Raw genomic sequence first — 227,458 nt, forward strand, 5'->3', positions numbered from 1 at the left:
CGATGGACGCCCGACAACTGCCGAGGGACGCCGACGAGCTAGCGGACTCGGTCGAGGAGCACACCACCTTCGGCCGGGTCCGGCCCGACCAGAAACGGGCAATGGTGCACGCCCTGCAGTCCCGCGGCCACACCGTCGCGATGACCGGCGACGGCGTCAACGACGTGTTGGCGCTCAAGGACGCCGACATCGGCGTCGCCATGGGCTCCGGTAGCTCGGCCTCGCGCGCGGTGGCACAGATCGTGTTGCTGGACAACAAGTTCGCTACCCTTCCCTACGTCGTCGGCGAGGGCAGGCGGGTGATCGGCAACATCGAGCGGGTCTCGAATCTGTTCCTCACCAAGACGGTGTACTCGGTCTTGCTGGCGGTGCTGGTGGGCCTTGCCGGGCTGTCGGCGAAGATCTTCCACACGAACCCATTGCTGTTCCCGTTCAAGCCGATCCACGTGACGATCGCCGCGTGGTTCACCATCGGAATCCCCGCGTTCGTGCTGTCACTGGCACCCAACCGGGAACGTGCCCACACGGGGTTCGTCCGTCGCGTCATGACCTCGGCGCTGCCGAACGGGCTGATCGTCGGCCTCGCGACGTTCGTCAGCTACCTGCTCGCGTACGAGGGACGCGCGTCGACCGTGGCGCAGCAGACTCAGGCGTCGACGGCGGCATTGATCACGCTCCTGGTGAGCGCGCTGTGGGTGCTCGCGGTGGTGGCGAGGCCGTACGAGTGGTGGCGGATCGCGCTGGTCGCGGTGTCGGCGGCGGCGTACGTGGTGATCTTCTCGCTGCCGTTGGCCAGGAAGGTCTTCATGCTCGATCCCTCCCACCTGGGGATGACGGTGACTGCCCTGGCCATCGGGGTGGCGGCAGCCACTCTGATCGAGGTGGTCTGGTGGGTGCAGGGGCGAATTCTCGGGGAGCGGCGACTGCTCTGGCGGTCGGACTAGCAATTCGAGACATTATGGTGGGGTCATGGGATTCCTGGAAAAGGTGAAGGACCTGGCGTCGAAGAACGCCGACAAGGTCGACACGGCGATCGAGAAGGTCGGCGACGTCGTCGACAAGAAGACGCAGGGCAAGTACGCGGGGCACGTCGACAAGGCGCAGGAGGCCGCGAGGAAGGCCGTCGCCGACAACGCGGGCCGGTCACCACAGCAGCCGCCCGCCGCGCCGTCGGGCCCGCCACAGCAGCCGCCCGCCGCGCCGTCCGGACCGCCGCCGCAGCCGCCCGCCGCACCGTCCGGACCGCCGCCGGCCTCGTAGGCGATGGCCAAGCTCTCCGTCTCGGTCGACGTCCCCCTCGCGCCGGAGCAGGCCTGGGCGGCCGCGTCGGACCTATCTCGGTACAAGGAGTGGCTGAGCATCCACCGGGTGTGGCGCAGCCGCGTACCGGAGACGCTGGAGAAGGGCACGAAGCTCGCGTCCATCGTCGAGGTCAAGGGCATGCCCAACCTCGTCCACTGGACGATCGTCAACTACAAGCCCCCGGAGAGCATGACGCTCAACGGTGACGGCAAGGGTGGCGTGAAGATCAAGATGATCGGCAAGATCAAGCCGGCCGACGAGGGCTCCACGGTGACGTTCGACGTTCATCTCGGCGGACCCGCCCTGTTCGGGCCGATCGGCATGATCGTCGCTGCGTCGCTCAAGGGTGACATCCGCGACTCTCTGGACAACTTCAAGTCCGTCTTCGCGTGACCGAACGCTACGAGTGCGGCATCGACGTCGCTGCCGTCACGGCGATCGACATCCACACCCACGTCGAGGTCGACTGTTCCGGGCATCACGCGTATGACGACGAGTTGGTCGATGCCACCCGGTCGTACTTCAAGATGGGCACCGCCGCGGCCGCGACGATCGACGAGCTGGCCGCTCACTACCGGCAGCGCAACGCCGCTGCCGTCGTGTTCACCATCGACGCCGAGACGGCGACGGGGCATCCGCCGAACTCCGTCGCCGATCTGATCGGGGGCGCCGCACGCCACCACGACGTGCTGATCCCGTTCGGTACGGTCGATCCGCTGCGGCCGGAGCGGGCCGTAGCCGCTGTGCGCGAGCAGGTTTCGCTCGGCGTGCGCGGTTTCAAGTTCCATCCGAGCGTGCAGGGGTTCGAGCCCAACGACCGCACCTACTACCCCATCTACGAGGCCATCGAGGCGGCGGGCCTGCCTGCGTTGTTCCATACCGGCCAGACCGGACTGGGTTCGGGTTTGCCTGGCGGGCACGGCATCAAACTGCGCTACAGCGATCCGATGCTGCTCGACGACGTCGCCGCCGACTTCCCCGGGCTGACCATCGTGATGGCGCATCCCGCGGTGCCATGGGTGGAGGCACAGATCGCGATCGTGGCGCACAAGGCGAACGTGTACCTGGACCTGTCGGGTTACGCCCCGAAGTACTTTCCGCCGCAACTGGTCTCGGCGCTTGGCCGACAGCTGCGCACCAAGGCGCTGTTCGGCACCGACTATCCGTACGTCCAAATGGACCGGTGGCGAAGGGAATTCGCCGCCCTAGAGCTCGGATCCGAGACCGAGGAGCTGATTCTCAAGGCGAACGCCATGAGGGTGCTCGGCCTCTGACGTCGGACTGCCCCTCCTGCAGGGTCTCCAGCAGTTCGCGGTGCGGCCCCACCAGGTAGGCGGTGTCCCCGGCGAACAGTCGAGTGTCCCGTCGAGGATGCAGCTGGACCTGCCCGGAACCCGAACCCGGCCCACGGGCGATGGCGATCACCCTCGTCCGGGTGGACATCTCGGCCATCGGCAACCCGTCGAGCTTGCTACCCGGTTCCACCTCGACGCCACCGACCATGAACGATTGCTGCCCCACCGAGAACGTGCCGAGCACCTCGAGCCCCATCGCCGTGCCGATGAACCACGGCGCGGCGAGCTCGACCGTCGAGCGGACGTTCTCGAAGCCGAAGCGTTGGGCCACGGCCGCGCCAAGGGTCCGGTCGTAGACGCGCAGCACCACGGGGACACCCGGTGCGTCCGCGGACCGCATCCATCGCCCACCCAATCGTTCGCGTAGCACGATGCCCGTCTCGATGTTCACCATGTCGTCCTGCGTCAGCACCGCCACGGCCACGGCATCATCGATGCGGGCCGAGTCGAGGGTCTCGGCCAGCGTGGCGTCACCGAAGATCACCGGTACGCCGAGCTGCGCGGCCGACGGAAGGTACCGGTTGTCGCGGCTGCGCTCGATGGCCACCACGTCATGGCCGGCGGCCTTCAGGTCGGCCACCACCCGGATGCCGAACGAGCCGAGACCGACGACGACGACGTGGTCGTGCAGTTCGCGGACCCGGCGCCGGCCGGCATTCTGCGCAATGCGCCGCGACAGCAGGAGGTCTGCCACGAACGCCATGAGTACGGCGGTGGTCGTCACGCCCGCGAACATCAACACGATGCCGAACAGTCGCAGCCAGGTCGGCTGGTCGACGAAGCTAAAGTCGCCGTAGCCCACGGTGGCGATGGTCTCGGTGGAGAAGTACAGCGCATCGATCAGGCTCATCCCCGGCCTGTCGTAGGTGAAGCGCAGCAATACGGTGGCGCCGAGCAGCAGGCTCATCGATGCGGCCAGCGCCTTGAAGAAGTTCGGGTTCACGTCGTCCCGGAATGCGCGCACCGCATCGACGGTCCGCTGCCACGGTGTCCTTCGACGCGCCGCCTCGGCTGCCACGGGCGCGGCCACGGCGATACCGCGTGCGGCGAGATCGTCGGCCGTCCCGATCATCGCGGTCCAGTCACCGAGGTGGACTCGTTCGTCGCGGCCGGGACACGGCACCACGACGCCAGGATTCGGCGATCCGTCGCCGCGCAGGACGGCCACCGGAGCCAGATCGCCGAAGATCTCCCGCAGTGTGGCGTCACGCGGTGCGGCCGTGCCGGAGACGACGAACTCGATCCCGGCGACGGTGATCGAATGCGTGGTGCGCGAGAGACACGCCTCGACCACCGACGGCGCGGCGAGATCGGCGACGTCCAATATCGCGCCGGGACCGTTGCCGATGGCGACGGCCTCGCGCAGCACGCTGTTCGCCAGCCGGGCGACTACCCGTACGCTCGGGTTGAATTGTCTTGCCAGTAGGGCTATTTCAAGGTTGAGAGCATCATCGTCGTCGGCGCAGATGAGGGCCGCGGCGTCGGCGATGCCAGCGTCGCGCAGCCCTGCGGAGGAGTCGATGATCGCGATCTCCCGACCGGCGGCCCGCAGCTGCTCGATGATCCGCAAGCCCAGCGGATCATCGCCGCAGACGATGGTGTGGCCCTCCATGCCGGTGAGGCTACTTCGGAAACCTCTCGGGCGAGGGGTGAAGATGGAGCCATGTCCACCGCGAAGATCTACGTCAAGGCCTGCATCAACGGTGCCCGCACCCCCGATCAGCACCCGAACCTGCCCGTTACCCCCGAGGAACTGGCCGCCGCGGCGGCCGCCGCTCACGAAGCCGGTGCCCAGGCAGTGCACATGCATCCCAAGACGCCCGACGGAAAGGACTCGCTCGAGCCCGACGTCGTCGCCGCCGCGGTGGCGGCCGTGCGCGCCGCGGTACCCGGTCTGCCGCTCGGAGTGACGACCGGGTTTTGGGCGCTACCGGACCCCGATGCGCGGCGCCGGGCGGTGGAGGCCTGGACGGTGCTGCCCGACTTCGCGTCGCTGAACTGGCACGAGCCGGGATCACCTGAGCTGGCGGACGTCCTCCTGGGCAAGGGGCTCGGCGTAGAGATCGGGCTGTTCCATCTCGAGGCGGCGGCAGCGTGGGCCGATTCGGAGATGGCCCAGCACTGCATGCGGGTGATGATCGAATTGCAGGGTCACGAGGACGTCGACGTGGCGGATGCGATGCTCGAGCGGATCGCTGCGGCCGGTTCTCCGGCGCCGGTGCTGCTGCACGGTCTCGACGAGAGTTGTTGGCCGCTACTCGAACACGCGGGCGTGTGTGGCGTCCAGACGCGCATCGGCATGGAGGACACCCTCAAGCTGCCGGACGGCTCCGTCACGCCCGACAATGCTGCCCTGGTGTCGGCGGCGATGGACTTGCTCAGTCGGTAGAGGCGCCGAGCACGAAGTCGGCGAAGTCGAAGCCGGGAACGACGACGCAGCTCACCAGGGCGGGCTCGTCGTCGCGCGGCGTGGCGCGTTGCCAGTGTCCCGGCGGCACCACGAACTGCGGCTCCTCACCGGCGCCGACGTCGCTACCCAGCACACGGGTGGTGGCGTCGTGATGTTCCACCCCCACCTCGAGCAGGAGCGGGCTGCCGCGGTGGTGTAGCCACAGCTCAGCACTGCGGACGGTGTGCCACGCCGACTGCTGACCCGGCATCAGGAGGAAGAGAATGGCGGTGCCCGCATTGCGTGGGCCCGTGTACTCGGGCGGAAGTGCGGGCTGGCCGAGGATCAGCTCGCTGCGCCACGTCTCGCGGTACCAGCCCCCTTCCGGGTGCGGCGCTAGGTCGAGTTTCCGGGCCCAGTCGGGGAGCTCGGTCATGGGCTCAGCCTACGTCGAAGGGGGCCGGAAACCCGATACGCTCGACCGCATGGCCCGCCTGCGTCCCGGATGGTTCGTCGTGCTCGGCTCGACGGTACTTCTGGTCAGCGCTTGGCTGCCGTGGCTGATGACGAACGTCGACGGGGGCGGACAGGCGAACGCGATCGGCGGCAAGCTCGGCGCGATCGACGTGCCCCCAAACGGCTTCGGCGTAGGGCAGCTCATCGTCGTGCTCAGTTCGACGTTGATCGTGGCCGCGGCGATGGCGGCACGCAGCCTCTACGCAAAGTCTTCTTCGACTGCAGCCCTAGGCATCTCAGTGCTACTAGCCGTCTTGGTGCTGTGGTACTACCGACTGTACGTCGCACCCCCGGTGGCCGCGGGCTACGGCCTCTACGTCGGCGGCGGCGCGGTGCTGGCCTGCGCCGTGCTGTCGGTAGTCGCCATGGTCGCGGCGTGGTCGGGGATGGGGCGTCGTCGATGAGCGGCTTCCTCGAACCCGTTGCGTTGGCGGGGGAGCGCTGGGTGTCGATCGAACCGTTGACGCGGGCCCACGTGCCGGAGATCGCGGCGGCGGCCAGCGACGTTCGGCCGCTGTGGTTCACCAGCGCCCCGACGCCCGACACCGCCGAGGAGTGGGCCGACGGGCGGCTGGCCGCGCAACACCCCGACACGGGTCTGACGTTCGTCGTCCGCGCCCTCGACGGTGGCGACGTGCTCGGATCCTCCAGCTACTGTCACGTCGACCCGCCCAACCGGCGGCTCGAGATCGGCTACACGTGGTATCGCCAATCGGTGCGACGGACGGGCGTGAACACCGAGTGCAAGCTGCTGATGCTGACCCATACGTTCGACGTATTGGATTGTGTAGCAGTGGAATTCCGCACCCACTTCTTCAACACCACCAGCCGCGCCGCGATCGAACGGCTGGGCGCCAAGCAGGACGGGATACTGCGCAGCCACCAACTGCTGGCCGACGGATCCCGCCGCGACACCGTCGTCTACTCGATCCTGGACGTGGAGTGGCCCGCGGTGCGCAACAATTTGCGATTCAGGCTTGACCGCTAGGCCCCTCGACGCTGGAGGTCCGCGCCCCGCAGCGGCCCGGCACACTGGTCGCAGGTAAGCACGGCGTCGAAGGCATTGCCGCAGGACGTATGGCGGAGCAGCACGGCGGGACCCTCGGGTGCGGCGAACCAGCGTTGGGCCCACTGCAGCGAGGTGATCAGCACGGGAAAGACGGCTCGGCCCTTTTCGGTGAGCAGATAGCGTCCGCCGCGGGGTTCGAGCACTCCGCCCGCCGTGAAGATCTGCAGCCGGTGGGTCAGCGAACTGGGCGGAGCGCCGAGTTGGCCGGCGAAGTCACCGAACCGCGTCGTGCCGACGAACGCCGCCACCAACAGTGCGAAGGCCCATCGGTTGCCGAGGATGCCCATGGTCTCCGGGAACAGCCCGGCCCGCCCCGGCGCCGCCCCGGACGCCGACCGGCGCCGCGTCGACTCCACGGGCATGGACCGCGGCCACGACCCGCTGGGTCCCCACGCGACGGTCAGCTCCTTCTCCGTGACGACCTGCGCGCAACTCCGGCAGGTGACCAGCGGCGCGAACGGGGCGTCGCAGCCGAGGTGATGCATGGTGGGCAGGCGCTCGGAGTGGTCGGGCACCCAGCGGCGTTCCCACTCCCAGATCGACGTCAGGACGGGCCACAGCGAGCGCCCCTGCGGGGTCGGGAGGTACTCGTACCGGGCTGGTTTCGCGTGATAGAGGGTGCGCTCCAGCAGGCCGTCGTCGGTCATCGCCGACAGCCGTCGGGTGAGCACCGCGTGAGAGATCGGCAGGCGTGCGGCGAAGTCGCCGTATCGGGTGACGCCCAGGAGCGACTGCTGGGCGATCAGGAGTGTCCACTCGTCACCGAGAACGCCGAGCATCCGGCCGACGGCGTTGACTCCGCGCGGCTCGTTCACCTACAGGCCGACTGCCTCTGCAGCGGTGTCGGTCTGCTGCCAGCGGCGTAGCTCCGACCCTGGTGCCCACGTGGAATGCGTTCCACTGGAGACTCTTTCGGGGAGCGCCAGCTTGCATACCGGACCGTCGCCCACCCTGGCGGCGTCGAAGACCAGACAGTAGGAGGCGTCGGCGTTCATGTCGGTGGTGATGGTGACCAGATACCCGTCGTCCTCGCCCGCAGAGCCCAGCCGGGGCGCCATGGCGGTCTCGCTTCCGTAGACGCCGTCGGGGAACGCGAAGTGCTCCTCGGCGCCGGTCTGCAGGTCGTGCTTGACCATGCCGTCGAAGAGGAACCACCCCGGCTTGCCCGTCGCGGCATACGTGTAGCGGTAGTTCGCACCCGCGTAGCCCGGGTTGATCATGCCGAATTCCGTGATGCGGTCGGAGAGTGACTCCTCGCGCACTCCGCCGGTGACCAGGTTGAAGCGCCAGCGGTGCAGTCGCGCCTGCATCCTGTCCAGGGCGAGGAAGCGGAAGGCGCGCTGCCACTTGTCGCCAAGGCCGTTGTCGGTGGGCTCTGGGTCGCCCTGGTAGAAGCCGTCGAGGACGATCTCGTCGCCTTCCTCATAGGCGTTGGTGAAGTGCAGGACGTAGGTCGGGTCGGCCTCGAACCACTGGATCTGGGACGTGTCACCGCGCCGCGGGATCACGGCGAATCGCGACGGCAGGTCGCGGTGGAAGCGCGCCACGTGGGCATTGCGTTCCAGGTACTCGGGCTCCCAGAACAGCGGAAAGTCGTTGAGGATGGCGTAGTTCTCGGTGAAGGCCATGTCGTGCGGCAGGCGTGGGCCGGGCAGCGGCACGTCGACGTAGTGCACCAGATCGTTGTTGGCGTCGACGACGCCGTAGTGCATGAACGGCTCCTGCTTGGAGTAGTTGAAGAAGAGCAGTTCGCCGGTCCTGTCGTCGACCTTCGGGTGGGCCGACACTCCCCAGTGATGCGGGAAATCCCCGTTCCACTGCTGCTTGCCCAGGGTGTCGCCGCTAAAGGGATCGACGCGGTAGAGGTCCCCGCACTGGTAGAAACTACTCAGCGCCGTGCCGCGATGCACGATCACGTCCGTACTGGAGGCGTCCTTCATCAACGTCCTTGCGCCCCAGCCATAGTCGCGTTTCGCCAGGCCGACCGGTTCGGCGAGCCCCGGCCACAGCGGGCCGCCCGCGTCGTTCTCCTCGGCGAACCCGTCGGTCTTGACGAACCTGTTGCGGTAGAAAGCCTTTCCGTCGCGGAACCCGACGACGTGGATCATGCCGTCACCGTCGAAGGGGTGGTAGGCCTTCATCGCGGGATGCAGCGGGTTCTCCGTATTGCGAAGGTAGACACCGTCGAGATCGCGGGGGAGCTCACCTTCTACGACCGTGAGGTCGTCGGCGTCCCATTCGGTCGACTGTGGGCGCCACGGCCCCGTGCGGTACGGGTGGTCGTCGTCCTCGGGCAGGGTCGAGAGGAACTTTCCGACGATCTCTACGTGCATTCGCTACTCCCTTGCAGTGCTGACGACGAAGCTGACCGTGGTGGCCGTACTGCCACCGAAGTTGAGCGTTCCGAAAGTGCGTGCGCCATCTACCTGATAGTCGCCCGCGGTGCCGCTGACCTGTTTGGCGGCGTCGAGGAGCATGCGCACCCCCGAGGCGCCGACGGGATGGCCGCCGCCGATCAGACCGCCGCTGGGGTTGACGGGCAGCCGTCCGCCGATCTCGATCTCGCCGTTCTCGATGGCCTTCCACGATTCGCCGGGATCCGTCAGCCCGATGTGGTCGATGGCGAGGTACTCGCTGGGGGTGAAGCAGTCGTGCACCTCGATGCCGTCGAGGTCGTCGAGCGTGACCCGGGCCCGGTCGAACGCGTCGAGGACGGCGCCGCGGACGTGCGGCATGACATAGGGCCCGTCGGCCGAATGGTTCAACTTCTGCCGCATGCCGAGGCCGACCGTGCGGTGTCCCCACCCCTCGATCCGGGCCACGGGTTTTGCCTCGGGATGATCGCGCAGGTAGTCGTCGGTGACGAGCACGACGCCCGCCCCGCCGTCGGTCATCTGGCTGCAGTCGAACCGACGGATGCGGCCCTCGACGATGGGATTCTGGACGTCGTCGTCGGTGAGCGGCGCGGGCACCGCCCACTCGCGTGTCTGCGCGTTCGGGTTGCGCCGGGCGTTGGAGAGGTTCACCGTGGCGATGGCCCGCAGATGGCTCTCGTCGAGACCGTAGCGGCGGTCGTACTCATCGGCGACCTCGGAGAACATGTACGGCCACATGAACGTCGCGTCGCGGCCCTCGTGGCCGATCCAGGCGGCGGCGCCGAGGTGTTGGGCGGCGATGTCACCGGGCACGGTCTTCTCTAGCTCGACGCCGACGACGAGCGCCGTGTCGTAGGCACCGGACCGTAGATCGGCGATCGCCGCGAGCACCGCGATGCTGCCGGAGGCGCAGGCGGCCTCGTGGCGCGACGACGGGGTGTCCCACAAGCCGTCCACGACGGTCGCGGGCATGGCGCCCAGATGCCCCTGACCGGCGAACAGCTCGCCGAAGGCATTGCCGACGTGCACGACGCCGATGTCGGCTGCGTCGATCCTGGCGGCCTGCAGCGTGCCCGTCACGACCTCGGCGGTGAGGCCGGCGAAGTCGACACCCTCCCGGGTGAGGTTGCGCGCGAAGTCGCTCTGGTGGCCGCCGAGGATCCACACGTCGCTGCCTTGCATGGTGGGACGATACTACAACTAACAGAGTGACTGGGGAATGGTTTGTATCCTGGAACCAGCGATCCCGCCGGCTCGTAGCTGAACCGGCGGGATCTAGGTTTGCTCGGCTGTCGACAACCGAGCACACCTGTAACTCGGCATTTCCCGTCCTCAGGAGTCACAAACGTGCTTGTAGGTACCCGCAGGGGGCAAGATGCTGTCATGAAGGTGCAGAACCACGATCTCGCGCTCCGCATGGCGGAGCTCTCGCGCGTGATCGCGCTGCGGAAGGTCGACGACGTTCTTGCCGACGTCACCACGGCGGCGAAGGAGTTGATTCCCGGGGTCGACGAGGCCGGTGTGCTGCTGGTCGGCAAGGCCAGCACCTTCGAGACGTTGGCCCCGACCGGTGACCTGATGTACAAGCTCGACGAGTTGCAGATGCGCTTCGGTGAGGGCCCCTGTGTGGAGGCGGCGCTCGATGAGATCGTGGTGCGTACCGATGACTTCCGTGACGAGCCGCGGTTTCCGAAGTACGCACCGGAGGTCGTCAAGTTGGGGGTGCTCTCGGCGCTGTCGTTCAAGCTGTACACCGCCGACCGCACCGCGGGGGCCCTGAACCTGTTCGGGTTCGAGCCCGGGTTGTGGGACAGCGAGGCGGAGTCGATCGGGATGATCCTGGCGGCGCATGCCGCGGCGGCGATCCTGGCCAGCCGCGAGGGCGAGCAGTTGCAGTCGGCGTTGTCCACGCGGGATCGGATCGGGCAGGCCAAGGGCATCATCATGGAACGGTTCAAGATCGACGATGTGCGCGCGTTTGCGATGCTGCGTCAGCTGTCGCAGGATTCCAACGTCAAGTTGATCGACGTGGCGCAGCGCGTCATCGACACCCGCGGGGACTGACGGCGCGCCCCGTGCGCCACTCATGGGACCACGAGCACGATCTTGCCCCGAATGTGTCCCTCGGCGGCGCGTTCGTGGGCGGCGCGGGCCTCGGCGAGCGGGAACGTGCTGTCGATGGCGACGCGCAGGATGCCGGCCTCCATCAGGCGTCCCAGCTCCTCGAGTTGGGTGCCGTTGGAGCGGACCTGGGTCATCGACACCGTGACGCCCAGCGTCGCGGCCCGTTCGGCGTCGGCGAAGCCGGGGAACACGGGGAACAGCGCGCCGCCGCGTCGAAGCGTGGGGAGGAAGCGGCCGGTGTCGGGGCCGCCGATCGTGTCCAGGACGAGGTCGAGGTCGCGCACGGACTCCTCGGGGCGTTGCTCGGTGTAGTCGATGAAGTCGTCTGCCCCAAGGTCGCAGAGCATGGCCTCGTGTCCGCCCGATGCCACGGCAATCACCTGTGCGCCTTGCCATTTAGCGAGCTGGACTGCGATGTGCCCGACGCCGCCCGCGGCGCCATTGACGAGCACGCTCTTGCCGCTCAGTGGTGTCGGCCGGTGACGGACCGGCTGCCGGCGCGGTGACGTACTCCGCGTAGGCGGCGCCGTCGCCGAAGCTGGGAAAGCGGAGCATGCCGAACACCTCGTCGCCGACCGCGAAGCCGACCACGTCGTCGGCGACGGCCTCGACGACACCGGATACGTCCGATCCCGGAATCACGGGCAACGACACCGGCGGACGGACGCAACTCGGGGTGCGCCCGGTACCCGTCTCGCAGATACCAGTCGGGGGGATTGAGGCCCACCGCGCGAACGCGGACGAGCACCTCGCCCGGTCCGGGCTCGGGAACCGGTACCTCGTCGTTCCGGGCGCCGCTCTTCTACCGCCTGGTCACCACCGGCGACCCCATCAACGAGCAACTGATCCAGCATGCTGCGAACGTCGCCCTGGCGGCGGCGCGGGCTGGCTTGCTCACCACCCCGCAACGCTCGGGCGGGTGAACCCTCGCCGTCCGCACACTCGTGGAGAATGCGAACGTGGTGCCCCCGGCATGATTCGAACATGCGACACCGGCTTTAGGAGAGCCGTGCTCTATCCCCTGAGCTACGGGGGCGGACCGGATCGCAGCATACCGAAGTCACGGTCGACTTCGCGTTTCCCGAGGTCGCTCGGTGGCTATCCAAGATCATGACTGCTTCCAAGAAGGCCAAGCACACCGTTGACCGCCTGACCGGGCGGGTCAAGGAGAACGTTGGCGAGATCACGGGCAACCCGAGGCTGCGCAACGAGGGCAAGGTCGATCAGGTCAAGGCCCGCGTGAAGATGTCGGGCGAGCGACTGAAGGACGCCTTCCGCGGCCGCTGACCCGCGGGCCCAGTCACTTCAGCTCGGCGATCACCTTCGCGAACGCCTCTGCGTGCGGTTGCTGCACGATGATGTAGGTCACGCCGTACGTCTCGCGGTAGCGGCGGATCTCGTCGGCGATCTCGTTCGTCGAACCCGACAGCACCCCTGGCGTCCGCAGCAACTGCTCGTCGCTCAGTTCGGTCAGATACCGTCGCGTGATCGACAGGTCGGGAACCCCGGAGTCGTCGATCGGCATGGCGGTGACCGAGATGTTCAGCTCCAAGTCCGCGAAGCGCTCCGGAGCTGCGTTGCGCACGAACGCAATTCGTTCAGCCAACGGGTCGCCGCCGTCGTCGGCCGGATCGCCTCCGGTCAGCCCGATGATGTCCGCGCGCTGCGCAGCGATCGTCAACAGACGGTCGCCATTGCCCGCGATCATGATCGGGACGTCGGCAGCGTGCTCACCGAGGTACTCGACGACATGGCGAAGATGGTCGACTCGCTGCCCGGCGGTCGGGAACGGAATCTCGGCGGCGTCGAACTCGGCCTTGACGTAGCCGGTGCCGAGCCCGAGCTCCAGGCGGCCGCCACTGAGGTCCCGCACGGCGGTGACGTCACGGGCGAGGAGTGCGGGCTTGTAGAACCCGGCGTTGAGCACGAACGTGCCGAAGTGCAACGTCTCGGTGGCCATCGCCGCAGCCATCAACGTCGGGAACGGCGCGGGCGCACCGAGGTGGTCCGGTACGTGTAGGACGTCGTAGCCCATGTCCTCGGCCCGCCGAGCCCAGTCCTGAACCGCAGCTAGTCGCTGAGCCGCATGCAGACCAAACCCGAAGCGAAATTCGCGCGCCATCGCCTCAGCTTAGGTATCGCTTCGATGGCGCAGGTTTGGGCCCATCGGAGGCCGGGCAACTGGGGTCTCGAGCGGCGTGGGTACGTCGTCCGAGCATAAGGAGCGGCACCCTGATCCAGCCCATTGTGAACAGTCCGATGGGTCGGGTCGACACTCCAGCGCCCCCGACGTTCGGGGTGGAGGAGGAATTCCTCCTCGTCGATCCGCGCGCCGGTGAGCCCGTCGCCCTCAACGCCGCGGTGGCGGAACATGCTTCCCGCCGCGGTGTCGAGCTCGAACTCGAGCTGACCAGCTGTCAGGTGGAGACGACGTCTGACATCGCGAGCTCCAGCGAAGACCTGCGAAGAGATCTCACCAGGCTGCGCCGGGTGGCCGCTGATGCCGCGGCCGACGCCGGCGCGCGGCTGCTCGCCGTGGGCCTACCGCCCACCCTGCCGCACCACTTCCCCGTCACCGACAAACCGCGCTACCACGCGATCGCCGAGAGGTTCGGGATGATCGCCCACGAACAAGGCATCTCGGGATGTCACGTCCACGTCGCGGTGGCCGATCGTGAGCGGGCCGTCCAGGTCGCCAACCGGTTGCGCCCCTGGCTGCCGCTGCTGCTCGCACTGACCGCCAACTCGGCGGTTTACCGCAACGCCGACAGCGGCCACGCCAGCTGGCGCAGCGTGCTGTGGGCGCGATGGCCGAGCGCTGGTCCGCCACCCTGCTTCGCCTCAGCCGAGGAGTACGACGCCACCGTGCAGATGATGCTGCAGACGGGCGCGATGCTCGACGACGGCATGGTCTATTGGGACGTCCGCCCGTCGGCCAACTATCCGACGGTGGAGGTCAGGGTCGGCGACGTCCCCGCCACGGTCGCCGAGACCGTACTGTTCGCCACCCTCGTCAGGGCGCTGGTGATGACGGTGCTCGACGACGAGGAACGCGGCACGCCCGTGCCGAACCCGCATCCGCATGCGCTGCGGTCGGCGTACTGGACGGCGGCCCGCTACGGACTCGAGGGTGAGTTGATCGACCTCGCGGATGGATGCGAGAAGCGTTCGGCCGCAACACTCTTGAACGGCTTCGTCGACCACGTGCGACCCGCTCTGCAGGAGTTGGGCGACGACGACATGGTGCGGGCCGAGATGTCGCGGGTGCTCGCCGAGGGCAATGGCGCCACGCGACAGCGCCGGGCCTGGCAGCAGCGCCAGGACGTATCGGACGTCGTCGACGCCTCGGCGGCGGCCACCGCGGCGGGCGTCTGAGTCAGACCAGCGGAAGCTCGGCGAAGGCCGGTGTGGTCGGCGACGAGGAACCGCCGCTGGGCTCGACGGTGAACGCCAAAGCGGTCGATCCATGTAGGTCCGGCAACACGGCCGTGGTCGAGGGTGCCACTGCGCCAGCGTCCATCGTGCCCGCCGACTCCGGGCCCTTCGCGTCCACGAGCCACATCTGGTACACGGTGCCGGGCTTGGGTGGCGCGACGTTGTTCATCACCAACACGGCCTCGTTGCGCTCGCGCGAGAACACCACGGTCGCCGTCCCGCCGGTCGGAATGGCGCCCGACACCGTCCGCACGTCCGGGGCGGCGAAGATCCGCTCTGCCGCCGTAGGCTTCGGCTCGGGTCGTACCGCAATCCCGACACCGACGGCGCCGAGGCCAATGGCCACTGCGGCGGCAGCGGCTACCGCTGCGGTGCGCCAGCGGGTCGACTGCGGACGCATCTCGATCACCTTGCCGCCGTCGACGGCTGCCAGCACGCGCGCACGCAGCTGGGTCGGCGGTTCGAGCGCGGTCGAGGCAGACATCTTCGCCATCGTCTCGCGCACCGCCCGTACCTCGTCGGCGAAGGCGATCGCCACGGGCGTCGGCGCATTGGCCAGCTGTCGTTCGATGTCGTCGAGTTCGGACTGCGGCATCGCGTGCAATGCGTACGGCGTCGCGAGAACCAGCAGTTCGTTGGCGCTTGGTTCGGTCATGACACTCCCAGACACTTGCGCAAACCACGGATGCCATCTCGCATCCGTGACTTGATGGTCGCAAGGTTTGCTGACAATCGCTCCGATACCTGCACGTAGGTCAGGCCTTCGTAATACGCGAGCTGGATGCATTCACGTTGCGAATCGGTGAGCGACGCTAGGCAATCGGTGACTTGCCGCTGCTCGTCGAACTGGATGACCGCCTCGGCGACCCGGTCGGCCGGTAGTTCGACGTTCGCCGCTCCATAGCGGGACTCCCGCTGGCTAGCGGACTGCTCGGATCGCACCCGGTCCACCGCACGGCGATGCGCCAGGGTCATCAGCCAGGCCAAGGGGGTCCCCGCCGCCGGGTTGTAGGTGGCCGCATTGCGCCATACCTGCAGGTAGACGTCCTGGGTGGTCTCTTCGCTGTAGCCGGGGTCGCGGAGCACTCGAAGGACCAGCCCGAATGCCCGGGCGCGGGTGAGGTCATAGAACTCCGCGAATGCCTCGACGTCCTGTTGCGCTACCCGGCGCAGCAATGCGTCGAGGTCGGCCGTCACGCCGCGAAGTGTACTGGGCACGGCGACCGTAGTCACGGTAATCGCGATCTGGCCGGGCGCTGTGCGAAAGGCGAAGTGCCAGCATGAGATTCGTTGAAGGCAACACGGACGTGTGCGGTCGTGTCGATCGTCACAGTTGATCGACCGTCTCTCGCTCGATCGCGCGCGGGCGCGGAATCAGCGGCACGCGACGTGCCCACAGCGTGACGCCCTGGGCGCGAATCCACAGCGCGCCCATCAACGGTGCGACCGGCGCGACCAGTTGAAGCCAGGCGACGTTCGCGATGGATGCCCGCATCCGCGTCCCCCGGAGGGTCGCGACCAGCGCGGGCTTGTTCTCGCGGTGCAGCGAGATCGTCAGGTCCAGCGTGGCGTCGGGGCGCGGCGCCCGCACCAGGTAGTAGCCGTCCACCTCATTGAACGGGGACAGGTAGAGCGCCTTCTTCACGGCGGCGGGCTGATCGCCGGTTGGCGGCAGCAGGTACGCATGGCGGCCGCCGTAGATGTTGTGCACCTCGGCGATGACGTGACGGAGTACGCCCTCATTGTCATGACACCAGAAGATCGTCACTGGATTGAAGACAAAGCCGAGCACCCTGGCCTGCATCAATCCCGTCACGGTGCCGCCCGACAGCTCAATACCCCGCTCGGCCAGGTAGCCGTCGACGCGAGCCCGCAACGTGTCCTCCACACCTGACGGCGGTGGCGAAAGATGATCGGCGGCTTCGAATCTCGCGAAGGGTTGGAGCCAGGAGGGCAGCTCTGGAAGGTCGTCGACGTCGACGTACCAGCAGTAGCCGCTCTGCTCGAAGTAGTGGTGCACCGGCGAGCGGCGGAGGTGAGTGATGCGCGTCCGGTAGAGGGCTGTCGGCAGGCCGACCACCCGCTCGGCGCAGGCAGGCGCGACGACACTCTCTACCACTGCGACGGTCCGCCCGTCGAGGTCTTCTCGTTCCACGATCTGTATTCGTCACCGAACGTCACCCGGATGGGCCCGTTCGGCGCGTTCGCCCCGGTTCGGGATGCACATCGCCCGACCCCGCGTAGTGTGCCAAACCGTGGCGATGACCCTGTTTCGCAACGGAACCGTGTGGGCAGGCGGCCCTGGGCAGACGGATGACGCACTCCTCGTCGAGGATGGCGTCATCACGGCGGTCGGTGAGGCGGCGCTCGCAAGGGTCGCCGAACGTCCCGGGACCGCCGAGATCGACCTCGAGGGGGGCTTCCTCATGCCGTCCTTCGGCGACGGCCACGCCCATCCGCTCCTGGGTGGCCTGGAGTTCGTGGGGCCTGCCGTGCGTCCCTGCGCCTCGGTCGCGGAGATCGTCGAGGCGGTGCGCACGTACGCCGACGCGCATCCCGACGAGGAATGGATCGTCGGCGCTTCCTACGACGGCAGCCTGGCCGAAGGCAGTCTGTTCGACGCGCGCTGGCTCGACGAGGCCGTACCCGACCGCCCGGTCGCCCTGCGCGCCTGGGACTACCACACGATGTGGGTCAACTCGGTGGCCCTGGAGCGGGCAGGCATCACACCGGACACCCCTGATCCCGTACTCGGCGAGATTCCACACCGGGCCGACGGCTCGGTGCTGGGCACCTTGCGCGAGTGGGGCGCCGTCGACCTGGTGACGGCGGTCATGCCACCGCGCGACGAGGACGTCCGGATCGCCGCGCTCGGTACGGCCGCCGACTACTACCTGGCGAGGGGCGTGACGTGGGTGCAGGACGCCTGGGTGGAACCCGGTGACGTCGACACCTATGTCGAGGCCGCTCGACGCGGCGCGCTACGCATCCGGTTCAACCTGGCGCTATACGCCGATCCTCGCCACTTCGATTCGCAGGTAACGCATTTCGCGGACGCGCGACGTCGGGTCGACGAGGTCGGCTCGCCGTTCCTGACCGCACACACGGTGAAGTTCTTCGCCGACGGCGTCGTCGAGAACGAGACCGGGGCGCTGCTGGCGCCGTACTGCTCGGGCTTGCACTCTCATTCCGGAGGGCAGGAGCGAAGCGACTCGGGAGAGCATTCCGGAGGGCAGGAGCGAAGCGACTCGGGAGAGCCGTTCGGCATGCAGGTGTGGGAGGGCGACAGCCTGGCCCAGGCCGCCCGCCGCGTCGACGAGCTCGGACTGCAGATCCACATCCACGCCATCGGCGACGCCGCGGTACGCCAGGCACTCGACGCCATCGAGTTCGCGATCGAATCCAACGGCCCGCGTGACCGTCGCCCGGTCATCGCGCACGTGCAGTTGGTCGACGATGCCGACCTGGCCCGGTTCGCCAAGCTCGGGGTGATCCCCTGCATGCAACCGCTGTGGGCACAGATGGACGCATTGATGACCGTGCTGACGATCCCGCGGCTCGGCGTTGAACGCGCCGACCAGCAATACCGGATGCGCAGCCTCGACGAGTCGGGCGCGCCGCTGGCGCTCGGCTCGGACTGGCCGGTGTCGTCGGGGGCGCCACTCGACGGCATCGCCATCGGGATCTCGCGGCGCACCCCGGAGGGCGAACCCGAGGGCGGCTGGACGCCCGAGGAGACCTTGACCATCGAACGCGCCCTGAGCGCCTACACCGCCGGCGTCGCCGAGCAGGCCTTCGGCGAACCGGTGTGGGGCCGTCTGGTGCCCGGCGCCAGCGCCGACCTGGTATGGCTGAACCGCGATCCGCGCCTGACGCCTGCCCTCGACCTGCCCGCGATCGGGATCAAGGGCACCTACCTCCGAGGTGAACTCGGTCGACCGTTCGTTTCATCAGAGCAGTAGAGATTCGGAAAGGTTGAGCCATGTCATCGTCGACGACGTCGTCAGTCGAGATCGAGGGTCACCTCAAACGAGCGCTGGGCGTACCCGCACTGGTGCTGTTCGGCATGGTCTACATGGTGCCGCTCACGGTGTTCACCACCTACGGCATCGTCACGCAGCTGACGGGTGGCCGACTGTCGGTCGCCTACCTGGTGACGCTCGCCGCGATGGTGTTCACCGCCAGGTCCTACGCCCGCATGTCGGCCGCGTTCCCGGTGGCCGGGTCGACCTACGCGTACACGCAGCGGACGTTCGGCGCCCCGATCGGCTTCCTGGCCGGCTGGTCGCTCCTGCTCGACTACCTGTTCCTGCCGATGCTGAACTATCTGGTCATCGGCATCTACATGGAGGCGGCGGTGCCGGCCGTGCCCGCCTGGGTGTGGATTCTGGTGTCGATCGTCGTGGTGACCGTGCTCAACGTCATCGGCATCGTCTCGGTGGCGCGGGCCAACTTCCTGCTGCTCGCGTTGCAGATCATCTTCATCGTGGTCTTCCTGGTGATGGCCTTCATGACCATCACCAAGACGGGCAACGTCGACCTGATGGCGCCGTTCAGCGGTGACGGCTCGGTCGACGGGGCGGGCCCGATCTTCGCGGGTGCCGCGATCCTGTGTCTGTCGTTCCTCGGGTTCGATGCGGTCTCGACGATGTCCGAGGAGGCGAAGGACCCCACGCGCAGCGTGCCCAAGGCGATCATGATCGCGACCGTGGTGTGCGGGCTCATCTTCTTCGGCCTGTCGTACGTGTCCCAGTTGGTGTTCCCGTCGAACCAGTTCGCCGACGTCGACTCCGGCTCCCTGGACGTGATGACCTCGGCTGGCGGCCAGTTCCTCAATACGTTCTTCACTGCCGCCTACATCGCGGGCTGCATCGGCTCCGCGCTCACCTCCCAGGCCTCGGTGGCCAGGATCCTGTATGCGATGGGGCGCGACGGCATCATGCCGCGCAAGGTGTTCGGGTACGTGTCGCTGCGGTTCGCGACGCCGACGTTCGCCATCCTCGTCGTATCGGTGATCTCGCTCGTCGCGCTGTGGATCGATCTGGGCTTCCTGGCGTCCATCGTGAGCTTCGGCGCGCTGACCGCCTTCTCGGCCGTAAACCTGACCGTCATCAAGCACTACTTCATCGACGAGGGCGAGAAGAACGTCCTCAACAACCTGGTGCTGCCGCTGATCGGTTTCGTCCTGACCGTGTGGCTGTGGACCAGCCTGTCGTGGCTGACGCTAGAGGTGGGTCTCATCTGGCTGGCAATCGGCTTCGTCTGGCTGCTCGTGGTGACGCGCGGATTCCAGCGGCCGACGCCGGTACTGGCTCTGGAGGAGTAGCGACGACGTGCGTCGAAACCGCATTTTCGTGCAGTTTGCGAATGTCGACACCGGCTGCGGAATCCGTTGTACGTTGCCCCTACGTCGAGGACACGGCGCCCCTTTTATTCGCTCCTCGAGCTCAGGGGGTCACGATGACACCCGTCGGCACACGCCGCCTCTATCGCCCTGACCCGACGTCCGTCGGCGTCCACGAACAGTGGGGCGCGGCGAGCGCCGAGGCTAGACGCAGCCACGACACCCTCGTCGTATTCGTACGCGGGGAGGTCGACGCCGCCAATTGCGGGCGGCTGGCCGACTACCTCGAGCGCCACGCTGCGATCGCGGAGAACTTCGTCGTCGACACCAGTGCGGTCGACTTCTTCGCCGCCTCGGCACTAGCGGTCCTGCATCGGGTCGACAGCTGCTGTACGAGGGGCGGCATGACCTGGCGACTGGTCGCCGGCCATGCGGTCGGGCGGGTCATGCGGCTGTGCGGTACCGAGGACCTGCCGCAGGCGGAGAACCTCGAAGCCGCACTGCACCAAGCGGATTCGCCGCCAGTCTCAGTCGTCGGCTGACCGCCACGCCTTCGCCGCCGACGTCAGTCCGGCGACCAGGGCGGACGTGGGGGCGCAGAGTCCGTCATCGCCCACGGGCCCGCTGCGCGGACTGGTCCCACGCACCCTGGGCGTCAGTTCGAGTTGGGCCCCACCCCCACGGGGGCGGTTCACGGGATTGTCGCGGTGCAGTCCGCGCAACTCGCGGGGGATCGCGTCGAGATCGGTGATCACCTCGTAACCAGGTACCGACACGTGCTCGGCGAGGTGGGCGGCCAGCGTCCGGTTCCCGCCCCCGGCCAGTAGTTGCATCGTGCGGCCGATGCGACCGTAACCGTGCAGCGAGACGACGACGTCGACGTGGTCGAGGAAGGCGTCGAGACGCGTCGACTCACCGGCGCGGTAGGCCGACGAGGACAGGTGGTGCGGGTAGTGGTCGGGATGACGCACGACGTACACCGACGCGTCGGCGGCCAGCGCGCAACGCTCGGCGATCACGTCGGTCATCTTCTCCAGCCCGCCGCCGTGGATGGCGAGGAAGCCGAAGCGCGAACGCAGCGTGCTGGACTCCACCACGTCGGGATCTCCGAGCAGCTCCGAAAGGGATTGTGGGGCAGGCAGATCAGTCGGTTCGAGGCGTCGGGGCCAATTGATCGGATCCCATCGCACTAGATAATCCACCCACCGCTGGGGCAGACCGTGGTGACTCGCGCCGTCGATGATCCGCTCCAGGTAGCCCGGACGAGGCGCTCCCGGTTCCACGCGGTGATCGACGTAGACCCATGCCTCGGCCGGACCGTCGTCGGTCTGCACCGTCATCCGGTCGCGGCGGTAGCGCACGGGTACGCCCTCGGCGCTGTCGAGGACCTCCAGGTCGTGATCGCTGATATGCCACAGGACGCCGTGCACCTCGGCGCCGCCGAGGGGCTCCACGGTCGCCACGCCGCGTTCGTTGATCAGCCAGTCGTGGTCGGCGAGGGTGGCCGGCCGGGGGTCGGTGGCGTCGGGGCAGCGTCGCGCCATCTGCGTCACGTTCAGGTTGGACCCGTACGCGAAGTAGGACTGCATTCAGCCGGTCACCGTCAGGTAGATGAGGACCACGTTGAGAACACTAATGACCCCGGCCACCGTCCAGCCCAGGAAGGTGGTTACGCGATGGTTCGCGGCGCCGTCCATCAGCTCGCGATTGCTGGTGAGGCGGACCAATGGGATCAACGCGAACGGGATGCCGAATGACAGCACCACCTGCGACAGCACCAGTGCGCGGCTGGGATCGACCCCGATCGCCAGCACGACGAGGGCGGGGATCAGGGTCACCAGCCGCCGGAGCAGCAGCGGGTAGGACCTGCGCAGGAGGCCCTGCATGATCATCGCGCCCGCGTAGGCGCCCACCGATGTCGAGGCGAGCCCGGACGCCAGTAGGCCGATGGCGAAGAACAGTGCGACGGTGTGGCCGAGTGTGCTCTGCACGGCGGTGTACGCACCCTCGATGGAGTCGGTGTTCTCCATGCCCTGCAAATTGGTCGCGGCGACGAGGAGCATCGCGAGGTTCACCGCACCCGCGACCAACATGGCGAGGCCGACGTCGTAACGAGTGGCTCTAAGCAGCCGGCGGCGCGGAGCACCGGCCTGGGGCTGGCCGTGGCGATCGCGCGCGAGCCCGGAGTGTAGGTATACGGCGTGCGGCATGACGGTCGCGCCCAACATCGCCGTCGCGAGCAGGATGCTCTCCGGGCCGTCGAAGCGCGGCACCAGTCCCCCGATCACCTCGTTGGCCGAGGGCGGCTGAACGAACAGGCTGGTGAGGAAGCCGACCGCGATGACGACGAGCAGGCCGGTGATGACCCGTTCGAACACCCGCTGGCCGCGCCGGTTCTGCAGGGCCAGCAGGAGCAGGGAGACGAAACCGGTGATGGCCCCCCCGACCAGGAGCGGCAGGTCGAACAGGAGGTACAGCGCGATGGCGCCGCCCACCACTTCCGCGAGATCTGTTGCCATCGCCACTAATTCGGCCTGCACCCAGTAGGCGACCCGGGTGCCGGTGCGAGAGTTGTCCGCAACCGCCTCGGGCAGGGTTCGCCCCGTGACGAGTCCGAGCTTGGCCGACAGGTATTGCACCAGGCCAGCCATGACGTTGGCGGTGAGGATGACCCACACCAGCAGGAAGCCGTACTGCGCGCCCGCGCTGACGTTCGCCGCGACGTTGCCGGGGTCGACGTAGGCGATGGCCGCGACGAACGCAGGGCCGAGCATCGTCACGATGGCCCGCTGCGGCACCTTCACCGCGATCGACACGTCAACCTCTTCATTTGGCGGAGCGAATAAAGAAGTTAGGTTAGCCGAAACCTCGCGCGCGGACCAGCTGAGGACGTGTCGCGGTCCCTACCAGGGGAAGCCGACGATGAAACCGCCGCCGTACGGCCACCATGCGTTGCCGTTCATCGCCGGGGGAGACGTCGTGATCTGCGAGTGTCCGGGAGTCTCGCACTGCGTCGTCGTCGGGCCGGTCTGGGTGCACTGCGGTGCCGCGCCCGCGGCGGGGGCCAAGAGCAATGCGCCCGCCACCCCCGTGGCTGCGAAAGCCGCGAAAGTCGTTGGTAGGTAACGCACTGGAGCCTCCTCGGGGCCGGTTACCGGTACCCGCCGCCGATGATCAGGGCGGACCCGTAGAACTCGTCGTCCCACGGATAGACGTAGGCGGGCACGTCGGGTGCCTCGGCGGAGATCTGGACGTTCCCCGGCGTCTGGCACTGGGTAATGCCGGTGCCGGTGGACCCGCCGCCGCCGACGGAGGTACAGACCGGCTGATTGGAGATCTCGGTGGGGTCCGCCGACGCAACGGGTGCGACGACGACCGCCGCGGCGGCGCCTGCCGAAGCGATCACACCGAGGAGATATCGCATCCGCATGGCACATCCTTCGTCACGGCGACTGACAGTCAATCAGCAGCGTACAGCCCTTTTCCGGTGACCAACGGCAGATCGAGCGTGGTACGGATCCCCGGTGCTGCGGCCACCACCTCGGGAATGGCGTTGACGACGCGGGCCGCGGTCGCCACCAGCCCTGCGTGGTTGTGGTCGCCGAGGGCGCTGCTGAGGCAGAGGTCCAGCGCGTACGACGGCTCGCCGGTGATCTCGATGCGGTAAGAGCCGCCGTGCTGCGCGGGTTGCGGCCAGTCCGGACAGAGGTCGTCGCGGATCCGGGTGACGTGCTCGAGCACCACGACGGGTTTGCCGTCGACCATGCCCCGCACCTCGAAGCGCAGCGCTGCCGTCGTGCCCCTCGCGATGTGTCCGGAGGCGATGTCGAAGTCCTCCGGCGCCGGCTCGCGGACGTGGGTCTCGACGACTTCGTCGAGGGTGACGCCGAGGCCGGCGGCGAGCTGTCGGACCACCGATCCCCACGCGAGGCTCAGCACGCCGGGCTGCAGCAGCATCGGGGTCTCGTCGAGCGGCTTGCCGAAGCCCATCACGTCGAACATGACGGTGGCGCTGTCGTAGGTGTCGTAGTTGATGATCTCCATGCAGCGGATCTGCTCGATGCTCTGACACGTACCCGCGAGTGCCATGGGCAGCAGGTCGTTGGCGAATCCCGGGTCGATACCGTTGACGAAGATGCTGGCCTTACCCGCCTCCGCCGCTTCCGCAATGGGCGCGAGCATCTCGTCGGGCAGTGTGCCCCAAGGGTATTGGAGGAACACCGCGGCGCTGGCCACCACGTTGACACCCGCGGCGAGGATGCGCCGGTAGTCCTCGAGGGCCTCGACCAATCGGTTGTCGGCCATCGCGGTGTAGACCACGCACTCGGGTCGGGCAGCGAGAATGGCCTCGAGGTCGGTGGTGGCGGTCACCCCGGTCGGCTCGTCGAGGCCGGCGAGCTCGGCGGCGTCCTTGCCCGCCTTCGCCTCCGACGACACCCACACCCCGGTCAGCTCGAAGCGGGGATCGCGGATCAGCTGGGTCAGGGCGTGCTTGCCGACGTTGCCCGTGCCGATTGCGGCGACTCTGATCGTCATGCGTGGCTTTCCTTCACAGGTCGGGGATTGGAAGGTCGAGGTTCGGGAACGTGATGCCGCCGTCGACCTCGAGGGTCTTGCCGGTGAGGTAGCTGCCGGCGGGTGAGGCGAGATAGACCGCGGCCGCGGCGATGTCGAGCGGGTCGCCCAGCCGTCGCATGGGCGTGGCCTGCTCCATCGGTGTCCGGATCTCGTCGTTGGTGGCCAGGATCTCCAGTGCGGAGGTCAGGATCGAACCGGGCGCGATGGCGTTGACCCGGATTCGCGGCGCGAGATCGAGGGCGGACAGCCGGGTGTAGTGCGCGAGGGCGGCCTTGGCGGTGCCGTAGGCGGCGAACCCGCGACCGGCGACGCGGCCCATCGTCGAGGTGATGTTGATGATGCTGCCGCCGCCGGAGTGCTGCAGCATCAACGGGACCGCCGCGGCGGTCAGAGCGTGGGCGGTGGCCACATTGAACGTGAAGGCGTCGCGAAGGGCCTTCGTCGAGGTGTCGAGGAGCGGGCTGGGCATGGTGCCGCCGACGTTGTTGACGACGATGTCTAGTTTGCCGAACGCTTCCACGGCTGCGTCGGCGAGCTTGGCGGTCTCCTCCGGATGCGCCAGGTCGGCCACCACGACGTGCGCCCGGCGCCCGGTGGCGCGAATCTGTTCGGCGACGTCGTCGAGTTGCGACTGCGTGCGCGCGGCAATCAGCACGTCAGCGCCCGCTTCGGCGAACGCCAGCGCCATGGCGGCGCCGAGTCCGCGGCCCGCTCCGGTGACGACGGCAACCTGGTCGTCCAGCCTGAATCTGTCGAGGATCACGTTCGCCCACGTTACTAGAACACGTTCTACTTTCGTGTGAGTTCAGTGATCGGGGAGTTCTGCACTACTGCAGAAGTGGGCGCGCCACCCGCCGACGGCGCCACAGCAGTAGCACCGCAAGGAGCACGATGGCGATCACGATCAGCGCGACACCGGCGAGCACGACGTACCCCGACACATCGGTCGTCTCGTGCACCACCGCCCGGTATTCGGTGTCTTGCGGCGCCCGCTCGAAGGTGAAGTCGGACGTGATGCGCGACGGGTCGTAGACGTCGACGGACATCTCGGTGAGAAAGGCGCTGCCACCGATCATCTCGGCAAGGTCGGCGTCGGAGGCCGTCCTCACCCAGCCGGCGAAGGGGTAGTCGGTGTACTGCCCCGCGGCATCGGGATCGGTGCGTTGCAGCCGGTGCTCGGACACCGCGTACAGCCGCACCCGCTCGGCATCGCGAGCGGCCGCCGACATCCGCATCGGATACACCAGACGATCGGCGTCGAACGTCAGCTTCACGGGGTCCAGTGCGCCGTCGAGCGGTTGCGGACTGGTCAACCGCATCGCGACGAACGACCACCCCTCGCGCGTGTACGGAGCGAGGGACGCCAGCATCTCGGAGCGCATGACGTAACCGTGTTCGGTCAGCCACGACGTCAGCCCGTCGAGGTCACCGCCCGTCAGCGTGGTGGCCTCGATCGGTCCGAGCTGGACCTGCGCCAACGCCGTCGGCGCGCCTGGGCCACCGCGTGCCCCGGCGGTGTCGTCGCCGCCTCCCGTATCGGGCCACCACTGCCAGGTGTGCTCCACTCGCGGGGCAGTCATGGCCCGAAGTTCTTCGAACAGTGCGGGACTCGCGCTGGCCGCCACGGCAGGCGTCGGCGTCGGCACGACCAGCGCCGCGTCGTCGGCATTCGACTCCAACCCGAGCTGCATGATCAGCGTCTCCACCCGACCGTCCCAGTGGATGAGCGCCAGCTCGTCACCCGGGGAAGCGTTGGCGTCACTGCTGACGAACCCACCGCAGGCGCATGCCGAGGCCGGCGCGGCGGTCACGCTCAGGACGACCGCGGCGGCCATGAGTGCGGCGATCGATCGCATCGCGCCACCTACTTCTTGGTCGCAGCCTTCTTTGCCGGGGCCTTCTTTGCCGCAGCCTTCTTTGCCGGGGCCTCCTTGGCAGCCGCCTTCTTGGCGGGTGCCTCCTGGCGCGCCTTCACACTGGCCTCGAGCTTGGCCAGCAGGTCCGAGACGTCGTCGGTCTCGTCTAGATCCGCGGCGGGCTGCTCCTCGACCGCGAACGCCTCGCCACCGGCGATCTTGGCCTGGATCAACTCCATCATCTCGACGCGGTAGTCGTCGGTGAACGACTCGGGGTGGAAGTCGTCGGTCATCGACTCGACCACCTGGCCCGCCATCTTCAGCTCGGCGGGCTTGATGTCGACCTTCTTGTCCAGCTCGGGGAAGTCGGGATCACGGATCTCGTCGGGCCACAGCAGGGTGTGCACGATCATCACCTCGCGCTTGCCAAAGTCCTTGACCCGCAATGCCGCAAGCCGCGTCTTGCTGCGCAGCGCGAAGTGCACGATCGCGACGCGATCGGTCTTGGCGAGGGTCTCCGCCAGCAGCACGTAGGACTTCGACGACTTGGAATCAGGCTCCAGGAAGTAGCTCTTGTCGTACATCAGCGGGTCGATCTGATCGGCGGGAACGAACTCGACCACCTCGATCTCGCGGCTGCGTTCCTCAGGCAGGGTGGCGATGTCCTCGTCGGTGATGATCACCGTCTGACCATCTTCGGAGTCGTACGACTTCGCGATGTCGCGATACTCGACGACCTCACCGCACACCTCGCACACCCGCTTGTAGCGGATGCGGCCATTGTCCTTCGCATGCACCTGATGAAACTTGATGTCCTGGTCTTCGGTCGCGCCGTAGACCTTGACTGGCACGTTCACCAGGCCGAAGGCGATCGATCCCTTCCAGATGGAACGCATGACCCAGTATGGCTCACGGCCTCACCCCAGCTGAAGAGCGGCGCGGTCGGGCAGGTCGGCTCCCGCCCGTGAGACCGTCACCGCAGATGCGTGCGCCGCGGCGGCCAACACCTCCGTCAGGGTGTCGACGTCGATGCGACCCAAGGCCGCCCGCTGGTCACCGCCGAGAAGGTTCGACGACCAGAGGGCGTCGATCAACCCCGTCATGAAGGAGTCGCCCGCTCCGACGGTGTCGACCACCTCGACCGGTTGCGCGTCGACGTGCACCATGCCCGCGGCGCACGTGGCGAAGGCACCGTTGCCACCCATCGTCACCGCAACGACCGCCGGGCCCAATTCCTGCCAGGCCCTGGCGATCTGCTCGGGCGTTCGGGTCGGATCGATCCAGTGCAGATCCTCGTCGCTTACCTTGACGACGTCGGCCTTCTCGATGAGCCGGTCGATCCGGTCCAGCGCCTGCTGGCGGTCGACGATCAGGGCGGGTCGCACGTTCGGGTCGTAGGTGATGGTGGCGGCCAACCGGTACGCCTCGACCAGGGCGGCCGTCGCCAGACACCCGGGGCCGAGGAACCCGGCGATCGAACCGGTGTGGACGATCAGCGGGGGTGGCACCTCGGGGGTGCCCGTCAGCTGCCAATCGATGTCGAACGTGTATGTGGCCGAACCATTCTCGTCGATCGTCGCGGCGGCCGTCGGCGTCCGGGCGGCGCTGATGCTGCCGGGAACCAGCCGCACGCCGGAGGCCTCCACGTGCTCGACGATGCGTCGTCCACGTTCGTCGTCGGCGATGTGGGTCAGGAAGTCGACGCCGCGGTCGAGCCTGCCCAGCCCGACTGCGACGTTGAGCGGGCTGCCGCCGACGTGCTCGGTCTTGCCGGCGTCACGCGCCGTGCCGGATGCTCGCTCGACGATGTCGATCAACGCCTCTCCGATGACCAGAGCGCGGGACGTCACGGCGCATCCCCGTGCACGAGCTTCTCCAGCGTCGCCCGGGCGCCGTCGCGGTGCAGGGAGTCGAGCGCCCAGAGGTAGGCCTCGACGAACCGCGGGTTCTCGGCGAGATCGCCGAAGAGCGAAGTGTTCTCGATGAAGGCCTTTGGGTTCTCCGTCTGCGACTTCGCGATCGGCACCAGCGAGTCGGCGAGCTGGTCCTGCACGTCGATGGGTTCACCCTGCTCGTCGACGCCCTCGGCGTACCGGGCCCAGCTCGCGACGGTGGCCGCCGACAGCCGAATGGGTCCGCCGCTGCGGAGGTTCTCGCGGATCACCGGTAGCAGCCACTTCGGGATGCGATCCGACGACCCATAGCAGAGCCGCACGATGGTGTCGCGTACTCCAGGGTTGGCGAAGCGCTCGATCGCCGCACCCTTGAATTCCGGCATGTCGAACCCGGGTACGGGCAGCAGCGTCGGCGTTGCCTCCGCATCCCAGTACTCGCGAAGGAACTCGGCGAACAGCGGGTCCTGCGCGGCGTCGTGCACCAGGCGGTAACCGGCCAAATAGGCGAAGTAGCACAGGCACTGGTGGCCGGCGTTGAGCAGTCGCAGCTTCATCAACTCGTAGGGCATGACGTCGTCGACCAACAACACGTCGACGTCTTCGTAGGGCGGGCGGCCGTCTGAGAAGTCGTCCTCCAACACCCAGGCGGTGAACGGTTCGGCGGCCACGGGCCACGCGTCCTCGACGCCGAAGTCCTTCGCGAGGCTTTCGATCACGTCGGGTGTCGTGGCGGGCGTGATGCGGTCGACCATCGAATTGGGGAAGCGGGTGTTGGCCTTCATCCAGTCGACGAGTTCGGGGTGCGCCTTCGCCGCGTAATCGGTGAACGCCTCTCGGGCGACGTCGCCGTTGCCCTCGATGTTGTCGCAGGACACGATGGTCGGGGATGGCAGACCGCGATCCTTTCGGCGCGACAGGGCCTCGGTCACCAGCCCGAAGACGCTGTCGGGGCCCGCGTCGTCGATGGAATAGCCGCCCTCGGTGATGGTCAGCGACACAATGCGCGTGGTGGGCTCGGCGAGCAGTTCGACGACGACCTCGGGGTCGTCCGGCGCGAAGTGATAGTCGACGATCGACCCGATGACCCGCGCGTCACGGCTGCCGTCTGGGTTCACGGCGATCAACGTGTAGAGGCCGTCCTGGTTGGACATGACCTCGGCCATCTTGCGGTCACCGGGCAGCACGCCGACACCGCAGATGCCCCACTCCTTGGCCAACCCCTTCTCGAGCAGCCGGTCGAGGTACATCGCCTGATGAGCTCGGTGGAAGCCGCCCACCCCGAAATGCACTATGCCGATCGTGATCTCGGACCGGTCATACGTCGGCTTCGCAATCGGGATCTGCGGCAGGGACGCGTTGTCGAGCTTCATGACTGCACCACTTTCCCGACGCTACCCGGCCCGCGGGCGGCATCGAGTCCGAGGGCGAGCGTGGGTTTGAAAATCAAAAATGTTGTGTACGTCACATTCAGATGTTAGCGTGTTGAACATCTACACGCACCCCTGAGCGTTTGCTCAGTGAGCTGGGAAGGGCGGACCCGATCCTCGTGGCGACATCGACGTCGAACGGCCGAGTGGAACATTCCGCTGCCGATCCGGCACCCACCAGCGGCGCAACCCCCGAGGATCTCCGCCTGGCGCTGCGCGCGGCCACGCTCTACTACCTCGACGGTCTCACCCAGGCGGAGATCGCCGGCAAGCTCGGAGTGTCCCGACCGACCGCGGGCCGGCTCATCGCCCGCGCCAAGGCCAAGGGCCTAGTCCGCATTGAGGTCGTCGTCCCGCCCACGCTCAAAGACGATCTGCACGCCGACGAGGAGCGCCTGCTCGAGCAGCGCTTCGGGCTGACCGAGGCGGTCGTGACCGGACACCTGGGCCGGGCGGCGGGCGCCCTGCTCATGCGGCGGCTCTCCGAGAACGACGTCTTGGGCTTCACCTGGGGGCCGGAGCAGGTGGCCGCCGTCACCGCGCTGTCACCCGGGGTGGCGAGCTGCCGCGTGGTGGTCCAACTCGACGGCGCGATGTCCACCGCCGCGTACCAGACGGGGATGGAGTTCATCCTGAGCCGTGGCGCGGACATGTTGCGCGCCAGCGCCATGCGCCTGCCCGCACCGCTCTACGCCGACCCGTCGACAGTGGTCTCGATGCGCAGCGACTCGGTGATCTCGCGGACGTTGGAGGCCGGCCGACGGGCCGACACCATGCTGTTCGGCGTCGGGTCGACCACCACGTCCACCACCTTGTTCGAGGGCAGCTTCCTCGACACGAGGATGCTCGATGAGCTGGTGTCGCTCGGTGCCGTGGGTGAGATCGGCGGACGGTTCTTCGACGCAAACGGTGCGCCGGTCATCACCGAGCTCGCGCACCGTGCGGTATCAGTCCCGCTCGAGGACATCCGCAAGTGCGAGAAGACGATTCTGGTGTGTAGCGGACCGGCCAAGCACCAGGCCACGCTCGCCGCGCTGCGCGGCGGGCTGGCGAAATTGTTCGTATGTGACATCGATTGCGCTCGTTGGCTTTTGACTCAAGAGAACAGGATTGCTCAATGAAGAGTGGGGTGAAGGTGAAGATGAAGGCGACGCGAAGAGCGCTGCACAAGCTCTCGGCGGGCACCGCCGCCGTCGGTCTGCTGTTGACCGCCGGATGTTCGGGCGCGGGGAGTCTGGGGGCATCGGACAACGAGGTGACCATCGCCTTGGTGTCCAACTCGCAGATGACGGATGCCCAGGAGTTGTCGTCGGAGTTCGAGAAGGAGAACCCCGGCACCAAGCTCAAGTTCATCGCGCTCTCGGAGAATCAGGCGCGGGCCAAGATCACGATGTCGGCCGCCATGGGCGGTAGCGAGTTCGACGTCGCGATGATCAGCAACTTCGAGACCCCGCAGTGGGCGAAAGACGGTTGGCTGCTGCCGCTCTCGGACTACGCGAAGAACACGCCGGGGTATGACGAGGCGGACTTCATCCCGTCGCTGCGGGAGTCGCTGTCCTACGAGGGCAAGATGTACTCGGTCCCCTTCTACGGCGAGTCGTCGTTCCTGATGTACCGCAAGGATCTCTTCGAGCAGGCCGGCATCAAGGTCAACCCGGATCCGAGCTACCAGCCGACCTGGCAGGAAGTCGCCGGCTGGGCCAAGCAGTTGAAGACCGACGACCGGGCCGGAATCTGTCTGCGCGGCAAGCCGGGCTGGGGTGAGGTACTCGCCCCCCTGGACACCGTCATCAACACCTTCGGAGGCCGCTGGTTCGACGACCAGTGGAACGCCCAACTCAACAGCCCCCAGGTGAAGGAGGCCGTCAACTTCTACGTCAACACCATCAAGGAGTCCGGCGAATTGGGTGCGTCCTCAACGGGTTTCCAGGAATGCGCCAATCTCTTCGGTCAGGGTCAGACGGCGATGTGGTACGACGCGACGTCTGCGGTCTCGACGATCGAAGACCCCAAGACGTACCCGGATCTCGTCGGCAAGATCGGCTACCTGCCCGCGCCGATCGTCGAGAAGCCGAACTCGGGCTGGCTCTACACGTGGGCGCTTGGCATCCCCAAGGCCGCGAAGAACCCCGACGGTGCCTGGAAGTTCATCAGCTGGATGACCAGCAAGGACTACATGAAGCTGGTCGGGGAGAAGCTCGGTTGGGAGCGAGTGCCACCCGGTAGCAGAACCTCCACGTACACCGACCTGCCTGAGTATGCGGCCGTGTCGAAGTCCTATGCACCGTTGACCCTCCAGTCGATCACCAATGCGACCCCGGACAAGCCGACGGTGCAACCGGTTCCGTACACGGGCATCCAGTTCGTCGGCATCCCGGAGTTCCAGGACCTGGGGACGCGGGTGAGTCAGCAGATCAGTGCCGCGATCGCCGGGCAGATCTCGGTGGACGAGGCGCTGGACCAAGCACAGCAATACGCCGAGGTCGTCGGCAAGACCTACCAGGAGAAGTGATGACGCTTACTGCTGAAACAGGGACCCAGGCCGCCGACTCCGCGGTAGCCGAGCGGGTCCGCAAGATCCGCGAGGCTCAAGACACCGGCGTGAGCCGCGCCGAGGGCTGGCGCAGGCGCGGGCCACTGCTACCCGCGCTGATCTTCATGATCGCGGTCACGCAGGTCCCGTTCCTGTTCACCCTGTACTACTCGACGTTGTCCTGGAACCTGGTGCGGCCCGGCTCGCGGCAGTTCGTGGGGCTCAACAACTACGTGGCGGTGGTCAAGGACAGCCAGTTCTGGTCCGTGGCAGGCAACACCGTCATCCTGATCGTCGGTGTGGTGCTCATCTCGGCGTTGCTCGGCCTGGGTATCGCACTACTGCTCGATCGTGCGTTCCTCGGCCGCGGGGTCGTCCGGACCTTGCTGATCACGCCGTTCCTGATCACACCCGTTGCGGGCGCCCTGATTTGGAAGACCACGATCCTCGATCCCACCAACGGCATCCTGAACTGGGTGCTGTCCCTGGTGGGTATCGGCCCGGTTGACTGGATCGGTCAGTTTCCGCTGGCGATGGTGATGGTCGAATTGATCTGGCAGTGGACGCCTTTCATGATGCTGCTGATCCTCGCCGGGCTGACCTCGATGCCTCGCGACCAACTCGAGGCGGGCCGGGTCGACGGAGCCAGCGCATTCCAGCTCTTCCGCGAACTGACCCTGCCCCACCTGCGCCGCTTCATCGAGTTGGGAGTGGTGTTGGGTGCGGTCTATCTGGTCAACACGTTCGACGCCATCTTCATGATGACGCAGGGCGGACCTGGCGTCGCCAGTGCGAACCTGCCGTTCTACATCTACCAGCGCGCGTTCCTCGGCTTCGACATGGGCCAGGCCGCCGCCATGGGCGTGGTCGTGGTCATCTTCACGATGATCATCGCCAGCTTCGCGCTTCGGTTGATCTTCAAATCATTCTCCGGCAAGGAAGAGGCGGCTTAGATCATGACGACTACAGTCGAAAGAACAACGGCGACAGACGATGCGGTACCCGTCCACAAGAAGAAGTCGAAGAAGTTCAGTCCCTGGGGCGTGGTCGCCTGGCTCGTCGGGCTCGGGTTCTTCTTTCCGGTCTTCTGGATGGTCCTGACGTCGTTCAAACAGGAGAGCGACGCCGCGACCAGTCCGCCGACGTTGTTCTTCACCCCGACCCTCGACCAGTACGGCGCGGTCTTCGATCAGGGCATCGGGCCGGCCATGTTGAACTCGGTGTTCGCGACCGTGATGTCGACGCTGCTGGTGCTGATCCTGGGGGTGCCCGCCGCGTTCGCGTTGTCGCTGCGCCCGGTCCGCAAGACGTCGGATGCGCTGTTCTTCTTCATGAGCACCAAGATGCTGCCGGTCGTCGCGGCCATCCTGCCGCTGTACGTGATCGTGTCCAATGTCGGCCTGCTGGACAACATCTGGGCCTTGGTCATCCTCTACACCTCGATGAACCTGCCGATCGCGATCTGGATGATGCGCTCGTTCTTCCTCGAAGTTCCCGGCGAACTCCTCGAGGCCGCGAGCCTGGACGGCGCAAGCCTGTGGCGCTCGGTGCGCGAGGTGATCCTCCCATTGGTCTCACCTGGTATCGCGGCGACGGCGTTGATCTGCGTGATCTTCGCCTGGAACGAGTTCTTCCTCGCGGTGAACCTGACCGCGGTGAACGCCCAGACCATGCCCGTCTACCTCGTGGGCTTCATCGCCGGTGAGGGTCAGTACTGGGCCGTGCTGTCGGCGGCGGCCACGATGGCCGCACTTCCCGTGATCCTCTGCGGTTGGTTCGCTCAGAACAAGCTGGTGCGCGGGCTTTCGTTCGGCGCAATCAAATAGACGACCCCTCGATTCAAAGGAGCAAGACCATGGCATCGATCACCTACAAGAACGCCTCCTGCATCTACGAGGGTTCGGACAAGCTCGCGGTCGACAACCTCAACCTCGACATCCAGGACGGCGAATTCGTCGTGCTGGTGGGCCCGTCCGGTTCGGGCAAGAGCACGGCGCTGCGCATGTTGGCCGGCCTCGAGGACATCGACGAAGGCGCCATCGAGATCGGTGGCAAGGACATGACGGGTATTCCGTCCAAAGACCGGGACATCGCGATGGTGTTCCAGAACTACGCGCTGTATCCGAACAAGACCGTCGCCGAGAACATGGGCTTCGCGCTCAAGCTGCGGGGCGTCTCGGCCGAGGAACGGCGCAAGAAGGTCGAGGAGGCCGCCAAGGTACTCGACCTGACGGAGCACCTGGATCGCAAGCCCGCCAAGCTGTCCGGCGGTCAGCGTCAGCGCGTCGCGATGGGCCGGGCCATCGTCCGTGAGCCGCAGGTGTTCTGCATGGACGAGCCGTTGAGCAACCTCGACGCCAAACTGCGCGTCCAGACCCGCACCCAGATCGCAGCGTTGCAACGCCGACTCGGCACCACCACCGTCTACGTCACGCACGACCAGGTCGAGGCGATGACGATGGGTGACCGCGTGGCCGTCCTGCGCTTCGGCAAGCTGCAGCAGTTCGCCGCGCCCAATGAGCTCTACGACCGTCCGGCGAACGCCTTCGTCGCTGGCTTCATCGGATCGCCCGCGATGAACCTGTTCACCGCGTCGATCACCAATGACGGAGTGAAAGTGGGTGACTCGGTGTTCGAGCTCGAGCGTGACGATATCGCGGTCCTCTCGGGCGCCGGGCTCGACGAGGTCACCGTGGGGATCCGGCCCGAGCAGCTCGAGGTCACCGATTCCGGTGGCGTGGAGGTCGTCGTCGACCTCGTCGAGGATCTCGGCAGCGAGGCCTACGTCTACACGCACGCGGGTTCGGGCTCCGGCGGTGTCGAGCTGGTGGCGCGCTGCAACCCACGCACGGCGCCCAGGCTGGCCGACTCGGTGCGGTTGCACAGGCACCCGGAGGGCGCGGTGCACCTGTTCCATCCCGAGACTGGCGAGCGTCTCAACTGAGATGACCCCGCTCCGGCGGGCAGGAGCGGAGCGACCGGGGAATGTATGAGTTGCGGCTCCGGGCACCGACTCCCGGCCTGCTCGGGTTGCCATGGGATCGACCACTTTCCGAGTGGGTGGTGCCCGACGTCCCGCTGCGCGACATCGCCGTGGGCGCGAGCCGTCACCTGGTCAAGTTCGTCGACGTCGACGGCCACCTGTGGGCGGTCAAGGACATGCCGCCGCGCATCGCGGTCAAGGAGTACGACGTCCTGCGACGGCTGGAGGACATGGGGTTGCCCGCCGTGCACCCGGCGGGCCTGGTGCTGCAGCCGGAGTTCGAGACCGCCATCCTCGTCACCCGTTACCTCGAGGGGTCGTGGCAGTACCGCCGGCTCTTCATGCGACTCCCGCCCGATCAGACCAAGCACCGGGCGCGACTGCTGGACGCGATGGCCGGTCTGCTGGTCGAATTGCACCGCCACGGCGTGTTCTGGGGTGACTGTTCGCTGGCGAACACCTTGTTCTCGCGCGACGGCCAGCTGCTGCAGGCCTGGCTGGTGGATGCCGAGACCTCCGAGGTGCACCCCTCCCTGAGTCGCGGGCAGCGCGGCTACGACCTCGACATCCTGGTGGAGAACGTGGCGGAGGGTTTGGTGGACCTCGCCGAGCGCGTGGGTCTGCCCGAGGAGTCCCACGAGACGTTGATCGCCGAGGCCGAACAGGTCCGCGTCCGCTACGACTCGCTGTGGGACCTGTTGCACGCCGAGCCGGTGTTCGGCTTCGACGACCGCTACCGCATCGAGGGGACCATCCGACGGCTGAACGAGCTCGGGTTCGCCGTCGACGAGCTCTCCCTGCAGCCGGACAGCGGGGATCCGAGTCGGCTGCGGGTCCGCGTCGCCGTCGGTGACCGTCGTTATCACGCGCAACGTCTCCAGGAGTTGACCGGTCTGGACGTCGGAGAGGGGCAGGCGGCGATCCTGCTCGGCGACATCCACGCCTACCAGGGGCAGCTGTGCCGGGAAACGGGTGACGACGTCGACGAGTCGACCGCCGCACGCCTGTGGGTCATGGAGGTGCTCACCCCGTACGAGCAGTTGGCGCTGGAAGCACTGGGTTACAAGGGAACTGCGATCCAAGCGTATTGCGACCTCCTCGAGGTGCGCTGGCTGCTGAGCGAGAGGGCCGGTCGCGACGTCGGCACCAACAGGGCGCTGGCGGCATTGGCCGGTGACGTCATGCCGACTGACTCCGCGGCGCAGATGGCCGTGGCCGAGGTGCCGACCGCGCCGTTCGCGGTGCTGTCGATGGACGATGACTGACATCTAATTCCGTTGTGCTGCAATGGATCTACGGTCTTAGTGAATTCTTCGGAAATGCGTCAGAGAGTTCTTAAGAATCGAACGTATGTTCGAATCATGAGTGCGGGTCAGCTGCAGGCGGCGGTAGCCGAACTGCGTGCCGCGTACGACGCCATGGCGGCACTGCCCGCCGATGCGCTCACCGATGTCGAGTTGATTGGAGTCCTCGACGAACTCGAAACGCTCACGTGTCAACTGCCCGTTCAGAGTCACCGTCTGTTGGCGCGCCTGCAGGTCGAGACCACGCCGAGGGCGATGGGCGCCAAGTCCTGGCGCGACGTGCTGGCCGTCCGGTGGCGAATCTCGGCGAGCGAAGCCGGTCGTCGTCTCGAGGAAGCCGGTGAATTGGCTCCGCGCCAAGGGCTTAGCGGTACGTCGATGGATCCGGTGCTGCCGTGCACGGCCATCGCTCAGTCGCACGGACTGATCAACCGCGAACACGTGCGAATCCTGAGGGACGCGATGGATCGCATCCCACCCGCGGTCGACACCGCGACTCGCGAGCAGATCGAAGCCGATCTGGTGCGGACGGCGACCGGGGTCGGGCCGAAGGAACTCAAGGACAACGCCGACCGAACCATCTTCATGCTCGACCAGGACGGCCCCGTGCCGGACGACGCCGAACGTGCGCGCCGCCGCGGCGTCACGAAGGCACCCCAGCAGTCCGACGGGATGATTCAGATCAAGGCCAGCCTCACTCCCGAGGCGTGGGCCATCTACGAGGCCATCTTCGCCAAGTTTGCGGCACCCGGGACGTGCAATCCCGACGATGCGCATCCATGCGTGTCGGGAACTCCGACCCAGGACCAGATCGACGCCGACCACCGCAGCCTGGCCCAGCGTCAACACGATGCACTGGTGGCGGTCGGGCGCAGCGTGCTGGAGAGCGGTGAACTCGGTCAGCACAATGGGTTGCCGACGTCGATCATCATCCGAACCACCCTGCAAGACTTGGAGAGTCGCGCCGGGGTCGGTGTCACCGGCGGCGGCACTGTGATGCCGATCAACGACGTCATTCGGCTGGCTTCGCACGCCAACCACTATCTTGCGGTGTTCGACCGGGCCACCGGATCGGCCTTGAACCTCTTCCGCGCCCGGCGCATAGCCTCACCCGCCCAACGGATCATGCTCATCGCGCGCGACGGGGGCTGCACCAAACCTGGCTGCACCGTGCCCGCCTACGGAAGCCAGGTCCACCACGCGGCCCGCGACTGGGCCGACGCTGGGCAGACCAATGTCGACGAACTGGGTCTCGCCTGCGGACGCGACAACCGCTCGGTTGGTCCCGGGGGCTGGACGACCCGCATCAATGTCGAGAACGACGTCGAATGGATCCCGCCGGCGCGGCTGGACACGGGCCAGGCTCGGGTCAACGACTATCACCGCCCCGAGCGGCTCCACCGGCCACCCGACGATTTCCCGGATGAGCAAGCGGCAGACGCCCGCGATCAACCCGGCGGGCCCGAGCCCAACGCGGCTTAGATCACGGGTTCGTTGGCCGGGTCGATGCCCATCGGAAGGCTGGGGCTGAGGCCGGAGTCTTCGCGGGTGAAGATCTGCGACGGAGCCTCCCGGCAGTTCGAGTCCATCGGCGTCTGGTCACCAGAGCAGAAGGGCACGAGATCGGCGGGGTCCGCACCTGCCGGGATGGCGGCGCCGAGCGCGGCGACGCCCGCCAACAGTGCTGCGGCGACGAGTCTTCCCACGCATCGAACGGTACTCCGCCGATACTGGAATGGTGGAGCGTTGCGACCGGGTCAAACTGACCAACCCCGACAAAGTGCTGTACCCGGCGACGGGCACCACCAAGGCCGAGGTGTTCGAGTATTACGTCGCGATCGCCGACGCGATGGTGCCGCACATCGCCGGCCGGCCCGTGACCCGGAAGCGGTGGCCCAACGGCGTCGGCCAGCCGGACTTCTTCGAGAAGCAGTTGGCGTCCTCGGCTCCCGACTGGCTGCAGCGCGGATCGGTCACCCACAAGTCCGGCACCACCACCTACCCGGTCATCGACACGCGGGAGGGACTGGCCTGGCTCGCGCAGCAGGCCTCGCTCGAGGTGCACGTACCGCAGTGGCGGTTCGTAGACCACGAGCCCGGTCCGGCAACGCGCATCGTGTTCGATCTGGACCCCGGCGAGGACGTCACGTTCCGCCAGCTGTGCGAGGTCGCCCACGAGGTGCGGGACCTGATCACCGACATCGGCCTGACGACCTACCCGCTGACCAGCGGTAGCAAGGGTTTGCACCTCTACGTCCCGCTGGCCGATCCGGTGAGTTCTCAGGGTGCTTCCGTGCTCGCCAAGCGGATAGCCCTGCAGCTCGAGAAGACCATGCCGAAGCAGGTCACCGCGACGATGACGAAGAGCCTGCGGGCAGGAAAGGTATTCGTCGACTGGAGCCAGAACAGCGCCGCCAAGACCACCATCGCACCGTATTCGATGCGAGGCCGCGACCACCCGACGGTGGCCGCCCCCCGTATGTGGGAGGAGATCGAGGACCCCGACCTACGGCATCTACGCTTCGACGAAGTGCTGCGACGGGTCGAGGCCGACGGCGATCTGCTCGACGGCCTCGACGAGAACCTCGCGCTCCCAGACAGACTCACGACCTACCGCAGCATGCGCGATGCCGCCAAGACCCGCGAACCGGTGCAGCAGCAGCGACCGACCGCGGGCAACGACGACACGTTCGTGATCCAGGAGCACCACGCGCGACGCCTGCACTACGACTTCCGGCTCGAGCGCAACGGCGTGCTGGTGTCGTGGGCGGTGCCGAAGAATCTGCCAGAGACGACGTCGGTCAACCACCTGGCAGTGCACACCGAGGACCACCCGCTCGAGTACGCCACGTTCGAGGGCTCGATTCCCAAGGGGGAGTACGGCGGTGGCGAGGTGATCGTCTGGGACACGGGGACCTACGAGGCCGAGAAGTTCCGCGACAACCCGCCCGACGGTCCGGAGAAGGGTGGCGAGGTGATCGTCACGCTGCACGGCAGCAAGGTGTCCGGGCGCTACGCGTTGATCCAGACCGGCGGGAAGAACTGGCTCGCACACCGGATGAAGGAGCAACCCGTCGTCGGCGACACCGACCTAGCGCCCATGCTCGCCACGCACGGTTCGGTGGTGAAGTTGTCGCCGATCGTCTGGGCGTTCGAGGGCAAGTGGGACGGCTACCGACTGCTGGTCGACGCCGACCACGGCGAGCTACGTCTACGCACTCGCAGCGGCCGCGACGTCACCCACGAGTACCCCCAACTGCAAGCGCTCGCAGCGGATCTGGCCGACCACCACGTCATCCTCGACGGCGAGGTCGTGGCGCTCGATGAGTCCGGCGTGCCGAACTTCGGTTTGATGCAGAACCGGGCACGGTCGACGCGAATCGAGTTCTGGGCCTTCGACATCGTGGCGCTCGATGGGCGCCCGCTGTTGCGCGCCAAGTACTCCGACCGGCGAAAGCTGCTCGAGGCGTTGGCGCAGGGCGGCGGCCTGATCGTGCCCGAGCAACTGCCCGGGGACGGACCCGCGGCGATCGACTACGCGCGTGAGCGTCGGTGGGAGGGCGTGGTCGCCAAGAAGCGGGACTCCACCTATCAACCCGGGCGGCGTTCGCAGTCGTGGATCAAGGACAAGCTTTGGCGGACACAGGAAGTCGTCATCGGCGGCTGGCGGGCGGGGGAGGGCGGACGCACCAGCGGCATCGGCGCCCTGCTCATTGGGGTACCCGAGGGTGACGGACTGACGTTCGCGGGCCGGGTCGGTACCGGCTTCACCGACAAGGACCTGGCGACGCTGAAGACGACTCTCGCACCGCTGCACACCGAGCGCTCACCGTTCACTACCCGGCTTGCCGGTCCCGACGCCAAGGGGGTGACGTACGTCGAACCGACGTTGGTGGGCGAGGTGCGCTACAGCGAGCGGACGTCCGACGGCAGGCTCCGGCAGCCGAGTTGGCGCGGTATGCGACCGGACAAGTCACCGGGTGAGGTCGTGTGGGAGTAGGCCGATGGCCTCCGCCATCCCCCGGGTCGCCAGGACGTCAGCCAACTCGTTGTCGGTGACACCCGAGTGTCCCTTCACCCAGAACCACTCGACTTCGTGTCGCGCACAGGCTAATTGGAGTCGTTGCCACAGGTCGACGTTCTTCACCGGCTGCTTCGCGGCAGTCAACCAGCCGTTGCGTTCCCAGCCGAGGACCCACTTGGTGATGCCGTTCCGGACGTAGGTGCTGTCGGTGTGCAGGTGCACGAGCATGGGTCGCTTGAGCGCCTCCAGCGCCATGATTGGCGCGGTCAGCTCCATCCGGTTGTTGCTGGTCTCCCCGGGCTCGCCGCCGCACATCTCACGGACGTGCTGACGGTGGCGTAACACTGCGCCCCAGCCGCCCGGGCCCGGGTTGGGTCGGCAGCCGCCGTCGGTGTGGATCACCACCGCGTCCTGAATGTCGATCACTCGCCGAGGATAGGTGCCGAGATCATCGCCGTGCGGACCGACATGCCGAGCTCGCGATGCCGCAGCGTCGTGATCCTCCGACCGGGCTGCACCGCGTCCTTGACCGGCGCCGCATGATCACCGAAGAACGAGGCCGTGGCATCGATGTCCACGACCGTGTACGTGATACCCCACAGTGTGGAGGGACCCTCGTCCGCCGAGTTCGGCGAGCCCACGACCTCCACGATCACCTCCCCGAACCGGTAGAAGATCTGGCGAATCGATCGTCCGCCGAGTTCGCCGGCCCGCTCCCGCCGCGGTTCCCCGCCGACGGTGGCGAGCGCCTCGAGCGTTCGGCCGAGGTCGGGGGACAGCAGCACGACGTGGTCGATGGCGACGACGCCGTTCGGATGGGTGACCGCCGGCGCAGGGACGCCCACCGGGTCGGTCGTCGGCACGCCGTCCAGATCGCGGACGTTCGGGGGCAGCCCGCGCAGCGACCAGCCGAGGATTCCGCTGCCGCGTCCACGTCCGACCAGCCGGATGTCGACACCGCCGACCCGACACGTAGCACCTGCGCCGACGGCGAACCCCGCCCGCGTCCAGCCGTCGGCCGGATCCGCGACCTCGAACGCGGCAACGCTGATGTTCATGACGGCTCAGGGTACGTCGTCGCACTTCGCGACCACTTTGCCGGCGGCTACACCTTGCTCGCGACGAACGCCGCCGCCTGGTCGGTCAGGCCGATGTTCGTGTAGCTCGAATGGGCCGAACCGTTGTCACCGTCGGAACAGATGGGATCACCCGGTGCACACAGCTGGATGGCCTTGCTCGCGTAGAGCGGGCCCACCGTGACCGGTGGCTGTCCGATCAACTGCATGAACTGCGGGTCCGGCGTCCCGAGCAGGGCTACCGCCGCGACGTGGTTGGCTACCTGGGTGGGCATCGGCTTGGGTACGTCAGCCGGGTCCACTCCACCGGGCACCGCGTTGGCGGTGACGAAACCCATCACCGCGGCGCCCTGCGAGTAGCCGCCGAGTACCAGCTTGGTCTTGGGGCAGTTCGCCGCCATGCTCTCGATGTGATTGGCGGCATCGCGGATGCCGTCCACGGCGGTCGGGAAGTTGGTGCTCGCCGGATAGACCACGGGGTAGACCCCGAGGGACTTGTCGCCGACCTTCGTGCGCACGGCGTCGACGAAGTCCTGTCCGATGCCGCCGAGCCCCGGCGGGGCGAAGGTGCCGCGGGCGAAGATTACCTCGACGTCTGGGCACGGTGCGGCCGACGAGGTCGGAAGTCCGGCGGGGGAGACCAGGAGCGCGAGGGCGCTCACCGCGGCCGCAGCCGCCGCTCTGAGCAGGTGGCGTGCGTTCATGGGTTGATCTTGACACAACCGCGGGGAGCTGGCGATGAAGGACTAGGCCGTCAGTCGCTTCCCGGGCCGCCAGGAGAAATCCAGGTGCAGGCCGAGAACGTGCAGGCTGATCTGCCAGCGATGATTAGTGGGCACGAGGGCGCTCCGTCCAGCGTTGTAGCGCGACCGAGATGGTCAGAACCACCAGTCCGGCGGCGGCGAGTAGGGCGCCGGCGGCTGCGGGCGCGGTATAGCCGTAGCCCGCGGCGATCACCAGGCCGCCGATCCACGCGCCTGCTGCGTTGGCGATGTTGAGGGATGAGTGGTTGAGAGCCGCGGCCAGCGTCTGGGCGCCGTGGGCGACGTCCATCAGCCGGGTCTGCAGGGCGGGTCCGATCGCCGAACCCGAGGCACCGATGAGGAACAGTCCGAGAAGTGCGGTCCACGGGTTGTGGACGGCCCAGACGAACAGTGCGAGCACGACGCCGAGGGCGGTGATCGAGGCGTAGAGGCCCTTGATCACCGAAATGTCCGCAATCTTGCCGCCGACCAGGTTGCCGACCACCATGCCGAGGCCGAACATCATCAGCCCTACCGGGACGAGTCCGCGGGACAGTCCGGAGACGTCGGTCAGCGTGGTCGCGACATAGGTGTAGACGGCGAACATGCCACCGAACCCGACCATGCCGATCAGCAGGGCCAACCACACCTGGGGGCGACGGAGCGCGCTCAGTTCGGTCAGCGGGCTGGTGACGTGCATCAAATGCAGCTCGGGCAGCCAGTTCCAGAGGGCCGCCAGCGTGATCGCGCCGATGACGACGACCAGCCCGAACGCGCTGCGCCAGCCGAATAGCTGGCCGAGGAGGGAGGCGAGCGGTACGCCGAGGACAGTCGCGACGGTCAGCCCGGTCATGACGTGGGCGACGGCCTTGGCACGGTTCTTCGGGCCCATCAGGTGGGCGGCCACTAGGGCGGCGACGCCGAAGAAGGCACCGTGCGGGATGCCCGAGACGAAGCGCGCGGCCATCAGGGTTTCGTAGCTCGGGGCGAGCACGCTGGCCAGGTTGCCGAGCGTGAAGACCGCGATCAATCCGAGCAACAGTGTCTTGCGGGGCATCCGCGCAGTGAGGGACGCGATGACCGGGGCACCGATCACGACGCCGAGTGCATAGGCGGAGATGACGTGTCCGGCGATCGGCTCGGTGATGTTCAGGCTCGATGCGATGTCGGGCAGCAGGCCCATGGCCACGAACTCGGTGGTGCCGATGGCGAAGCTGCCGACGGCCAGCGCGAACACCGCGAGCCATCGCACCGCCGGCGGCGGTGACACGACGGAGAGCGGGACTGAGGGTCGTTCCAGTGATCTGGTCACGGAGCCAACGGTAGCCGCACTTACGCCTTCCATCAAACCAACTTATGTCTTTCGAGACACAAAAGTGGCGTGGGTTACGTTCTTCGGGTTGAATCGACTCATGGCCATCAGGGGCGAGCGAAGCGACGGGAGGGATACCGTCGGCGACGTCTTCGCACTGATCAGGGATCGTCGCGACATAACCCGCTCGGAGATCGCCCACCTCACCGGGCTCTCGCGGACGGCCGTCGCCTCGCGAATCGCGGCGCTGGTCGCCCTCGGCCTGATCTCGGAGCGCGAGCAGGCGCCATCGACCGGCGGCCGCCCGCCCACGCTGCTGTCGTTCGACGCCGCCGCGGGCGTGGTGCTGTCAGTCGCGGTGGGCATCAGCCGGACCCGGCTGGCCGTCTGCAACCTGGCCGGTGACGTGCTGTCGATCACCGACATCGACCAGGAGGTTGCGCTCGGGCCCGACGACCTCATGCCCGACGTCGTGAAGCGGCTCGACGTGATGCTGCAGGAGCACCCGGACGTCCCGGTGTACGGCGTCGGGCTGAGCTTGCCCGGCACGGTGGACCGCGACCGCGGTTGCAGTCGGGATTCGCCGATCCTCCGCGGCTGGGACGGCGTGGCACTGCGGCCGTACTTCGAGGAGCTGCAACGACTCTCGGGCGTGCCGGTGATTCTGGACAACGACTCCAACGCGATCGCCATCGTCGAGAGTCATGGCCATGACGACGTGCTCGTCATCAAGGCGTCGAGTGGCCTTGGTGCGGGCATCGTCGCGGGTGGGGTGCTGCAGCGGGGTGCCGCGCAGGCCGCCGGCGAGTTCGGGCACAACAAGATCGCTGCAGCGCAAGGACTTCCGTGCCGGTGCGGTGACACCGGGTGCGTCGAGGCAATAGCTGGTGGCTGGTCGATCGTGCACGCGCTCCAGCAGCAGGGGCGCTCGGTGCGCAACCTGCGCGACGTCGTCGAGATCGCCCACGGCGGAGATGCCGAAGCGCGACGCATGATCCGCGACAGCGGCCGATACGTCGGCGAGGTGCTGGCCGCTGCGGTGAACCTCTTGAACCCCGCCGTCGTCGTCGTGGCGGGCGACATGGCGGGAGCCTACGAGATCTTCGTGGCCGGACTACGAGAGACGTTGTACGGCAACGCGACTGCTCAGGCCACCCGCACCCTGGAGGTGGTGTCCGCGGCGCACGGCAGCCAGTCCGGCACCGTCGGTGGCGCGGTCATGGTGCTCGACGAGGTGCTCAGCGCCCGTGCCGTCGACGCGCTGGTGGCGGGAACCTAACCGGCCTTCGCGATGACGTTCTCGGCGAACCACTCCAGGTTGCGGATCTTGTCGTCGAGCGGCTCGGTGTCGGCGCCCATGATGTAGGGGATGCGGAACCCGACGATGACGTCGGTGACGCCCTTGTCCTCGAGTCGCTTGACACCGTCGAGGGTGAAGCCGTCGATCGAGATGACGTGGATCGCGAACTCGTCGGCCAACCCGATCCGCTCTTCTTCGTCACGGTACTTCTGCAGCTTGGCCAGCAGCGGGTCGAGTTCCGCAGGGTCTCCGCCGCCGTGCATCCAACCGTCGTTGCGCGCGGCCCGGCGCAGCGCGGCGTCGGCGTGCCCTCCGATCAGGATCGGCACCGGCTTCGTCGGCGCAGGCGTCATCTTGAACGCCGGAAAGTCGTAGAACTCGCCGTGATACTCAAAGTAGTCGCCGGAGGTGAGGCCGCGGATGACGTCGATGCACTCGTCCATCCGCTTCCCGCGCTTGGCGTACGGCACGCCCATGATCTCGTAGTCCTCCGGCCACGGGCTGGTGCCAACGCCGAGGCCGAGGCGGTTGTCGAACATCGCGGCCAGTGACCCGGCTTGCTTGGCCACCAGGGCGGGCGGGCGGATCGGCAGCTTGAGCACGAAGATGTTGAAGTGCAGTTTCGTCGTCACGGCGGACAGCGCACCGATCAGAGCGAACGACTCGACGAAGGGCTTGCCGTCGAGGAATTCGCGATTGCCGTCCTCGGTGTACGGATACTTCGAGTCCGACACCTCGGGGTACGCGACGCTGTCGGGGATGGTCATCGCGTGATAGCCGGCCTCGTCGGCGGCCTTCGCCAAGGGGATCAGGTACTTGGGATCGGTCATGGCTTCCGCATAGGTAAACCGCATGATCAAATACTAGAACACGTTCTAATTCTGCGGAGTTGAACGGTAGGGGCATGATGTCTCGGGTGCGAAGACCATGGCTGACCCGCAACGTGCGCGTGCTGTCGGCGGTCTCGTTCCTGCAGGACGCCGCCAGCGAACTGCTCTATCCGCTGCTGCCGATCTACCTGACGGCCGTACTCGGTGCGCCGCCGTCGGTGGTGGGCGCGATCGAGGGCGCTGCCGAGGGTGCGGCGGCGCTGACGAAGCTGGCGTCGGGGCCGCTGGGTGACCGGTTCGCCCGGCGCCCGTTGATCGCCACCGGATACGGCATGGCCGCGCTCGGCAAGGTGATGGTGGCGGCGTTCGCTGCGTGGCCCGGCGTGCTCGCCGGCCGGGTGGTGGATCGCCTCGGCAAGGGCGTCCGCGGCGCGCCGCGCGACGCCCTGCTCGTGGTCGACGTCGACACCTCCGCTCGCGGCCGCGTGTTCGGGTTCCACCGGGCGATGGACACCCTCGGCGCGGTGGTCGGCCCGTTGCTCGGGCTGGCCGGTTACGAGCTCCTCGACCAGCAGATCGCGCCGCTGCTGTGGGTGGCGGTGATCCCCGCCGTGCTCAGCGTCGCGCTGGTGTTCTTCGTACGGGAGCCGCGGCGCGTCGTCACGGCCGTGCGGACCGGGATGTTCGCCCGGGTGCGGGAGCTGCCCGGCGGGTACTGGCGGGTGACCGCGCTCCTGGTGGCGTTCGCGGTCGTGAACTTTCCCGACGCCTTGCTCTTGTTGCGGCTCAACGAGATCGGCTTCTCGGTCCCCGAGGTCATCCTCGCCTACGTCGGCTACAACGCGGTCTATGCCCTGTCGAGCTATCCGGCGGGTCTGCTCGCCGACCGGATCCCCCGGGCTGCGGTGTTCGGCATCGGCCTGGTGTTCTTCGCGATCGGTTACGTCGGGCTCGGGCTGACCGACGATCACGTCGCCGCGTGGCTGCTGATCGCGGCGTACGGCCTGTTCACCGGATGCACCGACGGGGTCGGCAAGGCGTGGATCTCCTCGCTGGTGGGTTCGGACGTGCAGTCCAGCGCCCAAGGAGTGTTCCAGGGCGCGACCGGGTTCGCCGTGCTGGCGGCCGGGCTGTGGGCCGGTTTCGCCTGGGGCGCCGACGGTTCCGTGCCGCTGTTGATCTCCGGTGGCGTCGGGGCGGTGTTCGCGGTGGTGCTACTGGCCGGGGCTTTCCGGGGGCACCGTCACCCGAACGGCGGCGTGCCCACGCCGACCACCCCGTAGATGCCCTGAGGGGTGCGCTCGGTGATGCGCGCCGCCACGCTGCGGCCAGCCACCGCCAGCGTCACCCTGGGGCGTTGCAGCACGTCATCGGGCACCGCGCCGTAAACCGTTCCCTGCCAATGGTATCGACCGTCGATGGGGTCGAGGTGTCCGATGAGCCGGACCCGCACCGAGCAGTCGGTCTCGCCGACGCGCATCATCGCGGGACCGTCGTAGGCATCCTCGGCCTGGTCGGCGCCATCGTCGTCGGGCGGCGCCGACGAGTCAGCCGGAAGGAAGTGCGTCCGGGTCCAGAGTCGGCGCGCGACCGGGCCCATCAACCCGACCTCGGTGAGGAAGGCGGCCAGCGGCGCGAACCCGAGCGCCTGGACGTCTCGACGGTGCGCACTGAGGCGTGCCACGCGACGAGCCTCGCGGGCATCGAGACCTGCGCGACGGTACTGCACCGGGTTGGTGAACAGGTGCCGGAAGAACAGGCCGCCGACCCCGTTGAGGTTCGCCACCCACATCCGGTTGAGCCACGGCATCTCGGCGACCCGCTTCCGCGCCCCGTCCCGCGCGAACTGGATGTGCCTGGCTTCCTCCGTGACGTGAATGCGCATGAGCCGCTGCACCATTGGCTGCAGGTCCGGGTCGTCCATCATGTTGCGCTGCAACGAGTCGAAGATCTCCTCGCCGACCAGCGCGGCGACCCACAGCAGTGATCCCTTGAACGCCAGTGGGAGGCCGTTGATGATCATTCGCTGGGATCGGCGGGGTCGCACCGGCTTGGCACCCAGCTTGGCAATCGCCTTGCCGAACATCACCATGTGGCGGGTCTCGTCGCCCATCTCCGTCAACGCGTAGTGAGTTGCGTTGGAGGTGGGGTCGGCGTGCATCAGATCGCGTAGCAGCGCCTGGTTGAGGATGTTCTCGAACCAGATGCCCGCCGACAGGGTGTTCACGAGTTCTTGCCGGGACAGTTCGATCTGCTGCGCTCGGGTCATCCCGTCCCACAACGGCGTTCCATACAGCGAGACCGATTTCGGCGGCAGGAAGAACTTGTCGGGATCCAGCGGCGCGTCCCAGTCGATGTCGACGACGGGTTCGTAGGACTTCCTGACTGATCCGCGGAGCAGGCGCTCGGAGAATTCCTCCCGGCTCGGGGCAGCGTTGCGACGGACGGCTTCGGGAGAGAGTGTCATCGTTGACATCCGATCGGCTGACGTAGTGCGTCGATATGGTGGGAAACCTAATGAGGCTTTGCTCGAGATGTCAATACCCCCGGTACCGGATACTGATGGTTCCGTGACGCGCCACGTCCACGTCATCGGTATCGGCGCCGGCGATCCCGGCTACGTGACCGTCCAAGCCATCGAGGCGCTCAACGACGTCGACGTCTTCTTCGTCATGGACAAGGGCGAGACCAAGGACGACCTGGTGACGTTGCGCCGAGAGATCTGTCAGCGCTTCATCCGCGAACCCGGCTATCGCTTCGTGGAGCTGGCCGACCCGCAGCGGGCGCAGACGGGGGACTACGAGAAGCGCGTCGCCGACTGGCACGAGGCAAGGGCCGGGAGGTGGGCGCAGGGCCTGCTCGACGAGCTGGCCGACGACGGCGTGGGCGCGTTCCTCGCCTGGGGTGACCCGTCGCTCTACGACAGCACGTTGCGCATCCTCGACATGGTCGCCCAGCACGTCGAGTTCACCTACGACGTCATTCCCGGCGTCACCGCGATTCAGGCGCTCACGGCCCGGCACCGGATACCGCTCAACGAGGTTGGCGAGCCGGTGCTCATCACCACGGGCAGACGGCTGCGCGAACGGGGTCTGTCGGGTGCGTCGGTGGTGATGCTCGACGGTGACTGCGCCTTCCTCGGCTGTCCGCCGGAGACCCGCATCTGGTGGGGCGCCTATCTCGGCACCCCCGACGAGATCCTCGCCGACGGCACGGTCGGCGAGGTGGGAGAGCGGATCGCCGCGACCCGGGCCGACGCGAGGCAGCGTCACGGCTGGATAATGGACACCTATTTGTTGCGACCGTGATGACCGTTGACCGCGGGCATGGCAGGATCGCCGCGTGACCCAGTTTCTGTTGCGCGCCGGGCTCACCGGCTTGGCGCTGTGGGTCGTCACCAAGGTCGTCTCGGGCATTGAATTCGTCGGCGGTGACACCACCGTGGCGCGGGTCGGGATCATCTTCGTCGTGGCCCTGATCTTCGGTGTCGTCAACGCGATCATCAAACCGATCGTTCAGCTCATCTCGATCCCGCTGTACGTCCTCACCCTCGGCTTGATCCACGTCGTCATCAACGCGTTGATGTTGTGGATCACGTCGTGGATCACCGAGCACACCACGCACTGGGGTCTGTACATCGACGACTTCTGGTGGACAGCCATCTGGGCGGCCATCGTGCTGTCGATCGTGAGTTGGCTGCTGTCGCTGGTGGTTCCGGACTGAGTTCGGCTCGGCAGAGCGACTCCCAAGCTTGACCGCCGAACCTCCGTCGGTGCCTGGTGCTGGTCAACGCGCCGCGGGCGTGCCCGCTGCCATCGCGAACGCCGTGTTCAATGCGACGGGCAAGCGCGTCACCGACCTGCCCATCGGGGTTGGAGAATCTGCTCTAGCCTGGAAGCGTGCCGGAACTGCCCGAGGTCGAAGCCCTTGCCGACCATCTCCGCCGTCACGCCGTGGGTTTGACGGTGGGACGCGTCGACGTCGCCGCGCTGTCCGTCCTGAAGACGTTCGATCCGCCGCCCACCGCACTCCACGGCCAGCAGGTGACGGGCGCCAACCGGTGGGGAAAGTACCTGGGGCTGGAAGCCGGTGGGCTGCATCTGATCACCCACTTGTCCAGGGCGGGATGGCTGCGGTGGTCGGACAAGCTATCGGCGGTCCCGCTGCGGCCGGGGGGCAAGAGTCCCATCGCCTTACGCGTGCACCTGGGCAAGCCGGGCGACGGGCCCGGGCCTGAAGTCGCCGCCGGGGCGGCTCCGGGCTTCGATCTCACCGAGGCCGGCACCCAGAAGCGGCTCGCCGTGTGGCTCGTCGACGACCCGATGAAGGTGCCACAAATTGCGAGCCTCGGCCCAGACGCACTGTCGCTGGGCGCCGAGGACCTGGCTGCGGTGCTCAAGGGCAACGGCGGCCGCATCAAGACCGTCATCACCGACCAGCGCACGATCGCGGGAATCGGCAACGCCTACAGCGATGAGGTCCTGCACGTCGCGAAGATGTCGCCGTTCGCGACCGCGAGCAAGCTGAGCGACGCGCAGCTGACCGATCTGCATGACGCGATGACGTCCGTGCTCACCGACGCGGTTTCGCGGTCCGTCGGTCAGGGCGCCGCAACCCTCAAGGGCGAGAAGCGTTCTGGACTGCGGGTACATGCGCGGACCGGCCTCCCGTGCCCGGTGTGCGGCGATACCGTGCGAGAGATCTCCTTCGTCGACAAGTCATTCCAGTACTGCCCGACGTGTCAGACCGGCGGCAAGATCTTGGCTGACCGGCGAATGTCGAAGCTGCTCAAGTAGTTTCGGCAATTCTGCTCGGCGTGGACGGTGCCGTGCTTGGCGCTAGGTGCGGTGCGCTGGTTAGGCTGCCGGCATGACCCGCCAGAAGATCCTCATCACCGGTGCCAGCTCGGGCCTCGGCGCCGGAATGGCCCGCCAGTTCGCCGCGAAGGGGCGCGACCTCGCGCTGTGCGCCCGCCGCACCGACAACCTCGAGGAGCTGCAGGCCGAGCTGACCGCCCGGTATCCCGGCATCACGGTGGCGGTCGCCGCGCTCGACGTGAACGACCACGAGGCCGTGCCCAAGGTGTTCGCCGAGCTGAGCGACGTACTGGGCGGCATCGACTGCGTCATCGTCAACGCGGGTATCGGCAAGGGTCACAAGCTGGGCGGCGGCAAGCTGTGGGCCAACAAGGCCACCATCGAGACGAACCTGGTGTCGGCCCTGGTGCAGATCGAGACGGCACTGGAGATGTTCACCGCGGCGGGCGCTGGACACTTGGTCCTAGTGTCGTCGGTGCTCGGCAACAAGGGAGTGCCCGGGGTCAAGGCCGCTTACGCCGCGAGCAAGGCGGGACTGACGTCACTCGGTGAGTCTCTGCGGGCGGAGTACCCGTCGTCGGGGCCCATCAGGATCACGGTGCTCGAGCCGGGATACATCGAGTCGGAGATGACGGCGAAGTCGAACACCACGACGCTCATGGTCGACAACGAGACCGGCGTCAAGGCGATGGTCGACGCGATCGAAAAGGAGAAGGGACGCGCCGTCGTGCCAGGGTGGCCGTGGTGGCCGCTAGTCGAGGTGATGAAGGTGCTGCCGCCGCGGTTCACCAAATACTTTGCGTGACCGAGCGATTTCGGCGCGAAAACGTTCGCTGAGCGACGGTTTGCGCGCCGAAATCGCAAGGGGGGTCAGGCGCTGCGGCCCCGCTCCTCGCGATAGTGGCGCACCAGCGCGTCGGTCGAGCTGTCGGACTGCTCGGCGGGCGCGGCATCGTCTGTGAGCACCGGAAGTAGCGAATTCGCCTGCGTCTTACCGAGTTCCACGCCCCACTGGTCGAAGGAGTCGATACCCCAGATCACGCCCTCGGTGAAGACCTGATGTTCGTAGAGGGCGATCAGCTGACCCACCACCGACGGTGTCAGCTTCGTCGCGAGAATCGACGTGCTGGGCCGGTTGCCGGGCATCACCTTGTGCGGAACCACGGACGCATCCGTGCCCTCGCCCGCTATCTCCTCCGCGGTCTTGCCGAACGCCAGCACCTTGGTCTGGGCGAAGAAGTTGCTCATCAGCAGGTCGTGCATGCTGCCGGTGCCGTCGCGGGTGGGCAGGTCGTCGGTGGGCTGGGAGAACCCGATGAAGTCCGCAGGAATCAACTTGGTGCCCTGGTGCAACAGCTGATAGAACGCGTGCTGGCCGTTGGTTCCTGGCTCGCCCCAATAGATTTCGCCGGTTCCTGAACTGACCGGAGATCCGTCGCGGCGGACCGACTTGCCGTTGGACTCCATGGTCAACTGCTGCAGATAGGCCGCGAACCGGGCGAGATCGTTCGAATAGGGCAGCACGGCGCGCGCCTGGGCGTCGAAGAAGTCGTTGTACCAGAGTCCGATGAGGCCAAGCAGCACAGGCGCATTGGCCTCCAACGGCGTGGTGCGGAAGTGCTCGTCGACGACGTGGAAACCGGCCAGGAACTCGGCGAACCGCTCCTTGCCGATCACTGCCATCACCGACAGCCCGATCGCGGAGTCCACCGAGTAACGGCCCCCGACCCAGTCCCAGAAGCCGAACATGTTGGTTGTGTCGATGCCGAACCCGTCGACGAGCTTCTCGTTGGTCGAGACCGCGACGAAGTGCTGGGACACCGCCTCATCACCGAGCGCGTCGGTGAGCCAGCGCCGGGCGGCCGTGGCGTTGGTCAGCGTCTCCAACGTCGAGAACGTCTTGGACGCCACGATGAACAGGGTCGTGGCGGGGTCGAGTCCGTCGAGCTTGGCGACCAGGTCGGCCGGATCGACGTTGGACACGAACCGCGCCGTGATGCCCGCGTCGGCGTAGTGGCGCAGGGCCTGATACACCATCACCGGCCCCAAGTCCGAGCCGCCGATCCCAATGTTGACGACGCATGTGATGCGCTCACCGGTGGCACCGGTCCACTCGCCGCTGCGCAGCCGGTCGGTGAAGTCACCCATCGCGTCCAGCACCTCGTGCACGTCCGCGACGACGTCCTGGCCGTCGACGGTCAACTCGGCGGCTCGGGGCAGCCGCAGCGCCGTGTGCAGCACCGCCCGGTCCTCCGAGGTGTTGATGTGCTCGCCGGCGAACATCGCGTCGCGGCGGCCCTCCAGATCGGCGGCGCGGGCCAGGTCGATGAGCAGCTGCAGCGTCTCCCGCGTGACGCGATGCTTGCTGTAGTCGATGTACAGATCTCCGACCGTCAGCGTCAGTTCCCGACCCCGCAACGGGTCCTCGTCGAAGAACTCGCGAAGGTGCTTTCCGCCGATTTCCTGATGGTGGCGGAGCAATGCGTTCCACGCCGGAGTGGCGGTGATGTCAGGAATCTGGGCGGCTGGGGAAGACATATCTCGACCCTAGTGCGGCGGCGCTTTCGAAGGTGTAAATGATGGACGTATGGACATCGAGAAGCTCCTGTCATCCGTCCCCACCGGATTGTGGATCGGTGGTGAAGAGCGCGAGGGTTCGTCGACCTTCGACGTGCTCAACCCCGCGACCGACGACGTGTTGATCGCCATCTCCGACGCGACGCCCGAGGACGGCATTGCCGCGCTGGACGCCGCCGCCGCCGTACAGGGCGAGTGGGCCGCCACGCCGCCACGCGAGCGCGGTGAGATCCTGCGGTCGGTGTTCGAGGCGATCACCGCCCGCGCCGAGGAATTCGCGACGCTGATGACCCTCGAGATGGGCAAGGTTCTCGCCGAGAGCATGGGCGAGGTCAAGTACGGCGCCGAATTCTTCCGGTGGTTCGCCGAGGAGGCGGTGCGCATCGGCGGCCGCTACACCAAGAGCCCAGCGGGAACCGGCCGCATCATCGTCACGAAGTCGGCTGTCGGCCCGTGCCTGGCCATCACGCCGTGGAACTTCCCGTTGGCGATGGGAACCCGCAAGATCGGCCCCGCGATGGCGGCCGGCTGCACGATGATCATCAAGCCCGCCCAGGAGACGCCGCTGACCATGCTGCTGCTGGCCAAGCTGATGGACGAAGCGGGCCTGCCCAAGGGCGTGTTGTCCATCCTGCCCACCAGCAAGCCCGGTGACCTGACCACGGCGCTCATCGACGACGGGCGGCTGCGCAAGCTGACGTTCACGGGGTCGACGGGAGTGGGCAAGGCGCTGGCCAAGCAGAGCTCCGACAAGCTGCTTCGGCTGTCGCTCGAACTGGGCGGCAACGCGCCGTTCATCGTCTTCGACGACGCCGACGTGGACGCCGCGGTCGACGGCGCCCTGTTGGCGAAGATGCGCAACGGCGGCGAAGCGTGCACGGCGTCGAACCGGTTCCACGTGGCCAACGCCGTGCGCGCGGAGTTCACCGAGAAACTGGTCAAGCGGATGAGCGAGTTCAAGCTCGGCAACGGCCTCGACGACACCTCGACGCTGGGCCCGCTGGTGAACGCCAAGCAGGTCGCCACCGTCGAGGACCTGGTGTCCGACGCGGTCGCCAAGGGCGCGACCGTCGCGGTCGGTGGCGTCGCGCCGGACGGGCCCGGTCACTTCTACCCGGCGACCGTGCTCGACGACGTCCCCGCGTCGGCCCGCATCTTCAAGGAGGAGGTCTTCGGGCCCGTCGCGCCCGTCATCGGGTTCGACACCGAGGACGAGGGCATCGCCGCGGCCAACGACACCGAGTACGGCCTGGCGGCGTACATCTACACCCAGGGTCTGGACCGGGCGCTGAGGGTGGCCGAGGCGATCCAGGCGGGCATGGTCGGGGTCAACCGCGGCGTCATCTCCGACCCCGCTGCCCCGTTCGGCGGCGTCAAGGAATCCGGGTTCGGTCGCGAGGGCGGATCCGAGGGCATCGAGGAGTATCTCGACACGAAGTACATCGCGCTGACGAACTGAACGTTCGAGGTCACTGCAACCTAGAAGCGAACCAGGGTCACGCTCGTCGTGTTCTTCTCCAGTGTGCGAGCCGTTGCCGAAACACCGCCATGTGCGGGGCCCAGAAGTAGATCGGCAGCCGCTTCTTGAATTCCTCGTCGGCCACCTGGCTGAGCCCGGTCACGTCGTTGAAGTTCGCGATGACGAGGTCCATGTAGCGGATTGAGAGCGCCGGGTTGGAGAAGCAGCGGATGTTGAAATCCCAATCGGCCCAGATCGGGTACCGCAGGTTGAAGGGACCGATCGTCGCGAACAATTCACGTCGGTAGAAGATCGCTTGGTGGCAGATGTTCTGATGAAACTGCAGGCGGTCGAGGTCGAAGACGCCGGCGTAGCGCGATGAGTTCGATCGTAGGATCACGTCGCCGTACAGGAGGTCTACGCCCGAGCCCAGTTCGCCCATGAGATCGGCGACTTTGGCCAAGGTCTCCGGTGCGTACAGGGTGTCGTCGCCTCCCAGGAAGAAGGTCCACGCCCCCCTTGCCTTCGCAACGCCGTTGTTCATGGCGTCGTAGGCGCCCTCGTCAGATTCGGAGTGGATGACGAGGCGCCCATCGAAGGCGGCCACATATGAGTTTGCGATGTCGAGGGTCGCGTCCGATGAGCCGCCGTCGATCATCAGCAACTCGAAGTCGCGGCAGCTCTGCGAACCAATACTGTCGAGGCACGCACGCAGGGTCGCCGCAACGTTGAGTGTCGGAACGATGATCGAGAACAACGGCGCTGCGGGCATCCGGGTCATTATCCTGCGCGGAAGAAGGTGCCGTCGGCTTGGAGTGTCCGACCGCTAGGTACGTCCACGAAGCAGGGCGATAGTCCGGTCAGCGTGAAGCCCAACGAGTACGCGATGTCGAGTGCTTCGCGGATGAGCATGCCCCCTTCGTACAGCGGCAGAAACGACAATTCGAGTTGAATGCCGACACAGCAATTTCTCACCGTCGAACTGCCGCCGGCTAGCACCTGTTTCTCGAACCCCTGAACATCTACCTTCAAGAAAGCGACATCGGTCGGTCCGAGAAACTCCGCTGCGACCGAATCAAGTCGGTGCATTGGGACGACTTCGCTACCAATATAATTTGCTGCCGGACAGGCATCCTGATGACTCTGCAGCATTGGCAATGCTGAGCTGCTCTCACCCGAGTTGCCTGCAACGTTGATTGAGATCGTGCCATCGGAGTCGCCTAGTGCGCAGCGTCGACTGTCCCACAGTGGATCGCCAGATGTCTTGCGCTCCAACACCGAAAACGGTTCCGGCAGCGGCTCGAAAGAGACAATGCGACCCCTGTATCCCGCGGCGCGAAGGCCGGCGCCGTATTGGCCACAGTTGGCACCGACATCGAAGATGACGTTTATCCGACTCGAAGTGAGTTGACTCATGAAATTGCGTTTCCAGACGAGTTCTGAATGGTAACGCGATACCTCGACGCCGGTGTGGCGCACGATGTCCCGAGCGCGGCGCGATAAATCCACCGCGTGAGACTAACAGGCAATAGCCGGCGAAATCGCTTTCTGCGGCAACGCACTATTGCGAGTTCAGCGATGATCTTGATGTCATATGAACCAAGCGCCTTTTGAGCGCGTCCATGTGATCGCCGGCAGGGGCGCGGCCAACCGCGGACCGGCTAGTGCCCGAGGCGCCCGCGGCCCAGGCGAAGCAGGATCATTGCGAGGTCCTTGCCCTCGGGGCCGAGCGCGCTGTAGCGCTCGATGACCTTCATTTCGCGGCTGTGCACCAGGCGGGTGCCGCCAGAGGCCATCCTGGCCTTGCCGATGATCTGGGATACCTCGGCGCGGCGCTGGACGGCGGCCAGGATCTCGGCGTCGAGCCGGTCGATCTCCAGGCGCAGGTCGTCGATGTCAGGCGTCTGCTCGGTTTCGATACTCATTGGTGACTCCGCATCCTCGTCGTGTGGGTGATCTGGTCTCATCCGAATTCAGGCCTCACAACGACAGAGAGCCCCGGATCCGGAAGCGGACCGCGGGGCTCTGGGGAAAGCAGCTAGACCACGGACACCGGCGGCCGGTATCCGTAACGAAATCGTCCCTGCTGATCGAGCACGGATCGAGTGTGCCACCAAGGGCCACGTCGGCGCAAAGTGTCTCTGGTCAGCGGTAAGTTTAGGTTCGTCATGACTCAAGAAGTACTAGCGACCGCGACGGATCAACTCCACGCCGACCTTCTGGACGGGCTCAACCCCCAGCAGCGCAAGGCGGTGCTGCACGAGGGCTCCCCGCTGCTGATCGTTGCGGGCGCGGGGTCGGGCAAGACGGCGGTGCTGACGCGCCGCATCGCCTACCTGCTGGCCGCCCGCGACGTCGGCGTCGGCCAGGTGCTGGCCATTACGTTCACCAACAAGGCCGCCGCGGAGATGCGCGAGCGGGTGGTCAACCTGATCGGGCCGCGGGCCCGTTCTATGTGGGTGTCGACGTTCCACTCCACGTGCGTGCGGATTCTGCGCAACCAGGCGTCGCTGCTGCCCGGCCTCAACTCGAACTTCTCCATCTACGACGCCGATGACTCGCGGCGTCTGCTGATGATGATCGCCAAGGACATGGGCCTCGACACCAAGCGGTATTCGCCGCGGCTGCTGGCCAATTCGATCTCCAACCTCAAGAACGAGCTCATCGATCCCGACAAGGCGGCATTCGAGGCGGCCGAGGGTGAGGACGACCTGGCTCGCATCGTCGCCGAGGCCTTCGGTGAGTATCAGCGTCGGCTGCGCGGGGCCAACGCGTTGGACTTCGACGACCTGATCGGCGAGACGGTGGCCGTGCTGCAAGCCTTCCCGCAGATCGCGCAGTACTACCGGCGACGCTTCCGGCACATCCTGGTCGACGAGTACCAGGACACCAACCATGCGCAGTACATGCTCGTGCGTGAGCTCGTCGGTCACGATCTGGAGGACGGTGACGTCCCGCCCGGCGAACTGTGCGTGGTCGGTGACGCCGACCAGTCGATCTACGCGTTCCGCGGCGCCACCATTCGCAACATCGAGGACTTCGAGCGGGACTACCCGAACGCCACGACCATCCTGCTCGAGCAGAACTACCGCTCGACGCAGAACATCCTGTCTGCGGCCAACGCCGTCATCTCCCGCAATACGGGCCGACGCGAGAAGCGGCTGTGGACCGATGCCGGCGAAGGTGAGCTGATCGTCGGCTACGTCGCGGACAACGAACACGACGAGGCCCGCTTCATCGCCGAGGAGATCGACGCCCTCGCCGATCGCGGAGACATCACCTACAACGACGTCGCGGTCTTCTACCGGACCAACAACTCTTCCCGGGCCGTCGAAGACGTCTTCATCAGGGCAGGTATCCCGTACAAGGTGGTCGGGGGGGTTAGGTTCTACGAGCGCAAGGAGATTCGCGACATCGTCGCGTACCTGCGCGTACTGGACAATCCCGGCGACGCGGTGAGCATGCGCCGCATCTTGAACACGCCCCGCCGCGGCATCGGCGACCGAGCCGAAGCGTGCGTCGCGGTGTACGCCGAGAACACCGGCGCCTCCTTCAACGACAGCCTGCAGGCCGCCGCGGAGGGCCGGGTCCCGATGCTGAACACGCGCTCGGAGAAGGCGATCGCCGGCTTCGTGGCGTTGCTCGACGAGTTGCGCGGCATGCTGGGTGATGAGCTGGGCGAGCTCGTGGAGGCCGTTCTCGAACGCACTGGATATCGCCGCGAGCTCGAATCGTCAAGTGATCCGCAGGATTTGGCGCGTCTGGACAACCTCAACGAATTAGTGAGCGTCGCACACGAATTCAGCATCGACCTGGCCAACGCCGCGGCCCTTCGCGACCAGGACGGCGAATCGGTGGACGAGGACATCCCGGACACCGGTGTGCTAGCGCAGTTCCTGGAGCGCGTGTCACTCGTCGCCGATGCCGACGGAATACCCGACAGCGGTTCGGGCGTCGTCACCATGATGACCCTGCACACCGCCAAGGGGTTGGAGTTCCCCATGGTGTTCGTGACGGGGTGGGAGGACGGCATGTTCCCGCACATGCGCGCCCTGGGCGATCCGCTCGAGTTGTCCGAGGAGCGGCGGCTCGCCTACGTCGGCATCACCCGCGCCCGGCAGCGCCTGTACCTCAGCCGGGCGAAGGTGCGGTCGTCCTGGGGACAGCCGATGCTCAACCCGGAATCCCGCTTCCTGCGCGAGATTCCGCAGGAGCTGATCGACTGGCGGCGCGTGGAGGCCCCGCAATCGTCCTTCGGTGTGCCCGTGAGCGGGGCGGGTCGCTTCGCCGGCACGCCTCGGCCTGCGCCGGGGAGGACGGCCGCTGCGCGCAACCGGCCCGTCATCAGCCTGGAGCCGGGAGATCGCGTCACACACGACAAGTACGGGCTCGGTCGCGTGGAAGAGGTGTCCGGGATGGGTGAAGCAGCGATGTCGCTGATCGACTTCGGCAGCGCAGGCCGAGTCAAGCTGATGCACAACCACGCGCCGATCCAGAAGCTGTGACTAGGGAATAGAGCTAGCGGCACCAGCGCCCGGTGGCGGGCAGGGCGGCCAGCACGATGCTGGCAATCGGCAGGACCGGAATGGCGTAGACGATCCGTGGCAGGTCGGCCCCGGCGACGAAGAGGCCGGCGAAGATCATCAGCGCGACGATGGCGCCGACCACGATCAGCAATCGGCCGATGCGACGGCGCAACAGCAGTGAGATCAGGCCACCGATGGTCGCTGCTGCGGATACCGCCGACAGGAAACCGATTGCGATGCAGAACAGTTCGTCAGTCTGCCACCAACCGCTTATCAACGATGTGGCGATCACCGCGGTCGCCCACCCGCTCAGAATGCTGACGGTCGCCGTCGCCGACGCGATGGCGGGGGAGGGCCGGGCCGGACGCGCGGCACTGACCGGCAGCGGTGCGGCGCGCGGAATGTAACTCGTCTGCGGGTCGAGGGGGCCCGACGGCGTTGCGGGCGCGGCGGGAAACGGTCCGGTGGGCTGTCGGCGAATGATGCCGGTGTGCTGTTCGGTGGCGTCGGGAGCTGGGCTGGCGGCGGCCTCTGGCTGCCGCCGGATGATGCCGGTCTGGTCGGAGGGAGGTCCGCCGGAGGTCACGGGTCAGCCGACGTAGCTGCCGGGGCTCAGTCCCTTTGCCGCGAGCCACGGCACCGGATCGACGAAGTCCTTGCCGTTCTTCAATACCGAGAAGTGCAGATGCGGGCCGGTCGACTGGCCGCGGTTGCCGATCGTGGCGATCTGGTCGCCCGCCATGACCCGCTCGCCGACGCTGACGAGCCAAGTGTTGACGTGGCCGTACAGCGTGACGGTGCCATCGGCGTGCCGGATCTTGACCCAGGCGCCGTAGCCGGCAGTGGGACCGGCGTCGGTGACCACGCCGTCCGCCGCCGCCACGATGGGCGTACCGATCGAGTTCGCGATGTCGATGCCTGCGTGCAAAACGCCCCAGCGGTAACCGAATCCGGACGTCCAGACACCGCGGGCGGGCATTTCGTACATCGGCCTGGCGAGGCGAGCCTCGCGCTCGGCGCGCTCGGCGGCGAAGGCTGCGCCGTTGGCGAGTTCCTGGCTGTGCACCGCCTCGCTGGCGACGGGGGTGACGGTGACGATCTGCATTCCGTCGGCGGAGCCGGTGATGACGCCGCCGTCGACGAAGGCGTTGGGACCCGCGGCGACCATCTGCTCGACGGGGGCCTTGTCGCTCGTGTTGACCACCGAGTAGGCGGCCGCTGCGGTGGCGCCGGCGGCCATCGCCGCGGCGACCAGGCGGGCCTTGACGGCGCCGTCGCCAACCTTGCGGTGCAGACCGCGCCGTGCCGACATGTCGATGACGTCGGTGTTCTGCATGCCATCGCTGACATCCGTGCGGCTGTCGCGGTAGGCGTGGGCGGAACGACGCTCGTCGCCGCTGGAGGCGCGGAACTGAGACGGGACGGCCAGCCGCAGGGAGACCAGATCGTCGGTGTCGTGCAGGTCGTCGAGCTCGGGGGCGCGGATGACGCGCGATTCGCGATCGAAGGCGGAGGTGTTGCTGAAGTCGAGGTCTTCGAGATCACCGAACTCGTTGAACGGGATGATGTCGGTGATGGTGGCGTCGTAGGGGGTCGCTGGCGCTACTCGAGTGCGTCGAGTGGAACCTTGCTCAGCCAACCCAGATGTCCTTCGCGCCGTGACCGTACCGTGACTTTGACCATGGGCACGTTAACCAAATTCCAATGTTGGTGGCAACCCGTGCGCTCATTCCGCCGAAGATTGTGACTTGTATCACTCACGACGGTCGGTGAGATGGACCACAGCATCGGTGGGCGGTGTCGGTCACATCGGCGCGTGTGGATATGGTTCCCCAGAGCCCTTTCGGCCGAAACGTAGATAGTCAACCCAACAGTCAGAGCAGACAGACTAGGGAGCTTCGAAAAGCCCATGGATCTCTTCGAATACCAGGCGAAGGAGCTGTTCGCCAAGCACAACGTGCCCACCACCCCGGGCCGGGTGACCGATTCGGCGGAGGACGCCAAGGCGATCGCCGAGGAAATCGGCAAGCCGGTCATGGTCAAGGCGCAGGTAAAGGTCGGCGGCCGCGGCAAGGCGGGCGGCGTGAAGTACGCGGCCACCCCCGACGACGCCTTCACCCACGCCCAGAACATCCTGGGCCTCGACATCAAGGGTCACGTCGTCAAGAAGCTCCTCGTCGCCGAGGCCAGCGACATCGCCGAGGAGTACTACATCTCCTTCCTGCTCGACCGTTCCAACCGCAGTTACCTGGCGATGTGCTCGGTCGAGGGCGGCGTGGAGATCGAAGAGGTCGCCGCGAACAACCCCGATCGTCTCGCCAAGGTTCCCGTCAACGCCGTCAAGGGTGTCGACCTCGCCTTCGCACGGGAGATCGCCGAGCAGGGCCACCTGCCCGCCGAGGTGCTCGACGCCGCCGCCGTGACCATCCAGAAGCTCTGGGAGGTGTTCGTCGGCGAGGACGCCACGCTGGTCGAGGTCAATCCGCTGGTGCGCACGCCAGACGATCAGATCTTGGCGCTGGACGGCAAGGTCACCCTTGACGCGAACGCCGACTTCCGGCAGGCCGGTCACGCCGAATTCGAGGACACGGACGCCACCGACCCGCTCGAGCTCAAGGCCAAGGAGAACGACCTCAACTACGTCAAGCTCGACGGCGCGGTGGGCATCATCGGCAACGGTGCGGGGCTGGTGATGTCGACGTTGGACGTCGTTGCCTACGCCGGCGAGAAGCACGGCGGCGTCAAGCCCGCCAACTTCCTCGACATCGGTGGCGGTGCCTCGGCTGAGGTGATGGCCGCCGGTCTCGACGTCATCCTCGGTGACAGCCAGGTAAAGAGTGTCTTCGTCAACGTGTTCGGCGGCATCACCGCCTGCGACGCAGTGGCCAACGGCATCGTCGGCGCGCTGAAGAAGCTCGGTGACGAGGCCAACAAGCCGTTGGTCGTCCGCCTCGACGGCAACAACGTGGAGGAGGGCCGCCGGATACTGGCCGAGGCCAACCATCCGCTGGTCATTCAGGCCGACACCATGGACGCCGGCGCCGACAAGGCCGCCGAACTGGCGAACAAGTAAGGGACGCTTGCTATGTCGATCTTTCTGAACAAGGACAACAAGGTCATCGTCCAGGGCATCACCGGCGGCGAGGGCACCAAGCACACCGCGCTGATGCTGAAGGCGGGTACTCAGGTCGTGGGCGGCGTGAACGCCCGCAAGGCCGGTACGACCGTCGCCCACAAGGACAAGGACGGGAACGACGTCGAGCTCCCGGTGTTCGGTAGCGTCGCCGAGGCCATGAAGGAGACCGGCGCCGACGTGTCGATCGCCTTCGTGCCGCCCGCCTTCTCGAAGGACGCCATCATCGAGGCCATCGACGCCGAGATTCCGCTGTTGGTCGTCATCACCGAGGGAATTCCGGTGCAGGACAGCGCGTATGCGTGGGCCTATAACGTACAAAAGGGCGAGAAGACCCGGATCATCGGGCCGAACTGTCCCGGCATCATCACCCCCGGCGAGTCGCTGGTCGGCATCACGCCGAACAACATCACCGGTAAGGGTCCGATCGGGCTGGTGTCGAAATCCGGCACGCTGACCTACCAGATGATGTTCGAGCTTCGCGATCTCGGCTTCTCGACCGCGATCGGCATCGGCGGTGACCCGGTCATCGGCACCACCCACATCGACGCCATCGAGGCGTTCGAGAAGGATCCCGAGACCAAGGTCATCGTGATGATCGGCGAGATCGGTGGCGACGCCGAGGAGAAGGCCGCCGCCTACGTCAAGGCCAACGTGACCAAGCCGGTCGTCGGCTACGTCGCGGGCTTCACGGCGCCGGAGGGCAAGACGATGGGCCACGCCGGCGCGATCGTGTCCGACGGCGCAGGCACCGCCCAGGGCAAGAAGGAAGCGCTCGAGGCAGCGGGCGTCAAGGTCGGCAAGACGCCGTCGGAGACGGCTGCGCTGGCCCGGGAGATCCTCGAAAGCCTGTAAGAACTGCACCGATACTGCGGTCAGGACGCGAATCCATCGAGATTCACGGCCTGGCCGCAGTTTCGTCTGAGATGGTCGGCGGTGGCGCGGCCTCATCGAGTCCACTCCGGTAGGCGACGTCGCGCCGAGACCCGTCAACCTTTGATGCCGATCGTCAACGAATGATGACGGCTCTGCTGGGGCGGGCATGTCGGGGACGCGAAGTTGGAACACGTTCCAGTTTCGGTTAGCCTGACGAACTATGCAGTTAGACCCCCATACTCCGGTCATCGTCGGCGTCGGACAGTTCACCGAACGCATCGACGACGCCGCCTACCGCGGCATGTCCGCGGTCGAGCTGGCGACCGAGGCCGTGCGGGCCGCGTTGGCGGACACCGGTGCGGACGTAGCCGCCGTGGCGGCGGCCATCGAGGTATTCGCCGGGCTGCGCCAGTTCGAGATCTGCACCCCCTTCGCCGACCCGCCACTGGGCTGCTCGGACAACTACGTGCGATCGGTGGCTCACCGCGTCGGCGCCGATCCCACCCGCGCGATCCTCGAGCCCATCGGCGGCAACGGCCCGCAAAAACTGATGACGGAGTTCGCCGGGGCCATCGCCGCGGGTGAGCACGACGTGGCGCTGATACTTGGCTCCGAGCCGGGGTCCACGGCGAAGTACTTCTCGGACAGGGATCCAAAGCCGGACTTCAGCGAACGCGTGGGCGGGCAACTCGAGGATCGCGGCTACGGTTTCGAGCAGTACATGAGTGAGTACACCGCCAAGCACGGATTGACCGGCGCGCCAGTCCAATACGGGCTGCTGGACAACGCGCGACGGGCGCGACTGGGGCTCGGCGTCGCCGAGTACCGGCGGCGGATGGCCGAGCTGTTCGCCCCGTTCTCGAAGGTTGCCGCCAAGAACCCCTTCTCGTCATCGCCGGTGGAACGTTCGGTCGAGGAGATCGAGACCGTCACCGACGAGAACCGGATGATCTGCGACCCATACCCGCGTCTGCTGGTGGCGCGGGACACCGTCAACCAGGGTGCCGCCGCCCTGCTGATGTCGGTGGCTGCGGCCCGCCGCCTCGGCGTGCCCGAGGAGAAGTGGGTCTACCTCCGCGGCCACGCCGACCAGGTCGAGCAGGACCTGCTGGACCGCGTCGACCCGAGTGTCAGTCACTCGGCGAAACAGGCTGTGGCCGAAGCGCTCCGGGTTGCGGGCATCGGCATTGACGACGTGTCGACGTTCGATCTCTACAGTTGCTTCCCGTTTCCGGTCTTCGCGGTGTGCGACGAGTTCGGGCTCGCCGCCGACGATCCGCGCGGGCTCACCCTCACCGGCGGACTGCCATACTTCGGTGGCCCGGGCAACAGCTACTCACTGCACGGTATCGCCGAGACCGTGGCCGAGATGCGGGACAAGCCAGGGGCATTCGGCCTCGTCGGTGCCAACGGCGGCGTCATGAGCAAGTACTCGGTTGGCGTGTACTCCACCGAGCCCGCCGAGTGGGCGTCCGACCATGGCAAGGCGCTGCAGCGTGACATCGCCGCGCTGCCGACGGTGCCGGTCACTCGCCACGCCAACGGCACGGGCACCATCGAGACCTACTCCGTGCGCTACGACTGGCCGGTGACGACGGGTGTGATCATCGGTCGACTCGACGCCGACGGCAGCCGGTTCATGGCACTCACCGAGGATGACGACCTGGTGGCGCTGATGCGCAACGGTGATCCGCTCGGCGCCCGCATCGCGGTGACGGCGTCGGACGACGGTGTGAACCTAGCCGCGCCGGCGTGACCGTCGACCCTTCGCCTCGAAACGGGTGCGGGTTTCCTCGTCCCGCCGAGTGACGCGGCGGCGCTCGGGCCGTGGTTCGTCGAAGACCCTGGCGACGAGTGAACTGATGCTGGGCATGGCGCTTCCCTTCGAGTGAGGGGACTGGGAGTCAGTCCCCCGTCCCTCGAACTCTTCTCAACCGGGCCGTTCCGGTCGTGAGTAGCTGGCTACGCGAATTCGTTCCGCCCGGCGAGGGTGCGCGTTCTGGGGTCTCCCGGCGGCGTGTCGCCCAACGGACACGCACTCAGTGTCATTCTCGTGGTCGCCGCTGGTGCGGTGGTTGAGTTCTTCTCACCTGGTGTTTGGCTCCGACACGCACTGCCGTCCTGCTCGGGGTCGGCTATCGAGCATTGTGCCGGCATCAGGTGGGAAGGACCGACCGGCGTGACTTGATAGGAGCGTGGCATCGCCCCCACTGAGATGTGTCCGCCGGCCGGCCCAACCTTCTACCCATCCACTAGATGAAAGAAGGCACTGCCCATGGTCGTCGTTGGAACCGACGTACACAAGCGCACCCACACCTTCGTCGCCGTCGACGAACATGGCCGCAAAGTAGGAGACAAAGTCGTCAAGGCGACCTCTGAGGGACATCTGGCGGCGTTGGCGTGGGCCAAGACCACCTTTGGTGATGACCTGCTCTGGGGTGTTGAAGATTGCCGCAACCTCTCGGCACGCTTAGAGCGTGATCTGCTCTCGGCGGGTCAGAAGGTAGTGCGGGTGGCGCCGAAGTTGATGGCACTGCAGCGGGCCAGCGCCCGTACCCGGGGCAAATCCGATCCCATCGACGCCTTGGCGGTGGCCCACGCCGTGTTGCGCCATCCCGATCTTCCCGTCGCAGCCCACGACGAGGTGTCACGCGAGCTGAAGTTGCTGGTGGATCGGCGGGAAGACTTGGTGGCGCAACGCACTTCGACGATCAACCGGCTGCTGGGCCGCATCCACGAACTCGACCCCACTCAGGCGCCGAAGAAGGCCTCCCTAGATCGGGCCAAGACTCAGATCGCCGTGGCCGCCTGGCTGGCCACCATCGACGGGCTCCTCGCTGAACTGGCCAACGACGAACTCGGCGACATCATCCGACTCACCGACATGATCGCCGCGCTCACCACCCGCATCGGCCAGGCCGTCCACGCGGCGGCCCCCACACTGCTCGCACTGCCCGGCTGCGGCGATCTGACCGCAGCCAAGATCGTGGGCGAGACCGCAGGAATCACCCGCTTCAAGAGCGAGGCCGCCTTCGCTTGTCACAGCGGGACGGCACCCATCCCGGTCTGGTCGGGCAACACCACCGGTCGGGTTCGTCTGAATCGCTCGGGCAACCGGCAACTCAACGCCGCCCTCTACCGCATCGCCCTCACCCAAATACGCATCGTCGGCAACCCTGGACACACCTACTACCTCAAACGACTCGCCGACGGCGACTCCCCCAAAGAAGCCCTACGCTGCCTCAAACGACGCCTAGCTCGAATCGTCTACAACCGCCTACAAGCCGACGAACAATCACGAAACCACCCAACCCAAACCGCCGCCGCTTGACATAGGAGCAATGCTCGCGGGAAGGGGAGAGGGGGAGGGAGGGGAGGAGGAGAGGAGGAGAGGCTGCTAGACGAGGGCGGCGAGCTTGCCCGCGAGCCGCTCGACGTAACCGGCCACCTCGGCCTCTGACTTGTCCGGCAACCCGAAGAGCACCTCGGTGACGCCGAGTTCGGCCCAGCGGGCCAGCTTGTCGGGGTCGGGCTTGAAGTCCAGGGCGACGATCTGCGGCGCACCGTCGCGGCCGGCGGCGGCCCAGGTGTCCTGCAGCAGCTTCACCGGCGCGTCGATGTCGAAGTCGCGCGGCGTGGTGATCCACCCGTCGGCGGAGCGGGAGATCCACTTGAAGTTCTTCTCGGTGCCCGCGGCGCCGACGAGGACGGGGATGTGCGACTGGACGGGCTTCGGCCACGCCCAACTGGGGCCGAACTTCACGAACTCCCCGTCGTAGGACGCTTCCTCCTGCGTCCACAGCGCGCGCATCGCCTCGAGGTACTCGCGAAGCATGGTCCGGCGCCGGCCGGGCGGGACGTTGTGATCGTTGAGTTCGTCGGTGTTCCAACCGAATCCGACGCCGAGGCTGACGCGCCCACCGGAGAGGTGGTCGAGGGTGGCGATGGACTTGGCCAGGGTGATGCAGTCGTGCTCGACGGGCAGGGCCACCGCCGTCGACAGCCGGACCTTCGACGTCACGGCGGCCGCGGTGCCCAGGCTGACCCACGGGTCGAGGGTGCGCATGTAGCGGTCGTCGGGCAGGGACTCGTCACCGGTCGTGGGGTGGGCGGCCTCCCGCTTGATCGGAATGTGGGTGTGCTCGGGCACGTAGAAGGTGTGGAAACCGTGATCGTCGGCGAGGGTGGCCGCCGCCGCCGGGGTGATGCCGCGATCACTGGTGAAAAGTACGAGCCCGTAGTCCATGACCAGAATTAGAACGTGTTCTAGTCGCTGCGCGCAAGGTGTGCCCTCGGCGTGCGAGCGGCCCCGGAGGAAATCGGGTAGCCCCCTACTCGCGTGAAGGCCGGGTGTCGGACGGGACAGTTCGATCCATGAGCACCACGGCTGGGAAGTTACGTGAATGGGTGCGGCGCTATCTGCCGTGCGAAGTGGCGGGTACGACCTGCGAGATGGGTGGCGCGGCCATCGCCTACGGGATGACCGGATCGGCCGCGGTGGCCGCCCTCGTCGCGACGATCGGGGCCTCCATCGGCTACTACGCGGCGGCCTACGTCGCCGCCGTACGCATCGCCTACCGCGCCGACCCGCGACCGTCTCGACGGCCCAGGGCGTGGACCGCGAACAATCAGGCGCTGCGCAGCGTGACGGTCGAGTTCGGACCCGCCGAAGTCATCGACAGCCTGCTCATCCGGCCGCTCGCCTTCTACGTCGGCCCCCTCCTGTTCGGCGGCATGGTCGCCGGCTGGATCTTCGCCAAGCTGGTCGCCGACGTCGGCTTCTACGTGCTGGCCGTCTTCTCCTACGAGCGATTCAAGGGACTGCTGGTCGTCGGGACCAGCATCGAGGAGGTGTCCCGTGAATCCGCACCGTCGGTCGCAGCTGCGTAGCCAGCTGAGCACCCGCGCCCGCGGCTGGCGTCAGCTGATCGCCGCCCACGGCACCCCGCTGCTGGTACTCGATCCGTACCGGGTGGCCGCGCAGTACTCGCTGCTCACCGAGAGCCTGCGCGGATTCCATCTTCACTACGCGGTGAAGGCGCTACCGCATCCGGCGGTGCTGACCGTGCTCGCGGCCAGCGGCAGTGGCTTCGACGTCGCCACCACCGCCGAAGTCGACCTCGTCGCGCGGCTCGGCGTCCCGATGGACCGCTGCATCTTCACCCACCCGGTGAAGAAACCCGCCGACATCGACTATGCGTACGCGCACGGCATCCGCACCTTCGTCGTCGACAACCCGGTGGAGGCGGCGAAGTTCGTCGGCCGCGCCCCCGACATCGGCATCCTCGTCCGCCTGGGCTTCCCGAACCCGTCGGCCAAGTCCGATCTGTCCACCAAGTTTGGGACAGCGCCCGCCGAGGCGGAACTGCTCGTCAAGCACGTCGTCGCCGCGGGCGTCCGGTTCGCGGGCTTCAGCTTTCACGTCGGCAGCCAGGGTTCGTCGGTGGCGCCCTACCGCGACGCGCTCCGCGCCACCCTCGACCTGACCAGACACGTCGAGCGGACGCTGGGACTGCACGTGTCGAGCATCGACATCGGCGGCGGGTTTCCCGTCTCCTACCGCGACGAGATGCCGGCCATCGGCGCGATCGGCGACGTGATCGACGAGGTGCTCGGAAGCAACCGGGACTACACCATGCTGGCGGAGCCGGGCCGGTTCGTCGTCGCGGACTGCATGACGCTGTTCACCAGCGTCGTCGGCAGCGCCATTAGGGCCGGGCGCACGTGGCACTACCTGGACGACGGCCTCTACGGCAGTTACTCCAACGTCATGACCGAGGACGTGCATCCACCGATCCTCGCGTTGAGCGAGTTGGAGGACGACGGCGGTCGGGCACCCCTGGAGCCCGTCACGCTGGCGGGCCCCACCTGCGACAGCGTCGACGTCGTCGCAGCCGACTATCCGATGCCGACGCTCGCGGTCGGCGACGTCGTGGTGAGCCCGTCGATGGGGGCCTACACCGCCGTGACGTCATCGCGTTTCAACGGTGTGCCCGCTACGCCGATCGTGGTGTCACCCCGCGCGTTGTACTCGTGAGGATCCTTACCCGTGACGCGCGGTATGCAAGTTGTTGAGATGACACACCATGACCACCGAGCGCATCGCCGACCACGTCAAGTTCGCCTACTGGGTGCCCAATGTCAGCGGCGGGCTGGTGACGAGCGACATCGAGCAACGCACCGACTGGAACTACGAATACAACCGGAAACTCGCGCAGACGGCGGAGAACAACGGCTTCGAGTACGCACTGTCGCAGGTGCGCTACGAAGCCAGCTATGGCGCCGAGTACCAGCACGAGTCGACCAGCTTCAGCCTCGCGCTCCTGCTGGCCACCGAGCGACTGAAGGTCATCGCCGCCGTTCACCCCGGCTTGTGGCAGCCCGCCGTGCTGGCGAAGCTCGGTGCGACCGCGGATCAGCTCTCTGGCGGCCGGTTCGCCGTCAACGTCGTCTCTGGCTGGTTCAAGGACGAGTTCACCCACCTCGGCGAGCCCTGGCTGGAACACGACGAGCGGTACCGCCGCAGTGCCGAGTTCCTCCAGGTGCTGCGCAAGATCTGGACCGAGGACGACGTTGATTTCCGCGGCGACTTCTACCGAATCCACGACTTCACCCTGAAGCCCAAGCCCGTCAACACGCCCGAGCGGCCCAATCCCGAGATCTTCCAAGGGGGTAACTCGACGGCGGCGCGACGCAACGGCGGCCTGTACTCGGACTGGTACTTCTCCAACGGCAAGGACTTCGCCGGGATCACCGAGCAGGTCATCGAGGTACGCGACCACGCCCGCACCGTCGAGCGCGAGGTGAAGGTCGGTCTCAACGGCTTCATCATTGCCCGCGATACCGAAAGGGAGGCAAGGGACACCCTGCGCGAGATCATCGAGAAGGCGAACAAGCCTGCCGTCGAGGGGTTTCGGGGCGCCGTTCAGCAGGCGGGCAACTCGACCGGGGACAAGAAGGGCATGTGGGCCGACTCCAGTTTCGAGGACCTGGTGCAGTACAACGACGGCTTCCGCACACAGTTGATCGGCACGCCCGAACAGATCGCCGAACGCATCGCCGCCTACCGCAAGCGGGGCGTTGATCTGATCCTCGGCGGCTTCCTCCACTTCCAGGAGGAGATCGAGTACTTCGGTGCGAAGGTCCTCCCCCTGGTACGCGAAATCGAGCAATCCGAAGAGGATTCGCGCGACCGGCCGGTGTTGGTCTCCGCCTGAGCAAGGCGGGCGGGCCCGCCGACGGGCGCGGGCCGGTAGGCACCCGCGCCCGGACCGAGCTCTCAACTCGGTGCGCTAGCGTGGGTGGACGAATCGCCCATCACAGGAGGGGACATGTCGTATCCATCCGGCCAGCCCGGTAACTCCGGCTACCCGTCTGGGCAGCCGCAGTCGCAGTACAACGCAACCACTCAGCAGTTCGGCCAGACGCCGGAGGCTGCCCCCGCGGGGCCGAGCAAGCTTCCGCTGTATCTCGCCGTCGCGGTGGCCGTTCTCGGTTTCGCCACGTATCTGGCCAGCTTCGGCCCGGTGTTCACCATCAACGCGCCGAACCTGCCTGGCTTCGGCCCCATCGGCGGTTCGGTCAGTGCCACGCCCATCGGCATCACCCTGGCCACCGCGGTGGCGTTGACGGCCGGTCTGCTGGCCGCCGTCAGCCTCTTGCCCAAGCAAGGCAGGCATAACGCCTGGGTCGCCGTCCTGTCGGTGCTGGCGTTGCTGATCGTGCTCTCGCAGATCGTCGGTGTGCCCTCGGGTGTGTCCTTCGGTTGGGCGCTCTACCTGCTGATCGCCTTCACGCTGCTGCAGGCGCTCGCCGCCGTCGCCGCGCTGCTGCTGGACGCGGGTGTCATCACCGCGCCGGTGCCGAAGCCGAAGTACGAACAGCAGCCCTACGGCCAATACGGCGCGCCGGGGTCGTACTACGGTCAGCCGCAGCACGGCGGACCGCCGCAGCAGGGCCTGCCGCAGCAGCGCGGCGGTTACCCACAGCAGTACAGCGGCTACCCGGCCGGCCCGTCCACCGGCGGCTTCGGTGCTCAGCCGGCTCAGCAGAGCCCACCGCAGCAGAGTGGACCGCCGACGCCTCCCACGGGTTTCCCGGCCTTCGGTCAGCCGCAGGGCGGGACGGGGTCACAGCCGACGCAGTCCTTCGAAAGTCAGCCACCACAGCAGCAGCCTGCGCCGCAATCGACTCCGCCGCCGTCATAATCTCTAGCGGCGCGCACCCAACCTTCGCGCGGACGAGATCGTGCGAGGAGCGACGCAGCTAGTGGACAACCGGCCAGTCGGCACACGCCAGGCGCGCGACCTGCTCAGGGTCGCGTTCGGGCCGTCGGCCATCGCGCTGGTCGTCATCGCCGCGGTCGTGCTGGTGCAGTTGGTGATCGCCAACAGCGACCTGACCGGTGCGTTGGGCGCGATCGCGAGCATGTGGCTGGGCGTGCACGGGGTGCCGGTGTCCATCGGTGGCGCCGAACTGGGCGTCATGCCCCTGCTGCCGATGTTGGCCATGGTGTGGGGGACCGCCCGCACCACGGCCGCGGCTACCCGGGCCGGTACGTCATGGTTCGTCATCCGGTGGATCGTGGCGTCGGCGCTCGGCGGGCCGCTGCTGATCGCGGCGATCGCGCTGGCCGTGATCCACGATGCGTCCTCGGTGCTGACCGCGCTGCAGACGCCGAGTGCGACGCTGGCGTTCGGCGCCGTACTGGCAGTCCACTTCGCCGGAGCCGTGATCGGCGTCGGCACCAGGGTGTCCCGGCGGCTGCGGACCATGCCGCACGTGCCCGGCTGGCTACCCGACGCCTTCCGCGCGGCGTCGGTCGGGGTGCTCGCGCTGTTCGGCCTGTCCGGGGTCATCGCCGCCGGTTCGATGGTGGTGCACTGGGGCACGATGGACTCCCTGTTCGGGATCACCGACTCGGTGTTCGGGCAGTTCAGCCTGACGCTGCTGTCGATGCTGTATGCGCCCAACGTGATCGTCGGCACTGCGGCGGTCGCCGTCGGCTCCAGCGCCCACGTCGGTTTGGCGACCTTCAGTTCCTTCACGGTGCTGGGCGGTGACATCCCCGCCCTCCCGATTCTGGCCGCGGCGCCGAGCCCGCCGCTGGGACCGATCTGGGTGGCATTGCTGATCGCGGCGGCGGCGGCGGCCGTGGCGGTGGGCCAGCAGTGTGCCCGGCGGGCGGTGCCGTTGGCGTCGGCGGCGGCCAAACTGGTGACCGCCTCGGCGATCGCCGCGGTCGTGATGGCGCTGCTCGGCCATGCCGGGGGTGGGCGGCTGGGCAACTTCGGTGACGTCGGTGTCGACCAGACCACGTTCGGGCCCGCGGTATTCATCTGGTTCGTCGCGGTCGGCGGTCTGACCGTCGTGATGAGTGGCGGCATCGGCCGTCGGCCCAAGACCCGGGTGGCCCCCGCCGCTTCCGCTCCCGCCACGCCACCGGAGCCGGAGCCAGAGCCACCAGAGCCGCAGCCCGGGGCGTCGGTGCCGGACGTCGAGCCGCCCATCGAAGAAGTGGACGAAGAAGAGGAGATCGTGGCCGAGATCGTCGTCGACGAGCCGGCGGAGTTCGCGCCGGCCTTCGACGAACCGACGGCCCATCCCGCGCCCGCTCGGACACCCCCGCCGGACGTCTTCGACTTCGACGACGACCCCGAGGCGCACTTCTTCGCCGATGACGACGCAGGCAGCGACGAGCCGCAGCGCCCGTCCGATTAGGCTGCATCGCGTGCCGCCCCCGCTTCGTGTGCCCGCCAGTGCGCCGGCACGCCTGGTCGTCCTGGCGTCGGGCACGGGCTCACTGCTGGAATCGCTGCTCGAAGCGGCCGTCGGCGACTACCCCGCGCGTGTGGTCGCGGTCGGGACCGATCGTGACTGCCGGGCCCTCGAGGTCGCCGCAGCCGCGTCGCTGCCCAGCTACACGGTCCGGCTCGGTGACCATGCCGACCGACAGGCGTGGGATGCCGCGATCACCGAGGCGACGGCGGCGCACCAACCCGATCTCGTGGTGTCGGCCGGGTTCATGAAGATCCTTGGCCCGCAATTCCTCTCGCGCTTCCTCGGTCGGGTCGTCAACACGCATCCGGCGCTGCTGCCCGCCTTCCCCGGTGCGCACGCCGTGCCCGACTCACTGGCCTATGGCGTCCGCGTCACCGGCTGTACGGTGCACCTCGTCGACGCGGGGATGGACACCGGGCCGATCCTGGCGCAGGAGGCGGTGTCGGTGCTCGACGGCGACGACGAGGCCGCCCTGCACGAGCGGATCAAGGTCGTCGAGCGACGGCTGCTGGTGGAGGTACTCGCCGCGATGGCAACTCGCGGTGTGACGTGGACGGGACGAAAGGCAGCGATCGGATGAGCGACGAAGGCAGGCGGGCGATTCGGCGCGCGTTGATCAGCGTGTACGACAAGACGGGACTCGCGGAGTTGGCGCGTGGCCTGCACGACGCCGGCGTCGCGATCGTCTCGACCGGCTCCACCGCGAAGACCATTGCGGCCAGCGGTGTTCCGGTCACACCGGTCGAGGACGTCACCGGTTTCCCCGAGGTGCTCGATGGCCGCGTGAAGACCCTGCATCCGCGGGTGCACGCCGGGCTGCTGGCCGACACCCGCAAGCCCGAACACCTCGCCGCGCTCGACGAGCTCGGCGTCGCCGCCTTCGAGCTGGTGGTCGTCAACCTCTACCCGTTCACCGAGACCGTCGAATCCGGTGCCAACGAGGACGAGTGCGTCGAGCAGATCGACATAGGCGGCCCGTCGATGGTGCGTGCGGCCGCGAAGAACCATCCCAGTGTGGCGGTGGTCGTCGAGCCCCTGGGGTATGACGGTGTGCTCGCCGCTGTCCGGGCCGGCGGGTTCACGCTGGCCCAGCGGAAGCGGTTGGCGTCCTTGGCCTTTCGCCACACCGCCGAGTACGACGTCGCGGTCGCCAGCTGGATGGGTTCGACGCTGGCCCCCGAGTCCGACGCCGCCGGCCCCCCGGAGTGGTTCGGCGGGACCTGGAAGCGGGCGGCGGTGCTGCGCTACGGCGAGAACCCGCATCAGTCGGCGGCGCTCTACCGCGATGACTCGTCGTGGCCCGGCCTGGCGCAGGCGGAGCAGTTGCATGGCAAGGAGATGTCCTACAACAACTACACCGATGCCGACGCGGCCTGGCGCGCGGCGTTCGACTACGAGCAGACCTGCGTGGCGATCATCAAGCACGCCAACCCCTGCGGCATCGCCGTGTCGTCGACATCGGTCGCCGACGCTCACCGCAAGGCACACGAGTGCGATCCGCTCAGTGCGTTCGGTGGCGTGATCGCCGCCAACACGACAGTCAGCGTGGAGATGGCGGAAACGGTCGCCGACATCTTCACCGAGGTCATCATCGCGCCGGCGTACGAACCGGGTGCAGTCGAGATCCTGGCCCGCAAGAAGAACGTCCGCGTGCTGGTGGCATCCCAGCCGACGATCGGCGGCTCGGAGTTTCGTCAGGTCAGCGGAGGCCTGCTGGTGCAGCAGCGAGACGCGCTCGATGCGCCGGGTGACGACCCCGCCACCTGGACGCTCGCGACCGGGACACCCGCCGACCCCGACACCCTCGCCGACCTGGTCTTCGCCTGGCGCGCCTGCCGGGCGGTGAAGTCGAACGCCATCGTCGTCGCCAAGAACGGTGCGACTGTCGGCGTGGGAATGGGGCAGGTCAACCGGGTGGATGCCGCGCGGCTGGCCGTCGAGCGGGCCGGCGATCGCGTCCGTGGTGCCGTCGCGTCCTCGGATGCCTTCTTCCCGTTCCCCGACGGCCTCGAGGTGCTCACCGCCGCGGGTGTGAAGGCGATCGTCCATCCCGGCGGCTCGATGCGCGACGACGTCGTGACCCAGGCCGCCGAGGCCGCCGGCATCGCGCTGTACCTGACGGGGGCACGGCACTTCGCGCACTAGCCCGTGCCCGCGAGTGGCCAGTTGTCGCACGCAAAGCGCCCGAAGACGTGCGATATGTGGCCACTCGGCGAGGGCCGTCACGACGTCGTAATTTCGCTCTAAGCAGGTAGCCGCTGCCTCTCGCCGCCAACAGTCGTAGCGTGGAGTAGTGACATCACCTAACGATCTTCCCCGCACTCTCGGCGAGCTGCGCGCCTCCGGGCATCGCGAACGGGGCGTGAAGACCGAAATCCGGGAGAACCTGCTGACCGCGCTCGGCGAGGGCCGTGACGTGTGGACCGGCATCCTGGGCTTCGAGGACACCGTCATCCCGCAGTTGGAGCGCGCGCTGATCGCCGAACACGACGTGGTGCTGCTCGGCGAGCGGGGTCAGGGCAAGACCCGTCTGCTGCGATCGCTGACGAACCTGCTCGACGAGTGGACGCCCGTCATCGAGGGATCCGAACTCCACGAACACCCGTACACGCCGATAACCCCGGAGTCGATCCGTCGGGCGGCGTCCTCCGGCGACGACCTGCCCATCGGGTGGCTGCATCGCAGCGAGCGCTACACCGAGAAGCTGGCCACCCCCGACACCAGCGTCGCCGACCTGGTCGGCGACATCGACCCCATCAAGGTGGCCGAGGGCCGCAGCCTCGGCGATCCGGAGACCATCGCGTTCGGTCTGATCCCGCGGGCGCACCGCGGCATCGTCGCGATCAACGAGCTGCCCGACCTCGCCGAGCGCATCCAGGTGTCGATGCTCAACGTCATGGAGGAGCGCGACATCCAGGTCCGCGGCTACACCCTGCGGCTGCCGCTCGACGTTCTCGTCGTCGCCAGCGCCAACCCCGAGGACTACACCAACCGCGGTCGCATCATCACGCCGCTCAAGGACCGGTTCGGCGCCGAGATCCGGACGCACTATCCGCTGGCGCTCGAGGCGGAGGTCGGGGTCATCAAGCAGGAGTCCCACCTCCCCGCGGCGGTGCCGGACTACCTGCTGCAGATCCTGGCCCGCTTCGCCCGCGCGCTTCGTGAGTCGCAGTCGGTCGACCAGCGCTCCGGGGTGTCGGCGCGGTTTGCGATCGCGGCGGCCGAGACGGTCGCCGCCGCTGCCACCCACCGCTCGGCGATCCTCGGCGAGCAGGATCCCGTCGCGCGGGTGGTCGATCTGGGCACCATCATCGACGTGCTGCGCGGCAAACTGGAGTTCGAGTCCGGCGAGGAGGGGCGTGAGCAGGCGGTGCTCGAACACCTGCTGCGGCGGGCGACGGCCGACACGGCGCAACGGCTGCTCGGCGGACTGGACGTGGGTCCGTTGGTCACCGCGGTCGAGCAGGGCGCCCCGGTCACGACGGGTGAGCGCGTGTCGGCCAAGGACGTCCTGGCCGCGCTGCCGGACCTGCCGGTCGTCGACGCCGTCGCCGAACGCCTCGGCGCGCAGTCCGACGGTGAACGTGCCGCAGCCCTGGAGTTAGCGCTCGAGGCGCTGTATCTGGCGAAGCGCATCGACAAGGTCTCCGGCGAGGGTGAAACCATCTATGGCTAGAAACACGTCGCGCTACTCGCGATACACGGGCGGGCCCGACCCGCTCGCGCCGCCGGTCGACCTGCGCGACGCGCTCGCGCAGATCGGGCAGGACGTCATGGAGGGCAGCTCACCGCGACGTGCGCTCTCCGAGCTGATGCGCCGCGGTACCGAGAACATGCGCGGCGCCGACCGGCTGGCCGCCGAGGCCAATCGCAAGCGACGAGAACTGTTGGAGCGCAACAATCTCGACGGCACGCTGCAGGAGATCAAGAAGCTGCTCGACGAGGCGGTGCTGGCCGAACGCAAAGAGCTCGCCCGCGCGCTCGATGATGACGCCCGCTTCAACGAGCTGCAACTCGAGGCCTTGCCGCCGTCACCCGCGAAGGCCGTTCAGGAACTGTCTGAGTACGACTGGCGCAGCGACGAGGCGCGGCAGAAGTACGAGCAGATCAAGGACCTCATGGGTCGCGAGATGCTCGACCAGCGTTTCGCGGGTATGAAGGAGGCCCTCGAGAACGCCACCGACGAGGATCGGAAGCGCGTCAACGACATGCTCGACGACCTGAACGAGTTGCTCGACAAGCACGCCGGTGGGCAGGACACGCCCGAAGACTTTCAAGACTTCATGGACAAGCACGGCGAGTTCTTTCCGGAGAATCCGAAGAACATCGACGAGCTTCTCGATTCGCTGGCCAAGCGCGCGGCCGCCGCACAACGGTTCCGAAACAGCCTGTCCGCCGACCAGCGTGCCGAACTGGATGCGTTGTCGCAGCAGGCCTTTGGCTCACCGTCGCTGACCAATGCCCTGAACAAACTGGACCAGCACCTGCAGAACGCCAGGCCCGGCGAGGACTGGGACGGCTCCGAGCGGTTCAACGGTGACAACCCGATGGGCATGGGGGAGGGCGCGCAGGCGCTCGCCGACATCGGGGAGCTCGAGCAGCTCGCCGAGCAGCTGAGCCAGAGCTACGCCGGCGCCCAGATGGACGACGTCGATCTCGACATGCTGGCCCGCCAGCTCGGCGATCAGGCTGCGGTCGACGCCCGCACGCTGTCCGAACTCGAACGCGCGCTGATGAATCAGGGATTCCTCGATCGTGACGCCGACGGTCAGTGGCGACTGTCACCCAAGGCCATGCGGCAACTGGGCCAAATGATCCTTCGCGATGTGGCGCAACAGCTTTCGGGCCGCCACGGTGAACGCGACACCCGTCGCGCCGGTGCGGCCGGTGAACTGACGGGTGCCACCAGGCCGTGGCAGTTCGGCGATACCGAGCCGTGGAACGTCACGCGCACGTTGACCAATGCGGTACTGCGCCAAGCCGGTACGGGCGTCGCGGAGCTGCCGATGCGGATCACCGTCGACGACGTCGAGATCTCCGAGACCGAGCAGCGAACCCAGTCCGTGGTGGCGCTGCTGGTCGATACGTCGTTCTCGATGGTGATGGAGAACCGCTGGCTGCCCATGAAGCGCACCGCGCTGGCGTTGCACCAGCTCATCAGCACGCGGTTCCGCTCCGACGATCTGCAGATCATCGCGTTCGGCCGGTACGCGCGCACGGTCAGCGCCGCCGAGCTGACCGGGCTGGAGGGTGTGTACGAGCAGGGCACCAACCTGCACCACGCGTTGGCGCTGGCATCGCGGCACCTGCGTCGGCACCCCAATGCGCAACCGGTGGTCCTCGTCGTCACCGACGGTGAGCCGACGGCCCACCTAGAGGACTACGGGCGTGACGAGGGCGGTACTTCCGTGTTCTTCGATTACCCGCCGCACCCGCGCACCATCGCCCACACGGTTAAGGGTTTCGACGAGATCGCCCGCCTTGGGGCGCAGGTGACGATCTTCCGGCTCGGCAGTGATCCGGGTCTGGCGCGCTTCATCGATCAGGTGGCGCGACGGGTGGAGGGACGGGTCGTCGTGCCCGACCTCGACGGGTTGGGGGCCGCCGTCGTTGGCGACTACCTACGCTCGCGTCGCAGGCGTTAGTCCTCCGGCGGGGCCTTGCGCTTCTTGCGGCGCACGCCGACGCTGCCCCAGAGCGAGAACCCGCGGATCGTGATGTGCGGCGCGCCGGGGGAGCCCTCTTCGCCGACGTGGTCGAAGGAGCCCATGACGCCGATGCCGTGGACGTCGACGTTCACCTCCGGCGGCAGCAGGATGGTCTGGCCGCCGAAGATCGAGTACGAGTGAATCTCGACGTCGGTCGCCGTGAAATCGGCGTAGCGGAGATCGATCACACCGCCGCCGAAGACCGCCACCGACGTCAGTCGCTTCGGCACGTTCCAGCGGCCGCGTCGCTCGAAACCGCTCATGATGGCCAGCAGGAGGGTCGACGGCGCGGGGACCCCGGGGCCGATCACGGGTGCCGTGGTGGCTATCCCGGGGAGGTCGGCACTGAGCCGATCCAGCTCGTCGATCGTCTGAGCGGCGTACGCCTTCTTGAGGCGCTCCTCGTACTCATCGATGTCGAGACGACCCTGGGCGGCGGCATCAGTCAGCAACTGCGCCACCGCAATGCGATCGGTGTCGGCAGCTCGCATCGATCCGGATCGCGACGCTCCATTGCTCATTGCCGTCGAGCCTACGGCGAACGCCCAGACATGCAAGGTGCTTACCAAGAAGTCATAAAAGGGTCCTCGCGCCGCCTTCGGTCACCCATCGCGGCGGGCGCTTCTCCAGGAAGGCCGTCATCCCCTCCCGGGCCTCGTCGGAGACGAACAACTGGGCCGACTGCATCGTCAGCGCCTCGGCGTCGGCGTCGAACCTCGCCAGCACCGCCGCCGTCGTCAGCGCTTTCGACGCGGCCAGACCCTGCGGTGAACCCTTCGCGATCTCGGTCACCAGCGAGGCCACGGTCGCGTCCAAGTCGTCGGCCGCGGTGGTGATCAGCCCGATGGTCTGGGCCTCCACGGCGCCGAACTTCTCGCCGGTGACGAAGTAGCGCCCCGCCGCGCGGGCCGACATCTTGGGCAACAGCGTCAACGAGATGATCGACGGCGCCACCCCGATGCGCGCCTCGGTGAGCGCGAAGGTGCTCGACGGACCCGCGACGACGATGTCGCAGGCGCCGATCAGACCGAGGCCGCCTGCCCGCACGTGACCGTCCACAGCCCCGATGACGGGCATCGGTGAGGCGACGATGGCGCGTAGCAGCCCGGTCATCTCGCGAGCCCTGTCCAACGCCAGCTGGCCGGGGTCGCCGCCCGCTGCCTCGCTCAAGTCGGCGCCCGCGCAGAAGGTGCCGCCGCTGTGGCCGAGCACCACGCATCGCACGTGGGGATCGGCCTGTGCAGCGGCGAGGCCGTCGTGCAGCTGTCGCACCAGCGCCGTCGACAGCGCATTGCGATTGTGCGGTGAGTCCAGCGTCAGGCGGGCGACCGCGCCGTCGACCGCGTAGGTGACGAGCATCAGTACCTCCCCTTGTCGCTTCGCTCCTGCCCGCCGATCAGTACGACCGGGGCAGGCCCAGCGACGTCTGCGCGATGAAGTTCAGGATCATCTCGCGGCTGACCGGAGCGATGCGCGCCAGCCGCGACGCCGTGAGCACCGACGCGATGCCGTACTCCTTGGTCAGCCCATTGCCGCCGAGGGACTGCACGGCCTGGTCCACGGCACGCACCGAGGCTTCGCCCGCCGCATACTTGGCCATGTTCGCTGCCTCGGCGGCACCGAAGTCGTCACCGGCGTCGTAGAGGGTGGCGGCCTTCTGCATCATCAGCTTGGCCAGTTCGATCTCGATGTAGTTCTGCGCCAGCGGGTGCGAGATGCCCTGGTGCGCGCCGATCGGGGTCTTCCACACCTGGCGGGTCTTGACGTAGTCCGCGGCCTTATTTAGCGCGAAGCGACCCATCCCGACCGCGCTCGCGGCGCCCATGATGCGCTCGGGGTTGAGGCCGGCGAAGAGCTGCGCGATCGCGGCGTCCTCCGCGCCGACCAGGGCGTCGGCGGGCAGGCGCACCTCGTCGAAGAACAGCTGAAACTGGTTCTCCGGGCTGACGATCTCCATGTCGATCTTCGTCCACGACATGCCGGGCGTGTCGGTCGGGACGATGAACAGCGCGGGCTTGAGGTTGCCCGTCTTGGCTTCGGCCATCCGACTCACGACGAGCACCGCCTGCGCCTGATCGACACCGGAGATGTACACCTTCTGCCCCGACAGGATCCAGTCGTCACCGTCGCGGCGGGCCGTGGTGGTGATCCGGTGCGAGTTCGAGCCGGCGTCGGGTTCGGTAATGGCGAAGGCCATCGTGATCGATCCGTCGGCGATACCGGGAATCCAGCGCTTCTTCTGCGCTGGCGTGCCGAACTTGCCGATGATGGTGCCGTTGATGGCGGGGGACACGACCATCATCAACAGCGCGCAGCCGTTCGCCGACATCTCCTCCATGACCAGTGCCAGCTCGTACATGCCCGCACCGCCGCCGCCGTACTCCTCGGGAAGGTTCACCCCGATGAAGCCGAGTTTGCCTGCTTCGCTCCATAATTCGGTGGTGTGCCCACCGGACCGGGCCTTCTCCAGGTAGTAGTCCGGTCCATAGCTGGCGGCCATGGCCGCGACGGCCTTGCGCAGTTCCTGCTGCTCGTCGGTCTCGATGAAGCTCATCATTCTCCTTCGGGTTTTTCGATGCGGGCCATGACGAAGCCGACGTCGACCTGTTGGCCGGCCGTCACGTTGAGCTCGGCGAGCACGCCGTCGGTGGGGGCGGCGATGGTGTGCTCCATCTTCATGGCCTCCAACCAAATCAGTGCCTGACCGGTCGTGACGCGGTCGCCGACCGATGCCGCGATCGTGGTGACCGCACCCGGCATCGGGGCCAGGAGCGAGCCCTGCGCGACGGCCGAATCGGGATCGGGGAAGCGGGGTATCGCCCTGAGGCGAACGGGCCCGAGCGGTGAGTCGACGAACACGTCGTCGCCGTAGCGGGCGACGTCGAACGGCCGTTCCACCCCGTCGGTCGCCAGGACCACGCTCGTCGGCGTCGACGACACCAGGGTCACGACGTCCGCTCCGTCGAGTTCGAGGCCGCCGCGGCCGATGCGGTATCGCACCGCGTGCTCCTCGCCCCCGGCGTCCAGGTAGACCTTGGTCTGGAAGCCTGACGCGAGATTGCGCCAACCGCTGGGAAGTTGACCGAGAACGGTTGCCGCCCTGCGGTTCTCGGATGCGTCGGCCAGGGCGGCGGCCACCGCCGACAGCGCGGGCGCCGAGGGATCGGCCAACGGCGCGGCCAGTACGTCCAGCCCGTGAGTATCGAAGAACGCGGTGTCGGTGGCACCGTCGAGGAACGCCGGGTGCCGCAGCACGTTCACCAGCAGATCGCGATTGGTCGTGATCCCGTGCAGACGAGTGCGGCTCAACGCGTCGGCCAGGAGGCTCGCTGCCTGGCGCCGCGTCGGGGCGTAGGAGATGACCTTGGCGAGCATGGGGTCGTAGAACACCGACACCGTCGAGCCGTCGACCACCCCGGAGTCGACGCGCACGCCGGTGCGGCCGATCAGGGCGAACCGGGTCGGTGTCGGGGGCACCTCGAAGCGGTGGATGGGCCCGGCCTGGGGCTGCCACCCCTTGGCCGGGTCCTCGGCGTAGAGCCGGGCCTCGATCGAATGCCCGTGCGCGGGTGGCGCTTCCGCATCGAGCCGGCCGCCGTCGGCGACGAGCAGCTGCAGCTCGACGAGATCGAGCCCGGTGGTCTCCTCGGTGACGGGGTGCTCGACCTGCAGACGGGTGTTCATCTCGAGGAAGAAGAAGTCGCCGACGTCATCCGCCATGAACTCGACGGTCCCCGCGCCGGTGTAGCCGATCGCCTCGGCGGCCAGTCGAGCCGCCTCGAAGAGCTTGGCGCGCATCCCCGGGATGCGTTCGACGAGCGGGGACGGGGCTTCCTCGATGATCTTCTGGTGGCGGCGCTGGATGGAGCACTCGCGTTCACCGACCGCCCACACCGTGCCGTGCGCGTCGGCCATCACCTGCACCTCGACGTGATGGCCGGTCGCGAGGTAGCGCTCGCAGAACACCGTCGGATCGCCGAAGGCGGACTGGGCTTCGCGGCGGGCCGCCTCCGCCTGCGTGGGCAGATCGGCGAGTTCGCGAACCACCCGCATGCCACGGCCACCGCCGCCGGCCGACGCCTTGATCAGCACCGGTAGTTGATCGGCGCTCACGGTCTCGGGGTCGAGCTCGTCGAGCACCGGTACGCCCGCCGCGGCCATCATCTTCTTGGCCTCGATCTTGCTGCCCATCGCCTGCACCGCGGCGACCGGCGGGCCGATCCACGTCAACCCGGCAGCGATCACGGCCGCGGCGAATTCGGCGTTCTCGGAGAGGAATCCGTAGCCGGGATGGATCGCGTCGGCACCGGATGCCCGCGCGGCGGCGATCAGCTGCGCGGCGTCGAGATAGCCGTTGCGGCCGTCGAGCCGCACGCGGACGTCGGCCTCGGCGACGTGGGGGGACCCTGCGTCGGGCGCGGTGTACACGGCGACCGTGCCGATGCCGAGGCGCCGGCAGGTGGCGAACACGCGGCGGGCGATCTCACCGCGGTTGGCGACCAGAACTTTGGCGATTTCGGCGCGCTTTCGATCGCTCAGCGACGGTAAGCGCGCCGAAATCGCCGGGGTCGTGGGCATGGGGGCGCTCACATCCGGAAGACGCCGAAGTTCGACGTCCCCTCGATCGGACCGTTGGCGATGGCGGACAGACACAGTCCCAGCACCGTCCGGGTGTCGCGGGGATCGATGACACCGTCATCGAACATGCGGCCAGACAGGAACATCGGCAGCGACTCGGCGTCGATCTGGGCCTCGATCGCGGCGCGGAGTGCGGCGTCGGCATCCTCGTCGACCTGCTGACCGCGGGCCTCGGCGGCGGCGCGGCTGACGATCGAGATGACACCGGCCAGCTGGGTGCCGCCCATGACCGCGGACTTCGCGCTGGGCCAGGCGAACAGGAAGCGCGGGTCGTAGGCACGCCCGCACATGCCGTAGTGGCCCGCGCCGTACGAGGCCCCGAGTAGTAGCGAGATGTGCGGCACGGTGGAGTTGGAAACGGCATTGATCATCATCGAGCCGTGTTTGATCATCCCCCCTTCCTCGTACGCCTTGCCGACCATGTAGCCGGTCGTGTTGTGCAGGAACAACAGTGGCGTATCCGACCGGTTAGCCAGCTGGATGAACTGGGTGGCCTTCTGCGATTCCTCGCTGAACAGCACACCGCGGGCGTTGGCGAGGATGCCGATCTGGTAACCGTGCAGCGTGGCCCAGCCGGTGACCAGTGATCCGCCGTAGAGCGGCTTGAACTCGTCGAACTCGGAGCCGTCGACGATCCGGGCGATCACGTCGCGTGGGTCGAACGGCACGCGGAGGTCGGCGGGCACGATGCCGATCAGCTCGTCGGCGTCGAACAGCGGCTCGCGCACCGGTCCTGGCGCCGGTCCGGCCTTGTGCCAGTTGAGCCGGGCCACGATGCGACGGCCGATGCGGATGGCGTCGAGCTCGTCGAAGGCGAAGTAGTCGGCCAAACCCGAGGTGCGGGCATGCATCTCGGCGCCGCCCAGAGATTCGTCGTCGGATTCCTCGCCAGTGGCCATCTTCACCAACGGCGGCCCGGCGAGGAACACCTTCGACCGTTCCTTGATCATCACCACGTGATCCGACATGCCCGGCACGTAGGCGCCGCCCGCGGTGGAGTTGCCGAACACCAGGGCGATGGTGGGAATGCCCGCGGCCGACAACCGCGTCAAGTCGCGGAACATCTGACCGCCCGGGATGAAGACCTCCTTCTGGGTCGGCAGGTCCGCGCCACCGGATTCGACCAGCGAGATCACGGGCAGCCGGTTCTCGCGGGCGATCTGGTTGGCGCGCAGTATCTTGCGCAGCGTCCACGGATTGCTGGTGCCACCCTTGACGGTCGGGTCGTTCGCGACGATCAGGCATTCCACGCCCTCGACGACGCCGATTCCGGTGACCACGCTGGCGCCGATGTGAAAGTCGCTGCCCCACGCGGCGAGTGGACTCAACTCGAGGAACGGCGCGTCGGGATCGACAAGCAACTCGATGCGTTCGCGGGGCGTCAGCTTGCCGCGGGCGTGATGACGCTCGACGGCCTTGGCGCTACCGCCCGCTAGTGCCTTGGCGTGCTCGGCGTCCAGTTCGGTGAGCTTGACGGCCATGGCCTCGGCGGCCGCGCTGAATGCGGGACCCTTGACGTCGACGAGTGACTTGAGGGCAGTCATGCCTGATATCCCAGCGTCTTGGCGGCCAGACCGGTGAGGATCTCCGTGGTGCCACCGCCGATCCCGAGGATCCGCATGTCGCGGTACTGCCGCTCGACCTCGCTCTCGGCCATGTAGCCCATGCCCCCGAACAGTTGGACTGCCTGGTTGGCGACCCACTCACCCGACTCGACCGCCGTGTTCTTGGCGAAGCAGACCTCGGTGATCAGGTTGGTGTCACCGGCGAGTTGCCGCTCGACCAACGCCCGGGTGTACACCCGCGCCACGTCGACCCGGCGGGCCATCTCGGCCAGGGTGTTCTGTACCTGCTGTCGCGAGATCAGCGGCTTACCAAAGGTTTCCCGGTTGCGACACCATTCGACGGTCAGGTCGAGACAGCGCTGGGCACTGGAGTAGGCCTGGGCGGCGAGCCCGACGCGTTCGCTGACGAAGGCCCCCGCGATCTGCAGGAAGCCGGTGTTCTCCTCGCCGATCAGGTTGGCCGCCGGCACCCGGACGTCGGTGTAGGACAACTCGGCGGTGTCCGACGAACGCCAGCCCATCTTCTCCAGCTTGCGGCTGACTTGCAGTCCAGGTGAGCAGCCGAGGCCGTCTTTTTCCACCACGATCAGCGAGACGCCCCCGGCGCCCGGTCCACCGGTGCGGGCGGCGGTGACCACGTAATCGGCCCGCACCCCGGAGGTGATGTAGGTCTTGGCGCCATTGATGACGTAGTCGTCACCGTCGCGGCGCGCGGTGGTCTTGAGATGCCCGACGTCGGACCCGCCACCGGGCTCGGTGATCGCCAACGAGCCGATCTTCTCCCCGCGCAACGTCGGTCGCACGTAGGTCTCGATCAACCGCTCGTCGCCCGAGGCGGTCATGTGGGGCACCGCGATGCCGCAGGTGAACAGCGAGGCGAACACCCCGCCCGGGGCGCCCGACTGGTGCATCTCCTCGCAGATGACCACGGCGTCGGCACCGTCGCCGCCACCGCCGCCGACGGATTCGGGCATACCCGCCCCGAGCAGGCCCGCCTCGCCGGCCCTGAGGTGAAGCTCGCGAGGTATGTCGCCGGTGCGTTCCCACTCGTCGACGTGCGGAAGGATCTCGCGTTCGGCGAACGTGCGCACCGTCTTTCGCAGCTGATCACGCTCGGGCGTCGTCCAGATGTTCACCACAGCTCCTCCGGGATGTCGAGATGGCGGGCGCGCAGCCACTCGCCGAGCCCCTTGGCCTGGGGGTCGAAGCGGGCCTGATGGGCCACCCCCTTGCCGAGGATGCCCTCGATGACGAAGTTCACGGCGCGCACGTTGGGCAGCAGGTACCTGGTGACCGGCAGATCGGCTGTCTCCGGCAGCATTTCGCGCAGCTTGTCGACGGTGAGCGCGTGGGCGAGCCAGCGCCACTGGTCGTCTGTTCTCACCCACACGCCGACGTTCGCGTTGCCGCCCTTGTCACCGCTGCGGGCACCGGCGACGGTGCCCAGCGGTACTCGTCGGGTCGGTCCCGTGGGCAGGGGTTCCGGCAGGGCGGGCGCGTCGACGGGTTCGAGCACCTTGGTCGCGGTGGCCACGGCGATGTCGCTGCGGGTGCCGTCGGCGTGCACGGCGACGTGCGGCACCGCGCCGGCGTCGACGTAGCCCGCCGTGAACACCCCGTACACCTGACCGTCGCCGGGCGGTGCGGTGGTGGTGAACCCCGGGTAGCTGGCCAGTGCCAATTCGACTGCCGCCGAGGAGAACTGGCGTCCGACGTTGGCGGGGTCGGGATCGCGGACCACGCAGCGCAGCAGGGCGCTGGCGGCCTCCTCGGTGTCGGCGTCGGGGTGATCGGTGCGCGCCAGCGTCCATTCCAGCTCGGCGGGCTTCACCGTCAGGCCGGCTTCGAGCTGTCGTCGCACCAGGTCTGCCTTGGCCTCGATGTCCAAACCGGTCAGCACGAACGTCATCGCGTTGCGGAAGCCGCCGATGGCGTTGAGCGACACCTTGAGCGTCGGCGGCGGCGGTTCGCCTCGCACACCGCTGATGCGCACGCGGTCGGGCCCCACGTCGCTCAGCGTCAGGCTGTCGACGCGCAGGGTGACGTCGGGGTTGGCGTATCGCCCGCCGCCGATCTCGTAGAGCAGCTGTGCAGTGACGGTGTCGGTGCTCACCAGCCCGCCGGTGCCGGGGTGCTTGGTGATGACCGATGACCCGTCGGCGTGGATCTCGGCGATCGGGAACCCGGGATGCAAGAGGTCGGCACCGTTGGCCGCCTCGGTGAAGAACGCGAAGTTACCGCCGGTGGCCTGCGTGCCGCACTCGATGACGTGACCCGCGGCGACGGCACCGGCGAGGGCGTCGTAATCGGTGCGACGCCAGCCGAAGTGGGCCGCGGCGGGTCCCACGATGACCGATGCGTCGGTGACCCGCCCGGTCACGACCACGTCTGCGCCGGCCTCGAGGCAGTCGACGATGCCCCACGCGCCCAGGTAGGCGTTCGCGGCGAGGGGAGTGCCGAGACCCAGCTCGGCGGCGCGAGCCACCAGGTCGTCACCTTCGACGTGGGCGACGTTCACCGCGAGCCCGAGCCGTTCGGCCAGCGCGCGCACGGCCGACGCCAGGCCCGCCGGGTTGAGACCGCCCGCGTTGGCGACGATCTTGACCCCGCGGTCGAGCGCGGTGCCGAGAGACTCCTCCAGCTGAGTGAGGAAGGTCTTGGCGTAGCCGCGTTCCGGGGACTTCGCGCGGTCGCGGGCCAGGATCAACATCGTGAGCTCGGCCAGATAGTCGCCGGTGACGTAGTCGAGCTCGCCGCCGGTGACCATCTCGCGCATGGCGGCGCGTCGGTCACCGTAGAACCCCGAGCAGTTCCCGATCCGAACGGGCTTCACGTCTGGGTGAGCCAAATTCCCCAAGCTCCCATCGCCGTCGACGGTTCAACCAACCGGTAGGCCGGTAGGTTAGCCGGTACCACGGGTCACGCGTCAAGGGGTGCGCAGTGGCCGTCGAAAACACCCAGGCCAGGCACGCCCGCGACCTATAGTCCCCCTATGAACGCTCCCGCCGCCGTGTGGTCCGTCGTTGCCTGTGGAGCGCTTGCCCTCGGCGTCGCGGGGCCGGCATCCGCCGCATCGTCCGGGATGGCTGCCGAGTTCCCGGTGGGTACCTGCATCGACTATCCCAACGATCACCGGGCCTTCCAGAACAGCAATCTGCTCTACGTGACCGCGGTGTCATGCACGGATCCGGGCCGCGACTACCGGGTGACGGCGCAGGTCGCACATGCGAACGAATGCGACCCCGCGACGACCAACTCGATCTACACCACCCGCGACCTCGTCGTGCTGTGCGTCGTGAGTGATCCGGTCGTCACGGTCACCGCACCGGCCGATTTTGGAGGCTGAGCAGCTATCCGGCTATCCTGAGGGGCAATTGCCGACGCCGCCGGGAGACTGGGGTGTGCGCGGCATTCCCAAAGCAAGAATCTCAAGAGGAGAAGCTCCACCATGGCTGTGCCCAAGCGGAGAATGTCGCGGTCGAACACCCGTAGTCGGCGGTCGCAGTGGAAGACCGAGGCCACCGGCCTGGTGAACGTCAATGTCGCAGGTCAGCAGCACAAGGTGCCGCGTCGTCTGCTCAAGGCCGCTCGGCTCGGCCTGATCAACCTCGACCGCCGCTGACCCACTGATCGTTCGGTGCAGGAGCGCCGCGACCGGGGAAATGACCCGGCCGGCGGCGCGCCTCTCAGGCCAGTCTCAGACACTGGGTTGAAACTGTGGCTGTGCGCATACTCGTGGTTGACGACGATCGCGCTGTGCGCGAATCCCTGCGCCGGTCCCTCGCGTTCAACGGTTATACGGTCGATCTAGCGCAGGACGGCCTCGAAGCCTTGGAGATGATCGGCAGCGACCGGCCCGACGCCTTGGTGCTCGACGTCATGATGCCGAGGCTGGACGGCCTGGAAGTTTGCCGTCAGCTGCGCAGCACCGGTGACGACCTGCCCATCCTCGTCCTCACCGCCAGGGACTCCGTCTCCGAGCGGGTCGCGGGGCTCGACGCCGGCGCCGACGACTACCTTCCCAAGCCGTTCGCCCTCGAAGAGCTGCTCGCGCGTATGCGGGCCCTGCTCCGGCGGCGGGTGCTGCCCGACGACCGGGACTCGGCGACCATGACCTTCTCGGATCTGAGCCTCGATCCGGTGACGCGGGAAGTCACCAGGGGGGAACGCCAAATCAGCCTGACGCGGACCGAGTTCGCGCTGCTGGAGATGTTGATCGCCAACCCGCGTCGCGTGCTCACCCGCGGCCGCATCCTCGAGGAAGTGTGGGGATTTGACTTCCCGACGTCCGGCAACGCCCTCGAGGTGTACGTCGGCTATCTGCGCCGCAAGACGGAAGCGGAAGGGGAGCAACGACTCATCCACACCGTCCGCGGCGTCGGCTACGTGCTGCGTGAGACCCCGCCCTGATGGGTTCGGTCAAGTCGCCGTTCTGGTGGCGGTCCCGCGAGCGGCGTTCGGCCGATGTGCGTTCGTTCGTCACCCACGACGCCAGTTCGGTGTCGCTGCGTTGGCGGGTGATGCTGCTGGCCATGTCGATGGTGGCGATGGTCGTCATCCTGATGGCTCTCGCGGTGTACGCGGTGGTGTCGCGGGCCCTCTACAACGACATCGACAACCAACTGCAGATCCGAGCGCGACTGCTCATCGAGAGTGGTCTGCTGGCCGTCGACCCCGGCAAGGCGATCGAGGGCACGGCATACTCCGACGTCAACGCCATGTTCGTGATGCCGGGCCGGTCGATCTACACCGCCAACCAGGAGGGGCAGACACTGCCGCTCGGGGCGCCGGAGAAGGACGTCATCGAGGGAACGCTGCGAATGTCGTTGCGTACCGTCAACTTTCAGCGTGTGTTGGCGGTCCATCTGCCCGACGGTGACTCGTTGCTGATCTCGAAGAGCCTCGACCCCACGGGCAAGGTGATCAAACGGCTGGGCACCATCCTGCTGATCGTCGGCGGCCTGGGCATGGCCGTCGCCGCCATCGCCGGCGGCACCGTCGCCCGCACGGGATTGCGGCCGGTGGCGAGACTGACCGATGCCGCGGAGCGCGTCGCCAGAACCGACGACCTGCGCCCGATCCCCGTGCACGGCAACGACGAACTCGCCCGGCTCACCGAGGCGTTCAACATGATGTTGCGGGCGCTGACCGAGTCGCGGGAGCGTCAGGCCAGGCTCGTCACCGATGCGGGCCACGAACTGCGCACGCCGTTGACCTCGTTGCGCACCAACGTCGAACTGTTGATGGCGTCCATGGTGCCCGGTGCGCCGAGCATTCCCGAGGAGGAGATGGCCGGGCTGCGCACCGACGTGATCGCACAAATCGAGGAACTCTCCACGCTGGTGGGCGACCTGGTGGATCTCACCAGGGACGAAGCCGGTGTCACGATTCACGAGCCGGTCGACCTGTCCGAGGTCGTCGATCGCAGTCTGGAACGAGTTCGGCGGCGCCGTAACGACATCGAATTCGACGTCCACACCATTCGGTGGCAGGTACACGGCGACGAGGCGGGGCTGTCGCGGGCCGTGCTCAACCTCCTCGACAATGCCGCGAAGTGGAGTCCGCCGGGCGGCCGGGTCGCGGTGCGGATGGCGCAGGTCGATCCGCGGCAGGCCCAGCTGGTCGTCTCCGACCTGGGTCCGGGCATCCCGCCCGCCGAACGTCAGCTGGTATTCGAGCGCTTCTACCGGTCGACGTCGGCGCGGGCGATGACGGGTTCCGGGCTGGGTCTGGCGATCGTCAAGCAGGTCGTCGTGAAACACGGTGGCGCACTGTGGATCGACGACACCGTGCCGCGCGGGAACCCGCCGGGGGCGTCGATCCACCTGGTGCTTCCCGGCCGGCTACTGACCGAGCCCGGTGACGACATGGCCACGACACGCCCGGGTGGTGCGGTGGACGCCGTAACCGGGAGCCCCGAGAATGGGTGAACTGGGGTTGAGTCTGCGACAAATCTGGGCAAGTCCCGATTGATCTCTAAGTGGATTCTCAGCCCAACGGGGCACTGTCGAGACCACCGCTTCGTTGTCACGACAGACCGCTGACGCTTACTACTCGAAAGAAGAGCAGCCACTCGCCATGACGAACCACCCGAGGTACTCGCCGCCACCGCCGCCCGGACATCGGCCGGGTGCGCACGAAGGCGCGGTGCCGGGCTACCCCGGCCAGCACCCGACCGGTGCGTCTCCGCAGCAGTCATTCGACTGGCGTTACGCCACGCAACCGCCGCAGTCCTACCGTGGACCGCACGACCCCTACCGCACCGGCGATCCGACGCGGATGATGCCGCCACCGCCGGTGGCTCCCCAAAAGCGTTCCCGCGCAGGACGTTTGACGGTCGGAGCGCTCGCGATCGCCGTGGTGTCCGCTGGCATCGGTGGTGGCGTCGCGACGTTGGTGGAGCCAGGCAGGCCAGCGCTGAGTTCGTCGCTCGGCGGTGCCACACCCAGCGAACCGGCCGCGAGCCTTCCCGCTGGGTCGGTGGAGCAGGTGGCGGCCAAGGTGGTGCCCAGCGTGGTCAAGCTCGAGACCGACATGGGCAGGCAGTCCGAGGAGGGGTCGGGCATCATCCTGTCCAACGACGGTCTCATCCTCACCAACAACCACGTGGTGGCGGCGGCCAACGGCGGTCCCGGGGCGCCCGCCGGAGTGCAGACCAAGGTCACCTTCGCCAATGGCGCGACGACGACCTTCAAGGTGGTGGGCACCGATCCCAGCAGTGACATCGCCGTCGTTCAGGCCGCGGGCGCCACGGGCCTGACCCCCATCACGCTCGGATCGTCGGGCAATCTGCGGGTCGGTCAGGACGTCGTCGCCATCGGCTCACCGTTGGGGCTCGAGGGGACCGTCACGACGGGGATCGTCAGTGCGTTGAACCGGCCGGTCGCCGCGGGTGGTGACGCACAGAACCAGAACACGGTGCTGGACGCCATTCAGACCGACGCCGCGATCAACCCGGGCAACTCGGGTGGGGCGCTGGTGAACATGAACGGCGAACTGGTCGGTGTGAACTCGGCCATCGCGACCCTCGGTGGGGACTCGGGGCAGTCGCAGAGCGGTTCTATCGGGCTCGGCTTCGCCATTCCCGTCGACCAGGCCAAGCGCATCGCCGACGAGCTGATCCAGGGCGGCACCGCATCGCACGCCTCCCTGGGTGTTCAGGTGGGCAACGACGCCGGTGTGGACGGTGCCAAGATCGTCGACGTCACCGCCGATGGGGCAGCAGCGTCGGCGGGCCTGCCCAGCGGTGTCGTCGTCACCAAGGTCGATGACAGGGTGATCGGCAGCGCCGACGCTCTGGTGGCGGCCGTACGCTCCAGGGCCCCTGGTGAGAAGGTCACGCTCACCTACCTCGACACCTCGGGGAAGCCGCAGACGGTGGACGTCACCCTCGGCAAGGCGCAGCAGTGACCGTCGTTTCGGGAGGTCCATTGCTGAGGATGGCCGCGCCGCCGTCGGTGTCGGGATATACGGTGGCATTCATGGAACAGCCAGGGGAATTGGTGGGCCGCGCGCTGGTCGTCGTCGTCGACGACCGGACGGCTCATGGTGATGAAAAGGACCACAATGGCCCGCTGGTCACCGAGTTGTTGGGTGAGGCGGGGTTCGTCGTCGACGGGGTCGTCGTGGTCTCGGCCGACGAAGTCGAGATCCGCAATGCCCTCAACACCGCCGTCATCGGCGGGGTGGATCTGGTGGTCTCCGTGGGAGGCACCGGCGTGACGCCGCGTGACGTCACGCCCGAAGCCACCCGGACGATTCTCGACCGCGAACTCCTCGGTATCTCGGAGGCGCTGCGCGCGTCCGGCCTGTCGGCCGGGATCGTCGACGCCGGTGTCTCGCGAGGGTTGGCCGGCATCTCGGGCAGCACGCTGGTCGTGAACATCGCCGAATCCCGCGGTGCGGTCCGCGACGGCATGGCCACGCTGGGCCCGTTGGCCGTCCAGATCATCGGCCAGTTGTCCAGCCTGGATATCTAGCGTCTTGGTGCCCTCGAAGTGGGCGGGCGACGGCGGGTCGCACGCACCCCGCGAGCTTGCCTTGCCGTCAATCCGGAAGAACCTTCGCCAGATTGTGTTAACGGGGCGTGAACGGCTATCCGACGCCCAGTGTGATCTTCGTCACACTGGAGCATCGGCATGACACCACAGCACCCAAAAAAGGATCATTCAGTTAACGAGATCTTCGGTAATTCGCTACCCGAAACCACCAAGGACGAATGGGACGACACCCGGCCCGAAGGTGCGGCCGATCGCGACGAGTGGTTGCGGGATAACGTCCCACCGCACCACGGCTGAGCTGTCGTTTTCCCGCCTGCGCCTGAGATATCCAGTGGCTGAACACAACCCCCGGCGCCCCTTGCTATGCGGGGGTTGAGCCGCATCCGGTCCTCGGGCTGCGCTCGGCGGACCGCGCGCCTTCCCCGCCGACGCCTTCGGGCAAACTATGCCCGGCGCTCGGCGCGGCTGGCCGTCGGGATGTGTACGCGTTGCCCGCCGGATGCCTCGCCGTTATGTTTCTGCTGTCAACGATGAGCAATTCGTAAGAACAACATGTGAGGTTTTTAATTCCCCTCACATGAAGGGCTTGCGGGGTGTCAGGCTTAGCGGTAGAGCCGGGCACTCACAGGAAACGGCGGACCCCGAGGGTTCGTCACGACAAGCTAGGGAGAACATGAAGGCAATCAGTCGGGTGCTGGTCGCTCTGGTAGCTGCGCTAGCGGCGCTTCTTACCAGCACGGGCACCTCTCACGCAGGTTTGGACAACGAGCTGAGCCTGGTCGATGGCCAGGACCGGACCCTGACGGTCCAACAGTGGGACACCTTCCTCAACGGTGTGTTCCCGCTCGACCGCAACCGCCTCACCCGCGAGTGGTTCCACTCGGGCCGGGCCAAGTTCATCGTCGCCGGCCCCGGCGCCGATGAGTTCGAGGGCACGCTGGAACTGGGCTACCAGATCGGCTTCCCCTGGTCGCTGGGCGTTGGCATCAACTTCAGCTACACCACACCGAACATCCTGCTCGACGACGCGACGCCGGCGAACCCGCTGCAGGTCATCACCCCGAACCTGTTCCCGGGTGTGTCCATCAGCGCTGACCTCGGCAACGGCCCCGGTATCCAGGAAGTGGCGACCTTCTCGGTCGACGTCTCCGGTCCCTCGGGTGGGGTCGCGGTCTCGAACGCTCACGGAACGGTCACCGGCGCTGCCGGCGGCGTGCTCCTGCGTCCGTTCGCACGGCTCATCGCGTCGACGGGTGACAGCGTCACCACGTACGGCGAACCGTGGAACATGAACTAACTCCCTAGTTCATCGAGAACAGCCCCCGGCCATTGGGCCGGGGGCTGTTCTCGTTGGTGGCCGTTACCGGTCGGCGCTCGTGTACGTCGCCGTGTCCGGGCTGGGTCCCGTGCCGGGTCCGGTGACGGTCTCGGCGCTGGTGCCGTCCTTCATGAGATTGCGGATCTCGGTGAGCAGGCTCAGCTCGGTGTCCTGGGCCTGCTCGACCTCGCCCTTCTTGCGCAGCCGGTTGTAGGGCATGACCACCAGGAAGTACACGACCGCGGCCACCAGGATGAAGTTGATGGCCGCGGAGATCAACAGGTTCAGATCGATGATCTGCCCGCCGCCGATATCGACCTGCAGCACGCCGACGTCGGTACCGCTGGCACCGATGCGGCTGGTCAGCGGCGTGATGATGGCATCGGTGAACGTCTTGACCAGCGCTGCGAACGCGGTGCCGATGACCACGGCGACGGACAGGTCGACGATGTTGCCTCGAGAGAGAAACTCCTTGAAACCCTTTAGCACGCCAGTTCCCTTCTCTGTGTCGACGGCCGCTTGCCGGACCGCTGGCGGTCCACGCTAGCCCCGGGACGATCCGCGATGCGGTGATGTCAGTGAAACGTCAGCGTCATCGCCTGTGACAACGAGGCGCCGGCTACCTCATTCGCCGCCGAGACGGGTAGCGCGATCAATACGACGCCGTCGCGGCGCACGTCCTGCGTCTTGGCGGATACCAGGACCACCACGGCATTGCTGGCGACCACTCGTGGCCGCGCCTCGGCGGGGTCGCTGCCCAGCGAGGCCCCGGACGGCGCCGAGAGGGCCAGCACGTCGACGACGTCGCCCGCGCGCACCAGGTCGAGGAGCGCGGCGTCGGCCGGATGGATGGGCACGATGCGCGAGTCCGGCCCGGCGGCCGCGTCGGCGAGTCGCGAACCGAGCACCCTGACGTCGGTGAGCACCTCGCCTCGCCGCGCGGGACCGGTGAGCGTCGCACCGATCAGATCGGTGGGGTCGGTCTGCGAGCCATCCGGAATGCTTGTCGCCGAATGCGATTCGAGCCGGAGGTCATCGACGGCCAGTTCGACGCCCGGAGCCAGGTCGCGCGCCGCCACGACGACGTCGGCTCGGCCGTCCCTGGGATCCGGGCGCAGTGCCGCCGCGGCGGCCAGCAGGACCAGGGCTGCCGCCGCCACGCGCCGAGCCATCAGCGTCCGCGTCCAGTCCGGCCGGAGCCCGTGGACGACGCGAGACGTCAGCGTCGGATTGAGCGATTCCCCCATGCCGCCACGCTAGGCAGCGGGTGCGCGGAGCGGGAGGGGGTGCGGAACGGCCTGTGGATAACTTCTAGCTGGAAGCTGCGGCGGTGGAGCTCGGCTTGCCCGAGGATCCCGAGCTGGAGCCGGACTTGTCCGAACCGGCTGACGTCTTCTCCGCCGGCTTCGACTTCTCGGCGGGCTTGTCGGCGGACTTCTCCGCGGGCTTGTCCGAGGAGGGGGACGACGATTCACCGCTATTGCTCGAGCCGTTGATGGTGCTCGCGGACGTGTCGCGGCTGTCGTTGCGGTAGAAACCACTGCCCTTGAAGACCACGCCCACGGAGCCGAAGAGCTTGCGCAACCTGCCCGAGCACTTCGGGCACGTCGTCAGGGCATCGTCCGTGAACGCCTGCACCGCGTCGAAGCGGTTGTCGCACTCGGTACATGCGTACGAATAGGTCGGCACCAAAACCTCCGCGAAATGACGAAAACTTGTTAGCACTCTAGCTGCCCAAGTGCTAGAACCGCTACGTGGGCCGGGTCATTCCGCGGCGATGGTCGCGATCGCCGCCGTCATCGTCATCGGTGCCGTCGTGTGGCTTCGGGTTCCCGTGGAGTCCGAGCGGCCGGCGCCGGCCACCCCGGCACAGGCCTCCGCCGACGTCCGATACGACCAGACGAGAGCCGACGTCGGACGGCTCGAGGTCACGAGCCGGCGGGCGGCGTCGGACTTCGCGCGGTCCCGATTCGGCGAGGCCTGGAGCGACGACGTCGACGTCGAGTTCGGCCACAACGGCTGCAACACCCGCGACGACATCCTGCGTCGGGACCTCATCGACCTGACCATGCGGCCGGGCACGTGCTTCGCCCAGAGCGGGACGCTGCTCGACCCCTACCGCAACGAGGCGATCGCGTTTCAGCGCGGCCCGGACACCTCCGGTGCGGTCCAGATCGACCACGTCGTCTCGCTGTCGGACGCCTGGTACAAGGGCGCCGCCGATTGGGACGACCGGCGTCGGCGCGACTTCGCCAACGATCCGCGCAACCTGCTGGCCGTCGGGGGAGATGCCAACTTCGACAAGGCGTTTCGTGATGCCGCGAGCTGGCTGCCGCCCAACGCGGCGTTCCGGTGCGAGTTCGTGGCGCGGCAGGTGGCGGTGAAGATGGCCTACCGGCTGGGGGTGTCGGCCAAGGAGAAGCGGGCCATGGAGCGGGTGCTCGCCGGCTGCTAGCGCGCTCCGCCGAGTGCGATCAGGCCACGACCGGGAGTCAGGGCATGGGTCATCGGTACGTCGTGGGATTCGCCGGGGAGGTGGGCGACGATCTCGTCGTCGCGGACCACGGCGATGATCCGCGCGGCCCGATCCGCCAGCGTCAGCGAACGGTCGTAGAAGCCCGCGCCCCGGCCGAGTCGGACGCCGGCGCGGTCGACGGCGAGAGCCGGGACGATGACCGCCGTTGCGGCACCGATTGCCGCCGCTGGTAGCCAGGGCGGGGGTGGTTCGCGCAGCCCGAAGGGAGCCGCGACCAGCTCACCGCGAAACTCACCCCAGCTCAGCGGCATCGGGCGGCCGTGTTCGTCGTCGCGGGCGACGGGTAGCAGCACCTTTGCGCCGGCCACCAACAGCGCGTCGAGCATGGCGGGCGAACCGGGTTCGGAGCCGACGGGGACATAGGCACACATGGTCGTTCCCGGTTGCGCCAGCTCGGCGACGTAAGCGCGCAGCGCGTCGCTCTCGGCGCGGCGCACCTCGGTGGCAACGCCGCGGCGAGCCGACAGAATGGCGGTGCGGAGTTCCGCCTTCGTCGCCTGCATGGCTTCACGATGTCACGCCGCAGATCGAAGGCTTGCCGGGTTGCGTGGTGCCGATGCCATTAGGGTGTGAACGATGACCACACGGGCTCTGGTGCCGATCCCGCGCACCGCGATCGTTCCGGCAGCAGGTTTGGGAACGCGCTTCCTACCTGCGACGAAGACGGTGCCGAAGGAGTTGCTGCCCGTCGTCGACACCCCGGGTATCGAACTCGTCGCGGCCGAGGCCGCCGAGGCGGGTGCCGAACGGCTCATCATCGTCACCTCGGCCGGCAAGGACGGCGTCGTCGCGCACTTCGTCGAGGACCTGGTCCTCGAGGGCACGCTCGAAGCCCGCGGCAAACAGGTGATGCTGGAGAAGGTGCGTCGCGCACCGGCGCTGATCAAGGTCGAGTCCGTGGTCCAGGCCGAACCGTTGGGCCTTGGGCACGCGGTGAGTTGCGTCGAGCCGAGCCTCGACGATGACGAGGACGCGGTGGCGGTGCTGCTGCCCGATGATCTGGTGCTGCCGACCGGTGTCCTCGAGACGATGTCGAAGGTGCGCGCCAAGCGCGGGGGATCGGTGCTGTGCGCGATCGAGGTGCCCGCCGACGAGATCAGTGCCTACGGCGTGTTCGACGTCGAGGTGGTACCCGACGCCGTGAACCCGAATGTGTTGCGCGTCAAGGGCATGGTGGAGAAGCCGAAGGCCGAGGACGCGCCGTCGCTGTATGCCGCGGCAGGACGATACGTCTTGGACCGCGCGATCTTCGACGCGCTGCGCAGGGTGCAGAAGGGTGTTGGCGGTGAGATTCAGCTGACCGATGCGATTGCCCTGCTCATCGAGGAGGGCCACCCGGTACACGTCGTCGTGCACCGCGGACGCCGACACGACCTGGGAAATCCCGGCGGATACCTCAAGGCTTGTGTTGACTTTGCGTTGGAGCGTGACGACTACGGACCCGAACTGCGGCGCTGGTTGGTCGAGCGGTTGGGTCTTGGCGCCAACTGACTAGCGTGGAGGCTCCGCGACTGGAGAAAGGCACACGAGTGCGTTCGGTGGAGGAGCAGCAAGCCAGGGTGGCCGCCGCCGCGGTGGCCCCTAGACCCGTGCGGGTGGCCATTGCCGAGGCGCAGGGACTGATGTGCGCCGAGGAGGTCGTCACCGAACGTCCGTTGCCCGGCTTCGACCAGGCGGCGATCGATGGTTACGCGGTGCGCAGCGTCGACGTCCTCGGCGTCGACGGCGGTGAAGACGGTGACGAGGGCGGCGCGGCCGAGGTGAGCCTGCCCGTGATGAGTGTCATCGAAGCGGGCGCCAAGACGCCGAGCCGATTGCAGCCCCGGCAGGCGGCGCGCGTGCAGACGGGTGCGCCCATGCCGACGCTGGCCGACGCGGTACTGCCGCTGCGCTGGACTGATGGCGGCGACTCCAGGGTGCGGGTGCTGCGCGGGGTGCGGTCGGGCGCCTACGTCCGTCGTACCGGTGACGACGTCCAGCCGGGTGACGTGGCGGTGCGGTCCGGAACGATCATCGGTGCGGCGCAGGTGGGGCTGCTCGCCGCGGTCGGACGCGAGCGGGTGCTGGTGCATCCACGGCCGCGGCTGTCGGTGATGAGCGTCGGCGGCGAGCTGGTCGACGTCTCGCGCACGCCGGGCAACGGACAGGTATACGACGTCAACTCCTATGCGCTGGCAGCGGCGGGGCGCGATGCCGGGGCCGAGGTCAACCGCGTCGGCATCGTGGACACCGAATCCAAGACGTTGCGCGACGTCGTCGAGGGGCAGATCAACCGCGCCGAGGTGCTGGTGATCGCCGGCGCGGTGGGGGGCACCGCCGCCGAGAGCGTGCGCGCGGTGCTGTCCGAGCTCGGGGACATGGAGGTGGCGCGGATCGCGATGCATCCCGGGTCCGTGCAGGGCTTCGGGCAGCTGGGGCGCGACGGGGTTCCGGTGTTCCTCTTGCCCGCGAACCCGGTCAGCGCGCTGGTGGTGTTCGAGGTGATGGTGCGTCCGCTGATCCGGATGTCGCTGGGCAAGCGGCAGCCGTTGCGGCGCGTCGTCCAGGCCCGCACGCTGTCGCCGATCTCGTCGGTGGCCGGGCGCAAGGGCTATCTTCGCGGTCAGTTGATGCGCGATCAGGACACCGGTGAATATCTGGTGCAGGCACTCGGCGGGGCGCCCGGTGCGTCGTCGCACCTGTTGGCGACGCTGGCCGAGGCGAACTGCCTGGTGGTGATCCCCAGCGATGCGGAGCAGGTCCGTACCGGCGAGATCGTGGACGTGGCCTTCCTCGCCCAGCGCGGCTGACGAAGCAGCGACATGAACCTCTGGCGGTCGCCTTCCCTGCATCCCGGCTGGCCGAAGGCCGTTGGCCCGCTGCGGGTAGCCGCGGGTCTGGTTCGGCTGCGCCCGGTCCGGCTGCGCGACGGTGCGGTGTGGAGCCACCTCCGGCTGGCCGATCAGGCTCATCTGGAGCCGTGGGAGCCGGTCGCCGAGGTGAATTGGGAAGCGCGCCACACTCTTTCGGCATGGCCCTCGATCTGCTCCGGTCTACGCGCCGAGGCGCGCAGGGGTCGTATGCTGCCCTATGCGATCGAGCTCGACGGCGAGTTCTGTGGCCAACTCACGATCGGCAACGTGACGCACGGAGCGCTGAGGTCGGCTTGGATCGGGTATTGGGTGGCCAAGGAGCGCAACGGTGGCGGGGTGGCGACGGCTGCGCTGGCGCTGGGGCTCGACCACGGCTTCGGTCCGGTCGGTCTGCACCGGATCGAGGCGACGGTCCGGCCCGAGAATGCGCCGAGCCGAGCCGTGCTGGCCAAGACCCGCTTTCGCGAGGAAGGTCTGTTGAAGCGCTATCTGGAGGTCGACGGGGCGTGGCGGGACCACCTCCTGGTCGCCATCACGGTCGAGGAGCTGGCGGGCTCGGCAACGTCGGCGCTGGTGCGCGACGGAAAGGCAAATTGGGCCTAGACCTGTGGCAGTTGTGACATATGGGACGGATGTGCTTGTCATGGGCGAATTACAGGTGTGTAATTGACCTCGGCGCGTCGCCCCCGGATGTGCTGGTCACGGACCTAACCTCAAGGGGAAAGGAGCCGGCGACATGCCAAGCATTCCCCAATCCCTTCTGTGGATCTCGTTAGTCGTCCTGTGGTTGTTCGTCCTGGTTCCGATGTTGATCAGCAAGCGAGACACTGTTCGCCGGACCAGTGACGTGGCGCTCGCGACGCGCGTGGTGAACACCGGCAGTGGCGCGCGCCTGCTGCGCCGCCGCAAGCCGGCCGCCGGCCACCACAGCGACCCCGACTGGCGTCCGACGCACGAGGAGATCGACGAGTACGACGACGACGATCCCGTCACCGACCCGCGAAAGGCCGTCGTGGTGATGGCCGCCGCCAAGGTCGAGGCCGAATCCGAGTACCTCGACGTCGACGTCGTCGACGAGGACTCCGGCGCCCTGCCCCTTGGCGCGACGGCGCGAACGGCGTTCGACCAGGAGCCCGTGCTACCGCTGGTCTTCGACGACAACACCGCGACGTTCACGGTCGACGACCTCCAGGAAGTCGACGAGGTCACAGGCACCGACGAGGAGTTCGAGGACGAGGACGAGTTCGACGCCGACGCGGAAGCCGAGTTCGCGACTGACGACGAAGCGATGACCGACGAATTCGCCACCGCCGCCGCGGACGACTACGACTACGACTACGAGTACGTCGACGACTCGTCGGGACTCGAGGCGTCGCCGGACCCCGACCTGCACGTCGCAGGCACCAAGTCGCAGGAACGTCGCCGCGCCTACGAGTCGAAGACGGCCGCCGCGGTGAGCGCGCGAAAGTTCCGGTTCCGCAAGCGAATGCTGATGGCCATGTCAGCGCTACTGCTGAGCAGTGCCATCGCGGCGTACGTGGTGTCCCCGACCTTCTGGTGGGTCTGCGGCACGGTGGGCGTGGTGACCGTGCTGTACCTGGGCTACCTGCGGCGGCAGACGCGCATCGAGGAGCAGGTGCGCCGCAGGCGGGCTCAGCGCATGATGCGCTCGCACCTCGGCGTCGAGAACACTCGCGACCCGGAGTTCGACGTCGTTCCGGCCCGGTTGCGGCGCCCCGGATCAGTGGTGTTGGAGATCGACGACGAGGATCCGATCTTCGAGCATTTGGACTATGCCCCGTTCGCACGTGAGTACGACCTGCCGCGCGCCGCTGGTCAGTAGCTCGGATTTCTAGCGCAGCACCGTCACTGGTAGCCTGTGCTACCGGTACAAGGGGCTATAGCGCAGTTGGTAGCGCGTCTCGTTCGCATCGAGAAGGTCAGGGGTTCGATTCCCCTTAGCTCCACAAGTTTTGGCAGGTAGAGAAGCTATCAGAGTTAGCCAGAAGGGTAGTCGCAAAGGCTCCGGACCCACCAGGGGTCCGCGCAGGATTAGCGCAGCGGACCCGCGAGGGCCTTTCGGACCCATTCAGGAGCTGATCGGGGTCCTACCCGAAAGCATCCAGAGGGCTTCGAGCCGCCGTCATTCGTGGCACCACACCGCCGTGGATTCATGCCAGGTTGCTCGACGGAGGTAGCCCGGATCGCCGGGCAGAAATCCACGCAGGTCAGTGATTCCCACGACGCCGTCGCCGATGGCTTCACCATTGTTCGATGTGCATGTTCGTAGACCGACGTCCTTCGAGAGCCTCTGTAGAGTCGCGCTCTGCTGAAGGAAGTGCTCCTCGTCGGCAAGGACGGAGTCTTGGTGTTCGAGTAGGCGCATCCGCTCCCACGGCGCAGCGAGAGCGGCATATTCGCCCACCAAATCGAAGTTGACGTGAAGAGTTGGCACCGTGAACATGCGGATCGCGATCACGCGGTCATCGACTGCACTCATGTGCTTGTGTGCCCAGGATGGTCCGCCCCCAACCCTGCACACCGACGACGTCGACCCGTCGTTACCCGCGAACCCCGCAACGGCCACCCAGGTCACGCACCCGACCGCCCGCAAATAGTTTGCTGACCTCTTGCCTAGACACCCTCCGGACCCACCAGGGACCCACGCAGGATTTCGCGTTCACGACGACCATCACGGCCAACAGTCCTGAGCTGGACTTATGTGGTCTAACCATCAGAACTTGTTCTGACAAAAGCCCAGGTCGAGGTCTAAATCTATTGTCCGCATCGAGAGGGTCAGGGTTTTCGAATCCCCTTAGCTCCACAGAGCTTCACGCCGCGTTGCGTTCGGCCGCCGCCGCCGCGAAAGCGGTTAGTGCGGCGTACTGACCGTGGTGGTGAGGATGCTCGACATCACCAGCTGTAGATACGGCCGGTACAGATCCTCGCCATCGAGGTGACTACTGATCGTGATTCCGTCGCTGGCGGCGATCACCACGCGAGCCAAGGTCTCCGCCGGGATGCTGAGCGTGCCTCCGATTCGAGCGACGTTCTCATCAATGAAGTCGCCCAGTGCCCGAATCGTTTCAAGCCGTTGGGCCGCAACGCCTTCGCGCGCTTCGGGATTTCGAAGCAGCAAGAGCGATAGCTCGTAACCCAATGCGGCCCTGTCCGTTCCGCTGCTGAGGTCGCGCCACCGAATGGCAAGTTCGTCGATGTTGATGTCACCGGTCGTGTGAAATGACTGCATGACTTCGGCGAACCCGTCGAGGAATTGCTGTCGTTGGCGTTCGACGACGGCGAGAAACAGCTTTTCCTTGGCGCCGAACTGCGAATAGATCGCTCCCCGAGTGAATCCCGCGACGTCGGCAATGTCCTCCAGCGCAGCACCGCTCAGCCCCTTGCGTGCGAAGACCTCCTCGGCGGCGTCCAACAGCACGCTTCGGATGTGCTCAGCCCGTCGCTCTCGGGTCCAACGTTCCGCCATGTCTTCATCCTCCCACCATGTTGAGTCGCGGTGAGGTTGCCCGCCGCTCGAGCAACGACACTTGCTGCTGCTGGTCGACGACTCCTGATGCGGCCCAGAACTGTTCGCGATCCCCGGTTCGGCTAGTGAGGCCTGCGACGAGGGCTGCGCGGGCCTTGAACGCTCGGGCGGCTGCACTGAGGTCGTGTCCAGCCGGTTCGAGCAGGTAGGTCGGTCGCTCTGGCAAATGCAGTCCCCACAGCAACACGTCGATGTGCCGTCCAGCGAGTGACTTCCGGACCGGACCGGACACCCGGCCATCTGGACCGACCAAGTCGATCGGCATCGCCACGACATGCTGAACAGCTACAGCGATGGAGTGCAATGGATCGGTTGGTGCATGACGTCCGCCGGTATCGGCGCCGAGGATCTTCAGAGGCAGTGTGCTGTGGCAGTCGTTGGAGAAGACTCTGACCTGCCAGCCCGCGAGCGCGCGGTCGCAGATTAAGCCTCCCGCGCAGTCGACGGCATCGGCGACGCTGTGGGCCATCACATCGAGTTGGTAGATCATGGCGGACCTCCCGAGCCACTTCGATACACACTTGTATTGGCGATACATCAATGTATAACATGGTCGCGGTCACCCTTCCTAGAGGCGGAGTCGCGGCGCGGACGCCGTTGAAGCCGCTGGGCCGCTACCAACCACACGATGTCGATGCGACCGGACTTCCGGTCGTCGACGAGGAGGACTGCCGTGTTGCAAGCCAGACGACCCGGTGAATGGGCCGAACAGAATTCCGGAACCGGTCTGGGATTGGCCGAGGTAAAGCCCGGCACGTACAAGATGACGATTCCGACGGATCGTTACACGTCGCCCGAATACGCCGCGCGTGAGCGGGACGCGATCTGGATGAAGGTGTGGCAGATCGCCGGCCGCGTCGAGGATCTCCCGAAAGTCGGCGACTGGAAGAAGTATGAGGTCCACGACCAGTCCTTCATCATTGCGCGTGGAAAGGACCAGAAGCTACGCGGATTCGTCAATGCGTGCCGGCACCGCGGCAACGCGCTCTGCATCACCGAGACCGGCAACGCCAAGCGCGGATTCCTCTGTCAGTATCACCTCTGGTCCTATGACCTCGAGGGCAGACTGCGCGGAATGCTGCGCGAAGAGCTCGTCGGCACCATCGACAAGGCCGACAACGGACTACTCCAGGTGCCGGTCGACACGTTCGCCGGCTTCATCTTCCTCAACCCCGACCCCCACGCCGCACCACTGCGCGAGTACCTGGGGGAGGAGGTCTACAACCTGTTGGAGCCCTACAACATCGACCAGTTCACCACGGTGATGGATGTCAAGGAAGCCATCGACTGCAACTGGAAAGTCGTCATGGACGCCTTCGAAGAGGGCTACCACATCAACGGCATCCATCCCCAGCTGCTCGCGGTGCTGCACATCAACCCGGCGACAGCGCGCTACCAGTTCTTCGAAAACCACAGCGTCGCAATGGCTCCATTTGAGGTGGCTGGCGCCGGCGACCGGCAGCAGGTCGACGGAATGATGGCCCTCCCCGAGACCTTCCCCGGCACGGTCGCGGTAATCCCGCGGTTCCAAGAACTCCTCGCGCCCTACCTGGGCGAGGACGGAAACGTCGCGTTTCCGGAGGGCGTCACTGCCCGCGCACTGCTGCAGCAGGCCACCCGTGAGGTTCTGACCGGCATGGGCCTCGATGTTAGCGACTTGACCGACAATCAGATGGTCGACAACCAGGGCTGGGTGCTGTTCCCCAACTACTTCATGACGGTTCGCGCAGGCGAATGCCACGTGGTCATGGCGGCACCGCACCCCGATGGTGATCCGAACCGGTGCATCTGGCATGTGACCAGTTACATTTATCTGCCGGATGAGTTTCGCGATGCCGTTCGCGCCGAAGCGGTCGTAGTGGATACGCCGGGAAGTCACAAATATTTCGAGGCGCTTCAGCAGGATTACGTGCAGATGCCGCGCCAGCAGCTGGGCTTGCGCAACGACCGGCTCGACCACATCTCGCTGGTCAAGGAGGAAGTCGTCATCGCCCACTTTCATTCAGTGCTCGACCGTTACATGGCAGAGCACGCGAAATAACCGCGGCCACATGTCATTTCAATACCCCAATTGTCAACACCCCGCTCACAGAGGACTCCAACAACGTGAACACCGAAGAGCGCATCGCTCACCATGTCCGGATGGCCGAGGCCTATCGCGACGCCTACCTACGTCAGGGCATCCAGGACGGCGAGGCATTCGCCGATGCGTGGAAGTTCGCCGACGACGGCGCCTACGTCTCGCCATACTTCACCGGTGATCAGGTGTTTCCGTTCAGCGAGTTCCCTTCCGACACCGCCAAGGCATCGACGATGGAGGCCAAGGCGTACTCGCTGACCTTTCCGGACTGGATGCCGGCGTCCTTCAACTACTGGCCGGCCAACAACGGTGTCGTGATGAAGACCCGGTGGGAAGGGCATCGAAAGGACACCGGCGAGAAGATGGGCTTCTACTCCTACAGCTTCATCGATACGAACGACGCGGGTGAGCTCACCCGCTGGGAGACTCACGTCAACGATGAGTACAACGCGTTCCTCGACGTCGCCATCGGCGTACACGGCCCATTCCACGGCACCGGCGAATACGTCCAGGCACTTGAGCGCACCCTCGCCGCGGCAGGAGTGGCAGTATGACGACGATCGACGACGTCATCGGCGAGACTTCCGGGCGGTCGCGCGCCGTACTCGACTACAGCCAGACCACCAAGGCTTTGGTGAAAGCTGCCAAGGAGCCAGGGTTTTCGGTCGATAGCTGGGGCCCGCTGGCCGAGCTGATCGCGGTCGACGACTTCCTCCGCATCGGCCCGTTCAGGGACGAGATGAAATGGCCGGCATATACCGAGTTCCTGACCGGCTGGGCGATGTCCTCGGAATGGGACTGCTCGTTCAAGCGGATCACCGAGACTCCCGATGTGGTGTTCCTCGAACTGGAGGAACGTAGCCAGATCGGCGACTTCAGCAGCGTCGTCAACTCGGTGTCTGTCTATGAGTTCAACGCGGACGACAAGATTACGTTCGTCGCCGTCTACCTGCAGATGCAACTGCCGGACGGCATGATCCCCAACCTCGACGCCGCGGAAGGCACGCAGTGACCGAGCAGGAACTGGCCACCGATATCGACTCGGTCGACTTCTTCACCAACGACAAGCTCCTTCAGGATCCGTATCAGTATCTGGCTGCGGTGCGAAATGAGTGCCCGGTGCGCCGGGAACCCCATCACGACGTCGTGATGATCACGGGCTACGAGGAGGCGGTCGCGGTCTACAACGACAGTGAGCGCTTCTCGTCGTGCACGTCGGTCACCGGACCGTTTCCCGGCTTTCCCGTACCCCTTGAGGGCGAGGACATTTCGGAGTTGATCACCAAGCACCGCAACGATCTCCCGTTCCACGATCAGCTGCCGAGCCTGGATCCGCCGATACACACCGATCACCGGGCGCTGCTGTCGCGAATGATCACGCCCAAACGCCTCAAGGAGAACGAGGACTTCATGTGGCGCCTGGCAGATCGTCAGTACGACGAGGCGCTCGCTGGCGGTGGCTGTGAATTCGTCGCCGACTTCGGCAACCCGTTCGCGATGCTCGTCATCGCCGATCTCCTCGGTGTCCCGGAGTCCGACTACGACGACTTCAAGGGTGAGTTGCTCAACTCGACTGGCACCATCGGCAGCAGCGGTGGCGACGCGATGCACCACTCGCCGCTGGAGTACCTCTACGGCAAATTCACCGTGTACATCACCGAACGCCGTGAGAACCCACGCGACGACGTGCTGACCGGCCTTGCGTCGGCGGTCTTTCCCGACGGCAGCACCCCACCGGTGATCGACGTGGTGTGCGTGGCCGCCAACCTGTTCGCTGCCGGGCAGGAGACCACGGTCCGCCTGCTCAGCACCGCGGTGATGATGATCGCCGAGGACCCGGCGCTGCAGGCGAGGCTGCGCGCCGACCGCAGCCTGATCCCCGCCTTCATCGAGGAGGCACTCCGTTTCGAGAGTCCGATCCGCGGAGACTTCCGGCTGTCCAAGGTGCCCGTCACCATCGGGGGCGTCGATCTGCCCGCAGGGACGACGGTGATGTTGAACAACGCTGCGGCCAACCGTGACCCTCGCCGCTTCACCGACCCCGACACCTTCGATGTCGCACGCTCGAATGCGCGTCAGCACATCGCCTTTGGCCGGGGACCACACAGTTGCCCGGGTGCCCCGCTCGCACGGGCCGAGGGAATGATCAGTCTCAATCGGCTGCTGGACCGGACCTCAAACATCTGGATCGACGAGGACGAGCACGGGCCAATGGACAACCGGCGTTACCGCTACCTGCCCACCTTCATCCTGCGCGGACTCACCAAGCTGCACGTCGGATTCAGCCCGGCCTGACTTGCGGAACAGCCCCTTCCCTCGAACAGCAACAGAAGGACAAACGGCCATGCCCTTTGACGGGACCACCGCAATCGTCACCGGCGGCGCCCAAGGCCTCGGCCTGGCGATCGCCGAAGCACTTGCGGCCCGCGGAACCAAGGTCGCCATCTTCGACCTCGCGACCGACCAGATCGCCACCGAAGTGGCCCGATTGCGCGGGCTGGGCGGAACAGTCAACGGCTACACCGTCGACGTCTCCAACCGGAGCCAGGTGCAGGCAGCCGTCGAGCAGGTGCGCGCCGACCTCGGTCCGGTGCTGATCCTGATCAACAACGCCGGCATCGAGCAGTTCGGCAAGTTCTCCGAGATCACCGACGAGCAATGGGATCGCGTCATGGCGATTAACCTCCGCGGGCCGTTCATCTGCACTCAAGTGGTGTTGCCGGACATGCTGGAGGCGAAGTGGGGTCGAATCGTCAACCTGTCGTCCTCCAGCGCGCAAGGCGGGCAGTCTCACATGGCTGCCTACGTCAGCTCGAAGGCAGGTGTCATCGGCTTCACCAAGAGCCTCGCACTTGAGTTGGGGCCCAGGGGAATAACGGTCAACACTATTCCGCCGGGGATGGTTGTTACCCCGATGTTGGAGAAGGCGATAGCCGAGGGCCGATTCACCGGCTCGCTGGAACACTTCGCGAAGATCACCCCCGTTCGCCGCGCTGGGCGGCCCGAGGATATCGCCAATGCCGCGATATTCCTGTGCCAGGACGAATCCTCCTATGTCACAGGGCAAGTCATCGGTGTCAATGGAGGCAGGCGAACATGAGTGAACCGCTACTCCCACCACTGCAGGAAGCGGAGTGGGGCGATGACGAGTACGCGGCGTTCGGTGCGCTGATGGGCCTGCCGGGGGAGCAGGTGCCGCGAGCGGGATCCGGCCACGCCGCCGACCCGCTGAAGTTCGACATCATTGGCCTGCTCGCGCGGCATCCCAAGATGGCCCGCAAGTTCCTGGCCTACAACGGGTGGCTGTTACAACGCGGCGAATTGTCCTTGAGGCTCCGTGAGTTGGCGGTGCTGAGGGTGGCGCACACCCGTCGCTCGGTGTTCTTCTGGGGCGAACACGTCAACATCGCCACCAAGGGTGGCGTCCCGGCCGACGACGTCGACCGGTTGGCTGATGGCAACGGCACCTTCGACGGATCCGACCTGATAGTGCTCGAAGCCACCGACGAACTGCTGGCCAACGGCAAGGCTAGCGCCGCGACGTGGCAACGCCTCGTCGTCGAACTCGGCACACACCAGGCGATGGAACTGATCTTCGTCGTCGGCACCTACGCGATGCTCGCGATGGCCTTCGACACCTGGGGACTGACACCACCGAAGGGCAGCGCAGCGTTGCCCGCTCCCCTCAGGGAGTAGACCAACTTGGAGGAGTGAACCGAAATGACAACTGTGCACACGGGTGTGCTGGCGGGCGATGAGCGCATGCTCATCGACGGAGAGTTGCAGACCACCAGCAGTGGCGCGACGTTCGACGTCATCCACCCCGGCAGTGAGGAAGTCGCCGGCCAGGCCACCGATGGCACGGTCGCCGACATGGAACGCGCCATTGGCGCGGCACGCCGGGCATTCGACGAAGGGCAGTGGTCACGTGACGTGGATTTCCGCTACCACTGCTTGATCCAACTCGCCGACGCCCTAGAGCGGGACAAGGAGCGGCTGCGACGGATCCTGATCACCGAGGTGGGCTGTCCGGTCAGCGTGACGGGCAGCCAGATCGAGGATCCGATCAACGAGGTGCGGCACTGGGCCGAGCACGGGCGGGCATTCGATTACGAGGTCGACAACGGCATCCACGAAACTCAGCTGGGTCCGGTGCACCGCAAGATCTTCTACGAATCTGTCGGCGTTGTTGGGGCGATCACTCCATGGAACGTGCCGTTCTATCTGAACATCGCCCAGACCATTCCGGCACTGATGGCCGGTAATACCGTGGTGCTCAAGCCGGCTCAGTTGACGCCGTGGTCGGGCAGCGAGTTGGGCCGCATCGTGGCCCAGGAGACCGACATCCCAGCCGGGGTATTCAACGTGGTGGTCGCAGGCGCGAACGAGGTCGGCGCTGCATTGTCGGCGGACCCGCGGGTGGACATGATCACCTTCACCGGATCCACTGCTACCGGGCGCGCCATCCTGGCGGCCGGAGCGGCGACGGTGAAGAGGACGCTGCTGGAGTTGGGTGGCAAGTCGGCTCACATCGTCCTCGACGACGCCGACTTCAACGCGTCGCTGCCGCTGGCCGCGATGATGGCCTGTGTCATGTCGGGCCAGTCCTGTATTCTGCCATCACGAATCCTGCTGCCGCGCAGCCGCTATGAAGAAGGTCTTGGGATTCTCAAGGCGATGATGGAGGGCTTCCCCGTCGGCGACCCGTGGACCCCGGGCAACATGCAGGGTCCGCAGATCAGCGCCACTCAACGGAACAAGGTGCTTGGCTTGATCAAATCCGGCATCGACTCCGGCGGGCGTCTGATCACCGGCGGCGGAATCCCCGATCACCTGCCCGTCGGCTATTACGTGCAACCCACCCTGCTCGCGGACGTGGATCCGAACGCCCAGGTCGCGCGGGAGGAAATCTTCGGCCCCGTGCTGACCGTCACGCCGTACGACACCGACGACGAGGCCGTCGACATTGCCAACAACTCGATCTACGGCCTCTCCGGCGAGGTCTCCAGCGGTGACGTCGACCGCGCTCTGGCCATCGCGCGACGGATGCGCACAGGCAACGTCACGATCAACGGCAAGAGCCACTTCGGCATCAACAGCCCATTCGGAGGCACCAAGCAGTCCGGGCTCGGACGGCGTAACGGTGAGGAAGGCTTCAAGGAATACCTGGAGTCCAAGACCGTCGGCATGCCGGTATAGGAGCATCGGTCAATGGACCTCCAGCAAATCAGCGACGAACTCGAGATCAACGGACTGCTCACCAGGTATGCCCGGGCCGTCGACGCGAAGGACTGGGAGTTGTATCGCTCGCTGTTCACCGACGACGCGTACATCGACTACTCCGCGGCGGGTGCGGCGGCAGGTCCCCGCGACGAGGTCGTCGACTGGTTCAGCCAGAATTTCGGAGCGGTTCCGTGGACCATGCACTACATCACAAACGTCGATATCCAACTCGACGGTGACGATGCGCACGTGCGGGCGATGTTCTACAACCCAATGCAGCTGCCCGGGATGGAGGAACCGAGTTACTGCGGCGGCTACTACCACCACGAACTCGTTCGTACACCGAACGGGTGGCGCAGCCGCAATCTGCGCGAGGAGAGCCTCTGGTTCACCAACGCGCCGACGAAATAGCGAATTTAGCGAAGGCGACAATGAAAATCTGGACGGGCACGGCGTTCATGCACACCTCCGAGGCGGTTCCGGTGGCCCGCATGCTCGATGAGGCTGGCTTCGACGGCATCGTGGTCTCCGATCACATGATCTATCCACGTAAATTGTCGTCACCGTATCCGTCGCCGACCGGCAAGCCAATGTGGACACCCGATACGGCCTGGCCCGATTCCTGGGTGCTCATCGGCGCGATGGCCGCCGTGACGACCAAGATCCGGTTCACCAACGCGGTCTACATCGCACCGGCGCGCCCACTGTTGGAGGTCGCCAAACAAGTGGCTACCGCTGCGGTCATCTCCGGTGATCGGGTCGCGCTGACCGTTGGGGCCGGATGGATGCGCGAAGAGTTCGAACTGATGGGCCAGGACTTCGGCAACCGCGGCAAACGGCTCGACGAGATGATCGAGGCCCTGCCCGCGCTGTGGCGCGGAGGCTGGGTGTCGTGGAACGGAAAGTACTACCAGATACCGGAATTGATGATCGAACCGCATCCGTCGGCGCCGGTGCCGATCATGTGCGGCGGAGAGTCCGAGGCGGCGCTGCGGCGGGCGGCACGCCTGTGCTGCGGGTGGGTCGGCAATGCCTACGCGTGGGAGGACGCCAGCCTGAAGGTGCGGACGCTCAACACCATGCGACGCGAATACGGCAGGGAGAACGAGCCGTTCGACATCGTGCTCGCGATACGCGAGCCCGCCACGGTCGAGCTGTTCAAGCGCGCCGAGGACATCGGGGTCACAGCAGTAATGTGCAGTCCCTGGGCGATGGCCGATGACGTTGCCTCCGGCGCCCACGATACGTTCAAACTCGCCGCCGACCGATACCGGGAACCCATCGAGAGGTTCGCCCAAGACATCCTGGCCAAGGTGCACGAGTGATCCGCATGGACGAGAGCGATAGGCCACACACATTGTCAATCAAGGAGATTCGATGACGAAGACTGCTGACCCAGCGCCGAGCCCCCGTCCGCCGGAGGGTGATTGGCTGGGTACGCCGTTCCTGAAGTTCACCCGCGAGGGTGCGTTCGGCGTATGCACTCTGGATCGTCCCGAAGCGCGCAACGCGATGACGCCTGCGATGTACTTCGGTATCAGATACGCGGTCCGCCACGTCGACGCCGACCCCGACCTCGCGGGGCTGCTGATCACCGGCACCGGCGACGTGTTCGCACCGGGCGGGGACATGGGCGGCGGTGGCGCCGACAACTGGTTGACCTACGGTTCAGCCCTCGGGATGGACGTCACGCCGTTCGAGACGTTGCGCCAATCGGTCAAGCCGGTGGTGTCGGCGGTCAACGGACTCTGTCAGGGCGGCGGTCTGCAGATCGCGATGTGCAGCGACATGGCGGTCGTCAGTGAGCGGGCCACGTTTCGGGTGCCCGAGTTGTACCGCGGCATCGCCGACACCTACTACAGCCACATGCTGGCGCGGTTGATCGGGCCGGTGCGGACCCGCGACCTGATGTTCACCGGCCGGACGCTGACTGCTGATGAGGCCAGGGACTGGGGCATGGTGGCGCGGGTGGTCCCGCACGACGAACTGCTCGGCAGGGCTCGCGAGGTGTTGGCTCAGTGCTGCCGCACCGCCCCAAGGGCCAGGACCGTCGTCAAGTCCAGCCTCGACAATTACCTCGGCCTCTACGACAGGATCGGCATGCAGGCCAGTCTGGGCGAGCCCGAATCGGTCGAGGGTTTCATGGCCTTCAAGGAACGGCGCTCTCCCAGTTGGGTGCATCCGGACCTGCAGATCGACGGACGGCTGTGAACCAGCTGCGACGCGGGGAGCGCACGGGAGGGATATGCGGCGATGACCGACTACCTCCGTGATCTGTTCGGACTCACCGGCAACGTCGCAGTGGTGACCGGTGGCGCCAACGGAATCGGCCTGGGTATCGCAACGGTGTTGGCGGAAGCGGAGCGTCCGTCGTGCTCGCCGACCGGGACGGTGAGGGCGCTCGGCGCAAGGCTGCGACCCTGACTGCGTTGGGGCTCAACGAGGTTGCGGTCATCGTGGATCTTGCTGACGAGCAATCGATCGCTGATTCGTGCGCCGACATCGTGGCGAATGTCGGTGCGCCGTGGCTCTTGGTCAACAACGCCGCTTTGCAGGACCGCGAGCCACTTCTCGAGGCCACTGCGACGGGGTGGGACCGGATCCATGCGGTCAATGCGGTTCTGCCCGGCGCGGTCATCACACCCGGTGCGATAGACGCCAAGGCCGTACTCAGCGACGGACCCGCGACGCGTCAGACGCCGATCGGCTTTCAGGAGCCGCGCGAGAGCCCGCCCGGTCACGAATCAGGTGCTTGCGGTCGATGGAGGATTCTCGATTAGTTGACGGGAGCCAGGGCCGGCGGGCTTCGGTCAGCGAAGCATTCCGTGTCAACCGCAAAGCAGCGGCGTCTGGCATCGCCAAGACGACGATCTACCGGCGATACCGCGACCGGCGCGATGTCTTGTCACAGGCGCTGTCGCGCTTGGCCTCGCCGGCCCCGCTGGATCCGCGGGTTGAACCGCCCGAACGGCTGCGGTGGCTCATCAGACACGCAGTCGAAACCATCGAAGGTGGTGTCGGTCTCGGCGCCTACATTGCCGAACATGCCCGGAGCGGAAGTGTCGCGGCCGGCTGGAACAAAGGCTGTTCGATCTGTTCTGTCCGGCGGTGCAGCCCGCGGGGCGCCGGTGACGAGCAGCATGGTGAACGGTTCGTCGGGGGGTGGCGATGACCCTCGACCCGGTCGGCACGCTTGGCTTCGGAACCAACGGGGCACTGACCGCTGTGCGCGCCGTGCGTCAGGGCGCGTGGCGAGTTTGGCCCGGTCCGGAAGCCTTGGCGGCGTACATCGCGGCATCCGCTGCGGCCAGGAGCTCAGACGCATCGCGATCGTCGTCGGACATCACCGCGACCACTCCGATGCTCGCGGTGATGGTGATCTCGGCCTTGCGGTAGCGGATCGGCTTAGACGCCGCGCGGTGCAGCTCACCGACGAGCCGATCGATGCCCGGCCGATCGATGAGGTCGAAGAGCAACACCACGAATTCATCGCCGGCTAGCCGCGCGATGACGTCTCCGTCGCGCAGGGCATCGCCCATCCGGGTCGCCGCAGTGGTCAGTACGACGTCACCGGCGCTGTGGCCGTACGAGTCGTTGATGAGCTTGACGCCGTCCATGTCGATGAAGAGCACTGCGCTAACCCGGTTTTCGGCCTCCGGTGCGAGCGAGGCGGCGAGCCGATTCAGCGCGTGCGACCGGTTGGGCAGGCCGGTCAGCGGGTCGTGGTCGACGGCGTGGGCCAGTTGTTCACTGGCGAGTTTCTGTGCGGTCACGTCCACGAAGGTGCAGAGCACCTGCGAATGTTCGGGATGATCTGGAGCCAGGAGGCGGACGCTGACGGACAACCACACCCTGTGCCCGTCGGTGTGGTCGATGCCAATCGTGCGTTCGGTCTGCGGGATGCCGGACTCCACGGCCCGCTGTAGCGGATTGGCGGGTGGAGCGATCGGTCGCCCGGCTGCGTCGAAGAGGGGAATGTCCGCCGCGAACGGGGTCTTGCTCTTCGTGATTCCCTCGGCGATCCGCCACGCCGTCGGGTTGGCCGACTCCATCGCACCGTCGAAGCTGAACACCGCGACCCCGGCGTCCATGGCCGTCACGACGGCCTCGAAGTGGCGTTCGGCGCGACGCAGGGCGGTGAGATCCGCACATACGAGCACGTAGCCGCCATCGGTGACCGCGGCCGACACCCGGACCGACCGGGGGGAACCGTCGCCAGCGACGTGCGTCATATGCAGCACGCCACCACGCGTGGACAACTGCTCCGCATCCACGGGGACGCCGACCGCGTCGCTCACGGTAAGGCTGAGGACCTGTCCGACGCTGCGTCCATAGATGATTTCGGCGGCCGCGTTCCAGCTCGTGACTGCGCCCAACGGGGAGACGCCGATGACGGCGTCGCTGACGTGGTCGAGCAGGGCCGCCTGGTACTTCAGGACCGCGGCGGTCTTGACGGTGGTCAGGTCCCGGAAGTTGGTCACGACCGCGGGGCGGCCGTCCCACTCCACCCGCATCGAGGTCGCCTCCACGTCGCGGGCGGAACCTCGGGGACGATCCATCACCACTTCGGACGGCTGCGACGAATCACCGTCCCGTTGCAGCCCGTCGAGTCGTCGCTCGACGGCGGTCATCGAATCCGCATGGACGAACTCCGCGAGCCGTCTGCCGATCAATCCCACCGCGGGATCCACGCCCATCCAGCGGACGGCAGCCGCGTTCGCGAAGACGATTCGCCCGTCTTGATGCGCGCAGATGCCGTCAGACGACATCTCCGCCAAGCGGACGAAACGTTGCTGGAAGAGCGCGGCAGCATCGGGACCGACGTCAGCGGAACCCTTCCCCGCCGTACGCACCATGGACTCCCCAGCCTGGTCAGCGACCCTCGATCCCCAAGGCTACCTCGGTGTCATCTTCGTCCGCCCCGGCCGAGGTCGAGCTAGCTCGAGCGGTGACCGAGTCGCTCGGCCGAGCCGACCAGATTGCCGAGCCCCCGAATGGGGAATCGGTGTCCCGTGAGCATGACAACGCAAAACGCATTCGCCGCCGACGTCGCGCAGTGGTCGGACATCCCCGGTTGGTTTCACTGGCGCGACGGCCAGAAGGAGGCCGTCACCGTCTTCGATGAGGGAAGCACCTTCGTCGAGGTCGGCTCGTATCTGGGCCGCAGCCTCTGCTCGCTGGCCGACGTCGTCCGCGGTTCGGGTCGTGACTTCACCGTCATCGGCGTCGACACCTGCCGTGGCAGCGGCGAGGAGGGGCTCGCGAACGAGAACGCGCATGGGCCCGCGGTGGAGTATGGCGGCGGCACCTTCGCAGGTCTGTTGCACCGCAACGTCATTGCGTGCGGATTCGCCGATGACGTCCACGTGTTCATCAGCTCGTCGCCGAAGGCGGCCGACTTCTTCGTCGACGGCTCACTGGCGTGGGTCCACCTCGATGCCCGGCACGACTACGACAGCGTCGCCGCAGACATCGACGCGTGGGCGCCGAAGGTGATGACCGGCGGTTGGCTCTCCGGTGACGACTACGACGACCTCCTCTGGCCCGGCGTCGTCGCGGCTGTGCGCGACAGGCTCCCCGAGGCGCACGGTTGGCTGACCGCGCAGTGGCGCTGGCTCAAGCCCTGACGTTCATGCGGGTGGTTTCGCCTTCGCGATTGGAGGGAACTGCGGCTTGGCTGGTTTGGGCCGACTCGCACGGAGGCGATCAGCCAGCCCGAGACGCTCGGCTTGTCCTCGGCCGCTGTCGGGTTCCTCGCCACCGTCTATTTGGCGGGCGAGGTCGTGGGCGCGCTCTTCTTCGGGCGGCTCTCGGACAAGCTCGGCCGTCGGAACCTCTTCATGGTCACCCTGGGCGTCTATCTGCTGGGCAGTGGCCTCACCGCCTTCACCCTCGGCAACAGCACCGGTTGGGTCGTGTTCCTGTACGTGACCCGCTTCATCGCAGGCATGGGCATCGGCGGGGAGTACGCGGCGATCAACTCGGCGATCGACGAGCTCATCCCGGCCCGCTACCGCGGTCGGGTGGACATCGCCGTCAACGGAACCTATTGGGCCGGAGCAATTCTCGGCACGCTCGGCACGTTCATCTTCCTCAAGGCGGTGGACCTGAGCCTGGGTTGGCGCCTGGCGTTCCTCATCGGCCCGGTGCTGGGGTTGGTCATCCTGCTGGTGCGGCGTCACCTTCCGGAAAGCCCACGCTGGCAGGTGATGAACGGCCGCGTGGACGACGCGGAGAGTTCCATCGCGTTCATCGAGCGCGAGGTCGAGGCCACCGGCGTCACGCTGCCGCCCGTCGACGAGTCCAAGGCCATCGAGCTAAGGCCTACCGAGAAGATCGGCTACGTGGCCCTGACGCGGGTGCTCTTCCGCGAGTACCCCAAACGGTCCGTGTTGGGCGTCTCGCTGATGATCAGTCAGTCGTTCCTGTACAACGCGATCTTCTTCACGTACACCCTGGTGCTTGGCAAGTTCTACGGCGTGCCCTCGGGGTCGACGCCGCTGTATCTGATCGCGTTCGCGGTGGGAAACCTGGCGGGGCCGTTGATGATTGGGCACTTCTTCGACACCATCGGCCGGCGCAAGATGATCTCGGGCACCTACGTGCTGTCGGGGGTGCTGCTGGGGATCAGCGCGGGCCTGTTCTACGCCGGGGTGCTCAACGCCATCACCCAGACCATCGCGTGGTGCATCATCTTCTTCTTTGCGTCTGCGGGAGCCAGCTCGGCGTATCTCACGGTGAGCGAGATATTCCCGTTGGAGGTGCGGGCGAAGGCGATCGCCGTGTTCTTCGCGATCGCGCAGTGCTTCGGCGCCCTGGGTCCCGTCGTCTACGGCGCGCTCATCGGAGATGGGTCCAGACCCGTCCTGTTGTTCTTCGGCTACCTGCTCGGCGCCGCAGTGATGATCGGTGGCGGACTAGTGGCCTGGTTCCTCGCGGTCGATGCCGAAGGCAGATCACTGGAAGACGTCGCCACTCCGTTGGCGGCCGCCGGTGCGGATCGGCGGCGGGGATCGGTGCGCGCCGAAGGCGCGTCGCGACCTCGGTCGCCATGATGAGGAGGATGGCAATGGATCACGAATGTGAAGGCAGTGGGCGCGAACTCCCGGCCGGCCCGCCGCCCGACGTGGCGACGACCTGTCCCGTCTGCGGGCGAGAGACCCGGGTCGACGGTCGGGAAGCCGATGGCGAGATGCGCTTCACGATCGAGCAACATCAGCAAGTCGTCACGGGGCCGTGACGCCCGCCCGACCTACGCCGACAAGTCGTCGGAATCGGGGTTCTCCAGCGACGTCAGTCGCGGGTTGATGGTGGCCGTGGTGCGCTGCCCACCCTCCCGGCGGGCGGAATAGGCGTTGGTCGTGGCGAGCGTGATCAGTTCCTCGACCACGTCATGCGGTGGGTGGCCGACGAGCGGTGCCAGCGGGGTGACGACCACCCCGATGCTTGCAGTCAGCCGGTAGCTCGCGGTCCGGACGCTGTGTTGGAGTCGATCGGTGAGGACCGTGGCGTCGGTGCTGCCGAACGTGTCGGCGACGAGGTACTCGGACTCGCCCACGTGGGCCAGCACGGCATCGCGGCGGACCGTCTCGCTCAGTCGATGACCGATCGCCACCCGGGCCTGATTGGCGTCGGAGTCACCACCCATCGCCGTCAGCAGCGAGAAGCTGTCGAGGCTGACGACGACGATCGCCAAGAAACGGTCATCGTCGCGGTCCCTGGACACGATCGTCGCGACGCGGTCGGCGAAGGCGTCACGCGTGAGCAACCCGGTCAGCGGTTCGAGCTCACCGTAGTGGATGTCGGTGTTCACGAGACGAACGACGTTGCGGCAGACGAAGACGACGAAGACGTTCGTAAAGGCGAAGAGCGCGATACCCGCCGCGGCCACCGCGGGTTCGAATTCGCCGAGTCGCACCGCCGCTCCGACCAGCGTCGCCGCGCCGACGATCCAGGTGTACGCCAGGAGCCGACCGTTGTGGAACAGCGCGGTGAAGGCGGAGACGACGGTGAACGTGCCCGCGCCCGTCAGGCCGAGCGCGGCGCTGCTCTGGATGAAACAGCCCACGGCGATGCACAGGCTGCCGACCACCACGCACAGCTGTGACTGCAGTCGGGTCGGCCAGCCAGAGCGCATCCAGACGGACGCCATCACGACGCAGCACACCGACACCGCGCCGGCCAGCCATCGGTCGCGCGTGCCCTGCGGTCCGAGGTCGCTGAGCATCAGGAGCAAGGGAATCGCACTCAACCCCAGCATGTTCGCTGCGGTCAGGCGGCAGGTGACCGGTTGCAGGCCGCGCTTCGCGAGATGCGCGGTAATCCAGTAGTAGTGGTCATCGGTGTGAAGCCACCGTCTCGCCGCGGCCAGCATGGTCAGGCCCGCGCTGAAGTCTGGTGGCCGCGTCGCACCACGAGAAGATACTCGATGCGCATGATCGGTGGTTAATCATCGCAACGATCGCCGCGGCTCCGACTGTGCGGCGATCAGCCGAGGGATCTAGGGTCATCTGCGAGTGGGTATGCAGGCTAGGAGGGTGTCGGTGAACGATCCTGGGTTCCTCGACCCCGCGGCCTTCGAGCCACCCATCACCGACGTCGCCGAGCTGCGGGCCCACCGACGGCGACGACTTGCCTTGGCCTACCGACTCTTTGGCGCCATGGGCTGGGGTGCGCTCGGCGACGGGCACATCTCGGCGCGCGATCCCGAGCGGCCCGACTGCTTCTGGCTGGGCCGTTACGGTGTGCCGTTCCGACAGATGACCGTCGACGATCTGGTGCTGGTGCGGGCCGACGGCACGGTGGAGGGCGGTGGCCACATCAACATGGCCGCGTACTACATCCACGCGCCGGTGCACGAGGCCCTTCCCGGGCTGGTATCGGCCGCTCACTGTCACACGCCGTACGGCACGCCATTCTCGGCGACCGTCACGAAGCTCGAACCGATCTCACAGGAGGCGTGCGCGTTCTTCGACGATCACGAGATCTTCGACGACGAGGAGGTGAGCGTCTCCTCCACCGATGGCGGCAAGCGGATCGCGGCGGCGATCGGGGAGGCGCGCGGCGTGATCCTGCGCAACCACGGACTGCTCACGGTCGGAACGACGACCGACTCGGCGGTCGGCTACTTCCTGTTGATGGAACGCTGCGCCGAGGTTCAGGTGAAGGCGAAGGGGGCCCGCCCGATCAGCGCCGAGTCGGCCCGGCGGGTGCACGCCGAATTCGACGAGGTCGCCGGGTGGCAGGCATTCCAATGGGCCCAGCGCACCTATCTGCCCGACGGTAGGTGACGACCGACCCTTTCGCGGATCGTGTCCGCGGCGAAGCGCGCGATCGACACCGGGTGGAAGGCGCGGGCGGCCGCGGTCAGCGCATCGACGGCATCCGCGCCGAGGTCGAGGTCGCCTGCGGCCACGTTGAACTCGAGCTGTTCGACGCTGGAGGCGCCCGGAATGGCGACGACACCCGGCAGGCTGATCAGCCAGGCCAGGGCCACCTGGGCGGGTTTGGCGTCGACCTCGGCCGCGACCTCACGCAGGGTCTTCAGTAGCGGTTCGACCCGTTGGAGGTTCTCCACGCCGAACAGCGGATTGGTCCCGCGGACACCGCCCGGACGGTTGTCGACGCCGTACTTGCCGCCCAGGAGTCCTTGCGCCAGTGGGCTGTACGCGATCACCATCCGATTCTCGCGTTCGGCGAACGGCACCAGGTCGTCGAGTGGCTGGGGGTGAGCCAGCGAGAAGTGCACCTGGTTGCTGATCACCGGCCTGCCGAGCGCGGCGTCGGCCTTGCGCCACCGGTCGAGTGAGTAGTTCGAGACACCAGCCGCACCGATCAGACCGTCGTCGAGGAGGCTGCGCATCCCCGGCATGATCACCGAATCGGGCACCAGTGGATTCGCCTGGTGAATCTGATAGAGGGGGATCCGGTCGAGTTGCAGCCGATGGGCGCTGGCCTGCGCGCGCCGCCTGATCACCGGCGGGAACGGCGCGACGGGGAAGACCTTGCTCGCCACCACGACGTCGGCCCGTTCGTCGCCGAGCGCCTCGCCCAGGATGCGCTCGCTCTTGCCGAAGCCGTACACCTCTGCCGTATCGAACAGGGTGACGCCGAGGCTGCGGGCGCGGGCCACGATGTCGCGGGCCGGCCCTGCGGCGTACGCGTCGCCGTAACCCCATTCCTTGGCGCCGAACTGCCACGTGCCGAGGCCGATCCGGCTGACCGGTCCAAGTCCGTCGAACTCGAGATACTTCATGCCGCCTACGGTACGGAAGTCACCTCGCCGGTGGGCCGGCTGACGAGGCCGGCGGCCGTGGCGGAGTTGATCGCCCGCTGCCAGTGCAGTTCCGCGACGACCACCGCACCGAGTCCCGCCGCGAGGGCTACCAGCGAAGTAATCATGACTCCACGATGCGCGCGCGAAGTAATGAGCGCCCAAGCTCCGCCTGTGAAGTTGCTATGAACCGCCGACGTCGTCACGGACTTCGGCGCGGAGACGTTCGCTCACCGAACGTTTCCGCGCCGAAATCGCGAGTGGGAGCTAGTCCTAGTCCTCCTTGCGGATCAGCCGCATCAGCGCCTCGCGGTCGGGGGCCAGCAGCTCGTCGATGCGCGTCTGGTTCACGTCCGCCACGACGATCTCACCGACGTCCTCGTGCACGTTGCTGAAGATCCCGTGAGACTTCATCTTCTCGGTCTGATAGACGTTGTCCTCGGTGGGCGTCACGTAGTAGACCGCCTCGGCCTTGAAGCGGTGCACCAACCACAGGTGCACCAGGGTCATCAGCCGCTTCTGCCGCAGCGCCTCGGCGAAGGTGTTCTGGTCGCGCACCGTGAGGATGCTGCGGCCGTACCGGTCCTTGATGGGGTCGACGAGCACGTTGGCGAGCAGTTCCTCGTCATCGTCGCGGACGCCGTAGATGCCGAGCTCGAGCACTTCGCCGCCCGCCCGCCGCGGTCGCAGCTGCACGCGCAGCGTCTCGCCGAGCTGATAGTGCTCACCCCACAGCGCCAGCCACTCCTCGAGCAGCTTCTTGGGCACCTCGGTCTGGACCAGGTGCTGGCTCTGCGTCGAGCCCTTGCCCATCGACTTGGTGGTGGCGGTGCGCCCCGACGACGCAGCCAGTGCCGCGTCGCTGCGCGGCCCGCCGACCAGCGTCTGCGGGGTCCGGTAGGGCGACTCCACCAGGCGCATCTTGCGTTGCAGGCGGGCGAGCGCCAGCATGCCGTCCTGGCGCAGCGCGGTCGCGAACTCCTCGGCGGCGACGCCGTCGATCTGATGACCGCCGTAGGTCATGAAGTTGAAGACGAACCCCATCTTGCCGATCTCCTCGGGGAAGGCCCGCATCTGATCGTCGGTCATGCCGGTGGTGTCCCAGTTGAACGAGGGGGACAGGTTGTAGGCCATCATCTTGTCGGGGTAGACGGCGCGGATGGCCTTCGCGAACTCCCTGGCGTCGGCGAGGTCGGCGGTCTTGGTCTCCATCCAGAGGATGTCGGCGAACGGTGCGGCCGCCAACGACTTCGCGATGGCGTACGGGATACCGCCGCGGACCTGGTAGTAGCCCTCCGGGGTCTTGGCCCGTTCGCAGTCCCAGGGCACGTCGACTCCAAGCTCCCGTGCCTTCTCGCGCGCTGCATACAGCGACGCCCCCTTGGCGAACTCGCGCCACTGAGCGGGCGTCATCGCCAGCGGCTCGCCCTCGCGCTCCCGGAAGGCGACCATCTCGGCCACCGCCTCGCCGTAGGTCTCCATGCCTGCGTCGGCCTGCCAGGCCTCCACGAACCGCGACTCGACCGTGTCGAACAGATCGTCGACCGAGTTGAGCTGGCCCTCCTGCTCACCCGCTTTCCATGACGCCGCCGCCTCGGTGACGAGCGTGGCGATGCCCTGGCGTTCCAACCACGCGTCGGCGGCCGCATACTCCCCATCGGGCAGCGCGTAGAGCAGGTGGCCGCGCAGGTCGGTGACCCCCTGTTGGTGGAAGCTGCGCATCAGGGCCAGGAAGCACGCCTTGTAGGGCGGAACCTTCAGGTTCGTCGCCCCGAGAAGGAAGGGCTGGTCCCGCTCGTCGGCCCGGCTGTCGATGAGGTTGGCGGCCTCGGCATCGGTCCGCGCGACGATGATGCCGGGCACGCGCATGATGTCGAGCTGGAAGCGCGCGGTGTTGAGGCGCTTGATTTGTTCATCGGACGGCACGAGCACCTTGCCGCCCTGGTGCCCGCACTTCTTGGTGCCTGGGCGCTGGTCCTCGATGTGGTAGCCGGGCACGCCCGCCTCGACGAAGCGACGAATCAGGTTGCGCACGTGCGGATCTCCACCATGCCCGGTGTCGGCGTCGGCGATGATGAACGGCCGGAAGTCGTACTCGGGCGCTGCCGCACGCTGCTCGGCGGTCATCTTCAGGCGCAGGTACTGCTGGTTGCGGTCGGCGGTCAGCAGCGCGCGCACCAGCCCGGCGGCCTCGTCTGGAACCTGGCTCAGCGGATAGCTGGCGAGGTCGGGTCCGGGATCCTCGCTGATCGAACCCTTCGCCGACGTCGCCCACCCGCCGAGGTAGATGCCCTCGATGCCCATCCGCTTGATCGTCACGGCCTGCCCTGGCGAGTACGGCCCGAACGTGGTGATGCTCTTCTGCGCCGACGCCAGTTCTCGCAGCCGGGCGTAGAAGGCCGCGGCCGCCTCGCGCGCCACCGGGTAGTCGTTGGGTATCGTGCCGCGCTGCTCGGCGACCTGACGCGCCGTGTAGAGGCGGACGATCCCCTCGAAGCGCGGACTGTCTAAGTACCGCTGCGTGGCGGCCACGTCCTCCTGGAAGGATGTGCTGGCCTGGACGTCCGGTTCGGTCATCGTCATCGGTTTACGCTCCTCATTGAGCCCGTTTGCTCTGATGGTGCGAGTGTATGGCGCACGCCGCGCGCGAAGTTTCGATTCACCCATCTCGCATGCAATTGCGCGCATCCCAGGTGTCTCACCCCTGGCTCACAGCTTCGTCGACGATGAGGCTGCCTAACTGGTGGTGTGACAACGACATTGGAATTGCCGATCCCGGGCAGCGACGACACCGTCGAACCGACGCGAGGGCGCCGGTTGGCCCGTCGGACCTGGGACCGCATTGGCTTCGGTGTGCTGTTGATCGCCACGTTGGTCACCTACCTGTGGAACATCACCGTGAACGGGATGGGCAACGATTTCTACGCGGCCGCCGCGCAAGCTGGTTCGAAGGACTGGGAGGCCCTGCTCTTCGGCTCGCTGGACGCGCAGAACTTCATCACCGTCGACAAGCCGCCCGTATCGCAGTGGGTGATGGGCTTGTCCGGGCAGATCTTCGGCTTCGGCAGCGCCAGCATCCTGGTGCCCGAGGCGCTGATGGGGGTTGCCACGGTGGCCCTGCTCTACGGTGCGGTCCGCCGGATCAGCGGACCGAACGCGGCGTTGCTGGCCGGCGGCGCCCTCGCCCTGACTCCCGTCGCCGCGATGATGTTCCGCTACGACAATCCCGACGCGGTGATGGTGCTGCTGATGATGGCCGCCGGCTACTGCACGGTGCGGGCGCTGGAGCGCGCCGACTGGCGCTGGATCACGCTGGCGGGCGTCGCGCTGGGCTTCGCGTTCCTGGCCAAGATGCTCGAGGGCATCATGGTCCTGCCGGCGATCGGCTTCGTCTACCTCATTGCCGCGCCGACGACGGTCCGCAAGCGCCTGCTGCACCTTCTCGGGTCCGCCGTCGCGTTCCTCCTGTCCGCGGGCTGGTACGTCCTGCTGACCCTGCTGTGGCCGGCGTCGTCGCGGCCCTACATCGCCGGTTCGACGGACGACAACTTCATGAACCTGGTCCTGGGCTACAACGGGTTCGCCCGCGTTCTCGGCAGGAACCACAATGTGTTTCGGCCCGATGCCGCGGTCGGCGGTGACGCGCAGGGCCTGACGCGATTGTTCACCGGCGAGTTCGGATTCGAGATCGGCTGGCTACTGCCCGCCGCGCTGCTCGCGTTCGTGCTCGTCGTCATCGCCCGCGGACGCGCCCCTCGCACGGACCTCGCCCGGGCGGGGGCCGTCCTGTTCGGCGGCTGGATGCTGGTCGACGGGCTGGTGCTCAGCTTCATGAAGACGATGGCGCACCCCTACTACTGCCTCTCGTTCGTGCCCGCGGTCTGCGGCATGCTCGCCATTGGGGTGCACGAGATGTGGGGCCGCCGCGACACCTGGTTCGGGCGCGGTGGCCTCGCGGCGCTGATCCTCGGTACCGGCTCGTGGAGCTGGTGGATCCTCGGGCGCAACGCCGAGTGGCTTCCGGCACTGCGGTGGGTCGCGCTGGCGGTCACGGTCGCCGCGTCGGCGTGCCTGCTGCTGAACCAGGGCCGCCGCGTCGCGGGTGCGGCGCTGGTGGCCGGACTGGTCGGCGCGGTACTGGGTCCGGCCGCGTATTCGGTGGCCACCCTCGGGCAGTCCCACGGCGGCGGAATGGCCATGGTCGGGCCCGCGCGTCCCGGCGCCCATCGCTTGGGCGGCTTCGGTCACGACGCGGACGACCCGCAACTCGACGTCATGCTCCGCGACACGCACACCGACTGGTCGGCAGCCATCGAAAGATCGTCGGCCGCAGCTGAACTCGAGCTGGCGACCAACACCGCCGTGATGGCGATCGGGGGCTTCGGCGGCATCGATCCTGCGCCGACGCTCGGCGAGTTCGAGCAGGACGTCGCCAACCATCGCATCAGCTACTACGTCGCCCCGGTGCACGGCCCCCGGGTGGGCGGCTTCGGCGACCGGCGGGCGCACGCCGACATCACCGCGTGGGTCGCCGCCAACTTCGCGCCGATCTCCGTGGGGAAGCACACCGTGTACGACCTCACCGCGCCGACGAGCTGACCCCCGCGCCGTTCCCTAGGCGTGCGGGCCCGCCTCAGTAGGATGCCTCGCATGCCACTAGCCACGGGGGAGACGTTCGCCGGATACGCGATCACCCGGTTGCTCGGCGCGGGCGCCATGGGTGAGGTGTACCTCGCCGAGCATCCGCGGTTGCCGCGCCGCGACGCGCTGAAGGTGATGGCCCTCAACGTGTCGACCGATGCGGAGTATCGCGAGCGGTTCAACCGCGAGGCGCAGAACGCCGCGGGGCTGTGGCACGCGAACATCGTCACCGTCCACGATCGCGGCGAGGACGAGGGCCGGTTGTGGATCGCGATGGACTACGTGGAGGGCACCGACGCCGGCCAAATGCTGCTGGAGCAGCCGTACCGCAACGGGCTGCCCCCCGCCGACGTGGTGCGGATCATCGGCGCGGTCGCCGGCGCGCTGGACTATGCCCACCAACGCCAGCTGCTGCACCGCGACGTCAAGCCCGCCAACATCCTGCTGGCCCCGCAGGACGCGGGCGGTTGGCGGGTGCTGCTCGCCGACTTCGGCATTGCGCGGCGGATCGACGACTCCAGCGGGCTGACCGAGACCAACATGGCCGTCGGTACCGTCGCCTACGCCGCTCCCGAACAGCTGATGGGCCTGACGCTCGACGGGCGCGCTGACCAATACTCGCTTGCAGCAACGGCTTTCGAACTACTAACCGGCCAGCACCTGTATCTGGACCGAAACCCCGCCGTCGTCATCAGCCAGCACGTGAGTGCCCCGCCGCCGGCGATCGCGGACCGCAAACCCGAGCTCTCCGGTCTGGGCCCGGTGCTGTCCAGGGCGCTGGCGAAGTCGCCAGGGGATCGCTACGGCTCGTGCACCGAGTTCGCCGACGCACTCGCGCTGCACCTCGATGGTGACCTCGATGCCGACGTCGGCGACACGATGCTCGCCCCGGCGTCCTCCGCACGCCACCGCGCGTCGGCTTCGAAGACCCGGATGTCGCGGCGGGGTGTCGCCTTGGCGGTCGTCGTCGGACTGCTGCTCGTCGGTGGTGTCGTCGGGGGCATCCTCCTCGCGCGTCATCAGACCGGGGTCGTCGCCCAGCCTGCTCCGGCCGTGCCCGCCGTCCCCGTCGTGCTCGTGGGAGCGGACTGTCAGGTGCTCGGGGCTGCCGGGGTTTCCGAGACCGGTCAGAAGGCGTACTGCGCCCGCCTGCCCCCGAGCAACGACGAAATGTGGTCGCTGGTGTCGGGTGTGGTGCCGTCCCCGACCGTCACCCCCGCGCCCGGTGAACAGGTCTACCCTGCCGGGATCGAGGATCAGGTCCGTGTCTGCGTCCAGCAGACGGGGCAGACGCGGGTCGAGTGCCGCGCGGACATCCGGCGGGGGAACCTCTACGGGCCGCCGTGAGAGTAGCGGTCGCGCAGTCGTGTCAGCGTGGCCTCGATGCCCTTGGCGTTGCTCGTCACGAAACCCGTTCGGCGGTAGTACTTCAACGCCTCCTTGACGGCCCCCGTGTCGGAGAAGTCGAACGTCTCGGTGACCCTGGTGGTGGTCGGTGTGAGCGCGGCGAACTCCCACCGCCAGCGGTGCCCGACCGGATGGCGCCACTCGATGAGTTCGTCGGGCTTGAGCGCGGTGACGACGCTGGTGATGCGGTAGGGCACCCCGAACATCTTCATCTTGGTCGAGAACCGAGCACCGGCAACGAGTTTCGGCGGCGCCGCATGATTGGCGCCCACCGTGCCGGAGCCGTCCAGCTCGTGGTGGCGGCGCGGGTCCGCGGCGATGGCGAAGAGCTCCGCCGCGGGTGCGTGCACGATGACCGAGCGGCTCACCTCATTCGGGCCGGCGTCGACGACGGTGACGGAGGTGTCGGTCACGAGTCTGCTCCTTGGGGTGTGGTGGCGACCATAGCGGCACTGCGGTCCCAGAGTTCGCGCGCCAGTTCGGGATCGTAGGCCTGTTCGTTAGCCCTCTGGATGGCGTGTCCGGAGTAGTACTCACCGGAGGTCCAGTCGTTCCCCGGCGTGGCCGAGGCCAGCCAGACCAGAAGGTCGGATCCCCGTTCCGGAGAGACCAGCGCGAGATGCCGCAGTGGCGAGTGGTAGAGGAGGCGCAGGAGTCGCGACTCCGAGTCGGCGCCGAAGTTCGAGGCGACGTTGCCCGGATGGAAGGCGGCCGTGGAGATGCCCTTCGCGTGATACCGGCGGTGGAGCTCCCTGGTGAACAGGATGTTCTCCAGTTTCGAGTCGCCGTAGGCCTTCTGCGGACGGTAGTTCCGTTCCCCGTCGAGGTCGTCGATGTCGACGTGCCCGAAGAGCTTGTTGCCCACGCTCGAGGTGTTCAGGACGCTGGCTCGGGATTCGACGAGCCGTTCCAACAGCAATGTCGTCAGCAGGAACGGGGCCAGGTGATTGACCTGGAAGACCTTCTCGTGGCCATCGACCGTGACCCGGCGCTCCTTCGCGATGACGCCGGCGTTGTTGGCCAGTACGTCGATGCGTGGGTAACGCGTCAGGAGCTGGTCCGCCAGTGCGCGGACCTGGGCGAGCTCGGCGAAGTCCGCCACGAAGTGGTCGCCGCCGACGCCTGCGGCGACCGCAGCGGTCTTCTGCGGGGAGCGTCCGACGACCACGACGCGTTCGCCGCTGCGGCTCAGCCGCTTCGCCGCGGCCGCGCCGATACCGTCGCTCGCGCCGGTGATGATGATGGTCCGACCCGTCATGGTGAGCCCTTCGATTCGGTTGACCGGACATGACGTCCCGCCACGACTCTTCCCTCCACGATGACGTCGCGTACGAGCGGGACCCCCGGCCGGTAGGCGAGGTGGACGTAGGACGGCGCGTCGAGGCGGATGAAGTCGGCCCGCTTGCCGACGGCGAGGGTGCCGACGTCGCCGCGTCGCAGTGCGGCGGCACCGCCCGCGGTCGCCGACCACACTGCCTCCGCCGGTGTGAAGCCCATGTCGCGGACAGCCACCGCGATGCAGAACGCCATGCTGGTGGTGAAGGAGCTGCCAGGGTTGCAGTCGGTCGCGATCGCCACGGTGACTCCGGTGTCGAGGAAGCGCCGGGCGTCGGGCCAGTTTGCACGCGTAGAGAATTCGGCCCCGGGCAGAAGGGTGGCGACCGTGCTGCCTGCCGCGGCCGCCAACGCCTCGATGTCGGCGGCGGTGGCGTGGGTGCAGTGGTCGACCGACGCCGCGCCCAGGTCGACCCCGAGTTGGATGCCCTTGCCCGGCCCGAGTTGCGAGGCGTGCAGACGGGGCGCGAGTCCCGCCGCGATGCCCGCCTCGAGGATGAACCGCGTCTCGTCGACGTCGAAGGCCCCGCGGTCGCAGAACACGTCGATCCACCGCGCCAAGGGTCGGCATGCGGTCAGCATCTCACCTGCCACCAGGCGGACGTAATCGTCTCGGGCGCTGCGGTATTCGGGCGGCACCACGTGGGCTCCGAGGAATGTCGTCTCGAGGGTGAACCGTTGGGCGACCGCGAGCGATCGCCGTTCGTGGTCGACGTCGAGGCCGTAGCCGCTCTTGGTCTCGAACGTCGTGACCCCACCGGCGAGGAGTTCGTTCGCGAGCCCGTCGAGGTTGTCGGCCAGCGCGGTGTCGCTGGCGTTCCTGGTCGCCTCGACGGTGGTGGCGATACCGCCGCCGTCGTAGGGGCGTCCGCTCATCCGCGCGGCGAACTCCGCGGACCGGTCACCGGCGAAGACCAGATGGGCGTGGCTGTCGACGAATCCCGGCAGCACGCTGCCCCCGGCGAAGTCGACCCGGGTGTCGGCGGCGGGCGCGTCGGCGTCGGCGCCGACCCATGCCACGTGCCCGTCGGCCACGACGACCGCCGCATCCACGAGGATGCCGAGGGGGGACCCGTCACCGACGGTGGCGTCGTTGGTGACCAGCTCGCCGATCCCGGAGTACAGCACGCTCACGGTGCCCCCACCACTGCCGAGATGGCTTCGGCCAGTGCGCGTCCGGGATCGGCCACCAGGCGGTGGCGGCGGTCTTCGACCACGACGCGGCCGTCGACCACGACGTCGGTCACGTCTGCCGCCGTCGCGGCGAAGACGGCGTTCTCCACCGTCGGCCCGCCGCCTGCGGTACGGATGGAGTTCAGGTCGACGGCGACCAGATCGGCCCGCGCACCGACGCGCAACTCACCGGCCCCGGCCCACCCGAGCGCCGAATGGCCATCACGGGTGGCCGATTCGAGCAACCGGGGGGCCGGGATGACACCCCGCTCGCGGCGCACGAGTCGCTCGTCGAGTTCCACGGCGCGCGCCTCCTCGAACAGGTCGATCACGGCGTGGCTGTCCGAGCCGAGGCTGAACGGCCCCGGTCCTGCCAACAGCTCGGGCGCGGGCCCGACACCGTCACCGAGATCGCGCTCGGTCGTGGGGCAGAAGCAGACTCCGGTACCGCTGTCGTCGAGGTCGGCGATGTCGGCCGCGGTCAGGTGGGTGGCGTGTACCGCGGTGGTGCGTGGGCCCAGCACGCCGCGGTCGCGCATCAGCCGGGTGGGGGTGCAGCCGTGAACGGCCATGCACCGCTCGACCTCCGCCGTCTGCTCGGATGAGTGAATGTGCAGCGGTGCCGACGCGGCAGTGGCCCACGCCACCACCGACGACATGTCGTCGACCCCCACGGCGCGCACCGAATGTATTGCTGCGCCGATCATCACGTGGTCCCACCCGGCGGCCTGGTGGTGGAGGGCATCGACGCGCCCAGCCCACCGCTCGCCGTTGCCGTCACCGAACCGCCGTTGCGGGCCGTCGGCGAGCGGGGTGCCGTCGACGTCGGCGCTGAGGTAGCACGTGTCCAGCAGCGTGAGCCGGATCCCGGCGTCGGCGGCGGCGGCGATCAGCGCGTGACCCATCTCGTTGGGGTCCGCGTAGGGTCTTCCGCCGGTGTCGTGGTGCAGATAGTGGAATTCGCCGACGGCCGTGATCCCGGTCAGCGCCATCTCGGCGTACACGGCGCGGGCCAGCGCGCGGTAGAGGTCGGGGGTCAGCCGGTCGGCCACCTCGTACATCAGCTGACGCCAGGTCCAGAACGAGCCGCGGTCGCGCTGGGTCCGCGATCTCAGCGCGCGGTGGAAGGCGTGCGAATGGGCGTTGGCGAGTCCGGGCAGCACCAGGCCTGGCAGGCGGTGCCCCTCCCCGCGTGGGCGGTCGGGTTCGACCGTCGCGATGGTGCCGTCGACCACCGTGATGAGGACGCCCGAGGCAACGGAATCCCCGCCGAACCAAGCATGTTCGCACCACCAGGTCGCGGGGGCGGCACTCATCCGCCGACCCACTCGGCCATCACGTCGGCGAGTGCCTCTGCACCGCGTCGGCAGTCGTCGATCTCGGCGTATTCGTCCGGCGAGTGGGAGATGCCGGTGGGGTTGCGCACGAACAGCATCGCGGTGGGGACCGTGGTCGACAGGATGCCGGCGTCGTGGCCGGCCTGGGTGGGGAGGACGGGAACGTCGCCGAGGGCGGCGAGCGCACGTAGCACCCTCAGCCGCGGGGCGTCGGGGAAGAGCACTGCCGGAGAGACGGATTCGGTCTGCACGATCAGCTCGGTGCGATCGTCGGCGGCGCAATCGGTGGCGTCCGCGGTGATGGCCGCCACCAACGCCGCCAACGTGGTCTCGTCGGCGGCCCGGGCGTCGAGCCAGGCCTGCACCTGCGACGGGACCGCATTGGATCCGTTGGGCGTGACCCGCACCTTGCCGAAGGTCGCCACCGCCGAATGCGAGGTGGCCCGGGCGCGCGCGGCGTGCACGGCAGAGGCGAAGGTCAGCATCGGATCGCGCCGATCGACGAGACGCGTGGTTCCCGCATGGTTGGCCTCACCGTCGAAGGTGAACTGCCAGCGGCCGTGTGGCCAGATGGACGAGGCGACGGCGATCGGCCGGTCGACCAGGTCGAGGGCGCGGCCCTGCTCGACGTGCAACTCCACGTAAACGCCCACGCGCTCGGCGAGCCGGTCGTCGGCGCCGAGGTGGCCGGGGTCGCGGCCGACGGCCAGCAGCGCATCGGCCAACGTGGTGCCGTCCCCGTCGCTCAGGTTCAGCGCACGTTCGGGAGTCAGTGCGCCCGTGGACAGTTGGGACCCAATGCACGCGACGCCGAACCGGGCGCCCTCTTCGTCCACGAAGGCCGTCACGGCCACCGGGATGCGAGGGCGCACGCCCCGGGCCACGAGCAGGTCGACGGCGGCGAAGGCCGACACGATGCCGAGTGGCCCGTCGTACGCGCCCCCGTCGGGCACCGAGTCCAGATGCGAGCCGGTGACGAAGGCGCCCCTGGGGTCACCGACCCAGCCGTCGGGCATCCACCACGCCCACAGGTTGCCGTTGCGGTCCTCTTCGACGGTCATGCCTCGATGCTCGGCCTCGCCGGTGAACCATTCGCGCAGGGTGAGATCCGCTGTGGTCCAGGCGAACCTACGGTATCCGCCGCTGAGTGGATCGCGGCCGACGTCGAGGATGGAACCCCACAGCGAGTCGAAGGTCTTCACGCCCGATCCTGCATGGGTATCCGGACGCCGCGTTCGGCGGCGATCCGGGTGGCGTGCTCGTAACCGGCGTCCACGTGACGGATGACGCCCATCCCTGGGTCGTTGGTCAGGACGCGTTCGAGTTTCTCTGCGGCGAGCGCGGTTCCGTCGGCGACGCACACTTGCCCGGCATGGATCGAGCGACCCATGCCGACGCCACCGCCGTGATGGATCGACACCCATGACGCTCCGGATGCCGTGTTCACGAGGGCATTGAGCAGCGGCCAGTCGGCGACCGCGTCCGAGCCGTCGGCCATCGCCTCGGTCTCTCGGTAGGGGGAGGCCACCGAACCGGAGTCCAAGTGATCGCGGCCGATGACGATCGGTGCGGACAACTCGCCGGAGGCGACCATCTCGTTGAATCGCAGTCCCGCACGGTGCCTCTCGCCATAGCCGAGCCAGCAGATGCGGGCGGGCAGGCCCTGGTAGGCGACCCTTTCCCCGGCCAAGGTGATCCAGCGGCGCAGGTGGTCGTTGTCCGGGAAGAGTTCGAGAATGGCACGGTCGGTGGCCTCGATGTCCTTGGCGTCGCCCGAGAGGGCCACCCAGCGGAACGGACCCAGCCCCTCCTCGAACTGCGGGCGGATGTAGGCGGGCACGAAACCCGGGAAGTCGAAGGCCCGCGCGTAGCCCGCCTTGCGGGCCTCGTCGCGGATCGAGTTGCCGTAGTCGAACACTTCGGCACCCTTGTCCTGGAACCCGACCATCGCGGCAACCTGTTTGGCCATCGATGCCTCGGCCTGCTCGGTGAAGTACCCGGGGTCCTTGTCGGCCATCTTCTTCATGTCCTCGAACGCGACCCCGAGCGGGAGGTACGACAGGGGGTCGTGGGCCGAGGTCTGGTCGGTGACGATGTCCATCGGCGCGCCGCGCTCGAGCAACTCGGGGACCACCTCGGCGGCGTTGCCGAGCAATCCGATCGACAACGGGCGCTTGGCATCCCGCGCCTCGACCGCCAACCGCAGCGCGTCGTCGATCGAGTCGGCGGCCACGTCGAGGTAGCGCTGCTCGATGCGGCGGTCGATCCGGGTCTGGTCGCAGTCCACGCAAATCGCGACACCGTCGTTCATCGTCACGGCCAGCGGTTGCGCGCCGCCCATGCCGCCGACGCCACCGGTCAGCGTGATGGTGCCCGCCAGGGTGCCGCCGAATCGCTTCTTCGCCACGGCGCCGAACGTCTCGTAGGTGCCCTGCAGGATCCCCTGGGTGCCGATGTAGATCCACGAACCCGCCGTCATTTGGCCGTACATCATCAGCCCGGCCGCTTCGAGTTCGCGAAAGTGCTCCCAATTGGCCCAGTCTCCAACCAGATTGGAGTTCGCGATCAAGACCCGCGGCGCCCACGGGTGGGTCCGGAAGACGCCGACGGGCTTGCCCGACTGCACCAGCATCGTCTCGTCGTCCTCCAGGCTGCGCAGCGTGGCCACGATCGCGTCGAACGCCTCCCAGCTCCTGGCGGCGCGACCCGTCCCGCCGTAGACCACGAGATCCTCGGGATGTTCGGCGACCTCGGGATCGAGGTTGTTCATCAGCATCCGCAACGCGGCTTCCTGTTGCCAGCCCTTGCACGAGAGTTGCGTGCCTCGGGCGGCACGCACGGTGCGGGATTGGGAGGTGTTGGAGGTCATGGCATTCCGATCGTCTAGGTCAGGGGTCCGACGACGCGTTCGGCGGCTCGGACCAGCGCGCCGGAGCGCGCTAGCCCGACGGCGGCGGCGATCTCGGGGGCCAGGAAGCGGTCCGGGCCCGGTCCCTCGACGCGTTCCCGCAACGCGCCGATCACGGCGCCGGTGGCGGGCGACGGCGTCAACGGTCGACGCATGTCCAAACCCCTTGCGGCGGTCAGTACTTCGATCGCCAACACCGTCGTCAGCCCGTCGATTGCGCGGCGCAACTTGCGCGCCGACGACCACCCCATGGAGACGTGATCCTCCTGCATGGCCGACGACGGAATGGAGTCCGAGCTCGCCGGGTTCGCCAGCCGCTTGAGCTCGGAGACGATACCCGCCTGCGTGTATTGGGCGATCATGTGGCCGCTGTCTACGCCGGGGTCGTGGGCGAGGAACGGGGGCAGGCCGTGGCTGCGGTTGACGTCCAGGAACCGGTCGGTGCGTCGCTCGCTGATCCCGGCCAGATCGGCCGCCACGATCGCCAGGAAGTCGAGCACGTACGCGACGGGTGCGCCGTGGAAGTTGCCGTTGGACTCGACGCGGCCGTCGTGGGTGACCACCGGGTTGTCGATCACGCTGGCCAGTTCCCGCTCGGCGACCGTGCGTGCGTGTGCCGCGGTGTCCCTGACGGCGCCGGCGACCTGCGGTGCGCAGCGCAGGGAGTAGGCATCCTGTACTCGCGTGCAGTCGGGGGTCTGGTGGCTGGCGATGATCGCGGAGCCGGCGAGCAGTCGCGTCATGTTCGCGGCGGCGGCGGCCTGGCCCGGGTGCGGCCGTAGTTCCTGCAGGTCGGCGGCGAAGACGCGGTCGGTGCCGAGTTGACCTTCGACGCTCATGGCGGCCGCGACGTCGGCGAGGCGCAGCAGGTCGTCGAGGTCGGTCAGCGCGAGGATCAGCTGCCCGAGCATCCCGTCGGTGCCGTTGATCAGCGCGAGGCCCTCCTTCTCGGCGAGGATGACGGGGGACAGGCCGTGCTCGGCCAGCGCGCGTGCGGACGGGGTGATCTCACCGGTGCGGGTCCGGACGTAACCCTCGCCCATCACCGACAGCGCCACATGGGCCAGGGGCGCCAGGTCGCCGGAACAGCCGAGGCTGCCGTATTCGTGGACCACCGGTGTCAGCCCCGTCGACAGCAGGCCGGCGTAGGCCTGCGCGGTATCCAGCCGGACGCCGGTGCGTCCGGTGGCCAGCGTGGAGAGACGCAACAGCATCATCGCGCGGATGACTTCGCGCTCGACCTCCGGGCCCGAGCCCGCCGCGTGCGAGCGGATCAGGCTGCGCTGCAGCTGGGTGCGGCTCTCCTGCGGAATGTGTCGCGTCGCCAGGGCGCCGAACCCGGTCGAGACGCCGTACACCGGCTCGGGTTGTCCGGCGAGCGCCTCGATCGCCAGGCGGCTGGTGTGGATTGCTGCCGCGGATTCCTCGCCGAGCACCACCTGGGCGTCCTCCCGGGCGACCGCGATGACGTCGCCGAAGCTGACCGGTCCGATCCCGACGGTCACGGTCATGGGTGGTGGCTCTCCTTCGTTCGGTGCTGCGAGCCCACCGTAGTCTCGCCAACCCGGGAGGCGGACGGGATCGGGCTGCCGATCCCCCGGTGGACCGGCTACGCGGACGTGGCCGCCTGCACCAGCGACCAATGGTGGCGCGGTAGGCGTCCACGGCCCGACGTTGCTCGGCGTCGGTGGGCGCCGGACTCGCACCGCCCCACGCGTAGGCGATCCACCGGGCCTGCAACTCCAGTGGAACGAAGTACCCGCCGGATTGATCCCACATCCCCATGAAGCCAGGCCGGGGAGGTCGGGGTGGAAGGTGTCACGGTCCGCCCAGAGATTCCGGACATCCAGGGCCGCACCGTGATTCGGCCCTCGGCGATCAAGGGCAGGAACTGCTGGCTGAGCGTGACACCGGCGGCGAACAGGGACGGGTCGGGGACAGGTGCGCCGTACTGCTCCGGGCTACCGCCGGCCTCGACGACGATCTCCTTCAATTGGTGGTCGACCTCCGCGGTCGGCAGGGACTCCGCGACGAGGACTCCGTAGCGCGTGAAGATCCGGTGGTCGGACGGAACCCCGGCGGCGAACTTCGGCAGCACGTAGCGCTGGCGCCGCTGGGTGACGACGACGTTGGCGCCCTGCTGGGCCAGTTCGGACGCCACCTCGAGCGCGCTGACCGCGCAGCCGGCGACCAAAATCCGTTGCCCGCGTTGAGAATCCGGTCCGCGGTAGGCGTAGGTGGTGCTTACCCCCGCCGATCCACCGAACGAGTCCAAGCCCGCCACGGGCGGGATCGCGGCGTCGTGAAACCTGCCACTGGCCACCACGACCCGGTCGAAGCGGCGCTCGTGGCCGCCGTGGCGCACCACCCAACGGCCCTCGTCCCGCCCGAGGTGCTCGACGTCGGTGTCGAACTCGGTCCGCTTCACCAGGCCGAACGTGTCGGCGTACCGGTGGAGATCGGCGAGGACGTCACGGCTCGACGGGAAGACCTCGGGGCTGGTGGGCTCGACGTCGCTGAAGGCCGTCAGGACCCGACTGGTGTTGGTGTGCATGCCCGGCCAGACGCCGCTTCGGCCGGGGAGTCCCGCCCACTGGCCGCCTAGGACGGCACTCCGTTCGAAGATCGTCGGCTCGAAACCCTGCGACAACAGCCACCGCGCGGCGACCAGGCCTCCCGGGCCTGCCCCGATCACGGCGACGGTTCCCGTCATCGGGCCACTGTCGCACGCTTCGCGCAGGTTGCACGCGAGCCTCCCGGGCGTCGAGGAAATACGGCCCGCTGCATTCCCCGGACGAGACACCGTCGCGCCAAACGCCAAGATTCGTCGCCGGGGCCTTAATGTGTCGATGTGCTAGAGATGGATCGCCGTAACCTCCTGTTCATGTCCGGGCTCGGCCTACTCGCCGCAGCCGTCCCCGCGCCGTTGGCCGGCGCGCTGCCCCCGGGAACGTGGACACCTCCGCTGGCGCCGCCGCCCCAGACGACGACGCCGCCCACCTTCCTCTTCCACGACGAGTTCGACGGCCCGGCGGGATCGGCTCCCGATCCGTCGAAGTGGATCATCTCCGCGGCGCGCGAGACGATCAAGAACCCGGTGTTCTGGGACCGCCCCGAGAACATGGGCCAGTACCGCAACGATCGCCGAAACGTCTTCCTCGACGGCAAGTCGAACCTGGTCATCCGGGCGACGAAGGAGAACGGCAAGTACTTCGGAGGCAAACTCACGGGCAACTGGCGAGGCGGCATCAACCTCACCTGGGAGGCGCGGGTCAAGTTCGACTGCCTGACACTGGGCTGCTGGCCCGCCTGGTGGCTGCTCAACGACGATCCCGTGCGCGGCGGTGAGGTCGACCTCGTCGAGTGGTACGGGAACGGCAACTGGCCGTCGGGAACGACCGTTCACGCCCGACTGGACGGGACGTCCTTCGCGACCCAGCCGTTCGACGTGGACAGCGCGTGGCACGTCTGGCGCTGCACCTGGAACGACGCGGGCATGTACTTCTGGCGCGACTACGTCGATGGCGCGGAGCCCTACTTCGCGGTGCCCGCCAACTCGCTGGAGGACTGGCCGTTCAACGACCCCGGCTACCAGCTGACGCCGATGCTCAACCTCGCGGTGGCGGGCTCCGGTGGCGGCGATCCCGCCGGGGGAACGTACCCGGCGGACATGCTCGTCGACTGGGTTCGCGTGTGGTGACGCCGCCCGCACCCCAACCTCTGCCGGAATAAATCGCGCCTTCTCGTGGTCGAACACAACGTCGGACCAATCGACGTTGGAGAAGGAGCACCCTCACATGAACTCAAGTAGCACAAGGACGTTCGCCGCCATTGCAGGCGGAGCCATGGTCACCGTCGGGATCGTCGTAACGACCATCGCCCAAGCCGCCCCCGGCGCCGCCGCTGATTCCGAGATGTTGACGGGCACCACGAGCACCGTCACCACCGCACCGAGCACCCCGCCGATTCCGCTGGCGGAGCCCAGCATCAAGGGCCCGGCGCCGCTGCCGGTGGAAATGCAGGGACTGCCGGGCTGATCGACCCCCGGGCGTGCACGGGGGTCCCCCTGTGTGACGTCACGAGTGCAGACGAGAGAATCGTCTCCACACTCGAAAGCGGGGTTCACATGCTGGGCGACCTACCCGACGTGGTCATCACGGGGTTCGCGATGACGAATGCGCTCGCAAGCGATGCCGAACAGACCTGGGCGTCGCTTCTCGAGGGTGCCAGCGGTATCCGCCGGCTCTCGGGACCCTATCTGGAGGACCTCGATCTGCCGGTCACGATCGGCGGTCAGCTCCGCGAGGGCTTCGACGCCGAACTGACCCGGGTCGAGCTACGGCGCCTGTCGTACCTACAGAAGATGGCCGTGGTACTCGGTCGCCGCGCATGGGCCGACTGCGGATCACCCGATATGGACCCCACCCGGCTCGCCGTCTCGGTCGGCGCCGGCTTCGGCAACGGCGAGGAGATGATCCTCGGTTATCTCGAGATGCGGAACCGTGGCCTCAAGGCGGTGTCACCGCTGGCAGTCCAGATGTTCATGCCGAACGGCCCCGCGGCGGCCATCGGCCTCGACCGGGCGGCCCGTGGCGGTGTGCAGGCGCCGATGATGGCCGACGCCACCGGCGCCGGTGCGATCGCCCAGGCCTGGCAGCAGATCGCCTTCGGTGACGCCGACGTGGTGATCTGCGGTGCCGTCGAATCACCGATCGAGGGCGTGCCCATCGCGGCGTACTCCCAGATCGAGGGCGTGATGTCGGCCGATAACGACGATCCGGTCGGCGCCTGCCGTCCGTTCGACCGCAACCGCGACGGGATGGTCTTCGGTGAGGGCGGTGCGCTGCTGATCATGGAGACCGAGGCCCACGCGAAGGCAAGGGGTGCGCGCATCCTGGCCCGGATGCTCGGTGCGGCCACCACCTCCGACGGCTACGACGTGATGGCCTCCGACCCCGGGGCCGAACAGGAGACCCACGCCCTGGTCCGCGCCATCGAAGTCGCCGGCCTGACGCCCGGGGACATCGACCTCGTCAACGCGCACGCGTCGGGCACCGTGGCCGGCGATCTCGTCGAGGCCACCGCCCTTGGCAAGGCCTTCGGTACCCACCGCCCAGCGGTCTATGCCCCGAAGGCCGCGTTGGGCAACACCTTTGGATCCGCGGGCGCCATCGAGGCGATTCTCACGGTGCAGGCGCTACGCGACGGGATCGTGGCCCCGACCCTGAACCTGAAGCAACTCGACGAGCGGATCGATCTGGACGTGGTCACCGACGGACCACGACGGTCGGATTACCGCTACGCGGTGAGCGACACCTTCGCCTTCGGTGGGCACAACGTGGTGCTGGTGTTCGGCAAGTACTGAGCCGTCAGACTGCGACGGCCTTCTCGAGGTCGGTGAGCGCGTCCTCGAGGTGAATCAGCAGCCGCTGCAGATGCGGAACGCTGCGTCGACACCCGACGAGGCCGAAGTCCAGGTTGTCGGCGTTGTTGGTCATCGTGATGTTGAGCGCCTGCCCGTCGAGCGCGATGGACAGGGGGTAGTTGCCGTCGAGACGGGCGCCGTTCCAGTACATGGGCTCTCGCGCCCCGGGAACGTTCGAGATGACGATGTTGAACGGCGGCGGGGCCGTCGAGACGAATCCGGGCACCAGACCCAGCGCGATACCCGACACCAGGAATGCCGACAGTGCGAGCGCCTGGGCCTTGGGAAGATCGGCGAAGACCTTCTTGTTGTCGCGCATCGACATGTTGATCGCATCCAGCCGCTTCGCGGGGTCCTCGATGTCGGTCGCGAGGTTGCAGAGGATGGTCCCGACCATGTTTCCGCCGGCATCCTGCTCGTCGTCGGACCGCAGGCTCACCGGCACCATGGCGACGAGCGGCGTGTCCGGTAGGGCGTCCTGCTCGAGGAGATATGCCCGCAGGGCGCCGGCGCACATCGCCAGCACGACGTCGTTGACCGTCACACCACCTGCAGCGGCGTTCTTGACCGCCTTGAACCGCGCCAACGGCCACGACTGCGCGGCCGCGCGGCGGGCTCCACCGATGGGAACGTTGAACATCGTCTTCGGTGCCCGGAAGGGGAGCGTCAGCTGCTGCTCCACCAACGCCGCCCTGGCGATGGACAGCGCGGAGGGCCCCAGTGCCGCCAACGCTGCGACGGTGTCGGTGAGGGTCCCGACCGTGGACCGTCCACCGCTGCGCTCCTGGCTCCGCTGTTTCGGCCCGAGCGTCCACGGCACCCGGGTCTCGCGGTCGTCGGGGTCTGCGGTCATGGACCGGATGATCAGGCGCTGAGCGCTCACACCGTCGAGCAGCGAGTGATGGATCTTGGTGTACACCGCGAAGCGGCCGTCGCCGAGCCCCTCGACGAGGCTTGCCTCCCACAGCGGCCGGTGCCGGTCGAGCAGGGTGCCGTGCAATCGCGATACCAACTCGAGCAGATCACGCACCCGGCCGGGCCGGGGCAGGGCGGAACGGCGTAGGTGGTAGTCGATGTCGACGTCGTCGTCGGTCGCCCAGGCGAGGTTCGAGATGCCGCCGAGCAACCTGCCCGGGTGCTTGCGGAACGTGGGCTGGAAGTCGTCGTTCTTGCTGATCGTCTCGTAGAGGTCGCGGACGAAGTCGGGGCTCGCCCCCTCGGGTGGCTCGAAGAGCTGAAGGCCCGCGACGTGCATCGGATGTTCCCGAGATTCGCCGATGAGGAACATCGAGTCGGTCGGCGAGATCAGCTTCATGGGTGTGACGGTACCCACAGTTGCCGAGCTTCACCCCACCGCACCGGCAAATGGCTTCAGCCCTGAGGGAGTCGCACCACCTGGACGAAGAACTCGTCGATCTGGCGGACCGCGTTCATGAACTGGTCGAGATCCACGGGTTTGGTGACATAGGCGTTGGCGTGCAGCTTGTAACTGCGAAGGATGTCCTCCTCGGCGGAGGAGGTGGTGAGCACGACGACCGGGATGTGGTTCAGCGCAGGATCGGACTTGATGGTCTCGAGCAGCTGCCTGCCGTCGTACTTCGGCAGGTTGAGGTCGAGCAGGATCAGGTCCGGTGTCGGCGCATTCTCGTAGGCACCGCGTCGGTACAGGAAGTCCAGACCTTCCTCCCCGTCGTGCGCCACGTGCAGGTTGTTCTTGATCTTGTTGTGCTCGAAGGCCTCTCGCGTGATGAGCTCGTCACCAGGGTCGTCCTCCACCAATAGCACGTCGATCGGGCGACCAGCAGGTGTCATTCGGATGTTCCTTCCAGGGTCGTGCGCGTCGCCGATTCGGCCATCGGCGCGGGAATGGGCAGGGTGAAGACGAAACGGGTTCCGTCGGTGTAGGTCGTGTCGATCCAGATGGTGCCGCCGTGATGCTCGACGATCTTCTTGCACAGTGCCAGACCGATGCCGGTTCCGCCGTAGGAGTCGCGCCCGTGCAGACGCTGGAAGATGATGAACACCTTGTCGACGAACTCCGGCGCAATGCCGATGCCGTTGTCGGAGAGCGTGAACAGGAACCGGCCGCTCTCATCCTCCCGGCCGCACTCGATCAGCAGACGCGGCGCCACACCCTCGCGGTGGAACTTCATCGCGTTGCCGATCAGGTTCTGCCACAGCATGGCGAGCAGGGTGTTATCCCCGACGACCCGCGGCAACGGCTCGGGGGGACGGACGATCTCGGCGCCGGTCTCCTCGATCGCCAAGGCCAGGTTCTCCAGCGCGTCGTTCAACCCGGTGTCGACGTCGACCTCGGCCTGCGCCGAGTTGAGCCGGCCCACCCGCGAGAACGTCAGCAGATCGTTGATGAGTACCTGCATCCGCTTGGCGCCGTCGACGGCGAAGCCGATGTACTCGATGCCGCGTTCGTCGAGCTTGTCGCCGTACCGCTTCTCCAGCAGCTGGCAGAACGACGTCACCTTCCGCAGAGGTTCCTGCAGGTCGTGAGACGCGACGTAGGCGAACTGCTCGAGCTCGGCGTTGGACCGGCGTAACTCGATGGCCTGCTCGTCCAATCGTGTCTCGGCCGAACGGGATGCGTCGAGTTCGGCCACGATGCGCTGCCGCATGTCCTCGACGTCGACGGCGATCGCGCGGATGTCCTTCGGCCCCTGCGCCTCGATCTTCGCCGTGAAGTCACCCTCGGTGATGCGTCGACACGACGCCGCGAGCGCGGCCAGCGGGCGGGTGACCGCATTGCGCATCACGAGGGCCAGGGCGATCGCCGTCGCCACCAGGACCGCGACGATGGCACCGAGCACGACGTTGCGCGACCAGCGGATGTCGTCCAGATTCCGGATACCTGCCTCACGGGCTTCGGTGAGATGGTCGTTCTGGGTGTCGAAAAGTGCTCGGATGCGGTCGAATTCGGTCTTGCCGCGGTCGGCGACACCGCCATCGAGCATGGCCGGTCGGTTGGGTTCGATGCTGGCGATGACCGGTTCGGCGAACGATGCGCGCCAGGCGGCGGCGGCCCGCTCGATCGCGTCGAGATCGCCGATCAGCGCGTCGCGGCCGCCGGCTCGTTGCCTGATGTCCTCTACGGCAGCGGCTTCGGCTTGCTGGCCGGCGTAGTACGGGTCGAGGAATTGACGATCGGCCGATATCGCATATCCCCGGATCGCCGTCTCCTGGTCCCGCAGCGCGGCCTGCAGTCGGTACGCCGCCGAGCGCGACGGCTGCACCTCGTCGATCAACTGATGGGACACCTGGTCATACCGATGCAGCAGCAGCGCACCGGTGATCCCCGCGCCGAGCACGAGGAGGCCCACGATCGAGAGCACCAGGGTCTGCCAACCCTGCACGGTCAGGGGGGAGGAGCGGCGGGATTCGGGCGCCTCGATCACCGCTCGGCCCGTTCCACGCGTACGACTGCGACGTCATCGGAGAGCCCGCCGTGCAGTGCAGCCAGTTCCTCGGCGCCGTCGATCAGCGCATCCACGAACGCCTCACCCGGCAACTCCGCCCGCGCGCGGGCCAGCCGGAGGAGGCCCTCCTCGCCAAGCCGTTCGTTGCCGGCGCCGGCGTGCCCCTCGAACAGTCCGTCCGTCAGCAGCAGCAGACCGTGCCCCGGCGGTAGCTCGCACTCGCTGACCGGCCACCGCTTGCCGCCGATGCCAAGGGCGGGTCCCGACGGTGGTTCCAACCAGGCCGCCGAACCAGGGCCGTGCAACAGCATCCCGGGATGTCCGGCGCGGACCACGGTGAAGCTGAGGTCATCGGGGGACAGGGCGATGCTCAGCACCGTCGCGAAGATCGCGCTGCCGGGGCTCTCGGCGCGCAGGATCCGCTCGAGCTGCTGCATGCGTTCGCTACCGCGCAGGCCGGCAAACGTGAGTGCCCGCCAGCCGATGCGCAACGCGACGCCGAGGGCCGCCTCGTCGGGTCCGTGCCCCGAGACGTCGCCGACCATGACGTGCACGGTGCGGTCCGGTGTCTGGACGAAGTCGTAGAAGTCGCCGCCGAGGAGGGCGTTCTCCCGGCTCGGACGGTACTTGGCCACGATCTCGACGCCGGGGTCGTCGAGTAGCAGGGGCGAGGGCAGCAGCCCGCGCTCCAGGCGCGCGTTCTCCTGCGCTCGAAGTTCGCTGGAACGCAGATCCGCCGACGTGAGCTCGGTCTTCTTGCGCTCGATCGCGTAGAGCAGCGCTCTGCGCAGGACATCGGCGTCGACCCGACCCTTTACCAGGTAGTCCTGCGCGCCGGACGCCATCGCCGAGGTCCCGAAGTGTTCATCGTTCAGCCCGGTGAGCACGACGATCGGAATGTCCGGATCACATTTGGTGATGCGATCGAGCGCGACGATCCCATTCGCGTCGGGCAGGTTGAGGTCGAGCAGTACGCAGTCGGGCCGACGTCGGCGCAGTTCGCGTTCCGCCTCGGCCATCGAGGGGGCCCAGGCCATGTCGATGTCGATGTCGGCGTCGGCGACCAACTCCTCGACGAGCAGGGCGTCGCCACGGTCGTCTTCGACCAGCAGCAACGAGAGGGGCCGGGTCTGAAGGCCTATCCCAACCGCGCCCGTCGGTACGGGGCCGCGCAGGGAACCCACGGGCAACCACATCCTTCGAAATTCGCAACGAGGTGCTGCCCCTACTTGACAGTCACATGACAGTACCGGGGGCGCGTCCTCAGCCGCGAAGTGCGGCGATGGCGGCGTCGGCCGTCGGGTATAGCGATAGGAACTCGTCGAGCTTGGTCAGCTGGATGGGGCGGGCAGTGACCGGTCCGCTGGCCACCACCGCGAACTTGCCGGTGCCGCCGACCGCCTCGTGGGTCTCGGCGAGTATCCGCAAACCAACCGACGCCAGGAACGTCACGCCCGTCAGATCAATGATCAGGGCGTCCGGCCTCTTGTCGAGCAGCTCGGCGAGAAGACTCTCGAGCGCCGGTGAGGTGGCGAGATCGACCACGCCGTCCACCGCGAGGACGGTGACGTCGCCACGTCGTTCGACCGACGTGGACATCGGCTCGGCTGGTGACAACGGCCATCCCTTTCTAATGAACTCGTCCATCGTCGTCGGCACGACAGGATGAGCCTAGTGCCCGCCGTCGGTGCCGGACACGAAACGGGTTTGCGGCAGGTGCTTCACCCGCCAGGTTAATGTCAAGATCAGTGACTCGCTGAGTGTTGCGGGCGTCGAACTTGGTCAGAAGCGATTGCGAATGGTCCTCGCAGGGAACACACGCGCGTGAGCGTTGACGTGTCGGCCGTGGCCGCCCGCCGCCGGGGCTTTGCCTGATGGTCGCCGGCGACTTCGGCGCCGCCTACGCGGCCGCCCTGCGTCAGCATCTCGCGGAGCGGGACGAGGCGAGTCTCGCGTCGGGTCACGAACTCGGCCGCGGCGCATCCGAGGCGGGAATCCGTACGGCGGAGATCGTCGAATTCCATTTCGGCGTGGTGGCCGAGACCCCGGGGTCACCGACCGCGACCGCCTTGCCGTTCCTCCTCAGAACCCTCGCCGCCCTCGACTCGGCCACCCAGGGTTTCATCGACCGGGCGAGGCGTTACGAACAGCAACGCGCCAGGGCCGACGAACTCGAGGATCGCTCCGCGTTCCGAACGGCGTTGGTGAACTCCCTTCAGGAGGGGTTCTTCGTCGTCGACAAGGCGGGCACCATCATCGAGGTGAACGACGCCTTCGCTGCGATCACCGGGTGGGGGGCGGACGATCTGCCCTACCCATGGCCCTACCCGTGGCTGGTCGAGGAAGCCGGGGCGGGGCGCCGACTTGCTCAACTCGTCGAGCGGGGCAGTCTGCAGGCCGAAACGTCGATCAGACATCGAGACGGTCATCTTGCTTGGGCGGCACTGCGCATCAACTCGGTGACCGAGGTTGGCGATGATCGCGGCGCCTTCGTCGGCACGATCCGCGACGTCACCACCGAACGCGCATCCGAGATCCGCAGGAATGCCGTCGTTCGGCTCGCCACGGCGCTCGGCGTGGCCACCAGCCTCGACGAAGTGCTCGACGTGCTGTTGGACGTGGTCGCATCGGCCATCGAGGTGACCCGCGTGGTCGTCGCAATGTGGTCCCAAGCGGGCACGGACCCGTCGGTAAGGGTGTCCGGGTCAGCTGGATCAACCCTTTGGAAGGACGTCGATCCGCTGCTTCGGGACGCTTTCGAGTCAGCGCGCGGCTGGCGTCCGCTGGCGGTCGAGGCGGTGGACGCGTCCGACGGGTCGGGTCGCTCGGCGGGCATGATGACCGTGCTGTCCGCGGCGGACGACACCGTGTTGTGGCTCGAGTATCCGGAAGCGAGGACGACGAGAGACGGGGATCGGATCCTGGTCGCGGCGTTGATCGGCCACCTGAGCCTGGCCGTCCAGCACGTGCGTCAGTTCGAGACTGCGAGGGAGGCGTCGCTGACCCTGCAGCGGACGATGACCCCGACCACGAAGCCCCCGGTGGGGTTCGCGGTGCGGTACGAGCCGGCGGTCTCTCCATTCGAGATCGGCGGCGACTGGTACGACGTACTGACCATCGGTGACCGATACATCGGCATCATCGTCGGCGATTGTGTGGGTAGCGGCCTGTCGGCCGCGGCGGTGATGGGACAACTTCGCAGCTCGGCCCGGGTGCTGCTGATCAACGGCACGGCGCCCGGCCGGATCCTCGACGAACTCGACTCGGCGGCGGCCCTCATCGCCGGCGCCTATTGCGCGACCGTCTTCATCGGCATCATCGACACGGAGTCGGGGAAGATGTCCTACAGCAGCGCGGGTCACGTGCCCGCCCTGCTCGCGGTGCCAGGGGCGGCACCTGAGACGCTGACCGGCGCGACGTCGGTGCCGCTGGGGGTGCAGAGGTCCGGCCCACGACCGCAGGCGGCCAAGCTCCTGTCGCCGAGTTCGGTGTTGATGCTGTACACCGACGGGCTCGTCGAACGCCGAGATGGGTTGATCGACAACGGAATCGAACAGGCGGGCCGAGTGCTCAGCGCCAACATCGACGCCCCGGCCGAAGCCGTCGCCGATGCCGTGCTGAGCGATCTGGCCCCGAGGGACGGCTTCGACGACGACGTCGCGATCGTCGTCTATCGGCGGCCGCCGGCACCGCTCGAGATCGACGTGCGGGCGACGCCCGATCAGCTGAGTGACATGAGGGGCCAGCTCACCAGGTGGTTGAAGGCGACCGGCATCCCCGAGGATCTCGCCGGGGACATCGTGCTCGTCGTCAACGAGGCGTGCACCAATAGCATCGAACACGGATACCGCGCCACCAAGCCCGGGCGAATGCTGGTGTGCGCTGAGGCCAAGGGCCGCGGAATCTGCATTCGGATAACCGATTTCGGGTCGTGGAAGCTGCCCGATGCCAACCCGCGGATCCGCGGGCGCGGTGTCCCGCTGATGCGAGCCGTCAGCGGCGAGGTCACCCTCGACGGCACCTCCACGGGGACTACGGTGACGATGACCTTCGAACTCGACTAGCTGCGCGGAACCCCAAGGGCCAGAACGGCGGCATCGTCCTCGACCCCGTCGCCGAGATCGTCGACGAGGGCCTGCATCGCCGCGACGATCCCGCGCGCGTCGTTGGGCGAATGGGCCTCGGCGAACCGCAGCAGTTCACCTTCGTCGTCGAAGCGTTCCGACCCAGTGCCGGTGCGCGCCTCGGTGTATCCGTCCGAATAGGTCACCAGGGTGTCGCCGGGCGTCAAGATGAAACGCACCGACGTGAACGTCGGCGCCGTGAACAAGCCCACCGCCTGACCACCGTCGGTCGCCACGTAGCGCGCGCCGCCGTCAGCCGAGAGGAGAAGGGGTGGCGGATGGCCGCCGGTGGCGATTTCTACGTCGAAGGCTCCTGCGCGCAACGTGATCAAACCGAACAGCACGGTGCAGAACCAACCTCGCTCGGTGTAGGTGTCCTGCTTGAGGACGCTGTCGAGGGTATGCAACACGCCAACGGGCCGTTCCTCTTTCACGGCGGCGGCGCGCAGCGTATAGCGCGTCAGCGACGTCAGGGCGGCGGCGGCGACCCCCTTCCCGCAGACGTCGCCGAGGAAGAAGCCGTATTTCTCGCGCGATAGCGGGAATAGGTCGTAGAAGTCCCCGCCGACGTCCTCGTCCGCGGGACGGTAGTAGTGCGCCGCGGCCTCTAGACCGGGTGGCGGTGACAGGGTGGGGGGTAGCAGCGAGAGTTGCAGCGTCTGGGCGAAACTCACGGCGCGGCCGCGTTCGTCCTCGGCGCGCCTGCGCTCGGCGAGCAGTTCGCGTTCGTAGGACCGGCGGTCGGCGGCGTCGCCGACGACGATGCGAACCAGCGCCGGGCGTCCCTCGGGGCCCGCCTTCACGTTGGCGGTCAGCAGGACGGGGATCCGCCGCCCGCCGGATCCGACGAGGTCGACGGTGACGCCGCTCAGGACGCCCGATGCCAGGAGCATGGGCGCGAAGTGCGTCTCGTAGTGGATGCGGCCGCCGCCGGTGAGCAACCTGGCAAACGGCGTGCCGATCAAGGAGTCCGGCTCGCGTCCCAGCCACGACGCCATCGTCGCGTTCACGGCGCGGATCTCGCCGTCGGGCGTGGTGACGACATAGCCGCACGGCGCGTTGTCGAACGCATCCCCCAGGTCGTCGATGCCGCCCGTCACGACGCGATCGCGAACGCGGCGATCGCGGCCGCCGTCTCGTCGGGTGCGCTGAGCTGCGGGCAATGTCCGGTGGCGTCGATGGTGACGAGTTCGCTGCCGGGGATCTGCCGGTGGGTGTACGCGCCGACCGTCCGGGGTGCCAAGGTGTCGTGTGCGCACTCGATCACCAGCGCGGGGATGTCGACCAGGGGCAGGTCCGCGCGGTTGTCGGAGAGGAACGTCGTGCGGGCGAAGACCCGAGCCTTCGCCGGGTCGTTGCGGCAGAAGACGTCGGTCAGCTCCGCCTGCAGTTCCGGCCGGTCGGGTGTGCCCATGACGTTGGGCGCCATGACGCGCGACCAGCCGAGGTAGTTGCTCTCCATCGATTCGAGGAGCTCGTCGATGTCGGCGGCCGAGAAGCCCCCGGTGTAGCCGTCGTGGTCGAGGTAGCAGGGCGACGGCGTGAGGAGCACCAGCTTCGCGAAGCGGGTCGGATCCGCGACGACGGCCAACACGCCCATCATGGCGGCCACCGAGTGGCCGACGAAGACGACGTCCCGCAGATCGAGGTGTTCCACGATGTCCAGGATGTCGTCGGCGTAGCTCCGCAACGACGAGTAGCGCTCGGCGTTCCAGGCGCGCGACGCGGACTGCCCGGAGCCGACGTGATCGAACAGGACGAGCCGGAACCGGTCCTGCAACCTAGCGGTCACCAGACGCCAGAGGTTCTGGTCGCAGCCGAACCCGTGAGCCAGCATCACCGTCGTTCCCGATTCTGGGCCAGCGAACGTCACGTTGTTCCTCGTGCTCACGTCCACGCGGTCATCCTTTCACGACGCGACGCCGGTCCGGCGATCGAACCTCGTCCCCGGATTCCGTTGCTTGGGCCCATCGATGGTGGGTAATACCGCGCCATGGCGAACGATGAATTCTCAGAGGGTGAGCACGTCGAATGGAAGAGCCACGGCAGCACCGCCGAGGGCAAGGTCGAGAAGAAGATCACCAGTGACACGAAGGCGGCCAAGCGCACCGTCCGCGCGTCGAAGGACGATCCGCAGTACCTCGTCCGCAGCGACAAGAGCGGAGGTGAAGCCGTGCATCGTCCGGAAGCCCTTCACTCGAAGGAAGATTGAGGAGCGCACTGCGCGCGTGCGTCCGCGGGTCGATGCGTCCTCGCCTCAGCCACCGCTGAACGCTCCGACCACCAGGCGGCGGATCGGCGAGGCGTCGAGGCGGTCGGCGAGGTCGTCGGGATCCTCGTAGACGGAGACTGCACCCTCGTGTTCCAGCCTCAGCCGGTCGATGCCACCACTGGCGACGCAGATGCAGGGCACACCGGCCGTGGCCGCCGCCCGCACGTCCCAGACGGTGTCGCCCACGAAGACCGCCCGGTGCGCGTCGACGCCCGCCCGGTCGAGCGCCACCTGAACGATGTCGGGCTGCGGTTTGGCGGTCTCAACGTCCTCGGACGACGTGATGGCCGAGATGATGTCCTCGGTGTCGAGCACCTTGCGCAACTCGGCCAGCTCGTCCTCGGGCGCCGACGTCGCCAGCACCACCTGCAGACCCGACTCGGCGACCAGGTTCAGAAGACGCAGGGCTCCCGGCAGCGGTGTCAGAAGGCCGCTCGTCTCGCGGTAGTACTCGGAATGTAGATCCTTGACGCGCTTCTTCACGTCATCCGACGTGTCCGGAATCAGTTCGCCGAGCAGTGCCGACCCATCCATTCCGATGCGGCGGTGAACTCGCCACGACTCCACGTCCAGGCCGGCCTCGGCGAAGGCGCGGCGCCAGGCGTGCACGTGGAGGTAGTTGGAGTCGACCAGGGTTCCGTCGATGTCGAAGAGCACTGCGGGGGCGGCCATCCGTGCCGCATTCCCACGCCCGCGCAGGTGAAACGTCATCGCCGCCGAGATCAGGGGGACCACCGCGGGCGCCGGGGCCGGAAGTTTCGGCACGTCGGCGGGTGGGCACAAGGAGTTCGACCATGGCGGTCGCAGCAACCATGCAGGAGGAACTGACCTTGAAGCGCGTGAACGTGATGACGAGCATCGTGGCAGCTGGAGTGGTGCTCAGCGCCTTGAGCGGCTGTGGTGCGAAGGTCGAGGGTGGCGACACGTCCTGCAAGGACTACATGTCAGCCAACGATGCCGACCAGCAGACCGCCGTGTCGAAGATGCTCAAGGACGAGAAGGGCACCGACGCGGCGCAGCTCGAGATCACCGGCACCAAGCTGTCGGTGCAGACCTTCTGCCAGACCGCAGGCAAGGAAGACACCAAGATCAAGGAAGCGCCACACTTGTAGCGAGCGCCGGGCTACCGGTGGCATCGGCTGCGAGAGGAGTGCGCGATGGGTGAGCTACGGATGGCCCCTTGACCTTCGAGCGCGCGGTGGTCGTCGTTCCCGCCCACGACGAGGCCCAGCGCCTCCCGCGGTGTCTCAAGGCCATCATCACCGCGGCGGCCGGGACGTCGATTCCGGTTCTGACCGTCGTCGTGCTGGACTCGTGCAGCGACGAAAGCGCCGATTTGGCAGGTCAATTCGGGTCCGACGTGCACTTCGTGGAGGTCGAGGCGAGCAACGTGGGAGCCTCGCGGGCTGCCGGCTTCGCCTATGCCCGCACCGTGTGGGCCGCCGATGAGTACGACGAGGCGCGGGTCTGGTACGCCACCACTGACGCAGACAGTCGCGTCGACGCCGATTGGCTGGTGCGCCAGCTGACGGCGGATGTCGACATGGTGCTCGGTGTCGTCCGTGTGGTCGATTGGCAGCACTTCTCGCCTGCGGCCGTTCGCCGCTATCTGGCCGAGTACCGGGCCAAGCTGCATCGTCGCGGCGGTGGTCACGATCACGTGCATGGAGCGAACATGGGATTTCGAGCCGACTCCTATTGGCAGATCGGCGGTTTCGCCACGCTGGCGTCCCGGGAGGACGTCGATCTGGTGCGGCGGTTCGCTGAGGCCGGCCGACGCATTCACCGAGAGGCCGACCTGTCGGTGGAGACGTCGGCCAGAAGCGAGGGACGAGCGCCCAGGGGTTTCGCGGGCTATCTGCGAGCGGTGTCACGACGGGGCGGCGCGGCATGACGGCCGCGTTGGTTCGGCGCTGGCTCGAAGCGGGCGAACTCGATCTTCCTGCACCGGGTTCCGGCCGCACGGGGTCGCGGTGGTGGAAGCTGGCGGCCATGTCGGAGAACGACGTCGTGGCGGGCAGGCTGGCCGAGGCGCACACCGACGCGCTGGCGATCCTGGGCGAACTCGGCGGGCCGCGTCCTGCATCCGGAGAGCTCTGGGGGGTATGGGCCGCCGAGGCTCCGCAGTCCGTCGTCACCGTCCGCGAGGACGACGAGGGCCGGGCGAGGCTCGAGGGCACCAAGGCCTGGTGTTCCGGCGCGGGGATCTGCACGCACGCCCTGGTGACTGCGCGACGCGACGACAACGCCCGCGGCCTCTACGCCGTCGAACTGAGTCAGCCCGCGGTGGCGCCGCAGCCGGACCAGTGGCGCAACGTCGGGATGCATGACAGCGATACGCGCGCGGTGCGCTTCAATGCCGCGATCGGCGTTCCGGTCGGCCTCCCCGGTGAGTACCTCACTAGGCCGGGCTTCTGGCACGGGGCGATGGGGGTGGCGGCCTGCTGGCTCGGGGGCGCGCGTGGTGTCGCCGCGCCGCTCTACCGTGCCGTTTCCGAAGAACACGAAGGAGCGCCGATCGACGCGCACGCCCGGGCTCACCTCGGGGCGGTCGACGCTGCGCTGGCCGCCGCGGAGGCGATGCTGGTGTCGGCCGCGTGTTACGTCGACGCCGAACCGCATGGTGCCCGAGCCGAACTCATCGCACGCCGCGTCCGCGCCGTCGTCGAGCACGCCGTCGACGAGGCCATCACCCGGACGGGGCGGGCCCTCGGGCCTGCACCCCTGGTCCTCGACGGCCGTCACGCGCAGCGGGTCGCCGATCTGACGATCTACGTGCGCCAGAGCCACGCCGAGCGCGATCTGGCCGCCCTCGGCAAGCTAGCCGCCAGGTGAGCCCGGTGACGACTGGCAACGGCGCCAGGTTCGCCGCGGAACCCATTTCCGGTGGCGGAACCCCGGCGACCGCATGGCGCGAGTGGGTCGACGCGATCCCCGCGCTGGACCTCTCGGAGTGCCCGGGGCTGCTCGTCGTGGCGCCGCACCCCGACGACGAGACGCTCGGCTTCGGGGCGGCCGCGTCCCAGCTGCGTTCGCGGGGCGTCGAGGTCACGGTGGTGTCGGTGACCGACGGCGGGGGTTCCGTTCCCGGGTTGTCGCCAGTGGAACGACGATGGCTCGAGCGCGACCGGCGGGCCGAGCTGTTCGGTGCCATCGAGGTCCTCGGTCTGGACGAGCCGGTCTGCCTCGGGTTGCCCGACGGTGAGCTCGCCGAGCGGGAAGAACAGCTGACCGCGTCGCTCGTCGAGCTGATCACGGCGGGTCAGGCGGGGCTGTGGTGTGCGGCGACCTGGCGCGGTGACGGGCATCCCGACCACGAGGCCGTCGGTCGCGGCGCTGCGGCCGCGGTCGCGGGCACCGATGCCGTGCTGCTGGAGTATCCCGTCTGGATGTGGCACTGGGCCCGACCGGGCGACGACGCGGTGCCGTGGGACCGGATGGCGATGGTTCCCCTCGACCAGGAGTCCGCGGCCCGCAAGCGGCAGGCGGTCGCCGCGTTCCACACGCAACTGGTCGGGCACGAAACCGGCACGGACGTGGACGTGGTCCTGCCGCCATTCGTCCTGCAACGTCTGTTCGCGATCGGAGAGGCGGTGATCCGATGAGACGGCTCCCCGACAGCTACTTCGACGACGTCTACGCCGGCGCTCGTGACCCGTGGGCGCTCGCCGAGCGGTGGTACGAGGCGCGCAAGTACGCGATCACCATGGCGATGCTGCCGCACCCGCGCTATCGGCACGCGTTCGAGCCGGGGTGCTCCATCGGCACACTCACTGAACGGTTGATCGACCGATGCGACCACGTCACTGCCTGCGACGTGGCGAGAGCGGCCCTCGACACCACCCGCGAGCGCATCGGCGACGCGCCGAACCTCACGCTGGCGCTCGCGTCGCTCGATGATGAGTGGCTGGGGACGGACGTCGATCTGGTGGTGCTGTCCGAGGTCGCCTACTACCTGACCGCGGACACGCTGCGCGAGGTGCTCGACCGCGAATGCGCCCGGCTGGCCGATGGCGCGACCGTCGTCGCCGCCCACTGGCGACACCCGGTGGGTGACTATCCGCTGTCGGGCGACGAGGTGCACGTGCTGATCTCGGACACCGACGGGCTGACCGGTGTGGCCCGCTACCGCGACGACGACGTGGTCATCGACGTGCTCCTGAAGGGGCACGCGCAATCGGTCGCCGCACGCACGGGCGTGCCGGGCGCACCATCGGGGAGCTAGCGGTTTGAGACCAGCCGGAGATGGCTGCGCGGCGGTCGGACGACCGCGGTGATGGCCGACTCGAGCGTGTGTGCGACCGGCAGTCCACCATCGGGATCGCAGATGTGCAGCACCCGGTCGACCTCGCCACCCGGTAGCAGCACCCAGTTCACGGCGTGGCGAGAACACATGACGTTGATCCGATGTAGGATCGAAAACCCTTGCGTGCCAAAGAATGTCAGGCCGCGAACGTCGACGATCAGACGGCTGACGGTGTCCAGTCGGGCTTCGGCATACTTGCCGAGTTCGAGGGCGTTGGCCGCGTCGACTTCGCCGTTGACCGTGATGAGCACGATCGAGGAGCGGATGGACGAGGTGGCGAAACCTACGCGGTCGCGTGGCTGAGTCGGTTTGCCGGGGTATGTGCCGGGGGCTAGGGACACGGGGTTCTCCAGGGGGCGAAGTGCTCGATCGAGAGACTTACGTCAAGGGAACGGGCCCTGTTGCCTAAAAGCCGCCGCTCGCTGTAATGCCGGGCGTCGATGACGTCATCCTGGCTGTGAGTTCAACCTGAAGTAAACCTTAGTACGGAATCCTCACCCGAACAATGGCGTTTCGCTCCCCTCACCGGGTTTGTTCCTCGAAGCGGAGGGCACCCCGCTCGTAGCGACGACAGCCATCGAGGAGCGTGTGACGTGGACGTCGACCATCCCGAGGCCGACCAGGATTGGGATCGCCGGGCGCGGTCGGAGACCCAGACCGAACGGCTGGATCGCAACTGGTCCAGCCTCCTCCAGGAACTGCGCGTCGTGCAGACCGGTGTTCAGTTGCTGACGGGCTTCCTCCTGACGCTGCCCTTTCAGCAGCGCTTCGACGTCCTCGACGGTGTCATGCGGAAGGTGTACCTCGCGTCGGTGGCGAGTGCGGTGGCGAGTGCGGTGGCGGCGTCGGTGTTGCTGATCGCTCCCGTCGGCATCCACCGCGTCCTCTTTCGGCAGCGGCGCCTTCAATCGCTCGTCTCCGCGGCCCATCGGATGGCCTACGTTGGCCTGCTACTGCTGGGCTTGGCCTTGGCGGGGATGACCTCGATCATCTTCGACGCCGTCGCCGGACATCCGGCAGAGCTCGTTGCCGGCGGTGTGGCGTTGGCTGCGTTCACGGTGTTCTGGGTGGTCGTACCGCTGTGGATGAGGGTTTCTGGCGGCGCTGTGTCGGGTAACCCCGTGACAGTCGAGACGGGTGGAGAGTGAGAGCCGCAGATGGCCTCCAAGCATGCGCAGTTCGAGCCGCGGTGGTCGGCGGCGAATTGCGCGCTCGCCGTCACTGCCTTCGCCATCGCCTTCGCCGCCATCGTCGCGGCCATCACGGTGCACGCCGTCGACGGCCGGGCGACGTCGGCCCAGGAGGCGTCTCCGACCGCTCCCTCAGCGGTATCGCACTTCAGCCAGTTGGGCACGATCGTCGCGGTGTCGCCCACGTCGGTGACGGCGCTGAGCGTCGATGGCGTCGCCAGGACGTACGTGATCAACTCCGACACCAACGCCATCACCGAACGCGGCAGTCTGGTCGGCGGTGCGGCAACGGCCTTCGCCGTGAACGACGAGGTTTCCATCGTCGGGATCGAGCGGGACGGTACCGCCGTCGCGACGGCGGTCGCCGACCAACGGGTCAGCAGCCTCAACGGTCCGCCCATGGACGGCGTCTGAAGTCCGAGCGGCCTCTTGATCGAATGGGCACCGTCGAGGCATGACGTAACCTCGATGTCGTGGCGGATTACCGTGCCGTCAGCGCCGACGAACTGGCCGCTCTAGGTTTCTTCGCGGGCTGCGCAGTCGCCGATCTGGTACCGCTGGCGGGGTTGCTCCGCCCGCTCACCGCACCGGCCGGTCGGGTTCTCATGCGCCAGGGCGAGCACGCCGACTCCTTTCTGCTGATCGGTTCGGGACGGGCCCGGATCGCGCACGTCGGCGCCGACGGTGACACCATCGAGGTCGAGGTGACGCCCGGACTCATCATCGGCGAGATCGCCCTCCTGCGTGGGACCCCGCGCACCGCGACCGTGACGGTGACGGAGCCCCTCACCGGCTGGGTTGGCGGCAAGGAAGCACTCGCCGCCCTGCTCGACATCCCGGCGATGATGGCGAAGCTGGTGCGGACGGCACGGCAGCGCCTCGCGACGTTCGTGACGCCGATCCCGGTCACCATGCGCGACGGGTCCGAACTGCACCTACGGCCCGTCCTGCCGGGGGACAAGGAACGCACCATCCACGGTCCCGTCCAGTTCTCCAGCGAGACGCTGTACCGACGCTTCCAGTCGACGAGCGTGCCGACCCCGTCGCTGATGGCCTATCTGTTCGAGGTCGACTACGTCGACCACTTCGTCTGGGTGCTGACTGACGGCACCGCCATCGACGCGCCGATCGTCGCCGACGCGCGTTACGTGCGCGAGACCCCGACCGTCGCCGAAGTCGCGTTCATCGTCGGCGACGACTACCAGGGGCGGGGGATCGGCAGCTTCCTGATGGAGGCGCTCGCGGTTGCCGCGCGAAGCGAGGGCATCCGACGGTTCACCGCCAGGGTGCTGGCGGACAACGTACCGATGCGAGCCATCCTCGACCGCTACGGTGCGCGCTGGCATCGTGACGATCTGGGCGTAGTGACCACCGCCTTCGACGTTCCCCTGATGCGCGAGTTGTCGCTATCCGTCGCGCAATACCGGGACATCCGTGCCGCCGCACTCCAAGTGATTCGCGCGGTCGGCTGATGGGACGGCCGCCCCTGTCGAAGGACACCCGCCTCTGCATCTCGCTGGCGGCCCGACCCAGCAACATCGGGACGCGGTTCCACAACTACCTGTACGAGCTGCTCTCGCTCGACTTCGTCTACAAGGCGTTCACCACCACCGACATCGCGGGCGCGATCGGCGGCGTGCGGGCCCTGGGCATCCGGGGCTGTTCGGTCTCGATGCCGTTCAAGCAGGACGTGATCCCACTGGTGGACGAGGTCGAGGCGTCGGCCAGGGCCATCCACTCCGTGAACACGATCGTCAACGATGACGGTTACCTGAGGGCGTCGAACACGGATTACGTGGCCGTGCAGCGGCTCATCGACGAACACGGCCTCGACGCCGGCGGCCGGGTGTTGATCCGCGGAAGCGGCGGGATGGCCAGCGCGGTCGGCGCGGCGTTCCGCGACCACGGCTTCGCCTCGGGCATCGTGATCGCCCGCAACGAGGAGAGCGGACGCGAGCTTGCCGATCGCCTCGGCTATGACTACGCCGCGGACGTCGGCTCCCACACCGCGTCGGTGATCGTCAACGTCACCCCGATCGGCATGGCCGGCGGGTCCGAGCAGTACGAGCGGGCGTTCGACGAGGCGACCATCGCCCGCGCGGACACGGTGTTCGACGTGGTGGCGCTGCCCTCGGAGACACCGCTGATCCAGGCGGCCCGCGCCGCAGGCGTCCATGTCGTGACGGGTGCCGAGGTCATCGCCCTACAGGCCGCGGAGCAGTTCGAGCGCTACACCGGGGTGCGGCCGACGGCCGAGCAGGTGGCCGAGGCGTCGGCGATCTCGAGGGCGTGACGGTCAGGGAGCGTTGACCACGGTGATCGGTCGGCGCACCCGCTCGATCTGATGGGCGTTGAACCCCGCGTACATCAGCCGCGCGGCGACGAACCACGACAGCGACGAGTGCACCGCCGACGCCGTGGGCGCCGCGTCCTCCGGGAGCGGTAGCGCAAACGGCAGCGTCACCGGTACACCCGCTCGCAACGCGATCTTCTTGTCCAGCTGCAGGATTCGGCCGTCCAGGGCGTCGTCCTCGGCGGGTGTGCGCGTCAGTGGATGGGATTCGCGCTGCCGCTGCCAGTACACCGCGAGGTCACCGGTGGGCAGATCCTGCGTCGGGTTCAGCACGATCTGGCCGTTGATGATGTCGCCGGCCCGGTACACCGGCGCGTCGAGCACGATGTCGATCTCGGTCTCCCCGGACCCGAAGAACCGCTCGAGCGGCTCGACGACGGCGTCGACGTCACCGGTGCCGATCACAACGGTGAAGTCACCGCGTTCGTCGACGTCACGGCCTCCGCGTTCGATGCGCAGCCGGGCGGACCAGCGGGCGATCTGCGGCGAGGAGCCGGGCGCCCACGACGGCACCTTGAAAGTGGCTGTGGCGCCGACGAATTCACTGGTGGCGACGGGCAGGTCGACCCGGGTGACGCACACCCAGTCGTCGGTATCTCGCTCGCCGCCGTAGTTGGTGCCGACCTGGCCCGTGGTCAGGACCGAATCGTTGCCCGCCGCGCCGACCGAGTCGACCTTGCCGGCCCAGTGATAGCGATAGAAATTGTCGTAACCCCACTCCAGGGTCGCCGTCGCGACCTTGTCGATCGGTCCGTCCGTGGTGATGGTGGCCGTGACCGTCTGGCGGGGGCTGACCACGTCGGGGGTGAGCGTGACCGCCGTACCGCCCGACCGCTCGAATAGTCCCACTACTTCTTCTTCGCGTACTTCGCCCGATTGGCGGCGTACTCCTCGGGGTGGTGCTTCTTCTGATGGCCGCGCTCTTCCCGAGTCAGACCGCGTTGCGGGGGTGCGGGTTCGCCGGGATCGGGTTGCGGAGCGGAGGTCATGGCACTTCTCCTCGCGTCAGGGCGTGATCTTGGTCTGTTCGTCGATGACCGCAGTGGCGTCCATCAGAGGCCCGATCTGATCCTCGGTGCCACTTGCGTTGAGCTGCAGCACGAAGACGCCGCTACCGTCCGCGGCCGGAATGACGACGGTCTTCTGAGCGATGAGTCGCTTCGTGCCGTCCTTCACGTACGTGGCGCCGATCTGGTAGGCATCGAAGCCGCCGAGCTTTGCGTCGCCGCCGTCACCCGCGCTCTCGTAGCCGGGCAGGTTCTTCAATTCGCCTGGCGCGTACTCGAAGATCTTCGCCGGATCGACCTCACCCGTCAGCTTGGACATGATCGCGACGATCGACGGCGGGTCGGCGGCCATGGCCGGATCGGAGAAGATGATGGCGCCGTAGGCGCCCTCCGGCGTCTTGTCCCCGGCGTCGGCCCAGCCTTCCGGGGTCGGCAGGTCGACCGTCGGCGCACCCGGATCCCCCGACTTGACCGGGGTTTCGGTGATGCCGTTCTCCTTGATGTAGTCCGCGATGGTGGGGTTGGGGCCCGTGGCCTCCGTCGGAGCGGCGCTGCTGGTGGACGTGCTCTCGCTCGCCGAGCTCGACGTCGACGTCGACGAGGACGATGACGAGGACGAGGACGAGGCCTCCGTCTTCGAATCCGACCCGCAGCCCGCCAGGGCTAGCCCGAGCGTAAGAAGGGCGATAGCGCTGGCACCCGTGCCACTGTGAAGTTTCATGACGTCTCCTGTCGGTCGGCAAACTGAAGGTACACGTCAAACGCCCGGCGTCGTCAGAAACCGATCTGGTGGGGCCTGAATTGGTCCGTGACGTCCCCGGCCAGCGTTTCGTCGTACGGATCGATGGCCGTCGTCGGGGCGCCCTCCTCCAGGGTGAGGCCCTCCATTCGGACCCAGATGGTGCTCGGGCTCGTGGTGAGCTCGAAGAAGTAGATGAGGTGCGTGACGTCGGATACCGAGCGGTATTCGGTGTTGTAGACGCCGAATTCCGCGTAGGGCGCCCCGAAGGGAACCGACGCGTTGCGCATGATCGCCATCACGCTGGCCACCGCCTGACGTTCGGTGGTCGGCGTGGGCAGCAGCGCCGAGTAGTACGCGGCGCGCTGGAACCGGTCGACGGCGTTGACGTTCCCCGGCAGCGGCATCTCCCGGCTGGGGTGGGAGTAGTCAAGGGCAGCAAGCATCTTCAGCTGCTCGTCGTAGGTGGGATCGTTGGTCATGATGGTGTACTCGCGGCCGTGGTGAACGACGAACTCCCCGGCGGCGAGCTCCAGGATCGCCGAGTCACCGGAGGCATCCTCGACGGCGAGGTGAAGCGTCGCATCGAAGCCGTGTGCGCTGACCATCACCAACTGGATCCCGTTCATCAACTCCAACGCCTCGGCGACGTTGGCCGCCTGGTCCAGGAGGTACTGCGCCCACAGGCCGGTGTGCAGACCGGGCAGCTCGGGCCGGCGCGGACCGACGTCGGTCGACGAGAGGTAGAGCCCGTGGACGGCCAGGCCGCGCTCGTTGAGACCGTCGACGGTGCCGATGGCGGGGCCGTACACCGTGGTCGCGAGGCTGGCGTGGGTACTGGTCCACCGCAGCGGGTTCTCGGGAACCACCACCGCGGAATCCATCACCCCGCCATCGCGGTGCTGCCCCCGTGGCAGCGCGACGATGAGGGGTTGCGTCGACTCCGGCCAGTCCATGCTGCGGCCGGTCAGGACCGCGATGTCATTGGTGTTCCATAGAACTCGGGTGCACATCTGGTGTCCTCTCGGCGCGTCCGACGAGGATGTCGGCGCCCGTCAGCGTAGCCGTGGTACCAAGGTTCATGCGGGTCTTCGCGTGCTGCGCGGTGATGGCGCTGTGCGCGGCCTGCGGGCAGTCGGCGACAACCGTGCCGTCCGTGGGGACGGAGCCGGCGTCGACCTCGACGGCAGTGGTGAACCCGGCGCGGGTGGAACGCGTTCGCGGTAACCTGCCCGCGGGCTACGAGTTCACCGCGCTTCCGAGTTCGGCTGCGCCCGTGTCACTTTCGGGTTTCGGACAGGTCTGGGCGGCCGATCCGTCGCATTGTGGAGGGCTCGCCGATCCGGTCGGTGACGGCGTCGTTCATGGCTGGTCCGCTTCGGGCCCCGGCGGTATCGTGCACGCCGTCGTGGCCGACGGAGTTCTCGGCGTGGATCAGACGCTGTGGGAGGCGTGCGACACGTGGCACCTGTCGGCCGGGCACACCGGCGGTGTCGTCACCCTCGTCGAGGCTCCCGCCATCGACGGAGCGGTGACCCTTGGCATGTCCATCGATGCCACCACCACGGTGGAGGGTGGTATCGAAACCCATTCGCACGCCCAGACCTTCGTCGCCTATCTGCGCGACCACGCCGCCTGGGTGACGGTGGTGACCGATCCCGGTTCGGCCGGCCCGTCACTCGGTGCCGACCGGGTGTCGGAGCTCCTCGTCGACACGGTCGCGGCGATCCGCGGGTAGATTGGCCGCGATGCTCAGGACGCTGCTCGCCCTCGCGGTCGCCCTAGTGCTGGCCGCGTGCTCGAGCGGTCCGCCTGCCGACGACGCCAAGGGCGACATCGCCAAGGTGCTGGACGTGAAGTCGAGCTTTGGCCCGGATTTCACCGTCAGCACCGTCGCGCCGACCGGGATCGACCCGCGTCTGCTTGCGCAACAACCCCTTCCGCCGGGTGCGGTCTTCGATCCGCCGGACTGCGCGAAGGCGGCGACGGGTCTGACGGTGCCGCCGGGGTTGAAGGGCAACATGGCCGCGACGACGGCCGAGGGTGACGGCAACCGGTTCATCGCAATCGCCCTCGAGACGTCCGAGGCGCTGCAGGTCGTCGATCCCGGTGAGACGTGCAAGAAGGTCGCCTTCGCCGGCGGTGGAGTGCGAGGGCTGGTCGAGGTCGTCGAGGCTCCCACGATCGACGGCGTCCGCACCCTGGGTACGCATCGCGTGGTGCAGACCCTCGTCGACGGCAAGCCGGCCACCGGCGAGCTCTACAACTATCTGGCCAGCTTCTCGACGTTCCGGGTGATCGTCACGGCCAATCCGCTGGTCGTGCCGGGCAAGCCCGTCGTACCGGTCGATACGCAACGGGCCCGCGACCTGCTGACCGCCGCTGTCGCCGCGGTGCGCGGCAGCTAGCGCACGTCGCGCGGACGGAACTGGATGCTGATCCGGGGCCCCGTCGGCTTGGCCGTCTTGGGCACCGAGTGCTCCCATGTCCGCTGACACGAGCCGCCCATCACCAGCAGGTCGCCGTGGCTCTGCGGCAGGCGCAGGGCCCGGCCGCCGGAGCGGGGCCGTAGCGCCAGGACGCGCGTCGCGCCGAGGCTGAGGATGGCGACCATCGTGTCCTCGGATCGGCTGCGACCGACCGTGTCGCCGTGCCACGCGACGCTGTCGCTGCCGTCGCGGTAGAGGCACAACCCGGCCGAGGTGAACGGCTCACCCAGTTCGCGGGCGTAGATGTCGTTGAGCCGGACGCGCAGCCGGGCGATCGCCGGGTGCGGTGCGGTCTCGGCCACCAGGTCGTGGAAGCTGACCAGCCGCGGCACGTCGAGCACCCGGTCGTACATCTGCCGCTTCTCGGCGCGCCAGGGGACCGCAGTCCGCAGTGCATCGAACAGATCGTCGCCGCCGGCGAGCCAGCCGGCTCGGACGTCGACCCACGCGCCGTCGCCCAGGTCGCGCCGGTCGTCGTGGCCGAACAATGAATCCTGAATCGCGAGATCGATCCCAGCCACGTACGCGAGTTTATCGCACACGCGTTCGAAGTCACAGGTTGGCCGCGCCGGGTCCCCGCTGCCCGAGCACATCCTCGGGGTTGGTCAGGACGCAGGTCTTGAGGCTGAGGCAGCCGCATCCGATGCAGCCGGCCAGGTTGTCGCGCAAGCGCTCGAGGTGGGTGATGCGCTCATCGAGATCGGCCCGCCATCCCGCCGAGAGCTGCGCCCAGTCCTTGCTGGTGGGGACGCGATCGTTCGGCAGCGTGGCGAGCGCCTCGCGAATGCGCACCAGCGGGATGCCGAGGCGTTGGGACATCCGGATGAACGCGACCCGGCGAAGGGTCTCGCGGGCGTAGCGGCGTTGGTTGCCCGAGGTGCGTCGGCTGACGATCAGGCCTTCACGTTCGTAGAAGTGCAGCGCCGACACGGCCACGCCGCTGCGGTGGCTCAGCTCGCCGGGCGTCAGCTCCAGCACGTCCATGGCGTGAACGATAGTTAAGGTGAGCTTTCGCGTTACGGTTCTACCCATGACAGGCACGACGCTGGGCGCCGATTCAGAGGTTGGGCCACTGCGGGTCGTCATCCTGCACCGGCCGGGGCCCGAACTTCAGCGCCTCACCCCGCGAAACAACGACCGGTTGCTGTTCGACGGGATGCCGTGGGTGGCCCGGGCGCAGGAAGAGCACGACGCGTTCGCGTCGCTGTTGCGCTCGCGGGGTGTCGAGGTGCTGCTACTGGCGGACCTGTTGACGGAGGCCCTGGCCAGCGGCGCTGCGCGCATGCAGGGCATCTCCGCAGCGGTCGACAGCCGTCGGCTGGGCGCGCCACTGGCCGACGAGCTGTCGACCTATCTACGGACGCTCGACGTCGAGTCGCTGGCGCGCATTCTGATGGCGGGCATGACGTTCAGCGAGCTGCCGTTCCTTGGCGGTGAGCTGTCGCTGGTGCAGCGCATGCATCACGACGCCGACTTCGTGATCGACCCGCTGCCGAACCTGCTGTTCACCCGCGACTCCTCGTTCTGGATTGGGCCGCGGGTGGCGATCACGTCGCTGGCGCTGCCCGCCCGCATCCGGGAGACGTCGCTGACCGATCTGATCTACGCGCACCATCCGCGGTTCCTCGGGGTGCGGCGGGCCTACGAATCGCGATCGGCTCCCGTCGAGGGTGGTGACGTCCTTCTGCTGGCGCCGGGTGTGGTTGCCGTCGGCGTGGGGGAGCGTACGACGCCTGCGGGTGCGGAAGCGTTGGCGCGCAGCCTGTTCGACGATGGATTGGCCCACACCGTGTTGGCCGTGCCGATCGCGCAAGAGCGGGCGCAGATGCACCTCGACACGGTGTGCACGATGGTCGACGTGGACGCGGTGGTGATGTATCCGAACATCGTGGATTCGCTGTCGGCGTTCACGATTCGGCAGAAGGCCGACGGGGTGACGATCGCGACGGCGGCACCGTTCGTCGATGCTGCAGCCGACGCGATGGGTATCGCCAAGCTGCGCGTGATCGACACGGGGTTGGATCCCATCACCGCCGAACGTGAGCAGTGGGATGACGGGAACAACACCCTGGCGCTGGCGCCCGGTGTGGTCGTGGCCTATGAACGCAACACCGAAACCAATGCGCGCCTGGCCGATTCGGGTATCGAGGTGCTGCCGATCTCGGCGTCGGAACTGGGTACCGGCCGCGGTGGCCCGAGATGCATGTCCTGCCCGGTCGCCCGCGACCCGCTGTAGCCGCCGCCGCAGTTCATTGCGGTTCGCCGAAACCGCATTCCCTGTCACTAAGCCTGCCGCTCAGGGACAGGGAATGCAGTTTCGCGAGTGGCCCATGCCTGACGGACGCGTTGAAGGATGTCTCGCGGGCGGTCTTCCTTGATCACCTTGACGTGAAGCCACTCGCGCTCCGCGATTCGGCGCAGGCGGATCACGTCCCAGGCGTACTGGGGTCGACTGGTTCGGTGTTGCTCGCCGTCGTACTCGATTGCGATCTTGAGGTCTTCCCATCCCATGTCGAGGAACGCGAATGGGTGACCGAAGTCGTCGAGCACGGGAATTTGTGTCGTCGGCCGGGGGAATCCGGCATCGATGAGTAGCAGTCGGAGCCACGTCTCCTTTGGCGATTGGGCGCCGCCGTCCATCAGGTCGATGACCTCACGAAGCCGTCGGAGGTGGCGCGCGCCGGGATAGCGGTCGATGAGCGGTGCGACGTGCTTGGCCGCCAATCCCGTTGCCGCAGAGAGTGCGTCCAGCTGCGCGAGCGCTGTGCCACGCGGGAGGAACCGACCGATGTCATAGGCCGCTCGCTGCGGAGTGGCAATCGGCATGCCGTCGATCTCGACGACGTCATCGCAGGTGAAGCGTTCATCGCGGGTGATGATCCCCGACGGGGGGCGGTAGTTCCGCCACAGCAGTTCGACCGGCGAGTTTGGATCGATCCACCTCGAACCGTGAATCGCGGATGCGGCCCGCCCGGTGATGACGCCCCGGCGTTCGGACCAAAGCCACGCCCCGACGGTGTGGTCGTACAGGTTGGGCGCCGCAACCCGCGGCACGTACACGTCCGGGTATATCGACCGGTATCTGGACCGCAGTTGACTCCAGGTGATCTCACCCCGCGCCAGCGCTTCACTCCCCACGAATGCAGTTGCCATGGCGCGATCATGCTGGGACGAACCGACATCCGGCGAGCCTGCAGTGGCGGTTGTCAACAGGCTGGTTTGTCGACAGGGAACGCGGTTTCGGCGAGAGCTCTAACGCCAGCTGGGCAGCCAGATCTGCATGTGCCACGTCGACTGCGAGATCGGCAGACCCGTCAGGATCGGGTACATCCACGCGAAATTGGTGATCACGACCGCGACGTAGATACACACGGCCAGCAAGCCCAACGTTCGGCGTTCGGCGTTCTGCCGTGGCGCGTACAGCACGTCGCCGAGGATCAGCGCGATCATCATCACCAGGAACGGAGCCATCGGCGCCGCATAGAAGAAGTACATCTGGCGGTCGATGTCGGCGAACCACGGCAGGAAACCCGCGCAGTAACCGGTCAGCGCCACGGCATACCGCCAGTCGCGCTTGACGAATGACCGCCACACCGCCCACCCCACGATGGGCAGCGCGATGAACCACATCGCCGGCGTGCCGACGAGCATCACGGCCTTGACGCAGGACTGCGCACCGCAGCCCGCCACGTTGTCCTGATCGATCGCGTAGAGCACCGGCCGCAGCGACATCGGCCACGTCCACGGCTTGCTCTCCCACGGGTGGTGATTGCCCGCCGCATTGGTCAACCCGGAGTGAAACGTGAACGCGCCGTAGGTGAAGTGCCACAGTGACCGAAGCGCATCGGGCATCAGGCCGCCCTCGGCGAACGCCTGGCCCTCCTGATGCCGGTCGACCGCCGTCTCGGAGGCGAACCATGGGGCATACGCGGCGAGGTAGATGCCCAACGGGATGAGGCCGAAGACGTACGCCGCCGGCCCGATGTCGCGTCGCAGCATGCCCAGCCACGGCCGCGGCACGCGGTACTGACGCCGCGCGGACACGTCGAACGCCAGCGTCATCAACCCGAAGAACAGGATGAAGTAGAGGCCCGACCACTTGGTCGCCACGGCCAGACCGAGCAGCACGCCCGCACCGAACCGCCACCACCGAACGCCCAGCCGCGGCCCCCACGGAGTCTCGGCGATCCGGCCCGCGAACAACGCGTCGTGCATCCGCTCCCGCACCTGATCGCGGTCGACGATCAGCGCGCCGAACGCCGCCACCACGAACACCACGAGGAAGACGTCCAGGAGCGCCGTCCGCGCCGAGACGAAGCTGACCCCGTCGGCGATGATCAACAGGCCCGCGATGCCGCCGATCAGCGTCGACCGGGTGATGCGGCGGACGATCCGCGCCACCAGCACCACGATCACGACACCGCAGACCGCACCGGCGAAACGCCAGCCCAGCCCGTTGTAGCCGAACACCGCCTCGCCGAGGGCCAGCAGCTGCTTTCCGACGGGCGGGTGCACGACCAGCCCGTAACCAGGGTTGTCCTCGACGCCATGGTTGCCCAGCAACTGCCAGGCCTGCGGCGCGTAGTGCTTCTCGTCGAAGATGGGCGTGCCGCCGTCAGTGGGCGAACCGAGGTTCAGGAACCGGGTCAGGGCGGCCAACGCCATGATCACCGAGGTCATCGCCCAGCCCTGCATCCGGTCCAACGGGCCGAAGTCACCGATTGGCGCGAGCGGGCCAGGACTGATGACCGGGACCGACCGGGCGGCCACGTCGGGCTCGATGGGCGGGGCGGTCACACGAGCGATCGTATTCTGTTCGGTGTGACATCAGGTCGACTGCTCCTGGCCGCGACGCCGTTGGGCCAGGCAGGCGATGCCTCCGCGCGGCTCGTCGAGGCGTTGGGGAGCGCCGACATCGTCGCCGCGGAGGACACCCGGCGCATCCGCACGCTGGCCCAAACCCTCGACGTCACCCCGTCGGGCAAGGTGGTCAGCTTCTTCGACCAGAACGAAGCCGCGCGGGTGCCGTGGCTGGTCGAGGAGATTGCGGGCGGCGCGACCGTCCTCGTCGTCAGCGACGCGGGGATGCCGTTGATCAGCGATCCGGGCTACCGACTGGTCGCGGCCTGCGCGGCGGCCGGGCTGACGGTGAGCTGCCTGCCCGGTCCGTCGGCGGTGACGACGGCGCTCGCCGTCTCGGGCCTGCCATCGGACCGGTTCTGCTTCGAGGGCTTCGCACCCCGCAAGCACTCCGCGAGGCTGACGTGGCTGACGACGCTGGCCGCCGAGCGACGCACGTGCGTGTTCTTCGAGTCACCGCGCCGACTCGCCGAATGCCTCGACGACGCTTCTGCGCAGCTGGGCTCCGACCGGCTGGCGGTGGTCTGCCGCGAACTGACCAAGACCCACGAGGAGGTCAAACGGGGAACCCTGGCCGAACTCGCCGAGTGGGCCGCCGACGGCGTACTCGGCGAGATCACCGTCGTGCTGGCTGGCGCCGAGCCCCGCGTCGATCTGGCGACATTGGTGGCCGAGGTCAACGAGCTGGTGGCGGCCGGCGCCGGGGTCAAGGACGCGTGCACCCAGGTGATCGCCGACCATCCCGGGGCGCCGTCACGGCGTGAGCTCTACGACGCGGTCCTTCGCGCTCGGCAGTGAGCCCACGATGGGCGCCGCCTTGTGCAGGCACTCGCGCCACTCCGCGTCCGGATCCGAATCGGCCGTGATGCCCCCGCCAACGCCGAGTACCGCGCGCCCGGAGTCGTCGAACTCGACCGTGCGAATGGCGACGTTGAGCTCGACGCCCGCGATCGGTGAGGCCAAACCGACCGTACCGCAGTAGATTCCGCGTCGTTCCGCCTCCCATGTCGCCAGGAGCGACCGGGCGCGACCCTTCGGTGTACCCGTGACCGACGCCGGGGGGAAGGTGGCATCGAGGATCGTGGACATGGGCACGTCGAGATCGACGCGGGCCGTGACCGTCGACACCAGGTGCCACACGCCCGGCGCCTGGCGCACCACCAGCAGCTCGGGCACCGTCACGGAGCCCGTGACCGCGACGCGGCTGAGATCGTTGCGCACCAGGTCGACGATCATGACGTTCTCAGCGACGTCCTTGACCGACTCCCGCAGTGCCGACGCCGGCTCGTCGAGTGGCAGCGTGCCCTTGATCGGGCTCGACACGACCGTGTGGCCCACACGGCTGAGGAACAGTTCCGGGGACAGCGAGGCCACCGCTCCCCAATCGCCGGCGACGAACGCCGCTCTCGCTGGTGCTGTGCGCGCCACCGCGTCGGCGAAGAAGTCCACGGGTGAGCCGGTGACCGTCCCGACGATCTGAGTGCATACACACGCCTGGTAGACCTCACCCGCGGTGATGGCGTCGAGACAGGCCAACACGCCGGCCCGGTGCGCGTCCCGGTCGGCCTCACCCCACTCGACGTGGCAGGCTGACGTGGGCACCTCGGTGACGAGGGCATCCGCCAGCCACGCCGGCAGCGACCCGCCGGAAAGGCTTTCGTACCACCAGTTTCCGCTCGCGTCCTGACGAAGGACGTCGTCGGTCCAGCCGCCCGCCGCCTCGGGGATCCGCGGACCAGAGCCGTCGCGACCGGCGTCGGGATAGGACAGGTAACCGATCCAACCGCCCCCGATCGCGCCGCGTCCAGAACCGGGGTCGACGCCGAACACGCCCATGACGTCCACGCGGTCGATGGCGACGCTCGGAGCGATGACCGCGCGGGAGCCGAACCAGTCACCGGTCAGCGCGGCCGGCGGCGGCAGACCGAGCCGGGTCGTGGCGGCGGCCACGGACCGCAGCACGTCCGGGGCGCTGCGCGACACGGCGATCCGCTCGACGAGCACCGCCACAGCTTGTCACGCGCCCAGCCGATTGTCGCTCAGCGGGAGATCTCCCGGGTGACCTTCACCCCGCCGAGCTTCTCGGGGTTGCGCATCGCGTAGAAGTGGGTGATCAGGCCATCGACGATCTCGACGGAGATGATGCCCTCCAGGCTGTCGCCCAGGTACAGCACCAACGCGGGTGCGCCGTTGTAGAACGCCGGCTCGACGCGGCCCTGGTTCCCGGCGTTGCGCAGCAGCCCGAGGATGAGGCGGGCGACCCGGTCCGCCCCGGCCACCGGCCTGCGCGCGGCGCTGACCTTGCCGTCGCTGTCGGCGGTCCACACCACGTCGGGTGCCAGCATCGTGAGGAGCGCGTCGATGTCACCCGTCGAGGCGGTCGCGAAGAACTGCGCCGTGAGCTCCAGCGACTTCTGCGGATCGGCCGGCTGGAAGCGCTTGCGTCGCGACTGGACGTGCTCACGGGCGCGGTGCGCCATCTGGCGGACGGCCGCGGCGGACTTGCCCACCGTCGTGGCGATCTCGTCGTGGCTGAAGCCGAACACCTCGCGAAGCACGAACACCGCGCGCTCGTCGGGGCTGAGCGTCTCCAGCACCACCATCATCGCCATCGACACCGATTCGGCGAGCACGACATCGGATGACGCGTCGGCCGTCTCGAGCAGCAGGGGTTCCGGCAGCCACGGCCCCACGTACTCCTCACGCCTGCGGGCCTGCGCCCGTAGGGCATTGAGCGCCTGCCGGGTGACGAGCTGCGCAAGGTAGGCCTTGGTGTCCGCAACGGTGCCGAGGTCCACCTCTGCCCACCGCAGGTAGCTCTCCTGCAGGACGTCGTCGGATTCGGTTGCCGTACCGAGGATCTCGTAGGCGATGGTGAACAGCAGCGGCCGCAGCTGGGTGAATCGCTCGGCGTGCGCGCTGGTGTTCATCGCACGGATGGGGTGGGTTCGGCCGCGGCCAGGTGCTCGGCACGCTTGCCGCCCTTGAGCCAGAAGTAGGAGCCCGGCACGCGCGCCTCCTTCGCCAAGAACGAGATGGTGCCCTTGCACACCGCTTCCTTGATCGCCGCGGCGGGGCGGCCGCCGACGTGGATCGGCAGCACCCGGTCGTCGAGGTGCGCCAGCTGAATGACGCCGGCCTTGCGGCCGAGGCTCACGCACTGTCCGGTGAAGGCCTGGTTCACCGTCGCGGGCGCGGTGCCCGCGATTCGGCTGAGCACCGTGTTGGCCGCTTGCGCACCGAGCGGGATCGCCGCCTGGCAGCTCATCCGCAGCGGCAGGTCCGACGGCGCGGCCGCGTCACCGGCGGCCACGATGTGCGGATCGTCGACGCTCGTCAGCGTCTCGTCGGTGAGCAGTCGCCCGATCCGATCAGTCGTCAGGCCGCTGCGCGCCGCCAGGTCGGGCACACCGAAACCCGCCGTCCAAATGGTCACGACGCTCGGCAGCTCGCGGCCGTCGGCCAGTTGCACCGAATTCGAGCGCACCTCGACCACTTTCGACTGCAGGCCGTCGACGACCGTCACCCCGAGCCGCCGCATCCGCTTGCCCACCGACCGGCGGGTGGACTCGCTGAAGTAGGGGCCCAGCACATCGCCGCACACCAACGTCACGGCCTGACCCTCGGCCAGTTCGGCGGCGACCTCGATACCCGTCGGTCCCGCCCCCACGACGACCACGGGTGCACTGGGATGAACCTTGGCCTTGGCCATGGCCGCGCGCAACGCCTCGGCGTGCTCGAATTCCGAGATGGGATGGGCGAATTCGGCAGCGCCAGGCACCGTCAGGGCGCCGCCCGTGCTACCGACGGCGTAGATCAGGTAGTCGTATCCGACGACGTCTCCCGAGCGGAGCGTCACCGTGCGCGATGCCGGGTCGATGCGTTCCGCTGTGTCGACCACGAGCCGGACGTCGCCGGCGAGCACGTCCGCGTAGTCCACGACGGCGTCATCGCTCCCGGTGACGAGTTGGTGCAACCGGATCCGCTCGACGAAGGCAGTCCGCGGGTTGATCAGCGTGACGGATACGTCGGCGTTGAGCCGCAGGTGGTTGGCGGCGATGACGCCGGCATACCCGCCACCGATGACGACGACGTTGATGGGTTCGGTGTGATTTGTCATGCCCTCGAGACACCTGCCACGGTCGAAGTGTGACATGACGTGACGCAGATCACACCACGACGATCAGACGGCGATGCAGGTCACTCCACGACGTAGCGGGGGAACACACCCTCCGGTTTCGGCAGCGCCGTACCCGCCGCGATGCGGGTGCCGATCGCCGTGAAGTCGCGCTGGTCCGCCGGCTGGCCCAAGAGGTCCAGCAGCTTGGCCGCCGCATCGGGCATCACCGGCTGGATGAGCAGTGCGGCGATGCGGACCGCCTCGAGGGTCGTGTACAGCACGGTGCCGAACCGCTCCTGGTCGCCCGCGGCGTCGGATTTGCGCAGGACCCAGGGCTCCTGGGCGGAGAAGTAGCGGTTGGCCGCACCAAGCATCAGCCAGATCGCCTCGAGCGCCAAGTGCATGGCGGGCACGTCGAACTGGGCGCGGACCGTCTCGAGCAACCCGTCGGCATGGGCCAGGAGGGCGGCGTCCTCGGCAGTGAAGGGCCCCGGTGTCGGGACGGCTCCGGCGAGGTTCTTGTCGACCATGGACAGCGACCGCTGGGCCAGGTTGCCGAGTTCGTTGGCCAGATCGGTGTTGATTCTCCCGATGATGGACGTCTCGCTGTAGCTGCCGTCCTGCCCGAACGGCACCTCGCGCAGCAGGAAGTAGCGCACCTGATCCAGCCCGAACGCGTCGATGAGGGCGAACGGATCGACGACGTTGCCCACCGACTTGCTCATCTTCTCGCCGCTGTTGAGCAGGAAGCCGTGCACGAAGACCCGCTTCGGCAGTTCGATTCCGGCGGACATCAGGAACGCGGGCCAGTACACCGTGTGGAATCGGATGATGTCCTTGCCGATCATGTGCAGATCGGCGGGCCAGTACTTCCGGAAGCTCTCGGACTCGACGTCTGGAAACCCCACTCCGGTAAGGTAATTCGTCAGCGCGTCCACCCACACGTACATGACGTGGTCGGGATGGTCCGGTACGGGTACGCCCCAGTCGAACGTCGTGCGCGAGATGGACAGGTCGCGCAGCCCGCCCGAGACGAAGCTCACGACCTCGTTGCGCCGGACGTCGGGTCCGATGAACTCGGGGTGGGCCGCGTAGTGCGCCAGGAGCTCGTCGGCGTAGGCCGAGAGCCGGAAGAAGTAGGTCTGCTCCTCGGTCCACGTCACGGGCGTACCGGTCTCGACCGAGTACTTGTTGCCGTCGGCGCGCGTCTCGAGCTCGTCGTCGGCGAAGAAGCGCTCGTCGCGCACGGAGTACCAACCCGAGTACGAGTCGAGGTAGATGTCGCCCGCGGCGTCCATCCGCTTCCATATCTCGATCGACGCCTCGATGTGGTCGGCGTCGGTGGTCCTGATGAACCGGTCGAATGACGCACCGAGTCGCTCCTGCATCTTCTGGAACGCATCGGAGTTGCGCCGCGCCAGATCCTCGGTCGGGATCCCCTCGGTGGCTGCGGTCTGGGCCATCTTCAGCCCGTGCTCATCGGTTCCGGTCAGATAGCGCACGTCGAAGCCGTCGAGCCGCTTGAAGCGGGCGATCGCGTCGGTGGCGATGTATTCGTACGCGTGGCCGATGTGCGGTGCGCCATTCGGATACGCGATGGCGGTCGTGATGTAGTACGGCTCTCTCATTTGGCCCTCACCTTATTGTGTGTGGACGTGAGTTCCCGACGCGAGCGACCGCCGCCCCCCGCGCCGGTCGGCACTCTGATCGACGCGCACACGCACCTCGACGCGTGCGGGGCGTTCGACGCCGCAGGCGTCCACGCGATCCTCGATCGGGCCGAGGCAGTAGGCGTCACGGCCGTCGTGACGATTGCCGACGATCTCGCCTCGGCCCGCTGGGTCACCCAGGCGGCGGACTGGGATCCCCGCGTCTACGCCGCCGTGGCCCTGCACCCGACGCGCGCCGACGCGCTGACCGACGACGCCAGGGCGGAGCTCGAACGCCTCGCAGCCCATCCGCGGGTGGTCGCGATCGGGGAGACCGGCATGGATCTCTACTGGCCGGGCAAGCTCGAGGAGTGCGCGGAGCCGGATCGGCAGCGCGAGGCGTTCGCCTGGCACATCGACCTCGCCAAGCGGACCGGCAAGCCGCTGATGATTCACAACCGCGACGCCGACGCCGCGGTGCTCGACGTGTTAGCCGCGGAGGGCGCACCGGAGACCGTCATCTTCCACTGCTTCTCGTCAGGACCCGAGATGGCCCGCGTCTGCGTCGACGCGGGATGGCTGCTGAGCCTGTCGGGGACCGTCAGCTTTCGGAACGCGCGAGAACTGCGCGAGGCCGTCGCGGTCATCCCGCCTAGGCAGCTGCTCGTGGAGACCGACGCGCCGTTCCTGACACCGCATCCGTTCCGCGGCGCACCGAATGAGTCGTACTGTTTGCCCTACACCGTGCGCGCATTGGCCGAGGTGACGGGCAGACCGGCTGCCGACGTGGCCCGCGAGACCACTGAGAACGCGGTTCGGACCTACGGAATCCGCACCTGATGGTGAGTTGCCGCCTCCAGAGGACTTCGTTACCGTTTTGTAACTAACGCGGTCGGCCCGCGGCGGTCGTCCGTCGTCGACCCTTCAGTCGGGAAAGTTTTCGTGAACTGTTTGCATCAGCTCCATGGGGCGCGCTCGCCTCAACTGCGGCTCCTCGTCGCGACCCTGCTCGTCGCGCTGACGTTTGCCGGCGGCTACGCCATCGTTGCCCACAAGACCGTGACGCTCACCGTGGACGGAGCGTCGGTCACGGTGTCGACCATGAAGTCGCGCGTGATCGACGTCGTCGAAGAGAACGGTTTCGAGGTCGGCGAACGCGACGATCTGTACCCCGCGGCAAACGATTCCATCGAGCAGTCGGAGACCATCGTGCTGCGGCGCAGCCGTCCGTTGCAGATCTCCCTCGACGGACGCGACAGCCGCGAGGTGTGGACGACGGCGTCGACCGTGCAGGAGGCGCTGGCGCAGCTGTCGATGACCGATACCGCTCCGGCCGCGGCCTCGCGGGGCAGCCGCGTGCCGCTCGAGGGCATGTCACTGCCGGTGGTGGGCGCGCGAACCGCGCAGATCAACGATGGTGGGGTCGTCCGGACCGTCCGCCTGGCCGCGGCCAACGTCGCCGGTTTCCTCGAGGCCGCGGGTGTACCGCTGCAGCAGAGTGATGGCGTCATACCCGCCGCGAGCTCGCCGGTCACCGACGGAATGCAGATCCAGGTGACCCGGGTGCGCGTCGCGAAGGTGACGCAGAGAGTGCCGCTGGAACCCCATGACCTGGAGGTTCCCGACGTGACGATGAACATGAGCCGTCGGGTCGTGGACGACCCGGGGACAGAGGGTGTTCAGGACGTCACGTACGCGGTGGCCACGGTGAACGGTGTGGAGACGGGGAGGTTGCCAGTAGCCAATGTCGTCATCGTTCCGGCCCGTGACGGCGTGACGCGGATCGGCGCCAAGCCCGGAACCGAGGTGCCTCCGGTTGCCCAGGGCGCCACCTGGGACGCCTTGTCCAGATGTGAAGCCGGAGGTAACTGGGCTATAAACACCGGCAACGGTTTTTACGGTGGAGTCCAATTTGATCAAAACACATGGGAGCGCAGTGGTGGTCTGCGCTATGCTCAGCGGGCTGATCTTGCTACGAGAGAAGAACAGATAGCGATTGCTGAGGTCACACGGTCACGTCAAGGCTGGGGGGCTTGGCCTGTGTGTAGTGGAAGGTTGGGTGTGCGCTGACGATTCGGCTTCTCGGGCGGACCGAGATAAGACATCTGGCTAAGGAACTCGAGTTCCGGCCACGCAAGGCGTTTGGACAGAACTTCGTCCACGACGCCAACACGGTGCGTCGCATCGTGTCGGCGTCCGGGATCAATCGGAACGACGTAGTGCTCGAGGTGGGCCCCGGTCTCGGATCGTTGACCCTCGCACTCCTCGACCGTGGCGCGAAGGTGACCGCGGTCGAGATCGACCCGGTACTCGCGCGTCAGCTCCCGAAGACGATCGCCGAGCACTCCCACAGTGAGATCAACCGGCTCATGGTCCTCAACAGCGACGTGCTCGATTTGATGCCGTCCGATCTGGACGAGCAGCCCACCGCCATGGTGGCGAATCTGCCGTACAACGTCGCCGTGCCGGCGCTCCTGCACCTCCTCGCTCAGTTCCCGACGATCCGGACCGTCATGGTCATGGTCCAAGCGGAGGTCGCCGAGCGTCTGGCGGCCGAGCCCGGTGGCAAGGACTACGGCGTGCCGAGTGCCAAGGTGCGGTTCTACGGCAACGTGCGCCGACACGGGATGGTCTCGCCGACGGTCTTCTGGCCGATCCCGCGGGTCTACTCCGGTCTGGTCCGCATCGATCGCTACGAGACCTCGCCGTGGCCCACCGACGACGAATTCCGCAAGAAGGTCTTCAGTCTCATCGACATCGCCTTCGCGCAGCGTCGCAAGACGTCGCGCAACGCGTTCGCTGAGTGGGCGGGCTCGGGTAACGAGTCCGCCGAGCGGCTGCTGTCGGCCAGCATCGACCCGGCTCGTCGCGGTGAGACGCTCGGCATCGCCGACTTCGTGCGACTGCTGCAGCGGTCGGGACAGGTCGAGGACGCAAAACCACAGCCGAACGTCCGCGTGTACTGAGCGACTGCCGCTCAGCGCACGCGGACGTCCGCGTCGTAGGTCCTACCCGTCGGCGTCCTTCTTCTCCTGGGCCTGCCGCTTGGTCGCTTCCATGGCGTCCTTGCCGATGAGTTCGTCCATGAGGGGTGTCTCCGCGTAGACGGGGTAGTTGCCCGTGATGCCGACGCGCTCGGACGCCACCTGGAGCACCCGGCCGCGGACGGCGTACCAGCCACCGACCAGCGTCGGCACGATGACGAGTAGCGCGACCAGGTTCCAGATGTTCTCCCAGCACATCAGCACCGTCACCGCGAACAGGAAGACCAGCGTCGCGTAGCTCGTGTACGGCGTGCCGAACAGCCGGAACGACGGGCGTTGCAGAATCCCCTTCTGCGACCACCGGTACAGCTGGATCTGGCAGATCACGATCGTCGCCCACGACGCGATGATGCCAAGGGCGGAGAGGTCCAGGGCGATGTTGAACGCCTCCGCGGGCACCACCAGGTTGAGGAAGACTCCCACGACGGTGAAGCACGCCGTCAACGCGATGCCCGCCCACGGAACGCCCCTCTTGGACATCTTCGAGGTGAACTTCGGCGCACTGCCGTTCATCGACATCGAGCGCAGGATGCGGCCGGTGGAGTACAGCCCGGCGTTGAGACTCGACAGCGCCGCGGTCAGCACGACGAAGTTCATGATGCTGCCCGCTCCGGGGACTCCAATGCTGGAGAAGAACGTGACGAACGGACTGGTGCCCGACTTGTATGCCGTATAGGGCAGCAGCAATGCCAGCAGGATCAGCGACCCGACGTAGAACACGGCGATCCGGAAGATCACCGAGTTGATCGCCTTCGGCATCACCTTCGCGGGCTCGGCGGTCTCCCCGGCTGCCGTGCCCACCAATTCGACTGCGGCATAAGCGAAGATCACCCCTGACGTGATGACCACCAGTGCGAGTAACCCCTGCGGAAGGATGCCGCCGTTGTCGGTGATGACCGATGGTCCGGTCGGTGCGCCTTCGACCGTGAACCGGCCGGCCAGGAAGACGATGCCGACGACGAGGAACGCCACCAGCGCGATGACCTTGATCAGCGCGGCCCAGAATTCCATCTCGCCGAACCACTTGACCGAGATCATGTTGATGCTGAGCACGATCACCAACGCGATGAGCGCGATCGCCCACTGCGGTATCGCACCGAAGGCGCCCCAGTAGTGCATGTAGAGCGCGATCGCGGTGACGTCCACGATCGAGGTGCATGCCCAGTTGAAGAAGTACATCCAGCCGGCGACGTAAGCTGCCTTCTCGCCGAGGAACTCGCGTGCGTAGGACACGAACGACCCGGACGACGGGCGATGCAGGACCAGCTCGCCGAGCGCCCGCAGGATGAAGAACACGAACACTCCGCACACCGCGTACACGATGAACAGCCCGGGTCCCGCGCTGGCGAGTCGTCCGCCGGCGCCCATGAACAGGCCGGTGCCGATCGCGCCGCCGATTGCGATCATCTGCAGCTGGCGGGGTTTGAGCCCCTTGTCGTACCCCTCCTCTTCGTGGGCGAGCGCTGAATTGTCGTATGTAGTCGGAGATTCCGTCGTCATTGTTCGAAGCTAACTGCCCGCGACCCGAGGTGCCCCGTGAGCGGTTAACGTTGAGTTACGGAAATGTGTTGCCGGGGTTAGCGTTTGCTCAGCCGAGAACTCGCGTGATCAGCGAGACGAACTCCGAGCAGGACTGATATCGAAGCTCGGGCGTCTTCGCCATCGCCTTCGTCAAGATCGAATCGAAGGCCCGCGGCATCCAGTCGAACCGCCGGGAGTACTTGGGCACAACACTATTGACGTGTGCGTCGATTAGGGCCATCGGCGTGGGTGCCGTGAACGGCGGCGCACCCGTGAGCAGTTCGACCGTCGTGCACGCCAGCGCGTACTCGTCGGTGGCCGCCGAGGGACGGTGTCCGCGCAGCACCTCCGGCGCCACGTACGGCAGGGACGCGTCGACGTGCGTCGGTCGTCGAGTGGCGTTGTCCGCGAACGCCCTAGCGATGCCGAAGTCGCTGAGCAATGCGCCGCCGACGGAAAACGGTTCGCAGACAAGGATGTTCGTCGGCTTGACGTCACAGTGCACGATCCCGAGGGTGTGCGCGTGATCCAGCGCGTCGGCGATTTGCGCCAGCGCGGTGAGGCGGTCCGCCCTCGCGGTCAGCGTCGACACGGTGCCACCCCCGGCCAGTTGCATGGTCAGCCAGCCGGGGCCGCACTCGTACATGGTCACCACGTGCGGGTGGGCGGTCCGCTTGGCGAACTCGAACTCCCGCAGCAACCGGGCCAGGTTGATGGGGTCGTGATGACGCTCGTCGAGCACCTTCAGGGCCACCGGCCGGTCCGGTGCCGAAGTGTGGTGTACGCGGTAGACCGTCGCGCAACCGCCATGTCCGACGACCCCGTCGACGACGTAGTCCTCGAACGCGTCCATCGGGGCCAGCATCCTCACAGACTAGGGTTCGCCGACGCCCGATGCCCGGCGTCCACGACGCCGCCGTCATCTCGACACGCCGCTAGGGCAAACACGGGCGTGACCAGCCTGCGGCATCCGCGCATCGGTTGCCGGGCAGCGGAGTCGACGAGGAGTATCTGACTACTTTCATGTCCGTCGCCGCGGTGCGACGTTAGGGTCTTTGGGTGCCTCAGTCCGACACCGCCGCCGAATGGGTATCGACGGGGTCGGTGACCGTCCGCGTGCCGGGCAAGGTGAATCTGTATCTCGCCGTCGGCGATCTGCGCGATGACGGTTACCACGAACTGACCACGGTGTTCCATGCGGTATCGCTGTTCGACGAGGTCACGGTGCGCAATGCCGACGTGTTGTCGGTGACGTCGTCGGGGGAGGGTTCCAGCGAGGACGGTTCGTCGCTACCCCTGGACCATCGCAATCTGGCCTGGCGCGCCGCCGAACTCCTGGCAGACCACGTCGGGCGGGCGCCGGACGTGGCCATCTCCCTGGACAAGTCCATCCCCGTGGCGGGCGGTATGGCGGGTGGCAGCGCGGACGCCGCGGCCGTGCTGGTGGCCATGAACACGCTGTGGGAGCTCGGCGTGCCGCGTCCAGACCTGCACGCCCTGGGGGCGCAGCTCGGCAGCGACGTGCCGTTCGCGCTGCACGGCGGTACCGCGCTGGGCACCGGACGTGGTGAGCAACTCGCCACGGTGTTGACGCGCAACACCTTTCACTGGGTGCTTGCGTTCGCCGACGGCGGGCTCCCGACGCCGCGGGTGTTCGGCGAGATCGACCGGCTCCGCGCGGACACTGCCAGGGAGCAGCCGCCGCGACTCGCGGATCCCGAGCCGCTGCTGACCGCGCTGGCGTCCGGTGACCCGCACCAGCTGGCGCCGCTCCTGGGCAACGACTTGCAGCCGGCGGCGTTGAGCCTCGACGCCGGCTTGCGGCGCACGCTGCGTGCCGGCGTAGACGCCGGAGCGCTGGCGGGCATCGTCTCCGGTTCCGGGCCGACGTGCGCGTTCCTGTGTGCGTCGGCGTCGGCCGCGATCGACGTGGGATCGCAGTTGGCGGGCGCCGGGGTGTGCCGCACGGTGCGCGCGGCCAGTGGCCCGGTGCATGGCGCCAGGGTCGTCCCGGCGCCGTCGAGCACGGTGTGACCCACGCCTCAATCGGCACGAGGGTTTGGTAGTTACTTAAGGGTCTCTTAAGATGATCGGCGGTGAAGACTAGCGGTTTCCTCGACGGCCCGACGACTTCCCCCGGCGCATACTCCGGGGGGCGATCCGCCAGCGGCGGTACCGATCAGGCTCTGCTCCGCTGGGCAAACGCCGCCGCGTGTCCTCGCGTCAGCTCTGCAACACCCGTTTCGAGACTAAAACGCACCCCAATCGTGTGCGCGTCCCTCGTGGTTCGCGCGCCCGAACAGGTGGAACATTGGAAAAAGTGCAGTAAAGCGCGCGTTGGCATCGACTTCAATACAGCCGCCGACGCAGGGCTCCTCATACCCAGGAGGTTGTCGTGAGCAGGTTTACCGAGAAGATGTACCGCAACGCGGCAACGGTCACCACCGGCATGGTCACGGGTGAGCCGCACGAGCCGGTGCGTCACACCTGGGGTGAAGTGCACGAGCGCGCGCGGCGCATCGCGGGCGGGCTCGCCGCGGCCGGTGTCGGACCCGGCGATGCCGTCGGCGTGCTGGCAGGCTTCCCCGTGGAGATCGCCCCGACCGCTCAGGCGCTGTGGATGCGCGGGGCCAGCCTGACGATGCTGCACCAGCCCACGCCGCGCACCGACCTGGTGGTGTGGGCCGAGGACACGATGAACGTCATCGGGATGATCGAGGCAACGGCCGTCGTCGTTTCCGAGCCGTTCCTGGTCGCGATCCCGGTGTTGGAGGAGAAGGGCATCAAGGTCCTCACGATCTCCGACCTCCTCGCCGCCGAGCCGATCGACCCCGTCGAGACCGACGAGGACGATCTCGCGCTGATGCAGCTGACGAGTGGCTCCACTGGATCTCCCAAGGCCGTCCAGATCACGCACCGCAACATCTACTCGAACGCCGAGGCGATGTTCATCGGCGCCGAGTACGACGTCACTAAGGACGTCATGGTCAGCTGGCTGCCCTGCTTCCACGACATGGGCATGGTCGGCTTCCTGACCATTCCGATGTACTTCGGGGCCGAGTTGGTCAAGGTCACGCCGATGGACTTCCTGCGGGACACCCTGCTGTGGGCCAAGCTGATCGACAAGTACAAGGGCACCATGACCGCGGCGCCGAACTTTGCCTACGCGCTATTCGCCAAGCGGCTGCGCAACCAGGCCGAGCCGGGCCAGTTCGACCTGTCGACCCTGCGCTTCGCCCTGTCCGGGGCCGAACCGGTCGAACCCGCAGACGTCGAGGACCTGCTCGATGCGGGCAAGCCCTTCGGCCTGAGCCCCAACGCGATCCTGCCCGCCTACGGCATGGCCGAGACCACCCTGGCGGTGTCGTTCTCCGAGTGTGGGGCCGGGCTGGTCGTCGACGAGGTCGACGCCGACCTGCTGGCCGCCCTGCGCCGCGCGGTCCCGTCCACGAAGGGCAATACCCGGCGGCTGGCGTCGCTCGGCCCGCTGCTGCGTGACCTCGAGGCCCGCGTCGTCGACGAGCACGGTGAGGTGATGCCGGCCCGCGGCGTCGGCGTCATCGAGCTGCGCGGCGAGTCCCTGACGCCCGGCTACATCACGATGGGTGGCTTCCTGCCCGCCCAGGACCAGCACGGCTGGTACGACACCGGTGACCTCGGCTACCAGATGGAGAACGGCCACGTCGTGGTGTGCGGCCGCGTGAAGGACGTCATCATCATGGCCGGCCGCAACATCTACCCGACCGACATCGAGCGGGCCGCCGGGCGCGTCAAGGGTGTCCGGCCCGGTTGCGCGGTCGCCGTCCGGCTGGACGCGGGCCACTCGCGCGAGACGTTCGCCGTCGCGGTGGAGTCCAACGCCTGGGAGGATCCGATCGAGGTGCGGCGCATCGAGCATCAGGTCGCCCACGAGGTGGTCACCGAGGTCGACGTGCGGCCCCGCAACGTGGTCGTGCTCGGTCCGGGCACCATTCCCAAGACGCCCTCAGGCAAGCTGCGCCGCACGAACGCGGTCGCGCTCGTCACCTAACCCCCTGCCGCGAGACCCTCTCCCGCGAGACCCCTGCCGCGAGACCCTCTCCCGCGAGCGTGCGTGTCTGCTCCCCGACACGCCGCTGGCGGTGCCCGTTCTGCGCACGCTCGTCACGGCTCCGAGGACGCGTGCGGGGGAAAATGAATGGCCCCCTGTCGGGGTATCTCGTTACGGTTGACTGATGAACGCTCCGGCCATCGAGGCCATCGACCTGGTGAAGAGGTTCGGGGGCGACGCCCAGGACCGCCCGGCCGTCGATGGTGTCAGCTTCACTGTGCCGCAGGGGACGGTGCTGGGGTTGCTCGGACCCAACGGTGCGGGCAAGACCACCACCGTCCGGATGATGACGACGCTCACGGAGCCGACGAGTGGGACGGCACGGGTAGCTGGCTACGACGTTCAAACCGAGCCCGCGATGGTGCGCAGCAACATGGGTCTCACGGGGCAGGCGGCGACGGTCGACGAGCTTCTCACCGGTCGCGAGAACATCCGCATGATCGGCGCGCTGTACGGTATCGGCAAGCGCGACGTCGCCCGGCTCGGAGATCAGCTGCTGGAACAGTTCTCGATCACCGAGGCGGCTGATCGGCCGGTCAAGTCCTACTCCGGTGGCATGCGCAGACGCATCGACCTGGCGGTCAGCCTGATCGCCAGGCCACCGGTCCTCTTCCTCGACGAGCCGACCACCGGACTGGACCCGCGCAGTCGCATCGATCTGTGGGATGTCCTGCGCGACTTGGTCTCTCGCGGTACCACACTGCTGCTGACCACCCAGTACCTCGAAGAGGCCGACCAGCTCGCCGACGACATCGTCGTCATGGACAGGGGGCGCATCATCGCCAAGGGCACACCGCTGCAACTCAAGCAGCAGGCGGGTAACGCCAGCCTGGTGGTGACGGTCTCGCACGCCGCAGACCTGACGACGGCGCGCGAGTTGATGGCGCGCGCCGGCGGCGAGGTTCACGTGGATGCCGGCGCCCGCCAGCTCACCGCGGCGGCGGAGGGGATAGCCGACATGACGCGGGTGGCCGGCTGGTTGCAGGAGCACCGGATCGAGGTCGACGACATCGGGTTGTCCAGACCCAGTCTCGACGACGTGTTCCTGTCCCTCACCGGTCACCGCGCCGAAGACGACGAGACCAAGGAGAGCCGACCATGACGACCGTCGCACCGAAGCCCGCCGTCGATGCCTCGCGGCCCGCGATCCACCAGACCTCCGTCTTTCAGCAGTCCTGGATCATGGTCAAGCGCAACATGATCCACACCAGGCGCATGCCCGAGATGCTGAGTGACGTCACCGTGCAGCCGATCATGTTCGTGCTGCTGTTCGCGTTCGTCTTCGGCGCCTCGATCGCCAACACCGGCGGCGCGTCCTACCGTGAGTTCCTGCTACCCGGAATTCAGGCGCAGACCATCGTCTTCACGGCGTTCGTCGTCGCGTCGGGTATCACCGCCGACGTCGAGAAGGGCATCATCGACCGGTTCCGCTCGCTGCCGATCCGACGGTCGTCGGTGCTGATCGGCCGCAGCGTGGCGAGCCTGATCCACTCCTCGATCGGCATCGTGGTCATGGCGATCACCGGACTGTGCATCGGTTGGCGGATCAGGGGCGGGGTCGCGGACGCCGTGCTCGCGTTCGCGTTGATCCTGGTGTTCGGCTTCGGGATGATCTGGTTCGGCATTCTCGTCGGGTCGCTGATGCGGTCGGTGGAGGCGGTGAACGGCGTGATGTTCACCGTGCTGTTCCCGATCACTTTCTTGGCCAATACCTTTGCGCCCACCGAGCCGATGCCCAAGTGGCTCAGGGTGATGGCCGAATGGAACCCCGTCTCGTCGCTGGCGCAGGCCATGCGGGAACTGTGGGGAAACGGGCCCGCGGCGCCACCGGAAGCTCAGTTGCCGTTGCATCACCCCGTGCTGGCCACCATCCTGTGGTCACTGCTCATGACGGCCGTGATCGCGCCGTTCGCGTTACGCGCCTATGCGCGTCGCACGTCGGACTAGGCGGGCGGCTGGGTTCTATGTACTATACCTAGCATGACGGACCGCGACGCCGGACGAATCGCCGACCACCCCACCGTGCGAAAGGTGCGCGCCCGCCCGTCGGAACGGCCTCCCGCGGTGGTCGACGCCGACTGGTTGCGCGACGTCTGCCTAGCCGCAGGCGCCGATGACGTCGCCTTCGCCAGCGTCGAGCACCCCGACCTCGCCTCCGAACGCGAGCACGTCGACTCCGCGCTCCCGGGCACCAGAAGTTACATCTCACTGGTCGTGCGAGTGAACCGCGACAACGTACGATCGGTCGCGCGCAGCGTGGCCAACCAGGAGTTTCACCGCACCGGCGAGATCATCAACGAGGCCGCGCACCGAATCACCCGCGCCCTGCAGGACGCCGGGCACCGAGCGCTGAACCCGTCGGCCACGTTCCCGATGGAGATGGACCGGTTCCCCGGCCGGATCTGGGTGGTCGCGCACAAGCCGGTCGCGGTGGCGTCGGGTCTCGGGGTGATGGGCATCCACCGCAACGTGATTCATCCGAAGTTCGGCAACTTCATTCTGCTCGCCACCATTCTGGTCGACGCGCCGATCTCCAGTTACGGCGAGCCGCTGGACTATTCGCCGTGCCTCGCGTGCAAACTGTGTGTCGCCGCGTGTCCGGTTGGTGCCATCGGCAAGGACGGTAGCTTCGACTTCGTCGCCTGCTCGGTGCACAACTACCGAGAGTTCATGGGCGGCTTCGCCGACTACGTATCGACCATTGCCGACAGTGCCGACGCGACCGACTTCCGTTCGCGTGTCACCGAATCCGAGAACGCGTCGATGTGGCAGAGCCTGTCGTTCAAGGCCAACTACAAGGCCGCCTACTGTCTGGCCGTGTGCCCGGCGGGCGAGGACGTCATCGAGCCGTACCTCGACGACCGCAAGGGCTTCATGGACCTGGTGCTCAAACCGCTTCAGGCCAAACGGGAAACGTTGTACGTGCTGCCGAACTCGGCCGCGAAGGCGCACGCCGAGAAGCGGTATCCGCACAAGCCGACGAAGGTCGTCGGCAGCGGGATCACCGGCCTCGGCTAGCCCGACCCGGGGCCGCGAGCGTGCGCCTTCTCCGGTTTTTCCTCGGCGTGTCGGGGACAGACACGCACGCTCGCGGGAGTGGGGGATTAGGGGAGTGCGGGAGTGCGGGAGTGCGGGAGTGGGGGCGCTGGCTACCAGGCGTGGACGGTGTTCTGCGCGGTCTCCAGGCCCACCTGAATCAACAGCTCGGTGGCGTCGGCGGCCTGCTCGCAGATCAAGCCGACCTCGGGACGCTCGGCCGCGCTGAAGTTCTCCAGCACGTACGTGGCGGGGTCCTTGCGGCCGGGCGGCCGCCCGATGCCGACACGGACGCGCTGAAAGTCCTTGGTACCCAACGCCGCAGCCACCGATCGCAGCCCATTGTGCCCACCTTCGCCGCCGCCCAGCTTGAGCCGGATCCGACCGAAGTCGATGTCCAGTTCGTCGTGGATGGCGATCACGTCAGCCGGCGGCACCGAATAGAAGTTGGCCAACGGACCGACCTGGCGTCCGGATTCGTTCATGTAGACCCGAGGCTTGGCCAGCACGACTGACCGGCCGCCGATGCGACCGGTCGTCACCTCGGCGCCGGACTTCTTGTGCACCTTGAATCCCGAGCCGAGGCGATCGGCCAGGATGTCGGCGACGAGGAAGCCCAGGTTGTGCCGCGTCGTCTCGTACCGCGGTCCGGGGTTGCCGAGGCCGACCACCAGCAGTGGTTCGGCCACCGTCGTCCCGCGCGCCTACTCGGACTCGGCCGCGTCGGCTTCGGCGGCTGCCTCCGCCGCGTCTTCGGCCTGGCCCTCGAGGGACTCGCCGCCACCCTCGGATTCCAGATCCGCGGCGGTCGGCGCCGGAATGACGTTGACGACCAGCAGCTCGGGATCGGAGATCAGCGTGACGCCCTCGGGCAGCGGCACCTGCGAGGCGAGGAACTGCGTGTTCGCGGGGACGCCCTCGACCGACAGCGTGAGGTTCTCGGGGATCGACATCGCGTCGGACTCGATCTCGATGGTGTTCGACTCCTGGTTGACCAGGGTGTCGGGGCCGGCGTCACCCTCGACGTGGACGGTGATCTCGACGGTCACGCGCTCGCCGCGACGGACGATGATGAGGTCGACGTGCTGGATGTTGCGGCGGATCGGGTGGATCTCGATCGCCTTCGGCAGCGCCAGGGCTTCCGTGCCGCCGATGTCGAGGGTGAGGACGGCGTTGGTGCCGAAGTTCCGCAGCACGGCGGCGAACTCGCGGGCGGGCAGCGTCAGGTGCTGCGGATCGGCGCCGTGGCCGTAGAGGACGGCGGGAACCTTGCCGTCGCGACGGGCCTGACGCGACGCGCCCTTGCCGGTCGTGGTCCGGACCTCAGCGGTCAGATTGTTCGATGCGTGGGCCGTGGTCTTGGCCATGTGATGTCGCTCCTGTGCGTGTGATGACAGTGGCACGGTGAGGGCGACCAGAAGCAGCTGGGCTGCGAATCGTTTCCCGTCGATAACGGTGGTCCGATGGGTCCACCCTCGCCGTGATCGTCGCCAAGGCTAGCGCACACGCACGTCAGAGTGGAAATCCGACGTCGACGAGCTGCTCGGACAGCGCCCAGAGGGCGGCGGCCGTCTTCGCGTTGCGGGCCAGCGGACTGCGCGCGGACAGCCCGGTGGCCCCCGCCATCGCGTACTTCGGACCGACGAAGCTGTCGCCGGGTAGCGGCTGCGACGCGGCGAACAGCGTCTGACGCGCCCCGAAGCCGGCGTCGGTGGCCATCTTGTTGCCGAGCGTCATCAGCGTGCTGCTGATCTTGCCCTCGGTGTTGCCCTGCAGGTTGGTCGCCGAGTAGCCGGGGTGAGCGCTGACCGCCAGCACCGCCGAGTCCGCGGCGTCGAGCCGGCGCTGCAGCTCCGAGGTGAACAGCAGATTGGCGAGCTTCGACTGGCCGTAGGCGAGCCACGCGGAGTAGGGCCGCGACTTCCAGTTCAGATCCTTCAGGCTGATCTTGCCGAGCAGGTGCATCATCGACGACACCGTGACCACCCGCTCGGTGATCCTGGGCAGCAGCAGGTTGGTCAGGGCGAAGTGGCCCAGGTGGTTGGTGCCGATCTGGCTCTCGAAGCCGTCGACGGTCTGCGCGTACGGCACCGCCATGATGCCCGCGTTGTTGATCAGCACGTCCACCGCCTCGACGGTGTCGGCGAAGGCCCGTACCGAGGACAGGTCCTGAAGGTCGAGCTTGCGGACCTCGACGTCACCGGGCATGCCCGCCGCCGCGGCGTTGCCCTTGTCGAGATTGCGGACGGCGACGATGACCTTGGCACCGACGCGCGCCAGCTCGCGTGCGGTCACCTCGCCCAGCCCGCTGTTGGCACCCGTGACGATGACCGTCCGGCCGTCGAATCGGGGCAGGTCGTTGGAGGTCCAGTCGCTCATGCCGCCCAGGATAGATAGCGTGCTACTTCCTGGCGACGGTGAAGCCCTTGATGATCGCCTCGACGTCGGGCCCATCGGCTTGGGCCTGGTCGGCGAAGGAGGTCACGGTCAGTTGGATCAGGTACTTCTGCCCGGGCAGATTGGTTCGCGCCGGCGTGCCGGTGGCGATCACGATGCGGTTGTAGCTCTGCATCCGCTGCCCGTTGAGGTCGTAGTTGCCCTCGATCATCGACGAGGGGAAGCCGCGGAAGTCGTTGGTGGAGGCGTTGAGCTGCTTGAAGTTCTGCGACAGCTCGGCATCGCCGTTGGCGTGCTTGAGGGCCTCTCTGACGTCGAAGTTCCCGTCTAGCTGGAAGACCAGCAGCATCGCGGTGGGGTAGGTGTCACCCTTGGCGATGGTCCGCGTGCCCGGCGAGAGGTTCACGTTGAAGTAGGGCTTCCAGCCCGGCGGTTCGGGCACCGACACCGTCAGGTCGGTCAGCTTGTCGGGGGCGACCGGCGCGCCGGTGATGCCGATCTTCTCGAAGTACGCCGAGATGGAGATCGGCTTCTCGGTGTTCGGCGCGGCGGTGGTGGAGGTCGAGGTCGTCGTCGTCCAGATGGACTTGTAATCCGGTTCCGACGCGCCACACCCGGTGACGGTGACTGCGGTGACGAGCACGGCTCCCGCGAGGCCAGCGAGCCTCACGACACAGCCACCTTGAACCCGGAGACGACGTCGTTCAACGGCGACGGCTGACCGATCGGCTGCTCGGCGGGCGTGCTGGCTGTGAGCTGGACCAGGTAGCGCTCGCGGGTCGACGGCACGTCGGCCAGAACGATCCGGCTGTAGTGCTCGGCACCGCCAGAGCTGCCCTGCGTTGCGGCGGACGGGAATCCGTCGTAGTCGTCGAAGGATTCGGTGACGTTCGTGGCGGTCGGTGCCAGCGCGTCGGAGTTGGCGTGGCGGATCGCGTCCCTGGCGTCGAAGTCGCCGACGAGGCGGATGGACATCAGCGTCACCGTCGGCGCCGAACCCTCGACGCCGACGGGCTGGATGAACTCCACGCCGGTCGAGAACAGCGGATCACTGGTCTGCGCCCAGCCGTCCGGCACGGGCACGGTGACCGCGAGTCCGGGGGCCTTGTCGAGGTGCACGGGCTCGCCGGTGACGTTGATGGTGGCCAGATAGTCCCTGAACGCCAACGGCTTTCCCGCGGCTGGGGTAGCAGACGGGGGCGGGGGCGCGGGCGTCATCGTGGGCACTGCGCTCGTCGTCGTCGACGCCGGGGCGGCCGACGACGCGGGCGCGCCGTCGTCGCCCTCGCTTCCGGAGCCACACCCAGCCAGGACCAGCGCCGTCGCCAGCACGACGAGTGAGCGGGCCAACGTCACGGGGTCTCGCGAATGTGGGACATCAGGCGTCGCCGTCGAAGAGTCCCGTCACCGAACCGTTTTCGAACACCGCACGGATGGTGCTGGCCAGCAGCGGTGCGATCGACAGCACGGTCAACTGGGGGAACATCTTCTCGTCGCCGATCGGCAACGTGTTGGTGACGACCACCTCGCGGGCGCCGCTCTCGGCGAGCCGGTCGCGGGCAGGGTCGGACAGCACGCCGTGGGTGGCGGCGATGATGACGTCGGCCGCCCCGTCCTCCTTGAGCAACTTGACCGCGCCGGCGATGGTGCCGCCGGTGTCGATCATGTCGTCGGTCAGGATGCAGGTCTTGCCCCTGACGTCACCCACCACCCGGTTGGACTTGACCTGGTTCGGAACCAGGGGATCGCGGGTCTTGTGAATGAACGCCAGCGGTACGCCGCCGAGGGAGTCGGCCCACTTCTCGGCGACGCGAACGCGGCCCGAGTCGGGGGAGACCACGACCATGTCATGGTCGGAGTAGTTGTCGCGGATGTACCCGCACAGCAGGGACTGACCGCGCATGTGGTCAACGGGTCCGTCGAAGAAGCCCTGGATCTGGTCGGTATGCAGGTCGACCGACACGATGCGGTCGGCGCCGGCGGTCTTGTAGAGGTCGGCCACCAGGCGGGCCGAGATCGGCTCCCGGCCGCGGTGCTTCTTGTCCTGGCGGGCGTAGGGGTAGAACGGCAGGATCGCCGTGATGCGCTTGGCGCTGCCCCGCTTGAGCGCGTCGATCATCAACAGCTGTTCCATCAGCCACTTGTTCAGCGGCGCGGGATGGGACTGCAGCACGAAGGCATCGCAGCCTCGCACCGACTCGTCGAAGCGCACGAAGATCTCGCCGTTCGCGAAGTCCCTGGCCGTCTGCGCGGTGACGCTGACGTCCAGTTCCTTGGCGACCTGCTCGGCGAGCTCGGGATGTGCGCGACCCGAGAACAGCATCAGGTTCTTGCGATTGTCGGTCCAGTCCGTGGCCACTTCGGAGCTGCCTTTGCCGTCGGGGATCGATACGGGTTGATCGTACGTAGCGATTCTGGGACCGCGTGGCCGGGTTGCCAGAATGCCAACGTCAGGTGTCCGGTTGGTCCTCGCGGGCGCCGGCGTTCCTGGCTGCCTCGGCCGCGGCGCTGTTGGGTCGTTTGCGCACGACCCAGCCCTCGATGTTGCGCTGCGGGCCCGCCGAGACGGCCAGCGCGCCGGGCGGCACGTCCTCCCGTACGACGGTGCCCGCGCCGGTGTACGCGCCGTCGCCGACGACCACCGGAGCGACGAACATGGTGTCCGAACCGGTGCGCACGTGAGAGCCAATCGTGGTGCGCCGCTTGGTTTCTCCGTCGTAGTTGACGAACACGCTGGAGGCGCCGATGTTGCTGTCCGCGCCGATGTCGGCGTCCCCGACGTACGTCAGGTGCGGCACCTTGGTCCCTGCGCCGATGGTCGCGTTCTTGGTCTCGACGAACGTACCGATCTTTCCTTCGGTCCCCAGTTCGGTGCCCGGCCGCAGGTACGCGAACGGCCCGACGACGGCTGCGTCGCCGATCACCGACGACGAACCCTGGGTGCGGATCACGGTGGCGCCGTCGCCGACGGTCACGCCGGTGAGCGTCGTGTCGGGCCCGATCTGGCAGCGCGCGCCGATGCTGGTGGTGCCGAGCAGCTGGGTGCCCTGGGCGATGACCGTGTCGCGCCCGACGGTCACGTCGACGTCGATCCACGTCGTGGCGGGGTCGACGATGGTCACCCCGCTGCGTTGCAGGTCGGCCACCAGGCGGCGGTTGAGCTCGCGGTGCAGATCGGCCAGCTGGATGCGGTCGTTGACCCCCGCGACCAGCGCGCTGTCGTCCACGTGCAGGGCGCGGACTTGCCGATTGCCGCGGCGGATGATCTCGATGGCGTCGGTGAGGTAGAGCTCGCCCTGCGCGTTGTCGGAGCGTAGCTCGGTCAGGGCTGAGCGGAGCGCCGTGGCATCGAAGGCGTACACGGCGGCGTTGACCTCGCGGATCGCCAGCTGGGAGGCCGTGGCGTCGGCCTGCTCGACGATGCTGGTCACCTCGCCGTCCTGAGTGCGCAGGATGCGGCCGTAGCCGGTGGGGTCGGGCACCGTCGTGGTCAGCAGGGTCGCGGCGACGGCTTCGCTTCCATGGGCGTCGACGAGCTCGTTGAGGGTGGCGCCATCCAGTAGTGGGACGTCACCGGCGGTGACCACGACGGTGCCCTCGAAGTCGGCGGGCAGCGCGGCCAGCCCGCAGGTGACGGCATGCCCGGTACCGAGCTGTTCGTCCTGGATGGCGATGTCGATCGGGCGGTCGAGTTCCTCGGCGAGGCTGGCGACGGCGGGGATGACGCGGTCGCGGTCCTTGCCGACCACTACCACCAGGTGCCGCGGGTGGACCTTCGCGGTGGCGTGCAGCGCGTGCGCGATCATGCTGCGGCCGGCCAGCGTGTGCAGGACCTTCGGCACGTCGGACCGCATCCGGGTGCCCGCCCCCGCCGCCAGGACGATGACCGCGGTCTCGCCTCGTGTCGTCATCGATCCCTCACGTTGGGCGATTTCGGCGTGATCGGTCGCGCTCGTCGCGACTCATCACGCCGAAATCGCTAGGTGGGTGCTCCGTCGCCAGGACTCGAACCTGAACTATCTGTACCAAAAACAGAGGTGCTGCCGATTACACTACGACGGACTGCGGGAGTGACTTTACGCGAGCGACTTTAGTCGAAGGCCTACCCTGGCAGCCGTGGCAGCGCCCGAGAAGGAAGCACGTGCACCGCGCGCGCGCATGACGGGTACCGAACGCCGCCAGCAGCTGATCGAGATCGCCAAGTCGCTGTTCGCCGAGCGCGGTTACGACGCCACGTCGATCGAGGAGATCGCCCAGCGGGCCAACGTGTCCAAACCCGTCGTGTACGAGCACTTCGGTGGCAAGGAGGGGTTGTACGCCGTCGTGGTCGACCGCGAGATGTCGGCACTCCTGGACGGCATCACCTCCTCGCTGACCAACAACCGCTCCCGGGTGCGGGTGGAGCGGGTGGCGCTCGCGCTGCTGACCTACGTCGAGGAGCGCACCGACGGTTTCCGCATCCTCATCCGCGACTCCCCGGCGAGCATCGCGTCGGGCACGTATTCGAGCCTGCTCAACGACGCCGTCAGCCAGGTGGCGTCGATCCTGGCCGGTGACTTCTCCCGCCGCGGCCTGGACCCTCAGCTGGCGCCGCTGTACGCCCAAGCCCTCGTCGGCTCGGTGTCGATGACGGCGCAGTGGTGGCTGGACACCAGGGAACCGAAGAAGGAAGTCGTCGCCGCGCACCTGGTCAACCTGATGTGGAACGGGCTGACCCACCTCGAAGCCGATCCGGAGTTGCACGACCAGCAGTAGCCCCTCGCGCGAATGGCCAGATATCGCACGCTTTTTGGACGTTGACGTGCGGTAGGTGGCCACTCGGCGGGCGATGACTAGGATGAGTAATCGATGACCACTTCGGGGCACCCCCATGTCCAGACCCCGATGTCGGGACTGGTCCGACTCGCGCTGTCCGACCCCGGTCTGGCCGATCTCACCCGCCGCGCCGCCGAGGCCACCCCCGAATGGGCGCTGGTCGGCCCGGCCAATGCCCGCCTCTTCGTCGCCGCCGCGCTCGCCGAGGCGGGCCCACTGCTCGTCGTCACCGCGACCGGCCGGGAGGCCGACGACCTGACCGCCGAACTGCAGGCCGTTCTGGGCGACGCGGTCGCGCTGTTCCCGTCCTGGGAGACGCTGCCGCACGAACGGCTCTCGCCGGGAGTCGAGACGGTCGGCGCCAGAATGATGGTGCTGCGCCGGCTGGCCAAGCCCGACGACACCCGCCTCGGCGCACCATTGCGGGTCGTGGTCACCACGGCACGCTCACTGCTGCAGCCGATGGCGCCGGACCTGGCCGACGTCGAGCCGGTCACGCTGACGGTCGGAGCCGAGGCCGAGTTCGATGGGGTGCTGGAGCGGCTGGTCGAGTTGGCCTACACCCGGGTCGACATGGTCGGCAAGCGCGGCGAGTTCGCGGTCCGCGGCGGCATCCTCGACGTCTTCGCGCCGACGGCCGAACATCCCGTCCGCGTGGAGTTCTGGGGCGACGAGATATCCGAGATGCGGATGTTCGCCGTCGCCGATCAGCGATCGCTGACCGACATCGACCTCGACACGCTGATCGCCGTGCCGTGCCGAGAGCTGATGCTGACCGAGGACGTCCGTAAGCGAGCGGCCGCGCTGGCGGCCGATCAGCCCCATGACGACAACCGCGTCACCGGCACGGTCAGTGACATGCTGGCCAAGCTGGGCGAGGGCATCCCCGTCGACGGGATGGAGGCGCTGCTACCCGTCCTGCGACCGACTGACCTGTCACTGCTCACCGACCACCTGCCCGCCGGCGCGCCGGTGCTGGTCTGCGACCCGGAGAAGGTCCGGACCCGGGCGGGCGACCTGATCAAGACGGGGCAGGAGTTCCTGGAGGCGTCGTGGTCGGTCGCCGCGATGGGAGCTCAGGCGCCGATCGACATCGAACAACTCGGCGGGTCCGGCTTCCGTGAGCTCGCCGACGTCCGCGCCGGCGCCGCCGTCGGCGGACATCCGTGGTGGACGCTGAGCCAGCTGGGCAACCCGGACGCGACGGAACTAGACATTCGCGCCGCGCCGTCGGCGAGGGGGCAGCAGAACAACCTCGACGAGATGTTCGCGATGCTGCGCGCGCACGTCACGACGGGCGGGCTGGCCGCGGTCGTGACGCCGGGCACGGGTACCGCCCACCGCATCGTCGAGCAGTTGGGCGAGGCCGACACCGCCGCGTCGATCCTGGCGCCTGGCGACGTGCCGAAGCCCGGTGTGGTCGGCGTGCTCAGGGGACCGTTGCGCGATGGTGTGGTGCTGCCGGGCGCCAACCTCGTCGTGATCACCGAGACCGACCTGACGGGCAACCGCGCCGCCGCCACCGAGGGCAAGCGACTGGCGGCCAAGCGCCGCAACGTCGTCGACCCGCTTGCGCTGACCGCGGGCGATCTCGTCGTCCACGACCAACACGGCATCGGCCGCTTCGTCGAGATGCAGGAGCGCACCATCGGTGGCGCCCGACGTGAGTACCTCGTCCTCGAATACGCCTCGGCCAAGCGCGGTGGCGGGTCGGACAAGCTGTTCGTGCCGATGGACTCGTTGGATCAGCTGTCCCGCTACGTCGGCGGGCAGGAGCCGTCGCTGAGCAAGCTCGGCGGCAGCGACTGGACCAACACGAAGACTAAGGCGCGCAAGGCCGTTCGCGAAATTGCGGGCGAATTGGTGACGCTCTACGCCAAGCGTCAGGCGGCGCCGGGGTTCGCGTTCGGACCGGACACGCCGTGGCAGGCGGAGATGGAGGACGCGTTCGGGTTCACCGAGACCATGGATCAGCTGACCGCGATCACCGAGGTCAAGTCCGACATGGAGAAGCCGGTGCCGATGGATCGGGTGATCTGCGGTGACGTCGGCTACGGCAAGACCGAGATCGCGGTGCGCGCGGCCTTCAAGGCGGTGCAGGCGGGCAAGCAGGTCGCAATCCTGGTGCCGACGACGTTGCTCGCCGACCAGCATCTGCAGACGTTCTCGGCGCGGATGGCGGGCTTCCCGGTCACCGTGAAGGGGTTGTCCCGCTTCACCGACAACGCCGAGTCGCGCAAGGTTCTCAGCGGCATGAAGGACGGCTCGGTCGACATCGTGATCGGCACCCACCGCCTGCTGCAGACCGGTGTGACGTGGAAGGACCTCGGCCTGGTCGTGGTCGACGAGGAGCAGCGCTTCGGCGTCGAGCACAAGGAGCACATCAAGTCGATGCGCACCCACGTCGACGTGCTGACGATGAGCGCGACGCCGATCCCGCGGACCTTGGAGATGAGCCTGGCAGGCATCCGCGAGATGTCGACCATCCTCACCCCACCCGAGGAGCGCTTCCCCGTGCTGACCTACGTCGGACCGCATGACGACAAGCAAGTCGCCGCGGCGCTGCGGCGCGAGCTGCTCCGCGACGGGCAAGCGTTCTACATCCACAACCGGGTGCGAACCATCGATTCGGCCGCGGCCAGGGTCAGGGAACTGGTGCCCGAAGCCAGGGTGGTCGTGGCGCACGGCCAGATGGCCGAGGAGCAGTTGGAGCGCACCGTCGAGGGGTTCTGGAACCGCGAGTTCGACATCCTGGTGTGCACGACGATCGTCGAGACGGGGCTGGACATCTCGAACGCGAACACGCTGATCGTCGAGCGTGCGGACACGTTCGGGCTCTCGCAGCTACACCAGCTGCGTGGTCGCGTCGGCCGCAGCCGCGAGCGGGGTTACGCGTACTTCCTCTACCAGCCCGAGGTGCCGCTGACGGAGACGGCATACGACCGGCTCGCCACGATCGCGCAGAACAACGAGCTCGGCGCGGGCATGGCGGTGGCCATGAAGGACCTCGAGATCCGTGGCGCGGGCAACGTGCTGGGCGCCGAGCAGTCCGGCCACGTCGCCGGCGTCGGGTTCGACCTCTACGTCCGCCTGGTGGGCGAGGCGGTCGAGGCGTACCGAGCCGTGATCGATGGGAATCCCGTTGCGGCCGTTGAGGAACCGAAGGACGTGCGCATCGACCTGCCCGTCGATGCCCACCTGCCACCGGACTACATCGGCAGCGACCGACTGCGCCTGGAGGGGTATCGCCGACTGGCGGCCGCCTCCGACGACGCCGCCGTCGCGGGTGTCGTCGAAGAACTCGTCGACCGCTACGGGCCACTCCCGCAGCCCGCCCAGCTCCTGGTGGCGATGGCCAGGCTGCGCCTGCTGTGCCGGCAGTATGGCGTCACCGAGGTGAGCGCGCCCTCGGCGTCCTCGATCCGCGTCACCCCGCTGACGCTGCTGGATTCGCAGCAACTGCGGCTCAAGCGGATGCATCCCTCGGCGACGTACCGCGCCACCACGTCGACGATCATGGTCCCGATTCCCCGCGAGGGCAGCGGGGTCGCGGCACCACGGGTGCGCGACGCCGAATTGCTGCGCGTGGTGGCGGGTTTGCTGCTGGCGCTGGATGGAAGGCCGCAGGCCGAGGTTGATATAACCGACCTCGGAGGTATTGCCCCATGACCGTCGTCTTGGTGGATCCGCGCCGCCCGTCGTTGGTGCCCGTGGAGGCCATCATGCTGCTTACCGGCGACGTGCAGTACACCGAGGAGATGCCCGTCAGGGTGCCGTGGTCGCTGCCTACGGCCCGGCCCGCCTACACCGGTGAGGACGCTCCTGTGCTGCTGTCCTCGGATCCCACGCACCCGATCGTCAGAGCACGTCTGGCTGCGGGCGCGCCGCTGATCTCCTCGCCCGCAACGCAACCCGGCGAACGGCTGCTCGACGCGGTGGCCATGATGGACAAGCTCCGCACCGACGGGCCGTGGGAGAGCGAGCAGACCCACGATTCACTGCGCCGTTATCTGCTGGAGGAGACCTACGAGCTCTTCGACGCCATGCGCAGTGGGGACGCGAACGAACTGCGCAACGAGCTCGGAGATGTGTTGCTGCAGGTGCTCTTTCATGCTCGTATCGCCGAGGATGCGCCGCAGCACGCGTTCTCCATCGACGACGTCGCTGACGCGCTGGTGCGCAAACTGGTCAATCGGGCCCCGGCAGTGCTTGCCGGAGAACAGGTTTCCCTCGACGAGCAGTTGGCGCAATGGGAGGAGCGCAAATCGCTGGAGAAGACCCGCGAGTCCGCGATGGACGACGTGCCGACCGGGCAGCCCGCGCTGGCTCTGGCGCAGAAGGCGATCGCCCGAGCCGAGCGGGCGGGCGTGCCCGCCGAGTTGATTCCGTCGGCAATGCTCACGGTGAGCTTGACGCCCGACGTCGACGCCGAGAATGCCCTGCGCACAGTGGTGTTGGAGTTCATGGACGACGTCAGGACGGCGGAGAGGGTGATCGCCGCTCGCCGCAACGGGGAACTCGACGCCGTGCCCTCGGGAGTGATCGGCGCCGACGAATGGCAGTCAGCCTGGCCGACCGAGCCCTCGGACGAACAGACGCCCGAGGAGTCGGTGGGTCAAGCGGACCCGATCGGCTGATCGACCGGACCCAGATCGAAGATCGTGAAGAGGGAGGACTGGGCAGTTCCCGGGTCCCTCTTGTAGACGTAGACCTTGTCCCCGCTCTGAACCACGGTCACCGTCGCGAAATCGGTTGCGGGACCGAGCGCGTACTTGGGTAAGTCGGCGGTTGTGGTGGGCTTGAAGACCAGATCGTCGCCGACCCGTTCGATCAGCCCGGCCACGCCGACGATCGTCAGCTGGTCCCCCGGGTTGGTCAGACCGCTGGTGTCGGCCGTACCAATCGCCGCGTCGATGGGGAAACTCGTCGCGAGGGTGCCTGCGATGATCAGCGCGGTCTGAAGGGTGACGGTCACCTTCGCCGAGGTCACGCCACCGTGGCCGTCGTCCAGGGTGAGGGCGACGATGTCGGTGATCTGCGCGGCGGTTCCCCCCGCTCTGAGCGCGGCGAGGGTCGGCGTATAGCCGAATGTCCCGTCGGCCTTGCGCGTGACGGTGCCCAGGGCCTGGTCGGCATTCACTGCAGTCACCGTCACGCTGTCGCCGTCCGCGTCGCCGACGTTCGGCGTGATGAGCAGGATGGACGTCGACACCGTGGTCGTCGAGGTCCCGGTCGCGTCGGAGGTGTAGCTGATCACTATGCGTTCCGACGCGTGTGCCGGGTCGAGCGTGACGGCGGGATCGACGGTGGGAAGCTTGTTGTCGGGTTTGATGCTCACCACGACTGTTGTCCGGACCTGGGCGCCGTAGCTGTCCGTGGTCGTGACGACGAAGGTGTCGGTGATCGGAGCCGTGCCGACGGCGGCCGCGTCGTGGCGGGCCCAGGCGGCGGGTGTGTACTCGTAGACACCGGTGGCCGTATCGATCGTGGCGGTTCCCTTGGGTCTGAGGATGACCACGTTGGGGTCTCGGTAGATGGAGTACGTCACGGTGTCACCGTCGGGGTCCGAGGCACCGATGCTTCCGGTGACCACTCCGTCGGCGCCTGGGGCGGGTGCGGTGATCGTCGGCGGGGCGGTGGGGGCGGTGTTGACGGGGGCAACGGTGACGATGACCATCTGGGTGGCGGGCGCGGCGTGACCGAAGAGGTCGGCGAGTCCGTGGATGTGCCAGGGGTTGGCGATGGCATCGGTGACGGAGACCGTGAAGCTGTCGGTGCCGCCCTCGTGCGCGAAAGCCGAACTGGGCGTATAGGTGTAGGTGCCGTCGGAGCCCAGGACGACCACGCCATTCGTTCCCTTGCCGACGAGAGCGTAGGTGAGTTGGTCACCGTCGGCGTCGGCGCCCCCGAGGGTGCCCTCGACGACGCCGGTCCTGGCATCCTGCGATATCTGCGCCGGGGAAAGGGTGGGCGCGGCGTTGAACAGCGTGTAGTGCAGTCGGCGCACCGCGACCCAGGCCCCGGCGAGGAGGTCGTTGAGCGGCGACGACGGTAGCGGCACGCCGGGGTCCAGTGCCCCGAAGCCGGTCCAGCGCAACACGTCGGCAACGATTGCGCGGATGCTCACGGGAGCGGTGACCGCCGCTGGATACGACTTCGTCGTCACGGACACGAGGGCGAGTGGGGCAGCAACGCGCGCGACCGTTTGTATTGCGGCACCTGATGTTTCGGGTGCGGCGGCCCCGTCTTTCGGGGTGTCTTCCGGCTGGGTGGTCGCCGCTGGTGCGACCGACCTGTGAGTCGGCGTCTTGGGTGCCGGCGCGGACGGTGCGTCGCTGCCAGAGTTGGGTGCGTGGCTCGGCGCGGCGGGTATCACCGGGTCCGGTGAATCGACCTGGGGCTCGGCGTCCGGCTCGGGTTCGACGACGTCGGTCGATGCGGTGGGGATGGTCTCGTCGGCGGCGGCGGCGGCGTCGTCCGTCTCGTCGTCGTCTCCCGATGGCTGGGTTCTCACCACCCCCTGCGCGCTGAGGGTCGAGCGCGGCACCTCGCCAATGTCCCGGTGTGGCGTGGCGGTCGAGGTTGACGACGGCTCCGCGGTGTCGGCGGTGTTGTCGACCGGGTCGGTCGCGGCGTCGTCGGAGGAACTGGCCGCTGGTGCGCTGTCGTCGGCGGTGGCGACGGCCGCGACGGGGGTGACGATCATCGCCGCGCCCAGGCCCGCGGCCACCGCGCCCGCCTGAAGCCAGCGCCGCACCGCCGGTTGGTCGCCCCGATCGGCGGGATGGCGTGGGTGGGCGGCGTCGTCTAGATCACGCGGCATGTCGGTGTCCCTCCGGGGATGGTCGGCCCGGTGCGGCGAGAGGTCGTCGGCACGGGTTTCGTACCCATCGTCGGGCGATTCGACGGTGGTCGACCCCGTAGGCGGCTACCTAAACCCTTGGGTACGGCGAGCGTCCGACTACTCACTTCGGCCAGATTTCGCGGGCCGTCAGCTGGGCGGCCAACCTCCGAAGCCCCAAGGAGGTAGGTTTCGACTGTGAGCGAGCGCTGGCCCTTGACGGGCCGGGGTGAGCAGCTCGGCCTGATGGCTGATGCGTTGGGCGGGAACGGGTCTCGCGGTGTGCTGATCGTCGGACCTGCCGGCGTCGGCAAGACGCGCCTGGCCCACGAGGCGATAACCGCCGCCACCGCACTGGGGCAGACGTCGTACCGCGTCGCGTGTACGGCCGCGGGTCGATCGGTACCGCTGGGGGCGTTCACCTTCGTCGGCGACATCATCGACGACGTGCGGGTCGCGACGGCGGATCGTGTCATCGATGCGCTGACCTCGGGGGTCGACGGCCAGATCGTGTTGGGCATCGACGACGCGCACCTGTTGGACGATGCCTCCGCCGACGTCGTCGAGCGGCTGCTGCGCAGCGGAGCGGTGAGGGCAGTGCTGACGGTCCGGGCGGGCGGACCGGGCAGCGCGGCGGCGGTGGCGCGTTGGAGTGACGCCCTGCTGCGGACGCTGGAGCTGCAGCCGTTGCTCAGGACGGACTTCGACCGGTTGGTTCGGCGTGCGCTGGTCGGCGCGGTGAACGGTGAGTGTGCGCAACGGCTATGGGCGAGGACTCGGGGCAATGTCCTCTTCCTGCACCACCTGCTTCACCAAGAGCAAGCCGACGGCCGGCTGCGCGTGGTGGGCGGCCAGTGGCAGTGGGCGGAGACGGCGACGATGTCCCAGTCGCTGCGGGATCTGGTGCTGCTGCAGATCGGAGCGATGTCCGACGACGTCCGCGACGTCGTCGGTGCAGTCGCCGTCGCGGACACCATTTCCCGGTCCATCCTGACGGGGGTAGCAGAGCCGGCCGCGGTCGAGGAGGCGTCCGGGCGCGGGCTCATCACAGCCGCACCGTCGAGTCCCGATGCGTTCGTGATCGGCCACCCGTTGTACGCCGAGGCGATCGTGGCGCGTGACGACGCCGGCCTGGCCCGCTTGCGCGGCCGGGTCGCCGTGGCAATCGAACGGGCCGGTTCATCGGTGCCCGTCGATCCGATTCGGCTGGGACTGCTGTGGCTGGCTTCCGACTTGCCCGCCGACCCAGGGGTTCTCGGGCTGGCCGCCGATGCCGCCGCCGACCGGCTCGATTCGGTGCTGGCGGAAAGGTTCGCCAGGGCCGCGGTCGGCGCCGGCGGCGGGACGACCGCGAGTCTCCGCCACGCGCGCGCACTGCACTTCCTCGGCCGCGGCGCGGAGGCCGCGCGCATCCTGGACGGGATACCCCTCGACGACGAGCTCGCCGAGGGCCCCAGCGATCCGTTGATCATTCGGATCGCGAACCTGACGTGGGGGATGGGTGCTCTTGACGAGGCCACCCGCCTGGTCGACGACGCACTCGAAACCGCCTCGGGACCCCGGCGTCATGGCCTGCTGGTCAATCGCGCACTACAGCTGATGCTGGGCGGGAGGCCGGCTGCGGCGATGTCGGTGCTCGGCACCGTGGAGCGCGGACGTCTCGCCCGCCTCGATCAGATCACCGCTCTGATCGTCGAGACGATGGCGCTGGCGGATCTGGGTCAGGACCTCGCGGCGGGCGTCAGCGCCAGAGAGTGCGAAGGTCTGGTCGCCGCATCGACGCAGCAGGTGCTCCATCTGGTGATCCTGGCGGTGGCGCGGGCGTCGGCCTTGGCGATGGCGGGATATCCGGGTGAGGCACTGGCCGTGGCAGAGCGCTGCCGCAATCGTTGCGCCGAACTGCCCGGCGTCGCCCGCACGACGTCGGAGGCCGCCTACGGTCTGGTCGCGTTGCGGCGCGGCGACCTGGCCACGGCGCTGAAGTGCCTGGACCCCGATGTCCTCGACTTCGATGAGTACTCGATCAGTTCTGGTGTCGCATACCGGTATTCGATCTACTATGCCGAGGCCTTGGCCGTGGCCGGGGATTCGGTGTCGGCAGCCGCCGCTTTGCGGCGGGCTCAGGAGTCGCGCCGATCGAGTGAGGCGCACCTCGACACCTCGCTGCTGCTCGCCGAATCCTGGGTGGCCGCGAGCCACGGATCCGGCACCGCCGCCCGCGACGTCGCCCGTCGCGCCGCAGACCTCGCACGCGATCGTCAGCAGTTCGCGCAGGAGGCGTACTGCCTGCACACGGCGGCGCAGTTCGGCGACGGTTCGGTGGTCACCCGACTCATGGAGTTGGCAACCGTCGTGGAAGGGCCACGCTGCCGGCTCGCCATCCGGCATGCACGCGCGCTGGCCGACGGTAATGCAATCGAACTCGATTCGGTATCAGCCGGTTTCGAAGTCATGGGCGATCCGCTGGTGGCGGCGCGAACGGCCTCCCAGGCCGCCGGTCTTCATCGTCGGGCCGGGCGGCGTGGAAGCGCACTGACGGCGGGTGAGCGCGCGATCCGGCTGGCCCGCGGCTGCGGCGCGGCGGCGGGTCCCATCGTTGCCGAGGCCCGGGTCACGATTCCGTTCACCCGCAGGGAGCGAGAGGTGGCTCTGCTGGTGGCGCGTGGCCTGTCCAACCGGGAGATCGCCGAGGCCCTCTCGCTGTCGGTGCGGACGGTCGAAGGCCACGTCCGGCACTCGTGCGCCAAGGCCGACGTCGCCAGCCGCACCGAACTTGCGCTGTTGATCACGCGCGTCGATGTGGAGGGGGTCGAGCCGGGCGCGGCGACGGTTTGAACCGGATGATCAGTTCGGCGAGCTGCTTACGGTCGGGCACCCCGGCCCGAAAACTTGCGCGGTACACGTGGCCCTCCACTGTCCGCACCGACAGGGACAATGCGTCGGCGATCGCGCGATTCGATAGCCCGTCGAGGATTAGCCCGGCGATCTCGCGCTGGCGTCGGGTGAACGGCGCCACCGGACCGGAAATCCCTTGGTGGGTCGATTGGAGGCCGCATGCCTGGGCCAGGCGGTTGGCGCGGGCACTCGCTTCCAGCGCATGACTGCGGCCGCCCGTGTGGCGGTGCGCTGCCGCCGCCTGGTCCGCCGAGTCGGCGGCGGCGAGAAGGTCGCCCAGGTTCTCGTAGTCCCGCGAGACCACGTCGAGGCCGTCACCATCTTGGGCCGCCAAGGCGCGGGCGTAGCGGACTGTGATCGCCGCTCGAGGACTGTCGGCCATGGCGTGCAAGGCGGCCAGTCGCGGCAGACTCTGCGTCGCCCCCAACTGCAGAGCTACTTGCTCGCAATGGATTTCGCTGGCGAATTCACCGCGGCGGCACGCTCGCTCGGCAGCCTGCAGTGCCGTCCGCTGGGCTGTCGAGCGTTGGCCGCGCTGGGCGGCGATCCACGCGCTGGCAAGCAGGTGGGCAGGGCTCGGGTCGACGTCCGGGGTCAGCGCCGAGTCGGCGTCGTCCAGCAGACCCGATCGGGCGGCCGCCGTCGCGTACAGCGCGCGATACCGATCGCGATGGGCTGCGCCAAGGATCTCATCGACTGGGCCCGCCGCGGCGGGCCCAGCAGTTGAAGTGCCTGGCCGAGGTCGCCCCGGGCCAGGGCGACCATGCCGGTGATGGCGGCAGCCGAGGCGCGAGCCAGCGGTGAGAGGGTTTGGCACAGTTGGGTCGTTCGCTGCGCCACCACCGCGGCCTCGCCGAGGTGCCCGGTCAGAATCAACGCGGGCACCTGCGTCTCGGCGGCGACCAAGACGTCCAGCGCGTCGAGGCTGGCGACCACGAGGCTCGACGTCGCGTCGATATCCCGTCGGGCCTTGGCCACTTCGCCGCGCTCGGTATGCGCGAGGCACCGGCCGCCTAGGTGGGCGATCCGCCCGAGACCGTCGAGTTGCCGGTCGTCGATGCCGTCGGTCACCGCCAGCGCATCGCGGGGGTCGCCCCCGCACGCGAGTCGAAGCCCCCGAATGGCGCGCGCCTGGTCATCGCCGTCCGGCCCGATCCCCAGCACCGCGCCCAAGGTCGAAGCTTCTCGCAAGCCCTTGACGTCCAAGAGATCCCGGTCGACCCGCGATTGCGCGCACCTCGATTCCGCGTACCTGCTCAGCAGTAGCAGGCAGTAGGCGTGGGTGAGTGCCATGCCATGCCCGGCGTCGATCTGGGCACCCGCCCCGGCGCACCTCTCGGCGACGTCGAGGTCGAGGCGCCGTAGCGCAGTCTCGGCGGCGGCTCGCAGGATGTCTAGTTGCGGTTCGAGATCGGAGTCCAGCAGTGCCACGCCGAGTCGGGCTGGATCGACGGGCCCGGTGCTGCCCGGTGCGGCCATCGCCGTCACGAGACGGCCCATCAGGCGGCGCCTCTGCAGTGGGCCGAGATCGGTGAGCACCGTCTTCGCGTAGAGCGGATGACGGATTCTGAACGCCTCGGGATCCGCGTCGCACGCCACGATCAGTCCACGCCGCTCGGCGTCGCTTGCGGCTTGGCGATCGGTCAGCATGGCTAGGTGCAGGCGATTGACCGACTGTGCCACGGCGACGAGTTCCAATACGTCCCCTACGGATTCGGACACCGGACCGATGCGTACCCGGAACACGTCGCGAAGCGCCGCGGTGACGGTCGGTTCCGCGCGCAACCGCCAGTGGCCACCGTCGAACCGCAGATTCCCCGCGGCTGCTTCGTGGTCCACCAACGCCGTCAACAGCGAGGCGTCCCCCTGGGTCAGGTCCCAGAGCTGGTGGACGCAGGCATCGGAGACGGGCCCGGTGAGCGCGGCGGTGAGCACGTCGGCGAAGGCCCGCACTGTCCACCGCGGCAGATCGATGCGCCGCAGCAGACCGTCCTTCCATAGTCGCAGCACGGCGTCGGGCAACTCGTCGCCGGTGCGGACCGTGATGACGGCGTTGACGACGCGACGCGAAACGAGTTGGTGCACGACGAACGCCGATACGTCGTCGAGCAGATGGGCGTCGTCGATGTCGAGGAGCACCGGAGTGCGCTTGGCCAGGGCCGCGACGGCAGCCATCGCCTCTGACGCGGTGTGCGCGACGCCGCGGGACGTGTCCGGCCACGGGGCGAACGCACTCAACGGCACGGTGCGTCCGGCCAGGGTGGCCACAATCGGGTGGACCGACCATCTCGATCTGGCGGCGGCTGCCGCGGCATCTGCGGCCAGTCGTGACCTGCCCACGCCCGGCGGCCCAGCGATCAGCACGCCCTGCGCCGTAGCGGAATTCAGCGCCTCTTCAATGACCTTCAGCTCGCGGTCCCGGCCCGTCGTCGGCCATCCCATGGTCGCGGCCATGTCAGCGTCGCGCCGCGACACCGTTTATTGACACATCCGTCATGTTAACGGAGAGCTGCGACCCTCAGCTGAACAGCGTCGAGCCCCAGTAGGCGTTGGCGTCACCGTTCGGTAGTCCCGGCGGGCAGGCGAACAGTGCGGTGCCGGTATGGGTGATGTACTCGTTGAGCGCATCGTGGCGGGACAGTTCCATCTGCATCGGGACGAACGACGTCCTCGCGTCGCGGACGAACGCAATGAAGAACAGCCCGGCGTCCAGGTGGCCGAAGCCGTCCGTCCCGTCGGTGAAGTTGTAGCCGCGGCGCAGGATCTCGATCCCGCCGAGGTTCTCCTTCGACGCGAGCCGGACGTGGGCGGCCATGTCGATGAGCGGGGTGCCCTTCGAGCTCTTGGTGGTGAAGTCGAGCGCGTCGAATTCGTCGGCGTACCCGATCGGCGCACCGGTGCCCTTCAGCCGTCCGATGACCCGCTCCTGCTCGAGAAGAGTGGTGTGGTCCCAGTTCTCGATGCGCATCCGGATGCGTCGGGTCACCAGGTAGGTGCCGCCGGTCATCCACGCCGGCCCGTCACCGTCGGCCACCCAGACGTGCCGGTCCAGGGCGCCGGTATCCTCCGCCTTCAGGTTGGACGTTCCGTCCTTGAAGCCGAACAGGTTTCGAGGCGTCGCCTGGTCACGCGTCGTCGACGACGTGCGACCGAAGCCCAGCTGGGAGTAGCGCACCGCGGCGGTGCCGAACGCGACCCTGGCGAGGTTGCGAATGGCGTGCACGGCGACCTGGGGGTCGTTGGCGCAGGCCTGTACACAGATGTCGCCGTGGCTCCTCGCCGGGTCCATCGTCTCGTTGGGGAACTTGGGCAGATCGATCAACGCCTCCGGGCGCCGATCGGCGATGCCAAACCGGTCCTTGCCGTCCTTGACGAAGAACGACGGGCCGAAGCCGACCGTCAACGTCAGCTGGGAGGCCGGAAGGCCAAGCGCCTCACCGGTATCCGCGGGGGGCGCATACGGGTTGAGGCCGACGGCGCCGTCGGCGACGGCCTCCTCGGCGAGCGTCAGCCGCTCGGCCATCGACGTCCACTGCTTGAGCATCGCCACGACTTCCTCACGGTCGTCGGTGGTGACGTCGAAGGAACAGAAGTGCATACGGTCCTGCGCCGCGGTGACGATCCCCGCCTGGTGCGCGCCGCGGAACGGCACGGATTCCTGCAGTTCGGTCGTAGGGGAGCTGGCCGAGGCCCGGCCGGCGAGCGCACCCGCGCCCGCCGCGCCGACCACGGCCGCCGTCACCCCCGCCGCGCCGAAGAGCTTGCGGCGCGACAACCCGCCGCGGGCCGAATTCAGCTCGGCGAGTATCACGTCCGGCCCAGCACCGGAATCACTGACCTGCGATGACACCCTGCACCTGGCTGACTTCCTTGCTCAATGCGTCGATCGAGCGCGAAAGCTCTTGGCGCTGCGGCTCGGTCACGGTGTCGTAGAGGACGAACCCGTCACCCTGGCGGTACTTCTGCAGGAGGGCTTCGGATTCCGCGAAGCGCTGGTCGACCTTCTTGCCCAGGTCGGCGTTGCGTTCGTCGAGAATCGGCCGCACCGAGGAGACCGCGGTCTGCGAGCCCTGCAGGTTGGCGTCGAAGTCCCAGAGGTCGGTGTGGCTGAAGATGTCCTCTTCACCGCTGATCTTGCTGGACGCGATCTCGTCGAGCAGACCCTGTGCGCCACCGGCGATCTGGGTCGAGTCGATCGTGAAGTCGGGGGCCTTGACGCCGTCATTGAGTTCCTTGACGTCGGCCACCAGCTGGTCGGCGAGGGCATCGGCGTCGGGCTGCAGACCGGTGACCCACAGCTGCTTCTCCAGGGCGTGGAAGCCCGTCCACTTCTGCCCGGGTTCGAGGTCGGCCTCGCGGAGGTCGATGCGCGGGTCGAGGTCGTCGGGGAAGGACTCGGCGACCGGTTCGATGCGCTCGTAGTAGGTACGGGCGATCGGGAACTGGCGCTTGGCCGCCTCGACGTCCTTGGCCTTGACGGCCGCGACGAACGCGCCGACGGCGGGGATCAACGCTTCGGTTTGGCTGGTCACGTACCGCTTGTAGTTGTCGGCGGCTTCGGCGAACTTGCCCTCGGTGTCGACCTGCACAGCGTCGCCGGTGACGGTGAAGTCACCGCGGAGGCCGTCGCCGATCATGCCTGGCTTGCAAGCGGTTTGGTAGGTACCCGGCTCGGTCAGCTGGACGATGAGCTTGCGCTCGAGCCCGGGGGAGATGTTCTCGACCTCGCCCATCACCCGGTCGCCCGCGCCGTAGACGTAGAACTCGGTGACCTTGGTGCCGTTGTTGGTGATCACGAAGGTGCTCGGACCGGTGACGCCCTCGGTGCCGGACAACTCGCACGACGTATCGGACGCGTCGACCGTGATCTGGGCCGGGGAGTTCCCGCCGCTGCCCGCGGGGGTCTCGGCTTCCTTGGCCTGGCAGCCGACGAGCGAGATGCCGGTCAGCAGGGCGGCCGCAGCGGCGGCACCGGCTCTCGCAGTGCGCGGGGAGACGTGGACGGACGGATTCACCTGGTCGACCTTTCGGGGGTGGCGGTGGACCGCGGTTCTTCGGGAGTGCGGTCGGCGCTGGCGGGGGGAGTGCCCGGCGGTGGAGTAGCCGCCGGCTTCGCGGGCGCCCGCAGGGGGCGCAGGAAGACGATGAGGACGATCACCAGATAGAGCGCCCAGGAGATGAACTGCAACCAGGTCGGCGTCGGGGTGACGTTGAAGACGCCCTGGACGACCTGGCCGTACCAGGACGACCAGTCAAACCACGAGCTGATGTCGAAGGGGCGGCTGGCCAGGCCGGGCAGCCAGCCGACGGTCTGCAGGGCGCCGACGCCGTAGGACAGGATGCCCGCGGCGACGACGATCAGGAACGCGCCGGTGTAGCGGAAGAACTTGGCCAGGTTGATTCGCAGGGCGCCGCGGTACATGCCGAACGCGATCGCCACGGCGACGAGCACGCCGACGACGAGGCCCGTCAGCGGCCACAGGGTCTTGGCGTCGGCGAAGCCCACCATGAACAGCGCGGTCTCGACGCCTTCACGCCCCACGGCGAGGAAGGACAGCGAGAACACGGCCAGCGCGCCTGCTTCGAGCGCCCGCGCCATGTCGCCGCGGAGTTGGCCCGACATGCTCGCCGACGCCTTCTTCATCCAGATGACCATCGTCGTGACGATGGCGACGGCGATCACCGACGCGACACCGGCGATGGCTTCGGCGCCGAGCCCGGAGATCGTGTTCTCGCCGAATTGGATGACCAGGAACACGGCGACCGTCATGCCGATCGCGGCGCCGACGCCAAGCCAGACCCATCTGAGGGCGTCGCGGCGATCGGACTTGACGAGGAATGCGACCAGGATCGTGACGACGATGGCGGCCTCGAGACCCTCCCGGACGCCGATGAGCGCGCTGCCGAAGAGCTGGGACGACACGCTGGGACCCGCGGCCATCAGTGACGTGGACACCTCACCTACCGCGGTCATCGGGTCGTCCTCGCTACTAGAGGGGCTATTGAGCTTTGGCTAGCCAAAGCTAGGTGTGGCTCACCTTAGCAAGACCGGTCCGCGATCGGTACGCCTCGTCGAAAGGGTCCCGGGGGGTGGTCGGAACGCGTGGGACGATGGCAGGGATCTAAGAGTGTCGAGGGAGTCCGGTGTCGCCAGTGCGTTGGCTGCGGGCCGTCGCGATCGTCATCGCAACGGCCCTGCTCATGGCATCGTCCTGCTCGTGGCAGACCGGCATTCCGATCCCCGAGGGCGTGCCACCGCCGCCGGGTGACCCGGTTCCCCAGATCGACACGCACGCCAAGGGCCGGCCGGCGGACCAACTGCGGGAGTGGGCGGCGCAGCGCGCACCCGCTCTCGGCATCCCGGCGACGGCGCTGGAGGCCTACGCGTACGCGGCGCGGGTCGCCGAGGTGGAGAACCCGAAATGCCACCTGGCCTGGACCACGCTGGCGGGGATCGGCATGGTCGAGAGCCACCACGGCACCTACCGCGGCGCGACGATCGCCCCCGACGGTGACATCACGCCGCCCATCCGCGGGGTCCGGCTCGACGGTTCGATGGGCAACATGGCAATCCCGGACACCGACGGCGGCGTACTGGACGGCGATCGCCTGATGGACCGGGCGATGGGGCCGATGCAGTTCATCCCCGAGACCTGGAAGCTGTACGGCGTCGATGCGAACAACGACGGCATCGTCAGCCCCGACAACATCGACGACGCGGCGCTGTCCGCGGCGGGATATCTCTGCTGGCGCGGGAAGGACCTCGCCAAGCCGCGGGGCTGGATGGACGCGCTGCGCGCCTACAACTTGTCCGACCAGTACGCCAGGACGGTCCGGGACTGGGCGACCGCCTACGCCGAAGGTCATTCCCTGTGACCGGCGCGGCTCTCTCGGCGGCGGGAAACCGCACGCTCTAGGCTGTCAGCGTCCGCATCAGCACCACGCGAGGAGACGTCAGTGCCCGTCATCGAGCAGATCGCAGCCCGAGAGATTCTCGACTCCCGCGGCAACCCGACCATAGAGGTCGAGGTGGTGCTCGATGACGGCACCTTCGCCCGCGCGGCGGTGCCGTCGGGCGCCTCGACCGGTGAACACGAGGCCGTCGAACTCCGCGACGGCGGCGACCGCTACGGCGGCAAGGGCGTCGAAAAGGCGGTCAAGGCCGTCCTCGACGAGCTCGCCCCGGCCGTGATCCATCTCAACGCCGACGATCAGCGGCTCGTCGACCAGGCGCTGCTCGACTGCGACGGCACCCCGGACAAGTCCCGCCTCGGCGCCAACGCGATTCTCGGGGTCTCCCTCGCCGTGGCGAAGGCGGCCGCCGACGCCGCAGGCCTTCCCCTGTTCCGCTACCTCGGCGGACCCAACGCCCACATCCTGCCGGTGCCGATGATGAACATCGTCAACGGCGGCGCCCACGCCGATACCGGCGTCGACGTCCAGGAGTTCATGGTGGCGCCGATCGGTGCGCCGTCATTCAAGGAGGCGCTGCGCTGGGGTGCCGAGGTCTACCACTCGCTGAAGTCGGTCCTCAAGAAGCAGGGTCTGGCCACGGGTCTCGGTGACGAGGGCGGCTTCGCCCCGGACATCGCGGGCACCAGGGCGGCGCTCGACCTGATCAGCATTGCCATCGAGGCGACCGGCTTGAAGTTGGGCTCCGACGTGGCGCTGGCCCTCGACGTGGCGGCGACCGAATTCCACACCGAGGGCAAGGGTTACGCGTTCGAGAAGGAGACCCGCACGGCCGCCCAGATGACGGAGTTCTACGCCGGACTCATCGACGCCTACCCGCTGGTGTCCATCGAGGATCCGCTGTCCGAGGACGACTGGGACGGGTGGGTGTCGCTCACGTCGGCGATCGGTGACCGGGTCCAGATCGTCGGCGACGACCTGTTCGTCACCAACCCCGAGCGGCTCGAGGAGGGCATCGAGAAGGGTGCGGCCAACGCGCTGCTGGTGAAGGTCAACCAAATCGGCACGCTCACCGAGACTTTGGACGCCGTCTCGCTGGCGCACAACAGCGGGTACCGCACGATGATGAGCCACCGCTCGGGCGAGACCGAGGACACCACGATCGCCGATCTGGCCGTCGCCGTGGGCAGCGGGCAGATCAAGACCGGCGCGCCCGCCCGCAGTGAGCGCGTCGCCAAGTACAACCAGCTGCTGCGCATCGAGGAGGAGCTCGGCGACGCCGCACGGTACGCCGGCGACCTCGCGTTCCCGCGGTTCGTCGTCGAGACCCGATAGCCGCGCGGCGGTCATTCGGTCATGCCCGACGCCAAGCGGCCCGACCCCCGGCGACGCACGCCCGCGTCGCGGCCGGGGAAGGGTGGCGGTCGGCCGCGGGGGGCGTCCCCGATCCGGCGGGAGCCGCGCGCGATCGAGCCGCGGCCCGCACCGGAGTCCGCGGCCGAGGTCACCGACGACGAATCGGGTGACGACGCGGCCACCGGCGTCATCGAACCGATCAAGAGGGCGATCGCCGACGCCGCCGAACAGCAGTCCGATCAACGGTTGGGCTCGGCGGCTCGACGCGCCGCGATCCTGGCGGCCGTGGTGTGCGTGCTGACGCTGACCATCGCGGGCCCGGTGCGGACGTACTTCGCGCAGCGGACCGAGATGAAGCAACTCTCCGATGCCGAGGCCCAATTGCGTTCGCAGATATCAGATTTGGAGCAGCAGAAGATCAAGCTCGGCGACCCGGTGTACATCGCGGCACAGGCCCGCGAGCGGCTGGGCTTCGTCATGCCCGGTGACATTCCCTATCAGGTGCAGCTGCCGCCGGGTGAGGTTCCGCAGGCGGCGCCCGGCGTGGATCCCGTGGCGCCGACGTCCGGCCAGCCGTGGTACACCTCGCTGTGGCACACGATCGCCGATGCGCCGCACGGGGTTTCGCAGATCCCACTGGCACCCCCGCCGCCACCACTGCCCGCTCCCGTCCCGCCGCCGCCCGGTGGTTGACCGCGCCGATCTCGACGCCGTCGCGCGCCAACTGGGCCGTGACCCGCGAGGTGTCCTCGAGATCGCCTACCGCTGCCCCAACGGTGAACCGGGTGTGGTGAAGACCGCGCCGACACTGCCCGACGGAACACCGTTTCCGACGCTGTACTACCTGACCCATCCCGCGCTGACCGCGGCGGCCAGCCGACTGGAGTCCGCGGGGTTGATGCGGGACATGACCGAGCGGCTGGCTGATGACCAGGACCTGGCCGACGCCTACCGGCGGGCGCACGCGTCATATCTGGCCGAACGCGACGCCGTCGAGCCGTTGGGCACCACGTTCTCCGGTGGTGGCATGCCCGACCGCGTCAAGTGCCTGCACGTCGTGATCGCGCACTCGCTGGCCAAGGGTCCCGGCGTGAACCCCTTCGGCGACGAGGCACTGGCCATGCTGGCCGTCGAACCGGCAATGGCCGGAATCCTGGACCGAGAGGTATGGACGTCATGACGAGGGTCGCTGCAATCGACTGTGGTACCAACTCGATTCGGCTGCTGATCGCCGACGTGACGGGCGACGGGCTGACCGACGTGCACCGCGAGATGCGGATCGTGCGGCTCGGCGAGGGCGTCGACGCGACGGGCAGCTTCGCCCCGGCCGCCCTCCTGCGGACGCGGGCGGCGCTGGCCGACTACGCCTTCCTGTTGCAGACCCACGGGGTAACGACGGTGCGGATGGTCGCGACGTCGGCGACCCGCGATGCGGCCAACCGCGACGAGTTCTTCGCGATGACGGCCGACGTGCTGGGCGAGGTGGTGCCGGGTGCCGTCGCCGAGGTCATCACCGGTACCGAGGAGGCCGAGCTGTCATTCCGCGGCGCTGTCGGCGAACTCGACTCCACCGCAGCACCTTTCGTCGTCGTCGACCTCGGTGGCGGATCGACGGAGGTGGTACTGGGCAGCGCGGCCGGCGTGGAGGCGAGTTACTCCGCGAACATCGGCTGCGTGCGGCTGACCGAACGGTGCCTGGCTTCCGACCCGCCCACCGAGGCCGAGGTGGCCGATGCGCGCGCGGTCGTCCGTGACGGTCTCGCGGAGGCCTTCGCGGCCGTCCCCGTGGAGCGGGCGCAGACCTGGGTCGGCGTGGCGGGCACGATGACCACCCTGTCGGCGCTGGCGCTGAATCTGGCGACCTACGACTCCGAGGCCATTCACCTGTCCCGCGTCGGGTTCGACGATCTGCTGACGGTCTGCGGCGGGCTGCTCGCGATGACACGCCGCCAGCGTGCGGCGCTGGGACCGATGCACGAGGGCCGGGTGGACGTGATCGGTGGCGGCGCCATCGTGGTCGAGGAGCTGGCGCGCGCCCTTGGCGAGCGGGCCGGGATCGACGAGCTGGTGGTCAGCGAGCACGACATCCTCGACGGCATCGCCTTTTCGATTGCCTAGCTCTTTCGATTGCCTAGCCAGGTTTCGAGGCCCCCCGGCGCCGGGTATTGACGGTCTGCCCGAGCGGGCAGGGTTCGACAAGGGGAGACACCATGGCCAATGAGCACACTCGCGGAGTCGACGACCCGGCTGCCGAGATCTTGGCGACCGGCGGCCTGATCACGCTGCTGGGCTCAGTGGTGGCCGCCGTGATCGCCGTGGTGTACCTCGGGGACGGGAATATCGCGATGGCGGCGCTTCTCGGCTCGGTCGCGTTGGTCAGCTTCGTGGGCAGCCTGGTGTGCTTTGCCGCGGACAGCAATCGGTCCGACGACGCCCCGCTGCCGTTCCCGAGTTGGTTGCGTACCAAATCGGAGACGGCAGCCGAGCTGCCGGCATTGCAGTAATAGGGCGGGTGTCAGCGCCGCACGTTGCAGTTGGGCGGGTTTCCACAATGGTGGCCGCCATCGCACGCGTTGCAATGACAGTTGCAGCCGCCGGCCTTCTGGTCTGGAATTCGCATGGCAATCCACCTCTGCTCAATCGGTCGAACATTCATCTATGACGATTAGACGATATGTCCGATCACTCCCTCATGGGTTCGGACTTGAGGATCGATGTGAGGGCGTCGAGAACGCCAACGTCCTCGATCGTCGACGGAACGGGTTCGTCGCGGCCGTCGGCGATGCCGCGCATGGTCTTGCGCAGGATCTTGCCCGACCGGGTCTTCGGTAGGGCGGGCACGATGTCGACGCGTTTGAGGCTGGCGACCGCACCGATGTTGTCCCGGACCGCGGCGACCAACTCCTCGACCAGACCGTCGGCGGACGCGCCCGACTTCAGCACGACGAACCCTCTAGGCACCTGGCCCTTGATCGGGTCGGAAACACCGATCACCGCGCACTCGGCGACCGCGGGATGCGTCGCGAGGGCCGCCTCGATGGCGCCGGTCGACAACCGGTGCCCGGCGATGTTGATGGTGTCGTCGGTGCGGCCCATGACGAACAGGTAGCCGTCCCAGTCGAGATAGCCGCCGTCCCCCGAGAGGTAGTAGCCCTCGAACGCCGACAGATACGACGCGACGTAGCGATCGTCGTCACCCCACAGCGTCGGCAGGGTGCCCGGCGGCAGCGGGAGCTTGATGCAGATCGACCCCTCTTCGCCTGCGGCGCACTGCGTTCCGTCGGGTCGGAGGACGCGGACGTCATAACCGGGCATCGGCACGGTCGCCGAGCCGGGTTTGATCGGCATCGTCTCGACGCCCATCGGCGCAGCCGCGATCGACCAGCCGGTCTCGGTCTGCCACCAGTGGTCGACGACGGGGATGCCGAGCTTCTCCGAAGCCCAGTGGTACGTCGCGGGGTCCAGTCGCTCGCCCGCCTGGAACAGGTAGCGAAGCGAGGACACGTCGTAGCGGGTGAGGAGGGTGGCGTCGGGGTCGTCCTTCTTGATGGCGCGGATGGCCGTCGGCGCCGAGAAGAGCGCCTTTACACCGTATTCGGCGACGACCCGCCAGAACGCTCCCGCGTCGGGGGTTGCCACCGGCTTGCCTTCGTAGAGCACGGTGGTGGCGCCGAGCAGCAGCGGGCCGTAGACGATGTAGGAGTGGCCGACCACCCAGCCGACGTCGGACGCGGCCCAGTACACGTCGCCGGGTTCGGTGTCGTAGATGTGGCGCATCGTCCACAGCAGGGCGACGGCGTGGCCGCCGTTGTCGCGGACGATGCCCTTGGGCTTGCCGGTCGTCCCGGAGGTGTAGAGCACGTAGAGCGGATCGGTCGCGGCCACGGGCACCGGATCGACGGGCTGTGCGTCGGTCATCGCGTCGGCCCACGAGACGTCGCGGCCGGGCGTCAGCTCGCACGGCGCCTGATCGCGCTGGAGGACGACGCAGGCGGGAGTGGTGTGCTCGGCGAGGTCGAGCGCGTGGTCCACCATCGACTTGTAGTCGACGATGCGTGTGGGTTCGATACCGCACGACGCCGACACGACGACGGCCGGGCGCGCGTCGTCGATGCGGACCGCGAGCTCGTGCGCCGCGAAACCGCCGAACACCACCGAGTGCACGGCGCCGAGTCGGGCGCAGGCCAGCATCGCGATGACGGCCTCGGGCACCATCGGCATGTAGATGACGACGCGGTCGCCCTTCCCGACGCCGAGCCCGCGCAGCACCCCCGCGAAGCGCGCGGTCTCGTCGAGGAGCTCGCGGTAGGTGTAGGTGCGTTTGGTGCCGGCCAGCGGCGAGTCGTAGATGAGGGCGGCCTGCTCGCCGCGGCCGTGCTCGACGTGGCGGTCGAGGGCGTTCGCGCAGGTGTTGAGCTCGCCGTCCGGGAACCACCGGTAGAACGGCGGATGGTCGTCGTCGAGGACGCGCTGCGGGGCCTTGGTCCACGTCACCTCGCGGGCGGCGTCGCCCCAAAAGGTGCGTGCGTCTTCGATACTGGCGTCGAACATTTCGCGGTACCTGGCCATACCTGCGACGGTACTGCCTTCGGGGGTCCCTTAACCTGGAGTCGTGAGTAGTCTCGTGCCGGCGATCGATGGCGTGCGCAGGTCCTTCGTCGAGGCCCGCGGGGTGCGCTTCCACGTCACCGAGGCGGGTCCTCCGGACGGCAGGCCGGTGCTGGCCCTGCACGGCTGGCCACAGCACCACTGGGTGTACCGCGACTTGCTCGCCGACCCCCCTCCCGGGTTGCGGATCATCGCGCCCGACCTGCCGGGCTACGGGTGGTCCGGGCCTGCGCCGCACGCATGGGCCAAGGACGACGTCGCCGCTGACGTGCTGGCCTTGATGGACGCGATGGGTCTCGATCGGGTGCTGCTCGTCGGACACGACTGGGGTGGCTTCGTGGGGTACCGGATGGTGCTGGCCGAGCCGGAGCGGTTCGACGGCTACCTGGTGATGAACATGGCGCACCCCTGGCAGACGCCGCGGACCATCCTGCCGCACTTCTGGCGGTTCCTGGCCTACCAACCGTTCGTGGCCTCGATCGGCATGCTGCTGCAGCGGCGGACGCCGTACCTGGAGCGCGTCATCTACCGGGTCGGCCCCAAGGCGCATCGCGTCAAGCCCGCCGACGCGCGCATCTACGCCGAACGCTTCCGCGATCCCGTGGTGGCCCGCGCCGCGACCGACACCTACCGCACGTTCCTGCTGCGTGAATTGCCAGCGGGAGCAAGGGAACCCGAGCAGCGCCGGGCGACGGTGCCGATCCGCGCGCTGTTCGGGATGGCGGACTTCGCCGTGCACCCGTCACTCGCCGACCCCGCGACCGCCAACGCCGACGACTACACGTTCGAGCCGGTCGATTGCGGGCACTTCGTCATCGACGAACGCCCCGAGCTGGTGCGGGCGAAGCTGATCGCCTTCGCCGAGGAGACCGCCCCGCCCACGCCCTAGCGCGATTTCGGCGCGCGAACAGTCGCTGAGCGAACGTTTGCGCGCCGAAATCGGCGGGGGGGTCTGTCAGAATCACGCGATGACCGACGACTGGCGTGCCATCAACCTGGCGAATTGGGAGTCGCGGGTGCCGATGCACACCGGTCCCGACGGCTACGACCTCGCGAGCTTCGACGACCCGGCGTACCTGTCCCCGGTGGTGCGCTACGACCTGCCGAGGCTCGGGCGGCTCGACGGGCGGGACGTCGTCCACCTGCAGTGTCACATCGGTACCGACACCGTGTCGCTGGCGCGGCTGGGAGCAAAGTCGGTAACGGGTCTGGACTTCTCTGCCTCCGCCGTGGCGGCGGGACGCACACTGGCTGCCCGCGCGGGCGCCGACGTCGCGTTCGTCGAGGCCGATCTGCACGACGCCGTCGACGCGCTCGGACCCGGCTGCGCCGACGTCGTATACACCGGGATCGGAGCGCTGTGTTGGCTGCCCGACGTTCGCCGCTGGGCGGGGATCGTCGCCACGCTGCTGAGGCCCGGTGGCCGCTTGTTCATCCGGGAGGGCCACCCCGTGCTGTGGGCGATGAGCGACCCTCGCCCGGACGGGCTGCTGGTCATCGAATACCCCTACTTCGAAACGGCGGGAACGGTTTTCGTCGAGCACGACAGCTATGCGGGATCGGGCACCGTCGAGTCGCCGGAATCGGTCGTGTTCAATCATGGTCTCGGCGAGATCTTCTCTGCGCTGCTCGACGCCGGGCTGGTGATCACCGCGTTCGAGGAGCATCGGGAACTCGCCTGGAACTACTTCGGCGAGGCAATGTCACCGAGCCCCGACTTCGAGGGTGAGTTCATCCTCACCAGCGGTGGCGAGCGAATGCCGATGACCTATACGCTGCAGGCATTCAAGATCGACTCGCAGAAGTAAATGCCGGGGCGGATCCAGTCCCCTCCTCTGGACCCGCCCTTGCCCAGCAAATATAGACACAACCGTTCATTGATCGCAATCGGGTGCGGTGAAGGTGGTCCTACAGTTCGTGAACTCCGCAAGCATTCACGTCGAGCAGGTCGAGGTATGACCGACACCAGACGACTCAGTCCAGGGCGGCATCAGCTCAGTCGTGACGAGGTCCGGACCAACCAGCGCGAGCGCATCTTCGCCGCACTCGAGACCGTGATGTCGGTGAAGGGTTACCCGGACACCAGCGTGGCCGACGTCATCAAGGGCGCCGGCGTCTCTCGGCAGACCTTCTACCAAATGTTCCGTTCCAAACAGGACTGCTTCGTCGCGGGCTTCGCAGAGCGGCAGGGGGCGGTGATCGAGCTGATCATGGCTACACCCGAGTCCGATGACCCGATGACCCGCTTCGAAAGCCTGCTGAGCAATTACCTCGCCGCGATGGCCGCGAACCCGGCGCTGTCCCGCCTGTATCTGATCGGCGTGTACGCGGCTGGGCGGGAGGCGATTGCCGTGCGCCTCGGACTCCAGCAGCAGTTCGTCGACGGTGTCGCGATGGTGTTCGGCGCCAGGACGGACCTGCACCGCTTCAGTTGTCAGGCCTTGGTCGCGGCGATCTCCACGCTGGTGACCAATGCCCTGCTCGACGACGATCCTCAGACGGTGCTCGATCTGACCAAGCCGCTCGTCGAGGTCGCCAGGAAGATCATGACCCAGCAGTAGCCCTACTCCTGGAAGCGATACCCCATGCCGGCCTCGGTCAGCAGGTGCTTGGGATGGCTGGGGTCCGCCTCGAGTTTGCGGCGCAGCTGCGCGAGGTAGACCCGAAGGTAGTGGGTCTCCTTGGCGTAGGCCGGTCCCCACACCTCCTTGAGCAACTCCTCGCGGCCTACCAGCTTGCCGCGGTTGCGCACCAGCATTTCGAGCATGCCCCACTCGGTGGGGGTCAGATGCACCTCGGCGCCCTCTCTGATCACCTTCTTGGCCGCCAGATCGACTGTGAAGGAGGCAGTTTCGATCACCGGCTGGTCAGTCTCGGAGGCGGCGGCGCCACGGCGCACCGCGGCGCGCAACCGGGCGAGGAACTCGTCCATGCCGAACGGCTTGGTCACGTAGTCGTCGGCGCCGGCGTCGAGTGCCTCGACCTTGTCCGAGGAGTCGGTGCGCGCCGACAGCACGATGACCGGCGCGGTCAGCCAACCCCTGAGGCCCTGCAGGACCTCGATGCCGGACATGTCGGGCAGGCCGAGGTCGAGGACGACGACGTCGGGCTTGTGTTCGGCGGCGAGGCGCAGCGCATTCGCGCCCGTATCGGCGGTGTCCACGTCGTAGCCGCGAACGGTCAGGTTGATGCGAAGCGCGCGCAGGATCTGCGGCTCGTCGTCGATCACCAGCACCCGGGTCTTGATCATCGCTCGTCATCCCGTGGCGCGGCGAGATCGATGACGACCGTCAGCCCGCCGCCGGGGGTGTCCGTGGCGGCGATGGTGCCGCCCATCGCCTCGACGAAACCTCGCGCGACCGAGAGACCGAGGCCGACGCCAGTGTTGTTGTCGCGGTCGCCCATTCGCTGGAACGGTGCGAACATCTGTTCCTCGGCGCCCCTCGCGATACCCCTGCCCTCGTCCACGACGGCGATCACCACTCGGTCGCCGACCCGCGCCGCATTGACCCGGACCGGGCCGTCGGCGGCGTAGCGCAAGGCGTTGTCGACGACGTTCACCAGCACGCGTTCGAGGAGTCCGATGTCCGCCATGGCCACGGCGTCACCGACCTCCACCTTTACCCGGTCCACTCCGGATGTGCCGAATCCGGTTGCCCCCCGGCTGATTCCGACCAATGCCCGCTGTACGGCCTCTTCGAGGTAGACCCGTACCAGGTCGGGTCGTACGACACCGGCGGCCAACCTCGACGAGTCCAGGAGATTGCCGACGAGTGCGGTCAACTGGTCGACGGATTCCTCGACCGCGGCGAGCAACTCGGCGGTGTCCTCCGCAGAGAAGTCGATGTCGTCGCTGCGCAGGCTGGACACCGATGCCTTCGCGGCCGCAAGAGGGGTGCGGAGGTCATGGCTGACCGCCGAGAGCAGCGATCGGCGCAGTTCGTCGGCCTTCGCGATGGCCTCCGCCTGACCGGCCTCCTCGATCAGCTGACGCTGGCGAACCAGCCCGGCGGCCTGATTCGCGACGGCGCCCAGCACGCGACGGTCGCGGGCATTGAGCGCCTTGCCGGTCATCACCATCCAGAACTCGTCGTCGCCGACTTCGACTGCGGTGTCGGCAGAGTCGACGTCGGCGCACGGATCGTCGCCCACGCACGCGACGACCGTGCTGCCGTCGGGACCCTCGCGCAGCATGCTCACCGACCGCTGTCCGTAGGTCTCCCTGACCCGTTCCAGCAGGGCGGTGAGATCGGCGCCCCGCAGCACGGACCCGGCGAACAGCGCCAGCAGTTCGGCCTCCTGCGAGGCGCGACGGGCCTCGCGTGTGCGGTTGGCCGCGCCGTCGACCAGAGCGGCGACCGCCACCGCGACCGCGAGCAGCACCACCACGGTGACGGCGCTGTCCGGCTCGGCCATCGTGAAGGTGTGCTTGGGTTCCACCAGGAAGTAATTCAGCAGCAGCCCGGACAGCAGTGCGGACAGTGCCGCCGGGGCGACGCCGCCGAAGAGGGCGACGACCAGCACGCCGACGAAGAACAGCGCGCTCTCGCCGCCGATGCCGAGGAACCGCTGCAGGAAGACCACCGTCACCGCACAGATGGCCGACGGGACGATCGCGGCCGCCAACCACGAGGTGAGGTGACGCTGGCGGGGCGTCAGCGACGTCAACGCCGACCCGGCGTTGGCGTGGCCGTGGGTGACCATGTGGACGTCGATCTTGCCGGAGTTCTGCACGGTGGCCGCGCCGATGCCCTCGTCGAGGATGCGCGCCCAGCGTGAGCGTCGCGACGTGCCGAGCACCAGTTGCGTCGCGTTGACCTCGCGAGCGAATTCGAGCAGGGCGGCGGGGACGTCGTCGCCGACGACGGTGTGCACGGTGGCGCCGAGGCTGGTGGCCAGTTCCCGCACTCGATCCATCCCGCCCGCGCCGCGGTCGCTGGCCACCCCTGCCAGGCCGTCGCCGCGGACGACGTGCACGACCATCAGTTCGGCGCTCGACTTGAAGGCGATGCGGGACGCGCGGCGGACCAGTGTCTCCGACTCGGGGCCACCGGTGACGGCCACGACCACGCGCTCGCGGGTCTCCCAGGTGGCGGTGATCCTGTTCTCGGCGCGGTACTTCGCCAGCGCGGCGTCGACCTGGTCGGCGAGCCACAGCAGCGCGAGTTCGCGTAGCGCCGTGAGGTTGCCGCGCCGGAAGTAGTTGCTCAGGGCGGCGTCGATGCGTTCGGGTGCGTAGACATTGCCATGGGAGAGCCTGCGCCGCAACGCCTCCGGGGTGATGTCGACGAGTTCGACCTGTGACGCGCCGCGAACCACCGAGTCGGGCACGGTCTCCTGCTGCTCGATCCCGGTGATCTGGGCGACGACGTCGTTGAGGCTCTCCAGGTGTTGCACGTTGACCGTCGAAAGCACCGAGATGCCCGCCGCGAGCAGCTCCTCCACGTCCTGCCAACGCTTGGCGTTCTTGCTGCCGGGGGTGTTGGTGTGGGCGAGCTCGTCGACGAGCACCACCTCGGGGTGGCGCGCCAACACCGCGGGCACGTCGAGTTCGGCGAACCGCCCGCCGCGGTAGTCGACGTATCGCGGCGGGACGGCCTCGATGCCCTCTCCCAGCTCGGCGGTCTTCGCGCGGCCGTGGGTCTCGACGACCGCGGCGACCAGGTCGGTGCCACGCTCTGCGCGGCGATGCGCCTCGCCCAGCATCGCGAAGGTCTTGCCGACGCCTGGCGCCGCACCCAGATAGATGCGCAGTTCCCCGCGTTTGGGACCCTGTTGGCCGACGCTCACGTCCTCATCATCCACCTGCGCGCTCAGCTCCCTGCGGGATACTTCTGATCGAGCGCGAGATTGAGCTCGAGCACGTTGACCGCCGGCTCGCCCATGAACCCCAGGGCGCGCCCAGAGATGTTGTCGGCGAGCAGGTTACGCACCTCGTCCGGGACGATGCCGCGCGCCTTCGCGACGCGTGCGACCTGGATGTCGGCGTAGGCGGGGGAGATGTGCGGATCCAGCCCGCTACCGCTGGCGGTCACGGCGTCCGCAGGCACTGCCGGTTGGGCCGGCGCCGCCCCGCGGACGGGCACGATCTGGCCCATCGAGTAGTCCTCACCGTACGTCGCGCACGTCACCCGAACGCCCTCGTAGACGTCGAGGAACGGCGTCGTGGTGGTGGTGCACGACTGGTTGAGGCTCACGACCTGAGTGGGTCGCACGACGGTGCCGCGTGCGTCGCGCGGCCCGATCACTGACAGCACGGCGCCGACGCCGTCACCGGTACAGAACGGCCGCGATCCGTCGACCCCTTCGAGCGCGCCGACCGCCGCGCTGCGCGAGCACACCAGCGTCAGCAGGCTGGGCTTGTCGGGGGTGTCTACGACGTCCTCCGGCCCGAGGTTGCTCGCGCTGGTGGCCAGCGGGTCGTAACCGTCGCCTGCGGCCGACGGCCGGCTCTGGAAGTACTGCGGCAGCGGGCTTCCGCTGGCGTCGGTGAAGGATTGACCGATCAGCGTGCTGCCCACCGGCTTGCCGCCGACGGTGATGATCGAACCCTGCGCCCGGTGGTCGAACCCCGGTAGAAGGGCCACCGCCCATACGACGAGCGGGTAGGCCAGGCCGGCGATCGCGGTGAGCACCAGCAGTGCGCGCAGCGCGGCCCAGTGTTGGCGAATGACGTTGGAGAGATTCATGTTAGGACATCCCAGGAAGGAGTTGGACGACGAGATCGATGAGCTTGATGCCAATGAACGGGGCGACGATGCCGCCAATGCCGTAGACGTAGAGGTTGCGGCTCAACAGCTTCGACGCACTGCTCGGGGTGTAGCGCACACCGCGCAGCGAGAGCGGGATGAGCGCGATGATGATGATCGCGTTGAAGATGACCGCCGACAGGATCGCCGAGGTCGGACTGTGCAGGCGCATCACGTTCAGCAGGTCCAGGCCGGGGAACAGTGCGACGAACATCGCCGGGATGATCGCGAAGTACTTGGCGATGTCGTTGGCGATCGAGAACGTCGTGAGAGCCCCGCGGGTGATGAGGAGCTGCTTGCCAATCTCCACGATCTCGATGAGCTTGGTCGGGTCGGAGTCGAGGTCGACCATGTTGCCGGCCTCCTTGGCGGCCGACGTGCCCGTGTTCATCGCGACGCCGACGTCGGCCTGAGCCAGAGCGGGGGCGTCGTTGGTGCCGTCGCCGGTCATCGCGACGAGCTTGCCGCCCGCCTGCTCACTCTTGATCAGGGCCAGCTTGTCCTCTGGGGTGGCTTCGGCGAGGAAGTCATCGACGCCGGCTGCCTCGGCGATGGCCTTGGCCGTCAACGGGTTGTCGCCGGTGATCATCACGGTGCGGATGCCCATCCGACGCATCTCGTCGAAGCGTTCGCGCATCCCCTCCTTGACGACGTCCTTGAGGTGGATGACGCCGAGCGCCCGCGCAGCGCCGTCCCGTACCTCGCCGACGACCAGGGGCGTACCGCCGCTCGCGGACACCTCGTCGACGATGCCGGCGAGCTCGGCAGGCACGGTGCCACCGCTGGTTCGCACCCAGTCTGCGACGGAAGCGGCTGCGCCCTTGCGTAATTGATGACCGTCCTCGAGGTCCACACCGGACATGCGGGTGGTGGCGGTGAACTCGATCCAGGTGGCGTTGGTCAACTCGCCCGGCGTGCGAGCGCGCAGGCCGAACCGCTCCTTGGCGAACACCACGATCGAGCGTCCCTCCGGGGTCTCGTCGGCCAGGCTGGAGAGCTGCGCGGCGTCGGCGAGCCGTTCGGGGCTGACGCCTGGCAGCGGAAGGAATGCACCCGCTTGGCGATTGCCGAGCGTGATGGTGCCCGTCTTGTCCAGCAGCAGCGTGTTGACGTCACCCGCGGCCTCCACCGCGCGCCCCGACATGGCGAGCACGTTGCGCTGTACCAGCCGGTCCATCCCGGCGATGCCGATCGCGGACAACAGCGCGCCGATCGTCGTCGGGATGAGACAGACCAGCAGGGCGACCATGACGATCCCGGTGACGCCGTTGCCGTCGAGCGCCTGAGAATCGGGCACGCCGGGGTTGTTGGCCTTGGAGAAGATGGCGAGCGGTTGCAGGGTGGCGACCGCGAACACGAAGATGATCGTCAGCGCGGCCAGCAGGATGTTGAGCGCGATCTCGTTGGGTGTCTTCTGCCGGTTGGCACCCTCGACGAGGGCAATCATCCGGTCGATGAAGCTCTCACCGGGCTTCTGGGTGATCTTGACGACGATGCGGTCCGACAGCACCGTCGTCCCGCCGGTCACCGCGGACCGGTCGCCACCGGACTCGCGGATGACCGGAGCGGATTCACCGGTGATGGCCGACTCGTCCACCGACGCAATGCCTTCGACGACGTCACCGTCACCGGGGATCGCCTGACCGGCTTCGACCACCACGATGTCGCCCTGCTGCAGGAGCGGCGCGGCGACCTCCTCCTCGGTGCCGGTGTCGCCGGGTGACCAGCCGGTGAGGCGGCGGGCCATGGCGTCGGACTTGGCGCGTCGCAGGCTTTCGGCTTGGGCCTTGCCCCGGCCTTCGGCCACTGCCTCGGCCAGGTTGGCGAAGACGACGGTGGCCCACAGCCAGAAGACGATCAGCCAGGCGAACCACGTCGAATCCCGCACGGCGAGAACGGTGCTCCACACCGCGCCGATCTCGACGATGAACATGACCGGGTTGCGCCACAGTGTGCGCGGATCGATCTTGCGCAGGGCATCGGGGAGTGCGTTCAGGAGCATCGTGGGATCGAGCAGTCCGCCCTTGACGGTGGACCGGGGGTTCGGTTCGTGGCGGTGGGGTGCCGTGGCGATGGTGGTGGACATGTCAGTGAATTCCTTCAGCGAGGGGACCGAGTGCGAGCACGGGGAGGAAGGTCAGGGCGACGAGGATCACGGTGACGCCGACGACCATGCCGACGAACTGCGGCCGGTGGGTGGGCAAGGTGCCGATCGACTCCGGCGTGGTGCCCTGTTTGGCGAGGGAACCGGCCAGTGCCAGGACCAGGATCAGCGGCAGGAACCGGCCGAAGACCATCCCCAGACCGAGTGCGGTGTTGTACCAGTCGGTGTTGACGCTGAGGCCGGCGAATGCCGAACCGTTGTTGTTGGCCGCAGAGGTGAAGGCGTACAACACCTCTGAAAGACCATGCGGACCGCTGTTGAGCATGCCGGCCCGTTGGCCCGGTAGTGCCATCGCGGTTGCCGTCCCGACGAGCACGAGCAGCGGGGTGACGAGGAAGTAGCTTGCGGCCAGCTTGATCTCGCGCGGCGTGATCTTCTTGCCGAGGTACTCCGGCGTCCGGCCGACCATGAGCCCGGCGATGAACACGGTGATGACGGCCAGGATCAGCATGCTGTAGAGCCCCGAACCCGTTCCGCCGGGGGCGATTTCGCCGAGCTGCATGTTGAACAGCGCCATCATGCCGCCGAGGCTGGTGTAGGAGTCGTGGAACGAGTTGACCGCACCGGTGGAGGTGAGCGTGGTGGCGTCGGCGAAGATCGCGGAGTCGAACACGCCGAATCGTTGTTCCACGCCCTCGGTGGCCGCGCCGATCGCGGTGGGGTTGGTGCCGTGGGCCTGCAGCTGGAAGAAGCTCATCAGGGTGACGCTGATCAGGGCGATCGTGCCCATGACGGCGACGATGGCGTACCCCTGCTTCTTGCTGTCCACCATGCGGCCGAACGTGCGCGGCAACGAGAAGCTGATGACCAGCAGCAGGAAGATCTCGATCCAGTTCGTCCACGTGGTCGGGTTCTCGAACGGGTGCGAGGAGTTGGCGTTGAAGAACCCGCCACCGTTGGTGCCCAGTTCTTTGATGGCCTCCTGGCTGGCGACGGGACCGCCGGTGATCGCCTGCTGGGCGCCGCTCAGGGTGGTGACGATCTGATCGTGCAGGTGGAAGTTCTGGATCACCCCGCCGCCGATCAGGATGAGGGCCGCAACGAAGGCGATCGGCAGCAGGATGCGAATGACGCCGCGTACTAGGTCGACCCAGAAGTTGCCGAGGTCGGTGGTGCGGCGGCGGGCTAACCCGCGGACCAGTGCGATCGCGACGGCCATGCCGACGGCGGCGGAGACGAAGTTCTGCACCGTGAGGCCGGCCATCTGCACCAGGTGGCCCTGGGTGCTCTCACCGGAGTACGCCTGCCAGTTGGTGTTGGTGACGAAGCTGATCGCGGTGTTCCAGGCCAACGCCGGGGTCATGGGCGTGGCGGGGTCGTTCAGGTGCAGCGGCAGTTTGCTCTGGACCAGTTGGAAGGCGAACAGGAACAGGATGCTGATGCCGGAGAACGCGAGCACGCTGCGGGCGTAGGCGCCCCACGTCTGTTCGGACTTGGGATCGGCGCCGATCAGGCGGTAGATCACCCGCTCGACGCGAGAATTGTTGTGCGAGTTGTACACCCGGTACATGTAGTCCCCGAAGGGCACGTGCACGGCGGCGAGCGCCAGGATGAGCAGAGCGAGGAAGGTGATCCCCGCGGTGGTCGTACTCACTAGAACCTCTCCGGGAAGAGGAGCGCGGCCACCAGGAACAGCGCGAGGCCGATCGCCAGGAGCAGACCGACGGTGTTCTCGAAGCTCACAGTCGCTCGACCAACTTCTGCACCAGGCCGAGCAGGGCGAAGATCGCCACCGTCAGCACGACGTACACCACCACGGACATCTCGTCTCCATCTCAGTTTGGGCCCGTCACGAGCCGACACCGAAGTCAACGCCCGGCCGGGGCCGAATCCGATTGCCTTGACGGTTTCTTGATGCTCCCGAGGGGTTCGTTTACGCAGTCCTTGCGGTGCCAGAACGTGCGATCGGATCCGGCTAGGACGGCCACCGGCTACTGTCACTGACGTCAATTGATTCGGCGACGTCTGCGGGTATGGCGTGCCACAGTCACGAGGGTTGGGGTTTGCACATGGAGGCTTCTATTCGGCCGTGGTTCACCACGGGAATCGCATTGGTCGGTGCCAGCGCCATAGCGCTCACACCGGTCAGCCCGATGCCCGCGGCTCCGCGGGCGCTGGACGTGTCGAGTGCGTCGGCCGCCGTGGCGCGGGAGTTCCAGCTCACGGCCCTCGACATCCCCTACATCCTGACCTTGCCGATCATTCGTCAGAACATCCTCAACACCATCGAGAACTGGGCCGTGTACTTGGCGGGCTTCGGCAAGGCCGGCGTTGGCGCCCTGCAATCCCTGCTGGCCATTCCGGGCGTGACCGTCGAAGCGATCCAGGAGGTGTTGGCGCTCAACTTCGTGGGCGCCTTCGACACCGTCGCGACCGCGATCAGAGATTCGGTGATCGCCGTCGGACAGCCCCTGCTGGACTCCATCATCTGGCGCAACCAGAAGGCACTGCTGGTCCAGGCGGCACTGAGTGCCGCGGTGCCGCAGGCGTACATCTCCGTGGCCAACGGTTTCCTGACCGCCGGGAACCTGGTGACGACGTCGCTGATCGTCGGCACGCAAGACTTCGTTGCGGCTCTGCTGACGCTCAACATCAGCAACATACTGAACGCGGCCATCCAGGGAACGCAGAACTTCATCGTCGCGCTGGGTCAGGGCGCGGGAGCGATCGTCGGCGGGATCGAAGCCGCGCAAATGGGTATCGCCGGCGCGCTGGCGACCACGCCACCGCCCTTCCCGGCCTTCGCGACCGCAGCGACGAATGTCTCGACGCTCAGCGCGTTTTCGGCGGAGAACACCATCACCCTGCGGTCCTCGAACGCTGCGGCGTTCTCGGAGGCGCCGGCTGAGGAGGAGTCGACGGGCCCCACGGGTGAGGTGCCTGAGGTCGTGCCGACGCCCGACCCCGTCGAGAGCACTGCGTCGTCCCCTACGGACGAGACGAAGGTCGTCGTGCCCGACGTGGAGAAGGGCACGACCGTGAAGTCCGAGGTGGTCAAGGACACGACACCCGAGGTGACTACGCCCGCGGACACGACCCCCACCAAGCCGGTGAAGGACGTGGAGAAGGAGCCCGCGGCGCCCAGTGCCGAGAAGGTAGGCGCGGCCGACAAGGACTCCGGCGCGAACAAGGACGCCGGGAGTGATTCCAAGCCGGCGTCCTCAAATGGTGACGAGTAGGCCGTGCGCGACAGCGACATTCAGGGCTGACGGGTCTCGAAACCTGCGGTCCGGGGCTGGTCGTGGGCATCGGATCTGTCCGGCGGGCCGTGGTTGGGTAGCGTCGTCACCGGCGTGACGCCCCCATAGCCCAATTGGCAGAGGCAGCGGACTTAAAATCCGTACAGTGTCGGTTCGAGTCCGACTGGGGGCACTGGGACTTGCCTACGCGCGAGATTGATCAATGGACGGCGGCTCACCCGATGGCGGAGTCGCCGTCGCGCCTACGCAGGGTCGCGGCCTACGACGGACCCCGCGACCGCGTCCCCCAATCGTCAAGAGTCAGTCATTACTCGGTCAGTGAGGACGGGTCGACCGGGAAGTCGAAGTAGGTGTCCGGGTAGCTCTCTGGCTTGAACGTGAAGTGCCACCACTCGTTTTCGTAGTTCTCCAGCCCCTGCTTCTCCAGGCCGTCCTTGAGTAGCAGGCGATTCTTCAGCTGTTCGTCTTGAACCCGAGGATCCAGCGTGTGGGCCAGGGTGTCGAAACAGTCATAGCCGGTGCCCATGTCGATGCTGTTGTCGGGGAATCGCTCTGCCGGCGGCCCAACGCAATCGGTCAGCGGTTCGCCCGGGACGAAGGGGCGCGTCTGCTCCACGGGCAGCGGCACGAGCGTCAGGTCCATGGTGCTGCCCCGGCTGTGACCCGACTGCTCGGCGATGTAACCGTCGAGGAACAGGTTCGCCTTGTCCACCCGTGGGTAGAACTCGGCCTTCATCCGTTGATCCCCGAGATCCTCGGCCCATGAGACGAAGTCGTTGACGGCACGCTGGGGCCGGTAGCAGTCATAGACCTTCAGCGTGTAGCCCTGCTCGAGGAACTCGACTTGGGCGCGGTGCAGTGCGTTGGCGGTGTCGCGAGTGAGAATGCACATCGGTGCCTGGTACCCGTCGACGGGGTCGCCGGTGAAATTGTGCGGGGTGGCGTATCGGATGTCATAGGCAATCGTGGGGTCGACGTCGCTGAGCGAGACGAAATCTGCTGGCGCAGTGGGGTCGGGCTCGGCGGACGCGGTCGGTGCCACGGATGCCGAAGCCAACAGTGCCCCACCCGCCAATGCGGCCAGTACGCGCAAGAGCCTCGTGCTCGGGCTATGGCTTCTCGATCCTGTTCCTGCTCGCGAGGTCACCGGCTAGCGCAAGGCGCTCTGAATGACGTCCCGCGCGCGGTCGAGCATCGAAGCGAAGGGTCCGGCCAGGAAGTTCGCCTTCGCCGATTCCACCCCGGGGTGAGGACGCGTCGGTGCGATCGCCTCAGCGGCCCGCACCGCGTCGACCATCCGCTTGAGGTCCTTCGCGCTGACCTCTCGCCGCAGCGCGGCGAATTCCTCGGTCTCCTCGCGGTCGGCGTGCTCGACCACGGCTTGCTGAAAGTTCTTCAGCTCGGCCAAGAATTCGGGTGAGCCGATGTCCATCTGCTCCAATTTCTGCAGCTGCACCTTCGCGTCGTGCTCCTCCTTGAGCCGAGCGTCGACGATGTCATCGCCGCCGTCGATCTCGCCGCGCGCACGGGGATGGACGACCATCTCCTCGGCAGTCTCGTGCACGGCGAGGAGTTGGCGCAGATCCTGGAACGCCGTCTGGCGGGCATCGTCGCTCGACGCAGACAGCACGTCGTCGAACATGTCCTTGATCAAGTTGTGCTGACCTTCGAGAAACTTCACGACGTCGTCGGTCGATTGCACGAACGTTTCAACCATGGGAGACCTCCATCGGGTCCGTTGATCGACGCTTGCGGGCCGAGCGTCATTGATCACATACCCGGTATCGCCGCTGGTAACCGCAGCGACCCGGAGTTCGGCCCATTGAACTGCGACGCGAAGAGCGATCACCCGGGTACCCGGCGCCCGAAGTGGCGTCGGCAAGACGCGTGACTGGCTACATTCGTCGCCATGGTCAGACTGACGTTGCTGGCAGGTGGTGTCGCCGCGGGACTCCTCCTGGCTCCGACGGCGAGCGCCCAGCCGACGTCGTGCGACCCGAACTATTCAGGGGCGTGCGTTCCCATCGCCAGTGACGTCGACTGCGCCGGCGGCAGCGGCAACGGTCCGGCGTACGTGTCGGGCCCCGTGACCGTGGTCGGCGACGACATCTACGACCTCGACCGCGACGGCAACGGGACCGGGTGCGAGTAGATCGGCGCGTGCTCTAGCTCGTGAGCGTGAACCCCAAGCGGACCACCTCGATCACGAGGACCGAGAGCAGCAGCCTGAAGACCCACTTCGCGGCGTGGGGTCCGAGGGCGAGGCGCGCTCCCAGCAGTGCGCCTGCGATGCTGCCGACGCCGAGCCACGCCGCTACCGCCCAATCGATTTCACCTCGACTCCAGAAGACGAGCACCGAGACGAGTGCCGCCGCTCCGAGCGCCATCA

At 67.6% G+C, this 227,458-nt stretch carries 221 protein-coding genes and 4 tRNA genes (2 of these 225 cut by a window edge); 115 read left to right on the top strand and 110 right to left on the bottom strand.

Going from position 1 to position 227,458, the window contains the following annotated elements:
- The 4 genes in view from QUE68_RS04745 to QUE68_RS04760 are tightly spaced (at most 25 nt apart) and all read left to right on the top strand, a layout consistent with a single transcriptional unit that may run on beyond the window.
- A protein-coding gene (locus tag QUE68_RS04745) for an HAD-IC family P-type ATPase (RefSeq protein WP_286275210.1) crosses the window boundary here: on the top strand, positions 1–944 show its 3' portion. Its footprint begins 1,438 nt before the window's first position; only the last 944 of its 2,382 coding nucleotides appear in the window; its start codon lies beyond the left edge, outside the window; its stop codon occupies positions 942–944.
- A 25-nt stretch (positions 945–969) separates the two neighbouring features.
- The gene (locus QUE68_RS04750; protein ID WP_284232825.1) at positions 970–1,260 is read left to right on the top strand and encodes an antitoxin; all 291 of its coding nucleotides are present in this window, start codon (positions 970–972) and stop codon (positions 1,258–1,260) included.
- 3 nt (positions 1,261–1,263) lie between these two features.
- Positions 1,264–1,695 carry a type II toxin-antitoxin system Rv0910 family toxin gene (locus QUE68_RS04755; protein WP_284224827.1) on the top strand — a complete coding sequence of 144 codons (432 nt, stop codon included), beginning with the start codon at positions 1,264–1,266 and terminating at the stop codon, positions 1,693–1,695.
- Entirely contained in the window at positions 1,692–2,576 is an 885-nt protein-coding gene (locus tag QUE68_RS04760) for an amidohydrolase family protein (protein WP_284232826.1), read from the top strand. The genes QUE68_RS04755 and QUE68_RS04760 overlap by 4 nt, the downstream gene beginning before the upstream one ends.
- On the opposite strand, the gene QUE68_RS04765 is transcribed toward QUE68_RS04760, so the two are convergent.
- Positions 2,542–4,269, bottom strand: a complete 1,728-nt coding sequence (locus QUE68_RS04765; protein ID WP_286275211.1) for an NAD-binding protein — start codon at positions 4,267–4,269, stop codon at positions 2,542–2,544. The two genes, QUE68_RS04760 and QUE68_RS04765, sit on opposite strands and share 35 nt — an antisense overlap.
- 51 nt (positions 4,270–4,320) lie before the next feature.
- On the opposite strand from QUE68_RS04765, the gene QUE68_RS04770 reads away from it, so the two are divergent.
- Positions 4,321–5,046, top strand: coding sequence for a 3-keto-5-aminohexanoate cleavage protein (locus tag QUE68_RS04770; protein WP_284232828.1), 726 nt, complete (start codon positions 4,321–4,323; stop codon positions 5,044–5,046).
- Here the strand turns inward: QUE68_RS04770 and QUE68_RS04775 are convergent.
- Positions 5,036–5,482, bottom strand: a complete 447-nt coding sequence (locus tag QUE68_RS04775) for a cupin domain-containing protein (protein WP_284232829.1) — start codon at positions 5,480–5,482, stop codon at positions 5,036–5,038. The two genes, QUE68_RS04770 and QUE68_RS04775, sit on opposite strands and share 11 nt — an antisense overlap.
- A 49-nt stretch (positions 5,483–5,531) precedes the next feature.
- Here QUE68_RS04775 and QUE68_RS04780 point away from each other — a divergent pair, with 49 nt between their 5' ends.
- Together QUE68_RS04780 and QUE68_RS04785 are read left to right on the top strand one after the other, a co-directional pair.
- Positions 5,532–5,966 (top strand): hypothetical protein, encoded by a 435-nt coding sequence (locus QUE68_RS04780; RefSeq protein WP_284224834.1) that lies wholly within the window; start codon positions 5,532–5,534, stop codon positions 5,964–5,966.
- Entirely contained in the window at positions 5,963–6,550 is a 588-nt protein-coding gene (locus QUE68_RS04785) for a GNAT family N-acetyltransferase (RefSeq protein ID WP_284234676.1), read from the top strand. The genes QUE68_RS04780 and QUE68_RS04785 overlap by 4 nt, the downstream gene beginning before the upstream one ends.
- Here QUE68_RS04785 and QUE68_RS04790 read toward each other — a convergent pair.
- From QUE68_RS04790 to QUE68_RS04800, 3 genes are read right to left on the bottom strand one after another with little or no spacing between them, the layout of a single operon-like run.
- Positions 6,547–7,410, bottom strand: coding sequence for a winged helix-turn-helix transcriptional regulator (locus QUE68_RS04790; RefSeq protein WP_284234677.1), 864 nt, complete (start codon positions 7,408–7,410; stop codon positions 6,547–6,549). The genes QUE68_RS04785 and QUE68_RS04790 overlap by 4 nt on opposite strands.
- Before the next feature lie 36 nt (positions 7,411–7,446).
- Positions 7,447–8,964, bottom strand: a complete 1,518-nt coding sequence (locus tag QUE68_RS04795) for a carotenoid oxygenase family protein (protein WP_284232830.1) — start codon at positions 8,962–8,964, stop codon at positions 7,447–7,449.
- Between the two features lie 3 nt (positions 8,965–8,967).
- Positions 8,968–10,188, bottom strand: a complete 1,221-nt coding sequence (locus QUE68_RS04800; RefSeq protein WP_284232831.1) for an acetyl-CoA acetyltransferase — start codon at positions 10,186–10,188, stop codon at positions 8,968–8,970.
- Positions 10,189–10,389: 201 nt separating this feature from the next.
- Here QUE68_RS04800 and QUE68_RS04805 point away from each other — a divergent pair, with 201 nt between their 5' ends.
- Positions 10,390–11,070, top strand: a complete 681-nt coding sequence (locus tag QUE68_RS04805; protein ID WP_284224838.1) for a GAF and ANTAR domain-containing protein — start codon at positions 10,390–10,392, stop codon at positions 11,068–11,070.
- A gap of 20 nt (positions 11,071–11,090) precedes the next feature.
- On the opposite strand, the gene QUE68_RS04810 is transcribed toward QUE68_RS04805, so the two are convergent.
- Both QUE68_RS04810 and QUE68_RS04815 read right to left on the bottom strand, forming a co-directional pair.
- Positions 11,091–11,501, bottom strand: a complete 411-nt coding sequence (locus tag QUE68_RS04810) for a zinc-binding dehydrogenase (protein WP_284224840.1) — start codon at positions 11,499–11,501, stop codon at positions 11,091–11,093.
- Between the two features lie 25 nt (positions 11,502–11,526).
- On the bottom strand, positions 11,527–11,784 hold the full coding sequence (locus QUE68_RS04815; protein WP_284224842.1) for an alcohol dehydrogenase catalytic domain-containing protein: 258 nt from the start codon (positions 11,782–11,784) through the stop codon (positions 11,527–11,529).
- 62 nt (positions 11,785–11,846) lie between these two features.
- On the opposite strand from QUE68_RS04815, the gene QUE68_RS04820 reads away from it, so the two are divergent.
- The gene (locus QUE68_RS04820) at positions 11,847–12,053 is read left to right on the top strand and encodes a hypothetical protein (protein ID WP_284234750.1); all 207 of its coding nucleotides are present in this window, start codon (positions 11,847–11,849) and stop codon (positions 12,051–12,053) included.
- Positions 12,054–12,090: 37 nt separating this feature from the next.
- On the opposite strand, the gene QUE68_RS04825 is transcribed toward QUE68_RS04820, so the two are convergent.
- Positions 12,091–12,166 (bottom strand) — tRNA-Arg (locus QUE68_RS04825).
- A 74-nt stretch (positions 12,167–12,240) separates the two neighbouring features.
- Between QUE68_RS04825 and QUE68_RS04830 the strand changes: the two genes are divergently transcribed.
- On the top strand, positions 12,241–12,417 hold the full coding sequence (locus tag QUE68_RS04830) for a CsbD family protein (RefSeq protein WP_284224844.1): 177 nt from the start codon (positions 12,241–12,243) through the stop codon (positions 12,415–12,417).
- Between the two features lie 13 nt (positions 12,418–12,430).
- Here QUE68_RS04830 and QUE68_RS04835 read toward each other — a convergent pair whose 3' ends face one another.
- Positions 12,431–13,252 carry an LLM class F420-dependent oxidoreductase gene (locus QUE68_RS04835; RefSeq protein WP_284224845.1) on the bottom strand — a complete coding sequence of 274 codons (822 nt, stop codon included), beginning with the start codon at positions 13,250–13,252 and terminating at the stop codon, positions 12,431–12,433.
- 137 nt (positions 13,253–13,389) lie between these two features.
- Here QUE68_RS04835 and QUE68_RS04840 point away from each other — a divergent pair, with 137 nt between their 5' ends.
- Positions 13,390–14,505, top strand: coding sequence for a glutamate--cysteine ligase (locus QUE68_RS04840; protein WP_284234678.1), 1,116 nt, complete (start codon positions 13,390–13,392; stop codon positions 14,503–14,505).
- Position 14,506: 1 nt separating this feature from the next.
- Here QUE68_RS04840 and QUE68_RS04845 read toward each other — a convergent pair whose 3' ends face one another.
- The 3 genes from QUE68_RS04845 to QUE68_RS04855 all read right to left on the bottom strand — a co-directional run bounded on the left by QUE68_RS04845 (position 14,507) and on the right by QUE68_RS04855 (position 16,645).
- The gene (locus QUE68_RS04845) at positions 14,507–15,220 is read right to left on the bottom strand and encodes an anti-sigma factor (RefSeq protein WP_284232832.1); all 714 of its coding nucleotides are present in this window, start codon (positions 15,218–15,220) and stop codon (positions 14,507–14,509) included.
- Entirely contained in the window at positions 15,217–15,798 is a 582-nt protein-coding gene (locus QUE68_RS04850; RefSeq protein ID WP_284224848.1) for a sigma-70 family RNA polymerase sigma factor, read from the bottom strand. Before QUE68_RS04850 ends, QUE68_RS04845 begins: the two co-directional genes overlap by 4 nt.
- 94 nt (positions 15,799–15,892) lie before the next feature.
- Entirely contained in the window at positions 15,893–16,645 is a 753-nt protein-coding gene (locus tag QUE68_RS04855) for a DUF1365 domain-containing protein (protein ID WP_455012802.1), read from the bottom strand.
- Between the two features lie 175 nt (positions 16,646–16,820).
- Here QUE68_RS04855 and QUE68_RS04860 point away from each other — a divergent pair, with 175 nt between their 5' ends.
- The 3 genes from QUE68_RS04860 (at position 16,821) to QUE68_RS04870 (ending at position 20,451) form a co-directional block, all read left to right on the top strand.
- Positions 16,821–18,527 carry an amidohydrolase gene (locus QUE68_RS04860; RefSeq protein WP_455012804.1) on the top strand — a complete coding sequence of 569 codons (1,707 nt, stop codon included), beginning with the start codon at positions 16,821–16,823 and terminating at the stop codon, positions 18,525–18,527.
- Positions 18,528–18,547: 20 nt separating this feature from the next.
- Complete coding sequence (locus QUE68_RS04865) at positions 18,548–19,891, top strand: APC family permease (protein WP_286275212.1); 1,344 nt, start codon at positions 18,548–18,550, stop codon at positions 19,889–19,891.
- Between the two features lie 134 nt (positions 19,892–20,025).
- Entirely contained in the window at positions 20,026–20,451 is a 426-nt protein-coding gene (locus QUE68_RS04870; RefSeq protein WP_286275213.1) for an STAS domain-containing protein, read from the top strand.
- Here the strand turns inward: QUE68_RS04870 and QUE68_RS04875 are convergent.
- From QUE68_RS04875 to QUE68_RS04920, 10 genes are all read right to left on the bottom strand, one after another.
- Complete coding sequence (locus tag QUE68_RS04875) at positions 20,437–21,498, bottom strand: poly-gamma-glutamate hydrolase family protein (RefSeq protein WP_286275214.1); 1,062 nt, start codon at positions 21,496–21,498, stop codon at positions 20,437–20,439. The two genes, QUE68_RS04870 and QUE68_RS04875, sit on opposite strands and share 15 nt — an antisense overlap.
- The gene (locus QUE68_RS04880) at positions 21,499–22,683 is read right to left on the bottom strand and encodes an Nramp family divalent metal transporter (RefSeq protein WP_286275743.1); all 1,185 of its coding nucleotides are present in this window, start codon (positions 22,681–22,683) and stop codon (positions 21,499–21,501) included.
- A gap of 129 nt (positions 22,684–22,812) precedes the next feature.
- Entirely contained in the window at positions 22,813–23,040 is a 228-nt protein-coding gene (locus QUE68_RS04885) for a hypothetical protein (protein WP_284232835.1), read from the bottom strand.
- Between the two features lie 20 nt (positions 23,041–23,060).
- Positions 23,061–23,339, bottom strand: coding sequence for a hypothetical protein (locus tag QUE68_RS04890; RefSeq protein WP_284224855.1), 279 nt, complete (start codon positions 23,337–23,339; stop codon positions 23,061–23,063).
- A 29-nt stretch (positions 23,340–23,368) separates the two neighbouring features.
- Positions 23,369–24,445, bottom strand: a complete 1,077-nt coding sequence (locus QUE68_RS04895) for an NAD(P)H-dependent amine dehydrogenase family protein (RefSeq protein WP_284232836.1) — start codon at positions 24,443–24,445, stop codon at positions 23,369–23,371.
- A 13-nt stretch (positions 24,446–24,458) separates the two neighbouring features.
- Complete coding sequence (locus QUE68_RS04900; protein WP_284224857.1) at positions 24,459–25,250, bottom strand: SDR family oxidoreductase; 792 nt, start codon at positions 25,248–25,250, stop codon at positions 24,459–24,461.
- Between the two features lie 64 nt (positions 25,251–25,314).
- Positions 25,315–26,343 carry a DUF2330 domain-containing protein gene (locus QUE68_RS04905; RefSeq protein WP_286275215.1) on the bottom strand — a complete coding sequence of 343 codons (1,029 nt, stop codon included), beginning with the start codon at positions 26,341–26,343 and terminating at the stop codon, positions 25,315–25,317.
- Positions 26,344–26,351: 8 nt separating this feature from the next.
- Positions 26,352–27,239, bottom strand: coding sequence for a non-homologous end joining protein Ku (gene ku, locus QUE68_RS04910; RefSeq protein ID WP_286275216.1), 888 nt, complete (start codon positions 27,237–27,239; stop codon positions 26,352–26,354).
- A gap of 21 nt (positions 27,240–27,260) precedes the next feature.
- Positions 27,261–28,193: a carbohydrate kinase family protein gene (locus QUE68_RS04915; protein ID WP_286275217.1), complete on the bottom strand. Its 933-nt coding sequence runs from the start codon at positions 28,191–28,193 to the stop codon at positions 27,261–27,263.
- Positions 28,190–29,608 (bottom strand): mannitol dehydrogenase family protein, encoded by a 1,419-nt coding sequence (locus QUE68_RS04920; RefSeq protein WP_286275218.1) that lies wholly within the window; start codon positions 29,606–29,608, stop codon positions 28,190–28,192. The genes QUE68_RS04915 and QUE68_RS04920 overlap by 4 nt, the downstream gene beginning before the upstream one ends.
- 203 nt (positions 29,609–29,811) lie before the next feature.
- Between QUE68_RS04920 and QUE68_RS04925 the strand changes: the two genes are divergently transcribed.
- The 7 genes from QUE68_RS04925 (at position 29,812) to QUE68_RS04955 (ending at position 37,967) form a co-directional block, all read left to right on the top strand.
- Positions 29,812–30,786: a sugar-binding transcriptional regulator gene (locus tag QUE68_RS04925; RefSeq protein WP_284224865.1), complete on the top strand. Its 975-nt coding sequence runs from the start codon at positions 29,812–29,814 to the stop codon at positions 30,784–30,786.
- 20 nt (positions 30,787–30,806) lie between these two features.
- Positions 30,807–32,177, top strand: coding sequence for an ABC transporter substrate-binding protein (locus tag QUE68_RS04930; protein ID WP_454786341.1), 1,371 nt, complete (start codon positions 30,807–30,809; stop codon positions 32,175–32,177).
- Positions 32,177–33,151: a carbohydrate ABC transporter permease gene (locus tag QUE68_RS04935; protein WP_284224867.1), complete on the top strand. Its 975-nt coding sequence runs from the start codon at positions 32,177–32,179 to the stop codon at positions 33,149–33,151. The genes QUE68_RS04930 and QUE68_RS04935 overlap by 1 nt, the downstream gene beginning before the upstream one ends.
- Before the next feature lie 3 nt (positions 33,152–33,154).
- Positions 33,155–34,024 (top strand): carbohydrate ABC transporter permease, encoded by an 870-nt coding sequence (locus QUE68_RS04940; RefSeq protein WP_284224868.1) that lies wholly within the window; start codon positions 33,155–33,157, stop codon positions 34,022–34,024.
- Positions 34,025–34,053: 29 nt separating this feature from the next.
- Positions 34,054–35,142, top strand: a complete 1,089-nt coding sequence (locus QUE68_RS04945) for an ABC transporter ATP-binding protein (protein WP_284224869.1) — start codon at positions 34,054–34,056, stop codon at positions 35,140–35,142.
- A 41-nt stretch (positions 35,143–35,183) separates the two neighbouring features.
- Positions 35,184–36,446 carry a DUF4032 domain-containing protein gene (locus QUE68_RS04950; protein WP_286275219.1) on the top strand — a complete coding sequence of 421 codons (1,263 nt, stop codon included), beginning with the start codon at positions 35,184–35,186 and terminating at the stop codon, positions 36,444–36,446.
- A gap of 96 nt (positions 36,447–36,542) precedes the next feature.
- Entirely contained in the window at positions 36,543–37,967 is a 1,425-nt protein-coding gene (locus tag QUE68_RS04955) for an HNH endonuclease signature motif containing protein (protein WP_286275220.1), read from the top strand.
- Here QUE68_RS04955 and QUE68_RS04960 read toward each other — a convergent pair.
- Complete coding sequence (locus QUE68_RS04960) at positions 37,964–38,191, bottom strand: hypothetical protein (protein WP_284224873.1); 228 nt, start codon at positions 38,189–38,191, stop codon at positions 37,964–37,966. The two genes, QUE68_RS04955 and QUE68_RS04960, sit on opposite strands and share 4 nt — an antisense overlap.
- Before the next feature lie 29 nt (positions 38,192–38,220).
- On the opposite strand from QUE68_RS04960, the gene QUE68_RS04965 reads away from it, so the two are divergent.
- Positions 38,221–40,485, top strand: coding sequence for an ATP-dependent DNA ligase (locus tag QUE68_RS04965; RefSeq protein ID WP_286275221.1), 2,265 nt, complete (start codon positions 38,221–38,223; stop codon positions 40,483–40,485).
- Here the strand turns inward: QUE68_RS04965 and rnhA are convergent.
- The 4 genes from rnhA to QUE68_RS04985 all read right to left on the bottom strand — a co-directional run bounded on the left by rnhA (position 40,459) and on the right by QUE68_RS04985 (position 43,640).
- Entirely contained in the window at positions 40,459–40,926 is a 468-nt protein-coding gene (gene rnhA / locus QUE68_RS04970; protein WP_284230684.1) for a ribonuclease HI, read from the bottom strand. The genes QUE68_RS04965 and rnhA overlap by 27 nt on opposite strands.
- A gap of 5 nt (positions 40,927–40,931) precedes the next feature.
- Positions 40,932–41,567, bottom strand: a complete 636-nt coding sequence (locus QUE68_RS04975; RefSeq protein ID WP_284232845.1) for a VOC family protein — start codon at positions 41,565–41,567, stop codon at positions 40,932–40,934.
- Positions 41,568–41,614: 47 nt separating this feature from the next.
- Positions 41,615–42,289, bottom strand: coding sequence for a cutinase family protein (locus QUE68_RS04980; RefSeq protein ID WP_284224876.1), 675 nt, complete (start codon positions 42,287–42,289; stop codon positions 41,615–41,617).
- Positions 42,290–42,413: 124 nt separating this feature from the next.
- Positions 42,414–43,640, bottom strand: coding sequence for an MFS transporter (locus QUE68_RS04985; protein ID WP_284224877.1), 1,227 nt, complete (start codon positions 43,638–43,640; stop codon positions 42,414–42,416).
- A 100-nt stretch (positions 43,641–43,740) separates the two neighbouring features.
- Between QUE68_RS04985 and QUE68_RS04990 the strand changes: the two genes are divergently transcribed.
- Positions 43,741–44,919, top strand: a complete 1,179-nt coding sequence (locus QUE68_RS04990) for an ROK family transcriptional regulator (protein WP_284224878.1) — start codon at positions 43,741–43,743, stop codon at positions 44,917–44,919.
- Here QUE68_RS04990 and QUE68_RS04995 read toward each other — a convergent pair.
- Positions 44,916–45,794 carry an LLM class flavin-dependent oxidoreductase gene (locus QUE68_RS04995; RefSeq protein WP_284224879.1) on the bottom strand — a complete coding sequence of 293 codons (879 nt, stop codon included), beginning with the start codon at positions 45,792–45,794 and terminating at the stop codon, positions 44,916–44,918. The genes QUE68_RS04990 and QUE68_RS04995 overlap by 4 nt on opposite strands.
- Before the next feature lie 53 nt (positions 45,795–45,847).
- Between QUE68_RS04995 and QUE68_RS05000 the strand changes: the two genes are divergently transcribed.
- Entirely contained in the window at positions 45,848–47,053 is a 1,206-nt protein-coding gene (locus tag QUE68_RS05000) for an MFS transporter (RefSeq protein WP_286275744.1), read from the top strand.
- On the opposite strand, the gene QUE68_RS05005 is transcribed toward QUE68_RS05000, so the two are convergent.
- Positions 47,014–48,237 carry a diiron oxygenase gene (locus tag QUE68_RS05005; RefSeq protein ID WP_284224880.1) on the bottom strand — a complete coding sequence of 408 codons (1,224 nt, stop codon included), beginning with the start codon at positions 48,235–48,237 and terminating at the stop codon, positions 47,014–47,016. The genes QUE68_RS05000 and QUE68_RS05005 overlap by 40 nt on opposite strands.
- 103 nt (positions 48,238–48,340) lie before the next feature.
- Between QUE68_RS05005 and cobF the strand changes: the two genes are divergently transcribed.
- The 4 genes from cobF to QUE68_RS05025 all read left to right on the top strand — a co-directional run bounded on the left by cobF (position 48,341) and on the right by QUE68_RS05025 (position 51,392).
- Complete coding sequence (gene cobF, locus QUE68_RS05010) at positions 48,341–49,078, top strand: precorrin-6A synthase (deacetylating) (protein ID WP_284224881.1); 738 nt, start codon at positions 48,341–48,343, stop codon at positions 49,076–49,078.
- A gap of 34 nt (positions 49,079–49,112) precedes the next feature.
- On the top strand, positions 49,113–49,493 hold the full coding sequence (locus tag QUE68_RS05015; protein ID WP_284224882.1) for a phage holin family protein: 381 nt from the start codon (positions 49,113–49,115) through the stop codon (positions 49,491–49,493).
- Positions 49,494–49,669: 176 nt separating this feature from the next.
- Positions 49,670–50,566: an Fpg/Nei family DNA glycosylase gene (locus QUE68_RS05020; RefSeq protein WP_284224884.1), complete on the top strand. Its 897-nt coding sequence runs from the start codon at positions 49,670–49,672 to the stop codon at positions 50,564–50,566.
- 73 nt (positions 50,567–50,639) lie between these two features.
- Entirely contained in the window at positions 50,640–51,392 is a 753-nt protein-coding gene (locus QUE68_RS05025; protein ID WP_284224885.1) for an SDR family oxidoreductase, read from the top strand.
- A gap of 65 nt (positions 51,393–51,457) precedes the next feature.
- Here QUE68_RS05025 and pgi read toward each other — a convergent pair whose 3' ends face one another.
- The gene (pgi, locus tag QUE68_RS05030; RefSeq protein ID WP_284224886.1) at positions 51,458–53,125 is read right to left on the bottom strand and encodes a glucose-6-phosphate isomerase; all 1,668 of its coding nucleotides are present in this window, start codon (positions 53,123–53,125) and stop codon (positions 51,458–51,460) included.
- Positions 53,126–53,174: 49 nt separating this feature from the next.
- On the opposite strand from pgi, the gene QUE68_RS05035 reads away from it, so the two are divergent.
- Positions 53,175–54,623 carry an NAD-dependent succinate-semialdehyde dehydrogenase gene (locus QUE68_RS05035; RefSeq protein ID WP_284224887.1) on the top strand — a complete coding sequence of 483 codons (1,449 nt, stop codon included), beginning with the start codon at positions 53,175–53,177 and terminating at the stop codon, positions 54,621–54,623.
- 37 nt (positions 54,624–54,660) lie between these two features.
- On the opposite strand, the gene QUE68_RS05040 is transcribed toward QUE68_RS05035, so the two are convergent.
- From QUE68_RS05040 to QUE68_RS05050, 3 genes are all read right to left on the bottom strand, one after another.
- Complete coding sequence (locus tag QUE68_RS05040; protein WP_284232847.1) at positions 54,661–55,395, bottom strand: glycosyltransferase family 2 protein; 735 nt, start codon at positions 55,393–55,395, stop codon at positions 54,661–54,663.
- A gap of 8 nt (positions 55,396–55,403) precedes the next feature.
- Complete coding sequence (locus QUE68_RS05045; RefSeq protein WP_284232849.1) at positions 55,404–56,132, bottom strand: FkbM family methyltransferase; 729 nt, start codon at positions 56,130–56,132, stop codon at positions 55,404–55,406.
- Between the two features lie 152 nt (positions 56,133–56,284).
- Positions 56,285–56,590: a chorismate mutase gene (locus QUE68_RS05050; RefSeq protein WP_284232851.1), complete on the bottom strand. Its 306-nt coding sequence runs from the start codon at positions 56,588–56,590 to the stop codon at positions 56,285–56,287.
- 201 nt (positions 56,591–56,791) lie between these two features.
- On the opposite strand from QUE68_RS05050, the gene QUE68_RS05055 reads away from it, so the two are divergent.
- Positions 56,792–59,128, top strand: a complete 2,337-nt coding sequence (locus tag QUE68_RS05055) for a UvrD-helicase domain-containing protein (RefSeq protein ID WP_284232853.1) — start codon at positions 56,792–56,794, stop codon at positions 59,126–59,128.
- 13 nt (positions 59,129–59,141) lie between these two features.
- Here QUE68_RS05055 and QUE68_RS05060 read toward each other — a convergent pair whose 3' ends face one another.
- Positions 59,142–59,735: a hypothetical protein gene (locus QUE68_RS05060; RefSeq protein WP_454786221.1), complete on the bottom strand. Its 594-nt coding sequence runs from the start codon at positions 59,733–59,735 to the stop codon at positions 59,142–59,144.
- Between the two features lie 3 nt (positions 59,736–59,738).
- Complete coding sequence (locus QUE68_RS05065) at positions 59,739–60,788, bottom strand: M23 family metallopeptidase (protein ID WP_284224892.1); 1,050 nt, start codon at positions 60,786–60,788, stop codon at positions 59,739–59,741.
- A 270-nt stretch (positions 60,789–61,058) separates the two neighbouring features.
- Here QUE68_RS05065 and sucC point away from each other — a divergent pair, with 270 nt between their 5' ends.
- The 4 genes from sucC (at position 61,059) to QUE68_RS05085 (ending at position 66,489) form a co-directional block, all read left to right on the top strand.
- Entirely contained in the window at positions 61,059–62,222 is a 1,164-nt protein-coding gene (sucC, locus tag QUE68_RS05070; protein ID WP_284224894.1) for an ADP-forming succinate--CoA ligase subunit beta, read from the top strand.
- Between the two features lie 12 nt (positions 62,223–62,234).
- Entirely contained in the window at positions 62,235–63,137 is a 903-nt protein-coding gene (gene sucD, locus QUE68_RS05075; RefSeq protein ID WP_284232855.1) for a succinate--CoA ligase subunit alpha, read from the top strand.
- Positions 63,138–63,378: 241 nt separating this feature from the next.
- Complete coding sequence (locus QUE68_RS05080) at positions 63,379–64,914, top strand: acetyl-CoA acetyltransferase (protein WP_284232857.1); 1,536 nt, start codon at positions 63,379–63,381, stop codon at positions 64,912–64,914.
- A 519-nt stretch (positions 64,915–65,433) separates the two neighbouring features.
- Positions 65,434–66,489: an IS110 family RNA-guided transposase gene (locus tag QUE68_RS05085; RefSeq protein ID WP_286274472.1), complete on the top strand. Its 1,056-nt coding sequence runs from the start codon at positions 65,434–65,436 to the stop codon at positions 66,487–66,489.
- A gap of 66 nt (positions 66,490–66,555) precedes the next feature.
- Here the strand turns inward: QUE68_RS05085 and QUE68_RS05090 are convergent, their stop codons facing one another.
- The gene (locus QUE68_RS05090; protein ID WP_284224897.1) at positions 66,556–67,404 is read right to left on the bottom strand and encodes an LLM class F420-dependent oxidoreductase; all 849 of its coding nucleotides are present in this window, start codon (positions 67,402–67,404) and stop codon (positions 66,556–66,558) included.
- A gap of 128 nt (positions 67,405–67,532) precedes the next feature.
- On the opposite strand from QUE68_RS05090, the gene QUE68_RS05095 reads away from it, so the two are divergent.
- The 9 genes from QUE68_RS05095 to QUE68_RS05135 all read left to right on the top strand — a co-directional run bounded on the left by QUE68_RS05095 (position 67,533) and on the right by QUE68_RS05135 (position 78,583).
- Entirely contained in the window at positions 67,533–68,048 is a 516-nt protein-coding gene (locus tag QUE68_RS05095; protein WP_284232859.1) for a hypothetical protein, read from the top strand.
- Entirely contained in the window at positions 68,017–69,195 is a 1,179-nt protein-coding gene (locus QUE68_RS05100; protein WP_284232860.1) for a type III PLP-dependent enzyme, read from the top strand. Before QUE68_RS05095 ends, QUE68_RS05100 begins: the two co-directional genes overlap by 32 nt.
- Positions 69,196–69,244: 49 nt before the next feature.
- Complete coding sequence (gene sfnG / locus QUE68_RS05105) at positions 69,245–70,375, top strand: dimethylsulfone monooxygenase SfnG (protein WP_284232863.1); 1,131 nt, start codon at positions 69,245–69,247, stop codon at positions 70,373–70,375.
- A 114-nt stretch (positions 70,376–70,489) separates the two neighbouring features.
- The gene (locus tag QUE68_RS05110) at positions 70,490–71,365 is read left to right on the top strand and encodes a DUF5336 domain-containing protein (protein ID WP_284232865.1); all 876 of its coding nucleotides are present in this window, start codon (positions 70,490–70,492) and stop codon (positions 71,363–71,365) included.
- A gap of 61 nt (positions 71,366–71,426) precedes the next feature.
- Positions 71,427–72,878, top strand: a complete 1,452-nt coding sequence (locus QUE68_RS05115) for a cell division protein PerM (protein ID WP_284232867.1) — start codon at positions 71,427–71,429, stop codon at positions 72,876–72,878.
- Between the two features lie 10 nt (positions 72,879–72,888).
- On the top strand, positions 72,889–73,518 hold the full coding sequence (purN, locus tag QUE68_RS05120) for a phosphoribosylglycinamide formyltransferase (RefSeq protein WP_284224904.1): 630 nt from the start codon (positions 72,889–72,891) through the stop codon (positions 73,516–73,518).
- Entirely contained in the window at positions 73,515–75,083 is a 1,569-nt protein-coding gene (gene purH / locus QUE68_RS05125) for a bifunctional phosphoribosylaminoimidazolecarboxamide formyltransferase/IMP cyclohydrolase (protein ID WP_284232869.1), read from the top strand. The genes purN and purH overlap by 4 nt, the downstream gene beginning before the upstream one ends.
- Before the next feature lie 148 nt (positions 75,084–75,231).
- Positions 75,232–76,614: a sigma 54-interacting transcriptional regulator gene (locus QUE68_RS05130; protein WP_284224906.1), complete on the top strand. Its 1,383-nt coding sequence runs from the start codon at positions 75,232–75,234 to the stop codon at positions 76,612–76,614.
- Complete coding sequence (locus tag QUE68_RS05135; RefSeq protein ID WP_284232871.1) at positions 76,607–78,583, top strand: VWA domain-containing protein; 1,977 nt, start codon at positions 76,607–76,609, stop codon at positions 78,581–78,583. The genes QUE68_RS05130 and QUE68_RS05135 overlap by 8 nt, the downstream gene beginning before the upstream one ends.
- On the opposite strand, the gene QUE68_RS05140 is transcribed toward QUE68_RS05135, so the two are convergent.
- Genes QUE68_RS05140 through QUE68_RS05170 form a run of 7 tightly spaced genes read right to left on the bottom strand, consistent with a single transcriptional unit; the run spans position 78,580 to position 87,625 of the window.
- Entirely contained in the window at positions 78,580–79,167 is a 588-nt protein-coding gene (locus QUE68_RS05140) for a DUF1707 SHOCT-like domain-containing protein (RefSeq protein ID WP_284224917.1), read from the bottom strand. The two genes, QUE68_RS05135 and QUE68_RS05140, sit on opposite strands and share 4 nt — an antisense overlap.
- A 52-nt stretch (positions 79,168–79,219) precedes the next feature.
- A complete protein-coding gene (locus QUE68_RS05145) occupies positions 79,220–80,005 on the bottom strand; it encodes an enoyl-CoA hydratase family protein (protein WP_284232873.1) in 786 nt (261 codons plus the stop codon).
- A gap of 37 nt (positions 80,006–80,042) precedes the next feature.
- Complete coding sequence (locus tag QUE68_RS05150; protein ID WP_284224919.1) at positions 80,043–81,203, bottom strand: acyl-CoA dehydrogenase family protein; 1,161 nt, start codon at positions 81,201–81,203, stop codon at positions 80,043–80,045.
- On the bottom strand, positions 81,200–83,224 hold the full coding sequence (locus QUE68_RS05155) for an acetyl/propionyl/methylcrotonyl-CoA carboxylase subunit alpha (protein WP_284232874.1): 2,025 nt from the start codon (positions 83,222–83,224) through the stop codon (positions 81,200–81,202). Before QUE68_RS05155 ends, QUE68_RS05150 begins: the two co-directional genes overlap by 4 nt.
- Positions 83,225–83,232: 8 nt before the next feature.
- Complete coding sequence (locus tag QUE68_RS05160; protein WP_284232875.1) at positions 83,233–84,828, bottom strand: acyl-CoA carboxylase subunit beta; 1,596 nt, start codon at positions 84,826–84,828, stop codon at positions 83,233–83,235.
- Positions 84,825–85,985 carry an acyl-CoA dehydrogenase family protein gene (locus QUE68_RS05165; RefSeq protein ID WP_286275223.1) on the bottom strand — a complete coding sequence of 387 codons (1,161 nt, stop codon included), beginning with the start codon at positions 85,983–85,985 and terminating at the stop codon, positions 84,825–84,827. Before QUE68_RS05165 ends, QUE68_RS05160 begins: the two co-directional genes overlap by 4 nt.
- Positions 85,982–87,625 carry an acyclic terpene utilization AtuA family protein gene (locus QUE68_RS05170; protein ID WP_286275745.1) on the bottom strand — a complete coding sequence of 548 codons (1,644 nt, stop codon included), beginning with the start codon at positions 87,623–87,625 and terminating at the stop codon, positions 85,982–85,984. The genes QUE68_RS05165 and QUE68_RS05170 overlap by 4 nt, the downstream gene beginning before the upstream one ends.
- Positions 87,626–87,841: 216 nt before the next feature.
- Between QUE68_RS05170 and QUE68_RS05175 the strand changes: the two genes are divergently transcribed.
- The 7 genes from QUE68_RS05175 (at position 87,842) to QUE68_RS05205 (ending at position 94,146) form a co-directional block, all read left to right on the top strand.
- Entirely contained in the window at positions 87,842–88,195 is a 354-nt protein-coding gene (locus QUE68_RS05175; protein ID WP_284232877.1) for a hypothetical protein, read from the top strand.
- Positions 88,196–88,297: 102 nt separating this feature from the next.
- Positions 88,298–88,471, top strand: coding sequence for a 50S ribosomal protein L32 (gene rpmF, locus QUE68_RS05180; protein ID WP_284232878.1), 174 nt, complete (start codon positions 88,298–88,300; stop codon positions 88,469–88,471).
- 101 nt (positions 88,472–88,572) lie between these two features.
- Positions 88,573–89,259: a response regulator transcription factor gene (locus tag QUE68_RS05185; protein WP_284232880.1), complete on the top strand. Its 687-nt coding sequence runs from the start codon at positions 88,573–88,575 to the stop codon at positions 89,257–89,259.
- On the top strand, positions 89,259–90,779 hold the full coding sequence (locus QUE68_RS05190) for a HAMP domain-containing sensor histidine kinase (RefSeq protein WP_455012826.1): 1,521 nt from the start codon (positions 89,259–89,261) through the stop codon (positions 90,777–90,779). The genes QUE68_RS05185 and QUE68_RS05190 overlap by 1 nt, the downstream gene beginning before the upstream one ends.
- A 148-nt stretch (positions 90,780–90,927) precedes the next feature.
- Positions 90,928–92,259 (top strand): S1C family serine protease, encoded by a 1,332-nt coding sequence (locus QUE68_RS05195; protein ID WP_286275224.1) that lies wholly within the window; start codon positions 90,928–90,930, stop codon positions 92,257–92,259.
- A 29-nt stretch (positions 92,260–92,288) separates the two neighbouring features.
- Positions 92,289–92,828 carry a MogA/MoaB family molybdenum cofactor biosynthesis protein gene (locus QUE68_RS05200; protein ID WP_455013396.1) on the top strand — a complete coding sequence of 180 codons (540 nt, stop codon included), beginning with the start codon at positions 92,289–92,291 and terminating at the stop codon, positions 92,826–92,828.
- A 694-nt stretch (positions 92,829–93,522) separates the two neighbouring features.
- On the top strand, positions 93,523–94,146 hold the full coding sequence (locus QUE68_RS05205; protein ID WP_284232886.1) for an MspA family porin: 624 nt from the start codon (positions 93,523–93,525) through the stop codon (positions 94,144–94,146).
- Between the two features lie 63 nt (positions 94,147–94,209).
- On the opposite strand, the gene mscL is transcribed toward QUE68_RS05205, so the two are convergent.
- The 3 genes from mscL to QUE68_RS05220 all read right to left on the bottom strand — a co-directional run bounded on the left by mscL (position 94,210) and on the right by QUE68_RS05220 (position 95,856).
- Positions 94,210–94,656 carry a large-conductance mechanosensitive channel protein MscL gene (gene mscL / locus QUE68_RS05210; RefSeq protein ID WP_284232887.1) on the bottom strand — a complete coding sequence of 149 codons (447 nt, stop codon included), beginning with the start codon at positions 94,654–94,656 and terminating at the stop codon, positions 94,210–94,212.
- Between the two features lie 86 nt (positions 94,657–94,742).
- Positions 94,743–95,414 carry an SAF domain-containing protein gene (locus QUE68_RS05215; protein ID WP_284232889.1) on the bottom strand — a complete coding sequence of 224 codons (672 nt, stop codon included), beginning with the start codon at positions 95,412–95,414 and terminating at the stop codon, positions 94,743–94,745.
- Between the two features lie 64 nt (positions 95,415–95,478).
- Entirely contained in the window at positions 95,479–95,856 is a 378-nt protein-coding gene (locus QUE68_RS05220; protein ID WP_284232890.1) for an FmdB family zinc ribbon protein, read from the bottom strand.
- A gap of 49 nt (positions 95,857–95,905) precedes the next feature.
- Here QUE68_RS05220 and QUE68_RS05225 point away from each other — a divergent pair, with 49 nt between their 5' ends.
- Positions 95,906–96,622 (top strand): HNH endonuclease family protein, encoded by a 717-nt coding sequence (locus QUE68_RS05225; protein ID WP_286275225.1) that lies wholly within the window; start codon positions 95,906–95,908, stop codon positions 96,620–96,622.
- Here QUE68_RS05225 and QUE68_RS05230 read toward each other — a convergent pair.
- Positions 96,619–97,206, bottom strand: a complete 588-nt coding sequence (locus QUE68_RS05230; RefSeq protein WP_284232893.1) for a 5-formyltetrahydrofolate cyclo-ligase — start codon at positions 97,204–97,206, stop codon at positions 96,619–96,621. The two genes, QUE68_RS05225 and QUE68_RS05230, sit on opposite strands and share 4 nt — an antisense overlap.
- Positions 97,207–97,279: 73 nt before the next feature.
- Here QUE68_RS05230 and QUE68_RS05235 point away from each other — a divergent pair, with 73 nt between their 5' ends.
- The 5 genes from QUE68_RS05235 (at position 97,280) to QUE68_RS05255 (ending at position 101,522) form a co-directional block, all read left to right on the top strand.
- Positions 97,280–98,194, top strand: coding sequence for a UTP--glucose-1-phosphate uridylyltransferase (locus QUE68_RS05235; RefSeq protein WP_284232895.1), 915 nt, complete (start codon positions 97,280–97,282; stop codon positions 98,192–98,194).
- Positions 98,195–98,232: 38 nt separating this feature from the next.
- The gene (gene glp, locus QUE68_RS05240) at positions 98,233–99,492 is read left to right on the top strand and encodes a molybdotransferase-like divisome protein Glp (RefSeq protein ID WP_284224942.1); all 1,260 of its coding nucleotides are present in this window, start codon (positions 98,233–98,235) and stop codon (positions 99,490–99,492) included.
- Between the two features lie 12 nt (positions 99,493–99,504).
- A complete protein-coding gene (locus tag QUE68_RS05245; RefSeq protein WP_284232897.1) occupies positions 99,505–100,158 on the top strand; it encodes a GNAT family N-acetyltransferase in 654 nt (217 codons plus the stop codon).
- Positions 100,159–100,291: 133 nt separating this feature from the next.
- Entirely contained in the window at positions 100,292–101,398 is a 1,107-nt protein-coding gene (sepX, locus tag QUE68_RS05250) for a divisome protein SepX/GlpR (RefSeq protein WP_284232899.1), read from the top strand.
- 51 nt (positions 101,399–101,449) lie between these two features.
- A tRNA-Ala gene (locus QUE68_RS05255) sits at positions 101,450–101,522 on the top strand.
- 176 nt (positions 101,523–101,698) lie between these two features.
- Here QUE68_RS05255 and QUE68_RS05260 read toward each other — a convergent pair.
- The 3 genes from QUE68_RS05260 to QUE68_RS05270 all read right to left on the bottom strand — a co-directional run bounded on the left by QUE68_RS05260 (position 101,699) and on the right by QUE68_RS05270 (position 103,592).
- Positions 101,699–102,034, bottom strand: coding sequence for a hypothetical protein (locus QUE68_RS05260; RefSeq protein ID WP_284232901.1), 336 nt, complete (start codon positions 102,032–102,034; stop codon positions 101,699–101,701).
- Between the two features lie 393 nt (positions 102,035–102,427).
- A complete protein-coding gene (locus QUE68_RS05265; protein ID WP_284232904.1) occupies positions 102,428–103,042 on the bottom strand; it encodes a TetR/AcrR family transcriptional regulator in 615 nt (204 codons plus the stop codon).
- A 4-nt stretch (positions 103,043–103,046) separates the two neighbouring features.
- On the bottom strand, positions 103,047–103,592 hold the full coding sequence (locus QUE68_RS05270; protein WP_284232906.1) for a hypothetical protein: 546 nt from the start codon (positions 103,590–103,592) through the stop codon (positions 103,047–103,049).
- Between the two features lie 183 nt (positions 103,593–103,775).
- On the opposite strand from QUE68_RS05270, the gene QUE68_RS05275 reads away from it, so the two are divergent.
- The 12 genes from QUE68_RS05275 (at position 103,776) to QUE68_RS05330 (ending at position 113,185) form a co-directional block, all read left to right on the top strand.
- The gene (locus tag QUE68_RS05275; RefSeq protein ID WP_284232908.1) at positions 103,776–105,143 is read left to right on the top strand and encodes an aromatic ring-hydroxylating oxygenase subunit alpha; all 1,368 of its coding nucleotides are present in this window, start codon (positions 103,776–103,778) and stop codon (positions 105,141–105,143) included.
- Positions 105,144–105,208: 65 nt separating this feature from the next.
- Entirely contained in the window at positions 105,209–105,736 is a 528-nt protein-coding gene (locus QUE68_RS05280; protein ID WP_284232910.1) for a hypothetical protein, read from the top strand.
- Positions 105,733–106,194 (top strand): hypothetical protein, encoded by a 462-nt coding sequence (locus QUE68_RS05285; RefSeq protein WP_284232911.1) that lies wholly within the window; start codon positions 105,733–105,735, stop codon positions 106,192–106,194. Before QUE68_RS05280 ends, QUE68_RS05285 begins: the two co-directional genes overlap by 4 nt.
- Before the next feature lie 11 nt (positions 106,195–106,205).
- Positions 106,206–107,477, top strand: a complete 1,272-nt coding sequence (locus tag QUE68_RS05290) for a cytochrome P450 (protein ID WP_454786457.1) — start codon at positions 106,206–106,208, stop codon at positions 107,475–107,477.
- A 49-nt stretch (positions 107,478–107,526) separates the two neighbouring features.
- Complete coding sequence (locus QUE68_RS05295) at positions 107,527–108,282, top strand: SDR family NAD(P)-dependent oxidoreductase (protein WP_286275748.1); 756 nt, start codon at positions 107,527–107,529, stop codon at positions 108,280–108,282.
- Positions 108,279–108,878, top strand: a complete 600-nt coding sequence (locus tag QUE68_RS05300) for a carboxymuconolactone decarboxylase family protein (RefSeq protein ID WP_286275226.1) — start codon at positions 108,279–108,281, stop codon at positions 108,876–108,878. The genes QUE68_RS05295 and QUE68_RS05300 overlap by 4 nt, the downstream gene beginning before the upstream one ends.
- Before the next feature lie 24 nt (positions 108,879–108,902).
- On the top strand, positions 108,903–110,381 hold the full coding sequence (locus QUE68_RS05305) for an aldehyde dehydrogenase family protein (protein WP_286275227.1): 1,479 nt from the start codon (positions 108,903–108,905) through the stop codon (positions 110,379–110,381).
- Positions 110,382–110,393: 12 nt separating this feature from the next.
- Positions 110,394–110,816: a nuclear transport factor 2 family protein gene (locus tag QUE68_RS05310; protein ID WP_286275228.1), complete on the top strand. Its 423-nt coding sequence runs from the start codon at positions 110,394–110,396 to the stop codon at positions 110,814–110,816.
- A 20-nt stretch (positions 110,817–110,836) separates the two neighbouring features.
- Positions 110,837–111,730, top strand: a complete 894-nt coding sequence (locus QUE68_RS05315; protein ID WP_286275229.1) for a TIGR03619 family F420-dependent LLM class oxidoreductase — start codon at positions 110,837–110,839, stop codon at positions 111,728–111,730.
- 52 nt (positions 111,731–111,782) lie between these two features.
- Positions 111,783–112,616: an enoyl-CoA hydratase/isomerase family protein gene (locus QUE68_RS05320; protein ID WP_286275230.1), complete on the top strand. Its 834-nt coding sequence runs from the start codon at positions 111,783–111,785 to the stop codon at positions 112,614–112,616.
- A 42-nt stretch (positions 112,617–112,658) separates the two neighbouring features.
- Positions 112,659–112,829: a hypothetical protein gene (locus tag QUE68_RS05325; protein ID WP_286275231.1), complete on the top strand. Its 171-nt coding sequence runs from the start codon at positions 112,659–112,661 to the stop codon at positions 112,827–112,829.
- The gene (locus QUE68_RS05330) at positions 112,778–113,185 is read left to right on the top strand and encodes an SDR family NAD(P)-dependent oxidoreductase (RefSeq protein WP_286275232.1); all 408 of its coding nucleotides are present in this window, start codon (positions 112,778–112,780) and stop codon (positions 113,183–113,185) included. The genes QUE68_RS05325 and QUE68_RS05330 overlap by 52 nt, the downstream gene beginning before the upstream one ends.
- Before the next feature lie 459 nt (positions 113,186–113,644).
- Here QUE68_RS05330 and QUE68_RS05335 read toward each other — a convergent pair whose 3' ends face one another.
- Positions 113,645–115,258, bottom strand: a complete 1,614-nt coding sequence (locus QUE68_RS05335; RefSeq protein ID WP_286275233.1) for a sensor domain-containing protein — start codon at positions 115,256–115,258, stop codon at positions 113,645–113,647.
- A gap of 165 nt (positions 115,259–115,423) precedes the next feature.
- Here QUE68_RS05335 and QUE68_RS05340 point away from each other — a divergent pair, with 165 nt between their 5' ends.
- Positions 115,424–116,032 (top strand): class I SAM-dependent methyltransferase, encoded by a 609-nt coding sequence (locus QUE68_RS05340; RefSeq protein WP_286275234.1) that lies wholly within the window; start codon positions 115,424–115,426, stop codon positions 116,030–116,032.
- Between the two features lie 102 nt (positions 116,033–116,134).
- Positions 116,135–117,460 carry an MFS transporter gene (locus tag QUE68_RS05345; protein ID WP_286275235.1) on the top strand — a complete coding sequence of 442 codons (1,326 nt, stop codon included), beginning with the start codon at positions 116,135–116,137 and terminating at the stop codon, positions 117,458–117,460.
- 197 nt (positions 117,461–117,657) lie between these two features.
- Here the strand turns inward: QUE68_RS05345 and QUE68_RS05350 are convergent, their stop codons facing one another.
- Complete coding sequence (locus QUE68_RS05350) at positions 117,658–118,779, bottom strand: diguanylate cyclase domain-containing protein (protein ID WP_286275236.1); 1,122 nt, start codon at positions 118,777–118,779, stop codon at positions 117,658–117,660.
- Between the two features lie 169 nt (positions 118,780–118,948).
- On the opposite strand from QUE68_RS05350, the gene QUE68_RS05355 reads away from it, so the two are divergent.
- Complete coding sequence (locus tag QUE68_RS05355; protein WP_286275237.1) at positions 118,949–119,695, top strand: class II aldolase/adducin family protein; 747 nt, start codon at positions 118,949–118,951, stop codon at positions 119,693–119,695.
- On the opposite strand, the gene QUE68_RS05360 is transcribed toward QUE68_RS05355, so the two are convergent.
- From QUE68_RS05360 to aceA, 3 genes are all read right to left on the bottom strand, one after another.
- Positions 119,674–120,660 (bottom strand): aldo/keto reductase, encoded by a 987-nt coding sequence (locus QUE68_RS05360; RefSeq protein ID WP_286275238.1) that lies wholly within the window; start codon positions 120,658–120,660, stop codon positions 119,674–119,676. The two genes, QUE68_RS05355 and QUE68_RS05360, sit on opposite strands and share 22 nt — an antisense overlap.
- Positions 120,661–120,665: 5 nt before the next feature.
- Complete coding sequence (locus tag QUE68_RS05365; protein WP_286275239.1) at positions 120,666–120,806, bottom strand: hypothetical protein; 141 nt, start codon at positions 120,804–120,806, stop codon at positions 120,666–120,668.
- A 145-nt stretch (positions 120,807–120,951) separates the two neighbouring features.
- Complete coding sequence (aceA, locus tag QUE68_RS05370; RefSeq protein WP_286275240.1) at positions 120,952–123,261, bottom strand: isocitrate lyase ICL2; 2,310 nt, start codon at positions 123,259–123,261, stop codon at positions 120,952–120,954.
- 165 nt (positions 123,262–123,426) lie between these two features.
- Here aceA and QUE68_RS05375 point away from each other — a divergent pair, with 165 nt between their 5' ends.
- Positions 123,427–125,277, top strand: coding sequence for an ArnT family glycosyltransferase (locus QUE68_RS05375; RefSeq protein WP_286275241.1), 1,851 nt, complete (start codon positions 123,427–123,429; stop codon positions 125,275–125,277).
- A 51-nt stretch (positions 125,278–125,328) separates the two neighbouring features.
- On the top strand, positions 125,329–126,666 hold the full coding sequence (locus tag QUE68_RS05380; protein ID WP_286275242.1) for a serine/threonine-protein kinase: 1,338 nt from the start codon (positions 125,329–125,331) through the stop codon (positions 126,664–126,666).
- Here the strand turns inward: QUE68_RS05380 and QUE68_RS05385 are convergent.
- The 8 genes from QUE68_RS05385 to QUE68_RS05420 all read right to left on the bottom strand — a co-directional run bounded on the left by QUE68_RS05385 (position 126,651) and on the right by QUE68_RS05420 (position 136,192).
- A complete protein-coding gene (locus tag QUE68_RS05385) occupies positions 126,651–127,139 on the bottom strand; it encodes an SRPBCC family protein (protein ID WP_284232945.1) in 489 nt (162 codons plus the stop codon). The genes QUE68_RS05380 and QUE68_RS05385 overlap by 16 nt on opposite strands.
- Positions 127,136–127,984: an SDR family NAD(P)-dependent oxidoreductase gene (locus QUE68_RS05390; RefSeq protein WP_286275243.1), complete on the bottom strand. Its 849-nt coding sequence runs from the start codon at positions 127,982–127,984 to the stop codon at positions 127,136–127,138. Before QUE68_RS05390 ends, QUE68_RS05385 begins: the two co-directional genes overlap by 4 nt.
- Positions 127,981–129,195 carry an imidazolonepropionase gene (gene hutI, locus QUE68_RS05395; RefSeq protein WP_286275244.1) on the bottom strand — a complete coding sequence of 405 codons (1,215 nt, stop codon included), beginning with the start codon at positions 129,193–129,195 and terminating at the stop codon, positions 127,981–127,983. Before hutI ends, QUE68_RS05390 begins: the two co-directional genes overlap by 4 nt.
- Entirely contained in the window at positions 129,192–130,550 is a 1,359-nt protein-coding gene (locus QUE68_RS05400; protein ID WP_286275245.1) for a formimidoylglutamate deiminase, read from the bottom strand. The genes hutI and QUE68_RS05400 overlap by 4 nt, the downstream gene beginning before the upstream one ends.
- Positions 130,547–131,773, bottom strand: coding sequence for an allantoate amidohydrolase (locus QUE68_RS05405; protein ID WP_286275247.1), 1,227 nt, complete (start codon positions 131,771–131,773; stop codon positions 130,547–130,549). Before QUE68_RS05405 ends, QUE68_RS05400 begins: the two co-directional genes overlap by 4 nt.
- Positions 131,770–133,440, bottom strand: coding sequence for a urocanate hydratase (gene hutU / locus QUE68_RS05410; protein ID WP_286275249.1), 1,671 nt, complete (start codon positions 133,438–133,440; stop codon positions 131,770–131,772). Before hutU ends, QUE68_RS05405 begins: the two co-directional genes overlap by 4 nt.
- A gap of 14 nt (positions 133,441–133,454) precedes the next feature.
- Positions 133,455–134,990, bottom strand: a complete 1,536-nt coding sequence (hutH, locus tag QUE68_RS05415; protein ID WP_284232952.1) for a histidine ammonia-lyase — start codon at positions 134,988–134,990, stop codon at positions 133,455–133,457.
- A 98-nt stretch (positions 134,991–135,088) separates the two neighbouring features.
- Positions 135,089–136,192: a flavin-containing monooxygenase gene (locus QUE68_RS05420; RefSeq protein ID WP_284232954.1), complete on the bottom strand. Its 1,104-nt coding sequence runs from the start codon at positions 136,190–136,192 to the stop codon at positions 135,089–135,091.
- Positions 136,193–136,339: 147 nt separating this feature from the next.
- Between QUE68_RS05420 and QUE68_RS05425 the strand changes: the two genes are divergently transcribed.
- The 3 genes from QUE68_RS05425 to QUE68_RS05435 all read left to right on the top strand — a co-directional run bounded on the left by QUE68_RS05425 (position 136,340) and on the right by QUE68_RS05435 (position 138,844).
- Entirely contained in the window at positions 136,340–137,179 is an 840-nt protein-coding gene (locus QUE68_RS05425) for a glycoside hydrolase family 16 protein (protein ID WP_284232956.1), read from the top strand.
- Between the two features lie 97 nt (positions 137,180–137,276).
- Complete coding sequence (locus QUE68_RS05430; protein WP_284232957.1) at positions 137,277–137,516, top strand: hypothetical protein; 240 nt, start codon at positions 137,277–137,279, stop codon at positions 137,514–137,516.
- Between the two features lie 89 nt (positions 137,517–137,605).
- Entirely contained in the window at positions 137,606–138,844 is a 1,239-nt protein-coding gene (locus QUE68_RS05435; protein WP_284232959.1) for a KasA/KasB family beta-ketoacyl-ACP synthase, read from the top strand.
- A 4-nt stretch (positions 138,845–138,848) separates the two neighbouring features.
- Here the strand turns inward: QUE68_RS05435 and QUE68_RS05440 are convergent, their stop codons facing one another.
- From QUE68_RS05440 to QUE68_RS05460, 5 genes are all read right to left on the bottom strand, one after another.
- Positions 138,849–140,219 (bottom strand): WS/DGAT/MGAT family O-acyltransferase, encoded by a 1,371-nt coding sequence (locus QUE68_RS05440; RefSeq protein ID WP_284232961.1) that lies wholly within the window; start codon positions 140,217–140,219, stop codon positions 138,849–138,851.
- Positions 140,220–140,275: 56 nt separating this feature from the next.
- Positions 140,276–140,716, bottom strand: coding sequence for a response regulator (locus QUE68_RS05445; RefSeq protein WP_284232963.1), 441 nt, complete (start codon positions 140,714–140,716; stop codon positions 140,276–140,278).
- Complete coding sequence (locus QUE68_RS05450) at positions 140,713–142,311, bottom strand: sensor histidine kinase (RefSeq protein WP_284232965.1); 1,599 nt, start codon at positions 142,309–142,311, stop codon at positions 140,713–140,715. Before QUE68_RS05450 ends, QUE68_RS05445 begins: the two co-directional genes overlap by 4 nt.
- Positions 142,308–143,528: a PP2C family protein-serine/threonine phosphatase gene (locus tag QUE68_RS05455; RefSeq protein ID WP_454786422.1), complete on the bottom strand. Its 1,221-nt coding sequence runs from the start codon at positions 143,526–143,528 to the stop codon at positions 142,308–142,310. The genes QUE68_RS05450 and QUE68_RS05455 overlap by 4 nt, the downstream gene beginning before the upstream one ends.
- Positions 143,529–143,595: 67 nt before the next feature.
- Positions 143,596–143,991, bottom strand: a complete 396-nt coding sequence (locus QUE68_RS05460; RefSeq protein ID WP_286275251.1) for an STAS domain-containing protein — start codon at positions 143,989–143,991, stop codon at positions 143,596–143,598.
- Between the two features lie 215 nt (positions 143,992–144,206).
- Here QUE68_RS05460 and QUE68_RS05465 point away from each other — a divergent pair, with 215 nt between their 5' ends.
- Complete coding sequence (locus QUE68_RS05465; protein ID WP_284232969.1) at positions 144,207–146,396, top strand: SpoIIE family protein phosphatase; 2,190 nt, start codon at positions 144,207–144,209, stop codon at positions 146,394–146,396.
- Here the strand turns inward: QUE68_RS05465 and QUE68_RS05470 are convergent.
- Complete coding sequence (locus tag QUE68_RS05470) at positions 146,393–147,556, bottom strand: PP2C family protein-serine/threonine phosphatase (RefSeq protein ID WP_284232970.1); 1,164 nt, start codon at positions 147,554–147,556, stop codon at positions 146,393–146,395. The genes QUE68_RS05465 and QUE68_RS05470 overlap by 4 nt on opposite strands.
- Positions 147,553–148,353, bottom strand: a complete 801-nt coding sequence (locus tag QUE68_RS05475; RefSeq protein WP_284232972.1) for an alpha/beta fold hydrolase — start codon at positions 148,351–148,353, stop codon at positions 147,553–147,555. The genes QUE68_RS05470 and QUE68_RS05475 overlap by 4 nt, the downstream gene beginning before the upstream one ends.
- Positions 148,354–148,449: 96 nt before the next feature.
- Here QUE68_RS05475 and QUE68_RS05480 point away from each other — a divergent pair, with 96 nt between their 5' ends.
- Positions 148,450–148,668, top strand: coding sequence for a hypervirulence associated TUDOR domain-containing protein (locus QUE68_RS05480; protein WP_284232974.1), 219 nt, complete (start codon positions 148,450–148,452; stop codon positions 148,666–148,668).
- A gap of 45 nt (positions 148,669–148,713) precedes the next feature.
- On the opposite strand, the gene QUE68_RS05485 is transcribed toward QUE68_RS05480, so the two are convergent.
- Positions 148,714–149,400: an HAD family hydrolase gene (locus tag QUE68_RS05485; protein WP_284232975.1), complete on the bottom strand. Its 687-nt coding sequence runs from the start codon at positions 149,398–149,400 to the stop codon at positions 148,714–148,716.
- Positions 149,401–149,576: 176 nt separating this feature from the next.
- Between QUE68_RS05485 and QUE68_RS05490 the strand changes: the two genes are divergently transcribed.
- The 5 genes from QUE68_RS05490 to QUE68_RS05510 all read left to right on the top strand — a co-directional run bounded on the left by QUE68_RS05490 (position 149,577) and on the right by QUE68_RS05510 (position 152,953).
- The gene (locus tag QUE68_RS05490; RefSeq protein WP_454786459.1) at positions 149,577–149,840 is read left to right on the top strand and encodes a hypothetical protein; all 264 of its coding nucleotides are present in this window, start codon (positions 149,577–149,579) and stop codon (positions 149,838–149,840) included.
- Positions 149,841–149,908: 68 nt separating this feature from the next.
- Positions 149,909–150,622: a glycosyltransferase family 2 protein gene (locus QUE68_RS05495; protein ID WP_284232979.1), complete on the top strand. Its 714-nt coding sequence runs from the start codon at positions 149,909–149,911 to the stop codon at positions 150,620–150,622.
- Entirely contained in the window at positions 150,619–151,563 is a 945-nt protein-coding gene (locus tag QUE68_RS05500) for an acyl-CoA dehydrogenase family protein (protein WP_284232981.1), read from the top strand. The genes QUE68_RS05495 and QUE68_RS05500 overlap by 4 nt, the downstream gene beginning before the upstream one ends.
- Positions 151,560–152,333, top strand: coding sequence for a PIG-L deacetylase family protein (locus tag QUE68_RS05505; protein ID WP_284232983.1), 774 nt, complete (start codon positions 151,560–151,562; stop codon positions 152,331–152,333). Before QUE68_RS05500 ends, QUE68_RS05505 begins: the two co-directional genes overlap by 4 nt.
- Positions 152,330–152,953 carry an SAM-dependent methyltransferase gene (locus tag QUE68_RS05510; RefSeq protein WP_284232984.1) on the top strand — a complete coding sequence of 208 codons (624 nt, stop codon included), beginning with the start codon at positions 152,330–152,332 and terminating at the stop codon, positions 152,951–152,953. The genes QUE68_RS05505 and QUE68_RS05510 overlap by 4 nt, the downstream gene beginning before the upstream one ends.
- Here QUE68_RS05510 and QUE68_RS05515 read toward each other — a convergent pair.
- On the bottom strand, positions 152,950–153,375 hold the full coding sequence (locus QUE68_RS05515) for an STAS domain-containing protein (RefSeq protein WP_284232986.1): 426 nt from the start codon (positions 153,373–153,375) through the stop codon (positions 152,950–152,952). The two genes, QUE68_RS05510 and QUE68_RS05515, sit on opposite strands and share 4 nt — an antisense overlap.
- A gap of 252 nt (positions 153,376–153,627) precedes the next feature.
- On the opposite strand from QUE68_RS05515, the gene QUE68_RS05520 reads away from it, so the two are divergent.
- Genes QUE68_RS05520 through QUE68_RS05535 form a run of 4 tightly spaced genes read left to right on the top strand, consistent with a single transcriptional unit; the run spans position 153,628 to position 156,517 of the window.
- Positions 153,628–154,182 (top strand): DUF6328 family protein, encoded by a 555-nt coding sequence (locus QUE68_RS05520; RefSeq protein ID WP_284232988.1) that lies wholly within the window; start codon positions 153,628–153,630, stop codon positions 154,180–154,182.
- Between the two features lie 9 nt (positions 154,183–154,191).
- On the top strand, positions 154,192–154,638 hold the full coding sequence (locus QUE68_RS05525) for a hypothetical protein (RefSeq protein ID WP_284232990.1): 447 nt from the start codon (positions 154,192–154,194) through the stop codon (positions 154,636–154,638).
- A 59-nt stretch (positions 154,639–154,697) separates the two neighbouring features.
- Positions 154,698–155,696, top strand: coding sequence for a GNAT family N-acetyltransferase (locus tag QUE68_RS05530; protein ID WP_284232994.1), 999 nt, complete (start codon positions 154,698–154,700; stop codon positions 155,694–155,696).
- On the top strand, positions 155,696–156,517 hold the full coding sequence (locus QUE68_RS05535) for a shikimate 5-dehydrogenase (RefSeq protein WP_284232996.1): 822 nt from the start codon (positions 155,696–155,698) through the stop codon (positions 156,515–156,517). The genes QUE68_RS05530 and QUE68_RS05535 overlap by 1 nt, the downstream gene beginning before the upstream one ends.
- A 3-nt stretch (positions 156,518–156,520) precedes the next feature.
- Here the strand turns inward: QUE68_RS05535 and QUE68_RS05540 are convergent, their stop codons facing one another.
- From QUE68_RS05540 to QUE68_RS05555, 4 genes are read right to left on the bottom strand one after another with little or no spacing between them, the layout of a single operon-like run.
- Entirely contained in the window at positions 156,521–157,426 is a 906-nt protein-coding gene (locus QUE68_RS05540) for a hypothetical protein (protein WP_284232997.1), read from the bottom strand.
- Positions 157,426–157,566, bottom strand: a complete 141-nt coding sequence (locus QUE68_RS05545; protein ID WP_284232998.1) for a hypothetical protein — start codon at positions 157,564–157,566, stop codon at positions 157,426–157,428. The genes QUE68_RS05540 and QUE68_RS05545 overlap by 1 nt, the downstream gene beginning before the upstream one ends.
- Before the next feature lie 16 nt (positions 157,567–157,582).
- On the bottom strand, positions 157,583–158,305 hold the full coding sequence (lpqN, locus tag QUE68_RS05550; protein WP_284233000.1) for an envelope biogenesis lipoprotein LpqN: 723 nt from the start codon (positions 158,303–158,305) through the stop codon (positions 157,583–157,585).
- 53 nt (positions 158,306–158,358) lie between these two features.
- Positions 158,359–159,336 (bottom strand): linear amide C-N hydrolase, encoded by a 978-nt coding sequence (locus QUE68_RS05555; protein WP_284233002.1) that lies wholly within the window; start codon positions 159,334–159,336, stop codon positions 158,359–158,361.
- A gap of 143 nt (positions 159,337–159,479) precedes the next feature.
- Between QUE68_RS05555 and QUE68_RS05560 the strand changes: the two genes are divergently transcribed.
- Together QUE68_RS05560 and QUE68_RS05565 are read left to right on the top strand one after the other, a co-directional pair.
- Positions 159,480–160,061, top strand: a complete 582-nt coding sequence (locus QUE68_RS05560) for a DUF5642 family protein (protein ID WP_286275254.1) — start codon at positions 159,480–159,482, stop codon at positions 160,059–160,061.
- 10 nt (positions 160,062–160,071) lie between these two features.
- Positions 160,072–160,731 (top strand): DUF5642 family protein, encoded by a 660-nt coding sequence (locus QUE68_RS05565; protein WP_284233007.1) that lies wholly within the window; start codon positions 160,072–160,074, stop codon positions 160,729–160,731.
- Here QUE68_RS05565 and QUE68_RS05570 read toward each other — a convergent pair.
- Both QUE68_RS05570 and soxR read right to left on the bottom strand, forming a co-directional pair.
- Positions 160,728–161,324, bottom strand: coding sequence for an alpha-ketoglutarate-dependent dioxygenase AlkB (locus tag QUE68_RS05570; protein ID WP_284234682.1), 597 nt, complete (start codon positions 161,322–161,324; stop codon positions 160,728–160,730). The genes QUE68_RS05565 and QUE68_RS05570 overlap by 4 nt on opposite strands.
- 40 nt (positions 161,325–161,364) lie before the next feature.
- The gene (soxR, locus tag QUE68_RS05575; RefSeq protein ID WP_284233009.1) at positions 161,365–161,796 is read right to left on the bottom strand and encodes a redox-sensitive transcriptional activator SoxR; all 432 of its coding nucleotides are present in this window, start codon (positions 161,794–161,796) and stop codon (positions 161,365–161,367) included.
- Between the two features lie 46 nt (positions 161,797–161,842).
- On the opposite strand from soxR, the gene arcA reads away from it, so the two are divergent.
- Positions 161,843–163,048: an arginine deiminase gene (gene arcA / locus QUE68_RS05580; protein WP_284225001.1), complete on the top strand. Its 1,206-nt coding sequence runs from the start codon at positions 161,843–161,845 to the stop codon at positions 163,046–163,048.
- A gap of 47 nt (positions 163,049–163,095) precedes the next feature.
- Here the strand turns inward: arcA and QUE68_RS05585 are convergent, their stop codons facing one another.
- Together QUE68_RS05585 and QUE68_RS05590 are read right to left on the bottom strand one after the other, a co-directional pair.
- Positions 163,096–163,965: a hypothetical protein gene (locus QUE68_RS05585; RefSeq protein ID WP_284225003.1), complete on the bottom strand. Its 870-nt coding sequence runs from the start codon at positions 163,963–163,965 to the stop codon at positions 163,096–163,098.
- A gap of 99 nt (positions 163,966–164,064) precedes the next feature.
- Positions 164,065–165,609, bottom strand: a complete 1,545-nt coding sequence (locus tag QUE68_RS05590) for a dolichyl-phosphate-mannose--protein mannosyltransferase (RefSeq protein WP_284233011.1) — start codon at positions 165,607–165,609, stop codon at positions 164,065–164,067.
- A gap of 24 nt (positions 165,610–165,633) precedes the next feature.
- On the opposite strand from QUE68_RS05590, the gene rsmI reads away from it, so the two are divergent.
- A complete protein-coding gene (rsmI, locus tag QUE68_RS05595) occupies positions 165,634–166,470 on the top strand; it encodes a 16S rRNA (cytidine(1402)-2'-O)-methyltransferase (RefSeq protein ID WP_284233013.1) in 837 nt (278 codons plus the stop codon).
- Here rsmI and QUE68_RS05600 read toward each other — a convergent pair.
- The 4 genes from QUE68_RS05600 to metG form a co-directional block, all read right to left on the bottom strand.
- Positions 166,426–167,676, bottom strand: a complete 1,251-nt coding sequence (locus QUE68_RS05600) for an aminodeoxychorismate synthase component I (RefSeq protein WP_284233015.1) — start codon at positions 167,674–167,676, stop codon at positions 166,426–166,428. The two genes, rsmI and QUE68_RS05600, sit on opposite strands and share 45 nt — an antisense overlap.
- A gap of 35 nt (positions 167,677–167,711) precedes the next feature.
- A complete protein-coding gene (locus QUE68_RS05605; protein WP_284233017.1) occupies positions 167,712–168,602 on the bottom strand; it encodes an RNA polymerase sigma-70 factor in 891 nt (296 codons plus the stop codon).
- Positions 168,599–169,792, bottom strand: a complete 1,194-nt coding sequence (locus tag QUE68_RS05610; protein ID WP_284225014.1) for an NAD(P)/FAD-dependent oxidoreductase — start codon at positions 169,790–169,792, stop codon at positions 168,599–168,601. The genes QUE68_RS05605 and QUE68_RS05610 overlap by 4 nt, the downstream gene beginning before the upstream one ends.
- Before the next feature lie 80 nt (positions 169,793–169,872).
- Positions 169,873–171,420 (bottom strand): methionine--tRNA ligase, encoded by a 1,548-nt coding sequence (gene metG, locus QUE68_RS05615; protein WP_284225016.1) that lies wholly within the window; start codon positions 171,418–171,420, stop codon positions 169,873–169,875.
- A gap of 21 nt (positions 171,421–171,441) precedes the next feature.
- On the opposite strand from metG, the gene QUE68_RS05620 reads away from it, so the two are divergent.
- The 3 genes from QUE68_RS05620 (at position 171,442) to rsmA (ending at position 174,407) form a co-directional block, all read left to right on the top strand.
- Positions 171,442–172,281 (top strand): TatD family hydrolase, encoded by an 840-nt coding sequence (locus QUE68_RS05620; RefSeq protein ID WP_454786226.1) that lies wholly within the window; start codon positions 171,442–171,444, stop codon positions 172,279–172,281.
- Between the two features lie 102 nt (positions 172,282–172,383).
- Positions 172,384–173,511 (top strand): resuscitation-promoting factor, encoded by a 1,128-nt coding sequence (locus QUE68_RS05625; RefSeq protein ID WP_284225019.1) that lies wholly within the window; start codon positions 172,384–172,386, stop codon positions 173,509–173,511.
- Entirely contained in the window at positions 173,508–174,407 is a 900-nt protein-coding gene (gene rsmA, locus QUE68_RS05630; protein ID WP_284230699.1) for a 16S rRNA (adenine(1518)-N(6)/adenine(1519)-N(6))-dimethyltransferase RsmA, read from the top strand. The genes QUE68_RS05625 and rsmA overlap by 4 nt, the downstream gene beginning before the upstream one ends.
- 42 nt (positions 174,408–174,449) lie before the next feature.
- Here the strand turns inward: rsmA and QUE68_RS05635 are convergent, their stop codons facing one another.
- Together QUE68_RS05635 and QUE68_RS05640 are read right to left on the bottom strand one after the other, a co-directional pair.
- A complete protein-coding gene (locus QUE68_RS05635; RefSeq protein WP_284225021.1) occupies positions 174,450–175,985 on the bottom strand; it encodes an amino acid permease in 1,536 nt (511 codons plus the stop codon).
- 88 nt (positions 175,986–176,073) lie between these two features.
- Complete coding sequence (locus QUE68_RS05640; RefSeq protein ID WP_284225022.1) at positions 176,074–176,871, bottom strand: serine/threonine-protein kinase; 798 nt, start codon at positions 176,869–176,871, stop codon at positions 176,074–176,076.
- A 194-nt stretch (positions 176,872–177,065) separates the two neighbouring features.
- Here QUE68_RS05640 and QUE68_RS05645 point away from each other — a divergent pair, with 194 nt between their 5' ends.
- The 5 genes from QUE68_RS05645 (at position 177,066) to QUE68_RS05665 (ending at position 183,114) form a co-directional block, all read left to right on the top strand.
- Positions 177,066–178,040 (top strand): 4-(cytidine 5'-diphospho)-2-C-methyl-D-erythritol kinase, encoded by a 975-nt coding sequence (locus QUE68_RS05645; protein ID WP_284225023.1) that lies wholly within the window; start codon positions 177,066–177,068, stop codon positions 178,038–178,040.
- Between the two features lie 361 nt (positions 178,041–178,401).
- Positions 178,402–180,036, top strand: coding sequence for a fatty acyl-AMP ligase (locus QUE68_RS05650; protein ID WP_284225024.1), 1,635 nt, complete (start codon positions 178,402–178,404; stop codon positions 180,034–180,036).
- 184 nt (positions 180,037–180,220) lie between these two features.
- Positions 180,221–181,198 carry an ATP-binding cassette domain-containing protein gene (locus QUE68_RS05655; RefSeq protein WP_284225025.1) on the top strand — a complete coding sequence of 326 codons (978 nt, stop codon included), beginning with the start codon at positions 180,221–180,223 and terminating at the stop codon, positions 181,196–181,198.
- On the top strand, positions 181,195–182,043 hold the full coding sequence (locus QUE68_RS05660; protein WP_284225026.1) for an ABC transporter permease: 849 nt from the start codon (positions 181,195–181,197) through the stop codon (positions 182,041–182,043). Before QUE68_RS05655 ends, QUE68_RS05660 begins: the two co-directional genes overlap by 4 nt.
- A 33-nt stretch (positions 182,044–182,076) precedes the next feature.
- On the top strand, positions 182,077–183,114 hold the full coding sequence (locus QUE68_RS05665; protein WP_284233019.1) for an epoxyqueuosine reductase: 1,038 nt from the start codon (positions 182,077–182,079) through the stop codon (positions 183,112–183,114).
- Between the two features lie 131 nt (positions 183,115–183,245).
- On the opposite strand, the gene pth is transcribed toward QUE68_RS05665, so the two are convergent.
- The 8 genes from pth to QUE68_RS05705 form a co-directional block, all read right to left on the bottom strand.
- Positions 183,246–183,821: an aminoacyl-tRNA hydrolase gene (gene pth, locus QUE68_RS05670; protein WP_284233020.1), complete on the bottom strand. Its 576-nt coding sequence runs from the start codon at positions 183,819–183,821 to the stop codon at positions 183,246–183,248.
- Positions 183,822–183,836: 15 nt separating this feature from the next.
- Positions 183,837–184,499 (bottom strand): 50S ribosomal protein L25/general stress protein Ctc, encoded by a 663-nt coding sequence (locus QUE68_RS05675; protein WP_284231586.1) that lies wholly within the window; start codon positions 184,497–184,499, stop codon positions 183,837–183,839.
- A 145-nt stretch (positions 184,500–184,644) separates the two neighbouring features.
- Positions 184,645–185,511 carry an oxidoreductase gene (locus QUE68_RS05680; protein ID WP_284233021.1) on the bottom strand — a complete coding sequence of 289 codons (867 nt, stop codon included), beginning with the start codon at positions 185,509–185,511 and terminating at the stop codon, positions 184,645–184,647.
- Positions 185,512–185,533: 22 nt separating this feature from the next.
- Positions 185,534–186,199, bottom strand: a complete 666-nt coding sequence (locus tag QUE68_RS05685) for an LpqN/LpqT family lipoprotein (protein ID WP_284233022.1) — start codon at positions 186,197–186,199, stop codon at positions 185,534–185,536.
- Entirely contained in the window at positions 186,196–186,885 is a 690-nt protein-coding gene (locus tag QUE68_RS05690) for an LpqN/LpqT family lipoprotein (RefSeq protein ID WP_284233023.1), read from the bottom strand. The genes QUE68_RS05685 and QUE68_RS05690 overlap by 4 nt, the downstream gene beginning before the upstream one ends.
- A 22-nt stretch (positions 186,886–186,907) precedes the next feature.
- Positions 186,908–187,888, bottom strand: coding sequence for a ribose-phosphate diphosphokinase (locus QUE68_RS05695; RefSeq protein ID WP_284231581.1), 981 nt, complete (start codon positions 187,886–187,888; stop codon positions 186,908–186,910).
- A 91-nt stretch (positions 187,889–187,979) separates the two neighbouring features.
- The gene (glmU, locus tag QUE68_RS05700) at positions 187,980–189,440 is read right to left on the bottom strand and encodes a bifunctional UDP-N-acetylglucosamine diphosphorylase/glucosamine-1-phosphate N-acetyltransferase GlmU (RefSeq protein ID WP_284233025.1); all 1,461 of its coding nucleotides are present in this window, start codon (positions 189,438–189,440) and stop codon (positions 187,980–187,982) included.
- A gap of 79 nt (positions 189,441–189,519) precedes the next feature.
- Positions 189,520–189,591 (bottom strand) — tRNA-Gln (locus QUE68_RS05705).
- A gap of 96 nt (positions 189,592–189,687) precedes the next feature.
- Between QUE68_RS05705 and QUE68_RS05710 the strand changes: the two genes are divergently transcribed.
- The 3 genes from QUE68_RS05710 to QUE68_RS05720 all read left to right on the top strand — a co-directional run bounded on the left by QUE68_RS05710 (position 189,688) and on the right by QUE68_RS05720 (position 194,981).
- The gene (locus QUE68_RS05710; protein ID WP_284231596.1) at positions 189,688–190,284 is read left to right on the top strand and encodes a TetR/AcrR family transcriptional regulator; all 597 of its coding nucleotides are present in this window, start codon (positions 189,688–189,690) and stop codon (positions 190,282–190,284) included.
- A 93-nt stretch (positions 190,285–190,377) separates the two neighbouring features.
- A complete protein-coding gene (gene mfd, locus QUE68_RS05715; protein WP_286275256.1) occupies positions 190,378–194,013 on the top strand; it encodes a transcription-repair coupling factor in 3,636 nt (1,211 codons plus the stop codon).
- Positions 194,010–194,981 carry a nucleoside triphosphate pyrophosphohydrolase gene (locus QUE68_RS05720; RefSeq protein ID WP_284231576.1) on the top strand — a complete coding sequence of 324 codons (972 nt, stop codon included), beginning with the start codon at positions 194,010–194,012 and terminating at the stop codon, positions 194,979–194,981. The genes mfd and QUE68_RS05720 overlap by 4 nt, the downstream gene beginning before the upstream one ends.
- On the opposite strand, the gene QUE68_RS05725 is transcribed toward QUE68_RS05720, so the two are convergent.
- Entirely contained in the window at positions 194,960–197,167 is a 2,208-nt protein-coding gene (locus tag QUE68_RS05725) for an Ig-like domain-containing protein (RefSeq protein ID WP_284231574.1), read from the bottom strand. The genes QUE68_RS05720 and QUE68_RS05725 overlap by 22 nt on opposite strands.
- 216 nt (positions 197,168–197,383) lie before the next feature.
- Between QUE68_RS05725 and QUE68_RS05730 the strand changes: the two genes are divergently transcribed.
- The gene (locus QUE68_RS05730) at positions 197,384–200,020 is read left to right on the top strand and encodes a helix-turn-helix transcriptional regulator (protein WP_284231572.1); all 2,637 of its coding nucleotides are present in this window, start codon (positions 197,384–197,386) and stop codon (positions 200,018–200,020) included.
- On the opposite strand, the gene QUE68_RS05735 is transcribed toward QUE68_RS05730, so the two are convergent.
- The 5 genes from QUE68_RS05735 to efeU all read right to left on the bottom strand — a co-directional run bounded on the left by QUE68_RS05735 (position 199,971) and on the right by efeU (position 206,054).
- Complete coding sequence (locus QUE68_RS05735; protein WP_286275257.1) at positions 199,971–200,462, bottom strand: helix-turn-helix transcriptional regulator; 492 nt, start codon at positions 200,460–200,462, stop codon at positions 199,971–199,973. The two genes, QUE68_RS05730 and QUE68_RS05735, sit on opposite strands and share 50 nt — an antisense overlap.
- Before the next feature lie 212 nt (positions 200,463–200,674).
- Positions 200,675–202,534 carry an AAA family ATPase gene (locus QUE68_RS05740; RefSeq protein ID WP_286275258.1) on the bottom strand — a complete coding sequence of 620 codons (1,860 nt, stop codon included), beginning with the start codon at positions 202,532–202,534 and terminating at the stop codon, positions 200,675–200,677.
- A gap of 64 nt (positions 202,535–202,598) precedes the next feature.
- On the bottom strand, positions 202,599–203,891 hold the full coding sequence (gene efeB, locus QUE68_RS05745; protein WP_455013401.1) for an iron uptake transporter deferrochelatase/peroxidase subunit: 1,293 nt from the start codon (positions 203,889–203,891) through the stop codon (positions 202,599–202,601).
- Between the two features lie 19 nt (positions 203,892–203,910).
- Positions 203,911–205,095 carry an iron uptake system protein EfeO gene (gene efeO / locus QUE68_RS05750; protein WP_284231568.1) on the bottom strand — a complete coding sequence of 395 codons (1,185 nt, stop codon included), beginning with the start codon at positions 205,093–205,095 and terminating at the stop codon, positions 203,911–203,913.
- Complete coding sequence (efeU, locus tag QUE68_RS05755; protein WP_284231566.1) at positions 205,092–206,054, bottom strand: iron uptake transporter permease EfeU; 963 nt, start codon at positions 206,052–206,054, stop codon at positions 205,092–205,094. The genes efeO and efeU overlap by 4 nt, the downstream gene beginning before the upstream one ends.
- Before the next feature lie 170 nt (positions 206,055–206,224).
- Here efeU and QUE68_RS05760 point away from each other — a divergent pair, with 170 nt between their 5' ends.
- From QUE68_RS05760 to QUE68_RS05785, 6 genes are all read left to right on the top strand, one after another.
- Positions 206,225–206,956: a lytic transglycosylase domain-containing protein gene (locus QUE68_RS05760; RefSeq protein WP_284231564.1), complete on the top strand. Its 732-nt coding sequence runs from the start codon at positions 206,225–206,227 to the stop codon at positions 206,954–206,956.
- Positions 206,957–207,037: 81 nt separating this feature from the next.
- On the top strand, positions 207,038–208,327 hold the full coding sequence (gene eno, locus QUE68_RS05765; RefSeq protein WP_284233026.1) for a phosphopyruvate hydratase: 1,290 nt from the start codon (positions 207,038–207,040) through the stop codon (positions 208,325–208,327).
- A 21-nt stretch (positions 208,328–208,348) separates the two neighbouring features.
- Complete coding sequence (locus QUE68_RS05770; RefSeq protein ID WP_286275259.1) at positions 208,349–209,041, top strand: FtsB family cell division protein; 693 nt, start codon at positions 208,349–208,351, stop codon at positions 209,039–209,041.
- Entirely contained in the window at positions 209,034–209,528 is a 495-nt protein-coding gene (locus QUE68_RS05775; protein WP_286275260.1) for a DUF501 domain-containing protein, read from the top strand. Before QUE68_RS05770 ends, QUE68_RS05775 begins: the two co-directional genes overlap by 8 nt.
- Entirely contained in the window at positions 209,525–210,466 is a 942-nt protein-coding gene (locus tag QUE68_RS05780; protein ID WP_286275261.1) for a Ppx/GppA phosphatase family protein, read from the top strand. The genes QUE68_RS05775 and QUE68_RS05780 overlap by 4 nt, the downstream gene beginning before the upstream one ends.
- 92 nt (positions 210,467–210,558) lie before the next feature.
- Complete coding sequence (locus QUE68_RS05785; RefSeq protein ID WP_286275262.1) at positions 210,559–210,852, top strand: hypothetical protein; 294 nt, start codon at positions 210,559–210,561, stop codon at positions 210,850–210,852.
- A 178-nt stretch (positions 210,853–211,030) separates the two neighbouring features.
- On the opposite strand, the gene QUE68_RS05790 is transcribed toward QUE68_RS05785, so the two are convergent.
- Positions 211,031–212,917 carry a propionyl-CoA synthetase gene (locus QUE68_RS05790; RefSeq protein ID WP_286275263.1) on the bottom strand — a complete coding sequence of 629 codons (1,887 nt, stop codon included), beginning with the start codon at positions 212,915–212,917 and terminating at the stop codon, positions 211,031–211,033.
- Between the two features lie 43 nt (positions 212,918–212,960).
- Here QUE68_RS05790 and QUE68_RS05795 point away from each other — a divergent pair, with 43 nt between their 5' ends.
- From QUE68_RS05795 to QUE68_RS05805, 3 genes are all read left to right on the top strand, one after another.
- Positions 212,961–213,845 carry an alpha/beta fold hydrolase gene (locus QUE68_RS05795; protein WP_286275264.1) on the top strand — a complete coding sequence of 295 codons (885 nt, stop codon included), beginning with the start codon at positions 212,961–212,963 and terminating at the stop codon, positions 213,843–213,845.
- A gap of 79 nt (positions 213,846–213,924) precedes the next feature.
- Positions 213,925–214,764 (top strand): class I SAM-dependent methyltransferase, encoded by an 840-nt coding sequence (locus QUE68_RS05800; RefSeq protein WP_286275265.1) that lies wholly within the window; start codon positions 213,925–213,927, stop codon positions 214,762–214,764.
- Between the two features lie 147 nt (positions 214,765–214,911).
- Entirely contained in the window at positions 214,912–215,517 is a 606-nt protein-coding gene (locus QUE68_RS05805; protein WP_286275266.1) for a TetR/AcrR family transcriptional regulator, read from the top strand.
- 2 nt (positions 215,518–215,519) lie between these two features.
- Here the strand turns inward: QUE68_RS05805 and QUE68_RS05810 are convergent, their stop codons facing one another.
- The 6 genes from QUE68_RS05810 to kdpF are packed head-to-tail and all read right to left on the bottom strand — an operon-like array spanning position 215,520 to position 223,552.
- Positions 215,520–216,206, bottom strand: a complete 687-nt coding sequence (locus tag QUE68_RS05810) for a response regulator (protein WP_284231547.1) — start codon at positions 216,204–216,206, stop codon at positions 215,520–215,522.
- On the bottom strand, positions 216,203–218,746 hold the full coding sequence (locus QUE68_RS05815; RefSeq protein WP_455012864.1) for a DUF4118 domain-containing protein: 2,544 nt from the start codon (positions 218,744–218,746) through the stop codon (positions 216,203–216,205). The genes QUE68_RS05810 and QUE68_RS05815 overlap by 4 nt, the downstream gene beginning before the upstream one ends.
- Before the next feature lie 23 nt (positions 218,747–218,769).
- Positions 218,770–219,645, bottom strand: coding sequence for a potassium-transporting ATPase subunit C (locus QUE68_RS05820; RefSeq protein ID WP_286275267.1), 876 nt, complete (start codon positions 219,643–219,645; stop codon positions 218,770–218,772).
- A gap of 1 nt (position 219,646) precedes the next feature.
- Positions 219,647–221,791, bottom strand: a complete 2,145-nt coding sequence (gene kdpB, locus QUE68_RS05825) for a potassium-transporting ATPase subunit KdpB (protein WP_286275268.1) — start codon at positions 221,789–221,791, stop codon at positions 219,647–219,649.
- Between the two features lies 1 nt (position 221,792).
- The gene (gene kdpA, locus QUE68_RS05830) at positions 221,793–223,463 is read right to left on the bottom strand and encodes a potassium-transporting ATPase subunit KdpA (RefSeq protein WP_286275269.1); all 1,671 of its coding nucleotides are present in this window, start codon (positions 223,461–223,463) and stop codon (positions 221,793–221,795) included.
- A complete protein-coding gene (kdpF, locus tag QUE68_RS05835) occupies positions 223,463–223,552 on the bottom strand; it encodes a K(+)-transporting ATPase subunit F (RefSeq protein ID WP_284231541.1) in 90 nt (29 codons plus the stop codon). Before kdpF ends, kdpA begins: the two co-directional genes overlap by 1 nt.
- A gap of 326 nt (positions 223,553–223,878) precedes the next feature.
- On the opposite strand from kdpF, the gene QUE68_RS05840 reads away from it, so the two are divergent.
- Both QUE68_RS05840 and QUE68_RS05845 read left to right on the top strand, forming a co-directional pair.
- The gene (locus tag QUE68_RS05840) at positions 223,879–225,048 is read left to right on the top strand and encodes a hypothetical protein (protein WP_286275270.1); all 1,170 of its coding nucleotides are present in this window, start codon (positions 223,879–223,881) and stop codon (positions 225,046–225,048) included.
- A gap of 119 nt (positions 225,049–225,167) precedes the next feature.
- A tRNA-Leu gene (locus tag QUE68_RS05845) sits at positions 225,168–225,241 on the top strand.
- Positions 225,242–225,376: 135 nt separating this feature from the next.
- On the opposite strand, the gene QUE68_RS05850 is transcribed toward QUE68_RS05845, so the two are convergent.
- Both QUE68_RS05850 and QUE68_RS05855 read right to left on the bottom strand, forming a co-directional pair.
- Positions 225,377–226,126 carry a M15 family metallopeptidase gene (locus QUE68_RS05850; protein WP_286275271.1) on the bottom strand — a complete coding sequence of 250 codons (750 nt, stop codon included), beginning with the start codon at positions 226,124–226,126 and terminating at the stop codon, positions 225,377–225,379.
- Between the two features lie 93 nt (positions 226,127–226,219).
- Positions 226,220–226,786, bottom strand: coding sequence for a hemerythrin domain-containing protein (locus tag QUE68_RS05855; protein WP_284231536.1), 567 nt, complete (start codon positions 226,784–226,786; stop codon positions 226,220–226,222).
- Between the two features lie 192 nt (positions 226,787–226,978).
- Between QUE68_RS05855 and QUE68_RS05860 the strand changes: the two genes are divergently transcribed.
- Entirely contained in the window at positions 226,979–227,221 is a 243-nt protein-coding gene (locus QUE68_RS05860; protein ID WP_286275272.1) for a hypothetical protein, read from the top strand.
- A 13-nt stretch (positions 227,222–227,234) separates the two neighbouring features.
- Here the strand turns inward: QUE68_RS05860 and QUE68_RS05865 are convergent, their stop codons facing one another.
- On the bottom strand, positions 227,235–227,458 hold the 3' portion of the coding sequence (locus QUE68_RS05865) for a sulfite exporter TauE/SafE family protein (protein WP_284231534.1). The gene runs 583 nt beyond the window's last position; 224 of the gene's 807 nt are visible here — the last part of the coding sequence; the start codon falls outside the window, past its right edge; it ends in the stop codon at positions 227,235–227,237.

It is taken from the genome of Mycolicibacterium sp. TUM20985, assembly GCF_030295745.1.
GTDB lineage: Bacteria > Actinomycetota > Actinomycetes > Mycobacteriales > Mycobacteriaceae > Mycobacterium.

What these genes read in the sequence shown, in the direction of transcription:
- QUE68_RS04750 (WP_284232825.1), top strand. Translation starts at nt 970, where the DNA reads ATGGGATTCCTGGAAAAGGTGAAGGACCTGGCGTCGAAGAACGCCGAC.
- QUE68_RS04755 (WP_284224827.1), top strand. Translation starts at nt 1,264, where the DNA reads ATGGCCAAGCTCTCCGTCTCGGTCGACGTCCCCCTCGCGCCGGAGCAG.
- QUE68_RS04765 (WP_286275211.1), bottom strand. Translation starts at nt 4,269, where the DNA reads ATGGAGGGCCACACCATCGTCTGCGGCGATGATCCGCTGGGCTTGCGG.
- QUE68_RS04770 (WP_284232828.1), top strand. Translation starts at nt 4,321, where the DNA reads ATGTCCACCGCGAAGATCTACGTCAAGGCCTGCATCAACGGTGCCCGC.
- QUE68_RS04775 (WP_284232829.1), bottom strand. Translation starts at nt 5,482, where the DNA reads ATGACCGAGCTCCCCGACTGGGCCCGGAAACTCGACCTAGCGCCGCAC.
- QUE68_RS04780 (WP_284224834.1), top strand. Translation starts at nt 5,532, where the DNA reads ATGGCCCGCCTGCGTCCCGGATGGTTCGTCGTGCTCGGCTCGACGGTA.
- QUE68_RS04785 (WP_284234676.1), top strand. Translation starts at nt 5,963, where the DNA reads ATGAGCGGCTTCCTCGAACCCGTTGCGTTGGCGGGGGAGCGCTGGGTG.
- QUE68_RS04790 (WP_284234677.1), bottom strand. Translation starts at nt 7,410, where the DNA reads ATGCTCGGCGTTCTCGGTGACGAGTGGACACTCCTGATCGCCCAGCAG.
- QUE68_RS04795 (WP_284232830.1), bottom strand. Translation starts at nt 8,964, where the DNA reads ATGCACGTAGAGATCGTCGGAAAGTTCCTCTCGACCCTGCCCGAGGAC.
- QUE68_RS04800 (WP_284232831.1), bottom strand. Translation starts at nt 10,188, where the DNA reads ATGCAAGGCAGCGACGTGTGGATCCTCGGCGGCCACCAGAGCGACTTC.
- QUE68_RS04805 (WP_284224838.1), top strand. Translation starts at nt 10,390, where the DNA reads ATGAAGGTGCAGAACCACGATCTCGCGCTCCGCATGGCGGAGCTCTCG.
- QUE68_RS04830 (WP_284224844.1), top strand. Translation starts at nt 12,241, where the DNA reads ATGACTGCTTCCAAGAAGGCCAAGCACACCGTTGACCGCCTGACCGGG.
- QUE68_RS04835 (WP_284224845.1), bottom strand. Translation starts at nt 13,252, where the DNA reads ATGGCGCGCGAATTTCGCTTCGGGTTTGGTCTGCATGCGGCTCAGCGA.
- QUE68_RS04840 (WP_284234678.1), top strand. Translation starts at nt 13,390, where the DNA reads ATGGGTCGGGTCGACACTCCAGCGCCCCCGACGTTCGGGGTGGAGGAG.
- QUE68_RS04845 (WP_284232832.1), bottom strand. Translation starts at nt 15,220, where the DNA reads ATGACCGAACCAAGCGCCAACGAACTGCTGGTTCTCGCGACGCCGTAC.
- QUE68_RS04865 (WP_286275212.1), top strand. Translation starts at nt 18,548, where the DNA reads ATGTCATCGTCGACGACGTCGTCAGTCGAGATCGAGGGTCACCTCAAA.
- QUE68_RS04870 (WP_286275213.1), top strand. Translation starts at nt 20,026, where the DNA reads ATGACACCCGTCGGCACACGCCGCCTCTATCGCCCTGACCCGACGTCC.
- QUE68_RS04875 (WP_286275214.1), bottom strand. Translation starts at nt 21,498, where the DNA reads ATGCAGTCCTACTTCGCGTACGGGTCCAACCTGAACGTGACGCAGATG.
- QUE68_RS04880 (WP_286275743.1), bottom strand. Translation starts at nt 22,683, where the DNA reads ATGCTCGGCCCTGCGTTCGTCGCGGCCATCGCCTACGTCGACCCCGGC.
- QUE68_RS04890 (WP_284224855.1), bottom strand. Translation starts at nt 23,339, where the DNA reads ATGCGGATGCGATATCTCCTCGGTGTGATCGCTTCGGCAGGCGCCGCC.
- QUE68_RS04895 (WP_284232836.1), bottom strand. Translation starts at nt 24,445, where the DNA reads ATGACGATCAGAGTCGCCGCAATCGGCACGGGCAACGTCGGCAAGCAC.
- QUE68_RS04905 (WP_286275215.1), bottom strand. Translation starts at nt 26,343, where the DNA reads ATGCGATCGATCGCCGCACTCATGGCCGCCGCGGTCGTCCTGAGCGTG.
- ku (WP_286275216.1), bottom strand. Translation starts at nt 27,239, where the DNA reads ATGCGTTCCATCTGGAAGGGATCGATCGCCTTCGGCCTGGTGAACGTG.
- QUE68_RS04920 (WP_286275218.1), bottom strand. Translation starts at nt 29,608, where the DNA reads ATGAAGCTCGACAACGCGTCCCTGCCGCAGATCCCGATTGCGAAGCCG.
- QUE68_RS04930 (WP_454786341.1), top strand. Translation starts at nt 30,807, where the DNA reads ATGAAGGCGACGCGAAGAGCGCTGCACAAGCTCTCGGCGGGCACCGCC.
- QUE68_RS04935 (WP_284224867.1), top strand. Translation starts at nt 32,177, where the DNA reads ATGACGCTTACTGCTGAAACAGGGACCCAGGCCGCCGACTCCGCGGTA.
- QUE68_RS04940 (WP_284224868.1), top strand. Translation starts at nt 33,155, where the DNA reads ATGACGACTACAGTCGAAAGAACAACGGCGACAGACGATGCGGTACCC.
- QUE68_RS04945 (WP_284224869.1), top strand. Translation starts at nt 34,054, where the DNA reads ATGGCATCGATCACCTACAAGAACGCCTCCTGCATCTACGAGGGTTCG.
- QUE68_RS04950 (WP_286275219.1), top strand. Translation starts at nt 35,184, where the DNA reads ATGTATGAGTTGCGGCTCCGGGCACCGACTCCCGGCCTGCTCGGGTTG.
- QUE68_RS04955 (WP_286275220.1), top strand. Translation starts at nt 36,543, where the DNA reads ATGAGTGCGGGTCAGCTGCAGGCGGCGGTAGCCGAACTGCGTGCCGCG.
- QUE68_RS04965 (WP_286275221.1), top strand. Translation starts at nt 38,221, where the DNA reads ATGGTGGAGCGTTGCGACCGGGTCAAACTGACCAACCCCGACAAAGTG.
- QUE68_RS04975 (WP_284232845.1), bottom strand. Translation starts at nt 41,567, where the DNA reads ATGAACATCAGCGTTGCCGCGTTCGAGGTCGCGGATCCGGCCGACGGC.
- QUE68_RS04980 (WP_284224876.1), bottom strand. Translation starts at nt 42,289, where the DNA reads ATGAACGCACGCCACCTGCTCAGAGCGGCGGCTGCGGCCGCGGTGAGC.
- QUE68_RS04990 (WP_284224878.1), top strand. Translation starts at nt 43,741, where the DNA reads ATGGCCATCAGGGGCGAGCGAAGCGACGGGAGGGATACCGTCGGCGAC.
- QUE68_RS04995 (WP_284224879.1), bottom strand. Translation starts at nt 45,794, where the DNA reads ATGCGGTTTACCTATGCGGAAGCCATGACCGATCCCAAGTACCTGATC.
- QUE68_RS05000 (WP_286275744.1), top strand. Translation starts at nt 45,848, where the DNA reads ATGTCTCGGGTGCGAAGACCATGGCTGACCCGCAACGTGCGCGTGCTG.
- QUE68_RS05005 (WP_284224880.1), bottom strand. Translation starts at nt 48,237, where the DNA reads ATGACACTCTCTCCCGAAGCCGTCCGTCGCAACGCTGCCCCGAGCCGG.
- QUE68_RS05025 (WP_284224885.1), top strand. Translation starts at nt 50,640, where the DNA reads ATGACCCGCCAGAAGATCCTCATCACCGGTGCCAGCTCGGGCCTCGGC.
- pgi (WP_284224886.1), bottom strand. Translation starts at nt 53,125, where the DNA reads ATGTCTTCCCCAGCCGCCCAGATTCCTGACATCACCGCCACTCCGGCG.
- QUE68_RS05035 (WP_284224887.1), top strand. Translation starts at nt 53,175, where the DNA reads ATGGACATCGAGAAGCTCCTGTCATCCGTCCCCACCGGATTGTGGATC.
- QUE68_RS05040 (WP_284232847.1), bottom strand. Translation starts at nt 55,395, where the DNA reads ATGCCCGCAGCGCCGTTGTTCTCGATCATCGTTCCGACACTCAACGTT.
- QUE68_RS05050 (WP_284232851.1), bottom strand. Translation starts at nt 56,590, where the DNA reads ATGAGACCAGATCACCCACACGACGAGGATGCGGAGTCACCAATGAGT.
- QUE68_RS05055 (WP_284232853.1), top strand. Translation starts at nt 56,792, where the DNA reads ATGACTCAAGAAGTACTAGCGACCGCGACGGATCAACTCCACGCCGAC.
- sucC (WP_284224894.1), top strand. Translation starts at nt 61,059, where the DNA reads ATGGATCTCTTCGAATACCAGGCGAAGGAGCTGTTCGCCAAGCACAAC.
- sucD (WP_284232855.1), top strand. Translation starts at nt 62,235, where the DNA reads ATGTCGATCTTTCTGAACAAGGACAACAAGGTCATCGTCCAGGGCATC.
- QUE68_RS05080 (WP_284232857.1), top strand. Translation starts at nt 63,379, where the DNA reads ATGCAGTTAGACCCCCATACTCCGGTCATCGTCGGCGTCGGACAGTTC.
- QUE68_RS05085 (WP_286274472.1), top strand. Translation starts at nt 65,434, where the DNA reads ATGGTCGTCGTTGGAACCGACGTACACAAGCGCACCCACACCTTCGTC.
- QUE68_RS05090 (WP_284224897.1), bottom strand. Translation starts at nt 67,404, where the DNA reads ATGGACTACGGGCTCGTACTTTTCACCAGTGATCGCGGCATCACCCCG.
- QUE68_RS05095 (WP_284232859.1), top strand. Translation starts at nt 67,533, where the DNA reads ATGAGCACCACGGCTGGGAAGTTACGTGAATGGGTGCGGCGCTATCTG.
- sfnG (WP_284232863.1), top strand. Translation starts at nt 69,245, where the DNA reads ATGACCACCGAGCGCATCGCCGACCACGTCAAGTTCGCCTACTGGGTG.
- QUE68_RS05110 (WP_284232865.1), top strand. Translation starts at nt 70,490, where the DNA reads ATGTCGTATCCATCCGGCCAGCCCGGTAACTCCGGCTACCCGTCTGGG.
- purH (WP_284232869.1), top strand. Translation starts at nt 73,515, where the DNA reads ATGAGCGACGAAGGCAGGCGGGCGATTCGGCGCGCGTTGATCAGCGTG.
- QUE68_RS05135 (WP_284232871.1), top strand. Translation starts at nt 76,607, where the DNA reads ATGGCTAGAAACACGTCGCGCTACTCGCGATACACGGGCGGGCCCGAC.
- QUE68_RS05140 (WP_284224917.1), bottom strand. Translation starts at nt 79,167, where the DNA reads ATGAGCAATGGAGCGTCGCGATCCGGATCGATGCGAGCTGCCGACACC.
- QUE68_RS05145 (WP_284232873.1), bottom strand. Translation starts at nt 80,005, where the DNA reads ATGCTCGTCACCTACGCGGTCGACGGCGCGGTCGCCCGCCTGACGCTG.
- QUE68_RS05150 (WP_284224919.1), bottom strand. Translation starts at nt 81,203, where the DNA reads ATGATGAGCTTCATCGAGACCGACGAGCAGCAGGAACTGCGCAAGGCC.
- QUE68_RS05155 (WP_284232874.1), bottom strand. Translation starts at nt 83,224, where the DNA reads ATGCCCACGACCCCGGCGATTTCGGCGCGCTTACCGTCGCTGAGCGAT.
- QUE68_RS05160 (WP_284232875.1), bottom strand. Translation starts at nt 84,828, where the DNA reads ATGACTGCCCTCAAGTCACTCGTCGACGTCAAGGGTCCCGCATTCAGC.
- QUE68_RS05170 (WP_286275745.1), bottom strand. Translation starts at nt 87,625, where the DNA reads ATGCGCGAGATGGTCACCGGCGGCGAGCTCGACTACGTCACCGGCGAC.
- QUE68_RS05175 (WP_284232877.1), top strand. Translation starts at nt 87,842, where the DNA reads ATGAACGCTCCCGCCGCCGTGTGGTCCGTCGTTGCCTGTGGAGCGCTT.
- rpmF (WP_284232878.1), top strand. Translation starts at nt 88,298, where the DNA reads ATGGCTGTGCCCAAGCGGAGAATGTCGCGGTCGAACACCCGTAGTCGG.
- QUE68_RS05190 (WP_455012826.1), top strand. Translation starts at nt 89,259, where the DNA reads ATGGGTTCGGTCAAGTCGCCGTTCTGGTGGCGGTCCCGCGAGCGGCGT.
- QUE68_RS05195 (WP_286275224.1), top strand. Translation starts at nt 90,928, where the DNA reads ATGACGAACCACCCGAGGTACTCGCCGCCACCGCCGCCCGGACATCGG.
- QUE68_RS05200 (WP_455013396.1), top strand. Translation starts at nt 92,289, where the DNA reads ATGGCCGCGCCGCCGTCGGTGTCGGGATATACGGTGGCATTCATGGAA.
- QUE68_RS05205 (WP_284232886.1), top strand. Translation starts at nt 93,523, where the DNA reads ATGAAGGCAATCAGTCGGGTGCTGGTCGCTCTGGTAGCTGCGCTAGCG.
- QUE68_RS05215 (WP_284232889.1), bottom strand. Translation starts at nt 95,414, where the DNA reads ATGGGGGAATCGCTCAATCCGACGCTGACGTCTCGCGTCGTCCACGGG.
- QUE68_RS05230 (WP_284232893.1), bottom strand. Translation starts at nt 97,206, where the DNA reads ATGCAGGCGACGAAGGCGGAACTCCGCACCGCCATTCTGTCGGCTCGC.
- QUE68_RS05235 (WP_284232895.1), top strand. Translation starts at nt 97,280, where the DNA reads ATGACCACACGGGCTCTGGTGCCGATCCCGCGCACCGCGATCGTTCCG.
- QUE68_RS05245 (WP_284232897.1), top strand. Translation starts at nt 99,505, where the DNA reads ATGAACCTCTGGCGGTCGCCTTCCCTGCATCCCGGCTGGCCGAAGGCC.
- sepX (WP_284232899.1), top strand. Translation starts at nt 100,292, where the DNA reads ATGCCAAGCATTCCCCAATCCCTTCTGTGGATCTCGTTAGTCGTCCTG.
- QUE68_RS05265 (WP_284232904.1), bottom strand. Translation starts at nt 103,042, where the DNA reads ATGGCGGAACGTTGGACCCGAGAGCGACGGGCTGAGCACATCCGAAGC.
- QUE68_RS05270 (WP_284232906.1), bottom strand. Translation starts at nt 103,592, where the DNA reads ATGATCTACCAACTCGATGTGATGGCCCACAGCGTCGCCGATGCCGTC.
- QUE68_RS05285 (WP_284232911.1), top strand. Translation starts at nt 105,733, where the DNA reads ATGACGACGATCGACGACGTCATCGGCGAGACTTCCGGGCGGTCGCGC.
- QUE68_RS05295 (WP_286275748.1), top strand. Translation starts at nt 107,527, where the DNA reads ATGCCCTTTGACGGGACCACCGCAATCGTCACCGGCGGCGCCCAAGGC.
- QUE68_RS05300 (WP_286275226.1), top strand. Translation starts at nt 108,279, where the DNA reads ATGAGTGAACCGCTACTCCCACCACTGCAGGAAGCGGAGTGGGGCGAT.
- QUE68_RS05305 (WP_286275227.1), top strand. Translation starts at nt 108,903, where the DNA reads ATGACAACTGTGCACACGGGTGTGCTGGCGGGCGATGAGCGCATGCTC.
- QUE68_RS05310 (WP_286275228.1), top strand. Translation starts at nt 110,394, where the DNA reads ATGGACCTCCAGCAAATCAGCGACGAACTCGAGATCAACGGACTGCTC.
- QUE68_RS05315 (WP_286275229.1), top strand. Translation starts at nt 110,837, where the DNA reads ATGAAAATCTGGACGGGCACGGCGTTCATGCACACCTCCGAGGCGGTT.
- QUE68_RS05320 (WP_286275230.1), top strand. Translation starts at nt 111,783, where the DNA reads ATGACGAAGACTGCTGACCCAGCGCCGAGCCCCCGTCCGCCGGAGGGT.
- QUE68_RS05325 (WP_286275231.1), top strand. Translation starts at nt 112,659, where the DNA reads ATGACCGACTACCTCCGTGATCTGTTCGGACTCACCGGCAACGTCGCA.
- QUE68_RS05340 (WP_286275234.1), top strand. Translation starts at nt 115,424, where the DNA reads ATGACAACGCAAAACGCATTCGCCGCCGACGTCGCGCAGTGGTCGGAC.
- QUE68_RS05350 (WP_286275236.1), bottom strand. Translation starts at nt 118,779, where the DNA reads ATGCTGGCCGCGGCGAGACGGTGGCTTCACACCGATGACCACTACTAC.
- QUE68_RS05360 (WP_286275238.1), bottom strand. Translation starts at nt 120,660, where the DNA reads ATGAAGTATCTCGAGTTCGACGGACTTGGACCGGTCAGCCGGATCGGC.
- QUE68_RS05365 (WP_286275239.1), bottom strand. Translation starts at nt 120,806, where the DNA reads ATGATTACTTCGCTGGTAGCCCTCGCGGCGGGACTCGGTGCGGTGGTC.
- aceA (WP_286275240.1), bottom strand. Translation starts at nt 123,261, where the DNA reads ATGACGATGACCGAACCGGACGTCCAGGCCAGCACATCCTTCCAGGAG.
- QUE68_RS05380 (WP_286275242.1), top strand. Translation starts at nt 125,329, where the DNA reads ATGCCACTAGCCACGGGGGAGACGTTCGCCGGATACGCGATCACCCGG.
- QUE68_RS05390 (WP_286275243.1), bottom strand. Translation starts at nt 127,984, where the DNA reads ATGACGGGTCGGACCATCATCATCACCGGCGCGAGCGACGGTATCGGC.
- QUE68_RS05400 (WP_286275245.1), bottom strand. Translation starts at nt 130,550, where the DNA reads ATGAGTGCCGCCCCCGCGACCTGGTGGTGCGAACATGCTTGGTTCGGC.
- hutU (WP_286275249.1), bottom strand. Translation starts at nt 133,440, where the DNA reads ATGACCTCCAACACCTCCCAATCCCGCACCGTGCGTGCCGCCCGAGGC.
- hutH (WP_284232952.1), bottom strand. Translation starts at nt 134,990, where the DNA reads ATGACCGTGACCGTCGGGATCGGACCGGTCAGCTTCGGCGACGTCATC.
- QUE68_RS05420 (WP_284232954.1), bottom strand. Translation starts at nt 136,192, where the DNA reads ATGACGGGAACCGTCGCCGTGATCGGGGCAGGCCCGGGAGGCCTGGTC.
- QUE68_RS05425 (WP_284232956.1), top strand. Translation starts at nt 136,340, where the DNA reads ATGGATCGCCGTAACCTCCTGTTCATGTCCGGGCTCGGCCTACTCGCC.
- QUE68_RS05430 (WP_284232957.1), top strand. Translation starts at nt 137,277, where the DNA reads ATGAACTCAAGTAGCACAAGGACGTTCGCCGCCATTGCAGGCGGAGCC.
- QUE68_RS05435 (WP_284232959.1), top strand. Translation starts at nt 137,606, where the DNA reads ATGCTGGGCGACCTACCCGACGTGGTCATCACGGGGTTCGCGATGACG.
- QUE68_RS05440 (WP_284232961.1), bottom strand. Translation starts at nt 140,219, where the DNA reads ATGAAGCTGATCTCGCCGACCGACTCGATGTTCCTCATCGGCGAATCT.
- QUE68_RS05445 (WP_284232963.1), bottom strand. Translation starts at nt 140,716, where the DNA reads ATGACACCTGCTGGTCGCCCGATCGACGTGCTATTGGTGGAGGACGAC.
- QUE68_RS05455 (WP_454786422.1), bottom strand. Translation starts at nt 143,528, where the DNA reads ATGTGGTTGCCCGTGGGTTCCCTGCGCGGCCCCGTACCGACGGGCGCG.
- QUE68_RS05465 (WP_284232969.1), top strand. Translation starts at nt 144,207, where the DNA reads ATGGTCGCCGGCGACTTCGGCGCCGCCTACGCGGCCGCCCTGCGTCAG.
- QUE68_RS05480 (WP_284232974.1), top strand. Translation starts at nt 148,450, where the DNA reads ATGGCGAACGATGAATTCTCAGAGGGTGAGCACGTCGAATGGAAGAGC.
- QUE68_RS05485 (WP_284232975.1), bottom strand. Translation starts at nt 149,400, where the DNA reads ATGGCCGCCCCCGCAGTGCTCTTCGACATCGACGGAACCCTGGTCGAC.
- QUE68_RS05490 (WP_454786459.1), top strand. Translation starts at nt 149,577, where the DNA reads ATGACGAGCATCGTGGCAGCTGGAGTGGTGCTCAGCGCCTTGAGCGGC.
- QUE68_RS05500 (WP_284232981.1), top strand. Translation starts at nt 150,619, where the DNA reads ATGACGGCCGCGTTGGTTCGGCGCTGGCTCGAAGCGGGCGAACTCGAT.
- QUE68_RS05510 (WP_284232984.1), top strand. Translation starts at nt 152,330, where the DNA reads ATGAGACGGCTCCCCGACAGCTACTTCGACGACGTCTACGCCGGCGCT.
- QUE68_RS05525 (WP_284232990.1), top strand. Translation starts at nt 154,192, where the DNA reads ATGGCCTCCAAGCATGCGCAGTTCGAGCCGCGGTGGTCGGCGGCGAAT.
- QUE68_RS05535 (WP_284232996.1), top strand. Translation starts at nt 155,696, where the DNA reads ATGGGACGGCCGCCCCTGTCGAAGGACACCCGCCTCTGCATCTCGCTG.
- QUE68_RS05545 (WP_284232998.1), bottom strand. Translation starts at nt 157,566, where the DNA reads ATGACCTCCGCTCCGCAACCCGATCCCGGCGAACCCGCACCCCCGCAA.
- lpqN (WP_284233000.1), bottom strand. Translation starts at nt 158,305, where the DNA reads ATGAAACTTCACAGTGGCACGGGTGCCAGCGCTATCGCCCTTCTTACG.
- QUE68_RS05555 (WP_284233002.1), bottom strand. Translation starts at nt 159,336, where the DNA reads ATGTGCACCCGAGTTCTATGGAACACCAATGACATCGCGGTCCTGACC.
- QUE68_RS05565 (WP_284233007.1), top strand. Translation starts at nt 160,072, where the DNA reads ATGCTCAGGACGCTGCTCGCCCTCGCGGTCGCCCTAGTGCTGGCCGCG.
- soxR (WP_284233009.1), bottom strand. Translation starts at nt 161,796, where the DNA reads ATGGACGTGCTGGAGCTGACGCCCGGCGAGCTGAGCCACCGCAGCGGC.
- arcA (WP_284225001.1), top strand. Translation starts at nt 161,843, where the DNA reads ATGACAGGCACGACGCTGGGCGCCGATTCAGAGGTTGGGCCACTGCGG.
- QUE68_RS05585 (WP_284225003.1), bottom strand. Translation starts at nt 163,965, where the DNA reads ATGGCAACTGCATTCGTGGGGAGTGAAGCGCTGGCGCGGGGTGAGATC.
- QUE68_RS05605 (WP_284233017.1), bottom strand. Translation starts at nt 168,602, where the DNA reads ATGAACACCAGCGCGCACGCCGAGCGATTCACCCAGCTGCGGCCGCTG.
- QUE68_RS05610 (WP_284225014.1), bottom strand. Translation starts at nt 169,792, where the DNA reads ATGACAAATCACACCGAACCCATCAACGTCGTCGTCATCGGTGGCGGG.
- metG (WP_284225016.1), bottom strand. Translation starts at nt 171,420, where the DNA reads ATGAGAGAGCCGTACTACATCACGACCGCCATCGCGTATCCGAATGGC.
- QUE68_RS05635 (WP_284225021.1), bottom strand. Translation starts at nt 175,985, where the DNA reads ATGACGACGGAATCTCCGACTACATACGACAATTCAGCGCTCGCCCAC.
- QUE68_RS05640 (WP_284225022.1), bottom strand. Translation starts at nt 176,871, where the DNA reads ATGCTGGCCCCGATGGACGCGTTCGAGGACTACGTCGTCGACGGGGTC.
- QUE68_RS05655 (WP_284225025.1), top strand. Translation starts at nt 180,221, where the DNA reads ATGAACGCTCCGGCCATCGAGGCCATCGACCTGGTGAAGAGGTTCGGG.
- QUE68_RS05660 (WP_284225026.1), top strand. Translation starts at nt 181,195, where the DNA reads ATGACGACCGTCGCACCGAAGCCCGCCGTCGATGCCTCGCGGCCCGCG.
- QUE68_RS05665 (WP_284233019.1), top strand. Translation starts at nt 182,077, where the DNA reads ATGACGGACCGCGACGCCGGACGAATCGCCGACCACCCCACCGTGCGA.
- QUE68_RS05675 (WP_284231586.1), bottom strand. Translation starts at nt 184,499, where the DNA reads ATGGCCAAGACCACGGCCCACGCATCGAACAATCTGACCGCTGAGGTC.
- QUE68_RS05680 (WP_284233021.1), bottom strand. Translation starts at nt 185,511, where the DNA reads ATGAGCGACTGGACCTCCAACGACCTGCCCCGATTCGACGGCCGGACG.
- glmU (WP_284233025.1), bottom strand. Translation starts at nt 189,440, where the DNA reads ATGACGACACGAGGCGAGACCGCGGTCATCGTCCTGGCGGCGGGGGCG.
- QUE68_RS05710 (WP_284231596.1), top strand. Translation starts at nt 189,688, where the DNA reads ATGACGGGTACCGAACGCCGCCAGCAGCTGATCGAGATCGCCAAGTCG.
- mfd (WP_286275256.1), top strand. Translation starts at nt 190,378, where the DNA reads ATGACCACTTCGGGGCACCCCCATGTCCAGACCCCGATGTCGGGACTG.
- QUE68_RS05720 (WP_284231576.1), top strand. Translation starts at nt 194,010, where the DNA reads ATGACCGTCGTCTTGGTGGATCCGCGCCGCCCGTCGTTGGTGCCCGTG.
- QUE68_RS05725 (WP_284231574.1), bottom strand. Translation starts at nt 197,167, where the DNA reads ATGCCGCGTGATCTAGACGACGCCGCCCACCCACGCCATCCCGCCGAT.
- QUE68_RS05735 (WP_286275257.1), bottom strand. Translation starts at nt 200,462, where the DNA reads ATGGCCGACAGTCCTCGAGCGGCGATCACAGTCCGCTACGCCCGCGCC.
- QUE68_RS05740 (WP_286275258.1), bottom strand. Translation starts at nt 202,534, where the DNA reads ATGGCCGCGACCATGGGATGGCCGACGACGGGCCGGGACCGCGAGCTG.
- efeU (WP_284231566.1), bottom strand. Translation starts at nt 206,054, where the DNA reads ATGACCGCGGTAGGTGAGGTGTCCACGTCACTGATGGCCGCGGGTCCC.
- QUE68_RS05770 (WP_286275259.1), top strand. Translation starts at nt 208,349, where the DNA reads ATGCCCGACGCCAAGCGGCCCGACCCCCGGCGACGCACGCCCGCGTCG.
- QUE68_RS05780 (WP_286275261.1), top strand. Translation starts at nt 209,525, where the DNA reads ATGACGAGGGTCGCTGCAATCGACTGTGGTACCAACTCGATTCGGCTG.
- QUE68_RS05785 (WP_286275262.1), top strand. Translation starts at nt 210,559, where the DNA reads ATGGCCAATGAGCACACTCGCGGAGTCGACGACCCGGCTGCCGAGATC.
- QUE68_RS05790 (WP_286275263.1), bottom strand. Translation starts at nt 212,917, where the DNA reads ATGGCCAGGTACCGCGAAATGTTCGACGCCAGTATCGAAGACGCACGC.
- QUE68_RS05800 (WP_286275265.1), top strand. Translation starts at nt 213,925, where the DNA reads ATGACCGACGACTGGCGTGCCATCAACCTGGCGAATTGGGAGTCGCGG.
- QUE68_RS05805 (WP_286275266.1), top strand. Translation starts at nt 214,912, where the DNA reads ATGACCGACACCAGACGACTCAGTCCAGGGCGGCATCAGCTCAGTCGT.
- QUE68_RS05810 (WP_284231547.1), bottom strand. Translation starts at nt 216,206, where the DNA reads ATGATCAAGACCCGGGTGCTGGTGATCGACGACGAGCCGCAGATCCTG.
- QUE68_RS05820 (WP_286275267.1), bottom strand. Translation starts at nt 219,645, where the DNA reads ATGAATCTCTCCAACGTCATTCGCCAACACTGGGCCGCGCTGCGCGCA.
- kdpB (WP_286275268.1), bottom strand. Translation starts at nt 221,791, where the DNA reads ATGTCCACCACCATCGCCACGGCACCCCACCGCCACGAACCGAACCCC.
- QUE68_RS05840 (WP_286275270.1), top strand. Translation starts at nt 223,879, where the DNA reads ATGGAGGCTTCTATTCGGCCGTGGTTCACCACGGGAATCGCATTGGTC.
- QUE68_RS05855 (WP_284231536.1), bottom strand. Translation starts at nt 226,786, where the DNA reads ATGGTTGAAACGTTCGTGCAATCGACCGACGACGTCGTGAAGTTTCTC.
- QUE68_RS05860 (WP_286275272.1), top strand. Translation starts at nt 226,979, where the DNA reads ATGGTCAGACTGACGTTGCTGGCAGGTGGTGTCGCCGCGGGACTCCTC.